Annotated in this window: 205 protein-coding genes, 10 tRNA genes, 3 rRNA genes, 2 pseudogenes and 1 riboswitch (2 of these 221 cut by a window edge); of the genes and pseudogenes, 67 read left to right on the top strand and 153 right to left on the bottom strand. The window is 58.6% G+C overall.

The annotated features are described in order from the left end of the window. Positions 1 to 228, top strand: partial view of a GNAT family N-acetyltransferase gene (locus tag AABC73_RS08930; RefSeq protein WP_341523269.1) — the 3' portion only. It extends 258 nt beyond the left edge of the window; 228 of the gene's 486 nt are visible here — the last part of the coding sequence; its start codon lies beyond the left edge, outside the window; the stop codon is at positions 226 to 228. A 120-nt stretch (positions 229 to 348) separates the two neighbouring features. Here the strand turns inward: AABC73_RS08930 and AABC73_RS08925 are convergent, their stop codons facing one another. The 5 genes from AABC73_RS08925 to AABC73_RS08905 all read right to left on the bottom strand — a co-directional run bounded on the left by AABC73_RS08925 (position 349) and on the right by AABC73_RS08905 (position 9,444). After that, the gene (locus AABC73_RS08925) at positions 349 to 1,515 is read right to left on the bottom strand and encodes a putative zinc-binding peptidase (protein ID WP_341523268.1); all 1,167 of its coding nucleotides are present in this window, start codon (positions 1,513 to 1,515) and stop codon (positions 349 to 351) included. Between the two features lie 155 nt (positions 1,516 to 1,670). Beyond that, positions 1,671 to 4,034, bottom strand: coding sequence for an NAD-dependent DNA ligase LigA (gene ligA / locus AABC73_RS08920; protein WP_341523267.1), 2,364 nt, complete (start codon positions 4,032 to 4,034; stop codon positions 1,671 to 1,673). A 166-nt stretch (positions 4,035 to 4,200) separates the two neighbouring features. Beyond that, positions 4,201 to 5,040 (bottom strand): cell division protein ZipA, encoded by an 840-nt coding sequence (gene zipA / locus AABC73_RS08915; RefSeq protein WP_341523266.1) that lies wholly within the window; start codon positions 5,038 to 5,040, stop codon positions 4,201 to 4,203. A gap of 251 nt (positions 5,041 to 5,291) precedes the next feature. Beyond that, a complete protein-coding gene (gene smc / locus AABC73_RS08910) occupies positions 5,292 to 8,780 on the bottom strand; it encodes a chromosome segregation protein SMC (RefSeq protein WP_341523265.1) in 3,489 nt (1,162 codons plus the stop codon). A gap of 4 nt (positions 8,781 to 8,784) precedes the next feature. Then, positions 8,785 to 9,444 (bottom strand): GntR family transcriptional regulator, encoded by a 660-nt coding sequence (locus tag AABC73_RS08905; RefSeq protein WP_341523264.1) that lies wholly within the window; start codon positions 9,442 to 9,444, stop codon positions 8,785 to 8,787. Between the two features lie 274 nt (positions 9,445 to 9,718). Here AABC73_RS08905 and xdhA point away from each other — a divergent pair, with 274 nt between their 5' ends. The 4 genes from xdhA (at position 9,719) to guaD (ending at position 15,813) form a co-directional block, all read left to right on the top strand. After that, positions 9,719 to 11,173, top strand: a complete 1,455-nt coding sequence (xdhA, locus tag AABC73_RS08900) for a xanthine dehydrogenase small subunit (protein ID WP_341523263.1) — start codon at positions 9,719 to 9,721, stop codon at positions 11,171 to 11,173. Next, the gene (gene xdhB / locus AABC73_RS08895) at positions 11,166 to 13,580 is read left to right on the top strand and encodes a xanthine dehydrogenase molybdopterin binding subunit (protein WP_341523262.1); all 2,415 of its coding nucleotides are present in this window, start codon (positions 11,166 to 11,168) and stop codon (positions 13,578 to 13,580) included. The genes xdhA and xdhB overlap by 8 nt, the downstream gene beginning before the upstream one ends. A 78-nt stretch (positions 13,581 to 13,658) precedes the next feature. Beyond that, complete coding sequence (gene xdhC / locus AABC73_RS08890; protein WP_341523261.1) at positions 13,659 to 14,498, top strand: xanthine dehydrogenase accessory protein XdhC; 840 nt, start codon at positions 13,659 to 13,661, stop codon at positions 14,496 to 14,498. 7 nt (positions 14,499 to 14,505) lie between these two features. Further along, positions 14,506 to 15,813, top strand: a complete 1,308-nt coding sequence (guaD, locus tag AABC73_RS08885; protein WP_341523260.1) for a guanine deaminase — start codon at positions 14,506 to 14,508, stop codon at positions 15,811 to 15,813. Between the two features lie 116 nt (positions 15,814 to 15,929). On the opposite strand, the gene AABC73_RS08880 is transcribed toward guaD, so the two are convergent. Further along, a complete protein-coding gene (locus tag AABC73_RS08880) occupies positions 15,930 to 16,688 on the bottom strand; it encodes a GntR family transcriptional regulator (RefSeq protein ID WP_341523259.1) in 759 nt (252 codons plus the stop codon). A gap of 388 nt (positions 16,689 to 17,076) precedes the next feature. Between AABC73_RS08880 and AABC73_RS08875 the strand changes: the two genes are divergently transcribed. Both AABC73_RS08875 and AABC73_RS08870 read left to right on the top strand, forming a co-directional pair. Further along, entirely contained in the window at positions 17,077 to 18,423 is a 1,347-nt protein-coding gene (locus AABC73_RS08875; RefSeq protein WP_341523258.1) for an NCS2 family permease, read from the top strand. A 27-nt stretch (positions 18,424 to 18,450) separates the two neighbouring features. After that, positions 18,451 to 18,744 (top strand): annotated as a pseudogene (locus AABC73_RS08870) (LysE family transporter); the annotation flags it as partial. Positions 18,745 to 19,002: 258 nt separating this feature from the next. On the opposite strand, the gene uraH reads toward AABC73_RS08870, so the two are convergent. Further along, on the bottom strand, positions 19,003 to 19,356 hold the full coding sequence (uraH, locus tag AABC73_RS08865) for a hydroxyisourate hydrolase (RefSeq protein WP_341523257.1): 354 nt from the start codon (positions 19,354 to 19,356) through the stop codon (positions 19,003 to 19,005). Positions 19,357 to 19,727: 371 nt separating this feature from the next. Between uraH and puuE the strand changes: the two genes are divergently transcribed. From puuE to AABC73_RS08815, 10 genes and pseudogenes are all read left to right on the top strand, one after another. After that, complete coding sequence (puuE, locus tag AABC73_RS08860; protein ID WP_341523256.1) at positions 19,728 to 20,663, top strand: allantoinase PuuE; 936 nt, start codon at positions 19,728 to 19,730, stop codon at positions 20,661 to 20,663. Further along, entirely contained in the window at positions 20,660 to 21,175 is a 516-nt protein-coding gene (gene uraD, locus AABC73_RS08855; protein WP_341523255.1) for a 2-oxo-4-hydroxy-4-carboxy-5-ureidoimidazoline decarboxylase, read from the top strand. The genes puuE and uraD overlap by 4 nt, the downstream gene beginning before the upstream one ends. A 63-nt stretch (positions 21,176 to 21,238) precedes the next feature. After that, the gene (gene alc / locus AABC73_RS08850; RefSeq protein ID WP_047577800.1) at positions 21,239 to 22,234 is read left to right on the top strand and encodes an allantoicase; all 996 of its coding nucleotides are present in this window, start codon (positions 21,239 to 21,241) and stop codon (positions 22,232 to 22,234) included. Positions 22,235 to 22,380: 146 nt separating this feature from the next. Further along, the gene (locus AABC73_RS08845) at positions 22,381 to 22,893 is read left to right on the top strand and encodes an ureidoglycolate lyase (RefSeq protein WP_341523254.1); all 513 of its coding nucleotides are present in this window, start codon (positions 22,381 to 22,383) and stop codon (positions 22,891 to 22,893) included. A gap of 181 nt (positions 22,894 to 23,074) precedes the next feature. Next, a complete protein-coding gene (locus tag AABC73_RS08840; protein ID WP_341523253.1) occupies positions 23,075 to 24,364 on the top strand; it encodes a urate hydroxylase PuuD in 1,290 nt (429 codons plus the stop codon). 195 nt (positions 24,365 to 24,559) lie between these two features. Continuing rightward, a pseudogene (locus AABC73_RS08835) lies at positions 24,560 to 25,186 on the top strand (solute carrier family 23 protein); the annotation flags it as partial. Positions 25,187 to 25,733: 547 nt separating this feature from the next. After that, on the top strand, positions 25,734 to 26,519 hold the full coding sequence (locus tag AABC73_RS08830) for an outer membrane protein OmpK (protein ID WP_341523252.1): 786 nt from the start codon (positions 25,734 to 25,736) through the stop codon (positions 26,517 to 26,519). A 232-nt stretch (positions 26,520 to 26,751) separates the two neighbouring features. After that, complete coding sequence (locus tag AABC73_RS08825; protein WP_341523251.1) at positions 26,752 to 27,447, top strand: histidine phosphatase family protein; 696 nt, start codon at positions 26,752 to 26,754, stop codon at positions 27,445 to 27,447. A gap of 34 nt (positions 27,448 to 27,481) precedes the next feature. Further along, the gene (locus tag AABC73_RS08820; RefSeq protein WP_341523250.1) at positions 27,482 to 28,318 is read left to right on the top strand and encodes a phosphatase PAP2 family protein; all 837 of its coding nucleotides are present in this window, start codon (positions 27,482 to 27,484) and stop codon (positions 28,316 to 28,318) included. Positions 28,319 to 28,465: 147 nt separating this feature from the next. Next, entirely contained in the window at positions 28,466 to 29,239 is a 774-nt protein-coding gene (locus AABC73_RS08815; RefSeq protein WP_341523249.1) for a hypothetical protein, read from the top strand. 33 nt (positions 29,240 to 29,272) lie between these two features. Here AABC73_RS08815 and AABC73_RS08810 read toward each other — a convergent pair whose 3' ends face one another. Both AABC73_RS08810 and AABC73_RS08805 read right to left on the bottom strand, forming a co-directional pair. Beyond that, complete coding sequence (locus tag AABC73_RS08810) at positions 29,273 to 29,488, bottom strand: hypothetical protein (RefSeq protein WP_341523248.1); 216 nt, start codon at positions 29,486 to 29,488, stop codon at positions 29,273 to 29,275. Between the two features lie 18 nt (positions 29,489 to 29,506). Further along, positions 29,507 to 30,415: a DUF808 domain-containing protein gene (locus tag AABC73_RS08805; protein WP_341523247.1), complete on the bottom strand. Its 909-nt coding sequence runs from the start codon at positions 30,413 to 30,415 to the stop codon at positions 29,507 to 29,509. A gap of 144 nt (positions 30,416 to 30,559) precedes the next feature. Here AABC73_RS08805 and AABC73_RS08800 point away from each other — a divergent pair, with 144 nt between their 5' ends. The 5 genes from AABC73_RS08800 (at position 30,560) to AABC73_RS08780 (ending at position 36,342) form a co-directional block, all read left to right on the top strand. Continuing rightward, positions 30,560 to 31,165, top strand: coding sequence for a TetR/AcrR family transcriptional regulator (locus tag AABC73_RS08800; RefSeq protein WP_341523246.1), 606 nt, complete (start codon positions 30,560 to 30,562; stop codon positions 31,163 to 31,165). Positions 31,166 to 31,673: 508 nt separating this feature from the next. After that, positions 31,674 to 33,305, top strand: a complete 1,632-nt coding sequence (locus AABC73_RS08795; protein WP_341523245.1) for a methyl-accepting chemotaxis protein — start codon at positions 31,674 to 31,676, stop codon at positions 33,303 to 33,305. Between the two features lie 159 nt (positions 33,306 to 33,464). Then, positions 33,465 to 34,298 carry an ion transporter gene (locus tag AABC73_RS08790; RefSeq protein ID WP_341523244.1) on the top strand — a complete coding sequence of 278 codons (834 nt, stop codon included), beginning with the start codon at positions 33,465 to 33,467 and terminating at the stop codon, positions 34,296 to 34,298. A gap of 104 nt (positions 34,299 to 34,402) precedes the next feature. Further along, positions 34,403 to 35,401 (top strand): sulfate ABC transporter substrate-binding protein, encoded by a 999-nt coding sequence (locus tag AABC73_RS08785; protein ID WP_341523243.1) that lies wholly within the window; start codon positions 34,403 to 34,405, stop codon positions 35,399 to 35,401. Between the two features lie 173 nt (positions 35,402 to 35,574). Then, complete coding sequence (locus AABC73_RS08780) at positions 35,575 to 36,342, top strand: hypothetical protein (RefSeq protein WP_341523242.1); 768 nt, start codon at positions 35,575 to 35,577, stop codon at positions 36,340 to 36,342. A gap of 520 nt (positions 36,343 to 36,862) precedes the next feature. On the opposite strand, the gene AABC73_RS08775 is transcribed toward AABC73_RS08780, so the two are convergent. The 11 genes from AABC73_RS08775 to ccmA form a co-directional block, all read right to left on the bottom strand. Next, positions 36,863 to 37,435 (bottom strand): hypothetical protein, encoded by a 573-nt coding sequence (locus AABC73_RS08775; RefSeq protein WP_341523241.1) that lies wholly within the window; start codon positions 37,433 to 37,435, stop codon positions 36,863 to 36,865. 192 nt (positions 37,436 to 37,627) lie between these two features. Then, complete coding sequence (locus tag AABC73_RS08770) at positions 37,628 to 38,023, bottom strand: hypothetical protein (protein ID WP_341523240.1); 396 nt, start codon at positions 38,021 to 38,023, stop codon at positions 37,628 to 37,630. 11 nt (positions 38,024 to 38,034) lie between these two features. Then, positions 38,035 to 39,240, bottom strand: coding sequence for a c-type cytochrome biogenesis protein CcmI (gene ccmI, locus AABC73_RS08765; protein ID WP_341523239.1), 1,206 nt, complete (start codon positions 39,238 to 39,240; stop codon positions 38,035 to 38,037). Then, positions 39,237 to 39,707 carry a cytochrome c-type biogenesis protein gene (locus AABC73_RS08760; protein ID WP_331148866.1) on the bottom strand — a complete coding sequence of 157 codons (471 nt, stop codon included), beginning with the start codon at positions 39,705 to 39,707 and terminating at the stop codon, positions 39,237 to 39,239. Before AABC73_RS08760 ends, ccmI begins: the two co-directional genes overlap by 4 nt. Positions 39,708 to 40,150: 443 nt before the next feature. After that, the gene (locus tag AABC73_RS08755; protein ID WP_341523238.1) at positions 40,151 to 40,687 is read right to left on the bottom strand and encodes a DsbE family thiol:disulfide interchange protein; all 537 of its coding nucleotides are present in this window, start codon (positions 40,685 to 40,687) and stop codon (positions 40,151 to 40,153) included. After that, positions 40,684 to 42,657: a heme lyase CcmF/NrfE family subunit gene (locus tag AABC73_RS08750; protein WP_341523237.1), complete on the bottom strand. Its 1,974-nt coding sequence runs from the start codon at positions 42,655 to 42,657 to the stop codon at positions 40,684 to 40,686. The genes AABC73_RS08755 and AABC73_RS08750 overlap by 4 nt, the downstream gene beginning before the upstream one ends. A gap of 3 nt (positions 42,658 to 42,660) precedes the next feature. Further along, on the bottom strand, positions 42,661 to 43,128 hold the full coding sequence (gene ccmE, locus AABC73_RS08745) for a cytochrome c maturation protein CcmE (RefSeq protein WP_020294179.1): 468 nt from the start codon (positions 43,126 to 43,128) through the stop codon (positions 42,661 to 42,663). Continuing rightward, positions 43,125 to 43,301 carry a heme exporter protein CcmD gene (gene ccmD, locus AABC73_RS08740; RefSeq protein ID WP_341523236.1) on the bottom strand — a complete coding sequence of 59 codons (177 nt, stop codon included), beginning with the start codon at positions 43,299 to 43,301 and terminating at the stop codon, positions 43,125 to 43,127. The genes ccmE and ccmD overlap by 4 nt, the downstream gene beginning before the upstream one ends. Continuing rightward, a complete protein-coding gene (locus tag AABC73_RS08735) occupies positions 43,298 to 44,110 on the bottom strand; it encodes a heme ABC transporter permease (RefSeq protein ID WP_341523235.1) in 813 nt (270 codons plus the stop codon). Before AABC73_RS08735 ends, ccmD begins: the two co-directional genes overlap by 4 nt. Positions 44,111 to 44,182: 72 nt before the next feature. Continuing rightward, positions 44,183 to 44,854 carry a heme exporter protein CcmB gene (gene ccmB, locus AABC73_RS08730; protein WP_331148836.1) on the bottom strand — a complete coding sequence of 224 codons (672 nt, stop codon included), beginning with the start codon at positions 44,852 to 44,854 and terminating at the stop codon, positions 44,183 to 44,185. Then, positions 44,851 to 45,492 (bottom strand): cytochrome c biogenesis heme-transporting ATPase CcmA, encoded by a 642-nt coding sequence (gene ccmA / locus AABC73_RS08725; RefSeq protein ID WP_341523234.1) that lies wholly within the window; start codon positions 45,490 to 45,492, stop codon positions 44,851 to 44,853. Before ccmA ends, ccmB begins: the two co-directional genes overlap by 4 nt. A gap of 198 nt (positions 45,493 to 45,690) precedes the next feature. Between ccmA and AABC73_RS08720 the strand changes: the two genes are divergently transcribed. Together AABC73_RS08720 and AABC73_RS08715 are read left to right on the top strand one after the other, a co-directional pair. After that, a complete protein-coding gene (locus tag AABC73_RS08720) occupies positions 45,691 to 47,349 on the top strand; it encodes a flagellar hook-length control protein FliK (RefSeq protein WP_341523233.1) in 1,659 nt (552 codons plus the stop codon). Continuing rightward, a complete protein-coding gene (locus AABC73_RS08715; protein WP_020294173.1) occupies positions 47,349 to 47,672 on the top strand; it encodes an EscU/YscU/HrcU family type III secretion system export apparatus switch protein in 324 nt (107 codons plus the stop codon). Before AABC73_RS08720 ends, AABC73_RS08715 begins: the two co-directional genes overlap by 1 nt. Before the next feature lie 491 nt (positions 47,673 to 48,163). Here AABC73_RS08715 and AABC73_RS08710 read toward each other — a convergent pair whose 3' ends face one another. The 65 genes from AABC73_RS08710 to AABC73_RS08390 form a co-directional block, all read right to left on the bottom strand. Beyond that, on the bottom strand, positions 48,164 to 48,565 hold the full coding sequence (locus AABC73_RS08710; RefSeq protein WP_341523232.1) for a DUF2802 domain-containing protein: 402 nt from the start codon (positions 48,563 to 48,565) through the stop codon (positions 48,164 to 48,166). Next, positions 48,566 to 49,045, bottom strand: coding sequence for a chemotaxis protein CheW (locus AABC73_RS08705; protein ID WP_047576782.1), 480 nt, complete (start codon positions 49,043 to 49,045; stop codon positions 48,566 to 48,568). It abuts the gene before it with no gap. A 56-nt stretch (positions 49,046 to 49,101) separates the two neighbouring features. Beyond that, positions 49,102 to 49,974 (bottom strand): CheW domain-containing protein, encoded by an 873-nt coding sequence (locus AABC73_RS08700; protein ID WP_341523231.1) that lies wholly within the window; start codon positions 49,972 to 49,974, stop codon positions 49,102 to 49,104. 114 nt (positions 49,975 to 50,088) lie between these two features. Next, on the bottom strand, positions 50,089 to 50,877 hold the full coding sequence (locus AABC73_RS08695; RefSeq protein ID WP_065833554.1) for a ParA family protein: 789 nt from the start codon (positions 50,875 to 50,877) through the stop codon (positions 50,089 to 50,091). A 44-nt stretch (positions 50,878 to 50,921) separates the two neighbouring features. After that, complete coding sequence (motD, locus tag AABC73_RS08690) at positions 50,922 to 51,812, bottom strand: flagellar motor protein MotD (protein ID WP_341523230.1); 891 nt, start codon at positions 51,810 to 51,812, stop codon at positions 50,922 to 50,924. Positions 51,813 to 51,818: 6 nt separating this feature from the next. Continuing rightward, entirely contained in the window at positions 51,819 to 52,559 is a 741-nt protein-coding gene (locus AABC73_RS08685; protein ID WP_341523229.1) for a flagellar motor protein, read from the bottom strand. After that, positions 52,559 to 53,707 (bottom strand): chemotaxis response regulator protein-glutamate methylesterase, encoded by a 1,149-nt coding sequence (locus AABC73_RS08680; RefSeq protein ID WP_341523228.1) that lies wholly within the window; start codon positions 53,705 to 53,707, stop codon positions 52,559 to 52,561. The genes AABC73_RS08685 and AABC73_RS08680 overlap by 1 nt, the downstream gene beginning before the upstream one ends. Before the next feature lie 51 nt (positions 53,708 to 53,758). Further along, entirely contained in the window at positions 53,759 to 56,029 is a 2,271-nt protein-coding gene (locus AABC73_RS08675; RefSeq protein ID WP_341523227.1) for a chemotaxis protein CheA, read from the bottom strand. Positions 56,030 to 56,062: 33 nt separating this feature from the next. After that, positions 56,063 to 56,851, bottom strand: coding sequence for a protein phosphatase CheZ (locus AABC73_RS08670; RefSeq protein WP_341523226.1), 789 nt, complete (start codon positions 56,849 to 56,851; stop codon positions 56,063 to 56,065). Between the two features lie 19 nt (positions 56,852 to 56,870). Continuing rightward, positions 56,871 to 57,245: a chemotaxis response regulator CheY gene (locus AABC73_RS08665; RefSeq protein ID WP_177325461.1), complete on the bottom strand. Its 375-nt coding sequence runs from the start codon at positions 57,243 to 57,245 to the stop codon at positions 56,871 to 56,873. A 291-nt stretch (positions 57,246 to 57,536) separates the two neighbouring features. Continuing rightward, the gene (fliA, locus tag AABC73_RS08660; protein WP_020294162.1) at positions 57,537 to 58,277 is read right to left on the bottom strand and encodes an RNA polymerase sigma factor FliA; all 741 of its coding nucleotides are present in this window, start codon (positions 58,275 to 58,277) and stop codon (positions 57,537 to 57,539) included. After that, on the bottom strand, positions 58,274 to 59,107 hold the full coding sequence (fleN, locus tag AABC73_RS08655) for a flagellar synthesis regulator FleN (protein ID WP_020294161.1): 834 nt from the start codon (positions 59,105 to 59,107) through the stop codon (positions 58,274 to 58,276). The genes fliA and fleN overlap by 4 nt, the downstream gene beginning before the upstream one ends. A 115-nt stretch (positions 59,108 to 59,222) precedes the next feature. Continuing rightward, complete coding sequence (flhF, locus tag AABC73_RS08650; RefSeq protein ID WP_341523225.1) at positions 59,223 to 60,551, bottom strand: flagellar biosynthesis protein FlhF; 1,329 nt, start codon at positions 60,549 to 60,551, stop codon at positions 59,223 to 59,225. 11 nt (positions 60,552 to 60,562) lie between these two features. After that, complete coding sequence (flhA, locus tag AABC73_RS08645) at positions 60,563 to 62,692, bottom strand: flagellar biosynthesis protein FlhA (RefSeq protein WP_341523224.1); 2,130 nt, start codon at positions 62,690 to 62,692, stop codon at positions 60,563 to 60,565. A gap of 642 nt (positions 62,693 to 63,334) precedes the next feature. Continuing rightward, on the bottom strand, positions 63,335 to 64,471 hold the full coding sequence (gene flhB / locus AABC73_RS08640; RefSeq protein WP_341523223.1) for a flagellar biosynthesis protein FlhB: 1,137 nt from the start codon (positions 64,469 to 64,471) through the stop codon (positions 63,335 to 63,337). Further along, positions 64,471 to 65,199 (bottom strand): flagellar biosynthetic protein FliR, encoded by a 729-nt coding sequence (gene fliR, locus AABC73_RS08635; protein WP_341524197.1) that lies wholly within the window; start codon positions 65,197 to 65,199, stop codon positions 64,471 to 64,473. Before fliR ends, flhB begins: the two co-directional genes overlap by 1 nt. 62 nt (positions 65,200 to 65,261) lie before the next feature. Next, positions 65,262 to 65,531, bottom strand: coding sequence for a flagellar biosynthetic protein FliQ (locus tag AABC73_RS08630; RefSeq protein ID WP_341523222.1), 270 nt, complete (start codon positions 65,529 to 65,531; stop codon positions 65,262 to 65,264). A 25-nt stretch (positions 65,532 to 65,556) separates the two neighbouring features. Continuing rightward, entirely contained in the window at positions 65,557 to 66,303 is a 747-nt protein-coding gene (gene fliP / locus AABC73_RS08625) for a flagellar type III secretion system pore protein FliP (protein ID WP_065833563.1), read from the bottom strand. After that, on the bottom strand, positions 66,303 to 66,749 hold the full coding sequence (fliO, locus tag AABC73_RS08620) for a flagellar biosynthetic protein FliO (RefSeq protein ID WP_341523221.1): 447 nt from the start codon (positions 66,747 to 66,749) through the stop codon (positions 66,303 to 66,305). Before fliO ends, fliP begins: the two co-directional genes overlap by 1 nt. A gap of 6 nt (positions 66,750 to 66,755) precedes the next feature. Beyond that, positions 66,756 to 67,223 carry a flagellar motor switch protein FliN gene (gene fliN, locus AABC73_RS08615; protein ID WP_020290724.1) on the bottom strand — a complete coding sequence of 156 codons (468 nt, stop codon included), beginning with the start codon at positions 67,221 to 67,223 and terminating at the stop codon, positions 66,756 to 66,758. Between the two features lie 60 nt (positions 67,224 to 67,283). Beyond that, positions 67,284 to 68,252 (bottom strand): flagellar motor switch protein FliM, encoded by a 969-nt coding sequence (gene fliM / locus AABC73_RS08610; protein ID WP_331151072.1) that lies wholly within the window; start codon positions 68,250 to 68,252, stop codon positions 67,284 to 67,286. Between the two features lie 9 nt (positions 68,253 to 68,261). Continuing rightward, a complete protein-coding gene (gene fliL / locus AABC73_RS08605; RefSeq protein WP_341523220.1) occupies positions 68,262 to 68,762 on the bottom strand; it encodes a flagellar basal body-associated protein FliL in 501 nt (166 codons plus the stop codon). A 222-nt stretch (positions 68,763 to 68,984) separates the two neighbouring features. Then, positions 68,985 to 70,427, bottom strand: a complete 1,443-nt coding sequence (locus AABC73_RS08600) for a flagellar hook-length control protein FliK (protein ID WP_341523219.1) — start codon at positions 70,425 to 70,427, stop codon at positions 68,985 to 68,987. Between the two features lie 67 nt (positions 70,428 to 70,494). Further along, positions 70,495 to 70,824 (bottom strand): Hpt domain-containing protein, encoded by a 330-nt coding sequence (locus AABC73_RS08595; RefSeq protein WP_341524196.1) that lies wholly within the window; start codon positions 70,822 to 70,824, stop codon positions 70,495 to 70,497. Between the two features lie 115 nt (positions 70,825 to 70,939). Continuing rightward, entirely contained in the window at positions 70,940 to 72,646 is a 1,707-nt protein-coding gene (locus AABC73_RS08590; RefSeq protein ID WP_341523218.1) for a fused response regulator/phosphatase, read from the bottom strand. Positions 72,647 to 72,650: 4 nt separating this feature from the next. Next, a complete protein-coding gene (locus AABC73_RS08585; RefSeq protein WP_341523217.1) occupies positions 72,651 to 72,953 on the bottom strand; it encodes an STAS domain-containing protein in 303 nt (100 codons plus the stop codon). 123 nt (positions 72,954 to 73,076) lie between these two features. Continuing rightward, positions 73,077 to 73,526, bottom strand: coding sequence for a flagellar export protein FliJ (fliJ, locus tag AABC73_RS08580; protein WP_065833570.1), 450 nt, complete (start codon positions 73,524 to 73,526; stop codon positions 73,077 to 73,079). A gap of 6 nt (positions 73,527 to 73,532) precedes the next feature. Next, on the bottom strand, positions 73,533 to 74,891 hold the full coding sequence (fliI, locus tag AABC73_RS08575) for a flagellar protein export ATPase FliI (RefSeq protein ID WP_341523216.1): 1,359 nt from the start codon (positions 74,889 to 74,891) through the stop codon (positions 73,533 to 73,535). Next, positions 74,881 to 75,729 (bottom strand): flagellar assembly protein FliH, encoded by an 849-nt coding sequence (fliH, locus tag AABC73_RS08570; RefSeq protein WP_341523215.1) that lies wholly within the window; start codon positions 75,727 to 75,729, stop codon positions 74,881 to 74,883. Before fliH ends, fliI begins: the two co-directional genes overlap by 11 nt. A 10-nt stretch (positions 75,730 to 75,739) precedes the next feature. Continuing rightward, positions 75,740 to 76,756: a flagellar motor switch protein FliG gene (gene fliG, locus AABC73_RS08565; RefSeq protein ID WP_020290734.1), complete on the bottom strand. Its 1,017-nt coding sequence runs from the start codon at positions 76,754 to 76,756 to the stop codon at positions 75,740 to 75,742. After that, positions 76,749 to 78,536, bottom strand: a complete 1,788-nt coding sequence (gene fliF, locus AABC73_RS08560; protein WP_341523214.1) for a flagellar basal-body MS-ring/collar protein FliF — start codon at positions 78,534 to 78,536, stop codon at positions 76,749 to 76,751. The genes fliG and fliF overlap by 8 nt, the downstream gene beginning before the upstream one ends. Positions 78,537 to 78,550: 14 nt before the next feature. Continuing rightward, on the bottom strand, positions 78,551 to 78,877 hold the full coding sequence (gene fliE, locus AABC73_RS08555; RefSeq protein ID WP_341523213.1) for a flagellar hook-basal body complex protein FliE: 327 nt from the start codon (positions 78,875 to 78,877) through the stop codon (positions 78,551 to 78,553). Between the two features lie 252 nt (positions 78,878 to 79,129). Further along, on the bottom strand, positions 79,130 to 80,545 hold the full coding sequence (locus tag AABC73_RS08550) for a sigma-54 dependent transcriptional regulator (protein ID WP_341523212.1): 1,416 nt from the start codon (positions 80,543 to 80,545) through the stop codon (positions 79,130 to 79,132). Beyond that, the gene (locus AABC73_RS08545) at positions 80,545 to 81,744 is read right to left on the bottom strand and encodes an ATP-binding protein (RefSeq protein ID WP_341524195.1); all 1,200 of its coding nucleotides are present in this window, start codon (positions 81,742 to 81,744) and stop codon (positions 80,545 to 80,547) included. Before AABC73_RS08545 ends, AABC73_RS08550 begins: the two co-directional genes overlap by 1 nt. A gap of 140 nt (positions 81,745 to 81,884) precedes the next feature. After that, entirely contained in the window at positions 81,885 to 83,360 is a 1,476-nt protein-coding gene (gene fleQ, locus AABC73_RS08540) for a transcriptional regulator FleQ (RefSeq protein ID WP_341523211.1), read from the bottom strand. A 164-nt stretch (positions 83,361 to 83,524) separates the two neighbouring features. Next, complete coding sequence (locus tag AABC73_RS08535) at positions 83,525 to 83,821, bottom strand: flagellar protein FliT (protein ID WP_341523210.1); 297 nt, start codon at positions 83,819 to 83,821, stop codon at positions 83,525 to 83,527. A 20-nt stretch (positions 83,822 to 83,841) separates the two neighbouring features. Then, positions 83,842 to 84,225, bottom strand: a complete 384-nt coding sequence (gene fliS, locus AABC73_RS08530) for a flagellar export chaperone FliS (protein WP_020290741.1) — start codon at positions 84,223 to 84,225, stop codon at positions 83,842 to 83,844. A gap of 129 nt (positions 84,226 to 84,354) precedes the next feature. After that, a complete protein-coding gene (fliD, locus tag AABC73_RS08525) occupies positions 84,355 to 85,767 on the bottom strand; it encodes a flagellar filament capping protein FliD (protein WP_341523209.1) in 1,413 nt (470 codons plus the stop codon). Positions 85,768 to 85,842: 75 nt separating this feature from the next. Then, on the bottom strand, positions 85,843 to 86,232 hold the full coding sequence (locus tag AABC73_RS08520) for a flagellar protein FlaG (protein WP_341523208.1): 390 nt from the start codon (positions 86,230 to 86,232) through the stop codon (positions 85,843 to 85,845). A 74-nt stretch (positions 86,233 to 86,306) separates the two neighbouring features. Further along, a complete protein-coding gene (locus tag AABC73_RS08515) occupies positions 86,307 to 87,158 on the bottom strand; it encodes a flagellin domain-containing protein (RefSeq protein ID WP_341523207.1) in 852 nt (283 codons plus the stop codon). 258 nt (positions 87,159 to 87,416) lie between these two features. Next, a complete protein-coding gene (locus AABC73_RS08510; RefSeq protein ID WP_341523206.1) occupies positions 87,417 to 87,674 on the bottom strand; it encodes a hypothetical protein in 258 nt (85 codons plus the stop codon). Continuing rightward, the gene (locus AABC73_RS08505; RefSeq protein ID WP_341523205.1) at positions 87,671 to 88,963 is read right to left on the bottom strand and encodes a 6-hydroxymethylpterin diphosphokinase MptE-like protein; all 1,293 of its coding nucleotides are present in this window, start codon (positions 88,961 to 88,963) and stop codon (positions 87,671 to 87,673) included. The genes AABC73_RS08510 and AABC73_RS08505 overlap by 4 nt, the downstream gene beginning before the upstream one ends. Positions 88,964 to 89,044: 81 nt before the next feature. Then, positions 89,045 to 89,971 (bottom strand): ketoacyl-ACP synthase III, encoded by a 927-nt coding sequence (locus tag AABC73_RS08500; protein WP_341523204.1) that lies wholly within the window; start codon positions 89,969 to 89,971, stop codon positions 89,045 to 89,047. Positions 89,972 to 90,269: 298 nt separating this feature from the next. After that, positions 90,270 to 91,322, bottom strand: a complete 1,053-nt coding sequence (gene pseI / locus AABC73_RS08495; RefSeq protein WP_341523203.1) for a pseudaminic acid synthase — start codon at positions 91,320 to 91,322, stop codon at positions 90,270 to 90,272. After that, on the bottom strand, positions 91,319 to 92,398 hold the full coding sequence (pseG, locus tag AABC73_RS08490) for a UDP-2,4-diacetamido-2,4,6-trideoxy-beta-L-altropyranose hydrolase (RefSeq protein WP_341523202.1): 1,080 nt from the start codon (positions 92,396 to 92,398) through the stop codon (positions 91,319 to 91,321). The genes pseI and pseG overlap by 4 nt, the downstream gene beginning before the upstream one ends. Before the next feature lie 2 nt (positions 92,399 to 92,400). Next, a complete protein-coding gene (pseF, locus tag AABC73_RS08485; protein WP_341523201.1) occupies positions 92,401 to 93,111 on the bottom strand; it encodes a pseudaminic acid cytidylyltransferase in 711 nt (236 codons plus the stop codon). A 129-nt stretch (positions 93,112 to 93,240) separates the two neighbouring features. After that, positions 93,241 to 94,410: a UDP-4-amino-4,6-dideoxy-N-acetyl-beta-L-altrosamine transaminase gene (pseC, locus tag AABC73_RS08480; RefSeq protein ID WP_341523200.1), complete on the bottom strand. Its 1,170-nt coding sequence runs from the start codon at positions 94,408 to 94,410 to the stop codon at positions 93,241 to 93,243. After that, complete coding sequence (pseB, locus tag AABC73_RS08475) at positions 94,407 to 95,408, bottom strand: UDP-N-acetylglucosamine 4,6-dehydratase (inverting) (RefSeq protein ID WP_341523199.1); 1,002 nt, start codon at positions 95,406 to 95,408, stop codon at positions 94,407 to 94,409. Before pseB ends, pseC begins: the two co-directional genes overlap by 4 nt. 27 nt (positions 95,409 to 95,435) lie before the next feature. Further along, positions 95,436 to 98,363: a TIGR00180 family glycosyltransferase gene (locus AABC73_RS08470; RefSeq protein ID WP_341523198.1), complete on the bottom strand. Its 2,928-nt coding sequence runs from the start codon at positions 98,361 to 98,363 to the stop codon at positions 95,436 to 95,438. A gap of 62 nt (positions 98,364 to 98,425) precedes the next feature. Continuing rightward, positions 98,426 to 99,154, bottom strand: a complete 729-nt coding sequence (locus AABC73_RS08465; RefSeq protein WP_341523197.1) for a cephalosporin hydroxylase family protein — start codon at positions 99,152 to 99,154, stop codon at positions 98,426 to 98,428. Continuing rightward, a complete protein-coding gene (locus tag AABC73_RS08460) occupies positions 99,151 to 99,849 on the bottom strand; it encodes a NeuD/PglB/VioB family sugar acetyltransferase (protein WP_341523196.1) in 699 nt (232 codons plus the stop codon). Before AABC73_RS08460 ends, AABC73_RS08465 begins: the two co-directional genes overlap by 4 nt. Further along, on the bottom strand, positions 99,846 to 100,982 hold the full coding sequence (locus tag AABC73_RS08455) for a DegT/DnrJ/EryC1/StrS family aminotransferase (RefSeq protein WP_341523195.1): 1,137 nt from the start codon (positions 100,980 to 100,982) through the stop codon (positions 99,846 to 99,848). Before AABC73_RS08455 ends, AABC73_RS08460 begins: the two co-directional genes overlap by 4 nt. Next, positions 100,979 to 102,205 carry a class I SAM-dependent methyltransferase gene (locus tag AABC73_RS08450; protein ID WP_341523194.1) on the bottom strand — a complete coding sequence of 409 codons (1,227 nt, stop codon included), beginning with the start codon at positions 102,203 to 102,205 and terminating at the stop codon, positions 100,979 to 100,981. Before AABC73_RS08450 ends, AABC73_RS08455 begins: the two co-directional genes overlap by 4 nt. Further along, positions 102,202 to 102,762, bottom strand: a complete 561-nt coding sequence (gene rfbC / locus AABC73_RS08445; RefSeq protein ID WP_341523193.1) for a dTDP-4-dehydrorhamnose 3,5-epimerase — start codon at positions 102,760 to 102,762, stop codon at positions 102,202 to 102,204. Before rfbC ends, AABC73_RS08450 begins: the two co-directional genes overlap by 4 nt. Beyond that, positions 102,759 to 103,841 (bottom strand): CDP-glucose 4,6-dehydratase, encoded by a 1,083-nt coding sequence (rfbG, locus tag AABC73_RS08440; protein WP_341523192.1) that lies wholly within the window; start codon positions 103,839 to 103,841, stop codon positions 102,759 to 102,761. The genes rfbC and rfbG overlap by 4 nt, the downstream gene beginning before the upstream one ends. Beyond that, on the bottom strand, positions 103,823 to 104,596 hold the full coding sequence (rfbF, locus tag AABC73_RS08435; RefSeq protein WP_341523191.1) for a glucose-1-phosphate cytidylyltransferase: 774 nt from the start codon (positions 104,594 to 104,596) through the stop codon (positions 103,823 to 103,825). The genes rfbG and rfbF overlap by 19 nt, the downstream gene beginning before the upstream one ends. Before the next feature lie 188 nt (positions 104,597 to 104,784). Continuing rightward, positions 104,785 to 108,375 carry a glycosyltransferase gene (locus AABC73_RS08430; RefSeq protein ID WP_341523190.1) on the bottom strand — a complete coding sequence of 1,197 codons (3,591 nt, stop codon included), beginning with the start codon at positions 108,373 to 108,375 and terminating at the stop codon, positions 104,785 to 104,787. A gap of 108 nt (positions 108,376 to 108,483) precedes the next feature. Next, a complete protein-coding gene (locus tag AABC73_RS08425; RefSeq protein WP_341523189.1) occupies positions 108,484 to 110,076 on the bottom strand; it encodes a flagellar hook-associated protein 3 in 1,593 nt (530 codons plus the stop codon). Positions 110,077 to 110,089: 13 nt separating this feature from the next. Then, positions 110,090 to 112,156 carry a flagellar hook-associated protein FlgK gene (gene flgK / locus AABC73_RS08420; protein ID WP_341523188.1) on the bottom strand — a complete coding sequence of 689 codons (2,067 nt, stop codon included), beginning with the start codon at positions 112,154 to 112,156 and terminating at the stop codon, positions 110,090 to 110,092. 10 nt (positions 112,157 to 112,166) lie between these two features. Continuing rightward, entirely contained in the window at positions 112,167 to 113,426 is a 1,260-nt protein-coding gene (flgJ, locus tag AABC73_RS08415; RefSeq protein ID WP_341523187.1) for a flagellar assembly peptidoglycan hydrolase FlgJ, read from the bottom strand. Between the two features lie 10 nt (positions 113,427 to 113,436). Continuing rightward, on the bottom strand, positions 113,437 to 114,546 hold the full coding sequence (locus AABC73_RS08410) for a flagellar basal body P-ring protein FlgI (protein ID WP_341523186.1): 1,110 nt from the start codon (positions 114,544 to 114,546) through the stop codon (positions 113,437 to 113,439). Positions 114,547 to 114,559: 13 nt separating this feature from the next. Then, a complete protein-coding gene (gene flgH / locus AABC73_RS08405; RefSeq protein WP_341523185.1) occupies positions 114,560 to 115,273 on the bottom strand; it encodes a flagellar basal body L-ring protein FlgH in 714 nt (237 codons plus the stop codon). Positions 115,274 to 115,366: 93 nt separating this feature from the next. After that, positions 115,367 to 116,155, bottom strand: a complete 789-nt coding sequence (flgG, locus tag AABC73_RS08400; protein ID WP_020290767.1) for a flagellar basal-body rod protein FlgG — start codon at positions 116,153 to 116,155, stop codon at positions 115,367 to 115,369. Positions 116,156 to 116,201: 46 nt separating this feature from the next. Further along, the gene (locus AABC73_RS08395; RefSeq protein ID WP_341523184.1) at positions 116,202 to 116,942 is read right to left on the bottom strand and encodes a flagellar basal body rod protein FlgF; all 741 of its coding nucleotides are present in this window, start codon (positions 116,940 to 116,942) and stop codon (positions 116,202 to 116,204) included. Between the two features lie 59 nt (positions 116,943 to 117,001). Further along, positions 117,002 to 117,178, bottom strand: a complete 177-nt coding sequence (locus tag AABC73_RS08390; RefSeq protein ID WP_341523183.1) for a hypothetical protein — start codon at positions 117,176 to 117,178, stop codon at positions 117,002 to 117,004. Positions 117,179 to 117,249: 71 nt separating this feature from the next. On the opposite strand from AABC73_RS08390, the gene AABC73_RS08385 reads away from it, so the two are divergent. After that, positions 117,250 to 117,453: a hypothetical protein gene (locus AABC73_RS08385; RefSeq protein WP_341523182.1), complete on the top strand. Its 204-nt coding sequence runs from the start codon at positions 117,250 to 117,252 to the stop codon at positions 117,451 to 117,453. A gap of 25 nt (positions 117,454 to 117,478) precedes the next feature. On the opposite strand, the gene AABC73_RS08380 is transcribed toward AABC73_RS08385, so the two are convergent. The 7 genes from AABC73_RS08380 to AABC73_RS08350 all read right to left on the bottom strand — a co-directional run bounded on the left by AABC73_RS08380 (position 117,479) and on the right by AABC73_RS08350 (position 124,635). Then, positions 117,479 to 119,227 (bottom strand): flagellar hook-basal body complex protein, encoded by a 1,749-nt coding sequence (locus AABC73_RS08380; protein WP_341523181.1) that lies wholly within the window; start codon positions 119,225 to 119,227, stop codon positions 117,479 to 117,481. Between the two features lie 218 nt (positions 119,228 to 119,445). Further along, the gene (flgE, locus tag AABC73_RS08375) at positions 119,446 to 120,798 is read right to left on the bottom strand and encodes a flagellar hook protein FlgE (RefSeq protein ID WP_341523180.1); all 1,353 of its coding nucleotides are present in this window, start codon (positions 120,796 to 120,798) and stop codon (positions 119,446 to 119,448) included. Positions 120,799 to 120,826: 28 nt separating this feature from the next. Then, positions 120,827 to 121,507 carry a flagellar hook assembly protein FlgD gene (locus AABC73_RS08370; protein WP_341523179.1) on the bottom strand — a complete coding sequence of 227 codons (681 nt, stop codon included), beginning with the start codon at positions 121,505 to 121,507 and terminating at the stop codon, positions 120,827 to 120,829. Positions 121,508 to 121,522: 15 nt separating this feature from the next. Next, entirely contained in the window at positions 121,523 to 121,966 is a 444-nt protein-coding gene (gene flgC / locus AABC73_RS08365) for a flagellar basal body rod protein FlgC (protein ID WP_341523178.1), read from the bottom strand. 3 nt (positions 121,967 to 121,969) lie between these two features. Continuing rightward, positions 121,970 to 122,377 (bottom strand): flagellar basal body rod protein FlgB, encoded by a 408-nt coding sequence (gene flgB / locus AABC73_RS08360; protein ID WP_341523177.1) that lies wholly within the window; start codon positions 122,375 to 122,377, stop codon positions 121,970 to 121,972. 394 nt (positions 122,378 to 122,771) lie between these two features. Next, positions 122,772 to 123,599, bottom strand: a complete 828-nt coding sequence (cheR, locus tag AABC73_RS08355) for a protein-glutamate O-methyltransferase CheR (protein ID WP_341523176.1) — start codon at positions 123,597 to 123,599, stop codon at positions 122,772 to 122,774. Between the two features lie 103 nt (positions 123,600 to 123,702). Beyond that, positions 123,703 to 124,635: a chemotaxis protein CheV gene (locus AABC73_RS08350; RefSeq protein ID WP_341523175.1), complete on the bottom strand. Its 933-nt coding sequence runs from the start codon at positions 124,633 to 124,635 to the stop codon at positions 123,703 to 123,705. Between the two features lie 80 nt (positions 124,636 to 124,715). On the opposite strand from AABC73_RS08350, the gene flgA reads away from it, so the two are divergent. The 4 genes from flgA to AABC73_RS08330 all read left to right on the top strand — a co-directional run bounded on the left by flgA (position 124,716) and on the right by AABC73_RS08330 (position 127,314). Further along, complete coding sequence (gene flgA, locus AABC73_RS08345) at positions 124,716 to 125,474, top strand: flagellar basal body P-ring formation chaperone FlgA (RefSeq protein WP_341523174.1); 759 nt, start codon at positions 124,716 to 124,718, stop codon at positions 125,472 to 125,474. A 183-nt stretch (positions 125,475 to 125,657) separates the two neighbouring features. Further along, the gene (flgM, locus tag AABC73_RS08340; RefSeq protein WP_341523173.1) at positions 125,658 to 125,972 is read left to right on the top strand and encodes a flagellar biosynthesis anti-sigma factor FlgM; all 315 of its coding nucleotides are present in this window, start codon (positions 125,658 to 125,660) and stop codon (positions 125,970 to 125,972) included. Positions 125,973 to 126,021: 49 nt separating this feature from the next. Next, the gene (locus AABC73_RS08335; RefSeq protein WP_341523172.1) at positions 126,022 to 126,486 is read left to right on the top strand and encodes a flagellar protein FlgN; all 465 of its coding nucleotides are present in this window, start codon (positions 126,022 to 126,024) and stop codon (positions 126,484 to 126,486) included. A gap of 81 nt (positions 126,487 to 126,567) precedes the next feature. Continuing rightward, positions 126,568 to 127,314 (top strand): flagellar regulator YcgR PilZN domain-containing protein, encoded by a 747-nt coding sequence (locus AABC73_RS08330; RefSeq protein WP_341523171.1) that lies wholly within the window; start codon positions 126,568 to 126,570, stop codon positions 127,312 to 127,314. A gap of 118 nt (positions 127,315 to 127,432) precedes the next feature. On the opposite strand, the gene AABC73_RS08325 is transcribed toward AABC73_RS08330, so the two are convergent. From AABC73_RS08325 to AABC73_RS08270, 12 genes are all read right to left on the bottom strand, one after another. After that, positions 127,433 to 128,827 (bottom strand): MFS transporter, encoded by a 1,395-nt coding sequence (locus AABC73_RS08325; RefSeq protein WP_341523170.1) that lies wholly within the window; start codon positions 128,825 to 128,827, stop codon positions 127,433 to 127,435. Positions 128,828 to 128,882: 55 nt separating this feature from the next. Continuing rightward, entirely contained in the window at positions 128,883 to 130,124 is a 1,242-nt protein-coding gene (locus AABC73_RS08320; protein WP_341524194.1) for a glutamine synthetase family protein, read from the bottom strand. Between the two features lie 432 nt (positions 130,125 to 130,556). Beyond that, on the bottom strand, positions 130,557 to 131,279 hold the full coding sequence (locus AABC73_RS08315; protein ID WP_020290783.1) for a TylF/MycF/NovP-related O-methyltransferase: 723 nt from the start codon (positions 131,277 to 131,279) through the stop codon (positions 130,557 to 130,559). Continuing rightward, entirely contained in the window at positions 131,276 to 132,142 is an 867-nt protein-coding gene (locus tag AABC73_RS08310; RefSeq protein WP_341523169.1) for a hypothetical protein, read from the bottom strand. The genes AABC73_RS08315 and AABC73_RS08310 overlap by 4 nt, the downstream gene beginning before the upstream one ends. A 97-nt stretch (positions 132,143 to 132,239) precedes the next feature. After that, positions 132,240 to 132,932, bottom strand: a complete 693-nt coding sequence (locus tag AABC73_RS08305; RefSeq protein WP_341523168.1) for a HAMP domain-containing sensor histidine kinase — start codon at positions 132,930 to 132,932, stop codon at positions 132,240 to 132,242. Beyond that, positions 132,929 to 134,533, bottom strand: a complete 1,605-nt coding sequence (locus AABC73_RS08300) for a response regulator (RefSeq protein ID WP_341523167.1) — start codon at positions 134,531 to 134,533, stop codon at positions 132,929 to 132,931. Before AABC73_RS08300 ends, AABC73_RS08305 begins: the two co-directional genes overlap by 4 nt. A gap of 227 nt (positions 134,534 to 134,760) precedes the next feature. Further along, positions 134,761 to 134,876 (bottom strand): 5S ribosomal RNA (gene rrf / locus AABC73_RS08295). A gap of 151 nt (positions 134,877 to 135,027) precedes the next feature. Beyond that, positions 135,028 to 137,921, bottom strand: a 23S ribosomal RNA gene (locus tag AABC73_RS08290). Between the two features lie 251 nt (positions 137,922 to 138,172). Next, positions 138,173 to 138,248: transfer RNA gene (locus AABC73_RS08285), tRNA-Ala, on the bottom strand. 30 nt (positions 138,249 to 138,278) lie between these two features. Then, positions 138,279 to 138,355 (bottom strand) — tRNA-Ile (locus tag AABC73_RS08280). Between the two features lie 123 nt (positions 138,356 to 138,478). After that, positions 138,479 to 140,017 (bottom strand): 16S ribosomal RNA (locus AABC73_RS08275). Together the 16S, 23S and 5S rRNA genes with 2 tRNA genes alongside form the textbook arrangement of a ribosomal RNA operon. 576 nt (positions 140,018 to 140,593) lie before the next feature. Continuing rightward, positions 140,594 to 140,670 (bottom strand) — tRNA-Arg (locus AABC73_RS08270). A gap of 307 nt (positions 140,671 to 140,977) precedes the next feature. Between AABC73_RS08270 and AABC73_RS08265 the strand changes: the two genes are divergently transcribed. The 3 genes from AABC73_RS08265 (at position 140,978) to AABC73_RS08255 (ending at position 142,227) form a co-directional block, all read left to right on the top strand. Beyond that, on the top strand, positions 140,978 to 141,223 hold the full coding sequence (locus tag AABC73_RS08265; RefSeq protein ID WP_341523166.1) for a hypothetical protein: 246 nt from the start codon (positions 140,978 to 140,980) through the stop codon (positions 141,221 to 141,223). 24 nt (positions 141,224 to 141,247) lie between these two features. Further along, the gene (locus AABC73_RS08260; protein WP_341523165.1) at positions 141,248 to 141,433 is read left to right on the top strand and encodes a PA3371 family protein; all 186 of its coding nucleotides are present in this window, start codon (positions 141,248 to 141,250) and stop codon (positions 141,431 to 141,433) included. Between the two features lie 464 nt (positions 141,434 to 141,897). Continuing rightward, positions 141,898 to 142,227, top strand: a complete 330-nt coding sequence (locus tag AABC73_RS08255) for an Arc family DNA-binding protein (protein WP_020290519.1) — start codon at positions 141,898 to 141,900, stop codon at positions 142,225 to 142,227. Between the two features lie 132 nt (positions 142,228 to 142,359). On the opposite strand, the gene mgtE is transcribed toward AABC73_RS08255, so the two are convergent. After that, the gene (gene mgtE, locus AABC73_RS08250) at positions 142,360 to 143,802 is read right to left on the bottom strand and encodes a magnesium transporter (RefSeq protein WP_341523164.1); all 1,443 of its coding nucleotides are present in this window, start codon (positions 143,800 to 143,802) and stop codon (positions 142,360 to 142,362) included. Positions 143,803 to 144,124: 322 nt separating this feature from the next. Between mgtE and bamE the strand changes: the two genes are divergently transcribed. Further along, positions 144,125 to 144,628 (top strand): outer membrane protein assembly factor BamE, encoded by a 504-nt coding sequence (bamE, locus tag AABC73_RS08245; RefSeq protein ID WP_341523163.1) that lies wholly within the window; start codon positions 144,125 to 144,127, stop codon positions 144,626 to 144,628. 41 nt (positions 144,629 to 144,669) lie between these two features. Here the strand turns inward: bamE and AABC73_RS08240 are convergent. The 7 genes from AABC73_RS08240 to ltaE form a co-directional block, all read right to left on the bottom strand. After that, a tRNA-Arg gene (locus tag AABC73_RS08240) sits at positions 144,670 to 144,746 on the bottom strand. 72 nt (positions 144,747 to 144,818) lie between these two features. Next, positions 144,819 to 144,895, bottom strand: a tRNA-Arg gene (locus AABC73_RS08235). Between the two features lie 106 nt (positions 144,896 to 145,001). Next, positions 145,002 to 145,092: transfer RNA gene (locus tag AABC73_RS08230), tRNA-Ser, on the bottom strand. Between the two features lie 62 nt (positions 145,093 to 145,154). Then, on the bottom strand, positions 145,155 to 145,343 hold the full coding sequence (csrA, locus tag AABC73_RS08225; protein WP_020290522.1) for a carbon storage regulator CsrA: 189 nt from the start codon (positions 145,341 to 145,343) through the stop codon (positions 145,155 to 145,157). Between the two features lie 169 nt (positions 145,344 to 145,512). Further along, positions 145,513 to 146,745, bottom strand: coding sequence for an aspartate kinase (locus AABC73_RS08220; protein WP_020290523.1), 1,233 nt, complete (start codon positions 146,743 to 146,745; stop codon positions 145,513 to 145,515). Between the two features lie 93 nt (positions 146,746 to 146,838). Continuing rightward, positions 146,839 to 149,463 carry an alanine--tRNA ligase gene (gene alaS / locus AABC73_RS08215; RefSeq protein WP_341523162.1) on the bottom strand — a complete coding sequence of 875 codons (2,625 nt, stop codon included), beginning with the start codon at positions 149,461 to 149,463 and terminating at the stop codon, positions 146,839 to 146,841. A gap of 144 nt (positions 149,464 to 149,607) precedes the next feature. Further along, on the bottom strand, positions 149,608 to 150,612 hold the full coding sequence (ltaE, locus tag AABC73_RS08210) for a low-specificity L-threonine aldolase (protein ID WP_341523161.1): 1,005 nt from the start codon (positions 150,610 to 150,612) through the stop codon (positions 149,608 to 149,610). A gap of 196 nt (positions 150,613 to 150,808) precedes the next feature. Beyond that, positions 150,809 to 150,964, top strand: a riboswitch (FMN riboswitch). Positions 150,965 to 151,092: 128 nt separating this feature from the next. Between ltaE and AABC73_RS08205 the strand changes: the two genes are divergently transcribed. Next, positions 151,093 to 151,605, top strand: a complete 513-nt coding sequence (locus tag AABC73_RS08205; RefSeq protein WP_341523160.1) for a 6,7-dimethyl-8-ribityllumazine synthase — start codon at positions 151,093 to 151,095, stop codon at positions 151,603 to 151,605. 171 nt (positions 151,606 to 151,776) lie between these two features. Here the strand turns inward: AABC73_RS08205 and astE are convergent, their stop codons facing one another. The 14 genes from astE to acs all read right to left on the bottom strand — a co-directional run bounded on the left by astE (position 151,777) and on the right by acs (position 167,997). Next, positions 151,777 to 152,784, bottom strand: coding sequence for a succinylglutamate desuccinylase (gene astE / locus AABC73_RS08200; RefSeq protein ID WP_341523159.1), 1,008 nt, complete (start codon positions 152,782 to 152,784; stop codon positions 151,777 to 151,779). A gap of 12 nt (positions 152,785 to 152,796) precedes the next feature. Further along, the gene (locus AABC73_RS08195; RefSeq protein ID WP_020290528.1) at positions 152,797 to 153,087 is read right to left on the bottom strand and encodes a hypothetical protein; all 291 of its coding nucleotides are present in this window, start codon (positions 153,085 to 153,087) and stop codon (positions 152,797 to 152,799) included. A gap of 66 nt (positions 153,088 to 153,153) precedes the next feature. Continuing rightward, positions 153,154 to 154,500 carry an N-succinylarginine dihydrolase gene (gene astB, locus AABC73_RS08190; RefSeq protein ID WP_341523158.1) on the bottom strand — a complete coding sequence of 449 codons (1,347 nt, stop codon included), beginning with the start codon at positions 154,498 to 154,500 and terminating at the stop codon, positions 153,154 to 153,156. A 46-nt stretch (positions 154,501 to 154,546) separates the two neighbouring features. Continuing rightward, positions 154,547 to 156,016: a succinylglutamate-semialdehyde dehydrogenase gene (gene astD, locus AABC73_RS08185; protein ID WP_341524193.1), complete on the bottom strand. Its 1,470-nt coding sequence runs from the start codon at positions 156,014 to 156,016 to the stop codon at positions 154,547 to 154,549. Then, positions 156,013 to 157,038 (bottom strand): arginine N-succinyltransferase, encoded by a 1,026-nt coding sequence (gene astA / locus AABC73_RS08180; RefSeq protein ID WP_341523157.1) that lies wholly within the window; start codon positions 157,036 to 157,038, stop codon positions 156,013 to 156,015. Before astA ends, astD begins: the two co-directional genes overlap by 4 nt. Positions 157,039 to 157,115: 77 nt before the next feature. Continuing rightward, positions 157,116 to 158,147: an arginine/ornithine succinyltransferase subunit alpha gene (aruF, locus tag AABC73_RS08175; RefSeq protein ID WP_331153067.1), complete on the bottom strand. Its 1,032-nt coding sequence runs from the start codon at positions 158,145 to 158,147 to the stop codon at positions 157,116 to 157,118. Between the two features lie 149 nt (positions 158,148 to 158,296). Continuing rightward, positions 158,297 to 159,517, bottom strand: a complete 1,221-nt coding sequence (locus AABC73_RS08170) for an aspartate aminotransferase family protein (protein ID WP_341523156.1) — start codon at positions 159,515 to 159,517, stop codon at positions 158,297 to 158,299. 322 nt (positions 159,518 to 159,839) lie between these two features. Next, entirely contained in the window at positions 159,840 to 160,820 is a 981-nt protein-coding gene (gene argR, locus AABC73_RS08165; protein WP_331153065.1) for a transcriptional regulator ArgR, read from the bottom strand. Positions 160,821 to 160,978: 158 nt separating this feature from the next. After that, positions 160,979 to 161,743 (bottom strand): ATP-binding cassette domain-containing protein, encoded by a 765-nt coding sequence (locus AABC73_RS08160; RefSeq protein WP_341523155.1) that lies wholly within the window; start codon positions 161,741 to 161,743, stop codon positions 160,979 to 160,981. A 22-nt stretch (positions 161,744 to 161,765) separates the two neighbouring features. Next, positions 161,766 to 162,878, bottom strand: a complete 1,113-nt coding sequence (locus AABC73_RS08155) for a succinylglutamate desuccinylase/aspartoacylase family protein (protein WP_341523154.1) — start codon at positions 162,876 to 162,878, stop codon at positions 161,766 to 161,768. A gap of 1 nt (position 162,879) precedes the next feature. After that, positions 162,880 to 163,578, bottom strand: a complete 699-nt coding sequence (locus tag AABC73_RS08150) for an ABC transporter permease (protein ID WP_341523153.1) — start codon at positions 163,576 to 163,578, stop codon at positions 162,880 to 162,882. Beyond that, positions 163,575 to 164,264: an ABC transporter permease gene (locus AABC73_RS08145; protein WP_020290538.1), complete on the bottom strand. Its 690-nt coding sequence runs from the start codon at positions 164,262 to 164,264 to the stop codon at positions 163,575 to 163,577. The genes AABC73_RS08150 and AABC73_RS08145 overlap by 4 nt, the downstream gene beginning before the upstream one ends. 84 nt (positions 164,265 to 164,348) lie before the next feature. Next, positions 164,349 to 165,125: an ABC transporter substrate-binding protein gene (locus tag AABC73_RS08140; protein ID WP_331153062.1), complete on the bottom strand. Its 777-nt coding sequence runs from the start codon at positions 165,123 to 165,125 to the stop codon at positions 164,349 to 164,351. A 916-nt stretch (positions 165,126 to 166,041) separates the two neighbouring features. After that, the gene (gene acs / locus AABC73_RS08135) at positions 166,042 to 167,997 is read right to left on the bottom strand and encodes an acetate--CoA ligase (protein ID WP_341523152.1); all 1,956 of its coding nucleotides are present in this window, start codon (positions 167,995 to 167,997) and stop codon (positions 166,042 to 166,044) included. 409 nt (positions 167,998 to 168,406) lie between these two features. Between acs and AABC73_RS08130 the strand changes: the two genes are divergently transcribed. Next, entirely contained in the window at positions 168,407 to 168,673 is a 267-nt protein-coding gene (locus AABC73_RS08130; protein WP_341523151.1) for a DUF2790 domain-containing protein, read from the top strand. Positions 168,674 to 168,848: 175 nt separating this feature from the next. Here the strand turns inward: AABC73_RS08130 and AABC73_RS08125 are convergent, their stop codons facing one another. Continuing rightward, positions 168,849 to 170,408, bottom strand: a complete 1,560-nt coding sequence (locus tag AABC73_RS08125; RefSeq protein WP_341523150.1) for a sigma-54-dependent transcriptional regulator — start codon at positions 170,406 to 170,408, stop codon at positions 168,849 to 168,851. Positions 170,409 to 170,749: 341 nt separating this feature from the next. Here AABC73_RS08125 and phhA point away from each other — a divergent pair, with 341 nt between their 5' ends. The 6 genes from phhA (at position 170,750) to AABC73_RS08095 (ending at position 175,319) form a co-directional block, all read left to right on the top strand. Next, positions 170,750 to 171,628: a phenylalanine 4-monooxygenase gene (gene phhA, locus AABC73_RS08120; protein ID WP_341524192.1), complete on the top strand. Its 879-nt coding sequence runs from the start codon at positions 170,750 to 170,752 to the stop codon at positions 171,626 to 171,628. 13 nt (positions 171,629 to 171,641) lie between these two features. Then, positions 171,642 to 171,998 (top strand): 4a-hydroxytetrahydrobiopterin dehydratase, encoded by a 357-nt coding sequence (locus AABC73_RS08115; protein WP_331153058.1) that lies wholly within the window; start codon positions 171,642 to 171,644, stop codon positions 171,996 to 171,998. Beyond that, positions 171,998 to 173,194, top strand: a complete 1,197-nt coding sequence (locus tag AABC73_RS08110; RefSeq protein WP_341523149.1) for an amino acid aminotransferase — start codon at positions 171,998 to 172,000, stop codon at positions 173,192 to 173,194. Before AABC73_RS08115 ends, AABC73_RS08110 begins: the two co-directional genes overlap by 1 nt. Positions 173,195 to 173,471: 277 nt before the next feature. Then, on the top strand, positions 173,472 to 173,615 hold the full coding sequence (locus AABC73_RS08105; RefSeq protein WP_341523148.1) for a hypothetical protein: 144 nt from the start codon (positions 173,472 to 173,474) through the stop codon (positions 173,613 to 173,615). An 84-nt stretch (positions 173,616 to 173,699) separates the two neighbouring features. Beyond that, complete coding sequence (locus tag AABC73_RS08100) at positions 173,700 to 173,879, top strand: hypothetical protein (protein ID WP_341523147.1); 180 nt, start codon at positions 173,700 to 173,702, stop codon at positions 173,877 to 173,879. Positions 173,880 to 174,116: 237 nt separating this feature from the next. Then, positions 174,117 to 175,319, top strand: coding sequence for an MFS transporter (locus tag AABC73_RS08095; RefSeq protein WP_341523146.1), 1,203 nt, complete (start codon positions 174,117 to 174,119; stop codon positions 175,317 to 175,319). Here AABC73_RS08095 and arfB read toward each other — a convergent pair whose 3' ends face one another. The 5 genes from arfB to AABC73_RS08070 all read right to left on the bottom strand — a co-directional run bounded on the left by arfB (position 175,320) and on the right by AABC73_RS08070 (position 180,051). Next, positions 175,320 to 175,733, bottom strand: a complete 414-nt coding sequence (gene arfB / locus AABC73_RS08090; protein WP_341523145.1) for an alternative ribosome rescue aminoacyl-tRNA hydrolase ArfB — start codon at positions 175,731 to 175,733, stop codon at positions 175,320 to 175,322. 110 nt (positions 175,734 to 175,843) lie between these two features. Continuing rightward, positions 175,844 to 177,253 (bottom strand): amino acid permease, encoded by a 1,410-nt coding sequence (locus AABC73_RS08085; protein ID WP_331153054.1) that lies wholly within the window; start codon positions 177,251 to 177,253, stop codon positions 175,844 to 175,846. Between the two features lie 299 nt (positions 177,254 to 177,552). Beyond that, a complete protein-coding gene (locus AABC73_RS08080; protein WP_331153053.1) occupies positions 177,553 to 178,344 on the bottom strand; it encodes an ABC transporter permease in 792 nt (263 codons plus the stop codon). After that, on the bottom strand, positions 178,341 to 179,273 hold the full coding sequence (locus tag AABC73_RS08075) for an ABC transporter ATP-binding protein (RefSeq protein ID WP_341523144.1): 933 nt from the start codon (positions 179,271 to 179,273) through the stop codon (positions 178,341 to 178,343). The genes AABC73_RS08080 and AABC73_RS08075 overlap by 4 nt, the downstream gene beginning before the upstream one ends. A 154-nt stretch (positions 179,274 to 179,427) precedes the next feature. After that, on the bottom strand, positions 179,428 to 180,051 hold the full coding sequence (locus tag AABC73_RS08070; RefSeq protein WP_341523143.1) for a glutathione S-transferase: 624 nt from the start codon (positions 180,049 to 180,051) through the stop codon (positions 179,428 to 179,430). A 548-nt stretch (positions 180,052 to 180,599) separates the two neighbouring features. On the opposite strand from AABC73_RS08070, the gene AABC73_RS08065 reads away from it, so the two are divergent. Both AABC73_RS08065 and AABC73_RS08060 read left to right on the top strand, forming a co-directional pair. After that, positions 180,600 to 183,047: an acyl-CoA dehydrogenase gene (locus AABC73_RS08065; protein WP_341523142.1), complete on the top strand. Its 2,448-nt coding sequence runs from the start codon at positions 180,600 to 180,602 to the stop codon at positions 183,045 to 183,047. A gap of 85 nt (positions 183,048 to 183,132) precedes the next feature. Further along, positions 183,133 to 183,543 carry a PA2817 family protein gene (locus AABC73_RS08060; RefSeq protein ID WP_020290555.1) on the top strand — a complete coding sequence of 137 codons (411 nt, stop codon included), beginning with the start codon at positions 183,133 to 183,135 and terminating at the stop codon, positions 183,541 to 183,543. An 84-nt stretch (positions 183,544 to 183,627) separates the two neighbouring features. On the opposite strand, the gene AABC73_RS08055 is transcribed toward AABC73_RS08060, so the two are convergent. Continuing rightward, positions 183,628 to 184,533: a LysR family transcriptional regulator gene (locus tag AABC73_RS08055; protein ID WP_341523141.1), complete on the bottom strand. Its 906-nt coding sequence runs from the start codon at positions 184,531 to 184,533 to the stop codon at positions 183,628 to 183,630. A 224-nt stretch (positions 184,534 to 184,757) separates the two neighbouring features. Here AABC73_RS08055 and AABC73_RS08050 point away from each other — a divergent pair, with 224 nt between their 5' ends. The 5 genes from AABC73_RS08050 to AABC73_RS08030 all read left to right on the top strand — a co-directional run bounded on the left by AABC73_RS08050 (position 184,758) and on the right by AABC73_RS08030 (position 190,749). Then, a complete protein-coding gene (locus AABC73_RS08050; protein WP_341523140.1) occupies positions 184,758 to 185,366 on the top strand; it encodes a cysteine dioxygenase in 609 nt (202 codons plus the stop codon). After that, positions 185,363 to 186,946 (top strand): rhodanese homology domain-containing protein, encoded by a 1,584-nt coding sequence (locus AABC73_RS08045; RefSeq protein ID WP_341523139.1) that lies wholly within the window; start codon positions 185,363 to 185,365, stop codon positions 186,944 to 186,946. Before AABC73_RS08050 ends, AABC73_RS08045 begins: the two co-directional genes overlap by 4 nt. A gap of 94 nt (positions 186,947 to 187,040) precedes the next feature. Next, positions 187,041 to 188,045 carry an ABC transporter substrate-binding protein gene (locus AABC73_RS08040; protein ID WP_341523138.1) on the top strand — a complete coding sequence of 335 codons (1,005 nt, stop codon included), beginning with the start codon at positions 187,041 to 187,043 and terminating at the stop codon, positions 188,043 to 188,045. 46 nt (positions 188,046 to 188,091) lie between these two features. Then, entirely contained in the window at positions 188,092 to 189,444 is a 1,353-nt protein-coding gene (locus tag AABC73_RS08035) for an LLM class flavin-dependent oxidoreductase (RefSeq protein ID WP_341523137.1), read from the top strand. A 111-nt stretch (positions 189,445 to 189,555) separates the two neighbouring features. Next, complete coding sequence (locus tag AABC73_RS08030) at positions 189,556 to 190,749, top strand: acyl-CoA dehydrogenase family protein (RefSeq protein WP_341523136.1); 1,194 nt, start codon at positions 189,556 to 189,558, stop codon at positions 190,747 to 190,749. Between the two features lie 404 nt (positions 190,750 to 191,153). Here AABC73_RS08030 and nirD read toward each other — a convergent pair whose 3' ends face one another. Together nirD and nirB are read right to left on the bottom strand one after the other, a co-directional pair. Continuing rightward, positions 191,154 to 191,504 carry a nitrite reductase small subunit NirD gene (gene nirD, locus AABC73_RS08025; protein ID WP_341523135.1) on the bottom strand — a complete coding sequence of 117 codons (351 nt, stop codon included), beginning with the start codon at positions 191,502 to 191,504 and terminating at the stop codon, positions 191,154 to 191,156. Continuing rightward, a complete protein-coding gene (gene nirB, locus AABC73_RS08020; protein ID WP_341523134.1) occupies positions 191,501 to 194,065 on the bottom strand; it encodes a nitrite reductase large subunit NirB in 2,565 nt (854 codons plus the stop codon). Before nirB ends, nirD begins: the two co-directional genes overlap by 4 nt. 530 nt (positions 194,066 to 194,595) lie before the next feature. On the opposite strand from nirB, the gene yegQ reads away from it, so the two are divergent. Then, on the top strand, positions 194,596 to 195,927 hold the full coding sequence (gene yegQ, locus AABC73_RS08015) for a tRNA 5-hydroxyuridine modification protein YegQ (RefSeq protein ID WP_341523133.1): 1,332 nt from the start codon (positions 194,596 to 194,598) through the stop codon (positions 195,925 to 195,927). Between the two features lie 211 nt (positions 195,928 to 196,138). On the opposite strand, the gene AABC73_RS08010 is transcribed toward yegQ, so the two are convergent. The 4 genes from AABC73_RS08010 to AABC73_RS07995 form a co-directional block, all read right to left on the bottom strand. Continuing rightward, positions 196,139 to 196,214: transfer RNA gene (locus tag AABC73_RS08010), tRNA-Gly, on the bottom strand. Between the two features lie 2 nt (positions 196,215 to 196,216). After that, positions 196,217 to 196,292: transfer RNA gene (locus AABC73_RS08005), tRNA-Glu, on the bottom strand. 104 nt (positions 196,293 to 196,396) lie between these two features. Next, positions 196,397 to 196,472: transfer RNA gene (locus AABC73_RS08000), tRNA-Gly, on the bottom strand. Positions 196,473 to 196,474: 2 nt separating this feature from the next. Beyond that, positions 196,475 to 196,550, bottom strand: a tRNA-Glu gene (locus AABC73_RS07995). A 285-nt stretch (positions 196,551 to 196,835) separates the two neighbouring features. Between AABC73_RS07995 and AABC73_RS07990 the strand changes: the two genes are divergently transcribed. After that, a complete protein-coding gene (locus AABC73_RS07990; protein ID WP_341523132.1) occupies positions 196,836 to 197,594 on the top strand; it encodes a hypothetical protein in 759 nt (252 codons plus the stop codon). A gap of 89 nt (positions 197,595 to 197,683) precedes the next feature. Here the strand turns inward: AABC73_RS07990 and AABC73_RS07985 are convergent, their stop codons facing one another. Beyond that, entirely contained in the window at positions 197,684 to 198,166 is a 483-nt protein-coding gene (locus AABC73_RS07985; protein ID WP_341523131.1) for a GAF domain-containing protein, read from the bottom strand. After that, positions 198,163 to 199,053 (bottom strand): ATP-binding protein, encoded by an 891-nt coding sequence (locus AABC73_RS07980; RefSeq protein ID WP_341523130.1) that lies wholly within the window; start codon positions 199,051 to 199,053, stop codon positions 198,163 to 198,165. The genes AABC73_RS07985 and AABC73_RS07980 overlap by 4 nt, the downstream gene beginning before the upstream one ends. A gap of 85 nt (positions 199,054 to 199,138) precedes the next feature. Here AABC73_RS07980 and AABC73_RS07975 point away from each other — a divergent pair, with 85 nt between their 5' ends. Further along, on the top strand, positions 199,139 to 201,493 hold the full coding sequence (locus tag AABC73_RS07975; RefSeq protein ID WP_341524191.1) for a response regulator: 2,355 nt from the start codon (positions 199,139 to 199,141) through the stop codon (positions 201,491 to 201,493). A gap of 1 nt (position 201,494) precedes the next feature. On the opposite strand, the gene AABC73_RS07970 is transcribed toward AABC73_RS07975, so the two are convergent. Both AABC73_RS07970 and msrB read right to left on the bottom strand, forming a co-directional pair. Continuing rightward, positions 201,495 to 201,980, bottom strand: coding sequence for a glutathione peroxidase (locus AABC73_RS07970; RefSeq protein WP_341523129.1), 486 nt, complete (start codon positions 201,978 to 201,980; stop codon positions 201,495 to 201,497). 109 nt (positions 201,981 to 202,089) lie between these two features. After that, positions 202,090 to 202,485, bottom strand: a complete 396-nt coding sequence (gene msrB / locus AABC73_RS07965; RefSeq protein WP_341523128.1) for a peptide-methionine (R)-S-oxide reductase MsrB — start codon at positions 202,483 to 202,485, stop codon at positions 202,090 to 202,092. Between the two features lie 194 nt (positions 202,486 to 202,679). Here msrB and AABC73_RS07960 point away from each other — a divergent pair, with 194 nt between their 5' ends. Both AABC73_RS07960 and htpX read left to right on the top strand, forming a co-directional pair. Next, the gene (locus AABC73_RS07960) at positions 202,680 to 203,891 is read left to right on the top strand and encodes a pyridoxal phosphate-dependent aminotransferase (RefSeq protein ID WP_020290614.1); all 1,212 of its coding nucleotides are present in this window, start codon (positions 202,680 to 202,682) and stop codon (positions 203,889 to 203,891) included. Between the two features lie 273 nt (positions 203,892 to 204,164). Continuing rightward, complete coding sequence (gene htpX / locus AABC73_RS07955; RefSeq protein WP_341523127.1) at positions 204,165 to 205,052, top strand: protease HtpX; 888 nt, start codon at positions 204,165 to 204,167, stop codon at positions 205,050 to 205,052. A 65-nt stretch (positions 205,053 to 205,117) separates the two neighbouring features. Here the strand turns inward: htpX and AABC73_RS07950 are convergent, their stop codons facing one another. Continuing rightward, a complete protein-coding gene (locus AABC73_RS07950; RefSeq protein ID WP_341523126.1) occupies positions 205,118 to 205,774 on the bottom strand; it encodes a thiopurine S-methyltransferase in 657 nt (218 codons plus the stop codon). 101 nt (positions 205,775 to 205,875) lie between these two features. On the opposite strand from AABC73_RS07950, the gene AABC73_RS07945 reads away from it, so the two are divergent. Then, positions 205,876 to 206,643, top strand: coding sequence for a class III extradiol ring-cleavage dioxygenase (locus AABC73_RS07945; protein WP_341523125.1), 768 nt, complete (start codon positions 205,876 to 205,878; stop codon positions 206,641 to 206,643). Positions 206,644 to 206,995: 352 nt separating this feature from the next. On the opposite strand, the gene AABC73_RS07940 is transcribed toward AABC73_RS07945, so the two are convergent. Beyond that, a complete protein-coding gene (locus AABC73_RS07940) occupies positions 206,996 to 208,708 on the bottom strand; it encodes a DEAD/DEAH box helicase (RefSeq protein WP_170826309.1) in 1,713 nt (570 codons plus the stop codon). 426 nt (positions 208,709 to 209,134) lie between these two features. Beyond that, complete coding sequence (locus AABC73_RS07935) at positions 209,135 to 209,890, bottom strand: spermidine synthase (protein WP_341523124.1); 756 nt, start codon at positions 209,888 to 209,890, stop codon at positions 209,135 to 209,137. A 242-nt stretch (positions 209,891 to 210,132) separates the two neighbouring features. Here AABC73_RS07935 and AABC73_RS07930 point away from each other — a divergent pair, with 242 nt between their 5' ends. Continuing rightward, complete coding sequence (locus tag AABC73_RS07930; RefSeq protein ID WP_341523123.1) at positions 210,133 to 211,479, top strand: 3-deoxy-7-phosphoheptulonate synthase class II; 1,347 nt, start codon at positions 210,133 to 210,135, stop codon at positions 211,477 to 211,479. A 75-nt stretch (positions 211,480 to 211,554) separates the two neighbouring features. On the opposite strand, the gene AABC73_RS07925 is transcribed toward AABC73_RS07930, so the two are convergent. After that, positions 211,555 to 212,772 (bottom strand): winged helix-turn-helix domain-containing protein, encoded by a 1,218-nt coding sequence (locus AABC73_RS07925; protein ID WP_341523122.1) that lies wholly within the window; start codon positions 212,770 to 212,772, stop codon positions 211,555 to 211,557. A gap of 48 nt (positions 212,773 to 212,820) precedes the next feature. Continuing rightward, positions 212,821 to 213,057 carry a DUF1127 domain-containing protein gene (locus tag AABC73_RS07920; RefSeq protein WP_331151768.1) on the bottom strand — a complete coding sequence of 79 codons (237 nt, stop codon included), beginning with the start codon at positions 213,055 to 213,057 and terminating at the stop codon, positions 212,821 to 212,823. 94 nt (positions 213,058 to 213,151) lie between these two features. Here AABC73_RS07920 and AABC73_RS07915 point away from each other — a divergent pair, with 94 nt between their 5' ends. Continuing rightward, positions 213,152 to 214,006 (top strand): LysR substrate-binding domain-containing protein, encoded by an 855-nt coding sequence (locus AABC73_RS07915; RefSeq protein WP_341524190.1) that lies wholly within the window; start codon positions 213,152 to 213,154, stop codon positions 214,004 to 214,006. Here the strand turns inward: AABC73_RS07915 and AABC73_RS07910 are convergent. Further along, on the bottom strand, positions 213,996 to 214,742 hold the full coding sequence (locus tag AABC73_RS07910; RefSeq protein ID WP_341523121.1) for a sulfite exporter TauE/SafE family protein: 747 nt from the start codon (positions 214,740 to 214,742) through the stop codon (positions 213,996 to 213,998). The two genes, AABC73_RS07915 and AABC73_RS07910, sit on opposite strands and share 11 nt — an antisense overlap. Positions 214,743 to 214,894: 152 nt before the next feature. Here AABC73_RS07910 and AABC73_RS07905 point away from each other — a divergent pair, with 152 nt between their 5' ends. Beyond that, on the top strand, positions 214,895 to 215,368 hold the full coding sequence (locus AABC73_RS07905; protein ID WP_341523120.1) for a MarR family transcriptional regulator: 474 nt from the start codon (positions 214,895 to 214,897) through the stop codon (positions 215,366 to 215,368). A gap of 320 nt (positions 215,369 to 215,688) precedes the next feature. Beyond that, a complete protein-coding gene (locus AABC73_RS07900) occupies positions 215,689 to 216,108 on the top strand; it encodes an organic hydroperoxide resistance protein (protein WP_122665787.1) in 420 nt (139 codons plus the stop codon). Positions 216,109 to 216,184: 76 nt separating this feature from the next. Here the strand turns inward: AABC73_RS07900 and AABC73_RS07895 are convergent, their stop codons facing one another. Together AABC73_RS07895 and earP are read right to left on the bottom strand one after the other, a co-directional pair. Then, on the bottom strand, positions 216,185 to 216,754 hold the full coding sequence (locus tag AABC73_RS07895) for an elongation factor P (protein ID WP_020290627.1): 570 nt from the start codon (positions 216,752 to 216,754) through the stop codon (positions 216,185 to 216,187). A 96-nt stretch (positions 216,755 to 216,850) separates the two neighbouring features. Beyond that, a complete protein-coding gene (earP, locus tag AABC73_RS07890) occupies positions 216,851 to 217,996 on the bottom strand; it encodes an elongation factor P maturation arginine rhamnosyltransferase EarP (protein WP_341523119.1) in 1,146 nt (381 codons plus the stop codon). Positions 217,997 to 218,116: 120 nt separating this feature from the next. Here earP and AABC73_RS07885 point away from each other — a divergent pair, with 120 nt between their 5' ends. The 6 genes from AABC73_RS07885 to dkgB all read left to right on the top strand — a co-directional run bounded on the left by AABC73_RS07885 (position 218,117) and on the right by dkgB (position 221,615). Further along, the gene (locus AABC73_RS07885) at positions 218,117 to 218,509 is read left to right on the top strand and encodes a hypothetical protein (RefSeq protein ID WP_341523118.1); all 393 of its coding nucleotides are present in this window, start codon (positions 218,117 to 218,119) and stop codon (positions 218,507 to 218,509) included. A 3-nt stretch (positions 218,510 to 218,512) separates the two neighbouring features. Beyond that, complete coding sequence (locus tag AABC73_RS07880; protein WP_341523117.1) at positions 218,513 to 218,995, top strand: GreA/GreB family elongation factor; 483 nt, start codon at positions 218,513 to 218,515, stop codon at positions 218,993 to 218,995. A 124-nt stretch (positions 218,996 to 219,119) separates the two neighbouring features. Then, on the top strand, positions 219,120 to 219,326 hold the full coding sequence (locus tag AABC73_RS07875) for a hypothetical protein (RefSeq protein ID WP_065832671.1): 207 nt from the start codon (positions 219,120 to 219,122) through the stop codon (positions 219,324 to 219,326). 127 nt (positions 219,327 to 219,453) lie between these two features. Next, complete coding sequence (locus tag AABC73_RS07870; protein ID WP_341523116.1) at positions 219,454 to 220,002, top strand: DUF1003 domain-containing protein; 549 nt, start codon at positions 219,454 to 219,456, stop codon at positions 220,000 to 220,002. Between the two features lie 108 nt (positions 220,003 to 220,110). Beyond that, a complete protein-coding gene (locus AABC73_RS07865) occupies positions 220,111 to 220,650 on the top strand; it encodes a PaaI family thioesterase (RefSeq protein WP_331149635.1) in 540 nt (179 codons plus the stop codon). A 161-nt stretch (positions 220,651 to 220,811) separates the two neighbouring features. Continuing rightward, on the top strand, positions 220,812 to 221,615 hold the full coding sequence (dkgB, locus tag AABC73_RS07860) for a 2,5-didehydrogluconate reductase DkgB (RefSeq protein WP_341523115.1): 804 nt from the start codon (positions 220,812 to 220,814) through the stop codon (positions 221,613 to 221,615). A gap of 45 nt (positions 221,616 to 221,660) precedes the next feature. Here dkgB and mgtA read toward each other — a convergent pair whose 3' ends face one another. Together mgtA and AABC73_RS07850 are read right to left on the bottom strand one after the other, a co-directional pair. After that, positions 221,661 to 224,417: a magnesium-translocating P-type ATPase gene (mgtA, locus tag AABC73_RS07855; RefSeq protein WP_341523114.1), complete on the bottom strand. Its 2,757-nt coding sequence runs from the start codon at positions 224,415 to 224,417 to the stop codon at positions 221,661 to 221,663. Between the two features lie 463 nt (positions 224,418 to 224,880). Continuing rightward, positions 224,881 to 226,215: a SidA/IucD/PvdA family monooxygenase gene (locus tag AABC73_RS07850; RefSeq protein WP_341523113.1), complete on the bottom strand. Its 1,335-nt coding sequence runs from the start codon at positions 226,213 to 226,215 to the stop codon at positions 224,881 to 224,883. A 288-nt stretch (positions 226,216 to 226,503) separates the two neighbouring features. Here AABC73_RS07850 and AABC73_RS07845 point away from each other — a divergent pair, with 288 nt between their 5' ends. The 3 genes in view from AABC73_RS07845 to AABC73_RS07835 are tightly spaced (at most 24 nt apart) and all read left to right on the top strand, a layout consistent with a single transcriptional unit that may run on beyond the window. Further along, positions 226,504 to 227,676, top strand: coding sequence for an efflux RND transporter periplasmic adaptor subunit (locus AABC73_RS07845; RefSeq protein WP_341523112.1), 1,173 nt, complete (start codon positions 226,504 to 226,506; stop codon positions 227,674 to 227,676). Further along, positions 227,676 to 229,643, top strand: coding sequence for a MacB family efflux pump subunit (locus AABC73_RS07840; RefSeq protein WP_341523111.1), 1,968 nt, complete (start codon positions 227,676 to 227,678; stop codon positions 229,641 to 229,643). Before AABC73_RS07845 ends, AABC73_RS07840 begins: the two co-directional genes overlap by 1 nt. Positions 229,644 to 229,667: 24 nt before the next feature. Further along, positions 229,668 to 230,686 carry the 5' portion of an efflux transporter outer membrane subunit gene (locus AABC73_RS07835; protein ID WP_341523110.1) on the top strand. Its footprint extends 388 nt past the window's final position, so the window shows 1,019 of its 1,407 coding nt (coding positions 1–1,019); it begins with the start codon at positions 229,668 to 229,670; its stop codon lies off the right edge, out of view.

Genomic DNA, 230,686 nt, shown 5'->3' with positions numbered 1-230,686 from the left:
CTGCAGATCGATCGACGCTTTCAAGGTAAAGGGCTGGGCAAGGTCTTTCTGCAAGGTTTGCCAGATGCCGTTCGAGCGAAATGGCCGGATATCCCGCAAATAATGCTCTCGGTGGACGCCGATAATCTGCCTGCACTGAATCTGTATCTCGGCCAGGGTTGGGTCGATACCGGCGAAGCGTACAAAGGCCGGATCGGATATGAGCGACGTTTGCTGCTGACCTTGTAGCAAAAGATCCGTAGGACCGGCTTTAGCCGGGAGACCGCCCTCCCGGCTAAAGCCGGTCCTACCGGATGACGTCACCCGGCCGTTCCCATGAAATAACTCGGTGATTCAGATGGCATCTCATCACTGCGCCTGCAACGCCTCATCCGCCTTGCCGCCAGCATCCTGAATCACCAGATGGATGAAATGCAGCTTGGTAATGACCGCCGGCGACAAAACGAACGGGTAGAAATCCGGTTGCCCCATGCTGCGTGACAGCTCGTTGAGCATGCCCGCCAGTTCGATCCAGGCGTTGACGAACGACAGGAACGCCGGGCCGCCGGGATGCTGCGGGTCGTACAGGGTGTCCAGCGGAAATGGCTGGTAATCCAGATCCATATCGCGGGCACTCATGCCAAAACCCAGCGCGGTATCGACCGCATCCATCATGTGCAGGTAGTGCGCCCAGGTTTCCGCCCAGTCTTCCCACGGATGCATGGTGGCGTAGGCGCTGACGAAGCTCTGCTGCCAGTCCGCTGGTGCACTGCTCTGGTAGTGATGATCGAGGGCATCAGCGTAACTGGCGCGATCATCGCCGAACAGGTTGCGAAAGCCGTCTTGCCAGTAAGTGTCGGCGATCAAGCGATCCCAGTAGTAATGCCCGACTTCATGTCGGAAATGTCCCAGCAAGGTCCGATAAGGTTCGTGCATCTGTACCCGAACCTTCTCGCGGTGATCGTCGTCCGCTTCCTTGATATCCAGCGTGATCAAGCCATTGGCATGGCCGGTGGTGGGCAGCTTGCCTTCCAGATCCACGCCGACGAAATCGAAAGCAAGACCGCGCTCTTCGTCCCGGGTTTTCGGAATGACCTGCAAGCCCAGCGAGATTAGCTGTGCGACAAGGCGGCGCTTGGCGGTCTCGACCTTGCACCAGCGTTCGCCGTTTTCCGCTATCGACAGATCGGGGATGGTCCGGTTAAGGCTGCATGCGATGCAGAATTCCCCGGCGTTGTGCTCGGGAAACAGCCAGTTGCAGGCCGCCGGAGTGCTGAGGTTGGCGCAACGCCGATAGAGCCCGGCGCCAGGCTCATCGCTCAAGCGCCAGGTGTTTTCTTCAGGGCCTGGCTCCAGTGCGCTGAGACGGCCTTGCTCCGGCAAATAGCCCAGCGCTGCGGAACACGACAGGCATTGGGTATTGGGAAAGAAGATCGACTGCCCGCACTGGCACTGCCAGACCTTGCTCGCGCGCTTGGTTTCACTGACAAATGGCGCGGCAATACGTGAACTGAGTTGCTCGAAAAACCGGTACATGACGATCTCCTTGTAGGCGTGCAAGCACTAGATCATCGGCGTTTGCGGGGGTTCAATGATTTAACAAAGTACAGATCCCGCGAGGTTCGCAGGACCGGCTTTAGCCGGGAGAGCGTCCTCCCGGCTAAAGCCGGTCCTACGGTATTGCCACCCGCTCAATCCGCCTTGATGCCATGCTTGCCAAGGAAACCCACAAACGCCTCTTCATCCAGCACGTTGAGCCCAAGTTCATTGGCCTTGGTCAGTTTCGACCCGGCACCCGGCCCGGCGACTACGGTATGGGTCTTGGCAGAAACCGAGCCGGAGACTTTCGCGCCGAGGCTTTCGAGCTTTTCCTTGGCGATGTCGCGGCTCATCAGTTCCAGCGAACCGGTCAGCACCCAGGTCTGTCCGGCCAGCGGCAAGCCTTCCACGACCTTTATCTCGCTCTGCCAATGCATGCCGAAGTCCTTGAGCTGCGCTTCGATGGCCAGGCCGCACGCGGCGCGTTCAGGGTCGTCGAAGAAATCCCGCACGGCCTTGGCCTGCTTCTCAGGCAATGCCTGGCGCATGTCCAGCCAGTCAGCCTCGATCACCGCCTGCAGCGAACCGAACTTGTCGGCCAGTTTCTGCGCTGCACCGGGGCCGACGGCCGGGATGTTCAGTTTGTCGATCAAGCCACCCAGGGTCGCGCTGGCGGCGAATTCCGCACCCAACTCGCCCTGATCCTGCAACTCCAGGCCGCGCTCACCCAGCAGCGCGTCGATGACGTTGCGGTTGTGCTCGTCTTCGAAAAAGCTGTGGATCTCGTGGGCCACTTCCAGGCCGACATCCGGCAGGTAAGTCAGGACTTGCGGCAACGCCTGCTTGACCCGTTCCAGCGATGCCAACGAGCGCGCCAGCACCTTGGCGGTCTCTTCGCCGACATCAGGAATGCCCAGCGCGTAAATGAAGCGCGCCAGGGTCGGGCGCTTGCTGTCTTCGATGGCCTTGAGCAGCTTGTTGCTGGAGATTTCCGCGAAGCCTTCCAGATCGACGATCTGCTCGAATTTCAGGCCATACAGATCTGCCGGCGAACCGATGAGTTTCTCATCCACCAATTGCTCGATGGTTTTGTCGCCCAGCCCTTCAATGTCCATCGCCCGTCGCGAAACATAGTGAATGATCGCTTGCTTGAGCTGCGCGCCGCAGGCCAGACGACCCACGCAGCGATACACCGCACCTTCGCTGACGGTTTCCTTGCCCTTGCTGCGCTTGATCAACTGCGTGCGCTCTACATGGGAGCCGCACACCGGGCAGGTTTGGGGAATCTCGACGGCGCGGGCGTCATCCGGGCGTCGCTCAAGCACCACTTGCACGACTTGCGGGATCACGTCACCCGCGCGGCGAATGATCACCGTGTCGCCGATCATCAGGCCCAAACGCGCGACTTCATCCATGTTGTGCAAGGTGGCGTTGGCCACGGTGACGCCGGCGACCTTGACCGGTTTCAGACGCGCAACCGGCGTGACCGCGCCGGTACGACCCACCTGAAACTCGACGTCGACCAGTTCCGTGAGTTCTTCCATGGCCGGGAATTTGTGGGCGATGGCCCAACGCGGCTCACGGGCACGGAAACCCAGTTCGCGCTGGGAAGCCAGACTGTTGACCTTGAATACCACGCCGTCGATTTCATAGCTCAGCGACAGGCGACGCTCGCCGATGTCGTGGTAATAGGCCAGACACTCATCAATACCGTTGGCCAGTTTCAGCTCGCGACTGACCGGCATGCCCCATTTTTTCAGTTGGTTCAGATTGCCGATGTGCGTGTCGGCGAACTCCTCGGAAACCTGACCCAGACCGTAAGCGCAGAATTCCAGCGGACGATTGGCGGTGATCTTCGAATCCAACTGGCGCAGGCTGCCAGCGGCGGCGTTACGCGGATTGGCGAAGGTCTTGCCGCCGACTTCCAGCTGGCTGGCGTTGAGTCGCTCGAAACCGGCCTTGGACATGAACACTTCGCCGCGCACTTCCAGCGTCTGCGGCCAGCCGCTGCCATGCAACTTCAGCGGGATATTGCGCACGGTCCGCACGTTGACGCTGATGTCTTCGCCGGTGGTGCCGTCGCCTCGGGTTGCGCCACGCACCAGCGCGCCATCGCGGTACAACAGACTGACCGCCAGACCATCGAGCTTCGGCTCGCAGCTGTACTGCACCTTGGCGCCTTCGCTCAACAAATCCCCAACCGGCAAATCGAGGCCTTCGGTGACACGGCGGTCGAACTCGCGCATGTCGTTTTCTTCGAAGGCGTTGCCCAGGCTGAGCATCGGGACTTCATGACGCACTTGAGTAAACGCCGAAAGCGCTGCGCTGCCGACCCGCTGAGTGGGCGAATCCGGGGTGACCAGATGCGGATTCTCGACCTCCAGCGCCTTGAGCTCGTGGAACAACCGGTCGTATTCCACGTCCGGAATGCTCGGCTCGTCGAGCACGTGGTAGCGGTAGTTGTGTTGGTCCAGCTCTGCACGCAGTTCCAGGATTCGGGTTTCGGCGGCTTTCATTCGGTGTTCTCTCAAAAAGCAAAAGAGCAGCCTGGGCTGCTCAAATGGTGTTGCTGCTCGGACCTGAACCTTGTGGGACCGGCTTTAGCCGGGAAGGCGATGTACCAGACGCAAAATAGACGTCGGATGAACCGCCCTCTTCCCGGCTAAAGCCGGTCCTACGAGGTCAACGACGCTGGGTCAACGCGCGGCGTTCGAATTCCACGATGCGCTGACGATAATGCTCGATGGTCTGCGCGGTCATGACGCTACGCTGGTCGTCTTTGAGTTCACCGTTGAGTTCATGAGCCAGCTTGCGAGCAGCAGCGACCATGAGATCAAAAGCCTGCTTCGGATGACGCGGGCCCGGCAAGCCAAGGAAGAAGCTCACGGCGCGGGTGCTGAAATGGTCGATATCGTCCAGATCGAAAACACCCGGCTTGACCGCATTGGCCATGGAGAACAGCACTTCGCCGTTACCCGCCATGCTTTCGTGACGATGGAAAATGTCCATTTCGCCGAAACGCAGGCCGCTTTCCAGAATGTTCTGCAGCAGGGCCGGACCTTTGAAGCCGCTCTCGTCACGGGCAATCACGCTGATCACCAGCACTTCTTCCACCGGTGGCAAATCCTTGTCTTCGGTGATGCGCTGCTTGGGCTTGTCGTCCGGGAACTCGTCGTCGCGCCCGGTAAACAGGCTCGGGCCGTCCAGGTCGAGGTTCAGGTCGCCCTGTTGCGGCTCGTCCTTGCGCTTGTTGCTGCGTTTGTTGTCACGCGGGCTGGCGCTCATCGACGGCAGGTCGTGCTCGTCCAGTTGCGGTTCCTTGTGGGTATCCAGCACGCGCGGCGGACCAAGCACCTCGGCGGACGAAGTTTCATCATCGTCCGGCAGGTTGGAAAAGCTCCGGTCGAGCCTGAATTTCAATTTACCTTTGCCGCCGCGCATACGGCGCCAGCCATCGAAAAGAATACCGGCAATGACAATAATGCCGATGACGATCAGCCACTCGCGCAGACCGATTTCCATGTAATCCCGTGCCTCTAATAAAGAATGCTGAAAATAAGGGCCTAAACCCCTTTAAAACGTGGTGCCAAGTCTATGTTCTGACTGGCAATTTGCCCACGCGAAAAGAAAAAGTGGACATTAAGCTAGCACGACCAAAGGCAACTTTACACCGTCTGATACATCTGGTTTGCGCCAGAAGCGTTATCTACCGCACAGACCTCTGCATAACGCGCTATCAAAGAGCCATTTTCCCGCCTCGGGCGGTCTGAGAATCAGGCATCTACCAATGCCATTGCCTCCTCAACGTCTACCGCCACCAGCCGCGAACAGCCCGGCTCGTGCATGGTTACACCCATTAGTTGATCAGCCATTTCCATGGCGATCTTGTTGTGGGTGATGTAAATGAACTGCACGGTCTGCGACATCTCCTTAACCAGTCTGGCATAACGTCCGACGTTCGCATCGTCCAGCGGTGCATCCACTTCGTCGAGCATGCAGAACGGTGCCGGATTGAGTTTGAAAATGGCAAAAACCAGAGCCAACGCGGTCAAGGCTTTCTCGCCACCAGACAACAAATGAATGGTGCTGTTCTTCTTGCCTGGGGGACGCGCCATGATTGTCACCCCTGTATCGAGTAAATCTTCGCCCGTCAGTTCCAAATAAGCAGAGCCACCACCGAAAACTTTTGGGAAAAGTGCCTGAATTCCGCTATTTATCTGATCGAAGGTCTCTTTGAAGCGGTTACGAGTCTCCTTGTCGATCTTGCGAATCACGTTTTCCAGCGTATCCAGCGCTTCCACCAGATCGGCGTTTTGTGCGTCCAGATAGCGTTTGCGTTCGGACTGCTGCTGATACTCATCAATCGCCGCGAGGTTGATCGCGCCCAGACGCTGAATCCGCGCACCGATGCGTTCCAGTTCTTCTTCAGCGTCTTTTTCGTTGGCTTCTGGCGTGAGCGTCGCGAGGACGCCGTGCAAGTCGTAACCGTCTTCAAGCAATTGATCCTGCAAGGTTTTGCGCCGCACCGTGAGCGACTGCCATTCCATGCGTTGCTGTTCCAGCTGACCGCGCAGCAACTGGGATTGCTGTTCAGCCTGGGTCCGACGTTTTTCGGCGTCGCGCAATTCCCGGTCGGCGTCTTCCAGGGCGATTTTCGCGGTACGCATTTCGTCGTCGACGACCATGCGCCGTTCAAGCAGTTCTTCAAGCTTGAGCCGCAGCTCTTCCAGAGGCGCTTCGCCCTCCTCCAGATTCAGGTTCAGTTGCTCGCGCTTTTCGGTCAGGCGCTCGGATTGCATTTCCAGCCGCTCCAGCGCCTGGCGCGTGGAATCATGCTGCGCGCGTAGCGAACCCAGACGAACTGCCAACTGATGGGCATGATCCTTGTGTTGCCGGGCTTCCTGACGGACGCGATCCAGACGTTCACGCAAGCTGTCGCGCTGGGCCTGAAGCAGCTCGCGCTGTTCGGTATCCAGCGCCATGGCGTCCAGCGCGTCCTGCAATTGCAGGCGCGATTCGCCAAGGCTTTCATGTTCGATGGCGCGCTGCTCGCCCAGTTCGGCCAGCTCTTCGTCCAGACGCGTGCGGCGCAAGGTCAGTTGCTCGACCTTGGCCTTGGCCGCCGACAGCTGCGCAGTGAGTTCGCTCTGTTGCCGGGTTTCGTCCTGCACACGACGGCGCAGCTGTTCCCGGGCTTCTTCCTGCAACGACTGTTGTTCGCGCAAGGTCAGCAATTGTTCTTCAAGGGCGGCCAGGGTCGCTTCGCGCTCGTCGCGCTCAAGGCCCAGGCGCTGCAATTCCTGACCACGGGCCAGCACACCGCTTTGCGCTTCACTGGCGCGCCGGACCCGCAGGAAATGCCGACCGACCCAATAACCATCGCGACTGATCAGGCTTTGTCCGGCGGCAAGCTGCGCGCGCTGGGCCAAGGCGTCGTCAAGGGTTGCCACAGGTTTGACCTGGCCGAGCCAGATCGACAGGTCCATGGCGCTGTCGACCTTTTCCAGCAGGCTGCCGGGGATGCGCACGGCGTCGGCCGCTGGATTAACCAGACGCAAGTCGCCTTGCTGGAAACCGGCCAGATCCAGCCCGTCGAAGTCATCCACCAGGACCGCCTGCAAATCGGCACCGAGCACGGTTTCCACCGCCAGCTCCCAGCCCGCCTCGACCTGCAAGCCTTCAGCCAGACGCGGGCGCTCGGCCAAATCGTGTTCGCGCAGCCATTCAGCGGTGCCGGTGTCAGGGTCCAAAGCCGCTTGTTGCAAGGCTTCCAGCGACGCCAATCGGCCATTGAGACGTTGCAGTTCGCCCTGGGCCTGTTGCTGGGCCTGATTGGCCTGTTGCAGTTCGCTGCGCAGCTGCTCGACACGTTCAACGGCCTGTTCTTCGCCGATGTGCAGCTCTTCGAGGGTCATTTCCCGGGTGGCGAGGTCTTCGCTGAGTTCGAGGATCACCGCATCTTCCGGCGCCGCAGCGAGCAACTGACGCTCTTCGCCCAGACGCCGCTGACGCTCGCCCAGGCGTTCCATGCTCTGTTCCAGCTGCTGGATGCGCGATTGCTGCACTTCGGCCTGACGCCGGGGTTCGGCAGAGCGTTGGTTGAAGGTCTCCCATTGCTCCTGCCAGCCATGCATCACGGTTTCTGCGTCTTCCAGGGACGCAGCGGATTCCTCGGCGGCGGCGCTGGTCATTTCCTGTTCGGGCTCAAGCATTTCCAGCTCTTCGCCCAAGGTCGCCAGCAAGGTGCGGTCGTGCCCCAGATGCGATTCGGTTTCCAGCCGCGCGCGCTCGGCTTCGCGCAGGTCGTCCTGCAATTGGCGCAAGCGCTGCTGGCCGTGCTGGATGCTTTGCTCGATCCGCGCAATGTCGCCGCCCACCGAATAAAAGCGACCCTGCACCAGATTGAATCGCTCGGACAGGTCGTGATGCCCGTCTCGAAGGCGCTCAATGCTCGCATCGGCGCTGCGTTGGTCAGCGACCAACGCTTCGAAACCCACTTCCTGATTGCCGATCACCGCTTCGCGCTGGCCGACCTGATCGTTCAACGCCTGCCAGCGCAAGGCCGACAACTGGGCCTTGAGCTGGCGTTCTTCGCCTTTGTATTCCTGATATTTCTCGGCGGCCTGGGCCTGGCGATGCAAGCGTTCGAGCTGACGCTCCAGCTCTTCGCGCAGGTCGGTCAGGCGGGCGAGGTTTTCGTGGGTGCGACGAATGCGGTTTTCTGTTTCGCGGCGGCGCTCCTTGTACTTGGAGATGCCGGCCGCTTCTTCAATGAAATTACGCAGGTCCTCAGGCTTGGCTTCGATCAGCTTGGAGATCATGCCCTGCTCGATGATCGAGTAGCTGCGCGGGCCCAGGCCGGTGCCGAGGAAGATGTCGGTGATGTCCCGGCGACGGCACTTGGTGCCGTTCAGGTAATAGCTGTTCTGACTGTCGCGGGTCACTTTGCGGCGAATGGAAATTTCCGCGTAGCTGGCGTATTCGCCCACCAGCGTGCCATCGGAGTTATCGAACACCAGCTCGATGCTCGCCTGGCTGACCGGTTTGCGGGTCGTGGAGCCGTTGAAGATGACATCGGTCATCGACTCGCCGCGCAGGTTCTTGGCCGAGCTTTCGCCCATGACCCAGCGCACGGCGTCGATGATATTGGATTTGCCGCAGCCGTTAGGGCCTACGACTGCCGCCATGTTGCTGGGGAAGTTCACCGTGGTGGGGTCGACGAAGGACTTGAACCCCGCCAGCTTGATGCACTTCAGGCGCATGGGCTCAGCTCGCTCCCAGCGCCGACAGCACCAATTGGCAACTGCGCTGGCCGTAGCGGGTCAGCACGACGCGAATCTGCACGGCATCACGGGCGACAACAGCATCCAGCAACTGCGCGAACAGCGTCAGGTATTCGCTCATCTCCGCCTTGCGTTGCTCCAGCGCCAGGTAATAGCTGCGGCTCATGGAAGGCTGCAGATTCTCGACGGTTTCCTGCAGATACGGATTGTCGGCGAACGGGAACGCGGCGCGCATGACATTGAAGCTGTCTTCGACGAACGTCTTGACGTCGCCGCGCTCGAAACTGGCAATCAGGCGCTGCTGGATCTGCAGGAACGGCGCGAGATCGGCCGGCTCCTGCCAGCGATCAGCCACGGCCAGGGCGAGCAGAATGTACAACTCGCTCATCAGCGTGCAGAGGCTCTGCACGTTATGCGCATTGAGTTCGGTAACCTGTGCGCCACGGCGCGGCAGGATCGCCACCAGATGGCGGCGTTCAAGAATCAGCAATGCTTCGCGCACCGAGCCACGGCTGACGTTCAGCGCCAGCGTGACCTTTTGTTCCTGAATACGCTCCCCGGGCTTGAGTTCGCCACGGATGATGCGCTCGGCAAGATGGTGAGCGATTTGCTCGGCGAGGCTATCCGGCGCCTTGAACGTCATGACTATCCTAAATACTTGTGAAAACCAAGCCGCGAAGTGTATCGCAACCAAGGCCCATGGCGCAGGGCCATGCACGTGGAAACTGGCACGAAATAAGCAAAACTTTGGACAACGTCGTATCCGTTTATTGCAACCGGAGCACACCGTTAATCGGCAAATGATCAAAAAGTGATTTTTCCTGACTCAAAGGTCAGAATTTTTATTGACCGTAAAGTCAGAGCTGATAGATTCAGCGTCATGTTCGATTACAAAAAAAACGTGCAGAGGGCCTTCCGTGATCCAATTTCTTTTAAACAACGAGCTGCGCACCGAGCAGGCTCTGGACCCGAACATGACGGTCCTCAATTACCTGCGCGAACACCTGCACAAACCCGGCACCAAGGAAGGTTGCGCCAGCGGTGATTGCGGGGCCTGCACGGTGGTGGTCGGTGAACTGGCCAATGATGAGCAAGGCGAACAGAGCCTGCGTTATCGCAGCCTGAATTCGTGCCTGACCTTCGTGGCTTCGCTGCACGGCAAACAACTGATCAGCGTTGAAGACCTCAAACATCAAGGCCAACTGCACAGCGTTCAACAAGCCATGGTCGATTGCCACGGCTCGCAATGCGGGTTTTGCACGCCCGGTTTTGTGATGTCGCTGTTTGCCCTGCAAAAGAACAGCATCCAGGCCGATTCGCATCAGGCCTACGAAGCGCTGGCCGGCAATCTTTGCCGCTGCACCGGTTATCGGCCGATCCTCGCGGCCGCCAAGCAATCCTGCGCCAATCGTCAGCCTGACCAGTTCGATCAGCGCCAGGCCGAAACCATCGCCCGCCTGCGCGCCATTGCGCCCACGCAAACCGGCGAGCTGAACAGCGGCGACAAGCGCTGTCTGGTGCCGCTGACGGTCGCCGATCTGGCGCAACTTTATGAGTCTTACCCGCAAGCACGGCTGCTGGCGGGCGGTACCGATCTGGCGCTGGAAGTCACCCAGTTTCATCGTCCGCTGCCGGTGATGATCTACGTCGGCAATGTCGCCGATTTGAAGCGCATCGAACATTTCGACGACCGGCTGGAGATCGGCGCAGCGACGTCGCTGACCGACTGTTACGCCGCGCTGACTGCCGAGTACCCGGACTTCGGCGAACTGCTGCAGCGCTTCGCCTCGTTGCAGATTCGCAATCAGGGCACGTTGGGCGGCAATATCGGCAATGCCTCGCCGATTGGCGACTCGCCACCGCTACTGATTGCCCTCGGCGCGCACATCGTGTTGCGCAAGGGCGACACGCGTCGCACCCTGGCGCTGGAAGACTACTTCATCGATTACCGGGTCACCGCGCGTCAGGAAAGCGAGTTCATCGAGAAGATCATCGTGCCCAAGGCCAACACCAGGCAGGCATTCCGCGCCTATAAAGTGTCGAAACGGCTGGACGACGATATTTCTGCGGTGTGCGCGGCATTCCGGCTGCACATCGAGAACGGTGCCATTGCCGATGCGCGAGTGGCTTTCGGCGGCATGGCGGCGATCCCGAAACGCGCGGCGGCCTGTGAACAAGCGCTGATCGGCGCGCCCTGGACCAGCGCCACGGTGGAGCGCGCCTGCGCGGCGCTGGCGGAAGATTTCACGCCGCTGTCGGATTTTCGCGCCAGCAAGGAATATCGCTTGTTGAGTGCGCAGAACCTGCTGCGCAAATACTTCATCGAGCTGCAATCACCGCACATCGAAACGCGGGTGACTGATTATGTCTAACCATCCAGCAGCAAAAACCCAGGCGGAAATGATCGCCCTGTTTCAGCAGGACCTGACCACCGGCGTCGGGCGCAGCGTCAAGCATGACAGCGCCGACAAACATGTGTCCGGCGAAGCGGTGTATATCGATGACCGCCTGGAATTCCCCAATCAATTGCATGTGTACGCGCGCCTGTCCGACCGTGCCCACGCGCGCATCGTCAGCGTCGACGTCACGCCCTGCTACGCCTTCGAAGGCGTGCGCATTGCAATCACTCACGAAGACATTCCCGGCCTGAAAGACATCGGCCCGCTGTTGCCCGGCGATCCTCTTCTGGCCATCGACAAGGTGGAATTCGTCGGCCAGCCAGTGATTGCCGTTGCTGCGCGCACTCTGGACATCGCCCGCGAGGCGGCGATGGCGGCAGTCATTGAATATGAAGACCTTGAACCGGTGCTGGATGTGGTCGAGGCGCTGCGCAACAAACATTTCGTGCTCGACAGCCACACCCATCAACGGGGTGATTCCGCTGGCGCGCTGGCCGCTGCGGCGCATCGCATTCAGGGCAATCTGCATATCGGCGGCCAGGAGCATTTTTATCTGGAAACGCAGATTTCCTCGGTGATGCCCGCCGAAGATGGCGGCATGATCGTCTACTGTTCGACGCAAAACCCCACCGAAGTGCAAAAGCTGGTCGCTGAAGTGCTTGATGTGTCGATGAACAAGATCGTCGTCGACATGCGTCGCATGGGCGGCGGTTTTGGCGGCAAGGAAACCCAGGCCGCAAGCCCGGCGTGCTTATGCGCCGTAGTCGCACGCTTGACCGGGCAGCCGACCAAGATGCGCTTGCCTCGGGTCGAAGACATGCTGATGACCGGCAAACGCCATCCGTTCTATATCGAGTACGACGTTGGCTTTGATGACAACGGGCGTTTGCATGGCATTCAGCTGGAGCTGGCCGGTAACTGCGGTTATTCGCCGGACCTTTCGGCGTCGATTGTCGATCGGGCGATGTTCCATGCCGACAACTCGTATTACCTGGGCGACGCCACCATCAATGGCCACCGCTGTAAGACCAACACCGCATCGAACACCGCGTATCGCGGCTTCGGCGGGCCGCAAGGCATGGTTGCCATCGAAGAAGTGATGGACGCCATCGCCCGCCACCTGGGCAAAGACCCGCTGCAAGTGCGCAAGGCCAATTACTACGGCAAGACCGAGCGCAACGTTACCCACTATTACCAGACCGTCGAGCACAACATGCTCGAAGAGATGACCGCCGAACTGGAGGAAAGCAGCCAGTACGCGGCGCGGCGCGAAGCCATTCGTGCCTACAACGCCAACAGCCCGATCCTCAAGAAAGGCCTGGCGCTGACGCCGGTGAAGTTCGGCATTTCGTTTACCGCCAGTTTTCTCAATCAGGCCGGCGCGCTGATCCATATCTACACCGACGGCAGCATTCACCTGAACCACGGCGGCACGGAAATGGGCCAGGGCTTGAACGTCAAGGTTGCGCAAGTCGTCGCCGAGGTGTTTCAGGTCGACATTGAGCGCATTCAGATCACCGCAACCAACACCGACAAAGTGCCGAATACTTCGCCGACTGCCGCGTCCAGTGGCGCTGACCTGAACGGCAAGGCAGCGCAGAACGCGGCCCAAATCCTCAAGCAGCGGCTGGTGGAATTCGCAGCCAGGCACTTCAAGGTCGAGGAAGCGGACGTGGATTTCCGCAACGGCCATGTTCGCGCCGGGGAGCAGATCCTGTCGTTCGAATCCCTCGCGCAACTGGCGTGGATGGGTCAGGTGTCGCTGTCCAGCACTGGCTATTACAAGACGCCGAAGATTTTCTACGACCGCAGTCAGGCCCGCGGGCGGCCGTTCTATTACTTCGCGTTTGGCGCCGCCTGCACCGAAGTGATCGTCGACACCCTGACCGGCGAATACAAAATGTTGCGCACCGACATCCTGCATGACGTCGGCGCCTCGCTGAACCCGGCCATTGATATCGGCCAGGTCGAAGGTGGTTACATTCAGGGCATGGGTTGGCTGACCACTGAAGAGCTGGTCTGGAATGCCAAGGGCAAACTGATGACCAATGGCCCGGCGGGCTACAAGATTCCGGCCGTGGCGGACATGCCGCTGGACCTGCGGGTCAAGCTGGTGGAAAACCGCAAGAATCCGGAAGACACCGTGTTCCATTCCAAGGCCGTTGGCGAACCGCCGTTCATGCTGGGCATTGCGGCGTGGTGTGCAATCAAGGACGCGGTGGCGAGCCTTGCGGATTATCGCTATCAACCGAAAATCGACGCACCCGCCACGCCGGAGCGGGTGTTGTGGGGGTGTGAGCAGATGCGGGCGTTGAATAGTGCGACGACAGCCCCCGTAGGAGCGGATTTATCCGCGAAGAGGCCGGTACATTCAACATAGTTGGCGTTTGACCCAACGCTTTCGCGAGCAAGCTCGCTCCCACCAAACTCGCGCCTACAGGATTGAGGAATGTTCATCATGAACAACTGGATCAGCGCCCTCGCCGAACTGCAAAGCCGGGGCGAAGCCTGCGTGTTGGTGACCATCATCGAAGAGCGTGGCTCGACGCCGCGCAATGCCGGTTCGAAGATGGTGGTCAGCGCCGAACGAATTTTCGACACCATCGGTGGCGGGCATCTGGAATACAAGGCCATGGAAATCGCTCGGGAAATGCTCGCCAGCGGCAGCCAGAACACCCGTCTGGAGCGCTTCAGCCTGGGCGCGAGCCTCGGTCAGTGCTGCGGCGGCGTGAACGTGCTGCTGTTCGAACCCATGGGCCAGCCTCAAGCGCAGATTGCTGTGTTTGGCGCCGGTCATGTTGGCCGCGCCCTGGTGCCACTATTGGCCAGCCTGCCCTGCCGGGTGCGCTGGATCGATTCCCGCGAGCAGGAATTCCCGGCGCAGATTCCTCACGGCGTGCACAAAATTGTCGCCGAAGACCCACTTGATGAGATCGACGCATTGCCCAGCGGCAGCTACTGCATCGTCATGACCCACAACCATCAACTGGACCTGGAACTGACCGCCGCGATTCTCAAGCGCGGCGACTTTGCCTATTTCGGCCTGATCGGTTCGAAGACCAAACGGGTCAAATTCGAGCACCGTTTGCGTGACCGGGGTTTTGATGCGGCATTGCTGCAACGCATGCGCTGCCCCATGGGTCTGGCCGAAGTGAAGGGCAAATTGCCCATCGAAATCGCCGTGTCCATCGCCGCCGAGGTGATCGCCACCTACAACGTCAATTTCGGCCAGCACCGTTCAAGCGCCGAACCTATCGCCAAACTGCTGCCGGTGTCCCGCCGCAGCCAGGCCCAATGAGATTCTTATGACGTCCAGCCAAAAAGCCTACCGCGCCGCCATCCTTCACAGCCTCGGCGATCCAGCCGAAGTCGGGATGCAGGCTTCCTACGAATATTTCGCCGACGGCCTGCTGCTGGTCGAGAACGGCAAGATTTCCGCCATCGGTGATGCTGCTGATTTACTCGGCGCACTCGATGCCGAAGTCGAAGTGATCGAATACAAGGACGCGCTGATCACGCCCGGTTTCATCGACACGCACATCCATTTACCGCAGACCGGCATGGTCGGTTCCTACGGCGAACAGCTGCTGGACTGGCTCAATACCTACACCTTCCCCTGCGAAAAACAGTTCGCCGACCCGGCCCATGCGGCAGAAGTCGCGGACATCTTTCTCAAGGAACTGTTGCGCAACGGCACCACCACGGCACTGGTGTTCGGCAGCGTGCACAAGGAGTCGGTGGAGGCGTTTTTCCAGGCCGCAGAAAAGCTCGACCTGCGCATGATCGCCGGCAAAGTGATGATGGATCGCAATGCGCCGGATTATCTGACCGACACGCCGGAATCAGGCTACGCCGACAGCAAGGCCCTGATCGAACGCTGGCACGGCAAGGGTCGACTGCACTACGCAGTGACGCCGCGTTTCGCGCCCACCAGCACGCCCGAACAACTGACGCTGGCCGGTCAATTGCTCACCGAATATCCGGATCTGTACATGCAGACCCACATCAGCGAAAACCTGCAGGAAGTCGAGTGGGTCAAGGCGCTGTTCCCCGAGCGCAGCGGCTATCTGGACGTGTACGACCATTTCAAACTGCTGGGCCAGCGCTCGGTGTTCGCTCACGGCGTGCACCTGTGTGACGCCGAATGTGCGCGGCTGGCAGAAACCGGTTCGGCCATCTCGTTCTGTCCGACGTCGAACTTCTTCCTCGGCAGCGGCCTGTTCAACCTGCCGATGGCCGAGAAGCACAAGGTCAACGTCGGCATGGGCACTGACGTAGGTGGCGGCACCAGTTTTTCAATCCTGCAAACCCTGAACGAAGCCTACAAAGTCATGCAGTTGCAGGGTGCGAAACTCAGCCCGTTCAAATCGCTGTACCTGGCAACCTTGGGTGGTGCGCGGGCACTGCGTCTGGAAGACAAGATCGGCAGCCTGCAACCGGGCAGCGAAGCGGACTTCCTGGTGCTGGATTATCACGCCACGCCGCTGCTTTCCTATCGCCTCAAGCAGGCGAAGAACATCGAGGAAACGCTGTTCGTGCTGATGACGCTGGGGGATGACCGCACCGTGCAGGAGACCTATTCGGCGGGGCAGTTGGTGCATAGCAGGCAATGAAAGTCATCCCGTAGGACCGGCTTCAGCCAGGAGGGCAATCGTTTAAATGAAATGCCCCGCTCCCGGCTAAAGCCGGTCCTACGGGGTGCGTTGCGCTGCGCTGCGGTCCAGTTAAGTCACACCACCCGGCCCGGCTTTTTCTTGCTCAGCATCAAGTGCGAAAACACGGCGTGCAGGTCGTCCGAGGCGTTGTCTTCGTCGAGGTTCAGTTTGCTGTCGATGTGGTCCATGTGGTGCATCATCAGCTGCACCGCGCGCTTGCCATCCCGCGCTTCGATGGCGTCTATCAGCTGGGTGTGCTCGTCGTAGGAACAGTGCGAGCGATTGCCGCTTTCGTACTGGGCAATGATCAATGACGTCTGCGAAACCAGGCTGCGCTGGAAGCTGATCAGCGGCGCGTTCTTCGCCGCTACGGCCAGTTGCAAGTGAAACTCCCCCGACAGGCGAATGCCTGCGCCGCGATCACCCTTGGAAAAACTGTCTCGCTCGTCGGTGACCATCTGTCGCAACTCGGCAAGCTGCTCCGGCGTGGCGTGTTCCACGGCCAGTTCGGTGATGGCTTTTTCCACCAGACGCCGGGCAAAGAACACCTGTCGGGCTTCCTCGACGCTGGGGCTGGCGACCACCGCGCCGCGGTTGGGGCGCAACAAAACCACACCTTCATGGGCCAGACGCGACAAGGCGCGACGAATGATCGTGCGGCTCACGCCAAAAATTTCACCCAGCGCTTCCTCGCTCAACTTGGTCCCCGGCGCCAGACGCTGCTCAAGGATCGCCTCGAAAATATGCGCGTAGACGATGTCGTCCTGGGTACCGGTGCGACCGGATTTGGGCGCACGCGGCTGTTTTTTGAGGGGTTGCAACGGTTCGTTCATGGGCGCTCGTGGGCAGTGAGTCGAGGTGAAAAGGATCGGCGCATTGTACACAGGTCTGTTGAACAACCGCGCTATGTGGGAGCGAGCTTGCTCGCGAAGAGCACGGTCAGGCCACAACAATTTTGAGACTGAAATATCGCTTCGCGAGCGAGCTCGCTCCCACACGGATCAGTCGCTCATTGCATCGTCTGGCTTATGCACACAATCCCGATAATTTTCGATACAACAGAAAAAACATTATTTGCTTTATTTGTATACAAACGCATAATCCGTCTCGTGCGAGTTTCTGACCTTATGGTCAACAAATAACGAAACCCGCCACGCTTCACCTCACGGCGCCGCCTGATGCCGCCGGTTAAAACAACAAAAATTCTTGAGGGGTACCGCTGTGGAAAGCCGCAAATCCGAAGCAACGCCGCTGGATCTCACGCCGCCACGAAGCGGTCTTCTGGAACGCATTTTCAAACTGAGCCTGCACGGCACCACCGTCAAAACCGAGCTGCTGGCGGGGATGACCACGTTCATCACCATGGCTTACATCATCTTCGTCAACCCGAACATCATGGCCGACGCCGGGATCGACCACGGCGCAGCATTCGTCGCCACCTGCATCGCGGCAGCCCTGGGTTGCCTGTTGATGGGCCTGTACGCCAACTGGCCAGTGGGCCTGGCGCCGGGCATGGGCCTGAATGCGTTCTTCACTTACACCGTGGTCGGCACCATGGGTTACAACTGGGAGACGGCGCTGGGCGCGGTGTTTATTTCCGGGGTAATTTTCATGTTCTTGACCTTGTCCAGGGTGCGTGAATGGCTGCTCAACAGCATTCCGGTCAGCCTGCGCTTTGCCATGGGCGCCGGGGTTGGCCTGTTTCTCGGGCTGATCGGCTTGAAGACGGCGGGCATTGTGGTCGACAGCCCGGCGACGCTGATCAAGCTCGGTTCCCTGCGCGAGCCGGGGCCGTTGCTGGCAGCGATCTGCTTTCTGATGATCGCGGTGCTCAGTTACCACCGGGTGTTTGGCGCGATCCTGATCAGCATCATTGCCGTGACGCTGGCCGGCTGGGGTCTGGGGCTGGTGCATTATCAGGGCATTTTGTCGACGCCGCCGAGCCTTGCGCCGACCTGGATGGCGATGGATATCAAAGGCGTGTTCAACGTCAGCATGATCAGCGTGGTGCTGGCCTTTCTGTTCGTGCACATGTTCGATACCGCCGGGACATTGATGGGCGTCGCCCAGCGCGCCGGGCTGGTCCGGGCCGACGGAAAGATCGAAAACCTCTCCAGGGCATTGAAGGCCGACAGCGCGTCCAGTGTGTTCGGCGCCATGGTCGGCGTACCGCCGGTGACCAGTTATGTGGAAAGCGCGGCAGGCGTTGCAGCAGGTGGACGCACCGGGCTGACGGCCGTGACCGTGGGCGTGTTGTTTATCGCGGCGATGTTTTTTGCGCCGCTGGCTGGCATGATTCCCGCTTACGCCACAGCAGGCGCGCTGATCTATGTCGCGATGCTGATGATGGGCGGCATGGCCCATATCAACTGGGACGAAGCCACCGACAGCATTCCGGCGATTGTCACGGCGATCATGATGCCGCTGACCTTTTCCGTGGCCGATGGCATTGCACTGGGCTTCATCACTTACGTGGTGCTGAAGGCGGGCACCGGCAAGCACAAGGAAATCTCGGTCAGCCTGTGGGTGCTGTGCGCGATCTTCATTGCCAAGTTTATTTTTCTGTAGTTCCAAGCATTTGAAGGAGCACACCGCATGACCCTGGAAACCTGGCTGCTGTTCAGTGGCGCCGCGTTGGTGGTGATTCTGATACCGGGACCGTTATCGCTGCTGATGATCAGCAACAGCCTGAATTACGGCCTGCTGCGCTCGTATCCGGCGTTTCTCGGCGGCGTGCTCGCTTCGGTGTGCTTGCTCAGCGCTTCGGCGTTAGGCCTTGGGGCGTTGCTGCTGGCTTCGGAACAGTTGTTTAGCGCGCTGAAAATCGTCGGCGGCCTGTATCTGTTTTACCTGGCCTGGCAAAGCTGGCGGCAATCACGTCAACCGGCAACTGCGCCGGGTTGTTTGGTACTGCGGGAGCGGCTTCGTTGTTGAGTCGCTGATTCAAACCCGCTCCCTAATATCTAACGACCGGTAGGAGGGGACTTGTCCCCGAATGCGATGGCCCTGACAACGATAATCCGCAAGGTGAACGCTGCCTGAGCTACCGCCTTTCGGGGACAAGTCCCCTCCTACAAGGCGCAATACCGACCAAAAAAAACCCGCAGTGTGGGCGGGCAAGGTAACCGTCGGACCTGTCGTGGCGATCTAGCTGCCGCGATAGGTCGAATAGCTGTAGGGCGAGATTAACAGCGGTACGTGATAGTGCTCCTGACCCGCGTCAATACCGAAGCGCAACACCACCACATCCAGAAAGGCCGGATTCGGCAATGCAGTGCCGCGAGCACGGTAGTAATCGCCAGCATGAAATTGCAGCTGATACACACCCGAACGGTAATCATCGCCCTGTAACAACGGCCCATCGCAACGGCCATCGCTGTTGGTCACGGTACTGGCAATCCGGTCCAGGCGCTCGCCTTCAACCCGGTACAGTTCGACCTTGATAGCGCTGCCGGGGCAGCCGTGTGCAGCGTCCAGTACATGCGTCGTCAATCTTCCCATTGCTCGTCTGCGCCTCATCAGTGAATAAAAGTGTCGTGCTCGCCTCAAAACAGTGCTTAAAAATTTGAGCAAGGCACGATTAAGACACTTTCATAGAAAGTTGTACACAATTAAAAGTGCTTTTCCGCAATGGAAATCCATACGCAGGCACAGTAGACCGTTTTATCGGGAATTGAGGATATCGTTGAGGTTTTTCACTGGAACCTGACCAGTCAGGCAAGTTTCTTGCAACGTTACTTCTCATCAGGAAGGCGAAAAAACAGGGTTACAAAGTGAAAACAAAGTTGTATACAATCTCAACGCCGCAGTGAAAGCAGGCAAGACCATTGCCCCCCTGCGAGATACGACACACCGACACGAGGAAGACTGCAGTGAGCGCTGACTACCCACGCGACCTGATCGGCTACGGCAGCAACCCGCCCCATCCACACTGGCCGGGCAACGCACGTATTGCCTTGTCGTTTGTGCTCAATTACGAGGAAGGCGGCGAACGCAATATCCTGCATGGCGACAAGGAGTCCGAAGCCTTCCTTTCGGAAATGGTCTCCGCGCAACCGCTGCAGGGCGAGCGCAACATGAGCATGGAATCGCTCTACGAATACGGCAGTCGCGCCGGTGTGTGGCGCATCCTCAAGCTGTTCAGGGAATTTGATATTCCGCTGACGATTTTTGCGGTGGCCATGGCCGCGCAACGGCATCCGGATGTGATCCGCGCCATGGTCGCCGCAGGCCATGAAATCTGCAGCCATGGTTATCGCTGGATCGACTATCAGTACATGGACGAGGCCCAGGAGCGCGAGCACATGCTCGAAGCGATCCGCATCCTCACCGAGATCAGCGGTGAACGTCCGCTGGGCTGGTACACCGGCCGCACCGGCCCGAATACCCGGCGACTGGTCATGGAGGAAGGCGGATTTCTCTACGATTGCGACACCTATGACGACGACCTGCCGTATTGGGAGCCGAACAACCCCACCGGCAAGGCGCATCTGGTGATTCCGTACACCCTGGACACCAATGACATGCGCTTCACTCAGGTGCAGGGTTTCAACAATGGCGAGCAGTTTTTCCAGTATCTGAAAGACGCGTTCGACGTGTTGTACGCCGAGGGCGCCGAAGCGCCGAAGATGCTTTCCATCGGCCTGCATTGCCGCCTGATCGGCCGCCCTGCCCGACTTGCTGCGCTCAAGCGCTTTATCGAATATGCAAAAAGTCATGAGCAGGTCTGGTTTACCCGCCGCGTCGACATTGCTCGCCACTGGCACGCCGAACACCCGTTCAATCCACAGACAGAGGCTGCGCTGTGAGCCATTTCAAGACGGTCAAACCCTCGGCCCTGAGCCGCGAAGATTTTGTCAGCGCATTCGCCGACATCTACGAACATTCGCCTTGGGTTGCCGAGCAGGCCTACGACAAAGGCCAGGGCGCGGAACTCGACGTTATCGAGACGCTGCATGCGCGCATGAGCGACATCCTGTTGAGTGCTGATCACGCCGCACAACTGGCGTTGATCAACGCTCACCCGGACCTTGCCGGCAAAGCCGCCGTGCAAGGCCAACTGACCGAAGCCAGCACCCACGAACAAGCGGGCGCCGGGATCCACCAATGCACGGCTGAAGAGTTCCAGCGCTTCACCGAGCTGAACGACGCCTATAAAGCGAAGTTTGCGTTCCCCTTCATCATGGCGGTCAAAGGCAGCAACCGGCATCAGATCCTCGCCGCATTCGAAACGCGCATTCACAATCCGCTGGAAACCGAATTCGCCTGCGCTCTGGTGGAGATCAACAAGATTGCGCTGTTTCGTTTGCAGGCCTTGTGATGCATACCACTTTTGCAACCGACCATTCCCACGCCACCGACTGAAAAAAGGCAGACAAAAAGAATGAAAGCTTACGCCGTACCCTTCGAAAAATTCGTCAACCTGGCCGATGCGCGCCTGGGCACCAAAATCATTTCCGTCACCGACGATTGGTTCGCCGACGCCAACCGTTTGTTCCAGCCCACGCCTGCCGTGTTCAAGGAAGGCGTGTTCGATGACAACGGCAAGTGGATGGACGGCTGGGAGTCGCGCCGCAAACGTTTCGAAGGTTACGACAGCGCGGTGATCCGCCTGGGTGTTGCTGGCTCGATCAAAGGCGTGGACATCGACACCTCGTTCTTCACCGGCAACTATCCGCCTTCGGCGTCGCTGGAAGCCTGTTTCCTGGCCTCCGGCGAACCGGATGACGGCACCCAGTGGACGGAAATCCTCTCGGCGGTGGAACTGAACGGCGACAGCCATCACTTCCATGAAATCAGCAACGATCAGGCGTTCAGCCACTTGCGCTTCAATATCTACCCTGATGGCGGCGTTGCGCGTTTGCGGGTCTACGGCATCCCGTTCCGCGACTGGTCGGCGGTGGCTGACAACGAGCAGGTCGATCTGGCCTCGGCGCTCAACGGCGGTCGGGCCCTGGCCTGTTCCGACGAGCACTTCGGACGCATGAGCAACATCCTCAATCCGGGCCGTGGCGTGAACATGGGCGACGGCTGGGAAACCGCGCGCCGTCGCACGCCAGGCAATGACTGGGTAATCGTTGCCCTGGGTCATGCCGGGGAAGTCGAGAAAGTCATCGTCGACACCTTGCACTTCAAGGGCAACTACCCGGACAGCTGCTCGATCCAGGGCGCGTTCGTCAAGGGCGGCACCGATAATCAGATCGAAACCCAGAGCCTGTTCTGGCGCGAATTGCTGCCCAGCCAGAAACTGCAAATGCATGCCGAGCACGAGTTCGCCGAGCAGATCAAGGCGCTGGGACCGATCACCCATATCCGCCTGAATGTGTTCCCGGATGGTGGGGTGAGTCGTCTTCGAGTGCTGGGTAAAGTGTCGAAGTGACCGATTACCCGCAGGACCGGCTTTAGCCGGGAGCAGGCATTCCTGACGCAACAATTGCATCGAATGTGTGGACCCCCTCCCGGCTAAAGCCGGTCCTACGGGTCGTCAGTATGGAATCAATTGAACTCAAGAACAGAAGACCCAACATGCGCACATTGACCATCGAGCCGTTGACCAAAGAAGCTTTCGCCCCTTTCGGTGACGTCATCGAAACCGACGGCAGCGATCACTTCATGATCAACAACGGCTCGACCATGCGTTTTCATCGTCTGGCCGAAGTGGAAACCGCAACGCCGGATGACAAGGCGATCATCAGCATCTTCCGCGCCGAGGCGCTGGAAATGCCGTTGACGCTGTGCATGCTGGAGCGCCATCCGCTGGGCAGCCAGGCGTTCGTGCCGCTGCTCGGCAACCCCTTTCTGATCGTGGTCGCGCCACTTGGCGATGTGCCTGAATCAGAGTTGGCCCGCGCCTTCATTTCCAATGGCAGGCAGGGCGTTAATTACCATCGCGGCGTCTGGCACCACCCGGTGCTGACGATCGAAAAGCGGGATGACTTCCTGGTGGTTGATCGCAGTGGAACTGGCAATAACTGCGATGAGCATTTCTTCACTGAGAGCCAGAGGCTGGTTCTCGACCCCCACCAGCAGGTTGCGTGAAAACGTAGCGAGCGAAGGCAAGACAAGGCGAAAACAGGCGAGGACGCGGAGTTTAGGCTTCTAAATGAGCAGTCCGAGCCTGTTTTCAACGCAGTATTGCCGAGCGGAGTAGTTTTCACGCCAGCTGCGATAAGAGAAGGGTCTGAACGTCCGTAGTGACGACAGGCAAAAGGTAAAAACCGTGGAAGCACATTTGATGGAATGGCTGAATCTAAGCGTGCGCTGGATTCACATGATTGTCGGGATCGCCTGGATCGGCGCGTCCTTCTATTTCGTCTGGCTGGAAAACAACCTCAACCGGGTCAACCCGCGTGACGGTCTGTCCGGGGATTTGTGGGCCATTCATGGTGGCGGCATCTATCACCTGGAAAAGTACAAGCTCGCCCCGCCGACCATGCCCGACAACCTGCACTGGTTCAAATGGGAAGCGTATTTCACCTGGATGTCCGGCGTCGCGCTGCTGTGCGTAGTGTTTTACGCCAATCCGACCCTGTATCTGCTGGCTCCGGGCAGCAGCCTGTCCGGCCTTGAAGGCGTGGCACTGGGTCTCGGTTCGTTGTTCGTCGGCTGGTTCGTGTACAGCTTTCTCTGCGACTCGGCGTTGGGCAAACGCCCTGCCCTGCTCGGCTTTATCCTGTTCGTGCTGTTGATCGCTGCGGCCTACGGTTTCAGCAAAGTATTCAGCGGGCGCGGCGCTTATCTGCATGTCGGCGCGATCATCGGCACGATCATGGTCGGCAACGTATTCCGCATCATCATGCCCGCCCAGCGTGCGCTAGTAGCGGCCATCGCCGAGAACCGCACGCCGGACCCATCGCTGCCCGCCAAGGGCCTGTTGCGTTCGCGGCACAACAACTATTTCACCTTGCCGGTGCTGTTCATCATGATCAGCAACCACTTCCCGAGCACTTACGGCAGCCAGTACAACTGGTTGATCCTGGCCGGGATCGCGGTTTTGGCGGTGCTGGTTCGGCACTACTTCAACACCCGTCACAACAGCCATAAATACGCCTGGACGTTGCCCGTCGCAGCCCTCGGCATGTTGTGTCTGGCCTACGTGACCGGTCCTGCGCAAATGCCAAGAGCACCGGAAGCAGCGAAGATCGACTATCAGCCGCTGCCGGGTACGGCCATTGGCGGTTATCGCCATGACGAACCCCGGCCCGAACCTGCGCCCGCGCCGGTTGAGGTTGCCAAGGCCAGCCCCGGTGTCGATTTCGACAAGGTGCACAGCGTGATTCAGGAACGCTGCGCGGTGTGTCATTCGGCCAAGCCCACCAGCCCGCTGTTCAGTACCGCACCGGCCGGAATCATGTTCGACACGCCGCAGCAGATCCAGCAACTGGCGCCGCGTATCCAGGCCCAGGCCGTGGTTTCGCAAATCATGCCGCTGGGCAACATCACCCAGATGACCCAACAGGAACGTGAGTTGCTGGGGCAATGGATTGATAAAGGGGCGCAGACTAATTGAGGTAACGCCCCTCGGTGGGAGCGAGCTTGCTCGCGAATGCACTGTCATGCCTGACGCCAGTCGGTGCATGTACCGGCCTCTTCGCGAATAAATTCGCTCCTACAGTCGTCAACGGTTTACCCGATGTCGTGATCCAAACGTTGTACCGGTCAGCCCCGCTGCCCATAAAAATAAAAACAAAATCCGAGGTGTTGCATGTCCGAGTCCACTCACGCGCGCATCCCCGCCGCGCCGCCAAGACAGCCCCTGCCACTGCTGCAATTGTTCCTGGTGGGCCTGCAACACGTTCTCTTGATGTACGGCGGCGCCATCGCCGTGCCGCTGATCATCGGTCAGGCCGCCGGCTTGTCCCGGGAAGAAATCGCCTTTCTGATCAACGCCGACCTGCTGGTCGCTGGCATTGCCACGGTCGTGCAATCCCTGGGCATCGGCCCGTTGGGGATTCGCATGCCAGTGATGATGGGCGCCAGTTTCGCCGCAGTCGGCAGCATGGTGGTGATGGCCGGAACGCCGGGGATCGGCATGCCGGGCATTTTCGGTGCGACCATTGCGGCCGGTTTCTTTGGCCTGTTGATCGCGCCGTTCATGTCGAAGATCGTGCGTTTCTTCCCGCCGCTGGTGACCGGCACGGTAATCACCTCGATTGGCCTTTCATTGTTCCCCGTCGCAGTGAACTGGGCCGGCGGCGGCAGCAAGGCGCCCAGTTTCGGCAATCCGATTTATCTGCTGGTCGCGGCATTGGTGCTGCTCACCATCCTGCTCATCAACCGTTTCATGCGCGGCTTCTGGGTGAATATTTCAGTGCTGATCGGCATGGGCCTGATTCCGGTGGTGCGTCCGGAATTCTTCGCTCATCTGCCGCAATGGATGGGGCCGATCACCCACAGCGGCATCGCCATGGCGACCCTCAGCGCGGTGCTGTTGAACCTGCTGTTCAACATTCTCGGTGGTGTGGATCGGCAAGCATCGAGCGACGCCCTACATCCACGTTGAACGAACGCGCGGCGCGGACGATCTGCGGGCAGACGTGCCCCAGTATCGTCACCCGTGCCCCGTCGCAGCGCACTTGAGCCTGATGGCGAGAGCCAGTATTCTCCGCCGCCGCGCCAAAACCGCACATCTTTGGATCCTGACCAACCGGACAGCTAGCTGACCGAGCGGTCAACTGCATGAGTTTCGGGAAAAACGCCTTGAATCGACAGCCCAGAGCGCTTTCGATTGCACTTTTGCGCTTTTTTTATGGCATTGGCCTAGCTCTTGCTATGTATCCAAGGCGCATCAAAGCTGACCAAACCGACATGTTTTAACCGGCACTAAAAGGCGTCAAAACAGAGCGCCAAAAACATACCTATCAACAGGGGAGCACCGCATGAACCGTACTATTTCCAGCCTGGTATTTGCCGGCAGTTTGTTGGCCGCCGGACAGACCATGGCCGGCGACCTTCTACAATGGCAGAGCAACAGCCTGACGTATCTGAACGGTCGCGACTTCGCAGTCAACCCGTCAAATCAACAGACCTTCACCTTCGAACATGCTGACGGCTGGAAATACGGCGACAACTTCCTGTTCATTGACAAGATCTTTTATAACGGCAAAGGCGACGCCAATTCGGGCGATAACACTTATTACGGCGAGATCTCCCCACGCTTGTCCATGGGCAAGATCTTTGGTCAGAAATTCGAGTTCGGGCCAATCTCCGACGTATTGCTCGCCGCCACTTATGAGTTTGGCGAAGGCGACAACGAGTCGTACCTGATCGGTCCGGGCTTCGACCTGAAGATCCCCGGTTTCGACTACTTCCAGCTGAACTTCTACAAGCGCTACACCGACGGCCATCGCCAGGGTTACGGCGCCTGGCAGGTTACTCCGGTGTGGTCCTACACCATTCCAGTGGGCAAATCAGACATCCTGATCGACGGTTTCATGGACTGGGTCGTGGATAACAAGTCCGATCACAATGGCGAATACAAATCCAACGTGCACTTCAACCCGCAGATCAAATACGACCTGGGCAAAGCGTTGAACCTGCCGGATCGCCAGCTGTATGTCGGTATCGAGTACGACTATTGGTCTGACAAATACGGCATCGAAGACACCAAGTACTTCGATACCAATCAGAATACGGCGAGCTTGTTGGTGAAAGTGTTCTTCTGATCGAACCCCGGCGAGGGCCATCAGCGCCCTCGTCATGTTTGCGGATTCCAGAGACATGTGAATTTTTTTTTCACATCCCTTTGACCCATCATTGACTCCCGCCTCCCTAAGATCCGCAGCATGCAGTCACTCAATCCTTGAGAGTCGGCAACGTTACGGTCTTCAGCACACCTGTGAATTACGACGCTGTCGATTTTGATTAACCGACCCAGACGGTAGATAGCGCCTCATCATGGAATCACTGTTCAGCCGAATCGTCGCTCATGGCCGAGCGAGCAATAAACCGGGCGCCGGCGTTCCGGCCCGGTATCAGAAGCTGGTGGTGATGCTGTCTTTTTTCATCCTGGCGGTATTGATCGGCCTGTGGTTCCTGCGCGCGGCGGCGCCGGTGGACCTGGCTCAGGGCCGCAATATGCGCAATGCCGATGTGTATGCGCGTTGGGCCAAAGGCGAACTGGTGGTTCTGGTTCGGCATGCCGAGCGCTGTGATCACTCCACCAATCCCTGCCTTGATGTGGCCGACGGCATTACCCGCAAGGGTCGGAGCACAGCCGTTGAACTGGGCAATTCCTTCCGCACGCTGGGCCTGGCCAATGCCGATATCTTCAGCAGTCCGCTGGCCCGAACCCGGCAGACCTCGACCTTCGCCTTCAATCAGGCAAGTGCGGGTGAAGACTGGCTGATCAACTGTCGGCGCACCATGCTGGAGGATGTGCTGCGCCACAAAGCCGATCATCGCAATCTGATCCTGGTCACTCACAGCGAATGCATCGACCAGCTGGAACGTTCTCTGCAAGTGTCGTCGCGCTCAATGCTTGATTACGGCAGCTCGCTGTTCGTCGCCGTGGATCCCGACGACCATACCGCGCACGTCCTGGGTTTTCTCGACGCGCCGGACTGGAAGTCCGTACTTGCCAAACGCCCGTAACCATCATGAATACTCTCGAGCCGGGACATGCCGCGTGAATAATCCAAAACATCAGTTTTATCTAATCAATATTGGCCTGCCGCTGTTCCTGGCACTTTCGATATTTGTTGTGTTCGACTTGACGCAACTGGACGTGGCAATCAGCAATCTTCTGTATAACGCCGACAGCCACACGTTCTGGCTGGAACATAACAAACTGTTCGAGGACATTACCCACCGCTGGGCACGGATCATTCCAAACTGGACCGGTGAAGCTGCGATTATTGGTGCTGTGCTGTCTTTTCTGTGGCCCCGATTCAACGCTGAAAAACATGTGCGGATGATTGCCTTTCTGGAGAGAACACACGTCGCAAGGCTGTTGAGGTTCTGCACGCGGCACCGTCGTGACTTTCTATTCCTGGTCTTCTCCTTCGCGATAACCACCGGTGTTATCCACTACTTCAAAAGCCATACCAGCATCTACTGCCCTATCGAAACAACGCTGTATGGCGGCACCATGGAAAAGAAAGAGTGGTTCGAAAATTTCAGCCTGCTGCGTGAAGCCGGTAAAGGTCGCTGCTGGCCCGGCGGCCATGCCTCCGGTGGTTTTACCATGCTCGCCTTGTACTTCGTCGCTCGTCGTTATCGCTGGCGGCATGCCAAAGCGCTGCTTTACTGGACGCTATTGCTCGGCATGGTTTATGGGACCACCCGCGTACTACAAGGCTGGCACTTTATGTCGCACACGTTCTGGGCCGGTATTCTGGTCTGGTTCTCGGCATTCTTTACCGCGCTGGCATTTTATGGCCGACGCGTCCTGGAATTACCGCTGCGTAACAACACTGGTCCGCCAGTTCCAGCGGCGCAGGCCGAGTTAGTCGCAGACAACTAATAGCCGCATGGATAAATTTTTCATGCCCAGCTGACTCATTTTTTACTTTTGACTTGGCATGATTCATTCAGGGTCGGACGCAATGTCCGACCCTCGCGTATCGACCGAACAACAACGACATCGCTGACCCACCTTTGAGTTTCAAACATGAATAAACTACCGCAGATCACGCTCGCGTTCTGGATTATGAAAATCTGTGCAACCACATTAGGCGAGACAGCCAGTGATTTGCTGTCCATGACCCTGGATGTGGGCTATGCGATGAGTTCGCTGATATTAATCAGCGTCTTCGTTGCCACACTTTTTACGCAACTGGCATCCCGGCGTTACCACCCGGCGCTTTACTGGATCGTGATTCTTTCTACCAGCACGGCTGGCACCACCATGTCGGACTTCATGGATCGCACGCTCGGCCTTGGCTACGCCACCGGCTCGGCCATATTGATCGCGATCCTGCTGGCGATATTCGCCGCCTGGCATTTCAGTGAAAAATCCCTGTCAGTGGACCGTATTACCACCCTCAAGGGTGAGCTGTTCTATTGGTTCGCGATCCTGTTCTCGAACACGCTGGGCACCGCATTGGGCGACTTCCTGGCAGACGATTCAGGCCTGGGTTTCGCCGGTGGGGCGTTGTTGATCGGCGGTGCCATTGCAGTCGTCGTCGCGCTCAAGTTCTTCACCCGGATTTCGACGGTGCTGCTGTTTTGGGTGGCGTTCGTCCTGACCCGGCCTTTCGGTGCGACATTGGGCGACTTCCTGACCAAGCCGTTTGACAAGGGCGGCCTGGATTTTGGCACGGTCGGCTCGTCGCTGGTGTTGTTGGCGGTGCTGGTCGCGTTGGTGGTGCTGGCGACGGTCTACAACAGCCAGAAGAAGCCAAGAGAAAACCAGCCGCAACTGGCTTCTCTCGGGGATAGCTGAAGGTGGTGCCTGGGCAAATTACGAATCCCGTGGCTACTCCCACGGCAACGGCTTACCTGCCCGAATATTCGAATTGATCGAGCGCAGCAGCTCCAGCGGGTCACGGTCGGTGCGGGCATGGCTTTGTTCGTCGACCCAGCTGGTGACCTGTTTGCGCTCAAGACTCGGTCGCAGATGAAGAATCTCTACCAGCTGGCGCTCGCACTGTTGTGCATAGGCGACCACGCTGGAAAACAAAGGGCTATTCATTGAGTCGAACCTCGCCATTCATGCCCTGATACGTTTCCAGATTCTACCGGCAACCGTCACCAGCAACACCAACAGTGCGCCCGCTACCAGCCCGGCGACAGCGTCGATGACCGTCGGGACAACCATTGAAAAACCACCCACCGACTCAGCAGCACGCTGGGTCAGGTTTTCGCTCCAGTGATGAGCGAACGGCAGGCCGTGGGTGAGGATACCGCCGCCGACCATGAACATGGCAGCTGTACCGACGATGGACAGCACTTTCATCAGCACCGGTGCCAGCCAGAGCAATGCGCCGCCGACTGCTTGCAAGGCTGAATTGGCGCCCTTCTTCAGATACAGCCCCAGATCGTCAAGCTTGACGATGCCAGCTACCAGACCATAAACGCCGACGGTGATCAGCACCGCCACGATCACCAGCACGCCAACCTGGTCCATGAACGGCCGGGTGGAAACCACGCCCAAGGCGAGCACGATGATTTCAGCGGACAGGATGAAGTCAGTGCGAATCGCGCCCTTGATGCGGTCTTTCTCGAAAGCCACCATGTCGACATTCTGGTCGGCAGTGGCCTGCGTGCGTTGCTGGCGCTCTGCTTCGGTTTCGGGGTGCAGCCATTTGTGCGCGAGCTTTTCAAAACCCTCGAAGCACAGGAACGCACCGCCGATCATCAGCAGCGGCAAGATCCCCCACGGCGCGAAAGCACTGATCAGCAACGCGGCTGGTACCAGAATCGCCTTGTTGAGCAGCGACCCCTTGGCCACGGCCCAAACCACCGGCAGTTCACGGTCAGCGCTGACGCCAGTGACTTGCTGCGCATTGAGCGCGAGATCGTCGCCCAGCACTCCGGCGGTTTTTTTTGCAGCGAGCGAGACATCGTCAAGCAGCGTTGCAATGTCATCCAGAAGGGTCAGCAAGCTTCCAGCAGCCACAGGCAATATCCTTAACACAATCAATGAAAATCAAACTGGCGCTATTGAACCATAGCCGTGTCGGCAAATGCCGCGATCTTGAGGCTCGCGTGAGGGCGGTGCTACCATGCGCCTCCGCTGAACGGGCAAGGAAACCTCTGGTTTATGAGCAGTATTCGCGAGCGCAATAAAGAGCTGATCCTGCGTGCAGCCAGTGAAGAGTTCGCCGACCGGGGATTTGCGGCCACCAAGACCAGCGACATCGCCGCCAAGGCCGGTCTGCCCAAACCCAACGTCTATTACTACTTCAAGTCCAAGGAAAACCTCTATCGCGAGGTGCTCGAAAGCATCATCGAGCCCATCCTGCGTGCCTCGACGCCCTTCAATCGTGAGGGTGTACCGGCGCAAGTGCTCAGCGCCTACATCCGCTCCAAGATCCGCATTTCCCGCGAGCTGCCGTTTGCCTCGAAAGTCTTCGCCAGCGAGATCATGCACGGCGCGCCGCACCTGACGCCGGAGCAGGTCGAACAGCTCAACGGCCAGGCGCGGCACAACATCGAATGCATCCAGGCCTGGATCGACAGTGGGCAGATCGCCGGGATCGATCCCCATCACCTGATGTTCACCATCTGGGCCGCGACTCAGACCTACGCGGATTTCGACTGGCAGATCTCCACGGTCACCGGCAAGACCAGGCTCGACGACGCGGATTATGAGGCCGCCGCGCAGACCATCATTCGGCTGGTGCTCAAGGGTTGTGAGCCGGACTGACTAGTTGTGGGAGCAAGCTTGCTTGCGAAGGCGTAGCTTCAGACCAGACTATGTCGAATGTGACGAAGCTTCGCGAGCAAGGTGGATCGCCACCCCGGTCGCTCCCACAAGTGATTCTTTGCGACTAAATCCCGAACAACAAAAAACCCGCCGAAGCGGGTTTTTTGCATGACCATTCCAACATCCTGTCAGTAGCCGTCCTGGCAATGGTCGATCATCCCTGACCCCGTAGCGCTTCCTTGGCTGCGGTTGTTGGATCCAATGTTATGCCCCTGCTGTGGCCAGCAATAGAGCGAACTTCCCGACTTCGTGTAAGCCTTTGGCTATACGTGGATTTACCCTACAAAAATTTGTGAACCGTCTCTCACGTTTGGCGGTCGTGGGCCGACAGCATGTAGAGGACAATCGGAGTGGATGCTCTCGCTATGCCTGTCTGGATTAGCCCTCGACGCACTCGCTTGGTTTAGGCGCAGACTGCGAAAACAATAAAAAATACGGAGTAATAGTCATGACTATGCGCAACTTATCGATCAGCCGCCGTCTTTGGCTGATTCTCATAGTGTCCGTATTGATGCTGTGCACGCTGACGGCCGCGATGCTCAGACAGGTTCATAACGATCTGTACGACGCCAAAGCCCAGAAAACCATGCATGTGGTGCAAACCGCCAGCGGCATTCTCGAGTACTACCACGGCCTGGAAACGGCCGGAACGCTCTCCAAGGACCTGGCTCAGGAACAGGCGCTCAACGCCATTCGCAGCCTGCGCTATAACCAGAACGACTATTTCTGGATCAACGACCTGCGCCCGGTAATGATCATGCATCCGGTCAGCGTCAAGCTGGTCGGTCAGGACTTGTCAGCAATCAAAGACCCGGACGGCTTCGCGCTCTTCAATGAAATGGTTGCGGTGGCCAAGTCCAAAGGCGCCGGGATGATCCAGTACCGTTGGCCAAAACCGGGCGCCAGCGAGCCGGTGCAGAAGATTTCCTATGTGCAACTCTTCGCGCCATGGGGCTGGATTCTGGGTTCCGGGGTCTACGTTGACGACGTCTCGGCCGAGTTCCAGCAACAAGTCTGGCGCGCCGTGTTGTTCAGCCTGGCGATCGTGCTGGTCATGGCATTGCTGGTCATCCTGATCGGCCGCAGCATCGTCCGGCCATTGCGCGAAGCGGTGCAGGCGATGGCCGACATCGCCAGTGGCGAAAGCGACCTGACGCGCACGTTGCAAACCCACGGCAACGACGAAATCACCCAACTGGCGCGGCATTTCAACGCTTTCACCGCCAAGCTGCGCGGCGTTGTGAGCCAGCTGCAAACCTCCGCCAATGGCCTGGAACAGGCTTCCACTGACCTGGGGCATAACGCCGAACAGGCCCAAGCCCGCAGCCAGCAGCAATCGCAACAAATGGAGCTGGTGGCCACCGCCGTCAATGAAGTCACCTACGGCGTGCAGGACGTGGCGAAGAACGCCGAGCATGCGGCCAATGAAATGCGCGATGCCGAAGCTCAGGCCCATCAGGGCCAGGTCAATATCGACAGCAGCTTGCGCCAGATCGATCATCTGTCCGGCACGATCAATCAGGCCGTGGAAGTGATCCGCACCCTGGCGGCAGAAAGCACGCAGATCGGCAGCGTCCTGGAGGTGATCAGCTCGATTGCCGAGCAGACCAACCTGCTGGCTCTCAACGCCGCCATCGAAGCGGCCCGGGCCGGTGAACAGGGCAGGGGTTTTGCCGTGGTTGCCGATGAAGTGCGCTTGTTGGCGCAACGCACGCAGAAATCCACCGCTGAAATCCAGGCGATGATCGAACGCCTGCAAACCCACTCCAACGCAGCGGTCAAAGTCATCGCCGACAGCAGCCGTTCGTCCCAGCTGACCATCGAGCAGGCCAATCAGGCCGGCCAGAGCCTGACTTCCATCAGCCAGGCGCTGCGTAACCTCAACAGCCTGAACGCATCGATTGCCAGCGCGACCCTGCAACAATCCCACGTCGTCGAGGACATCAATCAGAACGTCACCCAGGCCGCGCAACTGTCGCAAACCACCGCCATCGCCGCTGAGCAATCGAGTGGCGCCAGTCTGCATCTGCGCAATTTGAGCGAGCAACTCAACAGTCTGCTCAAGCAATTCCGCGTCTGAAATGTTCAAGGCCGGGATCGTCACTTCCCGGCCTTTCCAATACTTCCTGCGGTGTCACCGAAACATCCGTCGAACGAAGCTGCCTTACAGAGCCGACTAAGCTTGCGTTGCCTGACGCATTACTCATAGGCTCACGCGACTTTTGATTCGGAAGACACCATGGACAGCAACATCAGCCGGCGCGAACAACTACGCATCATCATTTTCCATACTGATACTCCGGCGGGTCGACGCTTCGACCAGACACTGCTGGCGGTGATCCTGTGCAGCCTGATCGTGGTGATCCTCGACAGTATTCCGGCGATACACGCCAACTATGCGGATCTGCTGGCGTATATCGAGTGGGGCTTCACGGCGGTATTTCTCGCCGAGTACATCCTGCGCCTGTACAGCTCGCCACGACCGTTGCAGTACGCATTCAGCTTCTATGGGCTGGTCGACCTGCTGGCCATCGTGCCCGGAATCCTCGCGATTTATTACAGCGATGCGCAATACCTGTTGATCGTCCGGATCGTGCGGATGCTGCGTATTTTCCGGGTACTCAAGCTCAGTCCCTATCTGAAGCAGGCCAACTATCTGCTGGCGGCGCTGCGCGGGAGCAAACAGAAAATCATCGTGTTTCTCGCCAGCGTTTCGACGCTGGTCATTGTCTTCGGCACCCTGATGTATGTGATCGAAGGACCGGAGCATGGCTTCACCAGTATTCCAACCGGGATTTATTGGGCCATCGTGACCCTGACCACCGTCGGCTTCGGCGACATCGTACCCAAGACGCCTCTGGGACAGATCCTGTCTTCGCTGGTGATGATTACCGGTTATTCGATCATTGCCGTACCCACCGGAATTTTCACGGCAGAACTGGCCAATGCCATGCGCGGCGAACAGTTGCAGCACGATTGCCCGGTATGCGCCAAGAACACCCATGAGCACGGGGCGGCTTTTTGCTCGCGTTGCGGTAATCAGCTGTTTCCGCGTGTCGGCGAAAAGGCATAACCCGATAATTTTTTAATCTATAAAGGCCTAAGGCTGTCCAGTTATAGTCGCGAGCAATGAGCCATCAACTTTATAAGAAACATCATCTACAAAAGGAATATGCAGTGAACAAACTTTTCGCCGCCTCGTTACTGGCAGCAGGCCTGGCTCTAAGCAGCGCCGCTCAGGCCGCACCGACGCTGTTGAACGTGTCGTATGACGTGATGCGTGACTTCTACAAGGATTACAACGCCGCGTTCCAGAAGCACTGGAAAGCCGATCATCAGGAAGATATCGCCGTGCAGATGTCGTTCGGTGGTTCGAGCAAGCAAGCGCGCTCGGTGATCGACGGCCTGCCCGCCGACGTGATCACCATGAACATGGCCACCGACATCAATGCCCTGGCCGACAATGGCAAGCTGGTGCCGGACAACTGGGTGACCCGCCTGCCGAACAACAGCGCGCCGTTCACCTCCGCGACCGTGTTCATCGTGCGCAAGGGCAATCCAAAGGCCCTGAAAGACTGGCCTGACCTGATTAAAAGCGACGTTGAAGTGATCGTGCCCAACCCGAAAACCTCGGGTAATGGCCGCTACACCTACCTGTCGGCCTGGGGTTACACCCTGAAAAATGGCGGCGATGAAGCAGCGGCGAAGAAATTCGTCGGCCAACTGTTCAGCCATGTGCCGGTGCTCGATACCGGCGGCCGTGCCGCGACCACGACCTTCATGACCAATCAGATCGGCGACGTGCTGATCACCTTTGAAAACGAAGCGGAAATGATCGCCCGGGAATTTGGTCGCGACCAGTTCGAAGTGATTTACCCAAGCGTCTCTGCAGAAGCCGAGCCGCCAGTGAGCGTGGTCGACAAAGTCGTCGACAAGAAAGGCACCCGTGCCGCTGCCGAGGAATACCTGAAGTACCTGTGGTCGCCTGAAGGCCAGGAAATCGCTGCCGCCAACTACCTGCGTCCGCGCGACCCGGCGGTGCTGGCCAAATACACCGATCGGTTCCCGAAAGTCGACTTCCTGTCGGTGGAGAAAACCTTCGGCGACTGGCGCACTGTGCAGAAGACTCACTTCAACGATGGCGGGGTTTTTGATCAGATTTATCCGGCGAAGTAACTGAATCGTGCTGTAGGAGCCTCGCCAGCAAGTTGGCTCCTACACGCCACTAATTCTTACATATCGAGTTACAACTTTCCCATTCTCTCCCGCTCATGCCTGACCAAGCACTCTAAAGATTTCCTACGAGTCGTCGATAAACTTCCTACACCAAACGCACATGGAGTGACGACATGGATATCTCTTTGACTGCCGGCTCGACCCTGGCATCGACAATGCGACTTACCCAATCCAGCCAGACCCTGACCGCGCAACCCATCAGCGAAGATCAGAAATCGGCGTTCAGCAACGCAACACCGGCGGCGATTTATCATCCCAGTGAAGCAGCCCAGGAACCAAGTCAGACAACGTCGACTCAGCCTATGGTGGCCGTAAATAGCTATGGTCGCCCTCCGTCTGCCGATTTCCCAGCGATAGCCAAGCTGCACCAAGGTGCTTTTTATGGTTTGAAGTCCGCGTTCGAGGAGTTCAAATCCGCTCTTGAGTCCACTTTCCCGGACCTCGCCGAGAAGAAATTCGGCTTTACTATCGAAGCCGACGGCAAACTCAAGGCACTCAACCCTGCCGGCGAGCTCAGCATTACCGATATGGATCAACTGGATAAGCTGTTGAATGCCTCCAGCTCGCTGAAAGGCGCTGCCGATACCTACCGAGATGTGTCCATAGACCTGGTGGCGGCCGACGGAAATTGGGGCGGCTCTTATCTGGGCGATTACCAGCTGGACGAAAACAACTTCGCCAGCACCATTGATCTGGCGGCGTTGTTCATCCCCAAAACCACTACCCTGAATCCAGAGGCCATGGCGGGTTGGTTTTCGCACCAGCTATGGAGCAAAGGTGAACTCGCGACGAAGGAAACGCATGCAGCCATCCTGGCCTCCCGCGACGCCGCACGCCAAGCGCAGGAAGCACAGAAAGCGGCTGAAACTGCGAAGGCCTGAGACCTTCCGGCAGTACTGACCATTCTGTAGGAGCCAACTTGTTGGCGAGACATTGTCCTTACGGACGCAGGAATATCATCTCGCTAACAAGGTGGAGTCAGTTTCCTCCCACGGGGAGTTGTCCGTAGTTGACCCGTGTAGAAGCGAATCTATTCGCGAGGCGGGTATGACCGGTACATAGACGCTGGAATTACAAACCCATTGCAGCCAGCGCAACTTCAGTTTTGTAGCCCAGGATCGTAGCCCTTGCACAATTCAAATAAACCTGTGAGTTATCTCGCAAGATACCCAATATTTTCTTTAGATATCCCTGAGCTAGCTGGGAGTATTAATTTCCGAATGTCATGGGTGTTGGAACCAGATGCATGGCGGCAGTGCAGCTTTGTATCTCGCCGACCATCTTCAATACCACACGCAACACACCATCGTTCATATCCCAAGTATTCGCTTGCGGCCCATACCACTTTACCAAGACCTCTCGTAATACCTCTTTATCTCTATGATCCATCTCTGCCATCTACTACCTACGTTTGATACTACCGAGTATCTGCAATGCGACCGCCCGACTCCCGCGCACAGTAATGAGTTCGACGTTATCGCCATCCATAAGAACTATCTTATGAAAACCGGCGCTGTCTACCGCACCGTGAAATATGATCTGAATATCATCTCGCTGAAAGAAGACTACATCAGACTTGCAGTCAAGCTTCACCAGGCTACGCTGCAAGCTCAACTCCTGGGGGTTAATACCAGCGTCTCCAGCCGCAGACATGCCGTAAATCAAACGATAGAAATCAGCAACACTGGTTAGATCTTTAGCCAGCCTGGGTAGAGAATCAGCCATCTGGGCGGGATTCAGATGCTGCACCCCGATGTAGCCGTTATTAGGATAAGCCGCAATAAAGCCCTCGCCACTTAAAAAAGCGACCGGTGCTCCCGGAAGATCGAGCTGATAGCTGGAAAAATAGACAGGGAGATAAGCTCCCGATTGATAGGATAAAGATGTGGCTTCGGGTGAGGAATACTCACAAACACTGGCAAATGAACTTGCGGAGCAACACAAAGCGAGAACAGCGCCTATCAGATATTTCATTGCTTATTCCTTTCTAACCATCGCAACACATCAAGGCGGTGATAAATCAGAAGGAATTTTTCTACATCTGCGGTGTTATGTATATAGAAAAAAAGTAGGAAATGGCTGAATACTGTGTAGGTAATTTTTAATCCTGCCCCAACAAAAGCGACGCCCTTAGCCCCCGCTTTTGTTGGTATATACCTTACCCACTCAATTCCCGAACTGACGACTCAAACCCGCTGGCACACCGCTGGAATCGGTTTCCTGCCAAGGGCCGTTGGGCGTAGTTGACCAGCTCCAGCCGCTGTTCCAGCGATAGTAAGTGCGCTGGCGATAGAAGGTGTTCGGTTGATCATCGAGTACGTGGACGCCGAGCTTTGCATCCCAGTGACTGTTGCCACCCGGTGGTGGCGCGAAATTGGCCGAGGTCTTCGGGCCTGCCGACGGCGCCTTGGGCGTTTGCGGAGCGCTTGGCTTGCTCGGCGCCGATGGCTTGCCGGGCAGACTCTGGATCGGCTCCTGACTGCGTGGACCGGTGGGCTGGACCGCACAGGCACTCAGGCCAAGGACCATACCCAACAAGGTGATGCGTGCTGCGCGGTACATAAGCGGATTCTCTACTGATCTGGACTGTCGATGGTGAGCGTCTGCAACGCCGTAACGCTGCTGGCCAGCGGCTTGCTGCGGCCGATCCACTCGCCGGTGGTCGGCTGGCCTGCACGGGATACCCGCGCCACCAGTTGGACTTCAGGGAAGTTGGACAGTTTCAGTTGCGGCATCATCGCGTCGGCGTCTGCCAGTTCGACTTCTGCAGGCAAGTCCGCGACGGTTACGCGCTTGACCGCCAGCGGTGCCGGTGGGCCTTTGATCGCCCGGGCGAAGATGAACACGCTATCGCCGGGCGCCACCTTGGCTTTCAGTTCCGGCGCCAGATCAACCCGCACTTTGATGCGTGCCGTCTGGCTCGCTGCAACCACAGGCGCCTGGACAACGCCGCCGCTGGCCGTCAGCTTCTCACTGGCCCGGGCGATACCGCCTTCCAGGGCCGAGCGGGACGGATCCTGCGGCGGCAGGACCGCCAGCAGACGCTTCCAGTAATCCACGGCTTGTTGATAACGCTCGGTCTCGAAAGCGGCGATGCCCAACAGGCCGAGGCTGGTGACTTCTTTCGGATCGACCTTGAGGGCCTCGTCGGTCAGCGCCTGGACTTGCGCGGTGAATTTCTTGCCACCGGCAAAGTACAACGCCTGCGCCCATTGCCCGAGCAGTTCCGGCGGCCGACCGGCCAGGGCCGCCGCACGTTCGAACATCGCCGCAGCGTCTGCCGGACGATCCTGAGCCATGTAGGTACGCGCCAGAAAGTAAATCCCTTCGGCCGAATCCGGCTGGGCCTTCACTGCGCGCTCCAGGCGGCTGGTCATCTCCTGAATGGAACCCGGTGGCTGGGCGAATTCACGCGTCAGTTCGACCTTGTCACTGGCGCCAAAATGCAGATACAACGCCAGGCCCAGCACCGGGACCAACACCGCCGCCAGCAATGGCAGGGGCTTGCCCAGGCGCGAGGTGCGCAGCGGCTCGACGCCTTCGGTGTCAGCCAGCAACTCTCGGGCAGCTTCGGCGCGACCGTTGTCCATCTGCACCGATGACAACACGCCCTCCGCTTGCTGACCTTGCAGTTCGGCCACACGCTCCTGATACAGGGCGACATTGAGCGCGGTGCGGTCTTCTTCACTTTGCGCACGACGGCCACGCAGGACGGGGATCAGCAGGAAACTCAGGGCCACCAGCAACAACAGGCCAGCAGCTAGCCAGAAATCAATCATTCGCGGTTTTTATCCAGCAGGTGGGCGAGGCGCTGACGCTCCTCGTCGGAAAGGGCTTCGCTCTCGTTGCGACCCTGGCCACGGCGACGTACGACGATCACGCCAATCACCAACAGGCCGCCGATCAGCAGACCGGCCGGGCCGAACCAGAGAATCCAGGTCCGCGAGCTGAGGGCAGGCTTGTAGCGCACGAAATCGCCGTAGCGATCGACCATGAAATCAATGATCTGCTGATTGCTCTGCCCTTCGCCGAGCATGCGGAAGATTTCCTTGCGCAGGTCGGCGGCAATCGGGGCGTTGGAATCGGCGATGTCCTGATTCTGGCACTTGGGGCAACGCAGCTCTTTGGTCAGCTCGGCGTAACGCGCGCGCTCGGCGTCATCGCGAAACTCGTAAGCATCGATGGCGGCATGGGCCACGCTCGCGCAGCTCAAAGCGAGCAGGACCGCAGCGACGCTGCGCCGAATCACCCGTGGGAGCGAGCTTGCTCGCGAAGAGGCCGGTGCATCCTTACCCTCTTTGGCGTCGGTAACGTCGCATTCGCGAGCAAGCTCGGCTCCCACAGAAACTTGCACAACCCGTGGGAGCGAGCCTGCTCGCGAAGAGGCCGGTGCATCCTTACCCTCTTTGGCGTCGGTAACGTCGCATTCGCGAGCAAGCTCGGCTCCCACCGAAACTTGTACAACCCGTGGGAGTGAGCTTGCTCGCGAAAAGGCCGGCGCATCCTTACCCTCTTGGGCGTCAGTAACGTCGCATTCGCGAGCAAGCTCGGCTCCCACAGAAACTTGCACAACCCCTGGGAGCGAGCTTGCTCGCGAAGAGGCCGGCGCATCCTTACCCTCTTGGGCGTCAGTGACGTCGCATTCGCGAGCAAGCTCGGCTCCCACAGAAGTCCGTAAATACAGGTGCTTCATTGGCGAGCCTCATCAACCAATCCCTGATACAACCCGGCCAGTTGCTCGCGCCACACGGTTTCGTCGATCACACCGACGTACTTGTGACGAATGATGCCTTTGCTGTCGATCAGGAAAGTTTCCGGCGCGCCGTAGACACCCAGATTCAGGCCCAGGCTGCCCTGCTCGTCGCGGATGTTCAGCTGATAAGGGTCATGAAAGTCCTGCAGCCATTTCAGGGCGTCGGCGTTCACATCCTTGTAGTTGATGCCGTAGATCACCACGCCTTGCTGAGCCAGTTTGTTGAGCACCGGGTGCTCGACCCGGCAAGCCACGCACCAGGTACCCCAGACGTTGACCAGCGCCGGTTTGCCCAGCACGTCTCCGCGGGTCAGCACCTTGTCGCCTTGCACCTGGGGCAGGGAAAACTCGGGGAATGGTTTGTTGATCAAGGCCGACGGCAGCTCCGCCGGGTCCAGGTACAGACCGCGATAGAGAAACACCGCGACAGCGAGGAAAATCGCCAGCGGCAACAACAGGATCCAACGTTTCATACTGCCGCCTCCGCAATGCCCAGGGCGTCACGTACTTTGCTTTTCACCTTGACCCTGTAACGCTTGTCCATCGCTGCCAGAACGCCTCCCAACGCAGTGATCAAACCGCCGAACCAGATCCAGCGCACGAACGGCTTGACGTGAACCCGTACCGCCCAGGCGCCGTCGCCCAGCGGTTCGCCGAGTGCCACGTACAGATCGCGAGTGAAACCGGCGTCGATACCGGCTTCGGTCATCATCGATTGCTGCACGGTGTACAGGCGTTTTTCCGGGTGCAGGATGGTCACTTGCTTGCCGTTTTCCAGGACGCGAATGGTGGCGCGATCCGAGGTGAAGTTCGGGCCCTGATAATGTTTGGCGCCGTCGAACACGAACATGTAGCCGCCCAGCTCCATGGATTCACCGGGCGCCAGACGCAGGTCGCGCTCGGCGCTGTTCTGGCTGGAAAGCACCACGCCCAGGGCGCACACGGCGATCCCGATGTGCGCAACCTGCATGCCCCAATAGCTGCGGGTCATGCCGCGCGCGCCTTTGATCAAGCCTTTGTGGCGAGTCTTGTCCAGCAAGTCACGAACGCCCGCCAGCAATACCCACGCGGCGAGCATGAAGGTCGCCAGCACTGCCCAGTGGAAATCGTCCATGGCGAAACCGGCGATCACCGCCAGCACGGCGCTGCCGATCAGAACCGGGGCCAGCATGCTCAGCAGCCATTTGACCGGCGTGTCTTTCCAGCGCACCAGCACGCCGACCGCCATTACTGCCATCAGCAGGCCCATAAGGGGTACGAACAGCGCGTTGAAGTAAGGCGGGCCAACGGACATTTTCGCGCCGCTCAGGGCGTCAAGCACCAGCGGATACAGGGTGCCAAGCAGGATCATCGAAGCGGCCACCACCAACACCAGGTTATTGCCCAGCAGCAGGGTTTCCCGCGACCACAGGCCAAAGCCCACATGGCTTTTCACCACCGGAGCGCGGAAAGCGAACAAGGTCAACGATCCGCCCACGACGAACAGCAGGAAAATCAGAATGAATACGCCGCGCGCCGGGTCGGAGGCGAACGCGTGAACCGAGGTCAAGACCCCGGAGCGCACCAGGAATGTTCCCAGCAGGCTCAGGGAAAACGCCGCGATGGCCAGCAGCACGGTCCAGCTCTTGAACACGCCGCGTTTTTCCGTGACTGCCAGCGAATGGATCAGCGCCGTGCCGACCAGCCAGGGCATGAACGAAGCGTTTTCCACCGGGTCCCAGAACCACCAGCCGCCCCAGCCAAGTTCGTAATAGGCCCACCAGGAGCCCAAGGTGATGCCTATGCCGAGAAAGGCCCAGGCGACGATGGTCCATGGCCGCGACCAGCGCGCCCAGGCCGCATCGAGACGCCCGCCGAGCAGTGCCGCGATGGCGAAGGCGAAGGCCACCGAAAACCCGACATAGCCCATGTAGAGCATCGGCGGATGCACGATCAGGCCAATGTCCTGCAACAACGGATTGAGATCGCGACCATTGGCCGGAATTTGCGGCAGGATGCGCGAAAACGGGTTGGAGGTCAGGATCAGGAACAGCATGAAGCCGACGCTGATCATGCCCATCACCGCCAGCACTCGGGCGAGCATCACTTGAGGTAACTGGCGGGAGAAGATCGATACAGCGAAGGTCCACGCACCGAGAATCAACGCCCAGAGCAGCAGCGAGCCTTCGTGGGCGCCCCATACGGCGCTGAACTTGAAGTACCAGGGCAAGGCGCTGTTGGAGTTTTCCGCGACGTAGGCCACGGAAAAATCGTCAGTCATGAATGCATAAGTCAGGCAACCGAAAGCAAAGACCAGAAACGTGAACTGCCCCCACGCTGCTGGCTGCGCCAAACCCATCCACATGCGGTCGCCGCGCCATGCGCCCATCAGCGGCACGAAGGCCTGCACGACGGCGAAGCACAGCGCCAGAATCATGGCCAGATGGCCGAGTTCAGGAATCATGGTTCAACCCTGCTTGGAAGGTGAAGAAGGCGACGCCGGTGCAGCCTGACCGCTCTCTTTGAGCGCCTTGGTGACTTCAGGCGGCATGTATTTTTCGTCGTGCTTGGCCAGCACTTCGTCGGCGACCACTACGCCATCGGCATTGAGCTTGCCCAACGCGACAATGCCCTGCCCTTCGCGGAACAGGTCCGGCAGGATGCCGCGATAAGTGATGGTCACCGATTTATTGAAATCGGTGACGATGAACCTGACGTCCAGCGAATCACCGGAGCGTTGCAGCGAACCTTTTTCCACCATGCCACCGGCACGAATACGCGTGTCATGCGGCGCTTCGCCGTTGGCGATCTGGCTTGGGGTATAAAACAGGTTGATGTTTTCCTTCAGGGCACTCAAGGCCAGGGTGACGGCAATACCGACCCCGGCCAGTATCGCGACGATGATCAACAGACGCTTTCTACGTAGCGGATTCACTTCTGGCTCTCCCGGCGCAGACGACGCGCCTCTTGTTGCAGATAACGCCGACGGGCCAGCAGAGGCAGTCCCACGTTCATGGCCAGCACCCAAAGGCAAATGCCATAGGCGGACCAGACGTACTGACCATGGTGACCCATGGCCAGGAATTCACCGAATGAAGCAAAATTCATTGTGCGCCTCCCTTTGCTGGTGGATGACCCAGGGATTTGAGCACCTCGGCCTTGACCCAGCTGGCACGCGCCTCGCGCTTGAGAATTTCAAGACGCATGCGCATCAGCAGGACCGCACCAAAGAAACAGTAGAAACCCAGCACCGTGAACAGCAACGGCAGCCACATTTCGGCAGGCATCGCCGGTTTTTCGGTGAGGCTGAACGTGACGCCCTGATGCAGGGTGTTCCACCATTCCACCGAATACTTGATGATCGGGATGTTGATCACCCCGACAATTGCCAGCACCGCACAGGCCTTGGCGGCGCTGTCACGATTACTGATCGCGTTGCCCAGGGCAATAAGACCGAAGTACAGGAAAAGCAGGATCAACATGGACGTAAGGCGTGCATCCCAGACCCACCACGAACCCCAGGTCGGTTTGCCCCAGATGGCGCCGGTGTCCAACGCCAACGCAGTCATCCACGCACCGATAGGAGCTGCACATTGCAGGGCTACGTCGGCGATCTTCATTTTCCACACCAGACCGACCACGCCGCAGACCGCCAGCATGATGTAGCAGGACTGGGCGAGCATGGCCGCCGGCACATGGATATAGATGATGCGAAAGCTGTTGCCTTGCTGATAATCCGGTGGCGCGAATGCCAGGCCCCAGACCACGCCGATACTTATGAAAAGTACCGCTGCGATGCTCAGCCAGGGCAACAGGCGTCCGCTGATGCCGTAGAACCATTTCGGTGAGCCGAGCTTATGGAACCAGGCCCAACTCACGCCGCTTTTAGCGCTGTTTTTCGTCACGCTGCCTTTCATCAAGCCGCCTTTCATCACGGTGTAGCTCGGGTTTTTACTGACAGGTCCGGTGTCGGCCTGTCAGAACCTCAATTATTCGCCGACGCTGATTTTCAGGCCAGCCGCTATTGCAAAAGGTGTCAGGGTTACCGCAAGGGCGGTCAGGCTGCCAAGCCAGAGCAGGTAACCGGTGGCCGGCATGCCTTGCAGGGCTGCCTGCAACGCACCGCTGCCCAGAATCAATACCGGGATGTACAAGGGTAGAATCAGCAGCGCCAGCAACAGGCCGCCGCGCTTGAGTCCCACCGTCAACGCCGCGCCTACTGCTCCCAGCAAGCTCAGTACCGGCGTGCCCAGCAACAACGAAAACAACAGCACCGGCAGGCACTGGCTGGGTAAACCCAGCATCAACGCGAGTAACGGCGCCAACAATACCAGTGCCAGCCCGGAGAAAGCCCAGTGTGCCAGCACCTTGGCCAGGACCAGAAGGGCCAAGGGGTGCGACGAAAGGACCCACTGCTCAAGGGAACCGTCCTCGAAATCACTGCGAAACAGGCCGTCCAGCGAGAGCAGCACGGACAATAGGGCCGCTACCCAGACTAACCCCGGCGACAAGGTTTGCAACAATTGAGTCTCCGGTCCGACCGCCAGCGGGAACAGCGCGATGACGATGGCGAAGAACACCAAAGGGTTGGCCAGCTCAGCCGGGCGACGGAACAACAGCCGTGCTTCGCGCGCGACCAGCAGGGTAAACACATGACTCATACGGACCACTGCCCCAGATCAATATCCCGATAACCTGCCGGCATGCGCGTCAGGGTGTGGTGCGTGGTGAGGACAATCATCCCGCCCCGCTCGCAATGTTGCGCCAGATGATTCTCCAGCTGCGCGACCCCTTGTTTGTCCAGCGCGGTAAAGGGTTCGTCGAGGATCCAGATTGGTGGACTGTCCAGATACAGTCGGGCCAGCGCGACCCGGCGCTGCTGCCCGGCCGACAGGGTGTGGCAAGGCACATCTTCGAAACCGCGCAGACCGACAGCTTCCAGCGCTTGCCAGATATCGGCGGACTCCGCAGGACAATGCAGGGCGCAGAGCCAGGCGAGATTTTCCACCGGGGTCAGCAAATCCTTGATCCCGGCGGCATGACCGATCCACAACAGATTGCGCGCCAGTTCAGTACGCTGCGCGGCCAACGGTTGACCATTGACCAGGATTTCGCCGAAGGTCGGCTGCATCAGCCCCGACAACAACCGCAGCAGACTGGTTTTGCCGCTGCCGTTCGGGCCGCTGATCTGCAGCATGTCACCGGCTTGCAGGGACAGGTCCAGGTGCTCGAAAAGCATCCGCCAGTCACGCTCGCAGGCCAGGTCATGTGCCTGCAAAACAGGGGTAGCACGAGTCATTGATGATTCCAGGCGCTGGGTTGTCGCCTCAAGACACGCCAGACAGGGCGCAGGCCGAAGAAATGGCTGTTCAAGTCGGCGTGGAAACGGCCGCTATATTGATACGAATTCATTGCATATCCGACCCGGTCGCGACCGGGCCGCATTATACATGGCATGTCCCGGTACAAGAGGGCAATTTCAACAAGGTCACGATCCATGACAGGTGATATCACCAGCCTCCAACCGACGACTGCGGCCGCTGCCCTGGTCCGCGCCGGCCTTTCTCCCGCGCAGGTCCTGACCTTGCTGCAACCGATGGAAAATCTCCTGCCGCCGGGTGAAGCCGTCGATGCCGAAGTGGTGACACTCAAACAGCTGAATCAGAGTTTTCAGTTGCTGCTCAGCCTGGCCACGAGCAATGGCGGCAAGATCAGCGTTCAGGTCGAAAGCGCCCTGCCCTTCACGCCAGGCACCAGCCTGTCGGTGGCGCAAGCATCCTCCAATACCCTGACGTTGACCTTGCAGCAGATCAATACCGCGCTGAATAACGCGCAAACCAGCATCGACATCAAACAGTTGCCGGTGGGCACCTTGCTGCAAGGCCGAGTCTTGACCACTCAGGTGATCAACGACGCGTTGAGTCAAATGAGTGGCGAGGCTGCCACCAAATCCAATGTCCAGCCCGGCGCGCAACTGCCAGCGCAACTCACCCAACCGGCGCTGTATCGCTCCATGGTGCTGCTGCTCAACACTGCGCTGGCCGGCACGACCCTGACCATCGAAAGCCCGCGGCCGCTGACCACCGGAACCTTGCTTAGCGCCCAGGTGCAGGGCAGCCAGGCGTTGAGCTTCGTGCCGCTGCCCAGCCGTCTCGATCAATTGGCCTTGAGCCAGCAGCTCACCACCCAGCAGAACCGCCAAGGCTCGCTTGACGTGCTGATCAATGCCCTGCGCAACCTGCCAGCGTCGAGCCCGGCGATTTCCGCGCCTTTGCAGGCAAGCATCAATCAATTGTTGGCGGATTTGCCGGACATCGAGCAGATGACCAATCCCAAGAGCGTCGCACAGGCGATCAGTGCCAGCGGATTGTTCATGGAGGCCAAATTGCTGACCGGTCTGAACCCGATGGCCGGGCCAGACCTGAAAGCCAACCTGATGCGGGTAATTCAACAGATTCTGCCCGGTCTACCTGGCGGGCCGGGCTATGACGCCGCCGCCGCGTCGAACATGCTGACTCGCTCCATGCCCGGCGCCCTGCGCAGTGTTCTGGGCACCATGGGCCTGGTGGCCGCACCGGCGCTGCCGATCCATTTCCCGCTGCCGTCACGCTCAGTGAAAGGTGGCGGCAAGGAAGACGACCTGGAGATACTGCTCAAGCTGGCAGCAGCAGCCGTCTCGCGCCTGCAAAGCCACCAACTGGGCGGGCTGGAGCAGACGCGCACCACGGCCGATGGCGGTCAGCTGACCACATGGCAGCTGGAAATCCCCATGCGTAACGCTCACGACATCGTGCCGCTGCAGGTCAAAGTGCAGCGCGAAGACACACCTGAAAAAGACAAATCCACGGATAAGGACAAGGACGAAAACGAGGTCGGCGAGCCCAGGGAAAAACTCTGGAAGATTGATCTGGCGTTCGATCTGGCCCCATTGGGACCGTTGCAAGTACAAGCGCAACTGATTCGCGGCAACCTGTCGAGCCAGCTGTGGGCCGAACGTGCTGACAGCGCTGCGTTGATCAGCCGCGAACTTGGCCATCTTCGCGAGCGGCTGGTGGCGTGCGGCCTCACCGTCGGCAGCCTGGAATGCCGCCAGGGCACCCCGCCGCAAGGTGCGCGTACCACCCTCGAACGCCGCTGGATAGACGAGAACGCCTGATGAGCCAATTGGAACATGCCCCACGCCAGGCCATCGCCCTGAGCTACGACGGGCAGCACACCCCGACGTTGAGCGCCAAGGGCGACGACCAGCTCGCCGAGGCGATCCTGGCGATTGCGCGGGAATATGAAGTGCCGATCTATGAAAATGCCGAGCTGGTCAAACTGCTGGCACGCATGGAGCTGGGCGACAGTATTCCCGAACCGCTGTACCGCACGATTGCCGAGATCATCGCCTTTGCCTGGCATTTGAAAGGCAAATTCCCTGAAGGTCAGGATCCGAATGCACCGCCGGTGGAGCGGGATATCACGCCGAAGTGGTGAAGACTGTGAGAGCGAGCTTGCTCGCGAAGAGATAAGCAGATCCTGCCGATCTCTGGAAGCCGTATACCGCTTTCGCGAGCAAGCTCGCTCCCACAAGTTCAGTGCCGTTATTGATATGACGCGTTCGCGGGCGAGCCTCGCTCCAACGGATCCGGCTTCAATCCCACAGGCTAACCGCCGTCCTTGTGGGAGCGAGGCTTGCCCGCGAAGGCTTAGTTTCAGGTTCAAAAAAGAGTCGGATGTACAGGCCTCTTCGAGGACAAGCCCTCTCCCACAGGTCAGTGCCGTTGCTGATATGACGCGTTCGCGGGCGAGCCTCGCTCCAACGGATCCGGCTTCAATCCCACAGGCTAACCGCCGTCCTTGTGGGAGCGAGGCTTGCCCGCGAAGGCTTAGTTTCAGGTTCAAAAAAGCGTCGGATGTACAGGCCTCTTCGAGGACAAGTCCTCTCCCACAGGTTTCAGCGTCGTCCTTATGTAAGCGATCAACACTCAGCGGTGATTATTACCGTGCAGCTTGGTCATCAGCTGGGCTTCGGCCTGGGTCAGGCCGCAGGCCTGGGTGAGTTCGTCGATGCTGGCGCCCATGCCGACCAGGCGCGCGGCCTGGGCGAAGGACAAGCTGGAGGGGTCACGCTGCTCAAGTGCGGTGAGCTTGTCGGGCAATGGCCCGACAATCGCCCGCAACTCGTGCAAGGCTTCGCCCATCTTCACCGTGCCGTTCTGGAAGTTATCCACACGCCTGGACAGATCCCGATAGCGCTGGTCGCGCAAGGTATCGGCTTCTTCGCGTGCCAGGTCAAGCCGGCGCTGGCGCTTGGTATGCGCCAGGAACATTCCCAGGGTCACGACCCAGAGAATGCCCAGAAAGATGACAGCAACCTCAAGAATCAATCAGATGTTCTCCAGATCCGACCACTCTTCTTCGGACATCATTTTGTCCAGCTCGACGAGGATCAACAGTTCGCCGTTTTTGTTGCAGACGCCCTGAATGAACTTGGCGGACTCGTCATTACCCACGTTTGGCGCAGTTTCGACTTCCGACTGACGCAGGTAAACCACTTCAGCCACGCTGTCGACCAGAATCCCGACCACTTGCTTGTCGGCTTCGATGATCACGACACGCGTGTTGTCACTGACTTCGACCGGTTCCAGACCAAAACGCTGGCGGGTGTCGATGACTGTGACCACGTTGCCGCGCAGGTTGATGATGCCCAGCACATAGCTCGGCGCACCCGGCACCGGAGCGATTTCGGTGTAGCGCAGCACTTCCTGGACCTGCATCACGTTGATGCCATACGACTCGTTATCCAGGCGGAAGGTAACCCACTGCAGAATAGGATCTTCGGAACCTTGTGCGGACGACTTATTCATACCCCTAACCCCTCGCGTGTGTGCTGTGCAGGCGACGTCAAAACGTCATCCCATGATTATTTGATTTTTTGCATTTGCTTGACCGCGCCACTGGCAATCAGCTCGGCCAACTCGGAAACGTCCAGTAAGGCGCACATGTGTTCAATGACCGTGCCCGCCAACCAGGGACGCTGCCCGCGATGAGCGCGCCATTTGATCTCGCTGGGATCAAGGCGCAGCGAGCGGCTGACCTGATGCACCGCCAGACCCCACTCATAGCCTTGAACCGAAATCACGTACTGCAAACCTTGCCGGAAATCGTCGCGGTAGCGATCCGGCATGATCCAGCGCGCGGTATCCAGCACTTTCAGATTGCCGCCCTGGCTGGGCAGAATTCCGAGGAACCAGTCCGGCTGACCGAACAACGGCGTCAGGTCATGCCCGGCCAGCGGATAAATCGATCCCAGACACACCAGCGGTACCGCCAGCGTCAAACCGGCAACATCAAACAACAGGCACTCGAATGGTTCTTCCGCCCAGGCAGGTCGTCCGTCAGTAGTGGGCGGCGGCGTTGGCGTACGTTGCGCCGAAGGCAAATACACCTCAGCCACCGGCTCGACCAAATCCACCACCGGCACAGTGATTTCTTCAACGATTGGCACCGGAGCGATATCAACCCGGGCTACGACTGGCACCACAACCGGCGCAGCGACAGCAACCGGAACAGCTACTGGCGCGGGAGCCGCGACAGCAATGGCGATCGGCGCGGCGATTGCCAGCATCCGCGCGTCATAAGCCTGCTCCTCAAGCACCGCGGCCTCGAACTCATCGATGCTGGACAGTTCAGGCAGCTCAAGCAGCTCTTCAGTGGCGTCCTGAAGCAACGCATCCAGATAGGACTGCAACGCCAGTTGCGGTCGTGTTGCGATTTGTACAGGCCGGAGATTCATACGCATGCCACACAATGATTGACGCGATTACCGCTTGATTGAGTTATCGGCCGCAATGACGCACGACTTGAATGCTTCTGCACATTGCGCGGCAAGAATGAGCAAAGGTCCACGTCAGGCCACCTGCGCCAGAAGCTGCTCGGACAACAGGTGCTTGAGCAAAGCGCGATAGGCCAGCACCGCGCGGCTCTTGTTGTCGAACTGCGACGGCGTGACGCCGGCCCGGCTGGCATCGCGCAGACGCGTGTCGACCGGCACGTAGGCCTTCCAGACATGCTCGGGAAAGCTGTCACGGAGTAATTTGAGGGTGCCCATCGAGGCCTGGGTCCGCCGGTCGAACAAGGTCGGCACAATGGTGTACGGCAACGGCGTCTTGCGTGAGCGGTTGATCATCGCCAGGGTGTTGACCATGCGTTCCAGACCTTTGACGGCGAGGAACTCGGTCTGCACCGGAATCACCAACTGCTGGCTCGCCGCCAGCGCATTGACCATCAAGACGCCGAGCAACGGCGGGCTGTCGATCAGTGCGTAATCGTAATCCTGCCACAACTGCGCGAGGCTCTTGGCGATGACCAGGCCCAGCCCGTTCTGCCCGGGCGACTGACGCTCCAGTGTGGCGAGCGCGGTACTCGAGGGCAGCAGCGAGATGCGTTGATCACTGGTGGGCAACAGCAACTGACCAGGCAGCCCGTCGGTGATGGCGCCCTTGTTCAGAAACAGATCGTAGACACTGTGCTCCAGCAAGTCCGGGTCATGCCCGAAATAGCTGGTCATCGAGCCATGGGGGTCCAGATCGACAACGACCACGCGCTTGCCCGCCTCAGCCAGCAATCCGGCTAACGCGATCGTAGTGGTGGTCTTACCGACGCCACCTTTTTGATTGGCTACTGCCCAGACTCTCATTGTGTTTTTTCCTCCCGCCATGGCAATGGCCATAACGAGAATGACTAGGGGGCGGGTGACGAAGAATTGACGGTATTGCTGCGCACCGCTGGCTTGACTGGCGTGATTGCAGTTTGTGTGCCAGCACGACGCATTGCGGCGTCCGGTTGCGCATTGGCCGCCGTGCCCGTCGCGGTCAGGCTGCGACGCACGTCCAGGTTGCGGGAAATCACCAGCACGACCCGGCGATTGCGCCCTCGCCCTTCGGCCGTACTATTGGGGGCCACTGGCTGGAACTCGCCGTAACCGACCGACGCCATGCGCGCCGGATTGATGCCGTCCATGGCCAGCATCCTGACCACGCTGGCCGAACGCGCCGACGACAGCTCCCAGTTGCTCGGAAATTGTGATGTGTTGATCGGCTGGTCGTCGGTAAAACCTTCGACATGAATCGGGTTGTCGAACGGCTTGATGATCTTCGCAACCTTTTCAATGATCGTGAACGCCTTGTCACTGGGCATCGCATCGCCGCTGCCAAACAGCAGGCTCGAATTGAGTTCCACTTCGATCCACAGTTCGTTGCCACGCACCGTCATCTGATTGGATTTGATCAAGTCGCCGAACGCATCGCGCACATCATCGGCGATGGCTTTGAGGGGATCCGAGGAGTTCTGGCCAATGCCGGCATCGGTCTGGTCGCTGTCCTTGACCAGCGGCTCGGCAGGTTTGATGGTCACCGGGCGCTGGTCGCCGATGGGAATCGGCTTCATGCTGCGTTCAGTCTCGCTAAACACACCCACCAGCGCCTGGGACAGAATCTTGTATTTGCCTTCGTTCAGCGACGAGATCGAGTACATCACCACGAAAAAGGCAAACAGCAAGGTGATGAAGTCGGCGTAAGACACCAGCCAACGCTCGTGATTTTCGTGCTCTTCATGCTGACGGCGGCGAGCCATAACGTGCTACTCCATGAAACCTTGCAGCTTGAGTTCGATGGAGCGCGGGTTTTCGCCCTCGGCGATGGACAGCAGGCCTTCCAGCAGCATTTCACGATAGCGTGACTGGCGCAGGGCGATCGCCTTGAGCTTGTTGGCAATCGGCAACAAAATCAGGTTGGCCGAGGCCACGCCATAAATGGTCGCGACAAACGCCACGGCGATACCGCTGCCCAGCTGGCTCGGATCGGCCAGGTTGCCCATGACATGGATCAGGCCCATCACCGCGCCGATGATGCCGACCGTAGGTGCATAGCCGCCCATGCTTTCGAAGACTTTGGCCGCCTGGATATCGCGGGTTTCCTGGGTGATGAAATCCACTTCCAGAATGCTGCGAATCGCTTGCGGCTCGGCGCCGTCGACCAGCAATTGCAGGCCTTTGCGGGCATAGGAATCAGGTTCGGTATCGGCAATCGTTTCCAGGCCGAGCAGCCCTTCCTTGCGGGCGGTAAGGCTCCAGCTGACGACCCGGTCGATGCCGCCTGCCAGATCGATGCGCGGCGGGAACAGAATCCAGCCGACAATCTGAATGGCGCGCATAAAGGCGCTCATTGGCGACTGGAGCATTGAAGCCCCCAGCGTCCCACCCAGCACGATCAGCGCCGCCGGACCATTGAGCAATGCGCCCAGATGTCCGCCTTCGAGAAAGTTACCGCCAATGATTGCTACAAATGCGAGGGTCAGGCCGATCAGACTCAATATATCCATCAGATACACGCCTCGACCAGATGCCTGCCGATATCATCCAGGCTGTACACCGCATCGGCCAGGTCAGCTTTGACGATAGCCATGGGCATGCCATAGATCACGCAGCTCGCTTCGTCCTGAGCCCAGATGTGACTGCCGCCTTGCTTGAGCAGGCGCGCACCTTCACGACCGTCGGCACCCATGCCGGTCAGCACCACGGCCAGCACTTTGTCGCCATAGGACTTGGCGGCGGAACCGAAGGTAATGTCCACGCAGGGTTTGTAATTGAGGCGTTCGTCACCAGGCAGAATCTTCACCGCGCCACGGCCGTCGATCATCATCTGCTTGCCACCCGGCGCCAGCAGGGCCAGGCCCGGACGCAGGATGTCGCCGTCTTCCGCTTCCTTGACGCTGATACGGCACAGCTTGTCCAGGCGTTCGGCGAAAGCCTTGGTGAACGCTGCGGGCATGTGCTGGATCAGCACGATAGGCGCCGGGAAGTTGGCGGGCAGTTGCGTCAGGACCCGTTGCAGCGCAACCGGGCCTCCGGTGGACGTGCCGATGGCGACCAGTTTGTAGGCTTTGCGCTTTGGCGCTGGGGACGATGGCGCGTGGCTGCTTGCGGCGGCGGGTGCCGACGAGGCCAATGGTCGCGGGGCCAGCGTGCTGCGTGCTGCGACAGGCGTGCCGGCCCTGCTGGCGGTGGCGGCCGGTGCCGAAGCTGTCGGTGCCGGTGTTGGTGCCGGCGCGCTGTAACTGCCCAGGCGCCGATTGCTGCGGGAAATACTGTGTACTTTTTCGCACAGCATTTGCTTGACCTTCTCGGGATTGCGCGAGATGTCTTCAAAATTCTTGGGCAGGAAATCCACCGCGCCGGCGTCCAGTGCATCCAGCGTAACGCGGGCACCTTCGTGGGTCAGCGAGGAGAACATCAATACCGGGGTCGGACAGCGCTGCATGATATGACGCACGGCAGTAATGCCATCCATCATCGGCATTTCGTAGTCCATGGTGATCACATCAGGCTTGAGCGCCAGTGCCTGTTCGATCGCTTCCTTGCCGTTGGTTGCCGTACCGACAACCTGGATGTTCGGGTCCGAAGAAAGAATTTCCGTGACGCGGCGGCGGAAAAAACCGGAATCATCCACCACCAGGACCTTGACTGCCATAAACACTCCATTAGGTTACGCGGGCGACACACGTCGCCCGCGACACCAGAATCAAATACGCCGGGCGGCGTAACGCTTGAGCATGCTCGGTACATCGAGAATCAAGGCGATGCGACCGTCACCGGTAATGGTGGCGCCCGACATGCCTGGCGTACCTTGCAACATCTTGCCCAGCGGCTTGATTACCACTTCTTCCTGACCTACCAGTTGATCGACGACAAAACCGATGCGCTGGGTACCGACCGACAGGATCACAACGTGACCTTCGCGCTGCTCTTCGTGAGCAGCCGAACTGATCAGCCAGCGCTTGAGATAGAACAGTGGCAGGGCCTTGTCGCGCACGATAACCACTTCCTGACCATCGACGACGTTGGTGGTCGAGAGGTCCAGGTGGAAGATCTCGTTGACGTTGACCAGCGGGAAAGCAAAGGCTTGATTGCCCAGCATCACCATCAGCGTCGGCATGATCGCCAGGGTCAACGGCACCTTGATGACGATCTTCGAGCCCTGGCCCTTGGTGGAGTAGATATTGATGGTGCCGTTGAGCTGGGCGATCTTGGTTTTCACCACGTCCATGCCCACGCCACGACCCGACACATCGGAAATCTCGGTCTTGGTCGAGAAACCCGGTGCAAAGATCAGGTTGTAGCAGTCGCTGTCGCTCAGGCGATCGGCCGCGTCCTTGTCCATCACGCCGCGTTTGACCGCAATGGCGCGCAGGACATTGGGGTCCATGCCTTTACCGTCATCGGAAATCGACAGCAGGATATGGTCGCCTTCCTGTTCCGCCGAAAGAATCACACGACCGCCACGGGACTTGCCCGAAGCTTCGCGCTCTTCCGGGGTTTCGATACCGTGGTCGACCGCGTTGCGCACCAAGTGGACCAGCGGATCGGCAAGGGCCTCGACGAGGTTCTTGTCCAGATCGGTTTCTTCGCCGACCAGCTCCAGGTTGATCTCTTTCTTGAGCTGGCGGGCCAGGTCGCGAACCAGACGCGGGAAGCGCCCGAAAACCTTCTTGATCGGCTGCATGCGGGTTTTCATCACCGCAGTCTGCAGATCGGCGGTGACCACATCCAGGTTGGAAACCGCCTTGGACATGGCTTCATCGCCGCTGTTCAGGCCCAGGCGTACCAGACGGTTACGCACCAGCACCAGTTCGCCGACCATGTTCATGATCTCGTCCAGGCGCGCGGTATCAACCCGCACGGTGGTTTCCGCTTCGGAAGCCGGTTTATCCGGACTCGCCGCAGCCGGAGCCTTGGCCGGAACAGGCGCTGCCGCCTTGGCCGGAGCCGGAGCTGGCGCAGCCGCAGGAGCAGGTTTGGCGGCGGCAACCGGCGCAGGCGCTGGCTTGGCAACCACTGCCGCGACGGGTGCGGCAGCTATGGCTTCAGGCTCGAACTTGCCTTTGCCGTGCAACTGATCCAGCAGGTCTTCGAATTCGTTATCCGAGATTTCGTTGCTGGTCGACGCGGCCGCAGCAACCGGCGCTGCAACAGCAGCAGCGGCAGGCGCAGGCGCTACCGCAGCAGCGGCGTCAAACGAGCCCTTGCCGTGCAACTGATCCAGCAAGGCTTCGAATTCATCGTCGGTGATTTCATTGCTCGCCGCAGCACCGGTGCTGGCAGCCGGAGCCGCAGGAGGAGCTGGCGTCGCGACGGCGTCGACCGCGAACTGGCCTTTGCCATGCAATTGATCAAGCAGCGATTCAAATTCCTGGTCGCTGATTTCATCGCTGGCGGCTGCCGAAGCAGGAGCAGCAACCGGCGCTGCAACAGCCGCAGGCGCACTGGCTGATTCGGCGGCTTGAGCCTTGACGGCGTTCAGCGAGTCGAGCAGCAGTTCAAATTCGTTATCGGTGATTTCATCGGAAGCAGGAGCAGGCGCTTCCTCGACCGCTGCCGGGGCAGCAGCCACTTCATCTGCGGATGCAGGCTCGGCCAGACGCGCCAGTGCGGCCAGCAATTCCGGCGTGGCGGGTGTGACTTCGGTACGCTCGCGAACTTCGCTGAACATGCCGTTGACCGCATCCAGTGCTTCGAGCACCACGTCCATCAATTCAGAGTCGACGCGACGTTCACCCTTGCGCAGGATGTCGAAGACGTTCTCGGCGATGTGGCAGCACTCCACCAGCTCATGGAGCTGGAGGAAGCCGGCGCCGCCTTTTACAGTGTGAAAACCGCGAAAAATTGCATTAAGCAAGTCTGCATCATCAGGTCGGCTTTCCAGCTCGACCAGCTGTTCGGACAATTGCTCCAGAATTTCGCCGGCCTCTACCAGAAAATCCTGAAGGATTTCTTCATCGGCGCCGAAGCTCATTGGGGTGCTCCCTAAAATTAACCGTCAACAGACCTAGAAGCCAAGGCTCGATAGCAGATCGTCTACATCGTCCTGTCCGGACACAACGTCTTCCCGTTTATCGGCATGAATCTGCGGACCTTCACCCTGAGAGAGACCTTTTTGTGGATCTTTTTCTGCGAGGATGGATTCATCGTCATGTTCGATGCCTGCAAAGCGATCGACCTGACTGGCCATGAGCACCAACTTGAGCAGATTGCTTTCAACTTCAGTGACCAATTGCGTGACGCGCTTGATGACCTGACCGGTAAGGTCCTGGTAATCCTGGGCCAGCAGAATGTCATTGAGGTGGGCAGCAACCTCGTGGGTTTCCCGCTCGCTACGCGTCAAAAAGCCGTCGACGCGTTTAGCCAGCTCACGAAACTCTTCAGCGCCGATTTCCCGACGCATGAAACGTCCCCAATCCTGGCTCAACGCTTTGGCGTCGGTACTCAAGCCATTCATCAGGGGCGTGCTTTGCTCGACCAGATCCATGGTGCGGTTGGCCGCATTTTCGGTAAGCCTGACAACATACGACAAACGCTCGGTAGCATCCGTGATCTGGGACACTTCCTTGGCCTGAGGCATGTTCGGGTCAATCTGGAAATTGACGATTGCGCTGTGCAGCTCGCGGGTGAGTTTGCCGACTTCCTGATACAAGCCGCGATCACGAGTCTGGTTCAGCTCATGGATCAATTGCACGGCTTCGCCGAAACGGCCTTTTTCAAGGCACATCACCAGCTCATGCGCGTGTTTTTTCAGGGTTGACTCAAAGTCGCCCTGTGATGACTCTTTATGCTCCATAGCACCCTCGCGGCAAACATCAGCTATTGACGCGCTCGAAGATCTTTTCGATCTTTTCTTTCAGCACTTGGGCCGTAAATGGCTTCACGACATAACCGTTGACGCCCGCCTGGGCGGCTTCGATGATCTGGTCGCGCTTGGCTTCGGCCGTGACCATCAGCACCGGAAGGTGCTTGAGTCGTTCATCGGCGCGCACCTGACGCAACAGGTCGATGCCGGACATGCCAGGCATGTTCCAGTCAGTCACCAGAAAGTCGAAAGCACCGCTCTGCAACATTGGCAGCGCGGTGAGCCCGTCATCGGCTTCGGCCGTGTTGGTGAATCCTAAATCACGCAACAGGTTTTTGATGATCCGCCGCATCGTTGAGAAGTCATCAACGATGAGGATTTTCATGTTTTTGTCCAATTCGACCTCCAAGCAGTCTTTAACGCGTTCAGCACCTGAACGCGCTGTTCAATCAATACCGGCACAGCTCACATCGGCTGTACTAAAACGACGACGGGCTTGGTAAATCAACAGTCAAGAAACCGGGCAGCAGTTCGGCGTGCCGCCAGAAAGGTAAAACTCCTTCCAACAGCTTGCAGTAATGCCAATGACCGGTTCCCGCCTTGTCCATCTCCCCACACAACGCTTTGCACAGCCGGCTTACACGTACAGCGCAACCCTACGGATGCGCCACACCTGTCAACGCGCTCGCCACTCTCCCAAACGCCCTCGCAAACGAGCTGCGCACTGGCTGTGTAACTGGCTGACTCGCGACTCGCTGACCCCAAGGACCTCACCGATTTCCTTGAGATTCAGCTCCTCGTCATAGTACAGCGCCAACACCAGTCGCTCGCGCTCTGGCAAATTGGCAATCGCATCTGCTAACGCGGCCTGGAAACGTTCGTCTTCCAGATCCCGCGATGGCTCAAGCGAACCGCTTGCGCCGTCCTCGTGCAGCCCTTCATGTTCGCCGTCCTGCAAAAGGTCGTCGAAACTGAACAGCCGGCTGCCCAGGGTATCGTTCAAAATCCCGTAATAATCATCGAGACTCAATTGGAGTTCGGCCGCAACCTCGTGATCTTTAGCGTCACGACCTGTTTTAGCTTCAATTGAGCGAATTGCGTCACTGACCATGCGCGTATTGCGGTGAACCGAACGCGGTGCCCAGTCACCTTTACGCACTTCATCGAGCATCGCGCCGCGAATCCGGATACCCGCGTAGGTCTCGAAACTCGCGCCTTTGGTGCAGTCGTACTTGGTGGACACTTCAAGCAGTCCGATCATGCCGGCCTGGATCAGGTCCTCGACCTGCACACTGGCCGGCAAGCGCGCCAGCAAGTGATAGGCGATACGCTTGACCAGCGGCGCATAGCGCTCGATGAGCTCGTACTGCGAGTTCTTGGAGGTCTTGCTGTACATCTGGTAGCCGCTGGCTGTCATTGGACAGGCCCCGCAAATGTCTGGTGAACAAGTCGCTCCACGAAAAACTCAAGATGACCGCGCGGATTGGCCGGCAGCGGCCAGGTGTCGACTTTCTGCGCAATAGCCTTGAAGGCCAGGGAGCATTTGGAGCGCGGGAACGCTTCATAAACGGCACGCTGCTTCTGCACCGCCTTGCGCACGCACTCGTCGTAAGGCACCGCACCGACGTATTGCAGGGCAACATCGAGGAAGCGGTCGGTCACTTTGGTTAGCTTGGCAAACAGGTTGCGGCCTTCCTGCGGGCTCTGGGCCATGTTGGCCAGGACCCGGAAGCGATTCATGCCGTAGTCGCGATTGAGCAGCTTGATCAGCGCGTAGGCGTCAGTGATCGAGGTCGGCTCGTCGCACACCACCAGCAAGACTTCCTGGGCAGCGCGCACGAAGCTCACCACCGACTCGCCGATGCCGGCGGCCGTATCGATGACCAGTACGTCGAGGTTATCGCCAATATCGCTGAAGGCCTGAATCAGACCGGCATGCTGCGCCGGCGTCAGGTGCACCATGCTCTGCGTGCCGGAAGCGGCTGGCACGATGCGAATCCCGCCAGGGCCCTGAAGGAGTACGTCGCGCAATTCGCAACGCCCTTCAATCACATCGGCAAGGGTGCGCTTGGGCGTAAGCCCCAGCAACACGTCGACATTGGCCAGGCCAAGGTCGGCGTCCAGCAGCATGACGCGCCGGCCAAGCTCGGCCAAGGCCAGCGATAGGTTCACTGACACGTTAGTCTTACCGACGCCACCTTTGCCGCCGGTCACCGCGATCACCTGTACGGGATGCATGCTGCCCATGTTATTTCATTACCTTGTCTTGCGTAGACCGAAGCCACATTGGGGGCTGCACGTTCGCTGAGGAACAATGCGTGGCAGACCATCGATGCAGGTAAATTCCATTAGTTCGTTTCACCTAACCCACCCGCTTGCTGGGGTTGTGGTACAGGTCGGCAAACATATCCGCCATCGCTTCTTCGCTAGGCTCTTCCTGCATCTGCACATTGACCGCACGGGTAACCAATTGGTGCCGGCGCGGAAGGTGTAAATCATCAGGTATTCGCGGCCCGTCAGTCAGGTAGGCAACAGGTAGCTCATGACTGATCGCCAGGCTGAGTACTTCGCCCAGGCTGGCAGTTTCGTCCAGCTTGGTCAGGATGCACCCGGACAAGCCACAACGTTTGTAACTGTGGTAGGCAGCGGTCAGCACTTGCTTCTGACTGGTCGTTGCCAACACCAGATAATTACGCGCCTTGATGCCACGCCCGGCGAGGCTTTCGAGCTGCATGCGCAGGGCCGGATCGCTGGCTTGCAGGCCTGCGGTGTCAATCAACACCACGCGCTTGCGCAACAGCGGCTCCAGTGCCTGAGCCAGCGACTGGCCCGGATCGACATGCGTCACCGGCACGTTGAGGATGCGGCCCAGAGTCTTGAGCTGCTCCTGAGCGCCGATGCGAAAGCTGTCCATGCTCACCAGAGCGATGTTCTGTGCGCCGTACTTCAACACATAGCGCGCGGCCAGCTTGGCGAGTGTGGTGGTTTTACCCATGCCAGCCGGGCCGACCATGGCAATCACGCCACCCTCTTCGAGCGGCTCGATTTCCGGAGTGGCAATCATCCGCGCCAGGTGCGCCAACAGCATGCGCCAGGCCTGACGAGGTTCTTCAATTTCGCCGACCATTGCCAGCAGGTCGCGGGACAACGGACCGGACAGACCAATACGTTGCAGGCGACGCCACAGGTTGGCCTGTTGCGGACGGCTGCCTTGCAGTTGATTCCAGGCCAGCGAACCCAGCTGGACTTCCAGCAGTTCACGCAGACCATTCAATTCGAAACGCATGTTTTCGTAAGCGCGCTGGCCGCCGGCGGGTTCCGCTGGGGTTGCGTGAGCTTGAACGAATGGGCGCGGCGGCTCTTCGAGCGTCGGTTCGATATGCGTGTCGGCAGCGCTAAGCGGCAAGCCGGAGAACAGCTGGCGATTGACTGACGGGTCACTGTCGCCGCGATTGTTCAGTTCAGCCTGGGCGGTAACAATCCGCGACTGGGTTTTGCGCAGCTCGTCTTCAAGCTCGATGTTCGGCACGCGAGGCGCCAGCGCAGACAGCTTGTAATCCAGCGCAGCAGTCAGCTCTACGCCACCGGCAATCCGCCGATTACCGATGATGGCCGCTTCTGCGCCCAGCTCATCGCGAACCAGTTTCATGGCTTGACGCATATCGGCGGCGAAAAATCGCTTAACTTGCATGACTCACTACCTCAGCCGTTAGGCCCGACAGTCGCTACGATGGTGACTTGCTTATTGTCAGGAATTTCCTGATACGCCAACACATGCATGTTCGGTACAGCCAGTCGTCCAAAGCGTGACAACATGGCGCGAACCGGGCCTGCAACCAAAAGAATGACCGGCAAACCCTGCATCTCCTGCCGCTGCGCCGCGTCGATCAACGAACGCTGGAGCTTTTCAGCCATGCTTGGCTCAAGCAGAACGCCTTCTTCCTGACCCTGACCTGCCTTCTGCAAACTATTGAGCAATATCTGTTCCAACCTTGGCTCCAGAGTGATAACTGGCAGCTCCGGCTCAATCCCTACAATGCTTTGCACGATTGCGCGGCTTAATCCGACGCGTACTGCCGCAACCAACGCGGCGGTATCTTGACTCCGCATGGCGTTGTTCGCGATGGCTTCGGCGATGCTGCGAATGTCGCGAACCGGCACTTGTTCGGCCAGAAGCGACTGCAGGACCTTGAGCAACGCCGAGAGCGAAAGAATCCCGGGAACCAGCTCTTCAGCCAGTTTCGGCGAGCCTTTAGCCAGCAACTGCATCAATTGCTGGACTTCTTCATGGCCAATCAGCTCATGAGAGTGTTTATAAAGAATCTGGTTGAGGTGCGTCGCCACTACCGTACTGGCATCGACCACGGTGTAACCCAGGGACTGCGCCTGACTGCGCTGGCTGATTTCAATCCATACCGCTTCCAGACCAAACGCCGGGTCCTTGGCGGTAATACCGTTGAGGGTGCCGAACACCTGACCGGGGTTGATCGCCAACTCCCGGTCCGGGTAAATCTCGGCTTCCGCCAGCGTCACGCCCATGAGCGTCAAACGATAGGCACTGGGCGCCAGATCCAGGTTGTCACGGATATGCACAGTGGGCATGAGAAAGCCTAGCTCCTGAGAGAGCTTCTTGCGTACGCCCTTGATCCGCGCAAGCAACTGACCACCCTGATTGCGATCCACCAGCGGAATCAGGCGGTAGCCCACTTCCAGGCCGATCATGTCGATGGGGGTCACGTCATCCCAGCCCAGCTCTTTAGAATCCTGAACCCGGGTCGGCGATGGCAACATCTCCTGCTGGCGCTTGACCTCTTCCAACGCCTGGACCTTGACCACGTTCTGCTTTTTCCACAGCAAGTAGGCGACACCGCCCGCCACCAGCCCGAGGCTGATGAAGGAAAAGTGCGGCATGCCCGGCACCAGACCCATGACGATCATGATCCCGGCAGAAACCGACAACGCCTTGTGGGAGGTGAACATCTGCCGATTGATCAGCTTGCCCATTTCTTCCGAACCGGAAGCACGGGTCACCATGATCGCCGCAGCGGTGGACAGCAGCAATGACGGCAATTGCGCCACCAAACCGTCACCGATGGTCAACAGCGTGTAGATTTTGCCCGCTTCGGCGAATGTCATGTTGTGCTGCAGCATGCCGACCAGAACGCCGCCGATGAGGTTGATAAACAGAATCAACAGACCGGCGATGGCGTCACCGCGAACGAATTTCGAGGCACCGTCCATGGAGCCGTAGAACTCGGCTTCCTGGGCAACTTCCAGACGCCGACGCTTGGCCTCAGGCTGATCGATCAGCCCGGCGTTCAAGTCGGCATCGATGGCCATCTGTTTGCCGGGCATGGCGTCCAGGGTGAAACGCGCGCTCACCTCGGAAATCCGCCCGGCACCTTTGGTGATTACCACGAAGTTGATGATCATCAGGATCGCGAAAACCACGATACCGACTACGTAGTTGCCACCAATCACCACCTCACCGAAGGCCTGGATCACCTTGCCGGCTGCGGCGTGACCATCCTGACCGTGAAGCATCACCACCCGCGTCGAGGCAACGTTGAGCGCCAGGCGCAGCAACGTCGCCACCAGCAGAATGGTGGGGAATACCGAAAAATCCAGAGGGCGCAATGCGTAGACGCAGACCAGCAGGACCACAATCGACAGCGCGATGTTGAAGGTGAAAAAGACGTCCAGCAGGAACGGCGGCATTGGCAACATCATCATTGCCATCATGACCAACAGCAACAACGGCACACCCAACTGGCCCCGACCGAGACCCGCAAGATTACTGCGTGCGCTACTGATTAATTGAGAGCGATCCACCGATTCTTCACCTGCGCTAAACCAAAACTTTGACGCCGAAGGCGACCTGAGTTGACCTATTGCAAGAAGCTTTCCAACAGTGGACAAAGGGCCATTATTTGGAGAATTAGCTGTAGGACGTGGTGTTGGCCTTTGCGACTCAACCCGTCGTAACTTCGTTGGAGCGAGGCTTGCCCGCGATCGATTTGGCGCACGCCAATCGCCTATTGAAGCCGACGCGCCTTGAATTGAGTTGCATCAACAGCACTTGCGGCGCTGCTGAATCAGGTTTCGCCCTGACGGTCGACCCCCTTTGTTTCGGCAAAGGGGGGAAACCATTTTGCGCTGACGTCCGGCCCCCGCTTCGCGGCGGTTCCTTCGCTCCGGTGCCGTGGTGGCGCAACGGCGCTCGCTCGGCATCCATGCCGAGCGCACCCCACCACGACACCTCCACTCAGCCTCCCGACGCGCGTTTGGCGGTGTCTGCCAAATCTCTGCACGGAAAAGCGGAAATCAAAAGCCTGAGATGCGATCCCTGTGGGAGCGGACTTGTCCGCGAAGACGGTGGCGCAGGCGATGAGGCTTTACCAGCAGATAGGGATGACCCAGCCGGCCCTTCGAGGACAAGTCCTCTCCCACGCTGGAGCTCAATGCCCGCGAGAATCAGGAATCGCGCTGCAAATCCGGCGGGATGGAGATGTCCCCCAACGGATCGGGACGCTTGCCGCGACCCGAATGGTATTGGCGAATCTGATAGACATACGCCAGCACCTGAGCCACCGCCAGATACAGCCCGGCCGGGATCTCCTGATCCAGCTCGGTGCTGTAATAGATCGAGCGCGCCAGCCCTGGTGATTCAAGAATCAGAATCTGATGATGGGCGCCGATCTCGCGGATCTTCAAGGCGATGAAATCCGTACCCTTGGCCACCAGCATCGGCGCGCCGCCCTGCTCCGGATCGTATTTGAGGGCAACCGCGAAGTGGGTCGGGTTGGTGATGATCACATCAGCAGTGGGGATCGACTCCATCATGCGCCGCTGGGACATGTCGCGCTGCAACTGGCGTATGCGCTGCTTGACCTCTGGCCGCCCTTCAGCATCCTTGTGCTCGTCGCGAATTTCCTGCTTGGTCATCAGCAGCTTCTTGTGCGCTTCCCAGATCTGAAACGGCACGTCGATGGCGGCAATGATCATCAAACCGCAGGCCATCCACAGCGTGCTCCAGCCGACCACCTGCAAGCTGTGAATAATCGCCATTTCCAAGGGTTCGTGAGCAATGGAAATCAGGTCCGCCTTATCCTTGTTCAGGACCACCAGGGCGACGACCAGGACAATCAAAAACTTGCCGAAGCTCTTGAGCAACTCGATCAGTGCCGTGACCGACACCATGCGCTTGAGACCAGAGATCGGGTTCATGCGACTGAATTTGGGGGCCATGGTCTTGGCCGAGAATAGCCAGCCACCCAGGGAAATCGGCGCGATGAGGGAGGCGAGCATCAGCGCCACCAGAAAAGGCAGCATGGCTGCCAACGCCAGCTTGCCGGAGCTGAGCAGCATCTTGGCCATGTAGCTTTGGTCCATGAGCGTTTCGCGACTGATGATGAAGTTCGAGCGCATCAGCTCCATCATCATTTGCGCTATATCGCTGCCAAAGGACAACAACCCGCCGGCACCGACCAGCATGATCACCAGGGTGTTGAGCTCCTTGGATCGAGCAATCTGCCCCTCTTTTCGGGCCTCCGACTTCTTTTTTTCCGTGGGGTCTTCTGTCTTGTCCTGACCATTCTCGTTCTCGGCCATCAGCGCGCCCTCACCATATCGCGGAACGTTCGCAGCGCATCAGCCACCAGCGGTTGGTACTGATTGAGAATGTCACCCAGGCTGACCCACAAAATACCCATGCCCAACACCAGCGTCAGCGGAAAACCGATAGAAAAGATGTTCAATTGCGGCGCGGCGCGAGTCATCACGCCAAAGGCAATGTTGACCACCAGCAGCGCGGTGATCGCCGGCAACACCAACGTCAGCGCGGCGCCCATCACCCAGCCGAGGCTGTTGGCCAGCGCCCAGAAGTTGGACACAAGCAGTCCGCTGCCGACTGGCATCGTGGTGAAGCTTTCAACCAGGGTTTCCAGGACTACCAGATGGCCGTTCATGCCCAGGAACAGCAGGGTAACCAGCATGGTAAAGAACTGCCCGATCACTGCGGCGGAGACGCCGTTGGTAGGGTCGATCATGGAAGCAAAGCCCATGCCCATTTGCGTCGAGATGATCTGTCCGGCGATCACGAACGCCTGAAAGAACAATTGCAGAAACAACCCCAGCCCGGCGCCGATGATGATTTGTTCGCCGATGAGCAACAGCGCGCTGAGGTCCAGCGCGTTGACTTGCGGCATGGGCGGCAACACGGGGGCGATCACCACAGTAATGGCCAGCGCGAAATACAGACGAATGCGCCTGGGCACGAGCGTCGTACCGAAAATCGGCATGGTCATCAACAGTGAAGTGATGCGAAACATCGGCAGCATGAAGCTGGCGACCCAAGAGCCTATTTGCCCGTCGGTCAGTGCAAGGACAGGATCCACAAGCGCTAGCCGATCACGGTTGGAATGCTGGTGTAGAGCGCCAGGATGTATTCCATGAACACCTTGAGCAACCACGGACCGGCAACGATCAGGGTAATCAGCATCACGATCAGACGCGGCAGAAAGCTCAAGGTCTGTTCGTTGATCTGGGTGGCGGCCTGAAACATGGCGACCATCAAGCCGCAAAGCAGACTGGGTACGACGAGGATCGCCACCAGCACCGTGGTCAGCCACAACGCCTCACGGAACAGATCGACGGCTACTTCTGGCGTCATCGCGCGCACTCCTGCTCAAGAGAGGTCATACACCACCAAAACTACTGGCCAGGGTGCCAATGATCAGCGCCCAGCCATCAACCAGCACAAACAACATGATCTTGAACGGCAGGGAAATGATCAGCGGCGACAACATCATCATGCCCATCGCCATCAGTACGCTGGCAACCACCAGGTCGATGACCAGGAAGGGAATGAAAATCATGAAGCCGATCTGGAAGGCGGTCTTGAGTTCGGAAATCACAAACGCCGGCACCAGGATGGTCAGCGGCGCCTGATCGGGGGACTCGATATCGGTGCGCTTGGACAGGCGCATGAACAGCTCCAGATCGCTGGTGCGCGTCTGCGCCAGCATGAAGTCCTTGATCGGCACCTGAGCCTTGGCCACGGCATCCTGGGCAGTAAGCTTTTCAGCCAGATAAGGCTGCAAGGCGTCCTGATTCACCCGGTCGAAGACAGGTGCCATGATGAACAGGGTCAGGAAAATCGCCATGCCGGTGAGAATCTGGTTCGACGGCGTCTGCTGCAAGCCCAGGGCCTGACGCAGAATGGAAAAGACAATGATGATCCGGGTGAAACTGGTCATCAGCATGACGAACGCCGGGATGAAGCTCAGCGCCGTCATGATCAGCAGAATTTGCAGGCTGACCGAATATTCCTGCTGGCCGTTGGCGCCGTTGGACAGCGTGATCGCAGGGATCGACAACGGATCGGCACCGAACGCCACAGGCGCCGCCAGCACCAGCAGAAGCGTCAACAGAATGCGCGGCATTACTTCTTATCCTTCTGATCCTTGTTGCCCATGATTTCCATCAGGCGCCGTGCGAATTCAGGAGTGGCCTGCTCGCGGACCGGAACCTGCACCGGCTCCTTGAGCACGTGCAATGGGGTGATTCGCCCGGGCGTAACGCCCAGCAATATCTGCTCGTTGCCAACCTGCACCAGTACCAGTCGATCACGCGGACCCAGCGCTCGGGAGCCCAGCAACTCAATGAGCTGGGCATTACCTGGCCCACTGCGTTGCACGCGCCGCATTGTCCAGGCCAGCGCGAAGATCAGGCCGATCACCAACAACAGCCCGAACAGCAACTGAATCAGTTGCCCGCCCATCCCGACCGGCAGCGAACCGGCCACCTGTGGCCCGGCGGCCTGCACCGCAGGCTCGGCCGCCAGCGCGCTGAGCGGCAGGAACAGCAATGCTCCGGCAAGCTTGATCATGTTCACTCAGCGCAGCTTCTTGATACGTTCGCTGGGGCTGATGACATCGGTCAGGCGGATGCCAAATTTCTCGTTGACCACCACCACTTCGCCATGGGCGATCAACGTGCCGTTGACCAGCACGTCCAGCGGTTCACCGGCCAGACGATCCAGCTCGATCACCGAACCCTGATTGAGTTGCAGCAGGTTACGGATGTTGATGTCGGTGCTGCCGACTTCCATGGAGATCGACACCGGAATGTCGAGGATCACATCCAGATTCGGGCCATCGAGATTCACCTGACCGTTGCTGCGCGGCACGCTGCCGAACTCTTCCATGGCCAGACGGCTGGAAGCCGACGAATTGCCGGCATCAGCTGCCAACAGTGCGTCGATGTCGTCCTGACCGCCATCACCGGATTCGCCCAGTGCCGCAGCCCATTCATCGGCCAATGCCTGATCTTCAGCAGAGGTCATATCTTTATCATCAGCCATCGGTTGTCCTCGGCGAACAGTGTTTCAGTTACACAGCAAAATTTCGACGCAGACAAAAGGTCAACGTCGCTCTATTGGTTCGATCACTTGCAGGGCGAGATGGCCCTTGTGCGAACCCAGCTTGACCTTGAAGGACGGCACGCCATTGGCGCGCATGACCAGCGATTCCGGCAGCTCGACGGGAATAACGTCTCCCGGCTGCATGTGCAGAATGTCGCGCAACAGTAATTGACGACGGGCAACCGTAGCGCTGAGCGGCACGGAGACATCCATGACGTCCTGCTTGAGGGCGTTGACCCAGCGTTCGTCCTGATCGTCGACATCGGACTGGAAGCCCGCATCGAGCATTTCCCGCACCGGTTCGATCATCGAATACGGCATGGTCACGTGCAGATCGCCGCCGCCGCCATCGAGTTCGATGTGGAACGTGGAGACCACCACCGCTTCGCTCGGCCCGACGATGTTGGCCATGGCCGGGTTGACCTCCGAGTTGATGTACTCGAAATGCACTTCCATGATCGCCTGCCAGGCTTCTTTCAGGTCGATGAAGGCCTGATCCAGCACCATGCGCACGACCCGCAATTCCGTCGGCGTGAATTCACGGCCTTCGATTTTCGCGTGTCGGCCATCGCCGCCGAAGAAGTTATCCACCAGCTTGAACACCAGCTTGGCATCGAGGATAAACAGTGCAGTGCCACGCAGCGGCTTGATCTTCACCAGGTTGAGGCTGGTGGGCACGTACAGCGAATGCACGTACTCACCGAACTTCATGACCTGTACGCCGCCGACCGCCACATCAGCCGAGCGGCGCAGCAGGTTGAACATGCTGATCCGGGTATAACGGGCGAAGCGTTCGTTGATCATTTCCAGGGTCGGCATGCGACCCCGCACAATCCGGTCCTGACTGGTCAGGTCGTAGCTTTTGACGCTACCCGGTTCGGCTACTTGTTCGGTCTGAACCAGACCATCGTCCACGCCATGCAACAGCGCATCGATCTCATCCTGGGACAGCAGGTCTTGCACGGCCATGTCGTGGTCCTACTGCAGTACGAAATTAGTGAAAAGCAACTGCTCGATCACGGTTTTGCCGAGCTCTTTCTGTGCGACTTCCTGAACGCTGGCCGTCGCTTTCTGACGGAGCATTTCCTGGCCAATCGGAGTTGCCAGGGATTCGAACGGAATACCGGCAAACATCATCACCAGATTGTTGCGGATAACCGGCATATGCACCTTCAACGCTTCAAGGTCGGCCTGATTGCGCGCCAGCATGGTGATGCTGACCTGCATGTAGCGTTGGCGACCATTGGAGTTGAAGTTGACCACGAATGCCGGGGTCATGGCTTCGAAGATCGCGGGATGCTTGACGCCGGTCTCCGCAGCCGCAGCCGCTGGATCGGGCTTGCTGTCAGCCTTGTGCATGAAAAACCAGGTCGCGCCAACCGACAGGCCGACAGCGAGCAACAAAGCCACTATCAGGACGATGATGAGCTTGAGTTTGCCTTTGGAGGCGGGGTCTTTAACGTCGTCGCTCTTCGCCATGCCAATAATCCGTCACTATTCGGGGGGTTCGTTGATGCGTGACAGAGGGAGAGCAAGTGTTATGCCAGAGTTGCGAGGGAAGAGCTGTGCGGGGGTTAACAGCGAGGATTTTGTTGGAGCGAGGCTTGCCCGCGAATCGGCATTCCAGCGAAAAAATCTCGTCTGAATTGACACCTTCGCGGGCAAGCCTCGCTCTAACAGAGCAGATATATGCGGCATCAATCAAGCGTAGTAATCGACCTCACTGCTGCCGATCACCCGCGTGGCAGGCTGGCTGACTGCAACGCCGGCATCGACCTGACCGCCATCACCCGAACCGTCCAGGCTTGAAGAACTGCCGCTGGTGCCGGAACTGCGCTGGCTGTTGCTGGCCTGGTCCTGACTCTGTTGCTGCTGTTGCTGCCAACCGCGATTCTGGTCAGACACGCTGACGTCCACCTGGCCCAACCCTTGTTGACTGAACGACTCACGCAGGCGCGACATCTGGTTTTCAAGCGCTTCACGGACGCCTACGTGGGCACTCATGAAAGTCACCTGGGTCTGTTGATCCGTCGCCATGTTGACGCGGATATCCAGACGTCCAAGTTCGGCCGGTTCCAGTTGGATTTCCGCCGACTTCAGGTTTTGGCTCGACAGGTACATAACCCGATCAACGACGCCTTCACTCCAACCACTCTGATGCATGGCAAGTGGCTGGTTGATCAGCGGAACAGTCGGCGTCAGGGCCGCGCGCGGCGCCTGGGCAGCCTGGCTCATTGCCGCCAGACGCTCGGCGAAGTTATCCATGCGGGTATCACCGCCGCTACTTTTCACATCCTTGAGCCCGTCATCAAGCAAGCCACTGAAAGATTTGTCGCTGCTTTCCGTGCTGGCTTCATCAGTGGGCAGTTGATCGGCCAGGGCCGTCAGGTTATTGGCGATGTTCTGGGCGGAGTCGGCGGAATCGTTGGCGCTGGACTTGCCGGCCTTGTCAGGATGGTTGCTGGCATTGCTCTGCTGCGCGGCGGCGTGGGCCTTGGCGCTGGCGTTCTCCAGGGCAAATTGCAGAGCGGGCAAGCCCGCCAATGGGTCCGCCTCGGGATCGAACGACGCGTCATTCGCCAAATCAGGGCTGGATACCGCCGCTGCCGAAGGTGTTGTAGCGGATGCCGCCACCATCGCGGTGGTGGCGGAAGAAACCGTTGTCGGATCAGCAACCGGCGCGTCTTTCACCGGCACGACGGCAGGCTGGACCATGGCCTGCAACGCAGGATCAAGCGCGGGGTCGAGGGCGACTTCAGGCACAGGTGTTTCCACCGGCAAGGCGGCGACTGCATCGTCGGCAGCCTTGGCGTCTTTGTCACCGGCATCAGCGGCAGCGTCGGCAGGCAAGGTATTGCCGCTATCGGCAACCGCCGTCTGATCCACGGCGGCATCGTCTTTGGCTGCCGGGTCTTTTGCGGCAACGTCCTTGTCCTTGGCGGGGGCCGTCTTGTCCCGCGCGGGCTTGACCGGCACATCGTTGTTGGCGGCGGATTTAGCCTGCGCCTGCTTGGCGTAGACGTCGGAGAAGCTCGAACTGTCGTCCTTGCCGTTGTCAGCCGCCTTGGCCACGCTATTGGCAGCGTTGGTCTTGGACGCCGCCATCGGGGTGGTTTGAAGGAGTGGATTAGAGGCAAGGGGCATGTCGGTCTCCGCATGAATCGCTGGTTGCGAGCGTATTACCAAATGCCTGAGCAAGATACGGGCCAGTTTATGGCAGGACACCATGTAGCTGACGCTCGACGTCGATCAGCCGCCGTACGGTCACATATTCAAGATCGATACTGGCGAGCAAGTCTTCAAGGCCTGAAACTTCTTCGCGACGACTGCGCTCTTCAAGCTCGCGACACAGGTCGGCCAGACGCAGCGCGCCCATGTTGCCGCTGCTGCCCTTGAAACTGTGGGCCATCAGGCTCAATTCCTGAAGGTCGAAGGCACCACTGCCCCCCGCATAACCCAGCAGCATCTGCTGCAACCGCGCGATGCGATGTTCCGAGTCATCCAGGAATACGTCGAGCAATGTTGGATATTCATCCTCCATGATTTCCTGCAACGTATTCAATACGCTGTAATCCAAATGAATAGCCGACACTTGTTCACTCCTTGATCAAGAACCTTGAATCTGTTGCCGCGTTGAAGGGCGAAAGGCCCAGCGATTATGCCATTCCCTCCCAGGAAAACTCCACGCTGGCAGTGCGACCATCCCGGGACCAGGACGCTTGCTCGGTCAATTGGCGTACCAGCCCGAGACCGCGACCGTACAACTCATTACCCACCGGGGGCAACGCCAGAATTGTATCGGCGTCGAAACCGGCGCCGCTGTCCTCGACTTGCAGGGTAAGCCGCCCGCCCCGCTCGGCCGGAACGACCCGCAAATGCACGCGAATGAAGCCCTCTTCAAGCTCAACCAGGCGTTCGCCCCGCTCCCGATAATAGCGGGCAAAACCCGTCGCATCTCTTTTGAGCTTTGAGTCCAGACCCAGAACACCGTGCTCAAGTGCATTGTTGTACAGCTCGGAAAGCACGCTATACAACGTACCGCTCTGGCTGCGTAAACCATGCACCTCAAGCAGCAGCTGCAGCAGATAAGGCAGCGGATTGAAGCGCCGCAGCGTCGAGGCACGAAATTCGAACGTCGCCGACCAGTCCAGCGGGCTCGATGCGCCGCTGTCGGAGTACGTGACGGTTTGCGGCCCCAGCGTCGCCTGATCGACCGTGGTGATCTCCACCATGCTGACGTCATCGCGCGCCTGCCCGCCGAACGCGGTCAATGCCTGCTGGATCTCGCCAATCAACAAATGCGGCTGGCGATTGGCGTCGAACACTTCATGCAGACGCTGGGCACCAAACAGCCGGTCCTCGCTGTCGTTGGTATCGATGACACCGTCCGAGAGCAGGAAGATCCGGTCACCGGTGGCGACCGGGTAGACCTCGGTCTTGTCATCGAAGTCACTGGCGTCCAGCACACCCAAAGGCAGGTGCCGCGAGACCAGCGGCGTGCGCTCACCGCTTGCGGTATGCAGCAAATAACCGTCCGGCAGGCCGCCGTTCCAGACTTCGACGTGGCGTTGCTGAAAGTTGATGCACAGCAGCGTCGCGCAGCAAAACATGTCCACCGGCAGGATGCGTTTGAGCTTGGCATTCATCTCGCGCAGGGTTTCGGCAAGCCCGAAACCCTTGGCGGTCATGCCGTAGAACACTTCGGCCAACGGCATCGCGCCCACCGCCGCCGGCAGCCCGTGCCCGGTGAAATCCCCGAGCAACAGATGCATGTGCCCGGCAGGCGTGTAGGTGGCGAGCAGCAAATCACCGTTGAATAGCGCGTAAGGCGACTGCAGATAGCGAATATTGGGTGCATCCAGACAACCGGAATGGGCGACCTGATCGAAGACTTCCTTGGCGACCCGTTGCTCGTTAAGCAAGTACTCGTGATGACGGGAAATGAGGTCTCGCTGCTGCAGGACGGTTTCCTGCAACACTCTCAGACGATTCATGGCGTTGATCTTTGCCGTCAGCACCACCTGGTTGTAAGGCTTGGCGATGAAATCGTCGCCACCGGCATCCAGACAATGGGCCAGCGCCTCGCCCTCGGTCATCGAAGTCAGGAAGATAATCGGCACCAGCGACTCGCCGGCCATTTTCTTGATCCGCCGCGCCGCCTCGAAACCGTCCATGACCGGCATGACCGCATCCATCAATACCAGTTGCGGACGCCCTGATTCGAAAAGCTCGACGGCCTCGGCACCGTTACTGGCGCAAAGGACTGTGTGGCCCTGGCGACTGATGATGGTCGACAGCAGGTAGCGATCCGTCGTGTTGTCGTCGGCGATCAGGATGCACAGGCTTTCCGTTGAAGGCTGCACAGGCTCAGCCTATCTTGAACAGTTTAGAGAAATTGGAGATCGTCAGGATCTTGATGACATCCGAGCTGCAATTCACCAGTTGTATCCGTGAATGCTCGCCGCCGGCATGGTCGCGCAACAGCAACAGCATCCCCAACGCAGAGCTGTCCAGGTAATTGGTGCCCTTCAGGTCAACGACAAAATTGCGCACGCTGGTCCGATTTTCGTAGGCGTTGCGAAAATCCTGATGAGAAGCGAAATCGAAGCGACCAGTGATGAAGATGGTCAGTTGCTGTTCGTCTTGAGAGAGCTCGGAGGTTACCGACATAGGGGAAAGTCCTCAGTGGGGTCTTCGTAACGTAACGAAGGTGTAACACCGCCCGTCAGCGACAGCAAACCGGATTTGAATCGCGACGGGTGAATCATCACGCGATGCGGCCAGAAACCGGGCCTAGAACGGCTCGTGTCGCGGCAACCGCTGGGATAATTCATCAAGTAGTTTTTGTTCACGCTTGTCTTCAAGTTTGCGTGCCTCATCCACATAACGCTGGACCAGCTTGCGCAATCCCTCAACCCGCGCGTACGCCTGCTGCCAGGTGCCCCGCGCCTGATTCAGGTTGTTCTGATGCCACTCCAGGCTTTTGCGTTGTTGACCGACTGCGGTTTCCAGCTGATTGAGAAAGCGCTGATAGTTCATCAACCATTGCCCGGAAACACCGGTGCCGCCTTTGTCGATCCACTGCTGCTGGTAGCTGAGACGGAAATTTTCCAGCTCATCGAGCTTGCCTTCCGCCAGGCGTACCTGACCCTGAAAGTGGCCCAACCGTTGCGCCGCTGCGCGCTCGGCTGATTCGGCCATATCCACCACGGGCGCCAGACGCTCGGCGCGACTCTTGGCCATGACTTATCAGCCGCCCGCAGCCGGATTGAAGACTGCCGCCAGCCGCGCACTGCTTTCCTGCATGCTTTCATTGTCGTTCAGACCCTGACGCAGATAACGCACCAGCACCGGTTGCAGGGCAATGGCCATGTCGGTTTCCCGATCGCCACCTGCCACGTACGCGCCGACGCTGATCAAATCCCGGCTTTGCTGATACCGCGACCATAGCTGCTTGAAATGCTGGGCCTGCCCCATGTGTTCAGGGCTGACCACCGAAGGCATGACCCGGCTGATCGAAGCCTCGATATCGATGGCCGGATAATGGCCCTCTTCGGCCAGACGTCGCGACAATACGATGTGCCCGTCGAGCACGCCCCGCGCCGAGTCGGCAATCGGGTCCTGCTGATCATCGCCTTCCGAGAGCACCGTATAAAAAGCCGTGATCGACCCGCCACCCGCTTCGGCATTGCCCGCGCGCTCGACCAGCTTGGGCAGCTTGGCGAACACCGACGGCGGATAGCCTTTGGTCGCTGGCGGCTCGCCAATCGCCAGGGCAATTTCCCGCTGGGCCTGGGCGAAACGGGTCAGGGAGTCCATCAGCAACAGGACGTTCTTGCCCTTGTCGCGAAAATATTCGGCGATACGCGTGCAATACATGGCCGCGCGCAAACGCATCAGCGGCGCATCATCCGCAGGTGAAGCCACGACGACGGAACGCTTGAGACCTTCTTCACCCAGACTGTGCTCGATGAATTCCTTGACCTCGCGCCCCCGCTCACCGATCAGGCCGACGACAATGATGTCCGCCTCGGTAAAGCGCGTCATCATCCCAAGCAACACACTCTTGCCGACGCCGGTACCGGCGAACAAGCCAAGTCGCTGGCCGCGTCCGACTGTCAATAATCCGTTGATGCAACGAATACCCACGTCCAGCGGCTGGCTGATCGGGTTGCGCTTGAGCGGGTTGATGGTCGGGCCGTCCATCGGCACCCAGTCTTCGGCTTTCATCCCGCCCTTGCCGTCCAGCGCCCGGCCCGCGCCATCGAGCACGCGCCCGAGCATGGCCATGCCCATCGGCAGGCGACCGGTATCGGCCAACGGCACGACCCGCGCGCCGGGGGCGATACCGGCAACGCTGCCGACCGGCATCAGAAATACTTTGCCGCCGGAAAAGCCCATGACTTCGGCCTCGACTTCGACCGGCGAATGGCTGTCATCGTTGATCACCACGCAACGACTGCCCATGGCGGCCCGCAAGCCTTCAGCTTCGAGGGTCAGGCCGACCATGCGCAGCAAACGGCCCTCCACAACGGGCTGGGCCGGCAGGTCGATGGCTTCGGCGTAAGTCTCCAGACGCTTGCCGAAGCTGGTGCGATCAAGGCGCATCGGGCTTCTCGTTGTCGGCGTTCGCGGTGTCGGAGCTCTCGGTGTCAGGATTGGCGATTTTAGAGGCCGCAGCCGCCTGCTCAAGATCAATGCTCACATCTGCCGCAGCCGGATGCAGCGCCTGCTCGTGCATCTGGTCGTACATCTTGGCCATTGCCAGGGAAATTCGTGTCTCGATGCTGGCATCGATCCGGCTGTGCTCGGTCTCGATCCGGCAACCACCCGCTTGCAAGCTGTCATCTTCCAGGATGCGCCAGGTTTCCTCGTGGCGCTCGCGCAGCGCCTTGACCTGGGCGAAGTCCTGCGGATTGATGAAGATGCGCACGTTTTGCGCGCCCATAGGCAACAGCTTCAGGGCATCGCGCAATACATTGCCGATCTGTCTGGAGTCAGCGGTCAGTTCACGTTGAATGACTTTGCGGGCAATATGCTCGACCAGCAGAACCACGCCCCTTTCGATTTGCGTGTCCTGATCGGCGATTGGGTCGAGCAGGTTCGCCATCAACTGTTCAAGACTGGCAAGCTTGGCCGCGAGGGCGACTTCGGCTTCCTGGCGGACCTTGAGTTGCGTGCTGTGAAAGCCCTCTTTCTCGCCGGTAGCGAAGCCTTCGTTGTAGGCCTCCTGACGAATGCTTTCCAGTTCTTCAAGGGTCAGCGGCTGGACTTCATCCAGCGGCACTTCTTCCATCTCAGCCGGCTCTTCTTCGACCGGCAAGACCTCAGGTTCGGGGTCGGGCTCTTGTTGCGGATCGAAACTTGGCAGGGAAAAGAGGTCGTAACCGCCGACGTCTTTGGCGCGAATAAGCTCGCTGGCCGTTTCTTTACTGGAGCTGGACATTAAAAAGACCTTAAATCATTTCCTCGCCACCTTTGCCGCCGAGCACAATCTCCCCGGCCTCGGCCATACGGCGCGCAATGGTGAGGATTTCTTTTTGTGCGGTTTCCACGTCGCTGACGCGAACCGGCCCTTTGGCTTCCAGATCGTCGCGCAGCAGTTCGGCAGCGCGCTTGGACATGTTCTTGAAAATCTTTTCCTTGATCGCCTCGTCCGAGCCTTTGAGGGCCAGCACCAGCACATCCGAAGAAACTTCGCGCAGCAGCGCCTGAATGCCACGGTCGTCCACGTCCGCCAGGTTGTTGAAGACGAACATGAGGTCTTCGATCTGCACCGAGAGGTCTTCGTCGACTTCGCGGATCGAATCCATGAGCGTGCCTTCCATGGAGCTGTCGAGGAAGTTCATGATGTCCGCAGCACGCTTGATGCCGCCCAGCGTGGTACGTGAAGTATTGGCGTTGCCGGAGAACTGCTTCTCCAGAATCTGGTTCAACTCTTTCAGCGCGGCCGGCTGCACGGTGTTCAGCGAAGACACGCGCAGAATGATGTCCAGCCGCACCTTGTGGTCGAAATGCCCGAGGACTTCGCCCGCCTGATCCGCGTCGAGGTAGGCCACGACGATCGCTTGAATCTGTGGGTGCTCGAAGCGGATCACGTCGGCAACCGCGCGCGGCTCCATCCACTTCAGGCTGTCCAGGCCACTGGTATTGCCACCCAGCAGAATGCGGTCGATCAGGCCGTTGGCTTTGTCCTCGCCCAACGCCTGAGTCAGCATCTTGCGGATATACCCGTCTGAACCGACTCCGAGGCTGGTCTGATCGCCGACGATCTCGACAAACTCGGTCATGACTTCTTCGACCTGCTCGCGATGCACATTGCGCATCTGCGCCATGGCCACGCCCACCCGCTGGACTTCCTTGGGGCCCATATGACGCAGCACCTGCGCCGCATCGGTTTCGCCCAGGGACAGCAGCAGGACTGCCGCTTTCTCGACTTTGCTCAGCTTGGCTACGACGGCTCGATCACTCATCAGTGTTAATCCACTCTTTCACGACCTGGGCCACTCGACCCGGATCTTCGGCCACCAGACTCTTGATTGCGTTCAGCTGTGCGTCATAACCCTCGGTCGGGCTAGGCAACAGAATGCTCTGCGGGCCGCCGAGGCTGACACGGTCGTTGGACAATTCGTCCCCGCCGCCCATGCCACCCATGCCGCCCATATCGTCGTCGAAACCGGCCAGCTGCTTGCTCTTGCCGTTGGTGATGTTGTTGAGCACCGGGCGCAACACACCAAACACCAGCACCAGGATGAAAATCACGCCCATGGCTTGTTTGACGATGTCCCAGAACCATGGCTGCGAATAGAACGGGATATCCGGAATCGTTTCGCCGCGCTCGGCGGAAAACGGCACGTTGACCACGCTCACCGTGTCGCCACGGCTGGCGTCGAAGCCGACCGCGTTCTGCACCAGACGGGTAAACCGATTCAGATCCTCGGCGCTCCACGGGTTGCGCGTGGTTTCGCCGTTGGCCGCATTGATCTTGACCTGATCATCGACAACCACCGCAACCGACAGCCGGGTCAAGCGACCTTGCTGCTGTTTGGTGTGGCTGATGGAGCGATCAAGTTCGAAGTTCTTGGTCGACTGCACACGCTTGTCGGCCGGATAAGGCGCCAAGGCAGGCTGACCGGTAGCCGGGTCCATGATCTGTTGGCCGTTGGCATCGAGCAGCGGCTGACCCGGCGCAATCGCAGCGGCGGCACCGCCTGCGGCACCCCCGGTGGTTTGCGGTGCGGTTGCCGGACCTGGAGGCTGATTGCTCAGCGCGCCCGGTACACCCTGGGCGCCGCTGCTGGTGGAGCGTTGTTCGTTGACCGACTGTTCGCTGCGCAAGGCCGGTTGATCCGGATTGAAGCTTTCGGCGGTGGACTCCACCGCGCTGAAGTCCACGTTGGCGGAAACCTCAGCCTTGTAGCGATCATTGCCCAGAATCGGTTGCAGAATGTTCTGCACCCGTTGGGTGAGCATGCCTTCCATGCGACGGCTGTAGTCGAACTGCTTGCCGGCCATGGTCAATTCAGAGTTTTCGGCCTGATCGGACAGCAGATTGCCCTTCTGATCAACGACGGTGATCTGCGACTTGTTCAGCTCGGGAACGCTGGTTGCCACCAGATTGATGATCGCCACCACCTGGCTCGGTTCAAGCGAACGACCGGCGTACAGTTCGACCAGAATCGAAGCGCTGGGCTTGCGGTCGTCACGCACGAACACCGAGCTTTTCGGGATCGCCAGATGCACCCGGGCACCCTTGACGTTGTTGAGCGCAGAAATCGTGCGCGCCAGTTCGCCTTCCAGACCACGGCGATAGCGCGTGGCTTCCATGAACTGGCTGGTCCCCAGGCCCTGATCCTTGTCGAGAATCTCGAAGCCGACATTGGCGTCCTGCTGGACCACGCCCGCCGACGCGAGCTGAATGCGCGCCCGTTGCACGTCGTCGGCCTTGACCAACAGCGCGCCGGAGTTGGGCTCCACGGTATAGGCAATGTTGGCGGCCGTCAGGGTGTCCATGACCTGCTTGGCGTCGAGGCCGGCAAGACTGCCGTACAACGGACGGTAATCGGGCTGCTGTGACCACAGCACCACGGCAAAGCCAATCGCCACGCTGGCAGCGAGACCGACCATAAGGCCGACCTGACGCAGCATGGGCATCTCGGAAAGATTGTCCAGGAAAGCCAGACCGAACACGGGCGACTTGCCCGCTGGGGCGCCTGCCTTGGCCGGAACGCTATCGGCGAGAGTTTCTGCCATGACTCAATATGTCCTTAAACCGGCATCTGCATGATGTCTTGATATGCCTGAACCAGTTTGTTACGAACCTGAGTCAGCGCCTGAAAGGACACGGCGGCTTTCTGTGAAGAAATCATCACGTCAGTGAGGTCGACACCGCTCTTGCCGATTTCGAAGGCACTGGCCAATTGGTTGGACGCCTGTTGGGTGTCGGCAACCTTGTTCACGGCCTGACCAAGCATGTCGGCAAAGCTGCTGGAGCCGACTTCCGGCGTGGCGGCAGCCTTCGGGGCGGCCATGGCATCCATTTGCATGGAGCGCATATCCAACATCAAGCGATTAAATTCAACACCTTGGCTCATGGAAATATCTCTCGTGAGGGCCGCAAATTTTTGACACTGATTCAGCGGTCATGGATGTCAAAGCAACAAGGGTGCCAGCTAGATAGCAGCCAATGGCCATCAATGCATTTCATGCAGAATAATGACCAGGCAGTCACCCCTCGAAAAGTCGTGGGTCACAGTCTTTAATCCATCGCACGAGCAGGTTGAAAACCCCGGCTACGCTGGGCGGCAGGGCTGCGTACAGAGTGAATGACTTTTGTAGCGCGAATGTTACGTCGCAAATAAATGACCTTCGACATCCATGCCGGCATCGCGCATCTGCGCCAATTTGTAGCGCAACGTCCGCGGACTGATGCCTAACCGCTCGGCAGCTTCCTTGCGACGACCGCGCTCGGCACGCAGGGTGTCAATAATCATCTGAAACTCGCGCCGACGCAGATCATCACCTAACGCGCTGCCCCCATCGCCACCAGGCCCATCGCCCGATGCAGCCCCTTGGATAACTGGCGAAACCGGCGCAGTGGCGACGTTCAGCGCTGGCAGCGGTGCGCAGGAGACTGGCCCCGCAAGGCAGAAATCTTCCGCTTCAATGATGCCGCCCTGCTGCAGAATCAGCGCTCGTTGCACCGCGTTATCCAGTTCGCGGACATTGCCTGGCCAAGCGTAACCCACCAGACATGCCTGCGCCTGGGCAGACAAGCGCACCGCTGCGTGTTTCATTTTATTGACGTGTTTGGCCAGCAAACGCTCGGCCAGCGGCAGAATATCGGCGGTTCGCTGGCGCAACGGTTGCCAGGCCAGCGGAAATACCGATAACCGGTAAAACAGATCTTCACGGAACCGACCGGCTGCAACTTCCCCGGCCAGATCACGGTTGGTCGTTGCCAACACGCGAATATCCAGAGTGATTGGCTTGCGCGCACCTACACGCTCGACTTCGCGCTCCTGCAGCACTCGCAGCAATTTAGCCTGCAGGCCCATGGGCATTTCGGAAATTTCATCAAGCAGGATAGTGCCGCCGTCGGCCTGTTCGAATTTGCCGGCTTGTGCCGCGATGGCACCGGTGAACGAGCCCTTCTCATGGCCGAACAACGTGGCTTCGAGCATGTTGTCCGGGATCGCCGCGCAGTTGATGGCGATGAAGGGCTTGTCGGCACGGGGCGAATGCTGGTGAATGTAACGCGCAAGCACTTCCTTGCCAGTGCCTGATTCGCCGGATATCAGTACCGTGGAATCGCTTTTCGCCACGCGACTGGCCAGGTTCAACAGCTGCGCGCTGGCCGGTTCGACCGCGATCGGCCCAGCGCCGTCATCCGGGCCAGGACGCCCCAACGCATGGCGGGCGACCAACGCCAGCATGGCCTTGGGCTCGAAAGGTTTGACCAGATAATCCGCCGCACCCTGGCGCATTGCATCCACGGCGCGCTCGACCGCGCCATGCGCGGTCATCAGCAGCACGGGCAATTGCGAATGGCGGGCGCGCAGCAGGCCGAGCAACTGATGACCATCCATGCCTGGCATATTGACGTCGCTGATCACCAGACTGAACGGCTCACGCGCGACGGCGACCAGGGCATCTTCAGCCGATCCGACGGCATGATACTCATGCCCGGCCAATTCCAGGGTTTCCCCCAGCGCTTCACGCAACGCACGGTCGTCTTCAACCAAAAGCACTTTGATCGTCATCAGTTATTGTCCACGACGCCGGATGGCGCACTCATCAAAGGCAAGGTGACCAGCGCGCAAGTGCCACGACCCACCCGCGAGGCATACTGAACAGCGCCGCGATGGGCGCGAGTGACCGCCGTCACCACCGCCAGGCCAAGGCCGGTGCCGGTGGTCTTGGTGGTGAAAAAGGGTTCGCCGATATGCGCCAGAGCGGCAGCGTCAATACCGCTGCCGTTGTCACTGACGCACAGCCGCAGCGTGTTGCCTCGACTGTAGGCATGGATTTTCAAGCGCGGCTGACCGGCGCAAGCCTGCACCGCGTTTTCGATCAGATTCAGTAACGCGCCCACCAGCGTGTCGCGATTGCACAGCAACTCACCCTCCGAAGGGTCGCACTGCCAGCGCACCTGCACATCCTGAGTGTGCGTCAACGCAGCGTCCTGCAATGCAGCGAAGAGCTGCTGCGGCGTGAGTCGGTCAGTCAGCGGCAATTCGCCACGGGCAAACACCAACATGTCCCGCACTTGATGTTCAAGCTCATGCAGTCGCTCTTTAAGTCGGCCGGCAAAGCGCTGCTGGGTTTCCAGCGGCAGTTCCTGCTCGGTCAAATGACTGGCGTAGATCAGAGCGGCGGACAGCGGCGTGCGAATCTGGTGTGCGAGGGAGGCCACCATCCTGCCCAGCGACGACAAGCGCTCGTGACGCGCCAGTTGATCCTGCAGATGGCGGGTTTCTGTCAGGTCGTTAAGCAGCACCAACTGACCCGGCTCGGCGTCCAGCGAGCGGGTGGCGATGGACAGGCGACGGCCATCCTTGAGGGAAACTTCATGGCCGTCGTCTTCGCGCGGAGCAAAGCAGCGACTGATGACATGCCGCCACAGCTCGCCCTCCAGTGGTTGCCCGAGCAAATCGATGGCCGCCGGATTGGCCTCGCGCACCCTGCCCATGCCATCGATCACGATGATCCCGCCAGGCAGCAGGTCGAGCAGATTCTGCAAGCGATACGCCAGACGCTCCTTCTCCGCCAGCTCCTCCATGCGCTGCGCGCTGACCACTGCCAGTTCGCCCTTGAGCTCGGTGACCCGCGCTTCCAGCAAGCTGTAGGAATCCGTCAGCTGCGCCGACATCTGATTGAACAGTGAAAACGCCTGCTCAAGCCCCTGACGACTTTCCAGCTCAAGGGACGGCAGCACTGCATGGGCAAGGTCAGGGGTCATCTTGGCGGCGTGGGGCATAAGTCATCTCTCGCGTGGCGAACCGTCATTAAACGGTATGTTCCAAGAGACTTAGCAATCCTCGTGCCGAAAAAAAACCCCTGAAAATTCAGAGGTTTGATTTTTTCGCGATTCAACAAGCGTCAATCATCTGCCTGTTCATCGCCTTCACGTCGGCTCATGCCGTATTTGCGCATTTTCTCGACGAGGGTCGTACGACGAATCCGCAGACGCTCGGCTGCGCGCGCGACAATACCGTTGGCGTCGTCCAGTGCCTGCTGGATCAAGCCTTGCTCCAGCCCACCCAGATAGTCCTTCAAGTCCAGGCCTTCCGGCGGCAACATCGCGCCGGACGCGAAGTTCGGCGTATGACCGTTGATGGCCACGCGCTCTTCGAGATCGCTGCGCAGACTGTCGACAAGTTGTTCGTCTTCGTCATCGACGTAGCGGAATTTCTTCGGTAACTCGGCGACGCCAATCACGCCATAGGGATGCATGATCGCCATGCGCTCCACCAGGTTGGCCAATTCACGCACGTTGCCCGGCCAGCCATGACGACACAGCGACATGATGGCAGCGGAGTTGAAACGGATTGAGCCGCGTTTTTCGTGCTCCATGCGCGAGATCAACTCGTTCATGAGCAAGGGAATGTCTTCGACCCGCTCGCGCAGCGGCGCCATTTCGATCGGGAACACGTTCAGACGGTAGTAAAGGTCTTCACGGAAGCTACCGATCTCGATCATCGACTCAAGATTCTTGTGGGTTGCGGCAATGATCCGCACATCGACGCTTTGGGTCTTGTTGCTGCCCACGCGCTCAAAGGTGCGCTCTTGCAGAACCCGTAGCAGCTTGACCTGCATCGGCAGCGGCATGTCGCCGATTTCGTCGAGGAACAGCGTGCCGCCGTTGGCCAGCTCGAAACGCCCGGCACGACTGGTGATCGCCCCGGTGAAGGCGCCCTTCTCGTGACCGAACAGTTCGCTTTCCAGCAATTCGGCTGGAATCGCGCCACAGTTGACCGGCACAAACGGTGCGTCGCGACGCTTGGAGTGGTAGTGCAGGTTGCGTGCGACGACTTCCTTGCCAGTCCCGGACTCACCGAGGATCAACACGCTGGCGTCCGTGTCGGCAACCTGCTGCATCATCTGGCGCACATGCTGAATCGCACGGCTGGTACCGACCAGACTGCGAAACAGATTGGGCTCACGATGACGACCGCGCTCACGGGCCTGATCGTACATTTCACGATAGACCTGGGCACGGTGCAGGGAGTCGAGCAATTTGCTGTAGCTGGGCGGCATTTCCAGGGAGGAAAGCACGCGCCGACGCAAATCGTCAGTGAGGTCCACGGAAGAATTTTCGCCCATCAGCAAGACAGGAAGGAACTCATCCCATGCAGCCACTGTCTTAAGAAGCCCTTGTAGACTTCCAGGCGCGCTTACGCTGCCAACGAGCACGCAAAGCACTTCTCGGGTAGAGGTCAGAGAGCCGACAACCTGTTGCCAGTCCTGGCTGGAGCAGGCCAAATTTTCTTCGCCAAGAAAATTAAGAATGACCGCCAGGTCACGGCGGCGCTGGCTATCGTCATCGATCAGCAGAATCTTGATTTCACGCCACATGCAATAGCAACTTCCCTAGTCAACTCTATGCCCCAATAGGGCAAGCTTGGCAATTCTCAGCCGGTACGAGTACTGAGACGCCAGAAAATGGCAAACATCACTAGTTAAGTCAAAAAACCGTACACAGTCAAATTTATGGCGCACTTCTTTTCGATCAACAAGCTTCAACCGAACAGATGGTAAACCTTCGCCGCGTTTTTCGCTTGCTGGATCTGCGACATCTCGTCGACGATTGACTGACGCGCGTCGGTTGCAGTGTCGATCAGCTGCCGGTAGACCGTCAGCAGCTCTTCCAGATTGCTGCGCAGTTCCGGCGCATTCGGCGTCGCTTCACTGATCATGTCGTCCACACAGGCGCGGCACGCCAGGTCCAATTTGCCAATTGCATCCCAGTCACGCTCAGCCAAAGCGCCTACCAGTGCTTCCTTGGTCTCTTCGATACGCTTGAGTGCAGCACTCATGTTGGTCTCCTCAGCACAGCTTAGTGAGCAGCGATTGCGTCCCAGCCTTCCTTGACGGTGCCCAGCAAGCTGCTGACTTCGTCGAGGATCAGTGGATCGCTTTTTATATTGGCTTCAGCCAGGCGCTGCATCATGTAGATGTACAGGTTGTCCACACGGGTCAGCGTATCAGCCGATTTTTCCATATCCAGGCCTTCACGCAGGCCTCCGACGATTTCTATCGCCTTGCCGATCAGTACACCTTTTGCAGGAATATCCTTGCGGCCGATGGCACCCTTGGCCTGAGCAATGCGATCCAACCCGGCTTCCATCAGCATTTGCACCAGACGATGAGGATTGGCCTCGGACGTTTGCGCATGGGCATTCACTTTCTGGTACTGCCGAAGGGCTAACATCGGGTTCATGATCAACCTCGTCAAAGCTGGAAGAATTCGTATATACAATGTATCGACGCACTGTCGGAAAACTTTAGACCAGAAGCCAAAAACCCGGCGTGCGATTAATCGCAGCCGGGCTGGATGACTCAGTGAATGTCAGCCGGATGCCTGAGCATTCAGAGTATCGAAGAACGAGGTGATGCTCGACAGCGTCGACTTCATCTGCCCGACCAGCAAATCCATTGCGTTGTACTTGGCCGTCAACGTTGACGTCAGGTTAGCTACACGAATATCGAGAGCAGTCTGCTGCGCTTTCAGATCGGTACTGGTCTTGTTCAGCGATTTGGTGCGTTCGTCGAGCGTACCGCCGGTTTTGTTATACGGCTCGATGGCTTTCTTCATACGCGCCAGCAAGCCATTTTCCGCGTTAGTGCCGGAGAACATTTGCTGCACTTCACTGCCCAGGTTTTTGTCGTTCATTGCCTTGGTGAACTTGCCGGCATCGAATGTAAGCGTACCGCCGGACTGGGCAGTCTGGATACCCAACTGCGCCAGGGTCGACAACTTGCTGCCAGGGCCAGGCGTGATCAGCTGCTCACGCAAGGCGGCCAGCAGATCGCGCGGCAAGGAGTCGCCGGTCATTGCCGCCGACACGGTCAGGTCGCCGTTGGCATCAGCGGTGGCCTTGGTCAGGGAGTTGATGGTCTTGACCACGTTGTTGTACGCATCGACAAACGTCTGCAACGATGTTTTCAAACCGTCGGTGTTGCCTGCCACGGTGACCGTGGACTTGCCAACCGCAACCGCCGTGATGGACACACCCGTCAGCGCCGTGGTGTAGGTGTTGGTGGAACTGGTGACCTTCAGACCACCGATCAACATCTCGCCATCAGCCGCCACAGCACCAATCCGGCCTGCACTTGTCGCCGAATTAGGGTCAAGTACATCGCCGGAGCCAATCGTCAGGCCGGCGATAGTGCTGCTGGTGGTGATATCCGTACCCGCGCCGGTCTTGGTAGAGCCAAACACCAGGCGCGAACCGGCACCGTCAGAAATAATGTTCGCCGATACGCCACTGGTCGAAGTCTTGGCGTTGATCAGGTCGCGAACCTGCTGCAAGGTGGAGCCCGCCGGGATATCGAAGGCAGTGTTAGTGGTATTTTGAGTGATAGTCAGGGTACCACTCGGAATAGCACTAGCTGCAGTCGCATCGAACGAAGCAGAAGCGACGCTGGAACTGGTCGCGAGTTTGGTGACTTCCATCGCATACGAACCTGCCACCGCCGAGTTGGTAGTGGTCGCGGTAATGTTCGCGGTAAGAGAGGAAGTTGCCGCAAAGCCATTGAACGCTGGCGTATCCGTTTTGCCGAGATTAGTCATCGCGGTCTGGAACGCATCGAGCGCCGACTTCAGTGTACTGACACCGGACAACTTGGTTGTTGTCAGCGCGGTCTGTTTGGTGATCTGGGTCTGCTTGGCGTATTTGTCCGAATCAACCAGGGAAGTGACGATATCCTTGATTGCCAGACCCGAGCCGAGGCCCGTGGAAGTACTGATTGGGCTTGCCATGTGCTTCTCCTTCAGGTTTCGTCGGCCTTTTGACGACGACACAACGCAGAACTACAACCTACACGATTCATGCCATCAAACCTTGGCATCAAACAACAAGCTGTGCGCATTGTGAAGGCTGTCAGCAATTTTCAAAGCTTCCGCCGAGGGTAACTGTCTGACGACTTCTCCCGTATCACTGGCGATCACTTTGACCACGATTTCTCCGGAGGCTTCATCAATGGAGAATTCGAGATTGCGTCTTACCGACTGCACGAACTTTTCAATCTCTTGTACCGCTGTCTTGAGCTTCTCCGACTTTTGAGCGTCGGATTCCTTCGATGAGTCTTTACTTGCGGACGAATCCGCAGCAGGCGCCGGCGCAGGCACCGCAACTGCTTGAGGAGCGACGACTGCTTGCTCAGCTACAGCTGGCGCCGGCTTGATGGCCTGGTAAGACAAGCCCAACTTCACGCTCATGTCCATTCCCAACACCTCCTCAACGTAAAAAGCGGAAGAGCACGACTAGCACACTCCTCCGCCAAAACTCATTCCGAAAATTACTGAAGCAGTTTCAGTACAGCGGAAGGCAACTGGTTAGCCTGGGCCAGAACAGCTTGGGAAGCCTGTTGCAGCGTTTGCTGCTTGGTCAGGTTAGCAGTTTCTGCGGCGAAGTCAGTGTCTTGTACACGACCCAGTGCAGCAGTGGCGTTTTCGTTAACGTTTTGCAGGTTGGAAATGGTGCTGGTCAGACGGTTTTGCGAAGCACCGAGGTTTGCACGAGTGGCGTTGATCGTTGCCAATGCAGCGTCGATTGCGGTGATAGCGTTGTCGATTGCCGAGGCAGTTGCTGCGGAGTCAGCACCTGTCAGAGCCAGCGTACCGCTGTCTACGGACATGGAAGCGGCGTCGAACTTGCTGCTCAGAGTCAGGTCGATCTGGTTAGCGGTACCGGTGTTCGAGCCAACTTGCAGTGTCATGGTGCCAGCCGAACCGTCAAGCAGGTTCTTGCCGTTCAAGTTGGTGCTTGCAGCGATACGGGTCAATTCGTCAGACATCTGAGCGAATTCTGCGTTGGTCGCAGTCTGGTCAGCCGTGCCGTTGGTGCCGTTACGTGCTTGTACAGCCAGTTCACGCATACGTTGCAGAATGTTAGTGGACTCTTGCAGAGCGCCTTCAGCGGTCTGAGCCATCGAGATGCCGTCGTTGGCGTTCTTGATTGCTACAGTCTGGCCGCGGATCTGGCTGCTGATGCGAGTTGCGATCTGCAGGCCAGCTGCGTCGTCTTTGGCGCTGTTGATTTTCAGGCCGGAAGACAGGCGAGTCATGGAAGTTGCCAGAGCGTCGGATGCTTTGCCCAAGTTCTTCTGAACGGAGAGGGAAGCAACGTTAGTGTTTACGCCTAAAGCCATGATGAAATTCCTCGTTGGTTGGGTGCTGCGGCTTCCGGCCCTGGCAACAGCCGGGTTGGCACAGAGAACCTTCGTAATAGTTATCGTCGGGATCGGACTTTGCTTTAGGGCAATTTATAAAAATAATGCCATCAAGCGGCCACCTCCCCGGAAAACAAGGGCTTTACCATTTGTAAAGATTAAAAAAACGCGTCAGGAGTGCGGACAAACAGGCGAAGTTCTATATATCGCCCGCTGCGCCGTAGATACCGCAAGCCATTAACTGTGAACCAGTTCCGTTAATTCGTACTGCATGTAGTCGGCAAGGCCCAACCAGTCCTGTGACTGCTGGCACGCCAGCATCGCCATCAGCAATTGCGACCACTGCTGCCGGACCGCCGGAGAACTGCGCTCAAACAAACCGGCTGCAGTTTCGAACACTTCCAGCATATCCAGAGCCGCCTCGACGCTGCGGCCAAGGCGGAACCGGCCGGCACATTCGACAGTGGCGAGTACGCACAAATCGATCTCGTTCATTGGCTGAACTCTGCATTAAACACGGTGCCGGCAATCATCGCGCCCGACCGACTGCTAGTAAAGAAGCGAACCTGTGGATGCGCCTGAATGTAGCGCTCGAGTTCCCCGAGGTAACGCCGGAAGTTGAGCTGGGTCTTCACCCGCTGACCATGACCATCGAGCACCCACTGTCTGGCTTGATCGACCGTCCCCCCCAGCTCTCCCTCAAGCCAGCCCGCATGGCTTTGGTTCATCGGGAAAGCGAAGTCCACACCAAACAGCGTGATCTGCGCCGCGCCCATTTTCACCGCCAGATCCACCGCCGGATGAATGACACTGCCACCGGCGGCCAGCACGCCTCGTTGCACCCGCTGGCGCAGTTGCGCATACACCGGGCTCGGCGACAAACCGACATAACGCTTACCCTGCCATGCCGATACAACCTGGGGATCGCTTAACGGCAGATAAACCAGCCGGATACCCGCCGAATCCGCCGCGGGTAGATGTCGATCAGAAATGCGCTGGTCGATGGTCACCACCAGGTCAGGCCGGATACCTCGGGCAATCAGTGGCTGGTAAGCAGTGTCGACGCAGATGAACAACGGGCGCTGCGGCTGACCACGCACGGCCAGCAACTTGTCGAAGTGCTGCTCAAGGCTTGGGCCGGTGCCAATTACAAAGATTTCCCGGCCCGATTGCGAACCGAACAGCTCGGCAACGTCAGGATCACGGCTGACCAGATCGAAACTCTCCTCAAGGCGCTGCAGAATCTGCGGCGCCTGCGGATCGAATTCGCGATTATTAAAGTGCAGGTGCACTTCGCTGACCAGCCGATCACGAATACGCGCATTGTGTTCGTCGGCCAGCTCCAGCTCGGCGGGCAAGGCAAAAAACGGCAACTGGATTTCCGGACGGTCTGCGGCATAGCCCAATTCAATGCGAGGGTCGCTCAACCAGTCATCCTGATCGGTCAACTTGAGCACCAGGGCGAACAGCGCGCTATTGAGGATATGCACCTGCAAACGCGCAGCGCCATGTTCTTCCAGCAGAACGCGCTGCAAATCGCCAAGCCCGGTGCCATATATATGCAGCACGTCATTGTCCGGCGGCAAACTGGCGGCCTGTAAACGCGCTTCGGCGATTCGGTCATGGCGGCTGGTAAGCTGAATTCCGTTGAGACTCAGGGTCGATTGCCGCCCTTCGACCAGCTCAACCTCAAGCAGCACGTCGTCTTCTGCCAGCAAGCGGGCAAAGACATCCGGCCAGCGGTTCTGCAGCACTGCGGCATTGCGCTCAAAGCTGTCGGTCATGAAGCCTCACCTGAAACGAAGGCAAAAAAATAGCGCTCAAGATTAACTCACCTTGCGCGCCATTTTTGCTGCTTTATGCGATTACGGGCGATAAATGATCGCCGAGCCCCAGGATAAGCCCACGCCGAAACCGCTCAGGGCGACTCGCTTCCAGCTTGAATCCATGGCGTGCCGTTCCAGCAGCAGCGGAATGCTGGAAGACACGGTATTGCCGGTCTCGAGCATATCCTTGATGAACTTCTCAGGTTCGCCCTCGAAACGTCGCGCGACCGCATCGACAATCGCCGCGCTGCCCTGGTGGATGCAGAAGGCGTCGATATCCGTGGATTGCAGGCCGGATTCGTCGAGCAATTCGTGCAGGTGCGCCGGGACTTTGAGCAGCGCGAAGTTGAACACCTGGCGACCGTTCATGAAGAACACGCCATTGCTGACTTTCAGGTGCGGCGCACCGGAACCGTCAGTGCCGAATTTGGCCTTGCCCAGCTGCCATTGGGCGTCCTCACCCATCCAGGTGGCCGTAGCTGCATCACCAAACAGCATGGTGGTGTTGCGGTCTTCCGGGTCAACGATTTTTGAATAAGGATCAGCGGTAACCAGCAGACCGTTTTTCAGACCGGTGGCTTCCATGAAACCCTTGAGCGCATAGATGCCGTAGACGTAACCCGAGCAACCCAGGGAAATATCAAAGGCTGCGACATTGGTCGACAAGCCCAGCTTGTCCTGAACGATGGCAGCGGTGTGCGGCAGACCTTCTTCATCGCCGTTCTGCGTGACGACGATCAGCACATCAATGGATTCGCGCTTGAGTTGCGGATTGTTGGCGAACAGGGCGTTGACCGCCTCGACGCACAAATCGGAAGTTTCCTGAGCCTCTTCTTTACGTGGCAGGAAAGCCGAGCCGATCTTGCCCAGAATGAACTCGTCATCCTTGCCGAATTTGGCACCCTGCGCGTAGTTGTCAACGCCGGCCGCGGGCACGTAACTCGCTATGCTTTTTATGCCAATCATCATGGCTTCCCAATAATAAATAGCTGAATATCACCGCGCGCTCGATGGCGGGGCATTGTAATCAGAAGGCTTTTTTGCCCTTGAATAAAGGGCTGCGGGGAGGTTTGACCGATCCCGGAGAACCGTGAAATCAGCCATACGTCGTCGTCGCCCGCGAGCACGATACAGTGAAGATGCGCGTTGTGACTCATAGGTCACTAAGTTTTATGCGCTTTTACCGCTGAGCATGCCATCAATAACGGCTGATAGCGTGCCGAAAATCACCTGCCGACTTCAAGATGTCACGTCAATGTGCCGCCTACTCGACGCTATCCCACGCCAGAGGCGTGCCTCGGCTCAGAGGCCACCGAGCCTTTCGCCCCAGCACTGCATCGATATGTTTGGGCGCCAGCCCGCGACCGGGACGAATGGCGCGCACGTTGTCCTTGCTGAAGGTTTCGCCGGCCAGCATATCGCGCACCACATACAGCGAACGGCGATATTGCAGCGAGTTCTGTTCCGCTAGGGTCGCGCCATACTGCACATGCCCCAGCCCTTGCCAGGCGCGTTCGGTTTCGATGACCAGACTGGCCATTTCCGCAGGTTCCAGGGAAAAGCTGGCATCCACGCCGCCGTCATTGCGGTCCAGGGTGAAATGCTTTTCGATGACAGTCGCACCCATCGCCACCGCCGCCACCGAAACGCCGACACCCATGGTGTGATCGGACAAGCCGACTTCACAGCCGAACAACTCACGCAGATGGGGAATGGTGCGAATGTGGCTGTTTTGCGGGGATGCCGGATAGGTGCTGGTGCACTTGAGCAGCACCAGGTCGCGGCAACCCGACGCCCGCGCCGCACGCACGCTTTCATCCAGCTCGGCAATACTGGCCATTCCGGTGGAAATAATCATTGGTTTGCCGGTCGCCGCGACCCGGCGAATCAGCGGCAGGTCGGTGTTTTCGAAGCTGGCGATCTTGTAGGCCGGCACATCCAGGCTTTCGAGGAAGTCCACCGCGCTCTCATCAAACGGAGTGGAAAACGCCAGCATTCCCAGCTCTTTGGCACGGGCGAAAATCGGCGCATGCCACTCCCAGGGCGTATGCGCTTTTTCGTACAGCGCATACAGCGAAGATCCCGCCCAAAGATTATCGGGGTCTTTGATGAAAAACTCGCCCTCGTCGATATCCAGCGTCATGGTATCGGCGGTATAGGTTTGCAGTTTCAGCGCATGGGCTCCGGCCTTGGCAGCGGCCTCGACGATGCGCAGCGCCTGTTCCAGGGACTGATTGTGGTTGCCACTCATTTCGGCAATCACAAAGGGCGGAGCATCCGCGCCGATGGAACGTGAGCCAATCTTGAAACCTGTCATCGCTGTTCACTCGCATTAAAACCGGGGACAGCAGCGCTCAGCACTGCCGCGACGCGACGGGCGCCCTTCCCGTCGACTAATTTTCGGGACTGTGACGCCAGACTTTGGCGCAGGTCCTGATTGTGCATAAGGCACTCAATCGCCTGACGCAAGGTCTGCACACTGGCCTTTTCCCGGGTGCCGATATAAAGATGTGCACCCGCCTCAGCCAGCTGTTCGGCATTAGCTTTCTGGTTGGCCGCCACTGCGACACAGATAGTCGGCAACCCAAGCGCGGCGCGCTCCCACGTCGTGCCGCCACCGGCACCAATGAACAGATCCGCCTCGGCCATCAAGCGCGAAAAATCGCTGACCTGAATTTGCAGGCGCCAGTTCAGGCGTCCTTCAGCCAGCGCCTGCATGGCGAGCCAGTCGGGATTGTCGATCCCGGCAATGAAATCCACGTCCAGCTGCGGATAAGCCAGCAAAGCCTGCATTGCGATCCACGATTGGCCGGCGGCGTCGAAACCGCCGAAATTGACGATGACACGCTTGACCCTGGGCCGGATCTCGATCGGTTCACGCTGGAATTCGTCGCGCAGCAGAGCAAAATGCGGCCCGAGCAACGCCTGGCACTGGGCGGTGATCCACGGCGCGTAGGCTTGGGGCGTGCCGGAACAATTCTGATCAAGCAGCACATCAGTCACGTGAGGGCGATTGGCCAGATCGTCGATGGCCATGACCCGCGGCGCAAATCGACGCGCGGCGGTTTCCCAGTCGGCGGCAAGCCCGTAGTGATCGACAATCAGCCAGTCAAAGCGCTCTTCAGCAGGCAGCGCCTGAGCCAGCGCGTTGATATCTTCCTGGCAGGGCAATAACGCCTCGATGTCGATACCCGGTTGCTCCTGCGCGTAGCGCTCCGGCAAACCATAAACGGTATAACCTTGAGCCTGCAGGCGGCTCGACAAATGCCCCGACAGCAGGCGACAGGCGAAGCGCACTGTTGCCCCGCTATTGCGCAGCACATCAGCCAGGGCCATGCACCGCGCAATATGACCGCTGCCTATATTGAGCGATGCGTCGGCACGAATCAGCACTCTCACCCTTCCAGCCCCCCGCCCGCCTTGAGCGCCGCGTAGAGAAACTCCGCACGGCGCCAATCCTCTTCGGTGTCGATATCCTGAACCAGATGGCGCGGCAAGGTGATCGGCAGACTCAGGGCAGAGAACACCACGTCGCCGCGCAGCCAGGCGTCGCTGCGCCCCCAATAGAATTGACCGGCGTCCTGATACGCGACCGGAAGATCCTGCGAACGGGTTTCGCGGAACTGCGGATACATCGGCGCCAACCCGCCGTCGGGCTCGATCAGCAAGGCACGTTGCAGCGGAAAGCCAAAACTGCACACTGGGAAGACGTATGATTTTGCCGGAGCGGACTGCAGCATTTCCAACCCCTGCCGCAAGTAACGCGCTTGCAACAGCGGAGCGGTGGCATAGATGCAGCACACAAAATCGAAGCTCGATCCCTGATCTGCCAGCGCGGCGATTGCGTGCTGTATGACCGCGCTGGTGCCAGTGAACGCATCGGCCAGCTCGACGGGACGCATGAACGGCACTTCGGCGCCATGAGCCAGGGCGATGGCGGCGATTTGCGGATCGTCGGTGCTGACCACGATCCGGTCAAATACCCCGCTGGCCACAGCCGCACGAATCGACCAGACGATCATCGGCTGGCCATTGAACAGCTTGAGATTCTTGCGCGGGATACGCTGGCTGCCGCCCCGCGCCGGAATAATGGCTACTGCGCTCACGCACGCTTTTCCAGCAGAAACCCAGTGACGTGGTCGGCTGGACACTGTGGATCCCGGACGCAAAACTCTTCCTGTTCAGTCAATTCACGCATATCGCATTTCTACCATCAGTTCAGTGGGGGCCGAGCGTTACGCCTTGCCGGTGGTGAGCAAACGCTGCAACTGCTCGATCACGTAGTCCTGCTGGGTTTCGCTCATGGCCGGGAAGATCGGCAGGCTGATGGCCTGCGCGTAATAGCGCTCGGCCTCGGGGAAATCGCCTGACTTGAACCCCAGCTCCCGGTAATACGGCTGCAAGTGGACGGGAATGTAGTGCAGATTGACGCCGATCCCGGCTGCACGCAAGGCTTCGAAAACCTCCCTATGGGTCAGGCCAAGGCGCTCGGTGTGCAGGCGCACGACGTACAAATGCCAGGCCGATTCAGCCTCGGCCTGGGCGCTGGGCAAGGTCAGCGGCAGATCGGCCAGCGCCACTTGATAGCGAGCGGCAAGGGTGCGACGTCGGGCAATGAACGCATCCAGCTTGCGCAGTTGTGACAAACCCAACGCAGCTTGAATGTCGGTCATCCGGTAATTGAAGCCCAGCTCGACCTGCTGGTAATACCACGGGCCATGGCTGGGCTCATCCATGTGCGCCGGGTCACGAGTCATGCCGTGGCTGCGCAGACGGCGCAAGCGCTCAGCCAGCTCGGGGCGGTTGGTCATGACCATGCCACCCTCCCCGGTGGTGATAATTTTTACCGGGTGAAAACTGAACACCGTCATCGCGGCAAACTCGCCACAACCCACCGGACGCCCGGCGTAAGCGGCACCCACCGCGTGTGACGCGTCCTCGATCACCGTGAACCCGTAGCGCGTGGCCAATTGATCAATGCTGCGCATGTCGCAGCTCTGCCCGGAAAACGCCACGGCCACCAAAACCTTGGGCAGTCGTCCGTCGCGCTCGGCGACTGCGAGCTTGCGCGCCAACAGCTCGGCATCGAGATTCCAGGTCAGCGGATCGATGTCGACAAAGTCCACATCAGCGCCGCAATAGCGCCCGCAATTGGCCGAAGCAAGAAACGTATTGGGTGTCGTCCAGAGCCAGTCACCCGGCCCGAGTTCCGCCGCCAGACAGGCCATGTGCAGCGCCGCCGTGGCATTGCACACTGCCACGGCAAAGCCTGCGTCAACACGGGCGGCCATGGCGACTTCGAAGCGTTCCAGCATTGGCCCCTGGGTCAGCCAGTCTGATTGCAGCACCTCGACCACCGCGTCGATATCGGCTTGATCAAGGCTCTGCCGACCATAGGGAATCATGGCTGGATATCAGCGTGCAGTTCGCCGATCTGGCCGACCGACAGGAAGTGCGGGTTGATATCCGAACGGTATTCGAAGGTATCGGCCACGGCCTTGCCTTGCTCGCCGCTCGCGTCGAGGCTGAAATCCGCATCGATATTATTGAAGCGGATCGACGGCACGATGGTGTAGTGATCGGCAAATTCCAGAGTCATGCGCGCGTCGTCCAGTGGCACCATCAACTCATGAAGTTTTTCACCGGGACGAATGCCGATATGCTTGTGCGGCAATTCGGCGCCCATGGCCTGGGCCAGATCGACGATGCGAATCGACGGAATCTTCGGCACGAACACTTCGCCGCCATGCATGCGGGCAAAACTCTGCATCACGAAATCCACGCCATGATCCAGGGTGATCCAGAAGCGGGTCATACGCGGATCGGTGATCGGCAGTTCCGTAGCGCCGCCAGCAATCAGCTTGTTGAAGAACGGCACGATCGAGCCCCGGGAACCGGCCACGTTGCCATAACGCACCACCGCAAAACGCGTGGGCTGATCCCCGGCAATGTTATTGGCGGCGACGAACAATTTGTCGGACAGCAACTTGGTTGCGCCGTACAGGTTGATCGGGCTGGCCGCCTTGTCGGTGGACAGCGCAATCACGCTTTTCACGCCATTGGCGATGGCGGCGGCGATGATGTTCTCCGCGCCATTGACGTTGGTGCGGATGAATTCCGTCGGGTTGTACTCCGCAGCCGGCACATGCTTGAGCGCTGCGGCATGCACCACGTAATCGATGCCGCGCATGCCTTGCAGCAAGCGGTCGGCATCGCGCACGTCGCCCAGGAAAAACCGCATGCACGGCGCGGAGAATTCCTGCTGCATTTCGTACTGCTTGAGTTCATCCCGAGAGAACACCACCACCCGCTTGGGCTCGTAGCGCTCAAGCAGGGTGCGGATGAACTGGCGGCCGAACGAGCCGGTACCGCCGGAGATGAAAATGGATTTGCCGTTGAACATCCTTGAATCCTCTGACCGGTATCGAACCTACGCGAGCAATTGCGCCCAGTTCACTGCACTCGGGGCGCCGAGGTCGAAACCGTTGCCGGTCAGACTCAGGTTCTTGTTGTAAGCCGGATCGTTGTCGAACAAATCCGCCCACTTATCCCGCAAGGCAGCAAGCGCCTGCGGTGCATCAGAGAGTTCGCCCGGATGAGTAATCTGCACCTGAGGCACCCAAACCACCAGGTAACCGGCCTGGCCAATGTTCAGGCACAGATCGATATCGGCGAACGCCTCAGCAAAAGCATCCTCGTTGAAACCTTCAACGGCGTCGAAAAGTTCCTTGCGAATCATCATGCAGGTCGAGGAGACCGCCGAGTAGTTCTGGGTCTGGCTCAGGCGATGCATATAGCCTGGAACATCCTTGGCGCCCACGAATGCCGAACCCACCCCATCGTTCATTCCCAGAATCAATCCGGCCTGGGTTACCTTGCCTTTCGAATCGATGAGTTTGCCGCCGACCACGCCGACTTCAGGGCGCATGGCCTGATTGAGCAGGCTGCCTACCCAGTTAGGGCTGACCACTTCACTATCGGAGGCCAGCAGGACCAGGTACTCACCCTTGGCCTGACGAGCCAGGTGGTTGATCAGCGCGGATGCACCGAACACATCCTCGGATTCGATCAGCCTGATCCGGCCGTTCGGTTGCTGTTGAGCCGCCAGCCATTCCAGTGTTTCGGGCGTCGTTCGAGCGTTTTCGCCGATCAGCACTTCGAATTTTGTGTAACGGGTGCGCTGCAGAATGCTGGTCACACAACGCTGTAAATCGACCAGTTCGGACTGGCCGTGGACAATGATGGAAACCAGCGGGCGTTCGCTGTGGCGATAATCGATCTGATAGGTTCCTGCCAGCTCCGAGGTGATCAGGGCCTTGTAACCACGGGCCGTCAAATGGCGACTCAGCGCCAGCCGCTCCTGGACATTCTCTTCCAGCACTGGAGCGTCACAGATCAGCAATGGCTCGCTCATATGCGCCAGCCAGGCCATGCCGCCTTGCTCGATGATCCTCAATAGCAAATCGAATTCGAGCGCGTTGGCGAACTCAGCCGAGTAGCCACCTGCTTCGACCAGAACGTCGCGACGAATCAACCAATGTCGAGCCATCAAGCCCGGCAGGCTCTGGAGCAAGTCCAGGTTGAAATCCGGGCGAAACACATCGACGAGCGCACCGTTGTCCTGACGATGAATCTCATCGGCATAGACCGCGCGGCATTGTGGGGCCGCCAGCAATTCCAGACTTGCCCGCAACAGACCGCTTGCGGTGAACTGATCGCCCGCATTTGCCAACAGCAGCCACTCGCAGGTGAGCTGGCGTACGCTCTGGTTAAGCTTGTCGACGTAGTTCGCCTGGCTGACTTTCACAAAGTGCAGGGTGTTGTCCGCGGTGGTTGCCGCAGGCGGTTCTGCCGTGGTGAACACCACAATTTTGAAGGCTTTGCAGTGGCCTTCCAGCAAGCTGTCCAGCGTGACCTGCAGAGCGGCCACATCGCCGTCGAGGTTCAACACCAGCAGCCCGAACCGGGGGCCGCCATCATGGGCGCGCACAGCGTCGCTGATCAGCTGCAACTCGCTGGAATCAGGGTTGCGTGCGTCCAGCCACTTGAGCAGACGACCGGAGCGCGTGGCATCGAAGGTCTGACGATTATCAGGGTCAGGCAATGTGTTCAGGCGCGCTTCCCAGGTCAGGAGTTTCCGTGCCTCATCGTCGTCACCAATGACATTCAACTGGTTCGCCAGGCGGCTGACCACCTCACGGTTGAATATATTGCAATCCAGCGCCAGCCACAGTCGATCGACAACACTCTCCGGCGTGTCGTTGTTGCGTGGACGCATCAGCTCTTGCTGGCGCGTCCAGATCCCTTCAAGGCCTTCCAGTTGCAGCTTGCCGGCTGGCATGGTGTGCAGCATGAACTCAAAGTCGCTCAGTAAATCAAAAAAGCTCTGATTGTAAAACGGCATTTCTACGTACTGCCGGGGCCCAAAGCGCCGCTCAGCCTGCATCGTTGCGCTACCCCAGCCTGACTCGACAATCAGCTCGGCGGTCAAGGCTCGACCATATCGCAGGCTGTCGGCCAGTGCCTCGAAACTTTCCAGGACGGATTCGACGGCTTGCTGCGTGTCGCCTTCCCGGAGCCGGATGGGCAGTGCTGCCAGCAAACCGGCAAATCGTTCACGGTCAGCGACCGACTTGGGATCGGTAAACGTCAGGGTATGAAAAATCTCGGTGGCGTGTTCCGAGGAAATGTAGTTGATCTCCCGCACGACGTAAGGGATCGGCAGGATCCGCGCCTTGCCTCGCGCCAGCATGTACCAGGCATGGCCGATCTCCTGCCACTGGAAAATGGTTCCGTCAGGCATTGCGTCGTACCAGTCGCGCAGCAGCGAAGTACGGTGAACGGCGTAGAACGGCGGGATGTACTGGCCCATGAAGTCCAGAATACGATCCTGCGCCACATCTGAAGCGTAATCCTCACAAACCTTCTTGTCGCGCCGGTAATACCTGACTCTATTGGCTTGAGTCAGGTACATCAGGCAATAGCCGTGGCACAGTCCATAATCCGGATTGGCCTGCAGAAAACTGACCGACTGTTCCAACGCCTGGTGGACGATGAAGTCGTCGTCGGCGGCGAAAACCATATAGGGGGTGGTGATTTTCCTGACGCCGTAATCAAGCTTGGCCTGGATCCCCCAATAACCGATGTGCGGGAGATGCTCGTACTCCATGGATTCAAAAACCCCTGCCACGCCTTCAGTACGCTCGGCGGAGGAATCCAGTATCAATACCTTGCAAGGCAATGCGCTGTAAAACTGAACAGCGCGACGCAGAAATGCTGGCCGATTGTGGCTTATCAAAACCACGGTAAGCAGTTCGTTCAGTGGCAGAGCGTTTTCCGAGCCGTACATGCCTTGCATAAATCTTCCCCATACAACCGATGAATAAACAAAAAGGATTCAGACGACAAACCAACCCGCGATCAACGCACCCGGCGTAGATAACCGTCCGGGGCAACCGTGATCAGCAGCTTGCTGTGAATGGCGGCATCGATTTCGAAATCCTGATTTTCTTTCAGGTAGGCCCAGACGGCGGTTTTCGGGTTATCACCTTTGCCCCATGGCCGATCCGGAAACGCGTCTTCGGGCATGTCCTCAACCACCGTATCCATCACCACGCAATAACTGCCAACCGAGACCAACGGGGCATAAAGACGCAGCTCTTCCAGAACGTGTTCGTGGGTATGGTTCGAATCCAGGACTACCAGGACTTTTTTGCCGGCAATGCGCTGTTTGACCTGCTCGACGATGGCCGGATCGATGCTGGAACCCTGGATCATTTGAATCCGGTGGCTCATCGGATGCGCTTCGATGGCTTCGCGGTTGTGCTGACGGATATCGATATCCACGCCCAATACATCGCCATGCCCGATCAACTGCAGCATTGATGCGTAGAACACCAGCGAGCCGCCGTGGGCGATACCGGTTTCCACGATGACATCCGGCCGCAATGCCCAGATGATTTCCTGCATGGCGACCATGTCCTGGGGGAACTGAATGATCGGGCGCCCCATCCAGCTGAAGTTGTAGGTGTACTTGTGTTTGGCCGTGGTCCCAACCCAGTCCAGTGATGTGGCCTGCAGCGCTTTGTCCTGTTCCAGGCCATCAATGTTTTGTTTTACTTCTTCCCGAAACTGCTCGTGGGGATTCATTGGAAACGCTCCGAAATAGGGTGCGGCGTTGAACTGAAAACCCGGCCATCCTGATAGGACGCCGCATTCGATCTGATTATTCTGGCGGGATTACCCACCACCACGGCGTAGTCCGGCACGTCCCGGGTCACCAAGGCTCCGGCGCCAATGGTGACCCAGCGACCAATGCGCAGACGTGGCAGGACCGTGGCATTGATACCAATGAACGTGCCATCGCCGATTTCCACGCAACCGGCGATACAGACACCCGGTGCCAGGAACACCGAGTGGCCGATCCGGCCCTCATGCCCGATAACGCAGGCGGAACTGATGCTAGTGTTGTCACCCAGCTCGACATCGGCTTGCATGATCACGCCCGCCTGCAAATAGCAGCCGACGCCCATTCGGGTCATGCTCAGGTCAATGCCGGGGTGGATGAAATTGGTCAGCGTCGCGCCCAGCTCGACCAACTCACAGGTGGTTTCATAACGCAGCGCAGTGGAGCCAGTGATCAGATTGACGAAGCGCGCGTCCGGCCCTTTCAACTCGGGCACACGCTGGGAACCGCCGATGACCGGCACACCAAAAAACAGCGTGCCGTGCCTGGCCGGGTTGTTGTCGAGAAACGCAAACTCAACGTTCGCATTGGCGCGACTGACCGAGCCGATCATGCGCACGGCTTCCGGATTTGCCGCGCCCAGCAGATAAATGTTCACAACAGGCCTCTGCCGCTGCACAGATCGCGAAGCACGGCGATGACTCGCAGCTGATCGGCATCCGTCATGTCGTGATAACTGGGCAGATTGATTGCCCGTTCCGACAGTGAAAATGCGGTCGGGGTATTCACGGGTGCCTGGTCTGGGTCCGTATGCTCGAACATCGGCAACGACGACAGCGGCCAGAAAAACACCCGCGCATCAATATCGTCAGCCTTGAACGCTTCGATGAGGATGTCCCGGGTCACGCCAGTCGACTCGGCGAACACCACGGTGGGCATCCAGTAGCCATTGCGCGAATGGTCCGGCTGCGGATTCATGCTCAGGCCCGGAATCTGCAAGAGGGCCTGGGCGTAGGTATCGAAGATCGCCCGCTTGCGTTCGATCAGGTCATTGATCCGTTCGACCTGGGCGCAGCCGATGGCCGCCTGCAGGTTGCTCATCTTGTATTTGAAGCCAATGAAGTCAGGCCAGAACTGCCGCGAGCTGCCCGCGACCCGGCCATGATTGGACAGCGTCAGCACGCGCTCATAGATCGCTCGATCCGAGGTGACGAACATGCCGCCTTCGCCGGTGGTCATGGTCTTGGTGCCATGAAACGAAAACGCGCCGAACGCGCCCAGTGATCCGGCAGGTTTGCCCCGCCATTGGGAGCCGATGGCTTCGGCGGCGTCTTCAATCACTGGAATACCAAATTCCTCACCAATCGCCAACAACGCGTCCATGTCGCACAGATTGCCGTACAGATGCACAGCGACGATGGCTTTGGTGCGCGGGCTAATCGCTTCCCGGACTTTAGCGGGATCCAGGCACCAACTGATTGGCGACACGTCGACGAATACCGGCGTCGCGCCCAGATAAGTAATCGGCGCGGCGGATGCGATCCAGTTGGTATTGGCCAGAATGACTTCATCGCCGGCACCGATACCCAGTGCCGCCATCCCCATATGCAGCGCACCGGTGCAGCTGGAAGTGGCAATTGCCCAGCTCGCGCCTATGTGTTCGGCGAAGTCTTTTTCGAAACGATTGAGGTAGTCGTAGCAGCGCTCGCCCCAGCCGTTCTGCACGGCATCCAGGACATAAGACGCTTCAAGCTCGCCAACGCTGGGTTTGGTGTAATGAATTCTGCTCATCGAAAACTCAACTCCGGAATCGCAACGACAAAACGTCCACCCCAACTGCTGACGCAGGCAAACTCCCGGGTGATTTCATCTATCAGATTCCACGGCAGGACCAGCACATAATCCGGCTTTTCCAGCGCGATGCGCTCGGGGCCCACCACCGGAATACGACTGCCCGGCAAGAACTTGCCTTGCTTGTGCGGGTTGGCATCCGCCACCCAGGCCAGCAGGTCCGGTTTGACCCCGGCATAGTTGAGCAAGGTATTGCCCTTGGCGGCCGCGCCATAACCTACGACGCGCTTGCCTTCGGCCTTGGCCTGCAGCAGAAAGCGCAGCAGTTCGTGTTTGATGCGTTCGGCGGCCGGTGCCAGGGTCGCGTAGAACTCGGGGCGGGTGACGCCAGCCAGCAATTCGGCGGCCAGTGCCTGTTGCACGGCGGGCTGCTGCGCGCGACGTTTGCCGTCCGCGCGCTGCACGAATACCCGCAGCGAGCCACCGTGCGTCGGCAGATGGCTGACATCAAAGATTTCCAGCCCATTGCGCTCGCACAACGTCTGTACGGCGGTCAGTGACAGATAGGAATAGTGTTCGTGATAAAGCGTGTCGAACTGCGCACCGGCCATGAGCGCCAGCAGGTGCGGAAATTCGAAGGTGGCGACGCCCTCCGGCTTGAGCAGTACCGCGAAGCCAGCCAGGAAATCGTTGATATCCGGCACATGAGCCAGCACGTTGTTGGCCGCCATGAGATCGGCTGCCCAGCCGTCTTCGACCAGCTGCAACGCGGTCTCACGACCAAAGAACAGTTCGCGAATCTCCAGGCCCTTTTCCCGCGCGGCCTTGGCGGTGCTGCGGGTAGGTTCGATGCCCAGACAAGGAATGCCGCGTTTGGCCACGTATTGCAGCAGGTAACCGTCATTGGCGGCGACTTCCACCACGCGACTCTCGGCCGTCAGGCCAAAGCGCTCGACCATGGTTGCCACATAACGCTCGGCATGTTCCAGCCAGGTGCTGGAGAACGAGCTGAAGTAAGCGTAATCGGCATCAAACAGGCTTTCGGCGCTGGTGTAATCCTCGGTCTGGACCAGCCAGCAGCACTGGCAGACCTGAACTTTCAAAGGCACCCATTGCTCGGCGACTTCCAGCTGTTCCGGGCGCAGATACGCATTGGAAGGCGGCGCAGTGCCGAGATCGATCAACGGCAGATTCAACAGGGTGCCGCAACCGCGACAGTTCATACGTGCACTCCGCTAAACCGGGAATCCAGCAGTGGATGAGAAGCATCCCTTGCCGACAGATTTTTGACAGCCAGCGGCCAGGCAATCGCCAGACGCGGCTCATATACAGACAGGCCGCCCTCATGCTCCGGCGCATAGTCAGCGCTGTGCAGGTACAACAATTCGGCATCATCGGTCAGGGTCTGAAAACCATGGGCAAAGCCCGCCGGAATCAGCAGACTGCGGCCATCACCAGCGCGCAGATGCTCGGCATGCCAGTGCAGAAAAGTTGGCGAATCCGCGCGCAAATCCACCGCCACATCCCAGACTTCGCCGCGCAGGCAGGTAATCAGCTTGGCTTCCGGATGGTCGCCGTTCTGATAGTGCAGGCCACGCACGCTGCCTTGCTCGCGCGTGCAGGAATGATTGATCTGGCGAATATGAAACGGCTGGTCAAAGCCGCTCAGGCTGCCCTCGCAGAACAACCGGGAAAAATGCCCGCGAGTATCTTCGTGGCGCTTGTGCTGCACGCTGAACAGTCCCGGTAACGGCAATGCCTTCAACAGGAATTCGCTCACGGCTGCCCCCGATACAGGCTCAACTGAGCCAGGGTTATCTCACGCATGTTCTGGCCGGACTTCCAGGCCAGGTGCCAATCCAGCGTGTGTTCCAGGCATTGTTGCAGCGACCAGCGCGGCTTCCACGCCAGCAGCTGATGGGCGCGACTGCTGTCCAGACGCAACAGGCCGGCTTCGTGCAGTTCGCTGGGTTCGATACGCATGCCCGGTCCGCGAGGCCAGCGGCTGGCCAGCAGCTGCACCACTTCACCGACGCTGCACATATCGTTTTCGCCGGGGCCGAAGTTCCAGGCACCGGCAAATGCCGGCCCATGCTCGTACAAACCTGCGGCCAGCAATAGATAACCCGCCAGTGGTTCCAGGGCGTGCTGCCACGGGCGCACCGCCTGCGGGTAACGCAAGGTCACCGGCTCATTGGCCGACCAGGCCTTGAGCACATCCGGAATCAAGCGCTCCGGGGCGAAATCACCGCCGCCCAGCACATTGCCCGCGCGCGCGGTGGCCAGGGCCAGGCCGTGTTCGGCATACCGATCCGCAGCGAAGAACGACGCCGCATAGGACTGGGCCAGCAACTCACAACAAGCCTTGCTGCTGCTGTAGGGATCATGCCCGCCCAGGGGTTCATTCTCGCGATAGGGCCAGAGCCATTCCTGATTGGCGTAGACCTTGTCGGTGGTCACCAGCACGCAGGCGCGCACGCCGCCGATCTGGCGAATGGCTTCGAGCAGATTGAGGGTGCCCATGACATTGCTGGAATAGGTGCCCAGCGGATCGCGATAGCCTTCGCGCACCAATGGCTGGGCGGCCAGATGCAAGACAATCTCCGGCCGCGTCTCGGCGATCAGCTCCAGCAAGGCGCCAAGATCACGCAGGTCGCCGCGTTGATCGTTGATGCCGTCGGCCACGCCCGCCAGTTCGAACAGGCTGGGTTCGGTGGAGGGTGCCAGGGCAAAACCACTGACCTCGGCGCCCAGGCTTTGCAGCCATAGCGTTAACCAACTGCCTTTGAATCCGGTGTGGCCAGTGAGCAATACCCGCTTGCCACTCCAGAATTGCGAACTCAGACCCACTGCTTCCACGGGGCCTCCCCGCTCTGCCACAGTTGTTCGAGGTAATTCTTGTCGCGCAGGGTGTCCATCGGATGCCAGAAACCGTCGTGCTGAAACGCAGCCAGTTCGCCGCGCTCAGCCAGGCCCATCAAAGGTTCGGCTTCCCAGACTGTCTCGTCGTCGGGAATCAGCGACAGCACTTTGGGCGACAACACAAAGAAGCCGCCATTGATCCAGCCACCGTCGCCACGGGGTTTTTCCGTGAAACCGCGCACCAGATGGCCATCGCGCTCCAGTGCGCCGTAGCGACCCGGAGGCTGCACGGCGGTGACCGTGGCCAATTGTTTGTGGGACAGATGAAAGTCCACCAGCGCACTGATATTGAGATCGGAAACGCCGTCGCCATAGGTGAAGCAGAAGGCTTCTTCGTCCTCTACGTAGCGGCTGGCCCGGCGCAAACGGCCACCGGTCATGGTGTCTTCGCCGGTATCGATCAAGGTGACGCGCCACGGCTCGCTGTAGTTCTGATGCACGTCCATGCGGTTGTTGCACATGTCGAAGGTGACGTCCGAGGTGTGCAGAAAGTAGTTGGCGAAAAAATCCTTGATCGCGTAGCCCTTGTAGCCAAGGCAAATCACAAAGTCATGGATACCATGAGCCGAATACTGCTTCATGATGTGCCAAAGAATTGGCTTGCCGCCGATCTCGATCATTGGCTTGGGCTTGAGGTGCGATTCCTCACTGATCCTTGTGCCCAAGCCACCCGCCAGAATTACTGCCTTCATCTACTTCCCTCTTGTTCTGCGCTGACCGTACCGGGCATTAGTGCATCTACTGCCAGCCAGACAACCAGCGCCCAACGCTTGCAAGCGGCCAAGCCGCTATGCCCGATTTATGGCGATCCCAAGAGGAACTTGCAGGAAACGCGCCAGCTCGGATACCCGAGCGACGACAGAGGAAAAACAGCGAGGGGTCAGTCGCCGAGCCAGGCGTTGACCCAGTGCTCCAGGTTATCGCCGCGCAACATGAAGTCGCGCAACACCACTTCACGCAACTCATCACCCATGCGATAGCTGGCATCGGGATCGGCCAGGTGCATGCGAATTGCCTGCACCCATTCTTCGGTGCTGTTACTGACCACTCGTGTGCAGGGCAGATAACCGCGATACGACGCGGTGTCGGTGCATATCACCGGATATCCGCAGGCGCCGTACTCGAGAAGACGCAGATTGCTTTTGCAATCGTTAAAGATATGAAACTCCAGCGGTGCTAGCGCCAGATCGAGGTTCAGGCTGGCAAGCTTGGCCGGGTAGCTATCCAGGTCAATAACCCCATGAAACTCGTGCACATAAGGCCGAAGCTCCGCGGGACACATGCCGAAAAACACCCATTCAACTTCATTGGCCAGCTCGCGAACAACGTCGGCAATGACCTCCAGATCGCCACTGTGACTGGTGCCGCCACCCCAACCAACCCGAGGCTTGCTGGCAACCCGTCGTTTGCAATGGAAATCGTCCCATAGATGGGGCGCAAGCATGTTTGGCACGACACGAATGTCGTTGTGCATGCTCGACAACGCATCGGCCAAGGGATAAGTCGTCACGACAACGCGATCACAGAGGCCGATGCCTTTGCGCACCAGTCGCTCCATCTCTTCACTTCCAGGCTTGTTACGGGTATGGGCGTTCTTTTTCGTGGTTTGCACAACGTAGTCATCGAGCTCATAGATGCGGCGAGCCGCAGAGTACATCTTCAGCGGGATGATTTCATTGATGGGTCCTTCGCTGTAGCGACACTGCAAGATGATCGCATCCGGTGCCAGGCGCTCAAGCTCAATGATGGTAGGCATGTCGTAATAAATCCGCCCCGTCACCCGGCCTGCCGCTTGCAGTTCGATCATAGGCTGGGTCACGCGATAATGGCCGACCGCCGAAGCATTGATCGGCAACCCGGCCACCACCGGCAGCGGCTTGCTGACAAACGGGTTCCAGCCGGTTCGCAGACCGGGTTCAAGATTGAAACTCGAACCGCCCATCGTATTTAGCGCGAGATTGGTGTTGTATGCCGGATCTCTGGCAATGATCGGCAGCCAGCGCTTGTAATACCCTTCGCGGTCCCTGGCTTGCCGTTCCTGGATGACAGGGTCAGCACCCACCGCTGGCTGCGAACCCATCGCCAGCTGCGAATAAGGCGTCCAGACCACCAGATGGCCGCGCTGGCGGATACGCAGGCACAAGTCGATTTCGCTCAGGCTGTGCGCAAAACCTTCCTCGTCCAGCCCGCCGACTTCGTCGAATACCGCCTTGCGAACCAGCAAGCAATCGCCGCCTACGGCACTCAGATCCTGCACCACATGCAATCGATGCATGTAGCCAGAGACATTCATCAGCTCGCCGTAATACGGTACGCCAGCCGGTCCCTGCAGGCCGAGGATTACCCCCGCATGGAGAATACGACCGTCCGGGTTGAAGAGCTTGGCACCAACGATTGCGACTTCGGGACGCTGCCCGTGATTGAGCAATTCGTCCAGCCATCCCGCTTGAGTAATCACCGCCGTTGGGTTGAGCATCAGCAGATAATCACCATCGGCATGCTGCGCGGCAAAGTTGCGCAGCCCGGCGAGACCGCTCGGTTGCGGGGAACTGAGCACGCGCAACTTGCTGCTGCCCAGCTGCGCGATGCCCCTCAGCCAGGCCAGGGTTTCGGCTTGTTCGCTGCCGTTGTCCACCAACAGAATTTCGTATTCGCTGTAAGCCGTCTTCTCCAACAGGCTATCGACGCAACGCTGCATGGCGCCAAGCTGATCCTTGGCAGCAATGATTATCGAAACCAGCGGGCGACTCGCATGCTGATAATCGACCCGGTTAATCAACTCGATGTGGCCCTGGCGTACCTCAGCGACAACACCCAGACGCTGCAGATGCGCTTGCACAAGCGCAGTGTTCTGCTCAAGAACGTCGGGAGACGCCAGCCATTGAGAGAGCCCCGACTGGCACTCAACGAGCAGTTCGCTGATGTGCTCCACCACTTGCGTACCGTGGCTTTCCACTAAACGCCAAAGCAGGTCGTGGGGCGCCAGCTCACCAAAGCTCGAATCAAAGCCTCCCGCCGCCAGCAACGCCGACCGCTCAAACGCCAGAATGCGCCCGACGTAGGGATAGCTGCGCATAAGATCGAGATTGAAATCCGGCTTGAACGCCGGGTCCGAGGATTCGCCTTCGCGCAGTCTACCCTCGTCGCTGTACATGCAACGCGCGTCGTCAAAGGCCACGATGCGCTCGGCGAGCACCAGCAACGCTGGCTCCACTAGACGATCCCCCGCACGCAGCAGATAAACCCAGTCGGCGCCGTCGAGCTGCCCGAGCACCTCGTTGAGCTGCTGCCAGCCCGCCTGAAACGGCATCCTCAGGATGTTTTCATCGACCGAAACTTCGCTGTAGGCAGTCGACAGTACCAGTATCAAGTCCGGTGTGTAGAGTTGCCCGACAAGGCTGCGCAGAGTGACTGCCACGCCAGCTCCATCGGGTGTCTCGTCAATAATTACCGGCACTATTTTCGGCCGCCATGGCCATGAATCCAGAGTATCGGCCAGTCGTAGTTTCTGAGGTTCGGACAACGTCCGGCAAGCCAGCCACTGGGTATAAAGTTCGGTGAAACTCAGGCTCTCTACGCCTACCCGCCATGGGAGCGTGGTCTGTTTGGTGCCCAGGGACCGACTGAGCGGCAGCTCATCCCAGACCCGTGGCGATTCTGCGGCGCGGGTCAGCGGCAGGTAACGAACCCAGCCTGCTGCGGGTGCCGATTCCCCGCTTCGGGCTTTGAGCATCTGCAATAGCCACTGTCTTTCCTCAAGCGCCGCATCCTTCATTGGCTGCTGGCGGCTGAGACGCTCCGGGTACAGGCGCTCTACACCCAGAACGTCGTTGAGTACCACCACATTGCCACGCCGCATCAAGCAGACGTAGAGCGCGAAGTCCAGGGTCGCGACGAAACAATGGCCCGGCTGGGTCAACGCTGGCAGTAACTCCAGAACATCAGCACGCAGAAACAGCGCGTTGCTAAAACCACCGAGAAAGTTGACCGGAAAGTTCTCGAATATCGCCAACAAGTCATCGCCTTTGAAGATGCTACTGGCGGGTGCAAGCGCACTGTTTTCCAGACGCGACGGCAGCTGCATGCTGTCGGCGTCCCAGAACAGACGCTGACCGAACACCAATCTGGCATCCTCCTGCTCGACAAAGGCGTTAACCTGACGCGCGATACACGCGGGGAAGAGCTGATCATCGTCGCAGAGAAATTTGATGTATTCGCCGTCGGCCTCATCCAGGCAAGCCTTGAGGTTACCCACCAAGCCCAAGTGTTGCGCGTTGCGCACATAGCGCAGATCCGTGGCAAGTCCCGCAAAGGAATCGACGATGGCTTTAATGTCGTTGCCAGGACTGTCGTCGCAAACGATAACTTGCAGATTGGCGCAGGTCTGACTCAGGGCGCTGGCTAAAGCCGCCTGGAAGAAACGCGGATTGAAAGCGGGGATGACGATACTGACGCGGGGTGCTGAATTCACAGGGCTTACTCGCGAGCGGCGGGCATCCGGTCTGGCGGACGATGCCCATTAACCGCTGAAAAAGACGGTTGATGCTCGGTAACATGCCGCGTCCTTGCGGCCTTGCGCTTAAAGCTTGCTGAACAGGTTCAACTGGGAAACCCGAGTGAACACCAGCTGGGAAGCGGTCAGCATCGTCTGTTGCATGGTCAGGCGACCAATCGCATCCACCGGGTCGGAGTCGACGATCTTGCCCTGCTCAACAGTGTTGTTGCCCTTGAGCAAATCGTTGGTGGTGCCTTGCGCATCCGCACTGGCCTGACGTGCCCCTCCGGCTGAAATTGCGCTGGACACCTGCTCTCTACCGCTGGCGACGTTGCCCAACGCAGAGTCCAGCGCAGCGCGCAATTTCTGGCTGGCCACGGGATTGCCATCCGCTGGAGTATTGAGGGCGGTTATCACCGAGGACAAGGTATTCAAGATGTTTTGCGTTTGCTGCGTACCGCCTTTGACCACGAACGTGTCGCCCACAGCCGGGGTGCCGCTGACCTGGAACGTGATGCCCGAAGCACTGGTTGCCGGGCTGGTGCTGCCACTGGAAATCTTGGCGCTGGAACTGGTCATTGGCGACGCGTACAGGTCGAAATCAGTCGCGCTGGTGAACTTGATGATTGCGCCGCCTGGCGGGAAGCTGTTGTTGTAAGCGGCCAGATCTGCGGTCGAAGTCCCGACCGTAGCACCCGTAATTACAGCATTGGGCACCGAATTACCCGGGCTCGCGGTGGTACTGATCTGGTCCGGGGTTGCCGCCAGGACGAACGTATGGTCCTTCAACGCATTATCAGCGGCGGTCGTCGAGGCCCGCTCCGCCGCCGTCAAATTGATGTTCAGCGACAGGTCCACGCCGCGAAAACTGATCACCTGATTAGCCGCATCGGCTGAGGAAAAAGTGCCAGTGCCGCTGGCGTCTACGGTCACATCATTGAGCGCGGCATCGGTAATTTTGTACTGGGTGCTGCTCAGAAACGTGACGGTGTAAGGCTGACCGCTGACGTACTGGCTGTTGTAGTTCGCGTTGGAGGTCACAATCCCGCCAGACAAACTGATTTTGCCGTCATCAACAGCCGGCAACGTCAAGGTGGCCGACGTCCGGGTAGTGTTGATTGCAGACTCGAAGGCATCCCAACCGGTGGTATTGCCGGCGATGCTCAAGCCGTCGCCGACGGCCAGATTGATCGCCGTCTGGTCGCCGTTGTAAGCGTAGGTGCCATCAGGATTTTGCGAGTACGGAGGCACGGAGGACTTGGAGCCGGAGAACAAGTATTGGCCGTTGGAATCCTGGCTGTTCATCAGGCTCAGGATCTGCGATTGCAGCTCTTTGAGTTCGGCAGCGTTGGAGGCACGATCCGCATCGGTATAGGTGCCGTTGCCCGCCTTGACGATCAGTTCGGAAGCGCTCTGCAAGGCAGTCTGGATGCTCCTCAGCGCCGTTTCCGATTTGGTCACGTTGGTGCTGACGGCGCTGATATTCGACTCGTACTGGGTCAGCATCGAGTTCTGCTGGGCAAGTTGCAGAACCCGCGCGGCGCCCACCGGATCATCGGCAGCGGAATTCAACTTGATCTGACTGGCGACTTCCTCACCGGTCTTGATGACATTGGCGTAAGTGCGCGTGTAGTTGGCAGAGCTGGTTTCGTAAAACTGGGCAGTTGAAATACGCATGAATTACGACTCCTTAAAGACTGTTGATCAGCGTGCTGAAAATGGCTTGTGCCGCTTTGATGATCTGCGACGAAGCGGTGTAGTACTGCTGATATTTGACCAGGTTGGCGGCTTCCTCATCGAGGGAAACGCCGGATACTCCGTCACGCGCGCTTTTTGACTGGGTCAGCAGCGCGGCGGTTGCAGTGGTATCGGTCTTGCCTTGTGCGGCGTAGGTCCCGACGGTCGATACCAGCGAGCCATAGGCGCCCGCAAGGCTCAGACCCGTGGAACCGTTCGCGCCGACGCCGACCGTTTGCTTGGTCTGCAAGGCGGTTGTCGCAATAGCATTGCGGTTATCGGCCGAACCAGCGCCGGTGAGGGCAATGTTGTAAGTGTCTTTATTGCTCGGCGCGCCGGCAATCGTCATGTCAAACGAGTAAGCCTGAGCGGCGCCTGCCGAGTCGGTGTAGCCCACCTGCAGGCTCAGCACATTGCTCTGGCCGGGAACGATGGTCCCAGTGACCGCGACGCCGTTTTTGTCAAGCACTGCAGCACCCGTCGCATCCAGCAACTGATAGCTTTGCGAGCCCGAGGTAACAGGGCCGAACAACAATTTCAGCGGCGCGGTGTCTTTGATGGCGTTACGCAGATCCGCAGTGCCAACCGAGTCGTAGATATTGGCCTGGGTGGTCAGCGTCGGTTGGGTGTAGGTACCGCTGCCCAAGTTGCTGGCACCTGCTGTTGCCGTCAATGGCGCGGCGGCAGCGAGGTTTTTCGGATCGGTGATAACCGTCGTCAGCGCTGCAGCGGCGTTGCGGGTCGGCGTCAACGTGAACGAGTCACCGGCTGCAAAAGGTGTGCTGGGCGGCACGGTTGCCGCAGGCAGCGACACCTGAAAACCCAAACCGGCTGGCGTGGTGCTCGGATCGCTGATCTTGCCGGCGCCGACGGCGGTGCCATCGGGCAGGCTGCGAATCGTGTAGTTATCGTTGTCGCTGAATGTCACCGAATAATCGCTGGCGCTCAGTTTGCTGGTGTCAGTGATCGTGACGTTCAGGTTACTTGTACCTGGCGTATTACCGGTCTTGCCGATGCTGCGCTGGGTAATCTGGCTGAGGTCATTGATGCTGTTGAACAGATTGCTGCCAAACGCCCCGTTGCTGTCGACACCCTGGTTCAGCTGGCTGTTGACCTGATCGGACAGCACCAGCGCCACGCGGCCCAGCTCGTTGATGGCGGGCGTCATGACTTCATTGCGGTAGCGCAGCAGGCCGCCGATGCTGCCACCGGTGATGACCGAGGTCACGTCAGTGGTGGTCGAGCCGGAGGAAATCTTGACGCTGTACTGCGCCGGGTCGGCAGCGCTCGGCACAGCGGTCATGGTATTGGCGGTGCTGCCGTTCACCAGTGCCTGACCAGTACCGATATAGACGTCGTAGTTGCCGTTGTTTTCAACCACTTTGGCGCCGACCAGCTCGTTGAGCTGGCGGACCGACTCATTGCGCGCATCCAGCAGACTGTTCGGCGTGGTGCCGGTGGCAGAGCTGGACGTGATCTGCTTATTGAGCTTGGCAATCGAAGTCGACAGATTGTTGACCTGATCGGCCAGCGTTGTCAGCTGGGTATTGATGGTTGAGCTCTGGGTGTTCAGTTGCGCTGCGATGGAGTTGAATCGCGCGCCCAGCGCCGACGCCTGCTGCAGGAACAACGAACGCGCAGTCGTGTCGGTCGCCGAGGTCGAGACCCCTTGCAGATTGGTGAAAAACGACGCGAGGGCCGGGGAAATACCGGTCGCGGTGTCGGACAGCAGCGTGTCGGTCTTGCTGGCCTGGCCCGAATAGGCAGTCGCGTCGGCACTGAGCGCGGTACTGGTTTGCAATTGGGTATCGAGATAGCTGTTGTAGATCCGCCGCACATCGGACAACGTCGTACCGGTGCCGATATAACCGGCGCCCAGATTCTGCTGCGCCGAAGCGGTGGTCATGACCTGCTGACGCGAGTATCCGGCGGTATCCACGTTTGCCGTGTTATTACCGATGGTGTTCATCGCGGCACTGCTTGCGGTCAGCCCTGAGAGCCCAATTGAAATCAGTGACATGGTTCAAGCCTTATAAAGTAGTGGAAGAGCCCGTTGCGGCTGCGTAAGTCTGGTAACTCTTCATCTGCTTGGCGATTTGCGAAATCTTGCTGGCGTAGTCCGGGTCAGTGGCATAACCAGCCTTCTGCAATTCTTTTACAAACTGTTCCGGGTTATCGGCCGAATTCACGACTTCTTTATAGCGATCGTTATTCTGAAGCAGGCTGACCAAGTCGTGGAAACTGTCGGCATAGGACGAATAGGAACGGAAGTCCGCCGTTTCCTTGACCATCTTGCCGTCACGGAACTCGCTGGTGATCGCCCGGGCTTCTGGACCTTTCCAGCTGCCTTGCGCCTTGATACCGAACAGGTTGTGACTGCTGCTGCCATCCTGCTGACGCATGATGGATTTGCCCCAGCCGGTTTCCAGTGCCGCCTGGGCAACCAGCACCGTTGGATCGATGCCGATTCGGGCTGCGGCTTCCTTGGCCAATGGCAACATGGTTGCGACAAACTGATCGGCGTTGCTGAACGCGCGCTTGGCCGGAGCCAGTGGCGGCTGCGCCATGCTGCGCACATAACTGGGCGTGGCCGGTGCGAAATTAGGGTCCAGCGTCCAGTCGCCATTGCCTTTGCCAACAACACTGCCGCCGGCGACATTAGCAGCTGTGCGCGCGGTGGGTGACAAGGCGTTGGCGGTGTTTGGAACAATGCCGGCCAGCAGCCGATCGGTCAGTTTGGTCGGCAGCGACAGGCGACGCGCATTGAGCATCGCCATGTCGTTGCGGCCTTCGCCGTTGGCCGCCGCAGCGGCTGCCGCCTGATCCGCCGCCGCCGAACGCGTGGCCCACAAAGGACGCTGATAAACGCTGGTGGCCAGTGCGGTCTTGGCGGGCGCGACTGCACCCTCAGCCTTCGCGCCGTCGGTGGTCGCGGCGTCCGCAGCTACCGGTGGCACGCTCTTGTTTTTCGAGAGCTGGCGCATCAACACATCCTGCAGGCCGATACCGCCGCCTTTGGTGGACATGGAAACCGCCAGCTGCTGGTCGTACATGTCCTGGTACTGACGGGTCGCTGCGGTGTTCATCGGGTTGTCTTTGGCCAACACTTCGTTGGCTGAACGCATGGCCTTGAGCATCTGACTGACGAACAGCGATTCGAACTCCTGAGCCACCTTTTTCAGGTTGCCCTCGCTATTCTTGTCACCGTTTTTCAACGAGTTCAGACGATTGAGGTCGGTGTAGGCCCCTGAATCGCTGGCCGAAGAAATCGGGCTCTTAGGCATATCCATGCGCAGTTCCTCAGATCACGATCAGGTCGGCTTGCAACGCGCCGGCCTGCTTCAATGCTTCGAGAATGGCCATCAAGTCGCCGGGCGCAGCGCCCACCTGGTTAACCGCGCGAACGATTTCATCCAGCGTGGTGCCAGGGCCGAACTTGAACATCGGATGCAGCTCTTGTTGCGCGTTGATCTTCGAGCGCGGCACGACCACGGTCTGACCGCCGGACAAAGCACCCGGCTGGCTGACAATCGGGTCTTCGGTAATCGTCACGGTCAGGCTGCCGTGGGTCACGGCGGCCGGCGATACTTTGACGTTCTGGCCGATGACGATGGTGCCGGTGCGGGAATTGATGATGACTTTGGCGGAAGTCTGGCCCGGATCGACCTCAAGGTTTTCCAACACCGACAGATAATCCACGCGCTGACTTGGATCCAGCGGCGCAGTCACCCGCACCGAACCGCCGTCCAGCGCCTGGGCAACACCAGGCCCGAGCAGATCGTTGATCTTGTCGACCACGCGCTTGGCGGTGGTGAAATCGAAGCGGTTCAGGTTCAGGGTCAAGGTATTGCCCTGATTGAAACCGCTTGGCACGGCACGCTCTACCGATGCGCCACCCGGAATTCGCCCGGACGATGGGACGTTGACAGTAATCTTCGAGCCGTCACGACCCTCGGCATCGAAGCCGCCCACCACCAGGTTGCCTTGGGCAATGGCGTAGACGTTGCCGTCGACACCTTTCATGGGCGTCATGAGCAACGCACCGCCGCGCAGGCTTTTCGAGTTACCGATGGACGAGACAGTAATGTCGACCATCTGCCCCGGCTTGGCGAACGGCGGCAGGTCGGCATACACCGCCACGGCGGCAACGTTCTTCAACTGCACCGTACCGGAACCGGTCGGCACCTTGATGCCGAACTGCGCCAGCATGTTGTTGAAGGTCTGCAAGGTGAACGGCGTCTGCGTGGTCTGGTCACCGGTACCGTTGAGGCCGACCACCAGGCCGTAGCCGATCAATTGGTTGGTCCGCACGCCGGAAATACTGGCGATGTCTTTCAAACGTTCGGCGTGTGCACCGAACGTGGCGGACAGCAGCAGTACGGCGGCTATCAGTTGCTTGAGCTTGATCATGTCTATCCCGCTATCAGAAAGGGAACAACGGGCTGAGGAAGAACCGATCGAACCACCCCGGCTGACTGGAATCGGCGAACGAACCGGTACCTGAATAAGTAATGCGCGCATCCGCCACACGCGTGGAGGAAACGGTGTTATCGGTGGCGATATCGTCGGCGCGGATCAGGCCGGCAATGCGCACCAGCTCGTCGCCGGTGTTCAGAGTCATCCACTTCTCGCCACGCACCGACAGAATGCCGTTGGGCATCACATCGGCAACGGTCACAGTGACCGAACCGGTCAGGCTGTTGCTTTGTGCAGACTTGCCGTCGCCTTTGGTGACACGGTTGCCGTTATACCCGGCGTTCAGGCTCAGATCACCACCACCCAGCGGGTTGTTGGTGCTCAAACCGGCGCCGAACAGCGAGGTCAGGCCGATGCTGTTACTGCTGCTTTTGCTGATCCCGGAACTGGCCGCCTTGCTCGCCGCCATCCGCTCGGACAGGGTGATGGTGATGATGTCACCGACCCGGTAAGCCTTGCGGTCGCCATACAGGTTTTGCTCGAAACCCGCTTGATAGATCGAGCCGTTGTTCGCCGCAGCAGGCAACGGTGTGCGCGGCAACACCGGCGCGTAATAAGGGTCATTAGGCTTGGAAGCCGGGGCAACGCAACCCGTCAGCAGGGCGATTCCACAGAATGGAACGACCAACAGAGAAAGCCGCAGAACAGGAAGCCGTTTCATGACACTTAAAACCTCGCGGTGTAGCAGACGCTTATCAGGCGCCCTATCGGATTGAGCAGGTGATGCAACAGGCCGGACAGATCCATCAAGGCCTTACAGGTTTTGCGTGATGTTTTGCAGCATCTGGTCGGCAGTCGAGATCACTTTGGAGTTCATCTCGTAGGCGCGTTGGGTGGTGATCATGTTGACCAGCTCCTCAACGGTGCTGACGTTGGAGTTTTCCAGGGTGTTCTGCAAAACCGGACCAAGACCGTTGAGGCCAGGTGTGCCGACTTGCGGGGCGCCGCTGGAAGCGGTTTCCAGAAAGAGGTTACCGCCCTGAGCCTGCAAACCGGCCGGGTTGATGAAGTCCGAGGTCTGGATGTTGCCGATGACCTGCGGCGTAGCAACGGCGCCCGCAAGCGTGATCGACACTGTACCGTCCTGGCCGACCGTAAAGGTCTGGGCGTTCTGCGGCACGACAATCGCAGGCTCGAGCGCATAGCCGTTGGAGGTCACGATCTGGCCGTTGGAGTCCAGGTGAAAGGTACCGTCGCGGCTGTAGGCGATGGTGCCATCAGGCTGCATGACCTGGAAAAACCCACGACCATTTACCGCCAGGTCGAGCGGGTTGTTGGTGGTTTGCAGGCTGCCAGCAGTGAAGTTCTTCTGGGTGCCAACGATCCGTACACCGGTACCCAATTGCAGGCCGGACGGCAATTCGCTGTCCTGGGTCGACTGGGCGCCTGGCTGACGTTTGATCTGATACAGCAGGTCCTGAAATTCAGCGCGATCACTTTTGAAACCGGTGGTCGACACGTTGGCCAGGTTGTTGGAGATGGTCGTCAGGTTGGTGTCCTGAGCGGCCAGACCGGTTTTGGCGACATATAGTGCAGGAAGCATTGTTTCTCTCCTCGTGCGTCGGATTATCGACGCAAGCTGTCAATGGTTAGCCTATCTGCAAGACGCGAGCCATGGACTCGTCGTTGGTCTCGGCGGTCTTCATCATCTTGACGTGCAATTCAAATTGACGGGACAGGGTCAGTACCGAAGTCATCTCTTCAACGGCGTTCACGTTGCTCGCCTGCAGGAAACCTGATTCAACCTGAACGGTGGCGTCTGCCGGCGCGGCAGCCCCGCTCTTGGTGTGCATCAGGCCGTCAGGGCCTTTTTCCATGTTCTTTATGTCGGGCCTTACCAGCTTGATGCGGTCGATCTGCGCCATGACAGTTGGCGTTTCGCCCAGGGAGCGAACACTGATCGTGCCGTCGGCGCCGATCTCGATCTGCTGCTGAGGCGGCACGGCGATAGGACCGCCGTTGCCCATAACCGGCAAACCGCTGCCATCACGCAACACGCCGAGAGCATCGATGTTCATGCTCGAAGTGCGGGTGTAGGCCTCGCCACCATCAGGTGTCTGCACGGCAATCCAGCCATCGCCCTTGACGGCAACGTCGAGGTCGCGACCCGTGTCGATCATTGCGCCGCCACTGAAGTCAGTCCCGGGACGCTCGCTCATGGCGTAGGCACGCGACGGCTGAACCTCACCAAACACCGGCATCGAACGCGCCTGTTCAAGGTCACGCTGGAAACCGTTGGTAGAGACGTTTGCCAGGTTGTTGGCATGAGCCTTTTGCGCAATGGCGTTTTCGGATGCACCGCTCATTGCGACGTAAAGCAACTTGTCCACAGTCTTCCTCCTCTGACAGACGCTTGCCGCCTGTAGCTGTTCTGATAGGGACAAAGCAATTATCGAACCAACTTGTCAGGACTGGTACAAAGCACTGATTGGCCAGCAATATCGGGCGCAGGCGCTATCTCCGGCAAAATTCGTTCTGCCGACGCGGCGGCGGACTGCCGCATTTGGCCAAAACCACCGGAGGCGCCGCCAAAAAAACTTCGGTGAACCGCCAGCATCGCATCCATGAAATTTCCTCGCACCCACCCGCGCGGTGATAGGCTTGATCACAGCGCACTCTTCAGCGCAGCAGGTACTCATGAACAGCCGCATTGGTTTCACACTGATCATCGCAACGCTGCTGGTGCTGGTGCTGGTGCTGGGCCCTATAAGCGCCCAGGCCCAGACCGCCCGCTATTACAAGTGGCAAGGCGCAGACCGCGTGGTCTGCGCGCAAACCAGCCCCGGAAAGGGCTGGACTCGCTTGCACGGCGCATTCATCAAATCGGACTGCTCAATCTGATTGCGACAGTGCTCATCGCCATTTATCAAGTGGATTGAATCAAGGTTTGCAGCAACGTGACCTCCGTCGAGATCGCCTTGGAGTTCGCCTGATACGCGGTCTGTGCCTGAATCAACTCGATCAGTTCGTCGCTGAGTTCGACGTTTGAACCCTCCAGCGCCCCGCCGATAATACTGCCCAGCGTACCGACCCCGGCGGTGCCGTAATTGGCGATGCCCGACGCATTGGTTTCGGTCCAGCGCGAATCGCTTTGCGGTTGTAAACCCTGCTCATTAGCAAAACTGGCGAGCATGACCCGCCCGATATTGCGAGTCAGCCCGTTACTGAACGAAGCCCGCAGAGTCCCGTCGTGCTCAAGGTTCAGGCCCATCAATCCGCCAGCGGCGTGACCATCGGCCTGTGGCGAAGTCCGCGCCGTTGCAGCGCTGTATTGGCTGAGCTTGCTCATATCAAGGGTGATGCCGCCCGCACCGGCAACCGCGCCATTGGATATCCATTGCTCACGACTGGTACCTCGATCCCGCACCTTGGCCGGCACCCAGCCTTGCAGCTGAAGCTTGCCGTCGCCACTGGCCGTCAACCCCGGAGAACCGGTGATCGACCGCAATGACCCGTCGGTGTTGAACACAATATTCGCCGTCAGCGGCTGTTTCGAGCCAGGGTCCATGGGACTGCGGTCGTTGACCAGAAGCTGCATCTGCCAACTGTTCACGCCGTCCTTGATGAAATACTGCATGAGTTCATGCTTGTTGCCCTGGCTGTCGAAGATGCCAGTGGGGAACGTGTTGTTGTAGGTTTTGATATCGGAAACATCGAATACCGGAACAGGACGCACCATCACTGGATCATTATCATCCAGCGCACTGAGCGCGCCATCCTCCAGAGACAGAGAAACCGCGCCATTATTTGGCGCAGGACTGACACTCCACGAATCTCCTGTTTGTTGCGCGGGCTTCCAGCCAATCAATGTGAACTCCGTATCGGAGAGTTTTCTGATATGTTCGGTATTGCCGGAATATTTGATTGTCCCATCCGCTGCTTTATTTAAAGTGACGTGCAGCGCGCTGGTACTGGAAGGATCAACCGGATTGCGGCCATCGATCAATACATACATTGACCACTGATCGTCGTCCGTCTTGACGAAATATTGGCTGAGTTGATGGTCAGCGGGCGGTATAGCACCGACTCCTTTGTCCTGGATGGTTGTTTGCGTCACCTTGGTATAAGTGGCTGCATCACCTGCGTCAAACTTCGGTAACGCGCCCAGTGATTGCGATGACGCGTTCAGGTTGATCGTGTCCGAGATCCGCGTCGTGAACCTGGGAGCCATGGCCGAAGTGTCGATCCTCAGATCGGTACGCACCCCATCAATAATCTCGCCTTTCTCATTGGCCGCGTAGCCTTGCAAGCGCCCGCCTTCGCTGTCCACCACAAAATCCTCGGCGTCCTTCAAGAAAGCCCCGGCGCGGGTATACGCCAGGGCACCGCCATCACTGACCACAAAGAATCCGTTACCTTGAATCCGCATATCCAGCGGCCGGCCATGGGTGGTCATGGAAGTGCCTTGATTGAAGTTCTGCGACACATTGGCCAAACGCACGCCGTCACCTGTGGCGTTGCGTCCATTACTCAAATGTGCTGATGAATAAAGTGCCGCGAACTCTGCGCGAGACGACTTGAAACCGAGCGTCCCGACATTGGCAATATTATTACCGGCCACTTCAAGCCTTTTATTGGCAGCGTTGATACCGCTGATAGCAACATTGAACGACATGAAAACTCCCGAACCGCAAGCGCGGCGCTTATTAAGGAGTTTTTATTGTCTCAGCAATGCAAGTAGGAAATTTCCATATAAATTGTGCGACAGCTCTATAACTTCAGACACCTATTTCTATATGAATCAGTGTTTATCCTTTATTGAGACCTGTCATTCGCAGCGATAAAAAAACCCCTCCGAAGAGGGGTTCTTTATCCATCAGTCCAACCCCATTATCAGGTCATCTGAATAGTGGTCTGCATGATGGTGCTTTGAGTCGAAATGGTTTTCGCATTCGCCTGATAGTTGCTCTGCGCCTTGATCAGGTTAACCAGTTCGCCGGTCAGGTCGACGTTGGAATCCTCCAGCGCCTGGCCGGTGAGGTAGCCCAGCGTTCCCGACTCCGGCACACCGCTGACCGGCACGCCCGAAGCAAAGGTTTCGCGCCAGTTGGTGCCGCCGGCAGGTGCCAGGCCTTGTACGTTGGCGAAGTTGGTCAGCGAAACCTGGCCGATCACCTTGGACTTGCCGTTGGTGTAGGTCGCGAACAGGTTGCCGGTGGCATCAACGCTCATGGCGCTGATCTGGCCTGTGGCATAGCCGTCCTGATCCTGGCTGATCAAACCCGATGCCGAAGCAGTCTGGGTGGCGGTCATCATGTTAAGCGTGATGTCTGAACTGCTCGCGCCATTATCTACCCAAGTCGTGGTGGTGCCGCTGACAACGGGCGTTGCCGGCTTCCAGCCAGAGATAGTGAACGTACCAGCGGTGGCATCGAACTTGATGTTCGCGCCATCAGTAGGCGCCGCGCCCGTACCGGTCGTAGGCGTTTTGACAATCAACGCACCACTGGAATCAAACGACAGATCAACCTTGTCAGCCGCTACGTCCACTGGATCAGTGCCTGGGTCGCTGATGTTGCGACCGTCAACCAGCGAGTACATCGACCACGAATTGGTACCGGTCTTCACGAAATACTGATCAAGGGTGTGGGCATTGCCCTGGGTATCGTAAATCGGCGTGCTGTATTTGACGTTGTAGCTCTTGGTGTCGGTCGGACTGAACGTGGCCACCGTTGGAATCGCTTCCGACGAGTTAAAGTTGGCCTTGTTGGTGATCGAAGTGGTTGTTTTCGGCTCCAGGTTCGACGAGTCGACCTTGAGATTGCTCAACGCACCCACCACCACGTTGCCGTTGCCATCGACGTTGTAGCCTTGCAGATTCTGCCCAGAGCTATTAACGACAAAACCTTCCTTGTCGGTATGGAATGCGCCCGCACGGGTGTAGAGCTTTTCACCGTTGTTGCTGAGCATGAAGAAACCATTGCCATTGATCGCCAGGTCCAGGCTGTTGGCCGTACCGGTGGTCAGGGAGCCCTGGGTGAACTGTTGCGACACGGCGGCGGTGGTTACGCCGCTGCCGACGTTGGTCTGGCCGGACGTGCCGCGAATGGATTGCGCGTACTGGTCGGCAAACTCCACACGGGAAGACTTGAAGCCGGTGGTCGCGACGTTGGCAATGTTGTTGCCGGTGACGTCGAGACTTTTGTTTGCCGCATAGAGCCCACTAAGACCGATATTGAATGACATGTAACACTCCTGCGCCGTCTAGTCGGCTCTAAATTCCGATTGTTTGCACTTTGGACAAAGCGATGCTGCTACCGCCCGCCAGATTAAGCGTCATCTCCCCACCATTGGTGGAAGTGGTCACGCTATTGACCGTGGCCGGCAAGTAAGTAGCCAACGAAGTGCCCTTGCCATCAATACTGCCGTTCGCGACAAAGCTGTAAGTGCCAGCGGGGGCCGCTTCGCCGTCGCTGTTGGTGCCATCCCACGTGAAGCTGGTCTTGCCGGCAGGCTGGGTACCCAGGTCCACCGTGTCGACCAGGTTCATGCTGGTGTCGTAAATCTTGACCGTCGTGGCGGTAGACGATGCGGGAACGACAACCGAACCGGTCATGCCCTTGGTGGTATCGACAACTGTGGAACCTGCTTCCACGATCACCGAGCGGCCAACCAGAGACGATGCCTGCAAGGCTTGCGACGACTTGTAGCTGGTGGCAATCGAATCGACTGTCGAGGTCAGGTTCTGCATGCTTTCCAGGCTACTGAACTGCGCCAGCTGGGCGACGAACGCCGTGTTGTCCTGCGGATCCAGTGGGTTCTGGTTCTTCATCTGCGTCACCAGCAACTGCAGGAATGAATCCTTGCCCAGCGCGGCACCCGAGTTGCTAACAGTCGGCGTCGGGTTTTGCAGTGCATTGATGAAACTGGTTGACGATACGTCTTCAACGGCCATTTGTTTCGCCCCTTATCACTGACCGAGGGTCAGGACTTTCTGCATCATGGTTTTGGCGGTGTTCATGATTTCCGCGTTGGTCTGGAAAGACCGACTGGCAGAAATCATGTCAGCCATTTCTTCGACGACATTGACGTTGGGGTAGTAAACGTACCCGTCCTTGTCGGCGGAAGGATGATTTGGCTCGTAACGCGCTTCGAGGTTGGAAGCATCTTCGATAATTCCGGAGACCTGCACGCCCTGCCCGGCTTCGCCTTGATCCTGAAACAACGAACCGCCACCGCTGTTGCCCTGCCCCTGCATCACGGTGGCGAACACCGGATGGCGCGCGCGGTAAGTCTGATCCATGCTCGAAGACACGGTTTCAGCGTTGGCGATGTTACTGGCGGTGGTGTTCAGGCGAGTGGTCTGCGCACTCATGCCGCTGCCGGCAATGTTGAAAACGTTGGCTAGAGACATGAATTACTCTCCGCGAAGGGCTGCAACCAGCCCTTTGAATTTACTGTTGAGCAGGGTGAAGCTGGCCTGAAAACCGATAGCGTTCTCGGTATAGCTGGCTTGCTCGACCTGGGCGTCCACGGTGTTCTGATCCAGCGATGGCGCCGAAGGCGTGCGGTACAACAGCGAACCGTCGGTGTTGCCCACGCCTTCAGCTTCGATATGGCGACTGTTGGTCTTGTTCAGCGCAAACGTGCCGTTCTTGGCCTTGTCGCTTTCAGCGGCGAGCACGGAAGAGAACTCCAGATCACGAGCCTTGTAATTTGGCGTATCGGCGTTGGTGATGTTGTTGGCCAGCACTTCGGCACGCTTGGCGCGGAAGTTGAGAGCCTGCTCATGGATACCTAACGCTTTATCGAAGCTGATGCTCATGTCGGGAAACCTTTACCGGTTGACCAGATTTACGTATCAGTGACAAAGCAATCAGCGTGCCAGTTCTGAAATCCCCGTAAACCAAGGGCCCGAGGCCTGTCATGGCACGGCAATGTCAGAAAAGCGGCAAGGTGTTTCCGCTATCCGGGGCAAATGCGGCAAACAGAGCGCCGTAATTTTGCCATTGCCGCACTCGCGCCAATAGACAGGATCCGTAGGACCGGCTTTAGCCGGGAGAGCGGAAGGTGCGACGACGCAACCGCTGCGAATGCATCGGCCTGCTCCCGGCTAAAGCCGGTCCTACGGGTTGCGTGATGAGGATCAAGACGACATCTACAGGATCCGGCCCAAAAAAAGAGACCCGAAGGTCCCTTTTTTAATCGATCAGGCCGATCTACTTGGTCTGGTAGATGATGCCCGGGCTGCACTGAACCATCTGGTAGTGATCCGGCAAACCGTTGAGCGCTTCGGAAGCGCCCAGGAATAGATAACCACCGCGCTTGAGCGTGCCGTGAATGCGTAAAAGGATGTCTTTTTTCACTTCGGCAGAGAAATAGATCAACACGTTGCGGCAAAACACGATATCGAACTTGCCCAGGCTCGCGTAGCTGTCCAGCAAGTTGAAGGCGCGAAACTCGACGCGACTTTTGATCGGTGCCTTGATCACCCAGCGGCCCGGCGTCTTCACATCGAAATAACGCTGCAAACGGTCCGGCGACAAACCCCGGCCAATCGCCAGACTGTCGTATTCGCCCGACTTGCAATTGGTGAGCATCAGGCCGGACAAGTCGGTAGCGACAATTTGCACTCCCGCCTTGAGCTGTCCGGGATTGCTGCGCTCGAACTCATCGATGGTCATCGACAGCGAGTACGGTTCCTGACCGGACGAACAAGCTGCGGACCAGATACGCAAGCGCTGGCCAGGACTGGCCTTGATCGACTCGGGCAACACCTTGTTCTTCATGACTTCAAATGGGTAGGTATCACGAAACCACAGCGTTTCATTGGTGGTCATGGCATCCACGACCTGCTCGCGCAAACCGCTGCGAGGCTGGGCCTGAATGCGCTGAATCAACTCACCCAGGGATTTTATGCCCTGTTGTTCCATCAGCTTGTTGAGACGGCTGGAAACAAGGTACTGCTTGTTCTCACCCAGCAGGATGCCACAGGCTTTTTCCAGAAAAACCCGGAACTGTTCGAAATCCAAATTACCCGTAGACAAAGATGCCGCCTCTCAAATCATGTGAACCACCAGGGACGACGTCCCCAGGGTCTGTTGCCATTCAGCACAAGCCACGTTGCCGGACCGTGCCGAAGCAGCAACCCTAACTGTTATCTGCTGCCTTGATCCGATCCACAACCCTGGCCGCGAGATCATCAGGCCGGAACTTGGCAAGGAAATCATCTGCGCCAACCTTCTTCACCATAGCCTGATTGAACACGCCGGACAGAGAAGTATGCAAAATGATATGGAGCTTTTGCATCCGAGGATCATTACGAATCTCGGCAGTGAGTGTGTAACCATCCATCTCCGGCATTTCGATGTCGGAGATCATCATCAAAAACTCTTCTTCGGGCTTCTTGCCCTCTTCGACCAGCTTGCGCAGGTATTCCAGCGCCTGACGGCCATCGTTCAGCGCCACGACCTCGACACCGACCGTCTGCAGGCAACGACTGACCTGTTTGCGCGCTACCGAAGAATCGTCGACAGTCAAAACCTTGAGCGAAATGGCCTTGTGCTGGGTTTCCGTATCGATCACTCCGGCCGAAACAGCCTCGGAAATCGGTGCCACTTCAGCAAGGATTTTCTCGACATCGATGATTTCCACTAGCTGATTATCGATCCGCGTAACGGCCGTCAGGTAGTGGTCGCGACCCGTCCCCTTGGGTGGCGGATGGATCTCTTCCCAGTTCATGTTCACGATGCGTTCGACCGAATGCACCAGGAAGCCCTGAACCTTGGTGTTGTACTCCGTGATGATCACGAAAGTATTGTCCAGGCTCATTTGCCCTGACGAACCTGTCGCCATGGCCAGATCGAGGATTGGAATCGTTCCGCCGCGAATACTCGCCACCCCACGCACGATGCGGTTGGATTTGGGCATCACGGTAAGTTTGGGGCACTGCAGCACCTCCTTCACTTTGAACACGTTGATCCCATACAGTTGCTTGCCGTCGAGACGGAACAACAACAGCTCAAGGCGATTCTGCCCAACCAGCTGCGTGCGCTGGTTCACCGAATCCATTACACCGGCCATGCTCCGACTCCCCTTCAAAAGCAACCGATCACCACTTCACCCCATTTGGGAAGCGGCACGGCCCTTGCTTTTTATACGTTATGAACACAGAAACGACAATTTCCCGACACACATCTTTCAGAAAACGCAGCTTATTCTGTGTAATGGCAGCACTGTGCCTGTTTAGCCTGGCCGGTTTCAGCCGCGCCGACACTTTCACACTGCCTGAACAGCTTATCGGCGTCACACAGGGGTTTCTTGAATTCACTGTTGAAGACTATCTGGCGACCAATCAAATCGAAGGCCGCTCGGAAATCGAGGTCAAGCAGCTGGATCCACGCACGCGTATGCCTTTTTGCGACAAGGATTTGACAGCATCACTGGAAAGCCCGAAGCCCGTGGGCCGGGTCAACGTCAAGGTTCGCTGCGAAGGCACATCGCCCTGGACGGTATTCGTCCCCGCCCAAGTGCATCTGTTTCGCAACGTCGTGACGGCCGTGCGACCCCTCAAGCGCGACAGTCTGGTCAGCGAAGAGGATGTCGCCCTGCGCGAGCGCGACATCGGTCGACTCGGGCAAGGTTTCCTCACATCGCTGGACCAAGCCGTCGGGCAAAAAACTGTCCGACCGGCGGTTATGGATCAGGTTCTTTCCCCGACGTATCTGGAACAGCCGCAACTCATCCATAAAGGCGATCAGGTGGTGATAATTGCGCGCAGCGGCACTCTGGCGGTACGCATGCCCGGCGAAGCCTTGTCGGATGGGGGGCTCAATGAGCAAATACGCGTGCGCAACCTCAACTCGAAACGGGTCATAAAAGCCAGCATTACCGGCCCCGGACAAGTGGAAGTGCCTATGTGAATAGCCATGTGCAATAACTGACTGCTGGTAGAGAACGCTGGTTTTTTCTAGACTGCGAAACAAGTCCCGTGATGTGAGGTCTATTCTCACGTGCGCTTCACATGCATTTCACATTCGGACTAAAGTTTTCGTGGATTTGGTCGAAACCATGGCAAGCGTCCAAATACCCAGAGGTTTTTTATCATGGTCATTGATTTCAGCAGGCTGAACAACGCGCCATCGGTGGGCAGTACATCGCGCACCAGCAGCACCAAGGAAACCGGCAAGACCGAATCTGCCTCTACCGGCGCAGCAGTAGAAGCTGGCAAAACCGGAGAATCCGTTCATTTGAGCGGCGAGGCTCAGCAGTTGAAGAAAATCACCGATACGTTGCGCGATCAGCCGGCTGTCAACAGCGCCCGAGTGGCGGAATTGAAGCAGGCAATTGCAGACGGCAGTTATCAGGTGGACAGCAACCGGGTGGCCAGCAAGCTGCTCAATTTCGAAGCCCAACGCTAGCCCGGTGCTCGCGGTGGATTTTCTGGACGCTTAAAAACCAGAGCATGCGATGCAAGACACTACTTTGCTGCAACTGATCACCGATGATTTCGTACCCGCTCGGCAGTTGCTGGAGCTTTTGCAGGCCGAATCGATTGCCCTTCACGGTCGCGACATGGTCGAGATGGAACATATCCTCGCGCAGAAGCAGGCAATGGTGATTCTGCTGGAGCAACATGGCCGCAAGCGCAGTCAGTTGTTGGTCGCCATGGGCTTGAGTCCGGACCGCAAAGGACTGGTTGAGCTGGCGAGTCATTCGGCAGTCGGCGAAGAACTGGTCAAGGCCGGCGATGAACTGAGCGCGTTGATTGTGCAATGTCAGGCGGCAAACGAAAGTAATGGTGGCTCGATTCAGCATCAGCAAATTGCTACGGCGCATCAGCTGAGAATCCTGACGGGCGATACGCCAACACTGTATGACAGCCGCGGTTCGACATCCGGGCGCGCCAAGCCAAGACCGTTAAGCCAAGCGTAATTTCTGTATCAAGGCGCTTTGCATGCTGGCAAAATGCCTGTCATTGCGTTGCTGTCGTATTTTGCCTGGAGATGGAAAAAAGTGAATGGCTCAAGCGCGGAAGATGCTCCGCAGCCCCCAAAGGTTTTAACTACACCTTTGGAAATTGCCGCCAACCTGCGGCAGTTACTTGAAAGTCATGATCCCTTGATCATTACCTTTCATGAGCGCACCCAGCGTTTTCAAAGCTACCTGATCGAGCTAGATCGCGAAGCCAATACCATGGCCCTGGACGAAATGATCCCCCGCGACGGTGAACGTTTCCTCACCAACGGCGAGCCCTTTCGTGTCGAAGGCTTTCATGACGGCGTACGTATCGCGTGGGAAAGCAGCGGTCAATTGACCATATCGGACAACGATGGACAGCGGCTTTACCGCGGCACGCTGCCCGAGGAAGTCATTTATCACCAACGTCGCAACGCCTTTCGTGCAGCACTCAAGCTCGCATCACTGGTTAACGTCGAAATTGGCGGTGACAAGCTCAAGGCACCTCTGAGCGGTAAGCTTCTGGATATCTCCGCGACCGGCTGCAAGCTGCGCTTTGAAGGCGACATCTCGGAACGCATCCAACTGGGCCAGGTCTACGAGCGGTTTGCTGCGCAACTGCCATTTGGCACCATGACCGCACCGGTGGAGTTGCGTTACCTGCATTTCGAAGAAAGGGTCAACATCACCTTCGCCGGCGTGCGTTTCCATAATATGAGCGGGCTGGTGCAGCGCCAGGTTGAACGCTTTGTCTATCAGCTGCAGCGTGAAGCGCGCCGATTCGATAAAGACGACGACTTCTGAGCAGCGATTTCCCAGGCAAGACCGGCAGCATAAAAAAGGCGATTGCGCTCATCCGCAATCGCCTTTTTCGTGCCCTCGAATCAGCGGAACCGCTGCCAGTCAGACGGCACCGTTTGCCTCAAGGCCGATTGATCTCCTCGCCTTCCAGCTCTGCCACTGCCTGCGGTTTAGTGGCCGTTTCAGGCTCGCCCTGAGCAGCGGTTTCAGTTGCTGGCTCGACAGACTCTTGGGGCGTAACGTCCGGCTCAACCGTGGTCTGCATCTGATCCTGAACCACCTGCTCATCAACCCGTGGGTCGAGCGCTACCACCAGTGGCGAACTGGACATGCTGTCCGGCATTGCCACGTGGTGCAGCGGCGCGTTGTCGACCTGGTGTATGTGCGTCACAGCCTTCGGCCGGATCAGCACAACCAGAACCAGCCCGGCAAAGCTGACAAATGCATAAAGCATGTTGCCGCCAAACATCTTCATCAAGACGCCTGCCGCCAACGGACCGATGCTCGCGCCGATACCGTAAGTCATCAACAGCATCGCCGTCAGTGACACCCGACGTTCGCCCTCAACGTGGTCATTGGCAAAAGCCACAGCCAATGGATACAGGCAAAACTGCACCAGCGAGGCGACGAAGCCAATGATGAACAGCGCTTCGATCGGCACGCTCGGCAGTACCGCCAACGGCAACGCAGCCACAGCCAACACACCGGCAAAACCACGCATCAGCCTCGCCCGGTCATAGCGGTCTGACAGCAGGCCCAGCGGCCACTGCACCAACAGCCCGGCCAGAATACAGAAGCCCATGAACAAACCGACCTGCTCGGTCGACAACCCCTGCTCCGCCGCATACACCGGCGCCAGGCCGTAAAAAGAGCCGATTATCAATCCAGCGCCCAACACGGTGGTCAACGACTGCGGCACACGCCCGATGAAAAAACGTGGCTCCAACGGCGCGGGATGCATGGGCGCCGGGTGGATGCTGCGGGTCATGGCCACGGGCACCAGACACAATGCGAAGCACAGCGCGACCAGCATCAGCAGCTCAAGACCCAATTGTGGATGGATAACGAGGATCAACTGGCCGAGTACCAAGCCGAGGTACGAAGCGATCATATAGCCGCTGAACACCTTGCCCCGCTGTTTGGCTTCTGCCTGCTCGTTGAGCCAGCTTTCGATGACCATGTATTGGCACATCATCCCCAGGCCGACAATCATCCGCAGAAACAGCCACGCGGGCAGGTAATCAATCAAACCGTGACCCAGCACGGCTGCGCCGACAATCCCGGCGCAGGTTGCGTACGCGCGGATATGGCCGACCCGGCCGATCAGGCGGTGACCAATCTTGCCGCCCAGCACCAGACCGAAATAGTTGGCCGCCATCAGCGCACCAACCCACAGGCTGTCGACCTGATCAGCCGCCAGTCGCAACGCAAGGTAGGTACTTAACAGGCCCGAGCCGATCAACATCATCAGCGAAGCAAAGTACAGCCCTTGAAAAGATTTCCAGATTTGGCGCATCGACTTTCCAAAAATAAACAGTCACCCGCACGGGGTGACTGCAAAACAGCGGTTCTTAAGCCTGGGCGGCCAGAACACGCCGCTCCCAGGGGGTAATTTCGTCGAAAAAGCTGGTCAGCTCCATCGTCTTCGAAGCGATGTAGCCTTCGATGAATTCATGACCAAACAGTTCCTTGGCCAACTGACTGCGTTTCAGACGTTCCAATGCAGCATGCAGGGTACATGGCAGTGACAAATGGTCAGGCACATGGATTTCCCCCTGCACGGCAGCTTCCGGTTCCAAGCCATGCTCGATGCCATACAGACCTGCAGCAAGACTTGCGGCAATCGCCAGATACGGATTGGCATCCGCACCCGGCAAGCGATTCTCTACACGCCGCGCTTCTGGCGTGCTGGCGGGAATGCGCAAACCGGCGGCGCGATTATCATGGGACCAGCACGCATTATTGGGCGAGGCGAATGGATGACACAGCCGCTGATAGGAATTCACATTGGGCGCGAACAATGCCGTGAAATCCGCCATGCAGGCCTGCTGCCCACCCAGAAAATGCCGAAACAGGTCGGTCGGCAAACCATCATCCGAGGTGAAGACGTTGCGGCCCGTCGCAATGTCCACGACGCTCTGATGAATATGCATCGAACTGCCCGGCGTGTGCGCCAACGGTTTGGCCATGCACACCACGATCAAGCCATGTTTGAGCGCCACTTCCTTGAGCAGGTGCTTGAACAGGAACGTCTGGTCGGCCAACAGTAAAGGGTCGCCGTGCCATAGGTTGATCTCGAACTGACTGACACCCATTTCATGCATGAAGGTATCGCGGGGTAAACCCAGCGCGGCCATACAGGCATAAACCTCACTGAAAAATGGCCGCAAGCCATTATTTGAACTGATGCTGAAAGCGGAAAAACCCTCTTCCCGGCGTCCGTCCAGACCAGCAGGTGGCACAAACGCGTGGGTCGGATCCGGATTGGGAGCGAAGACAAAAAATTCCAGCTCGGTCGCCACCACTGGTGACAGACCGTGCCTGGCATAGCGCGCGATCACCGCCTTCAATTGCCCCCGTGTCGACAGGCTGCAAGGCTGCCCACTCAGCTCTTCGGCATCACAGATAGCCAAGGCTCGCGGTTCTGCACTCCATGGCAGGCGATGAATCTGCTGCGGGTCGGCGATCATCGCCACGTCGCCATCATCGCTGCCGTAAAAGCGCGACGGCGGATAGCCGCCCATGATGCATTGCAGCAATACGCCTCGGGCCATTTGCAATCTGCGACCTTGCAGAAACCCTTCGCCGGTCATCACCTTGCCGCGGGCGATGCCATTCAAATCGGGAGTAACACACTCAACTTCATCAATGCCCATCAATCGCTGCGCGAGTGAATTGTGGCCATCGCTGGTCATGACTCGAATCCTTCGTTTTTGTGCAGGCCGACTCAGCGGCAAGGCGTACAAAATACGCACCAGCCGTTCGGAATTTCAAGCACTCAATGCTCGTCCACAAGACTTCAGGCGAATGGAGCAGCGAACATGCCCCAAAAAGCCACTGACTCTGGGACGTCCAACTGCTGAATACAGAGCCCGTAGTTTCCCGGCGAAGCGGCAGGTGCTGCGGGACTGGATGCTGAAGGGGCACACGTGCGTGATGCCGGGCGGACTGGTTGGTAATTTTAATTCGCTGGGCATTGGTCTGCGGCTCCTCGACGCAGAGGTCGGGGAGCCAGAACAGTTGAATCAGATGCGGAAGTACCCGACACACGAGTCAAACGGCAGACGCTTGAGTTCGACCTTGTTCAGATCCAGTACTTCACGCAGCGCGCTCGTTTCACCGGGGAAGTTACGATAGGCAACTTCGTCCAGCACCACGATGGCACCTTTAGGCATGAACGGCAGGAAGGTTTCCAGAGCCACTTTCGTCGAGGAATAGAGATCGGTGTCGAGAATAAGCATGGCCACGACCAGGTCCGGGCGCGTCTTGGGGAACGCCGGGACGGTCTCCATGATGTCACCTTTGATGATCTCGCAACGCGGGATGCGGTTGACCGGGCGTACCAGATCATTGGCATCGATCATGTCCTGGATGATCGACTCATCGGTATCAGAAAACATGTTCTCATTGATGTCGGTCGGATCTTGTTCAGCATCAATACTTGCAAACCCGGAGAAAGTATCAAAACCGATGATGGAGCGATTGATCGCGTAGGGTTCAAGGATCATCGACAGCTGCATGTACAACATCAGCGAATTACCCTTGTACACGCCGCACTCAATGATGGCACCCGGAATATCCTGGACCATCTTGAACAACTCGATTCGCGACAATGCAGCGGTTACGGCAATTCGGTTGGCAAACACAAAAGGTGCATCAGCCACGTACTGGGAATCTACCCGCTTGAGGACGTCGGCACGTTTTTCGTTGTACTCGGCCTCGGGTCCTGTTAGGCGCCGCTTGGTCATTGGTTGACTCCCTGGAAATGCGAAAAATCGCTGACATGAATGAGTTCTTTGAAGCCGGCTTCCGCGTCCTTGGCACCACTGTCGACATTCACTGCACCGTTGCCGGCAAGCAAATCTGCGATATGAACCAGACGAAAGTCGACACTGAAGCGGGTCTGCGCAGTGTAGTTAGGCACTGTGCCGTGAAGATGTGAGCCAGAGAACGTAATGATTTCACCAGCATTGGCGGCAATCCGGATCTCCGAAGCAGTGGATATATCTTCAAGAGGAACCGGATGAACGCGCACTTCCTCTTTCACGTTGTCCTTGGCCAACGAACGCTGCACGTTAATCCAGTTCGACAGGTTCCAGTCGGCTGAAGAGTTGTTCACCGGGGCAGCGAAATACGCAGGATTGATCATCATTGTCTGCTCCGGCTGGATCGTATAAACCGGCATCCAGGTGTTGATCTGGCAATCCGAGCCGCCGTACCAAGTGTCGCGATGCGGCTTGTAAGCGTAACTGACGCCTGCGTGCAAATAGTTATAGTTCGGCACTACACGAATTCGTGGCACATCAAAGAGGTATTCAGCTGGATCAGCGCCTATTTCCAAAACGAAACGGCGGATCATCTCCTTGACCTCCAGGCAGTTAGTGAACTGACCTTTGAGGCGCGTGACCAGCGTCACGAACTCCTCAACAGGCATCATCGTGTGCAGTGCCTGATGATCGGTCTCACCCTTGAACGCTGCGGTAATGCTATGGCGGGCAAAATCGCAAAGGTCGATGGGGGCCTGAAGATTGGTATTCAGAAAGATGTCACCGGAATATACGGCCTTGCGGAAGTCTTTCTTGTTTTGGAGCTGGTTGATAAACAAGTTCACGTTTGCCTTCCTTAAATCTGCACCTACTCAATCATCGGCTGGAGCCAGACAAACTTAAGCGTAGCGAAGGGCCAGCTGGCTACTGCCGACCCGCTGTTCACGGCAGGTAAATGCTGAATAATCCGCCTCCGAGGCTGCCACCATTTGCGATTTCGATTCGGCCGCGAATGCCGTTCCGCTCATGGCTCTCGGCGATACGCGCGGCAAAATAAAGGCCCAAGCCAGTGCTACCACTGACTTGATTGATGCCCTGCACGTAGTCGGACTGACGCTCGATCAGAAATAGTGGGTAGCCGGGGCCGTCATCGTTGATCGTTATTACAAGCCCGTCGGCCGCTTCCCCGATATTGACCACCACCGCTCGGCGGGCAAAACGGATAGCGTTGATGATGATGTTGGCCACTACCGAGCCGATCAATTCACGATCAAAGAAGCCCAGCGGGTTCGAGCTGTTCACTTCAAATGTCGCGGTGATCCCGCGACTGCTTAGCACCTCATGATGCAGTGCAAGCTGAGCTTCGATAAAGTCATCGAGTTCGTGATAATCCGGGCGCAATGGCAACTGGTTGACACCCAATTTGTACAAGCCAAGCAACTGCACCAGCATTCCATTCAGATTGGCGAATTCGTAGTCGATCACGCCGTGTTCGGGAGTGTCGCGCTGCGCATCGGTAAGCCGGCCTGACCATTGGCCGTGCGCCTGCATCAGCGTCGCGAGGGAGTTCTTCATGTCATGCACTGTCGATGCAATGACCATGGAAAAATCAAGACCGGTATCCATTTCGCTCATGCGCCGAATGCCCTGCTGTGTAATTTCTGAAACCTGTCATATCGCGGATCGCTGTCGGGCATATTGCCGACCATCTTCAGGCAGCTTTGACACTCTTGTATGCTGGCAGCGTCAGGAGCCGATCCCTTGGCGTGCAGCAACGACTGCGCCAGGTTCAACGCGATACTGATGTTCTTCGGTTGCAAGGCCAGAGCATTGCGGAAAAAATCACGAGCTTCGGGCAGGCTGCCAGCCTTGTAGCTGCGAACGCCCTGTAGATTGAGGTCCATTGCTGCTTTGCCAGCACCCAGAATCGCAGGGTCGTCGGTTTGCTTGGCGATACTTTGCATAACCACCGGATCATCGCCGTAGATCTCGGCACAGCTTTTAAGCACGCCAGCACCGGCATCCTCTTGCCCCAGCTTTTGTAATTGCGCAGCAACGACCAACGCCGCGTCGGCACTCAGAAACTGCTCCATGCCTTGCAGACGGCCCATTGCATCTTCGGTTAATTTCGCTGCGGCTTCAGGATCTGACAATTGCAGGCTGGTGGCTTTCATCAAGCGGGTTCGCACCTGAAGGCCCTGATCGCTGCCATGCTCTTTGGCGACCTCACTCAGCGTCTGGTTCAGCTCTACTCTGGATCGTGAATCAAGGCCCTGATCGCCATTTTTGCTGATCAATGCCTGAGCGAATCCCAGATTGGCTTCGGGATCCTTGAACCGGGAATGTTGTCCCTGAGCCACTGCATGCCGATAAGCCTTGGAAGCACTTTCGAAATCTTGGTTATCGAGGGCCAACTTGCCAAGTAACCGTTGACGTCGCACAGCCAGAGGTGACAAACGCACGGCAGCCTCCAGCACCTCCTGCGCGCGCTTGGAATCACCGCGAGCCACCAATACATCGGCGAGCCCATCGTAGAGCGCCGGCATTGTCGAAAACGCTTTCAACGCTTGCTCAAAGACCAACTGGGCTTCACTGACCTTGTTACGCTTGAACAGCAGATTGCCCAGTGCCGCGTAAGCCCAAGGGGTAGCGCGGTCGGCAAGAATGCTCTTGAGAAGGGCTTCCAGCGCATCATGCTGATTGAGGTCGCGCAGGGCATCGGCCTTGTAACGCAGACATAAAGGCGCGTATCGCTGATCCTGATTTATAAGAGCAGTGCAGGCAGCCAATACTTCGGCTGGCTTGCCTCGGTCCAGGGCCTGCAGGATAGGCTTGAGCAGGCTCTTGCGCTGGACAAGCTTTTCGAGGCGCTGGGCCAGGCCTGCACGGTTGAACGGCTTGGTCAGATAAGCGTCCGGCTCCCACTCAAGCGCGCTCATGACCATCGCCTGACTGTTTTCGGCGGTAACCATGATGAATACGCTTTCATGGCTCAACAACTTGTCGACCATGAGATCTTCCAGCACGTGCTGACCGTTTTTCTTGCCATCACCGAGATTGAAATCGTGCAGGACAAAATCGTAGCGCTTCTGCGCGCACATGCGTAGCGCTTGCTCGCCAGTGTCCGCAGTATCGACATCCTTCACGCCCAACTCGCGCAACATCGATCTGACAGAACTTCGAAAGTCAGAGAAATCATCGACGATAAGAAAGCTTTTTTGGTTGTACGCCAGCATCGAGATTCCTGTCGCGAGGAGTCAAAAAAAGGTCATTCCCTAGCGCGATGCAAGAACGGTTCCAGCTCGGCGAGCCTGCAGACTTCTGGATGAAGCGATTATCTGGAGACCACACACGGGGGAAAGACGCACCATCGCGTCAAACATTGATATGACTGAACAGGATATTTTCGAGCAGACAAACAAAACCCCTGAACGCGTAAGCGATCAGGGGTTCTGGAATTCAATCTTGACGATGACCTACTCTCACATGGGGAAACCCCACACTACCATCGGCGATGCATCGTTTCACTGCTGAGTTCGGGATGGGATCAGGTGGTTCCAATGCTCTATGGTCGTCAAGAAATTCGGGTACCGACGCGTCTTTCGACGTTTCGGCAAATCGGGTATGTGATAGTCAGGTGTCATTTGTGTGCGTCCGAACTTTCGGTTCGTGTCGTCTTCACAGTCACCGCAATCTGTCTCTTTCGAGTCGCAAATTGCTTGGGTGTTATATGGTCAAGCCTCACGGGCAATTAGTACAGGTTAGCTCAACGCCTCACAGCGCTTACACACCCTGCCTATCAACGTCGTAGTCTTCGACGGCCCTTCAGGGGACTCAAGGTCCCAGTGAGATCTCATCTTGAGGCTAGTTTCCCGCTTAGATGCTTTCAGCGGTTATCTATTCCGAACATAGCTACCCGGCAATGCCACTGGCGTGACAACCGGAACACCAGAGGTTCGTCCACTCCGGTCCTCTCGTACTAGGAGCAGCCCCTCTCAAATCTCAAACGTCCACGGCAGATAGGGACCGAACTGTCTCACGACGTTCTAAACCCAGCTCGCGTACCACTTTAAATGGCGAACAGCCATACCCTTGGGACCGGCTTCAGCCCCAGGATGTGATGAGCCGACATCGAGGTGCCAAACACCGCCGTCGATATGAACTCTTGGGCGGTATCAGCCTGTTATCCCCGGAGTACCTTTTATCCGTTGAGCGATGGCCCTTCCATACAGAACCACCGGATCACTAAGACCTACTTTCGTACCTGCTCGACGTGTCTGTCTCGCAGTCAAGCGCGCTTTTGCCTTTATACTCTACGACCGATTTCCGACCGGTCTGAGCGCACCTTCGTACTCCTCCGTTACTCTTTAGGAGGAGACCGCCCCAGTCAAACTACCCACCATACACTGTCCTCGATCCGGATAACGGACCTGAGTTAGAACCTCAAAGTTGCCAGGGTGGTATTTCAAGGTTGGCTCCACGCAGACTGGCGTCCACGCTTCAAAGCCTCCCACCTATCCTACACAAGCAAATTCAAAGTCCAGTGCAAAGCTATAGTAAAGGTTCACGGGGTCTTTCCGTCTAGCCGCGGATACACTGCATCTTCACAGCGATTTCAATTTCACTGAGTCTCGGGTGGAGACAGCGCCGCCATCGTTACGCCATTCGTGCAGGTCGGAACTTACCCGACAAGGAATTTCGCTACCTTAGGACCGTTATAGTTACGGCCGCCGTTTACCGGGGCTTCGATCAAGAGCTTCGCGTTAGCTAACCCCATCAATTAACCTTCCGGCACCGGGCAGGCGTCACACCCTATACGTCCACTTTCGTGTTTGCAGAGTGCTGTGTTTTTAATAAACAGTCGCAGCGGCCTGGTATCTTCGACCAGCAGGGGCTTACGCAGTAAATGCTTCACCTCCACCGGCGCACCTTCTCCCGAAGTTACGGTGCCATTTTGCCTAGTTCCTTCACCCGAGTTCTCTCAAGCGCCTTGGTATTCTCTACCCAACCACCTGTGTCGGTTTGGGGTACGGTTCCTGGTTACCTGAAGCTTAGAAGCTTTTCTTGGAAGCATGGCATCAACCACTTCGCGCACTAAAAGTGCACTCGTCATCAGCTCTCGGCCTTAGAATCCCGGATTTACCTAAGATTCCAGCCTACCACCTTAAACTTGGACAACCAACGCCAAGCTGGCCTAGCCTTCTCCGTCCCTCCATCGCAGTAACCAGAAGTACAGGAATATTAACCTGTTTTCCATCGACTACGCTTTTCAGCCTCGCCTTAGGGACCGACTAACCCTGCGTCGATTAACGTTGCGCAGGAAACCTTGGTCTTTCGGCGTGGGTGTTTTTCACACCCATTATCGTTACTCATGTCAGCATTCGCACTTCTGATACCTCCAGCAAGCTTCTCAACTCACCTTCACAGGCTTACAGAACGCTCCTCTACCGCATCACCCGAGGGTGATACCCGTAGCTTCGGTGTATGGTTTGAGCCCCGTTACATCTTCCGCGCAGGCCGACTCGACTAGTGAGCTATTACGCTTTCTTTAAAGGGTGGCTGCTTCTAAGCCAACCTCCTAGCTGTCTAAGCCTTCCCACATCGTTTCCCACTTAACCATAACTTTGGGACCTTAGCTGACGGTCTGGGTTGTTTCCCTTTTCACGACGGACGTTAGCACCCGCCGTGTGTCTCCCATGCTCGGCACTTGTAGGTATTCGGAGTTTGCATCGGTTTGGTAAGTCGGGATGACCCCCTAGCCGAAACAGTGCTCTACCCCCTACAGTGATACATGAGGCGCTACCTAAATAGCTTTCGAGGAGAACCAGCTATCTCCGAGCTTGATTAGCCTTTCACTCCGATCCACAGGTCATCCGCTAACTTTTCAACGGTAGTCGGTTCGGTCCTCCAGTTAGTGTTACCCAACCTTCAACCTGCCCATGGATAGATCGCCCGGTTTCGGGTCTATTCCCAGCGACTAGACGCCCTATTAAGACTCGCTTTCGCTACGCCTCCCCTATTCGGTTAAGCTCGCCACTGAAAATAAGTCGCTGACCCATTATACAAAAGGTACGCAGTCACCCAACAAAGTGGGCTCCCACTGCTTGTACGCATACGGTTTCAGGATCTATTTCACTCCCCTCTCCGGGGTTCTTTTCGCCTTTCCCTCACGGTACTAGTTCACTATCGGTCAGTCAGTAGTATTTAGCCTTGGAGGATGGTCCCCCCATGTTCAGACAAGGTTTCTCGTGCCCCGTCCTACTCGATTTCATTACCAAGAGATTTTCGCGTACAGGGCTATCACCCACTATGGCCGCACTTTCCAGAGCGTTCCGCTAATCTCAAGATAACTTAAGGGCTGGTCCCCGTTCGCTCGCCACTACTAAGGGAATCTCGGTTGATTTCTTTTCCTCAGGGTACTTAGATGTTTCAGTTCCCCTGGTTCGCTCCATACACCTATGTATTCAGTGTAAGGTAACCATCTTATGATGGCTGGGTTCCCCCATTCAGACATCTCCGGATCACAGTCTGTTTGCCGACTCCCCGAAGCTTTTCGCAGGCTACCACGTCTTTCATCGCCTCTGACTGCCAAGGCATCCACCGTATGCGCTTCTTCACTTGACCATATAACCCCAAGCAATCTGGTTATACTGTGAAGACGACATTCGCCGAAAATTCGTACGCTTGCTCACTTAAGAGCAACTCACACATTTTACCTTAGCCTGATACCCACCAGTGAAAGTGGCTACCAGTCTATATTTCTATCACATACCCAAATTTTTAAAGAACGATCTAATCAAAGACTAGAAATCAACATTCACCATCACACGATGGAATGCTCATTTCTAAGCTTTACAGGCAACAGAAGCAGTAAGTGGTGGAGCCAAACGGGATCGAACCGTTGACCTCCTGCGTGCAAGGCAGGCGCTCTCCCAGCTGAGCTATGGCCCCGTATTTCTACAGGCGTTTCCCACACAAAATTGGTGGGTCTGGGCAGATTCGAACTGCCGACCTCACCCTTATCAGGGGTGCGCTCTAACCAACTGAGCTACAGACCCAATTTCGAGCTTGTAGCCGCTAGCCTGAGCTATCAGCGTGGAGCTTAAAGCTGCTTCTAATCGTCTTCTTCAATGAATCAAGCAATTCGTGTGGGAACTTACGCTACAGCTAAGGTCTTCGATTAAGGAGGTGATCCAGCCGCAGGTTCCCCTACGGCTACCTTGTTACGACTTCACCCCAGTCATGAATCACACCGTGGTAACCGTCCCCCCGAAGGTTAGACTAGCTACTTCTGGTGCAACCCACTCCCATGGTGTGACGGGCGGTGTGTACAAGGCCCGGGAACGTATTCACCGCGACATTCTGATTCGCGATTACTAGCGATTCCGACTTCACGCAGTCGAGTTGCAGACTGCGATCCGGACTACGATCGGTTTTCTGGGATTAGCTCCACCTCGCGGCTTGGCAACCCTCTGTACCGACCATTGTAGCACGTGTGTAGCCCAGGCCGTAAGGGCCATGATGACTTGACGTCATCCCCACCTTCCTCCGGTTTGTCACCGGCAGTCTCCTTAGAGTGCCCACCATTACGTGCTGGTAACTAAGGACAAGGGTTGCGCTCGTTACGGGACTTAACCCAACATCTCACGACACGAGCTGACGACAGCCATGCAGCACCTGTCTCAATGCTCCCGAAGGCACTCCGCCATCTCTGGCAGATTCATTGGATGTCAAGGCCTGGTAAGGTTCTTCGCGTTGCTTCGAATTAAACCACATGCTCCACCGCTTGTGCGGGCCCCCGTCAATTCATTTGAGTTTTAACCTTGCGGCCGTACTCCCCAGGCGGTCAACTTAATGCGTTAGCTGCGCCACTAAGAGCTCAAGGCTCCCAACGGCTAGTTGACATCGTTTACGGCGTGGACTACCAGGGTATCTAATCCTGTTTGCTCCCCACGCTTTCGCACCTCAGTGTCAGTATCAGTCCAGGTGGTCGCCTTCGCCACTGGTGTTCCTTCCTATATCTACGCATTTCACCGCTACACAGGAAATTCCACCACCCTCTACCATACTCTAGCTTGCCAGTTTTGCATGCAGTTCCCAGGTTGAGCCCGGGGATTTCACATTCAACTTAACAAACCACCTACGCGCGCTTTACGCCCAGTAATTCCGATTAACGCTTGCACCCTCTGTATTACCGCGGCTGCTGGCACAGAGTTAGCCGGTGCTTATTCTGTCGGTAACGTCAAAACCGATACGTATTAGGTAACGGCCCTTCCTCCCAACTTAAAGTGCTTTACAATCCGAAGACCTTCTTCACACACGCGGCATGGCTGGATCAGGCTTTCGCCCATTGTCCAATATTCCCCACTGCTGCCTCCCGTAGGAGTCTGGACCGTGTCTCAGTTCCAGTGTGACTGATCATCCTCTCAGACCAGTTACGGATCGTCGCCTTGGTGAGCCATTACCCCACCAACTAGCTAATCCGACCTAGGCTCATCTGATAGCGCAAGGCCCGAAGGTCCCCTGCTTTCTCCCGTAGGACGTATGCGGTATTAGCGTCCGTTTCCGAGCGTTATCCCCCACTACCAGGCAGATTCCTAGGCATTACTCACCCGTCCGCCGCTCGCCACCAGGTACAAGTACCCGTGCTGCCGCTCGACTTGCATGTGTTAGGCCTGCCGCCAGCGTTCAATCTGAGCCATGATCAAACTCTTCAGTTCAAACATCTTCGGGTTTTGAGAAAACCCTAAACTTGGCTCAGCAATCGTTGGTTATTTCTTTGATTTCTCGCGGAGTAACTTACGATGCTGATAATCAGTTGACTTCAGTCTGACAGCGCAAGCACCCACACGAATTGCTTGATTCAATTGTTAAAGAGCGGTGGGTTGATTCTTTCGTCTCAACCGAGGCGCGCATTCTACAGCAGCACCAGTTACTGTCAAGCGGTTATTTTTCGAAGTTTTCAAAGTTTCCTTTGCAACTTCAACCACTTGCGCTTCGATCAACTTCACGTTGCTCGTTAGCGGGAGGCGAATTCTACAGGATTAATGTACGCCGTCAACCACCTCTGCAAACCTTTTTTCCATCGCCTCAAAGCTCGCTGATACAGCTATCTATAAGCAGTATCCTGGCTAGCTCGATGACGATCCAAAGCAACTGTCTATATAAAGACCGCGACACCCCAAGCTCGGCGCCAAAACACAAAGGCCCCGACTCATGGAGTGCGGGGCCTTTGCTGAACTGAATGAGGTATGGGCGCCTTGCTGACGCCGCCGGACCTGATAAAGCTATCTATATGGTGTCCCAGGGCAGGTTCGAACTGCCAACCTTCCCCTTAGGAGGGGGATGCTCTATCCAATTGAGCTACTGAGACACGGTTGCCGGCCCAGGTTGCAGCACCAGCGGAACGGCGTGCATGTTAACGGCACAGCCCCACTTTGTCATGTCGTGATTGCCTGCAGTCCCTGTAGGAGACGCCCTTCAGCTACGACCGACAGATTACCATCATGCAATTTGCACTACCGCAAAAGGCCATCATTGCAAAACGCAACCCAGGCCGATCGGAAAAACTTTGTAAGTTTCTGATTTTAAACGAATTTATTGCGTTAATTTATTGGCATGCGGAATGCACTGCATAGAAGGTGGAGAACAACCCCTTTAGAAAGTTCCGTTGGAGGTACATGAAGATGAACATCGCGCTATCAGTGTTGAACGCAGCAGCCCTGGTCGCATTGGTGACTTTTCATTTTCAGGACAACGGTTCACAAGAGCAGTCAGTAGCCATTCAACCCCAACCACATCATCTGCTGCGCCAAGCACCCCAACTGGCAATTATGTCTGAGCAACATCAAGAATCAGCCATGGTTGCCAGCGAAAGCGACACCTCAGCACAAACGACTCAAAGCGGCCCACGCTGGATTTTCTAAGAATTGCACCCAACGAGATTTGCCATGTCAAAACCCGCCGCGCTTTTCATCACGCTGACGCTCATGCTCATCAGCATCGACCTATTGCTCCCAGCCAACGCCGAAGCGCTTAGCTACGCAGCGAGAATTGCGGGCGCAGTTTCGTTCTGCGTATTCGTGGTCGCCCTGATGGTGGGCCGACGATTCAAATTTGATCCAGTGCTGCGCTAGACACTCCCGGCCTTGCGCCCGGCGCTGTAGCTCTCCCGCTTCTAAGCCCGCGATCAACAAGAGCTAACCCTCCTCCGGCAGCATCCTCAACTGACCGACCTGCAACTGCAGAAGATTTCTGTCGTCCGTCGGCCCGCATTAGTATTTACTGCAATAGCCTCTAAGCTGAAGACAGATAGCCATCATGGCAATTGGCAGCCACGGACGACGGATGCCAGACAGATGGGCGGCAGAATCAGTTTTTTGCAGAGCCGCTCGCAATTCTGACAATCGGTGCTGGCAAATCGCCTTTATGTAGGTCAACATTTGTCACAGAATTGACGCCAAGGATCCGGCGGATTGAGGCATGATTGCGACCTCTTAAGACAATCCGGATTGAACATTTTGCCAAATTGACTGTCAGAGAATGACATCTTGCGGCGACTTGCTAGAACCGCTCTCCCCTGAACTAACCGGTTAAATATATGAGCCCTATGAAACAGGCTACTTATTCCAGCCGTACGGCTGACAAGTTCGTTGTACGCCTACCAGACGGCATGCGGAATCGTGTGCAAGAGGTAGCCAAAAATCATCATCGCAGCATGAACTCCGAGATCATTGCTCGTCTCGAACAAAGCTTGATTCAGGAAGGTGCGCTGGGCGATGAGCCTAGCCTGCGCCTTGATAGCCCTGAGCTGTCCCTGCATGAACGCGAATTGCTGCAACGCTTTCGGCAACTTTCACACCGCCAACAGAATGCTCTTGTTTCCTTGATTGCCCATGACACCGAACTTGCTGCAGATAACGAAGCCTGACAGCAAGATCAAAAAACCAGCCGGCCCAGCGCTAGCTTTATTTGTTGTAGTCTTTTTCTTTATTGCCTGTAAGACGTATTTTCAAGACAAAAAAAACCGCCTCTCAGGAGGCGGTTTTTTTATGCATGCAAATCAAAGCAGGAAGATGGTCGCCAACCCCAGGAAGATAAAGAATCCACCGCTGTCGGTCATGGCTGTAATCATCACACTGGCGCCCATTGCAGGGTCGCGCCCCAGGCGAGCCAGGGTCATGGGGATCGTGACGCCCATCAACGCAGCCAGAAGAAGATTCAGAGTCATCGCCGCCGTCATGACCACGCCCAATGACCAGCTGCCATACAGCATGTAGGCGACAATACCGATGACCCCGCCCCACACTACGCCGTTGATCAAGCCTACAACCAACTCCTTGCGCAGTAGACGCGAAGTATTACCGGTGTTGACCTGGTCCAGCGCCATCGCCCGGACGATCATGGTGATCGTCTGATTGCCGGAGTTTCCGCCAATTCCGGCAACGATAGGCATCAACGCAGCCAGCGCCACCAGCTTTTCGATCGAGCCTTCGAACAAGCCGATGACCCTGGACGCAATGAAAGCAGTCACCAGATTGACTGCCAGCCAGGCCCAACGGTTACGCAACGACTTCCAGACGGAGGCGAAGATATCTTCTTCCTCGCGCAGACCCGCCATGTTGAGAACTTCGGTTTCGCTTTCTTCACGAATGAGGTCGACCATTTCGTCAATGGTCAAACGGCCGATAAGCTTGCCGTTCTTGTCCACCACCGGCGATGAAATCAAGTCATAACGCTCAAAGGCTTGCGCGGCCTCGTAGGCATCGCCGTCCGGGTGAAAACTCACCGGATCGTTAGCCATGACCTCGGAAACCTGCTTCTCCGGGTCGTTGACCAGCAAGCGCTTGATAGGCAGCACCCCCTTGAGCACGCCGTCGTAATCGACTACGAACAGTTTGTCAGTATGGCCCGGCAGCTCTTTGAGACGACGCAGATAACGCAACACGACTTCGAGACTGACGTCTTCCCGAATGGTCACCATCTCGAAGTCCATCAGGGCGCCGACTTGCTCCTCATCGTAAGACAAGGCCGAACGCACGCGCTCACGCTGCTGGCTATCCAGCGCCTCCATGAGCTCATGGACGACATCGCGAGGTAATTCGGGGGCAAGGTCGGCGAGTTCGTCGGCGTCCATCTCCTTGGCCGCAGCCAACAACTCGTGATCGTCCATGTCGGCGATCAGTGTTTCCCTGACGGAATCGGAAACTTCGAGGAGGATGTCGCCGTCGCGCTCAGCCTTGACCAATTGCCAGACCGTCAGACGATCTTCAAGTGGCAGCGCTTCAAGAATGTAGGCGACGTCGGCGGAGTGAAGGTCATCGAGCTTGCGTTGCAACTCGACGAGATTCTGCCGGTGAACGAGATTTTCTACACGGCCTTGATTTTGACCCTCCTGGCGGTGGGTCAGATCTTCAACGATACGCTGGCGCTGCAGGAGCTCGATGACTTGAGCCAGACGATCCTGCAGACTTTCCTGCGTTTTTTTTACTTCAATTTGGGTCATAGGCGAACTCCACTCCCAGCAGCGGAGCACGCCGGGAGATCAATCAGTTAATGCATGATTGTTGAAAAAAACTGTTGAGTAGCTACTGGGTAAGTCCATGGAGGGATTCCACAAGCCCCGGCGGGGCTGACGCGCGCAATCATACACCGCCTGAGCGCGGCGCACGCTACAAAATTCAGGCCGGAACAAGCGCTTGCAACACAAACTTAAACAATGCACGAGTCAGTACAGCGACAACGCAACATCCAGCCAAGAAAACACGCTCGTCGACCAATCGGCATTTGTTTAGCCTTGGGGCCAGACACGTCACGGAGGACACCGCATGAACTTCCCAACCCGTCAGGCGCTATGCAGCGCCCTGCTCTGCCTGCCGCTATCCCTGCACGCGACCATCGTGCAGCGCTGCGAAGATCCTGCCGGCAATGTCACCTACACATCACTTGGCTGCCCGAGTGACCACGACATACAACTACAGAACGCTTTTAACGCGCCACCTGGAAGCAGTGGCAATGCAGCGCTACTCCCACCGCACGATCAATCACCCCGCCGACAAAGCGAAGCAGTTCGCCAGGAAAAAGAATTGACGGTCGTGGGGCAGCGTGACGACGGCTGCGGCAACCGCTTGAGCGCTGAACAGCGGCGTCGGGCAATCATCAATCAGCAGACTCCACCTGGAATGACCAAGCGCGACGTCGAAAGCTTGCTGGGCAGGCCAGACAAGGTTGCGAGTCGAAACGGAGAGACTCGCTACACCTACAACGAGAAGAAGGGCCGCAGCAGCCAGGTCACCTTTGATGAGACGGGCTGCGTAAAAGGCAAACGCTAGACGGCAAAAAGCCCGCATCGAAATGCGGGCTTTTTGGTGTTTGGTGCACTCGACAGGATTCGAACCTGTGACCGCTCGGTTCGTAGCCGAGTACTCTATCCAGCTGAGCTACGAGTGCTTTGGCGTTTGATAAACCAGACCACCGCTGGCTTGAAGCAAGTTATCTGCATTACTGCAAACAACCTTTAAATGGTGCACTCGACAGGATTCGAACCTGTGACCGCTCGGTTCGTAGCCGAGTACTCTATCCAGCTGAGCTACGAGTGCATTTGTTGCCGCGCATTATAGGCCGTTGAATCTTCTGGTCAAGCACTTTATCGAGTAAATTCAAACACTTACCGATGAAGCCAGAAACAACGCACTACGCAAATAATGGCGGAGAACGGGGGATTCGAACCCCCGACACCCTTTTGAGGTGTACTCCCTTAGCAGGGGAGCGCCTTCGGCCACTCGGCCAGCTCTCCGCAACACGGGGCGTATAATAACCACCCTTTTCCCCGTTTGCAAACCAAAAATTCAATAAAAATTAATGGCTTGGTTCCTGGTCCTTCTCTTTCTTGATACGCAGGTAAATCTCTTCACGGTGAACAGCGACTTCCTTGGGCGCGTTGACACCAATTCGCACCTGATTACCTTTGACGCCGAGCACGGTCACGGTAATTTCGCCATCACCAATGATCAGGCTCTCTGCGCATCGACGAGTCAGAATCAGCATACCTTTCTCCTCACGCATTACATTCAGGGACAACAGTCGTCAGAACCGGCAGGCCGCATCAGCATTCAAGCGGGCGCAGTCTGAGTATTGACCAGCGCAAAGAAAAGAACAGGCTTTGCGCCATCAATAAAACAAAAGGCGCGGTCAAACCGCGCCTTTTGACCATGCATTACTCACCCTGTCGGGGCGCATCCAGCTCGAACGCAGTGTGGAGGGCACGTACTGCCAACTCCAGATACTTCTCTTCGATCACAACGGAAACCTTGATTTCCGAAGTCGAGATCATCTGGATGTTGATGCTCTCTTTGGCCAACGCTTCGAACATGCGACTGGCGACACCCGCGTGCGAACGCATACCGACGCCGACAATCGACACCTTGGCAATCTTGGTATCGCCCGAAACCTCACGCGCGCCGATTTCGCTGGCGGTGGTTTCAAGCACCTGCAAGGCCGCCTGGTAGTCATTGCGGTGGACAGTAAAGGTGAAATCGGTGGTGTTATCGTGCGCCACGTTCTGCACGATCATATCGACTTCGATATTCGCGCCACTGATCGGCCCGAGAATCTTGAAGGCCACGCCTGGCGTGTCTGGCACACCACGGATGGTCAGCTTGGCTTCATCGCGATTGAAAGCGATGCCGGAAATGATCGGCTGTTCCATGGATTCCTCTTCATCAATGGTAATGAGGGTGCCCGGACCCTCCTTGAAGCTGTGCAATACGCGCAGCGGAACGTTGTACTTGCCGGCAAACTCGACAGCGCGGATTTGCAGCACCTTGGAACCGAGGCTGGCCATTTCCAGCATCTCTTCGAAGGTGATCTTGTCCAGGCGCTGGGCTTGCGACACCACTCGCGGGTCAGTGGTATAGACGCCATCGACGTCGGTATAGATCTGGCACTCATCGGCCTTGAGCGCTGCTGCCAGCGCCACACCGGTGGTGTCCGAACCGCCACGACCCAGGGTCGTGATATTGCCGTTCTCATCGACGCCCTGGAAACCGGCGACGACAACAACACGACCGGCCTTCAGGTCAGCGCGAATTTTCTGATCGTCTATCTGCAGGATACGCGCCTTGTTATGCGCGCTGTCCGTCAGGATACGAACCTGATTACCGGTATAGGAAACCGCTGGCACGCCACGCTTGATCAAGGCCATGGCCAACAACGCGATGGTTACCTGTTCGCCAGTGGAAACGATCACGTCCAGCTCACGAGGAACCGGCTGATCGCTGATCTGCCTGGCCAGTTCGATCAGACGATTGGTCTCGCCGCTCATGGCCGACAGCACCACGACCAGGTCATCGCCTGCTTCGCGGAATTTTTTGACTTTGTCAGCTACCTGCTCGATGCGCTCAACGGAGCCTACCGAGGTGCCTCCAAATTTTTGTACGATTAAAGCCATCTCAAAGCCGCCTCAGCCCATTTAGGGCGCCCATTAAACGTTCAAACCCAAGCGCCAAGGCCTGCTGCCGCGCAACAGGCCTGGAAGGTCGACTTAAATACCCTGCTCGACAAAAGGAACCGTCAGCGCCAGCGCTGCATCCAGCGCGCTCGCATCGACGCCGCCGCCTTGAGCCATATCAGGACGACCGCCACCTTTACCACCCACGGCGGCGGCCGCTTGCTTCATCAAATCACCGGCTTTGAGTTGGCCAGTCAGGTCCTTGGTCACGCCTGCAACCAGTACGACCTTATCTTCATGAACCCCGCCGAGCAGGATCACTGCGCGGCCGAGCTTGTTCTTCAACTGATCGACAAGCGCCAGCAGCGCCTTGCCATCCTGACCGTCCAGGCGCACGGCCAGTACTTTCACACCTTTGACATCCAGTGCGGCAGACGACAGATCGTCACCCGCAGCGCTGGCCGCCTTGGCCTGCAATTGTTCCAGCTGTTTTTCCAGCAGACGATTGCGCTCGAGCACAGCCGCGAGCTTGTCCAGCAGGTTGTCACGATTGCCCTTGATCAGGGTCGCAGCTTCCTTGAGTTGATCTTCGGCCGAATTAAGGTAGGCCAGGGCCGCAGCGCCGGTCACCGCTTCGATACGCCGTATGCCGGCAGCAACGCCGCCTTCGCTGATGATCTTGAATACAGCAATGTCGCCGGTGCGGTCGGCGTGAATGCCACCGCACAGCTCGACGGAGAAATCGCCGCCCATGCTCAGGACCCGCACGCTATCGCCGTACTTCTCGCCAAACAGCGCCATGGCGCCTTTCTGCCTGGCGGTCTCGATATCGGTTTCAATCGTCTCGACAGCGGTGTTCTTGCGCACCTGCTCGTTGACGATTTCTTCCAGGGCTTTCAATTGCTCCGGCTTGATTGCTTCAAAGTGACTGAAGTCGAAACGCAGACGCTGACTGTTGACCAGGGAACCCTTCTGGGTCACATGCTCGCCCAGCACCTGACGCAATGCGGCGTGCAGCAAGTGCGTCGCCGAGTGGTTCAGCGAAGTGGCATGACGAACGTCGGCCTCCACTTCGGCATTCACTGCAACGCCAACCTTCAGGCTGCCAGCCGCCACGACGCCGTGATGCAGGAACGCACCACCGGTCTTGGTGGTGTCACGCACATCGAAACGCACGTCGCCCGCCTGAATGAAACCGCAATCGCCGATCTGACCGCCGGACTCGGCATAGAAAGGCGTGGTATCGAGGATCACAACGCCCTCTTCACCTTCGCCCAACTGTTCAACCGCCTTGCCGTCCTTATAAAGAGCAACAACGTTGGCATCACTGCGGGTGGCTTTGTAGCCGATGAAGTTGGTCGCCACGTCAACCTTGACCAGGCTGTTGTAGTCCATGCCGAACGAACTGGCCGAACGGGCGCGCACGCGCTGGGCATCCATCTCGCGCTCGAAGCCTTCCTCGTCGAGGGTCAGGTTGCGTTCGCGAGCGATGTCGCCGGTCAGGTCCATCGGAAAACCGTAGGTGTCGTAGAGCTTGAACACCACGTCACCGGGAACCACTGTGCCTTTCAGCTCAGTCAGATCCTGTTCGAGGATTTTCAGGCCCTGCTCAAGGGTCTTGGCGAATTGCTCTTCTTCCGCCTTGAGCACACGTTCAATGTGCGCTTGCTGCTGGGTCAGTTCCGGGAAGGCAGTGCCCATCTCGGCAACCAGCGCGGCAACGATCTGATAGAAGAAGCTGCCCTTGGCGCCAAGCTTGTTGCCGTGACGGCAGGCGCGACGAATGATGCGACGCAGCACGTAGCCGCGACCTTCGCTGGACGGCAGCACGCCATCGGCGATCAGGAAACTGCAGGAACGAATGTGGTCAGCCACGACTTTCAGCGAAGCCTGGTTGTCATTGGTGCAGCCGATGGCCTTGGCCGCAGCGCTCAGCAGGCTCTGGAACAGGTCGATCTCGTAGTTCGAGTTCACGTGCTGCAAAACGGCGCTGACTCGTTCCAGGCCCATGCCGGTATCCACCGACGGCGCTGGCAACGGGTGCAACACGCCATCGGCGGTGCGGTTGAACTGCATGAACACGTTGTTCCAGATTTCGATGTAACGGTCGCCGTCTTCTTCCGGCGAGCCTGGTGGGCCGCCCCAGATGTCGGCGCCGTGGTCAAAGAAAATCTCGGTGCATGGGCCGCACGGGCCGGTATCGCCCATGGTCCAGAAGTTGTCCGAAGCGTATGGCGCGCCTTTGTTGTCGCCGATACGGACCATGCGCTCGGCAGGCACGCCGATTTCCTTGGTCCAGATATCGTAGGCTTCATCATCGGTGGCATAGACCGTGACCCAGAGTTTTTCCTTGGGCAGGTTCAGCCATTTGTCCGAGGTCAGGAACGTCCAGGCGTAGGTGATCGCGTCACGCTTGAAATAATCGCCAAAACTGAAGTTGCCGAGCATTTCGAAAAAAGTGTGGTGACGCGCGGTATAACCGACGTTGTCCAGGTCATTGTGCTTACCACCGGCGCGCACGCACTTCTGGCTGCTTACTGCACGGGTATAGGCCCGTTTTTCCTGGCCCAGGAAGCAATCCTTGAACTGGTTCATACCCGCGTTAGTGAACAGCAGGGTTGGGTCATTGCCCGGGATCAAAGAGCTGGAGGCAACACGGGTGTGGCCCTGCTCTTCGAAGAAGCCCAGGAAGGCTTCACGGATTTCTGCGCTTTTCATAGGTTCTTCCACGGAGACTGCGGCCAGAGGCAAGTGCAAAACGTCAATTGACGTAGCGACGGCAAAGGGCCGCATTATATAGGCGTTGCGTCGTCGGTACAGCGTGTTTGTTCGATAGAAACAAGCTACTGGACTATCGGCACCTCAAGTACGAGCAAACTCGGCGAACGTGGCGATGACTTGTTCGATCTGGCTACGGGAAACATTCAGGTGCGTGACCATACGCAGGCGCGGTGCGGCGCTCAGCCGGATGCCATGCTCGGCGCAGAACGTCTTCAGCGACTCGGACCGATTATCAATCTGCACATAAACCATATTGGTCTGCACCGGCTCCACCTGATAACCAAGATCAGCCAGGCCCTGGGCCAGCAACTCGGCATTGGCATGGTCATCCGCCAGACGCTCGACCTGATTATCCAGCGCATACATCCCCGCCGCCGCGAGCATTCCGGCCTGACGCATGCCGCCACCGACCATCTTGCGCAGGCGGCGCGCCTTGCCGATCAATTCCCGCGAGCCGCACAGCACCGAGCCGACGGGCGCGCCGAGGCCTTTGGACAGACACACTGAAACCGAATCGAAATGCTGGGTGATTTCCTGCGCACCTACGCCCAGCTTGACGGCTGCATTGTAAAGACGCGCGCCATCGAGATGCAGCGCAAGTCCTTGTTCCTGCGCCAGCTTGCGCGCGGCTGCCAGATAAGCCAGCGACAACACCTTGCCTTGCATGGTGTTTTCCAATGCCAGCAAACGCGTGCGGGCGAAGTGAAAATCATCCGGTTTGATGGTCGCCAGCACTTGGCCCAGATCCAGCGAGCCATCGGCCTGTACCTCAAGCGGCTGAGGCTGAATGGAACCCAGCACCGCTGCACCGCCGCCTTCGTACTTATAGGTGTGAGCTTGCTGGCCCACGATGTATTCATCGCCGCGCTCGCAATGCGCCATCAATCCCAGCAGATTGCTCATGGTGCCGGAGGGCACAAACAGCGCTGCGGCAAAGCCCAGCTCTTCGGCAAGCCGCGCTTCCAGCGTGTTGACGCTCGGATCTTCGCCATACACATCGTCACCCAACGGTGCTTGCGCCATGGCGGCCAGCATGCCGGTGGTTGGCTGAGTAACTGTGTCGCTGCGCAGATCGATGACCGTCACGTAAAGCTCCTTGGGAACGAATTCGGGGTTTGAAACAAGGTATTACTAAGGCCATCGAGCGAGATAATCAAGGCGGCGCAGGGCCAATGTATCAATTCGTTATAAGAAAAACGCAGGACTACCCGACTAAAGCGTTTATGCACAATCCGCAGATCTGTGATAAAAACTCCCCGCCGACAAACTATTGCTGTCGGCAAAACGTTCTCAGGGCGGGGTGCGATTCCCCACCGGCGGTAATGACGCGCAATGCGTTTAGCCCGCGAGCGCTTGCACTGCCAAAGCGGTGCAAGGTCAGCAGACCCGGTTGGATTCCGGGGCCGACGGTCATAGTCCGGATGAAGAGAGAACGGGATTGGCAGCAAAGGACCGTCCGTACAGCAATGCCATGAACTCAATCGTTCTGGCGAAGTGTGTTCGTACCCCTTGAATCCCTTTCGATCCAAAGCGCCCTGTTTTTTTCACAAACAGGAGACAGAACACATGCAACCCACCGCAATCGACAGCAAAAGCAAAAACCATTCGAACGAACGTATCGCGTTTATCCAGGCCTGCTGGCACAAAGATATTGTCGATCAGAGCCGAATTGGCTTTGTCGCTGAAATGGCCACTCATGGCTACACCGAAGCCGACATCGATTTCTTCGAAGTCGGCGGTGCGTTTGAGATTCCCTTGCACGCCAAGTTGCTGGCCAATAGCGGTCGTTACGCGGGCATTGTCGCGGCGGGCCTGGTAGTGGATGGCGGCCTGTATCGTCATGAGTTCGTTGCTCAATCAGTCATCAGCGCCTTGATGCAAGTACAGTTGGAGACCCAGGTTCCCGTTTTCTCGGTGGTGCTGACACCGCACAACTTCCACGCTGGCGATGAGCACCAGAATTTCTTCTTCAATCATTTCGTCGTGAAAGGCAAGGAAGCAGCACAAACCTGCGCTGATACGCTGAACAAGCTGCGCGACCTGCGTCGCGCTCTGACCTTGCAGAAGGCAGCAGGCTAAACAGCGAAATTCTGTAGGCGAGGCTTGCTGTAGGACCGGCTTTAGCCGGGAGGGCAATTGAAGCCTTCGCGACTCGAGTCGCTCCTACGGCCGATTCGCGGGCAAGTCGGAACGCCGCCCGCTCGCTCCAACGGGAGTGGTGTTAGTCACGCGACGCAGAGATTGCTACGTTCAAACCAACCCATCAGCCGTCGTTGGCACGATCAATATCCCCGCACGCAGGCCGTTCTTGACCTTGGGATTGGGGAAAATGATGCGGGCGCCCTCCTCCTCGACGATCCAGCGTGAATCGGCCAGATCTTCGGCCAGCACGTAGCCTTTATCCAGTTCGGAAAAGTTTTCCACGTCGACCGGCAAATGCAGCCGGAACGCATCGCTGTGCTTGATGATTTCCCGCGCCACGCTGAACAGCTGCAAACCCTCCAGACTTTCTTCGTCCACGGTTTCGCTGCCATCGATGATCCGCACCAGCCTTGCGTGCAAAGGCCTGATATTGACCTGCTGGTTCTGACCGAATGGCCGGGCTTTGCCCAGTTCCAGCGTGAAAGACTCGGCACCCAGCTTGTCGTAGGTATACGAGCTGAACACGATGGACGGCTTGTTCTGCAACAGCACCGCTTCCATGCCCGCTGCGCGCAGCCGCGCCAGTTCACGACGGGAATGCTGGCGACCTTCTTTCCACGGGTACAACGCGAATTGCTCGATCTTCGAGCCACGAATCGCGGTGTGCAGGTCGTAATGCAGGCGATAGCGGTCCGGCAGGCTGAAAAAGGTATCGGCCAAACGCTCCAGCTCACAGGCACGCAGCGCTTCCGGCCCACCACTGAGTTCGTGACGGCCGTTGAACAACCGGTTGACGTCCTGTTCGACGTAACGCTCGCCGCGACGAATCGCTTCGGGATTGCCAAACAGAAAAAGAATTCGTGCGCGCGGCTTGAGCTCATTGCGCGCAATGCTGTGGATCAGTTCGTCCAGCAGCTCGATGGGCGCGGTTTCATTGCCGTGGATACCGGCGGATAACAACAGGTCAGTGCCGTTATCCAGATCCTGCGGCGGACGAACTTCCAGCGCCCCTTCGCTCAGCCAGCGCAAGCGCACGCCGCCGACAGTCGTTTGAGTCTTTTCCGCTGGTTCACGTCCAGCCAGGGTCAGTTCAAGCAGTTTGCCGAGGGCGAGCATTGGCGGTGTTCCTTAGTGATCGTGATTGCAGTCCGGACCGTGGACGTGTTCTTCGTCGTCGCCAACCTCAGCCGGCTCCATTTCCAGTTGCAGGCTGACCAGATTGGTGGCCAATGGACGCAGCAACAGGTTGGCGTATTCGGCATCGCCTTCCTCGACGTCAACGCCGATCAGCAACTGGCCGCGGCCATCGTGCTGGATCCACAATTCCTTGCCCTGCCACATGACAGCGACGCGGGTGCAGGAAGTTTCCAGCTGGGTGCCATCGGTGTCTTCAAGGATCAACTGCAGGGTGTCGCTCATAATCGAAATCTCTTATAGAGAGGAAAAAACCGGCGCCCGATGCCTTGCATCAGACGCGCCTCGGGATCAAACACGTTGGAAAGGATAGACCGAGCCCAGTTTAAGGATCTGGGTCAATTCATCCAGTGCCGCGCGGCATTCAAGCAACAGTTGCGGATCAGCCAGATCGGTTTCGCGCATGCGATCGCGATAATGCTTATCGACCCACTCCGTCAGCGTGGCGTACAACGGCGCCGTCATGATAACCCCTGGATTGACCGCCGCCAGCTCGGTTTCGTTAAGCGCGACGCGCAAACGCAGGCATGCCGGGCCGCCGCCGTTCTGCATACTTTGCTTGAGATCGAAGACTTTCACCTCTGCCACCGGGTTCGCACCGGCGATCAGGCCTTGCAGATAACGCCAGACACGCTCGTTGCCGCGACACTCTTCCGGCACGATCAGCAGCATCGAGCCGTCGGCGCGGGAGAGAAGCTGGCTGTTAAATAGATAGGAGCGCACTGCATCCTCGACCGTCACTTCGGCGCGGGGCACGCAAATCGCGCGCAGCTGGCCACCGCACGCAGCGAGCTTTTCCTGCAACTCGGCGAGCATGCTCTCGGTGTGGATGAACGCATCCTCGTGATAGAACAGCACTTCGCCATTGCCGACTGCGATCACATCGTTATGGAACACACCCTGATCGATGACCGATGGATTCTGCTGGCCATAGACGACTCCGCTGTCGCTCAAACCATGCAGACGCGCCACGGCTTGCGAGGCTTCCAGCGTTTGTCGGGCCGGGTATTTCTGCGGTGCGGGATAACGGGTGTCGAACGCGCTGCGGCCGAACACAAAGAACTCGACCCCGGCTTCGCCATAATCGCGGCACAGACGGGTGTGGTTGGCCGCACCTTCGTCGCCAAATTGCGCAACCGCAGGCAGCGCTGCGTGATGGGCAAAGTGTTGCTGATTGGCGAACATCGCCCCAAGTACGCGGCTCGTCGTGGGGTGTTCGATGCTGCGGTGATATTTGCAGTTGAGGTTGGCGGCCGTGAAATGCACGCGGCCATCGGCCGTGTCGGCGCTCGGGCTGACCGTTGCGGCATTGGCGACCCACATGCTCGATGCGGAGCAGCTGGCAACCAGCAAGGGCATGGCCTGCTTCGCGGCCTGCTCGATCACTTGCGCATCGCTGCCGCTGAAACCCAGCTTGCGCAGGCCACCAACATCAGGGCGTTCCTGCGGGGCCAGTACACCTTGGGTAAAGCCCATCTCCATCAGCGCTTTCATTTTCGCCAGGCCCTGCAACGCCGCTTCACGCGGGTTCGAGGACTGCTGGCTGTTGCTCTGGGAGGCGACGTTGCCGTAGGACAGTCCACCGTAGTTGTGGGTCGGCCCGACAAGGCCGTCAAAATTGACTTCACAGGATTTCATCGGCACGGCTCCGTGGATCTTTTTTTATAGGCGTCAGGTCGGTACATCAGGAAAGCCGCACGCCCGGCGTCAGGGTTGCAGGCAAGGTCAGGCTGCTGCTTTCCAGCGAGGCCACCGGATAGGCGCAATAATCGGCCGCGTAATAGGCGCTGGCACGATGATTACCCGAGGCGCCGACGCCGCCAAACGGCGCGCTGCTCGCTGCGCCGGTCAATTGTTTGTTCCAGTTGACGATGCCAGCCCGGCTTTGCAGCCAGAACTGCTGGTAACGGGTTTCCGAATCGGACAATAAACCTGCGGCCAGACCGTATTGGGTGTCGTTGGCTTCGGCGATGGCCGCGTCGAAATCCGCGTAGCGGCTGACTTGCAGCAATGGCCCGAACAACTCCTCGTCAAGACGATCACTGACCTCGGTGACTTCAAGAATCCCCGGTGTCAGCAAGGCTGCCGAACTCTGCGGCTGAGTCATTTCCAGCAAGGCAACAGCGCCATTGGCCAGCAGTTGCTCCTGCGCGGCCAGCAATGCCTGGGCGGCGTGCAGGGAAATTACCGAACCCATGAACGGCGCGGGCTGTTGGTCGAAGGCGCCGACTTCAATCGTGCGCGTGACGTCAACCAGGCGCTCGATGAAGGCATCGCCCCACTTGCCTTGCGGCACCAGCAGGCGACGGGCGCAGGTGCAGCGCTGGCCGGCCGAAATGAATGCCGACTGGATAACGGTGTACACCGCCGCTTCGACATCGGCGACCTGATCTACCACCAGCGGGTTATTGCCACCCATTTCCAGGGCCAGAATCTTGTCCGGGCGCCCGGCAAATTGTTGATGCAGTGCGTTGCCGGTGCGGCTGGAGCCGGTGAAGAACAAACCGTCGATGCCGGAATTGGCTGCCAGCGCAATACCGGTTTCACGGCCGCCTTGTAGCAGATTCAGCACGCCCGCAGGCAAACCGGCTTCGATCCAGCATTTGACGGTCAACTCGGCGACTTTCGGGGTCAGCTCGCTGGGTTTGAACAGCACGCTGTTGCCCGCCAGCAAGGCCGGAACGATATGGCCGTTGGGCAGGTGCCCTGGGAAATTGTAAGGTCCGAATACGGCGACCACGCCGTGGGGTTTGTGGCGCAACACGGCAGTGGCGTCGCCCAACGGGCCGCTCTTCTCGCCGGTCCGCTCACGGTAGCTCTGCACGGAAATCGCGATCTTGTTGACCATGCTGGTCACTTCGGTCGCGGATTCCCAAAGCGGCTTGCCGGTTTCTTCGCCAATGCACTGGGCCAAGGCGTCGGCGTTGTTTTTCAGGCTGGCGGCGAACGCTTCCAGCACGCTGATGCGCTCGTCCAGCGAACGGCTGGCCCAGGCCGGAAAGGCCTGACGTGCTGCGCGCACCGCGACGTCCACCTGCGCGGCCGACGCACCTTGCCCGGACCACAACACCTGCTGCGTCACCGGATTGAGAGATTCGAATGCTTCGCCCTGCCCTGGCTGCCAGGCGCCAGCGATATACAGTGTGCTCATCAGATTGCCTCCCGGGCTGCGGACAACGGCACGGCGCGGACTTGATCCCCGGCACTGAGGCGCAGGCGCTTCGCCGTCATCGGGTCGACCACCAATGTGCCAGCAGCCAGACGCGCTGCAGCGGCGGTGATACGACAGCCTTCACGTTTGCGGTTGTGGATAAGAAATGGCGTCGCGTCATCACCCGGAGTGCCAATCGCCAGCACCAGCGCCTGACTGTCGTGCACGGCGCGGATTTTCGCGGTCTCGCACTCAATGGCCGGACCGGCATCGAAGATATCGACGTAACCCTGATAGCTGAAGCCTTCGCTCTTGAGCATGGCCAGCGCCGGTTCGGTATCGGCGTGTACGCGGCCAATAATGTTGCGCGCGTCTTCAGAGAGGAAGCAGGTGTACAGCGGGAACTTGGGCATCAGTTCGGCGATGAACGCCTTGTTGCCCACGCCGGTCAGGTAATCGGCCTGGCTGAATTCCATCTTGAAGAAGTGCCGACCCAGACTCTCCCAGAAAGGCGAGTGACCTTCTTCGTCAGACATGCCCCGCATCTCGGCAATGATCTTCTTGCCAAACAGCTGCGGGAATTCGGCGATGAACAGCATGCGGGCCTTGGCCAGCAAGCGGCCATTGAGGCCGGTACGCGAATCAGCGCGCAAAAACAGCGAACAGAGTTCGGAGTTGCCGGTGAGGTCATTGGCCAGGAACAAGGTCGGGATTTCCCGATAAATATTCAGTTCCTGGGAAGCGCTGACCGTCAGGCCGACCCGATAGTTGTACCAGGGCTCACGCAGGCCGACCGCACCGGCAATCGCCGAAATGCCCACGACCCGCCCGTCGTCGTCTTCGAGCACGAACAGGTAATCGGCATCACCGCGTTCGGCTTCGCCACGGAAGGTTTTTTCCGCCCAGCCGACCCGATGCGCCAGGCGTTCTTCATTGGCGGGCAAGGTCGTCAGGCCGGCGCCTGTGCTGCGCGCCAACTCGATCAGCGCCGGCAGGTCACTGCTGCTTACGGGACGAACGATCATGCTATCTCCTCAGCGCGGATTCCCCGAAGGAGCCCGCGAAACTCGCTAAACCTGCAATCCAGAATCAATCGGCTGTCTCAGACCGCCACGATGCGCACGCTGGCGCCTTCACCGACGCCCAGGGCTTCGGCGGCTTCCAGACTCAACAACACCGGTTTTCCGGGCGCCCAGTCCAGTTCCAGCAAGACGGCGCGGTAATCCTGCAACAGGCCGTTTGCCACCAGATACAGCCGGCCGCCAGTGCCCGCGTCAGTGGACTTGTTCTGATCGACCTTGACTGGAACCAGTCGGCTCTGGGCAATGGAGCGAATCCCCGAGACTCGTGCATGCAGGGTGGGCCCGCCGTCGAAGATATCGATGTAATGATCGGTCTCGAAGCCTTCACGCATCAGGATGTCGAAGGTGATTTGCGCCCGTGGATGCACCTGACCCATGGCTTCCTGGGCGGCGTCCGGCAACAGCGGCACGTAGATCGGATAATGCGGCATCAGCTCGGCGAGGAAGGTCCGGCTTTTCAGGCCACAAAGACGCTCGGCGGCGGCGTAGTTCAGGTCGAAAAAGTTACGGCCGATGGCGTCCCAGAAAGGCGAGTCACCGTTTTCATCGCTGTAGCCGACGATCTCGGTCACCACCGAATCGGCAAAACGCTCCGGATGGCTGGCGACGAACAACAGCCGGCCACGGGAATTAAGCTCCGACCATGCGCTGCCCACCAGTTCCGGAACCACGTAGAAGCTGGTCAGCAAGCTGTTGCCGGTAAGGTCATGGCATTGGGAAAGCACGTGAATCTTGTTGTGGATCTTCAGTTCGCGGGAAGCGTGAACGAAGGTCTCGTTGCGAAAGCTGTAGAAGGGTTCGGAATAGCCCGCCGAGGCGACAATGCCCGAGCAGCCGACCAGACGCCCGGTTTCGCTGTCTTCGAGGACGAAGAAGTAACTTTCTTCACCGTTGAAACTGACTTCGGCGGAGAACGACGCTTCTGAAGCGCTGATCTTGTCGCTGAGACGGCCAGCATCGTCGGGCAGGGACGTGACACCGATCGGGCTGTCGGCGGCGAGGCGTTGAACCTCCGCCAGATCAGCCATTTGCGCGGGGCGCATCACGAGCATGGTGCCACTCCTTACCAGAAAAAACGGCCGGACACTTCCGGCACAGAAAAAAAGCGCCCTGTGAATTGCAGTCCACACGGCACCAGAAAAATGCCCGACGCCCGCTCAAGGGGCGAACGTCGGGGAGTGTTGCGCTACTGCAGCCGTTATCAGGCTTGCGTCAGTTTGGCGACGGCACGCTCGAAGCGGTCCAGCCCTTCGTCGATGTCGGCATCTTCAATCACCAGGCTTGGCGCGAAACGCATCACATCGGGACCGGCCTGCAGCACCATGACGCCTTCATGCTCGGCGGCATTGAAGAAATCCTTGGCCTTGCCCTTCCACGCGTCGGTCAATACGCAACCGATCAGCAGACCCAGGCCGCGCACTTGGCTGAACACGCCGTATTTCTCGCCGATCTGCTCAAGACGCGCCTTGAATTTCTCGTGCCTGGCTTTGACGCCGTCGCGTACTTCCTGAGTATGGACAACGTCCATTACCGCATTGCCGACCGCGCAGGCCAGCGGGTTGCCACCATAAGTCGTGCCGTGGACGCCGACCGAGAGGTGCTTGGCGAGTTTTTCCGTGGTCAGCATGGCCGCCATCGGGAAACCGCCGCCGAGGCTCTTGGCGCTGGAAAGAATGTCCGGGATCACGCCGTAATGCATGTAGGCGAACAGATGGCCGCTACGGCCCATGCCGCTCTGCACTTCGTCGAAAACCAGCAGCGCATTGTGCTCGTCGCACAGCTGACGGGCGCCTTGCAGGAATTCCAGGTCAGCCGGCATCACGCCGCCTTCACCCTGGATCGGCTCCAGAACCACTGCGCAGGTTTTGTCGGTAACGGCAGCTTTCAATGCATCCAGGTCGTTGTACGGGATATGGCTGATGCCAGTGATCTTTGGACCAAAACCGTCGGAATACTTGGGCTGACCACCGACACTGACCGTGAACAGCGTACGACCGTGGAAGCTGTTGAGGGCGGCAACGATTTCGTACTTTTCCGGGCCATACAAATCGTGGGAAACCCGACGCGCCAGCTTGAAGGCGGCTTCGTTGGCTTCGGCACCGGAGTTACAGAAGAACACGCGCTCGGCGAAGGTGGCGTCTACCAGCTTCTTCGCCAGGCGCAGCGCCGGCTCGTTGGTGAAGACGTTGGAAACGTGCCAAAGCTGATTGCCCTGCTCGGTCAAGGCACCGACCAGCGCCGGATGGCAGTGGCCCAATACGTTGACGGCGATCCCGCCGGAGAAATCGACCAGCTCACGGCCCGATTGGTCCCAGACGCGGGAACCCGCGCCGCGCACGGGAATAAAGCCGGCTGGAGCGTAATTGGGGACCATTACCTGGTCAAAGTCGGCGCGGTTCACCGCAGCTTGCTCAACGGACATCGGAGTCTCCTGAAGAGGAACGCCTGCCTGAAACTGGCGAGCGATGGGGGGATTGTAAGGACTGATTTCCATTCGGCCTTGTCGCCAGGCGACAACTTGTTACAGCACAAAACCGAGAATTTCGGTGGCTTTCGGCAATGCGACATATAGGTTCGCAAAGGCGCAGTTTAAACGTTGACCCAATGGAATTGCAGATACAGATGCTTTGATTTCTACGGGGATCTGTTGGAGCGTGGCTTGCCCGCGAACCAATCGCCGCGGTGGTCAGGAAGAACGCATCATCGTTCTTCGCGGGCAAGCCTCGCTCCAACAAGCTTACGCCTTACCCGCGCTCGGCAGGCACCGAGGACAATTCGAACGGGCTGCTGCTGCGGCGCTGGTTGCGGTCTTCCCGGGGCGTGGCGCCGAAGAAGTTGCGATACGCGCTGGAGAAATGCGGACCGGAGGAGAAACCGCAGGACAGGCCGATCTGGATGATCGACTTGCTGGTCTGCATCAGCATCTGTCGAGCCTTGTTGAGGCGCAGCTCCAGGTAGTACTGGCTCGGAACCCGATTCAGATACTGCTTGAAAATGCGCTCCAGCTGGCGGCGGGAGACGCATACGTGCTGGGCGATTTCATCTGTGGTCAGCGGCTCTTCGATATTGGCTTCCATCAGCAGCACAGCCTGGGTCAGCTTGGGGTGGCTGGAACCCAGACGATTCTGCAACGGGATGCGCTGGCGCTCGCCGCCTTCACGAATCCGCTCGACGACCAGTTCTTCGGAAACCGCACCGGCCAGCTCCGCACCATGATCACGAGCCAATACCGCCAGCAGCAGATCAAGCACCGACATGCCGCCGCAAGCTGTCAGGCGATCTCGATCCCAGTCGAACAAGTGGCTGGTGGCGATGACTTTAGGAAACCGCTCGCTGAAATCATCCTGCCAGCGCCAGTGCACGGCAGCGCGATATCCATCCAGCAAACCCAATTGCGCCAGCGGATAAACCCCCGCCGACAAGCCGCCGATGACACAACCGGAACGCACCAGTTGCTTGACCGCACTGCTCAGTGCCTGGGGCATCGGCGCCGGCGGCTCGTCTGCCAGCAGAAACAGCTTTTGCAGTCCGTCGAGGCGACCGACCCAGGGTTCGCCGGGCAATTGCCAGGCGCCTTCGGTCGGCGCTTCCGCTTGCAGGAAGGTCAACTCATAGAGCACTTCGGGATGGACGCGCTGCGCCACACGCAAGGCTTCCTCGGCCAGCGCCAGAGTCAAGGCTTTGGTGCTGGGCCAGATGAGAAAACCGATTCGATGGGCAGTCATGGCGTGCAGTCCGGAACGTATCGCTGTTGAACAAACTGAGTGAACAGCCTGCAAGGTTAGAGCACGGAAAACGGCTCACTTTGAATCTTGAACGGTCAGTCTGGCGCGCAGCATGACCGGTTCTGTTGTTAAAGGCATCGAGAAAACGACGCCATTCGTTACTTGAGGCTACCGGACAGAAATTGCTGCAGGCGCTCGGATTGCGGATTGACCAGCACTTCCCGTGGATCGCCGCACTCCTCGACCATGCCTTTGTGCAGGAAGATCAGTTGATTGGAAACTTCCCGGGCAAAGCCCATTTCGTGCGTCACCACCACCATCGTCCGGCCTTCCAGCGCCAGGGCCTGCATGACCTTGAGCACATCGCCAACCAGCTCTGGATCGAGGGCTGAAGTGGGCTCATCGAAGAGCATGACTTCCGGCTCCATCGCCAGCGCCCGGGCGATCGCCACCCGCTGCTGTTCGCCGCCGGACATATGCCCCGGATAAGCGTGCTTGCGATGCGCGACGCCGACCTTGGCCAGATAATGCTCGGCTTTTTCCAGTGCTTCTTTCTTCGAAAGGCCCAGCACATGGATCGGCGCTTCAATGATGTTTTCCATCGCGGTCATGTGCGACCACAGATTGAAATGCTGAAACACCATGGATAACCGCGAGCGCATGCGTTGCAGCTGTTTCGGGTCCGCGGCCTTGAGGCTGCCGTCTTTGTTGGCGACCAGCTTCAGCTCTTCGTTGTTGAGCAGGATTTTGCCGGCGTGGGGCTGCTCCAGCAGGTTGATGCAGCGCAAGAAGGTGCTTTTGCCAGAACCACTGGAGCCGATGATGCTGATCACATCCCCGGCCTTGGCGGTCAGGGATACACCCTTGAGCACCTCGTGGCTGCCATAGCGTTTGTGCAGATCCTGGACTTCCAGTTTGTTCATGCTTTCGGTTCTCACAAAACAGTCAGTCGTTGAGCAGACGGCCATGACGGCGCGCCGTGCGCCCCGCCACTTTGGCCAGCCAGAAACCCGGTTGTGCGTAACGCAGCCGCTCGATGGCGAACAACACGCCAGCAGTATTGGTGCAGACGGTGCTGACCTGGTCGGACAGCGGATCGATGACTTCGAACAGAGGATCACCGACGTCAACCCAGTCACCGGCCGAACGCAGGAACGTCACCACGCCGGGATGCGGCGCAAACAACAATTCGGTGCCTTCGAACGGCATGCCTTCGCAGGCTTCATGGGCCGGTTGTGGCCAGTCGCCGCTGATAAAGCCTTGCTCGGCGAGAAACGCGAGGATGCCTGCGGCATGGGCCTCGGCTTGCGGCTTGCCAGTATCCGCCTGACCGCCCAATTCGATGGTGGTCGCCAGACACGCCAGGGGAATCTGCGCGTCCGGAAAAATCCGCGACAGACGCAACCAAGGCAACGAGCAGGCCTCATCGAACGAACTGCCGCCTGAATCTTCGGCCAGCAACGCCACCCGAACGTCCAGATGCGCCGTCAGCGAACGCCATTGCGGCCAATGCTGCGGCAAGGCATAGAGGTGAAGCGCGGCGTCAGCGTCGCAATGCAGATCGAGCACCACATCGGCGGTGCAGGCATGACTGAGCAACAAGCGCTGCAAACCGTGCAATTCGCTCTGCGCCGCAGGCAGGTTTTCCAGCGCAGTGGCCATGGCCTGGCGGATCAACTGCACATTGCTGTGCGGGTCGTCGCCCAACTGGCCTTCAAGCAACTCGGCCACCGGCTCGCTCAATTCGGCGAAGTCACGGTTGAAATTCTTGCCGCTGCCGAATTCGAAACGTCCTTGATGGGCGCCTTGCAGCAGTTGCCCGAGGCCGATTGGATTGGCCACCGGCACAAGCTCAATGACACCCTTCAGCGCGCCCTGCTCTTCCAGTTCCAGCAGACGCTTTTTCAGCTCCCAGGCGCTGCGCATACCCGGCAGTTCGTCGGCGTGCAGACTGGCCTGAATGTAGGCCTTGCGCTCGCCGCTGCCAAAACGAAACACGCTCAGCTGGCGTTCGGTGCCGAGAGTGCTCCACGGCAATACATGATCGGTTCTTTGCATGTCAGGCCTTCCGGGGCGCGAGGTAGCCCAGCCAGCGGCGTTCAGCCAGCTTGAACAGTCGCACCAGAATGAATGTCAGGCACAGGTAGAACACGCCTGCGGTAATGAACGCCTCGAAAGGCAAATAATACTGGGCGTTGACCGAGCGGGCCGCGCCGGTAATGTCGAGCAGCGTGACAATGGACGCCAGACTGGTGGTCTGCAGCATCATGATCACTTCATTGCTGTATTGCGGCAGCGCACGACGCAGGGCCGAGGGCAGCAGAATTCGTCGATACAGCTTGGCCTTGGACATGCCCATGGCGCGAGCGGCTTCGATTTCACCGGCGGGCGTGGCTTTCAGGCTGCCGGCAATGATCTCGGCGGTATAGGCGCTGGTATTGACCGCGAAGGCCAGGCACGCGCAGAAGGTCGCGCTGGATAGCAGCGGCCAGAGAAAGCTCTCCCGCACCACCGCAAATTGCGCCAGTCCGTAATAGATGAGAAACAGCTGCACGAGCATCGGTGTGCCGCGAATCACGTAGGTGAACAGCCATGCCGGCATGTTGACCCAGCGGTTTTTCGAGACGCGCATCAAACCCAGCGGCAAGGCAGTCAGCAGGCCGAAAAACAGGGAAATCGCCAGCAATTTCAGGGTGATCAGCATGCCGCTGAAATACATCGGCAGGCTATCCCAGACCACGGTGTAGTCGAAGCTCATAGGTCAGCCGCCCTTACGCCTACCGAGTAGCGTTTTTCGATGAAGCGCAGAATCAGCAGCGAAACACTGGTGATCACCAGATACATCGCGGCCACGGCGAGGAAAAAGGTAAACGGCTCGCGGGTCGCGTCGGCCGCCTGTTTGGCCTTGAACATCATGTCCTGCAAGCCGACCACGGAAATCAGCGCGGTGGCCTTGGTCAGCACCAGCCAGTTATTGGTGAAGCCCGGAATCGCCAGGCGAATCATCTGCGGCACCAATATTCGGAAAAATACGTTGAAGCGGCTCATCCCGTACGCCATGCCGGCTTCGGACTGACCTTTGGGAATCGCCATGAAGGCACCGCGAAAGGTTTCCGAGAGGTAGGCGCCGAAGATGAAACCCAGCGTGCCGATCCCCGCAGCCAATGGGCTGAGCTCGATGTAGTCGTCATAGCCGACCATCGGCGCGACGGCGTTGAGCACACTTTGACCGCCGTAGAAAATCAGCAGAATCAGCACCAGATCGGGAATCCCGCGGATTACCGTGGAGTACAGATCACCCAACACTGCAAGTTGTCGCACCGGCGACAGACGCAGCGCCACGCCAATCAAGCCGAGAACAATGGCCAGCGCCATCGACGACAAGGCCAGTTGCAGCGTCAGCCATGCACCTTCGAGGATGACAGCCCCGTAGCCTTTCAACATGATGTGCGGTCCTCACGGATGGGTATGAAAATGGCGCAAGAACGACCGTTGCTTGCGCCATTTCAAGGGGTAGCTTCGGACGAATTACTTGCCGTAAACGTCGAAATCGAAGTACTTGTCCTGGATTTTCTTGTACTCGCCATTGGCGCGAATTGCAGTGATGGCAGCGTTGATCTTGTCCAGATTGGCCTTGTCGCCTTTACGCACGGCAATACCGATACCGTCGCCAAAGTACGCAGCGTCAGTGAACGCCGGGCCAACGAAAGCGTAGCCCTTGCCTGCGTCGGTTTTCAGGAAGCCGTCTTGCAGCAGGGTTGCGTCAGCTACGGTGCCATCAAGACGACCGGCCTGGATGTCCAGGTAGATTTCGTTCTGCGAAGCGTAGGATTTGATCTCGGCGCCCAGCGGCTCGAGTTTTTCCTTGGCGAAACGGTCATGGATCGAACCGCGCTGCACGCCGATTTTCTTGCCCTTGAGTTCAGCAAGGCTGTCGCTGATCGTGGTGCCGTCCTTCATCACCAGGCGCGCCTGAGTGCTGTAGTAGCGACCGGTGAAATCCACGGACTTCTTGCGGTCTTCAGTGATGGACATTGAAGACAGGATCGCGTCGATCTTGCGCACTTTGAGCGCTGGGATCAGGCCGTCGAATTCCTGCTCGACCCAAGTACACTTGACCTTCATCTCGGCACACAGGGCGTTGCCGATGTCGTAGTCGAAACCAACGATGCTGCCATCCGGAGCCTTGGAGGCAAAGGGAGGGTAAGCAGCTTCAATGCCGATTTTCAGCGGTTTTTCGTCAGCAAACGTTGGCTGCGCCAGCACAGACAGCGCCAGTGCACCAAGAAGCATGAGCTTTTTCATTCTTAGGACTCCGTCGGTAAACACGACAAATGGCAGAGTGAGCTAGAGCCCAAAATGCGGAGAGATGATTGAAGACTATGACGCCTGCCAGGCGAGGCCGGAATCCGGCCCGCAAACCTTGGGCGAGTGATCGGCATTTTAACGACACGCTCGAAGTCGATATTTCTTCAATGCGACAACTAGTTACAGAAGCACCGAAAAAACAGACCGGGCTCATTGACAGCTATTGCAGATTATGCAATGCGAAAAGAAGACTAACCGATCTATGCAGCAAAATACGCGCCCATTATTGGCAAAGCCTTGTAATACGGCAAGCGCAGCGTTGATCGGGTTTATTTTATGGACGATAACGCACCCATTTCCTACAAAAAATGAGGTGCATCGCCCCACAAATGGGCGTCGGGTTACATCCAGCGGTTCGTGGGTAACATGTGGATATATATCTGGTGGTGGGAGCGCGAGGCTCGCCTGAGAAGAACTCTAATGCGTAAGTCTGGCCCACCGAGGCGTCTGATTCGCGGGCAAGCCTCCAACAGGCGGTGGCCAGCGCGGCTTTTGATGTTCGCTTTTGCGTGCGGCGGTCGGGCCGGACGTTAGCGCACATGGTTTCGTCCTTTGCCGAAACAAAAGGACTCGACCGTCAGGGCGAAACCTCAATAAGCCGCACCGCAAATGCTGTTGGCGCAACCCGATTCGAAGCGCGGCACCAGAATAAGTAGTGTCTGATCAATGCGCACTGGCAACACACAAGGCGACAACTTGTTGGCGAAACAGTATCTCAGGCGCTGAATCTATGCCGCATGCACCGGCCCTTCGCGAGCAAGCTCGCTCCCACGGGGATCGTGCAGTGCAATAACCGGGCACACAAAAAAAACCCGCCAGGCTTTCGCCGGGCGGGGTTTTTGGGCTGCCTTTATCAGGCGGCGGTCATGGTCTTGTGCGTTTCGATCAAGTGCTGCACAACACTCGGATCAGCCAGGGTAGAGATATCACCCAAGGTATCGTATTCGCCGGTGGCAATCTTGCGCAGGATGCGGCGCATGATTTTCCCGGAGCGGGTTTTCGGCAGACCCGGCGCCCACTGAATGACATCCGGTGAAGCAATCGGACCGATTTCCTTGCGCACCCAGTTACGCAACTCAAGACGCAGCGCTTCATCCGGAACTTCGCCGCCATTGAGCGTGACGTAAACGTAGATGCCCTGCCCTTTCAAATCGTGAGGCACGCCGACCACGGCAGCTTCGGCAACTTTCGGGTGGGCAACCATCGCGCTTTCGATTTCAGCGGTACCCATGCGGTGGCCGGACACGTTGAGCACGTCGTCCACGCGACCGGTGATCCAGTAGTAGCCGTCTTCGTCACGACGCGCACCGTCACCGGTGAAATACATGCCACGGAAAGTCTTGAAGTAGGTGTCGACGAAACGGTCGTGATCGCCGTACAGCGTGCGCGACTGGCCTGGCCAGGAATCGAGGATGACCAGATTGCCTTCGGCCGCGCCTTCGATCAGGTTACCCAGGTTATCCACCAGGGCCGGAATCACTCCGAAGAACGGACGCGTCGCCGAGCCCGGCTTCAGGGCAGTAGCGCCTGGCAGCGGACTGATCAGGATGCCGCCGGTTTCGGTCTGCCACCAGGTATCGACAATCGGGCAGTTCTTCTTGCCGACGGTGTTGTAGTACCAGTTCCACGCTTCCGGGTTGATCGGCTCACCCACCGAACCCAACAGGCGCAGGCTCGAACCGTCAGCGCCGTCCACGGCCTTGGTGCCTTCGGCCATCATGGCGCGAATGGCGGTCGGGGCGGTGTAGAGGATGTTGACCTTGTGCTTGTCGACGATTTTCGACACGCGGGTGATGTCCGGGTAGTTCGGTACACCTTCGAACAGCAGCGTGGTTGCGCCGTTGGCCAGCGGGCCGTAGACGATGTAGCTGTGACCGGTCACCCAGCCCACGTCAGCGGTGCACCAATAGACTTCGCCCGGACGGTAGTCGAACACCCGCTCGTGAGTCAGCGCGGCGTAAACCAGATAGCCAGCGGTGGTGTGCAGCACGCCTTTGGGTTTGCCCGTGGAACCGGAGGTATAAAGGATGAACAACGACTCTTCGGCGCCCATTTCTTTCGGTGCACAGGTGGCCGATGCCACTTCCAGCAACGAGTGGTACCAGATGTCGCGATGGCGGTTCCATTCGATGTCGCCACCCGTGCGTTTGCAGACAATGACTTTCTGCACACTGGCGGTTTCAGGGTTGGTCAACGCACGGTCGACGTTGGCTTTCATGGCAGTTCTCTTGCCGCCACGCAGGCCTTCGTCGGCGGTGATCACCACTTTGGACTGGCAATCAATGATGCGTCCGGCCAGCGCTTCAGGCGAAAAGCCGCCGAATACCACAGAGTGAATGGCTCCGATCCGGGCGCACGCCAGCATGGCGACCACAGCCTCGGGGATCATCGGCATATAGATAGTCACCACGTCGCCGCGATGCACATCCTGGCCGCGCAGGGCGTTGGCGAATTTGCAGACTTCGGTATGCAGTTCGCGATAAGTGATGTTGCGGCTCTCGGAAGGATCGTCGCCTTCCCAGATGATGGCGATGGAGTCGCCGCGTTCTTCCAGGTGACGATCCAGGCAGTTGTAGGCAACGTTCAGCGTGCCGTCAGCGAACCATTTGATATCGACCCGGTGATCGTCAAAAGAGGTCTGCTTGACCGAGGTGAAAGGCTTGATCCAGTCGAGGCGCTTGGCCTGCTCACGCCAGAAGCCATCGGGATTGACCACTGACTGCTGATACATGGCCTTGTAGGTCGCCTCATCGGTCAGCGTTGTCGCTGCAACTTCTGGGCGGACGGGGTACAGGGAAGCTGCACTCATCTTGGTTACCTCGGTGGATAGTTGTTGTTTTATGTGTCCGTTGTAACCGGCTGTCGGTCCCGGGACCATTCGACGATGGTCTTACCGCTATGCAACCCTACACCACAATCGGCCTGAGAGCCGCGTATCACGGCGCAATACGCCAAACGAAGCAAGACTAAAGAACGAGCGACGCCAGGGTTTGGGCAGCAGTGAAACGGATTATTACGGATTTGCTCAACAGTGTTTATCAAAACCCTTTCTATATGAAGGGGGCACAGAGGCATAGAATCAATCTCGCCAACACGGCAAACCGATTAACAACTGACAGCCCCCACACGGCTTGTTAATCAACGATACCCACACTCGATTCACACATAATCTCACAAGGGTTATGTGACCCCTTTCGAACTGAAGAAGGTAATACGCAATGAAAGCTTCACTGCTGGTTCTGGCCCTTTGTGGTTTCAGCGCAGTTGCAATGGCTGAAGAGTCAGGTGCAAAAGTTGCTGCACAACAAGCCCGCGCCGAGCAATACACCTATGGCAGCCACCCGGACATCGCCAAAGTGGTTTCCGTCAGCGACATTCCAAACATCTGCGCGGTAGTGCCGATGCGCATGACCTACCTGGATTCGCAAGGCAAACAGCACGTCATGGCTTATCAGGTGATGGGCAACGGTTGCAGCAACGGTTGATCCATCGCGCACACGCTTGATGCCAGCGTCTCCCGGAGCAATCCCTGGAGACGCGGCCTCGTTTCTGTACCTATTGCAATCCACGCATCTCTGGCATCGAACATTAAACTTTATTTATACATATAAAGTTCTTGAACGCTTAATCCTCCGCAACGATTCAAGTTTTAGTTCAAACTTATTTCTTCTCCGCATTCAATCCATAGTCGCGCAACTTGTTGGCGATAGTGGTGTGAGAAACGCCGAGCCGCTTACCTAATTGTCGGCTGCTGGAATACTCCGGATACAGGCGTTGCAATACAGCCTTTTCAAACCGCCCAACTATCTCGTCCAGCCCGCCTTCCAGGGAAAACTCACGCAACGGCTCCCGCACGCCATATTCTGGCAATCGGATATGTTCAGCCTTGACCGTGCCACCTTCACATAATGAAACCGCCTGAAACAACACGTTCTCCAACTGACGGATATTGCCCGGCCAGTGGTAATGGGTCAGGCGCGCCATCGAAGCCGGGACGATTCGCGGCAGCGCGCAGCCTATCTGCCGACTGGCCTGATCGAGAAAGTGATCAACCAACGGGCCCAAGCCATCCAGACATTCGCGCAACGGCGGGATATGCAGCGTCAGCACGTTGAGGCGGTGGTAAAGGTCCTGGCGAAACTCACCTCTGGCGCACAGCTCGGACAGATCGCTCTGGGTCGAGCAGATCACCCGCACATCCAGATAAACCTCCTCATCGCTGCCCACCCGACGAAAGCAGCCGTCCTGGAGGAATCGCAACAGTTTGGCCTGCATCCGCGCACTCAGTTCGCCGACGCCATCGAGAAACAACGTGCCACCCGCCGTCAACTCCAGCAGCCCCAGCTTGCCTTCGACTCGCGCCCCCTCGAAAGCGCCCGGCCCGTAGCCGAACAATTCCGTCTCGGCCATGGATTCGGACAAGCCCGCGCAATTCATTGCCATCAACGGCGACTGGCCGCGCGGGCTGGCCAGGTGACAGGCGCGAGCCAGCAGTTCCTTGCCAGTGCCGGTTTCGCCCTCGATCAACAACGGCGCATCCAGCGGCGCCATGCGTCGGGCTTCACGCACTACGGCAGCCATGACCCTGGAACTCTGGAAGATGCTGTCAAAGCCGCGCAATTCCTGCTTGCGCACTTGATAGATGCGCTCGCCCACCAGATCCGCGCGATGCAAGGTCAACACCGCGCCGGCCATCGCCTCGCTGTCGTCATGCTGCGATTGCAACGGCGTGATATCGGCCAGGAACACGTCGCCGCGCACCTTGACCCGCAGGCCATTGATTCGCGACTTATTGGCGCGCACCAGTTCCGGTAGATCGAAGTCTTCGGCGTAACGCGACAGCGGAATGCCTGGCACTTCGTCGACCCTGACCCCGAGCAACTGCGCAGCGGCACGATTGGCAGCAACGATGGAGCCGCCCATGTCGATGGACATCACCGGAAACTCCAGGGCACCCAACAGCGCGTTCAACTCCATATGCCGACGCTCACTGGGCATAAGTCCCACGCGCTTTACGCCAAAAACGCCGGGGATCGCTTCGAATTTCGGGCGCAACGCCTGGAACTGCATGTTGATCAGGTTGGGGCAATACAGATAGATCGCATCACCCTGCTCGCCGCCCACCTCACCTCGGGCCACGTTGACGCCGTAGTTGACCAGCAGATCGAGGATATCGCGGGTCATGCCGATGCGATTGAGACAGTGGACTTTGATGCGCATGGCGGATTGATCCTGTGATGCAAGAAGGCTGCTGTAGGCGCGAACCTGGTGGGAGCGAGCTTGCTCGCGAAGGCTGTTGACCAAGCACTGAATCTCTATCACCTGTACCGGCTTCTTCGCGAACAAGTTCGCTCCCACAGAGGAATGCGCCCCTACAAATTTTTATCGTGTCGCGAATATTATCGTCAAGAATACGTGACAGTACAGACGGATTTTTCCCTGATACGGCCGTCAAATCCCAAGAGCCAACCAAGAACGTAACGAAATCGTTACGACGCAGAGCAAAAAACGCGACGTCCGTGCTGGCAATCCACTTACCAAAACCCCGAAAAAAGGTATCTATAGCCTCAGGCGTTCGACACAAATCGAAAAAAAGAACCCAGGAGAGCAGCATGAGCCAGACGCGTTATGTGGCACGCGAGCCCGATGAGAACGGATTCATTGAATATCCGGCCGCCGAGCACGCGGTGTGGAATACCTTGATCACCCGCCAGATGAAAGTCATCGAAGGCCGCGCCTGCCAGGAATACCTGGATGGCATCGAGCAGCTGGCGCTGCCCCACGATCGTATTCCACAGTTGAGTGAAATCAACGCAGTGCTAGCGGCTACGACCGGCTGGCAAGTGGCCCGCGTTCCGGCGCTGATTCCTTTCCAGACTTTTTTTGAGTTATTGGCCAGCAAGCGCTTTCCCGTCGCCACGTTCATACGCAGCGAGGAGGAACTGGACTACCTGCAAGAGCCAGATATCTTTCACGAAATATTCGGCCACTGCCCGCTGCTGACCAACCCCTGGTTCGCGGAATTCACTCATACCTACGGCAAGCTAGGACTCAGCGCGAGCAAAGAGCAGCGCGTCTATCTGGCGCGGCTGTACTGGATGACCATCGAGTTCGGCCTGGTGGATACACCCAAAGGTCGACGGATCTACGGCGGCGGCATCCTTTCATCGCCTAAAGAAGCGGTGTATAGCTTGTCGTCCGAGCCTGTGCATAAGGCGTTCGATCCGCTGGACGCAATGCGCACGCCCTACCGTATCGACATCCTGCAGCCCCTGTACTTTGTCCTGCCCGACCTCAAGCGGCTATTCGATCTGGCCCACGAAGACATCATGGGCATGGTCGATCAAGGCATGCAGCTGGGCCTTCACGCGCCGACCTTCGCGCCGAAAAACCCGGCCAATCATTCATCAAACTCTTCATCCAAGCCCTACGCGGCCTGAACAGGAATTCATCATGACTACCCTCAACCAAGCCCACTGCGAAGCCTGCCGCGCCGACGCGCCACAAGTCAGCGATGCCGAATTGCCCGAGCTGATCAAGCAGATCCCGGACTGGAACATCGAGGTTCGCGACAGCGTGATGCAGCTGGAAAAAGTCTTCTTGTTCAAGAATTTCAAATTTGCGCTGGCATTTACCAACGCGGTCGGCGAAATTGCCGAAGCTGAAGGTCACCACCCCGGTCTGTTGACTGAATGGGGCAAAGTGACCGTCACCTGGTGGAGCCATTCGATCAAAGGGCTGCACCGTAACGATTTCATCATGGCTGCCCGCACCGACGAGGTGGCCAAAGGCGCCGAGGGCCGCAAGTAATGCATTTCACCGATATCCAGCGAGTACCGGGCGATCCGATTCTGGGCCTGATTGACGCCTACGCCGCCGACACCAATCCCGACAAGTTCGACCTTGGCGTTGGCGTGTATAAGGACGCAATGGGTTTGACCACCATTCCCCGCGCGGTGAAGCTGGCCGAGCAGCGTCTGGTCGATGCGCAAATGACCAAGACCTATATCGGCGGCCACGGCGAACCGCGTTTCGGCCGCTTGATCAGCGAACTGGTGCTGGGCGCTGGCTCCCCGCTGCTCACCGAAAAACGCGTGAGTGCCACTCAGACGCCAGGCGGCACCGGGGCCTTGCGCCTGGCCGGTGACTTCATCGCCGAATGCCTACCGGGGCGCGGCATCTGGCTCAGCGCACCGACCTGGCCGATCCACGAAACCATCTTCGCCAAGGCCGGGCTGAAGGTCAGTCATTACCCTTACGTGGGCAGCGACAATCGCCTGAATGTCGAGGCCATGCTGGAAACGCTGAACGGCGTGCCAACCGGCGACGTGGTACTGCTGCATGCGTGCTGCCATAACCCGACGGGCTTTGACCTGTCTCATGACGACTGGCGTCGGGTGCTGGAAATCGTGCGCAGCCGTAACCTGCTGCCGCTGATCGACTTCGCCTATCAAGGCTTCGGCGATGGCCTGGAAGCGGACGCCTGGGGTGTGCGGCTGCTGGCGGCCGAACTGCCAGAGCTGTTGATCACCAGTTCCTGCTCGAAAAACTTCGGCTTGTACCGGGATCGCACCGGCGCCTTGCTGGTGGTGGCTGGCGATGCGGAGAAATCCCAGGACGTGCGCAGCCAGTTGTCGTCGATTGCCCGCAACCTGTGGTCCAGCCCGCCGGACCATGGCGCTGCGGTAGTCGCGGAAATCCTCGGTAATCCAGAGCTGAAAAGCCTGTGGGCCGATGAAGTCGAGGAAATGCGCCAGCGCATCGCGCAACTGCGCAGCGGCTTGGTGGAGGCGTTGACGCCACTGGGCCTGGGCGAACGCTTCGCGCACATCGCGACTCAACGCGGGATGTTTTCCTACACCGGGCTGAACAACGATCAGGTGGCGCGCCTGCGTCACGAGCACAGCGTGTACATGGTCAACGCCGGCCGCGCCAACGTCGCCGGCATCGATGCAGCACGACTGGATCAGCTGGCGCTGGCGATTGCGGCGGTGTGCAAGGATTGACCAGCGACAAGCGCGCTCCGAATTACTGCGTCATTACGTAGGACCGGCTTTAGCCGGGAGGGCATTCTCCCGGCTAAAGCCAGTCCTACGGATCCCGACAAGCCCCACGCAAATTCTGTGTTGCTCCCAGACAGTAAAATCCGCTTTTTGTTTCCGCACATGACCAACGGTATCGATAAAAGTCTGTTTGTCATTTGCGGTGATGTATCCTGCCCAAGCTTTTTAGAAGCACGGTTCTGTCCAGCAACCAGAAAAATCTTGCGAAGGAGCGACGACGATGCATGAAATCCCAAACTTCCCCCCGAGCCAGAGTGAACCCGAGCAGTCAACATTGGCGCAGCTGGAACTCGGTCAAGTGGTCGAGATGAAAGCCAGCAGCGCGCAGGTTGAAGACTGCCAGCCAGCCTCCAGCGAAGACTGAAGGCGATTTTTTTCAGGCGTATCGAAAACCGGTTTTGCTGAGTTTCCATACGCCTGAAAATGCCGAGACAAGTAGACACCCTCCATGACCGAATTTACCGAAACCCATGCCAACACCTTGATCGGCACCGCCGAGAAGATGATCAACGTCTGGTCGCGCTTGAGCCCTGAAAAGAAACAGGCCTTGCTCGAACGCTTCGGCAGCCAGGAAAAAGCCTTGGCCGCAATGGTGACCACGCAGTTGGTAGCCCCCGCCAAAGAGTAACTGCAGACGGATGAGTGGGAGCGAGCTTGCTCGCGAAAAAGCTAACTCATCCCCCTTATCTCCAGCATCGACCCATAGCCTTCGCCAGCAAGCTGGCTCCCACAAGGCTCTGTTCCAGCATTTTCATCAGTATTCAGCTTCACCCCTCCCGATAAACCCCCATACACCGCTATCATGGCGCACTTGATTAGCCTGCTAAGCTTTTGCCCTCTCCGCCGTAACCTGGACCGCTTATTCATGCCAGAGACCCACTCTCCACAACGCCCTATGGCCGTCACGCTGCAGGTCGTTTCCATCGTTTTATTCACTTTCATCGGCTACCTGAATATCGGCATACCGCTGGCCGTGCTGCCCGGCTATGTCCACACCGATCTGGGGTTCGGCGCTGTCGTAGCCGGGTTGGTCATCAGCGTGCAGTATCTGGCAACCCTGCTGAGTCGCCCGTATTCCAGCCGCATCATCGATAACCTGGGCAGCAAGAAAGCCGTGCTGTTCGGCCTGGCCGGTTGTGGCTTGAGTGGCGTACTGATGCTGTTGTCGAGCTGGCTGCAGGGCTGGCCCGTCGCAAGTCTGGTCTGCCTGTTTATCGGTCGAGTGGTGCTGGGCAGCGCGGAAAGTCTGGTGGGTTCGGGGTCGATTGGCTGGGGCATCGGCCGCGTCGGGGCGAAGAACACCGCCAAGGTGATTTCCTGGAACGGCATCGCCAGCTACGGCGCGCTGGCCATTGGTGCGCCGCTGGGTGTGCTGATGGTCGGTGAACTGGGCCTGTGGAGCATGGGCGTGAGCATCATTCTGCTGGCTGGCCTCGGCCTGACGCTAGCCTGGAAGAAAGAGCCCGCGCCCATCGTGCATGGCGAGCGCCTGCCGTTCCTGCATGTGCTGGGTCGAGTCTTGCCCCACGGTATGGGCCTGGCGCTGGGTTCCATCGGTTTCGGCACCATCGCCACCTTTATTACTCTGTATTACGCCAGCCACAGCTGGCCAAACGCCGTACTGTGCCTGAGCCTGTTCGGCGGCTGCTTTATCGCGGCTCGCTTGCTGTTTGGCAATTTGATCAATCGCCTGGGCGGTTTTCGAGTGGCGATTGCCTGCCTTTCAGTAGAAAGCCTCGGCTTGCTGTTGCTGTGGCTGGCGCCGTCGCCGGAACTGGCACTGGCGGGCGCGGCGCTGACCGGCTTTGGCTTTTCTCTGGTGTTCCCGGCCTTGGGCGTCGAAGCGGTCAACCTCGTCCCGGCGTCCAGCCGTGGCGCAGCGGTGGGGGCTTATTCGCTGTTCATCGATCTGTCGCTGGGGATTACCGGCCCGGTGGCGGGCGCCATCGCGGGAGGCTTCGGTTTCTCGTCGATCTTCCTGTTTGCGGCCATCGCCTCGCTCAGCGGCCTGGGCCTGAGCGTTTATCTGTACAAGCAAGCCAAAGCGATGCGCGAACAGCGGGCCTGATCAAAAATCGACCTTGCCGCGCCCGGCCTTGATCGAGCCGCGCTTGGTCTTGCCCTCCAGCCGACGCTTCTTCGAGCCCAGCGTCGGTTTGGTCGGACGGCGTTTCTTTTCGACTTTGGTGGCGCTGACGATCAGCTCGACCAGACGCTCCAACGCGTCGGCGCGATTCTGCTCCTGAGTGCGATATTGCTGGGCCTTGATGATCAACACGCCATCGCTGGTGATGCGGCTGTCGCGCAGGGCCAGCAGCCGCTCCTTGTAGAACGGCGGCAGCGACGAAGCGTTGATGTCGAAGCGCAAGTGCAGCGCGCTGGAAACCTTGTTGACGTTCTGCCCGCCCGCACCCTGGGCGCGAATCGCAGTCAGTTCGATTTCGGCATCCGGCAGATGCACATTGTTGGAAATCACCAGCATGGGTCAAGGCTACAGTCGATCTTGGGTCGTCAGGATAACCGTTGCCCCCATAAAAAACCCGGGCGCAGCGTTTGAGCACTGCAGACCGGGTTTATTGACAGCCGACGAACTCAGCCAGCGTGATGCAACGCAGCCGCCGCGCTGCGCTTGCTCTTGATGCGGTAGCACACCCACATCAGCAGCAGCCAGACCGGAATCGCATACACCGAAACCTGAATGCCCGGAATCATCAGCATAATGCCAAGAATAAACACCACGAACGCCAGGCAGACGTAGTTGCCGTATGGATACCACAAAGCCTTGAACAGCGGCACTTGCTGAGTGCGGATCATGTGCTGGCGAAACTTGAGGTGCGAATAGCTGATCATCGCCCAGTTGATGACCAGCGTGGCCACCACCAGCGACATCAGCAGTTCAAGGGCACTGTGCGGAATCAGGTAGTTGAGCAGCACCGCGACAAACGTCACCAGCGCCGAAACGAAAATCGCCCGCACCGGCACGCCACGCTTGTCGACCTGTGCCAGGGAACGCGGCGCATCGCCCTGCTCGGCCATGCCCAACAGCATGCGGCTGTTGCAGTAAGTGCCGCTGTTGTAGACCGACAACGCCGCCGTCAGTACCACGAAGTTGAGGATGTGCGCGGCGGTGTCGCTGCCCAGCATCGAGAACACCTGCACGAACGGGCTGCCGCTGTACTCGTCACCCGAGGCATTGAGGCTGGCCAGCAGGCTGTCCCAAGGGGTCAGCGAGAGCAGCACCACCAAGGCGCCGATGTAGAAAATCAGGATCCGGTAGATCACCTGGTTGATCGCCTTGGGGATCACGGTGCGTGGCTGATCAGCTTCGGCTGCGGTGAAGCCGAGCATTTCCAGGCCGCCGAAGGAGAACATGATGATCGCCAGAGCCATCACCAGACCCATCACGCCGTTGGGGAAGAAGCCGCCGTGTTCCCACAGGTTGCTGACCGATGCCTGCGGCCCGCCATTCCCACTGACCAGCAGATAGCTGCCCAGGGCGATCATGCCCAGAATCGCCACGACCTTGATGATGGCGAACCAGAACTCCGCCTCACCGAAGACCTTGACGTTGGCCAGATTGACCGCGTTGATCATCAGGAAGAACACCGCCGCTGACGCCCAGCTCGGGATTTCCGGCCACCAGTAATGGATGTACTTGCCCACGGCTGTCAGCTCGGACATGCCCACCAGAATGTACAGAATCCAGCAGTTCCAGCCGGACAGGAACCCGGCAAAACCGCCCCAGTATTTGTGCGCGAAATGGCTGAAGGAGCCTGCGACCGGCTCTTCGACGATCATTTCGCCGAGCTGGCGCATGATCATGAAGGCAATGAAGCCGCAGATGGCGTAACCGAGGATCATCGACGGACCCGCCGACTTGAGCACGCCTGCCGAACCCAGGAACAAGCCTGTGCCGATGGCGCCACCCAGGGCGATCAGTTGGATGTGGCGGTTTTTCAGCCCACGTTTCAGCTCGCCGGAAGACGAGAGGTGTTCACTCATTGGATAGTCACCTGGTTGTTTTTGTCTGTGACGGAATCGAACCCGCAGCGCTTATGGCGCCGAGGAATGAAGTGCACAAGGCGGATAGCCTTGAACGTGTTGGATGCGCGAAGACGTCAGCAAGCCACAGAAAAAACGCGGGGGATTGTACATCGTTGGAGGGGGGTGGGGGGGGTTGGAGGGGTAACCACGAGGGAAACATTGTGGGAGATTGCTTGCTAAAGCTGTATCTCAGGCCCAAGAAATGCGCCGGATGAACTAAAGGCTTCGCGAGCAAGCTCGCTCCCACAGGCAGTTGTTTACTGCCGCATCCCACGCCCGCTGACCAGCAATCGCGCGCAGCCCACATACAGGACGATGGTCGCGACGACCATGAACGCCAGGGCGATGCTGATCCGAATGTCGGACACGCCGAGGATGCCGAAGCGGAAGGCGTTAACCATGTGCAGGACCGGGTTGGCCATGGACACGGTCTGCCAGAACGGCGGCAGCAGATTGATCGAGTAGAACACGCCACCCAGATAGGTCAGCGGTGTCAGCACGAAGGTCGGGATGATCGAGATGTCATCAAAGTTGCGCGCGAACACGGCATTGATGAAGCCCAGCAGCGAGAAGATCGTCGCCGTCAGCACCACGACGATCACCGTGATACCCAAGTGATGCACTTGCAGATCGGTGAAGAACATCGAGAGCATGGTCACGATGACGCCGACCATCAGGCCACGCAGCACGCCGCCCAGTACATAACCGACAAGGATGGTGTGCGGCGAAACCGGCGAAACCATCAGCTCTTCGACCGAACGCTGGAACTTGGCGCCGAAGAAGCTCGACACCACGTTGCCGTAGGAGTTGGTGATCACCGACATCATGATCAGGCCCGGCACGATGTATTGCATGTACGTGAAGCCGCCCATGTCGCCGATCTGCCGGCCGATCAGGTTGCCGAAGATCACGAAGTAAAGAACCATAGTGATCGCTGGCGGCAGCAGGGTTTGCGGCCAGATGCGCATGAAACGACGCACTTCGCGATAGACGATGGTGTTCAGGGCAATCAGGTTGGGGCGCAGCTCGGAGGTGGTTTCGTTGCTCATACCGCCACCTTCGCCAGATTTTTTTCCACCAGGGACACGAACAGCTCCTCGAGGCGATTGGTTTTATTGCGCAGGCTCAGCACTTCAATGTTTTGCGCGGCGAGTTGGCCGAACAGCGCAGTGATGCCGATATTCTTGTCGACCTGGACTTCCAGGGTATGGCTGTCGATCAGCCTGCCTGGATAACCGATCAACTGTGGCGCGCTTTGATACGCATCCTTGAGATCCAGCAGAAAGGTTTCGACGGTCATTTTGTTGAGCAACTGCTTCATGCCGGTGTTCTCGACAATCACGCCGTGGTCGATAATGCCGATGTTGCGACACAGCTGCTCGGCCTCTTCCAGATAGTGCGTGGTGAGGATGATCGTCGTGCCCTGCTCGTTCAGCTCGGTGAGGAAACCCCACATCGAACGACGCAGCTCGATATCCACGCCAGCCGTCGGTTCGTCGAGGATCAGCAGACGCGGTTCATGAATCAACGCACGAGCAATCATCAGCCGCCGCTTCATTCCGCCAGACAGCGAACGCGAAGGCACATCGCGCTTGTCCCACAAGCCCAGCTGCGTCAGGTAACGCTCGGCGCGCTCCTTGGCGATCTTCAGCGGGATGCCGTAATAGCCGGCCTGGGTCACGACGATGTCGAAGGCTTTCTCGAACTGGTTGAAGTTGAATTCCTGGGGCACCACGCCGATGCAGCGCTTGAGCGCCGCAGGCTCGCGGTCCAGGTCATGACCAAAGATATTCACCGTTCCGCTGCTCTTGTTGACCAGGGTTGAGATGATGCCGATGGTGGTGGATTTGCCGGCACCGTTGGGGCCAAGCAAGGCGAAAAAGTCACCTTCGGCGACATCCAGATCGATACCACTCAATGCCTGGAAACCGTTGCCGTAGGTTTTGGTTAGCTGCCGGATGGACAGAGCGGAACTCATATCGGAAAACGCACCAATGAAGGAAAGGAAAGAATAGATGAGGGCGGATGCCGCTGATTGCAACCGCGAAATAGTCAGTTACAGGTGCGGCATAGCCAGGCAATGGTGCTTGGCTAAGCCATTCAAGTACAGCGACATATATTGATAATACTTATCAGGTCAACGCGGTCATCACTGCCGATCGATAAGCCGGACGCGCTTTCAGACGCTCGTACCAGGCTTGGAGATGATGCATCGCCGGACGTTCAATCGGCATTTCGAACCAGGCATAGATAAAGCAGCCCAGAGGAATGTCGCCCATGCCGAATTCGTCACCGGACAGATAAGGCTGGCTCGCCAGCGCTTCGTCCACCACGACCAGCAAACCTTGCACGGTCTTGATCGCGCCGTTGATCTGCACCCAGTCCTGCTGTTCCGCCGGAGTACGCAACACGCCCCAGAATACATGCCGAAACGGTTCAGCCAGGGTCGAGGTGGTCCAGTCCATCCATTTGTCGGCGGCTGCCCGCGCCTGAGGATTGGCTGGAAACAGCGCCGAATCCGGGGCGTATTGCGCCGCCAGGTAGCGCACGATGGCATTGGACTCCCAGAGCACGAAGTCGCCATCCTCGATCATCGGCACCCGGCCATTGGGGTTTTTCGCCCGGTATTCTTCACCGTCCACCAGGCCGAACGCACCGCCGGCATCGACTGCTTCGTATTGCAGGCCGAGTTCTTCAGCGATCCACAGCGCCTTGCGCACGTTGGACGAGTTTTTTCTACCCCAGATTTTCAACATAGGTAATCCTCTGTAAACCGAGACTCCAACAAGTGGCAGCAGTTTACCCGGTGGGAGCGAGCTTGCTCGCGAAGACGACAGTTCATTCGAAGATTTATTGTGCCTCGAACGTTGAATCGCAGGGCACCAACATCATTTTCAGCGCTGCGTAAGCAGGTTTCGCCCTGACGGTCGAGTCCATTTTGTTTCGGCAAAATAGACGAAAACCATCTGCGCTGACGTCCGGCCCCTGCTTCGCAGCGGTTCCCTCCCTCCGGTGCCGTGGTGGGGCGCGTTTGGCGGCGTCTGCACTATCGAGGCACAGAAGCCAGGTTGGCCTCGGCTCGTGGGAGCGAGCTTGCTCGCGAAGACGTCGGTTCATTCGAATGATCTATTGCGCCTCGAACATCGCTTTCGCGAGCAAGCTCGCTCCCACCCCGCTCGATCACACACCGAACTCCCTCGCCCGCCAAGGGTCACTATCGATGCTCGCCGTGCTGTTCGCTTGACGGAACAGGACCTGGCTATTGATAGTGGTTCCTTACCGCTGTCATCACGGAGGATTACTTATGCTGTTGTTGTGGATTGTTGCGCTGGTTGTCGGGATTGCCTGGCTGGCCCACCGGCGTGTAGCACCGATGCCCGCCTTGGGCGCGGTTGCCGTGTTTGTGCTGGCGATGGGGATTTTCAGCCATGCGCCGGGCTGGTTGCTGGCGATTTTCTGGATCCTGTTGCTGGCCGTGGCCTTGCCGCTGATGCTGCCGGACCTGCGTCGCAAGCACTTCACTGCGCCGATGTTCTCCTGGTTCAAGAAAACCCTGCCGCCGATGTCCCAGACCGAACGCGATGCCATCGATGCAGGCACCGTCTGGTGGGACGGCGAGCTGTTCAGCGGTCGCCCGGACTGGGATCAGCTGCTGGCCTATCCAAAGGTCCAGCTGACCGAGGAAGAACAGGCGTTCATCGACGGTCCGACCGAAGAGCTGTGCGCCATGGTCACTGACTGGGAAATCGGTCAGGCCATGGACCTGCCGCCGCGCGCCTGGGCGCATATCAAGGAACACGGCTTCTTCGCCCTGATCATCCCCAAGGAGTTCGGCGGCAAAGGCTTCTCGGCTTACGCGCACTCGCAAGTGGCGATGAAACTGGCGACCCGCAGTGGCGACCTGGCTTCCACGGTCATGGTCCCCAACTCCCTGGGCCCGGCGGAACTGCTGCTGCATTACGGCACCGACGAGCAACGCAACCATTACCTGCCGCGTCTGGCGCGGGGCGATGATATTCCGTGTTTCGCCCTCACCGGCCCGCTGGCTGGGTCCGATGCCGGTGCGATGCCCGACACCGGGATCATCTGCAAAGGCCAGTGGCAAGGCGAAGAAGTCATTGGTCTGCGCCTGAACTGGGAAAAACGCTACATCACCCTCGGCCCGGTCGCGACCCTTCTGGGCCTGGCGTTCAAGGCCTTTGACCCCGAGCATTTGCTGGGCGACGAGGAAGACATCGGCATCACCCTGGCGTTGATCCCGACGGACACGCCGGGTGTGGAAATCGGCCGTCGTCACTTGCCACTGGGCGCAGCCTTCATGAATGGCCCGAACTCCGGCAAGGATGTATTCATCCCGCTGGACTACCTGATCGGCGGCCAGGAAATGCTCGGCAAGGGCTGGATGATGCTGATGAACTGCCTGTCCGTGGGCCGTTCCATCTCGCTGCCTGCCGTAGGCACCGGCGCGGCCAAGTTCACCAGTCTGGTGACCGGGCAATACGCGCAGGTTCGCGAGCAATTCAACGTGCCGCTGTCGGCATTCGAGGGTATTCAGGAATCCCTGGCGCGGATCGGCGGCAATGCGTGGCTGATGGACAGCGCGCGCATGCTCACCGCCAACGCGGTGGATCTGGGCGAGAAACCGTCAGTGCTGTCGGCGATCCTCAAATATCACCTGACCGAACGCGGCCGCGAATGCATCACCCACGCCATGGACGTGCATGGCGGCAAGGGCATCATCATGGGCCCGAACAACTATCTGGGCCGCAACTGGCAAGGCGCGCCAATTTTCATCACGGTTGAAGGCGCAAATATCCTGTCACGTAACCTGATGATCTTCGGCCAGGGCGCGATTCGGTGCCATCCGTTCGTCCTCAAGGAAATGGCCCTGGCCGGCCGTGAAGACCACGATCAGGCTTTGGCCGAGTTCGACACGCTGCTGCTCAAGCACATCGGCTTCGCAGTCAGCAACGCAGCGAGCACCTTTATTCTCAACCTGGGCTTCGGTCGATTCGAAGCCGCGCCGGGCGATAGTTTGAGCCAGGGTTACTTCCGGGCGCTGAATCGTCAGGCAGCGGCATTTGCCATGCTGGCGGATCTGAGCATGATGCTGCTGGGCGGTGAGCTGAAACGGCGGGAACGTCTGTCGGCACGCCTGGGCGATGTGTTGAGCCATTTGTATCTGGCTTCAGCGGCGCTCAAGCGTTATCACGACCTGGATTACCCGCAACACTTGCAGCCGCTGTTCCGTTGGGCCATGGAAGAGTCGCTCGGCGAGTCGGAGCGTGCGCTGGACGAGTTGCTGACCAACTTCCCGAGTCGCGTATTGGGCACGGTATTGCGCGTGGTGACCTTCCCGTTCGGCCGCCGTCACAAAGGGCCGTCAGACGCGCTGGATGCCGAAGTCGCCGCTGTTCTGGGCCGCGCCAAAGGTGATCCAACCCTGGAAGAATTGCTGGCTGGCTGCTATCGCCCGCAAGATCCCGATGATGCAGTCGGCGCCCTGCAACACGCCAGCGACTTGCTGAACGCTGCTGCGCCGCTGCACAAAAAGCTGCACGTCGCGGCAAAAGGCGGTCAGCTGCAACCGGCTGCCGGCGAGCACATCATCGATGCGGCGCTGCATGCCGGGGTGTTGCAGCCGCTGGAGGCCGAGAACCTGCGCGCCGCCGAAGCTGCACGTCGCAAGGTGATCGACGTGGATGATTTTGCCAAGGAAGAGCTGACCTTGGCCGAGGGCAAGATCCGTTAATCGATAGATCTTGTCAGGCCAACCACACAGCGGGCGCGCAGAGCTTTATACTCTCGCGCCCGTTTTTGCTATTGAGGATTGAACCATGGCCGACGCCACTCTCGACCACCAACTGAACCTGCTGGCACATCTGCGCAGCATCCTGGTCGCGCTGGGCGAGGCCGAGCAGGTTCCCGAAGAAAGCCATGCGCTGTTCATGGAGCGCTTCGACGAACTTATGACGCTGCTGCCTCAGGACCCGATCGAAAGCCAATACCTGGGCCAGGACATTCTCTGCCAAGTGATCCAGCGCTATCCGCAAATCGCCCATCTGGTGCCGCGTGACCTGCTGTGGTTTTTCGCCGGTGATTGCCTGCACTTCATGCCGGACGAAGAAATCGCCCTGTATCAATCGCTGGAAGAGCGCCGCTACGAAGCTGAACAGAACGAAGAACCGTTTGACTGGAATCGTGAGAAACAGCTTCTGTCGATGCCGACTCAGGGCAGTAAACACTGATCGAGACAGCGTTTGGCGCATCCCGCCAAAGCCAGGCGTGGATGCGTATTCATTCATTCGGTCATAGCGCCGAATGAAGCGGCCTCACGCCGCGTCTTTCACCGGTTTCAACGACTGCGCCACCAGACTGCCGAACGACGCCACGGCACCCTGCAAATTGCCCAGGAAACGTGGATAAATCAGCCACAAGTCCATCACTGGTTTGAAATCCTTGACCGGCATCACCGCCAGTTGGTCGCGATGGATACTGCGCTCCAGCAACGGACGCGGCACCAGGCCAAGGCCCATGCCATCGGCCACCAGCCCCAGTTGCAATTCAGTGCCAAAGGTTTCCAGATTGACCTTCAGGCTCAGACCCTGATCGGTCAGCGTACGCTGCAAACCGGCGCGGAACCCGCAACCATCGGGATTAAGCACCCAACCCTGCTCGTAACAGTCCGCCAGCTTGACGGCTTTCTTCGGCAAGGCTGATTTGGCACAGACCACCACCAGTTCCATCTTGCCGATGGACTCGCCAATAATGTTCTCCGGGAAGATCTTGCCTGCCGGGAACAACGCCGCAGCGGCGTCCAGCTCGCCATTCTCGATCTTGTTGACCAAATGACTGCCCCAACCGGTTACCACCTGCGCGCGCAGGTCGGGGAATTCATTGCGCATGTATTTGAGCGCATCGAGCAACACCGCGTCGCCAATGGTCTGCGGCACACCAAGACGCAACAGGCCGCTGGGCGGCGTATCACTGGCGACCAATTCGCGCAGGGAATCCATTTCCCGCAGGATCGCCAGGCACTTCTGATAAACCTGAGTGCCCATTTGGGTGGGTTTGAGCGGCTTGGTGTTGCGATCGAATAACTCGACCCCCAACGCCTGCTCGAAATTCTGTACCCGACGAGTAATCGCCGGCTGGGTCAAACCCAGCGATTGCGCTGCATGGCTGATCGACTGGCAACGAATCACCGCCACGAAAGCATCGATATCATCAATTTTCATTCGGACTGCACATAAAGAAACGGGAAAGAGATAGGCGAAAAGCATAGTTGGAATTTGCTTGGGTGGATAGATCCTCGCGGCAGAGGCCTCGCTCCAACAAAACCAGGCGCATCATACCCATCCAACCAACATTTTGGTTATATCCTAATCATAAAAAAATAGCATATTAAACATCGCCATTATGCTTATATTAATCCATGCCTTAACCAAGCGCTGGATGCGATATGACGCAGACCCGACACCCGGAAAGACTCAGAGCCTTTATTGGCGCGCTGGCCGAGCTGATTGACAGCAATCCTCGCGAAGGCGACCTGCTGCATCGTGGCGGCAAGCTGCTGTCCCAACTGGTCAGTTACGACGACTGGCTGCCCGATGAATACGCCGTTCCCGATCCGCAGCGCTATCAGCAGTACCTGCTGCATGCCGACTCCCGGCAGCGTTTCTCGGTGGTCAGCTTCGTCTGGGGGCCGGGGCAAAGTACGCCGATTCATGACCACCGCGTCTGGGGCTTGATCGGCATGCTGCGCGGTGCGGAATTCTCCCAGGGCTTCGCCCGCAGTGAAGGTGGCCGCCTGGAACAGGAAGGCCCGGCGATTCGCCTGGAGCCCGGTCACGTCGAGGCGCTGTCGCCGCTCAGCAACGACATTCATCAAGTCAGCAACGCCTACAGTGATCAGGTATCGATCAGCATTCACGTCTATGGCGCCAACATCGGTGCGGTACGCCGTGCGGTGTATCAGCCTGACGGTACCGAAAAACTGTTTATTTCCGGCTATTCCAACGCCTTTTTGCCCAACATCTGGGACCTGTCTAAAGAGAGCCAAAGCCAATGACCCAGCCAACTACCCGATCCTTTGCCGATATCCGCCAGGCACTGCTGGATAAAAATGAACTGGCGCTGGTGGACGTACGCGAAGAAGCGCCGTTCGCCGAAGCCCATCCGTTGTTCGCGGCGAATATCCCACTGTCGAAAATCGAACTGGAAGTGTTCTCCCGAATTCCTCGCCGCGACACCGCCGTGACGCTGTACGACAATGGCGAAGGCTTGGCGCAAATCGCCCTTGAGCGTTTGCAGGCGCTGGGCTACAGCGACGTGAAATTGCTCGAAGGCGGTCTGCAAGGCTGGCGCGATGCGGGCGGCGAGCTGTTTATCGACGTCAACGTGCCGAGCAAGGCGTTTGGCGAACTGGTGGAGCATCATCGGGATACGCCGTCGCTGGCTGCTGAAGACGTGCTGCAACTGATCGAATCCAAGGCCGACGTGGTCGTCCTCGACGCACGCCGTTATGACGAATACCAGACCATGAGCATTCCCAGCGGGATCAGCGTGCCCGGTGCCGAACTGGTGTTGCGCGCCCGGGAGCTGGCGCCGGACCCGAACACGCGGATCATCGTCAACTGCGCCGGACGCACCCGCAGCATTATCGGCACCCAGTCGTTGGTCAACGCCGGTCTGCCCAATCAGATCAATGCCCTGCGCAACGGCACCATCGGCTGGCTGCTGGCCGGGCAAACCCTGGATCACGGCCAGGCCCGACGCTTTGCCGCGGTCAGCGAAGAAACCCGCGAAATTGCCAGCGCCGATGCGCGCCGGGTTGCCGACAAGGCGCAGGTAAAACGCGCCAGCCGTGCCAACGTGCACAGCTGGCAAGCAGACGCGACGCGTACGACTTATCTGTTCGACGTACGCACCCCGGAAGAATTCGCCAAAGGGCATTTGCCAGGCGCGCGCTCGACACCGGGCGGGCAATTGGTGCAGGAAACCGATCACTTCGCCAGCGTACGCGGCGCACGTCTGGTGCTGGTGGACGACGACGGTGTACGCGCCAATATGTCGGCTTCATGGCTGGCACAGCTGGGCTGGGAAGTGTTCGTCGTCGATGACCTGCACGCTGCTGACTTCAGCGAGCAAGGCGACTGGAACGCACCAATCCCGACGCCAGCTCAGGTCGAGGAAATCAGCCCGCAAACCCTGGTCGAATGGCAGGCGCATGGCGGCGTTGCAGTACTGGATTTCACCGCCAGCGCCAACTACGTCAAGCAGCACATTCCCGGCGCGTGGTGGACGCTGCGCGCGCAGCTCAAGTCGGCGCTGGAAAAAATCCCCGCCGCCGAGCGCTACGTCCTGACCTGCGGCAGCAGCAAGCTGGCGCGGCTGGCTGTGGCGGAGGTCGAAGCACTGACCGGCAAACCGGTGTTCCTGCTCAAGGACGGCACGGCCAGCTGGATTGCCGCCGGGCTGCCACTGGAAACCGGGGAAAGCCAGCTCGCCTCGCCGCGCATCGACCGCTATCGCCGACCGTACGAAGGTACCGACGCACCGCGCGCCGCCATGCAGGCGTATCTGGACTGGGAATACGGTCTGGTGGCGCAACTGGCCCGCGACGGCACCCACGGTTTTTACGTGATCTGACCCACCTATTTTCCAAGACCGCTGCACACCAACGGGACCGACCCCTCCAGGCGGAGGTCCCCGCTGCACTGTCCTCTAGCCTGGAGAAACACCCATGAGCTTTGCCCGCAAACCCGCACTGCCCTCGAAAAGCCGGCACCTGAAAAGCTTGCTGCTGGGCGCGCTGCTGAGCGTGACCCTGGGCCAACAGGCTCAGGCCGCAGACCTGCAACCCTTGCTGGTCGCCAATCAGAAATCCTCCATCAAGACCTTGCTGCAAGTCTCGGGCGAGCTCAAGGACGTGCCCTACGAAATCAAGTTTTCCGAATTCCCCTCCGCCGCGCCGCTGGGTGAAGCACTGAATGCCGGAGCCGTAGACATCGGCGCACTGGGCGACGCGCCCTACGTATTTGCCCTGGGCGCAGGCGCGCCCTTGAAAGTGGTGAGCATCACCCACGCTGAAGGACGCTTCACCACGGCGCTGTTGGTGCCCAAGGACTCGCCGATCAAGACCGTTGCCGACCTCAAGGGCAAACGCATTGTCACCGGACGCGGCTCAATCGGTCACTTCCTGGCAATCAAGGCACTGCGTGAAGCGGGCCTGCAAACCAGCGACGTGACCTTCATTAACCTGCTGCCCGGCGAATCGCGAATCCTGCTGTCCAGCGGCGGCGCGGATGCCTGGGCGACCTGGGATCCGTACACCACGGTTGCCATCACCCAGAGCCAGGACCGCGTGCTGATCAGCGGCAACGAGCTGCTGACCAATCACCTGTACCTGGCGGCGACCAGCAAGGCCATCGCCGACAAACGCGTACAGCTCGACGACTTCGTGGCACGGGTGGAACGCGCTTACCTGTGGAGCAACCTCCATTCGGACGAATACGCCGCAGCCGTGGCCAAGACCACCGGTTTGCCGATCGAAGTGCATCAGGCCATCGCTCGCGCCACCAAGATGCAACGGGTGGACATCGACGACAAGATCATCAAGGGCCTGCAAACCACGGCAGACATCTACCAGGAGGAAGGCATCCTCGGCAAAAAGATCGACGTCTCAAAAGGCTTCGACAAAAGCTTCAACGCTTCGCGTGCTCAGGTTGTGAAGACGGCCGCCCAGTAACCACAAACCACTCTGTTCACTCAATTCGATTCCGGAGAGCACGCTCATGAGCAAGCAAAGACAATTGAAATTCGGCGCCATGGTGCATGGCGTTGGTCACGGCTGGGGCGAATGGCGCCACCCGAACGCACAGGCCGATGCCAGCGTCAATTTCGGCTTTTACAAGCAGCAGGCGCAACTGGCCGAAGCAGCGAAATTCGATTTCGTGTTCATCGCCGACAGCCTGCACATTCATGAAAAATCCAGCCCGCATTACCTCAACCGTTTCGAGCCGCTGACCATCCTTTCAGCGCTGGCGGCAACCACTGAAAACATCGGCCTGGTGGCGACGGTCACGGTCAGCTACACCGAACCGTTCCAGGTCGCCCGGCAGATTTCTTCCCTGGACCACATCAGTGGCGGCCGGGCCGGCTGGAACGTCGTCACCTCATGGCTCAGCGGCACCGCTGATAACTTCAGCAAAGCCGAACATCCGCCCCACGCAGTGCGTTATCGCATTGCCAAGGAGCACGTGTCGGTGGTCAAAGGCCTGTGGGATTCCTGGGAAGATGACGCTTTTGCCCGCAACAAGCAGACCGGCGAGTTTTTCACCCCCGGCAAGCTGCACGCGCTCAATCACCAGGGCGAGTTCTTTTCGGTCAAGGGCCCGCTGAACATTGCCCGTTCCAAACAGGGCCAGCCGCTGATTTTTCAGGCGGGCACCTCCGAAGACGGTCGTAACTTCGCCGCAGAATATTCCGATGCAATCTTTGTCCACGCCGAGACGCTGGAAGAAAGCCAGGCCTACTATCGGGACCTGAAGAAACGCGCTGCCGGCTTTGGTCGCGACCCGCTGGACTTGTCGATATTGCCGGGCATCCGGCCTATCGTCGGTCGCGATGACGCCGAAGTGGAAAGCCGCTATCAGCAGGCTGTGGAGCTGGTGAGCATCGAAGACGCCATCGTCGCGCTGGGCCGCCCGTTCAACGACCACGACTTCAGCCAATACCCGCTGGACGCACCCTTCCCCGAGCTGGGCGATCTGGGCTCCAACAGCCAGAAAGGCGGTTCGGACCGCATCAAGCAACTGGCAAAAGATGAAGGTTTGACCCTGCGTGAAGTCGCGCTGCACTTCTCCCGACCACGACGTGAGTTCGTCGGCACCCCGAATCAGGTGGCTGACGCGATCCAGAACTGGTTTGAACAAGAAGCGGCCGATGGTTTCATCATCAATTCGCTGCTGCCCGATGGCTTGAAGTACTTTGCCGAACTGGTGGTACCGGTTTTGCAGGAACGAGGTTTGTTCCGCAGCGACTACAGTGGTTCGACGTTGCGCGAGCATTTCGGCCTGCAAGTACCGGTCAATCGCAATGCGCAGCAGGAAGCGCCGGTTGATCAGCAACAGCCGGCGTTGGCGTAGGCCCGATTCTGTGGGAGCGAACTTGTTCGCGAAGCAGTATTCCTGAAACGCAGGAGCAATGCCTCGCCAACAAGTTGGCTCCTACGATGATTTAGACCAAGGAAAACATAGATGACCGCATCCCCCCTTCGCCCCGTTGTCGTGCGTCCCGCTGGTATCGAGTCCGCCGAAGCGTTCGCCGCCAGACTGACGGCCATCACCGCGCTACTGGCAGAATCAGCCGAGCGCTATGACGCCAGCGGGGAATTCCCTCACGCCAATTTCCGCCTGTTGCACGAGCACGGACTGCTGGGCCTGACCGTCCCCACCGATCTGGGCGGCGGCGGTGCCGATCTGCTGCAAGCGCAACAGACCATCAGCGCCGTGGCCCAGGGCGAGCCTTCCACCGCGCTGATTCTGGTCATGCAATACATTCAGCACGCGCGCCTGCAGGACAGCAAAAGCTGGCCTCAGCATCTGCGCGTGCACGTCGCGCAACAAGCCGTGCAGGAAGGCGCGCTGATCAACTCGCTGCGGGTCGAACCCGATCTCGGCACCCCGGCCCGTGGCGGCCTGCCTGCGACCACGGCGCGACGCACCGCTGAAGGCTGGCGGATCAGCGGCAGCAAGATTTACTCCACCGGCAGCCACGGCTTGACCTGGTTCAATGTCTGGGCGCGCAGCGATGACGCCGATCCGCTGGTGGGTGCCTGGCTGGTGCACAAGGACACGCCGGGGATTCGCATCGTCGAGGACTGGGATCACTTGGGCATGCGCGCCACGTGCAGCCATGAAGTGATTTTCGAAGACGTACTGGTGCCGCTGGAACATGCGGTCAGCGTCAGCCCGTGGAGCGCACCACAGGCGGAGCTGGACCCGTCGGGCATGCTGTGGATGTCGGTGTTGCTGTCATCGGTCTACGACGGCGTCGCCCGCTCGGCACGGGAATGGTTCGTGCAATGGCTGGAAGAGCGCAAGCCGTCCAATCTGGGCGCGGCGCTATCGACTTTGCCGCGTTTTCAGGAAGTGGTCGGGCAAATCGACACCTTGCTGTTCAACAATCACAGCCTGCTGCACTCCGCTGCTCAAGGCCTGACCCCGGCAGCGCATGCCGCGCAGATCAAATACCTGGTCACCACCAACGCGATCCGCGCGGTGGAACTGGCCATCGAAGCGTCCGGCAACCCCGGCCTGTCACGCAGCAATCCGCTGCAACGCCACCTGCGCAACGTACTCTGCGCACGCATTCACACGCCGCAGAACGACGTGACCTTGATTGGCGTGGGCAAGGCGGTGTTTGCCCAGCGGGCTAAAGCCACGGACTAGCCGAACGGATACATTGTGGGACCGGACTTGTCCGCGAAGACGTGGGCGCAGGCAATGAAGCCGGGGCAGACGGATCGAGATTGGCCCGGCTGGCCTCTTCGGGGACAAGTCCCCTCCTACCGGCCCTGCACAGATCTGGTAGGACCGGACTTGTCCGCGAAGACGTGGGCGCAGGCAATGAAGCCGGGGCAGACGGATCGAGATTGGCCCGGCTGACCTCTTCGGGGACAAGTCCCCTCCTACCGACTGACTTGTCCGGGAAGACGTGGGCGCAGGCAATAAAGCCGGGGCAGACAGATCGAGATTGGCCCGGCTGACCTCTTCGGGGACAAGTCCCCTCCTACATAATGTTCAATGTTTGCTGCACATAGTGTCCGTGTGCTCAAACGGTCTCTAACCGCGCATCAACCCACCGCGATCTCGACATTCTGCCCACTCAAGCGCACCGGCCAGACCCGCAAGCGTTGTTCCGGGTATTCCAGGCAGCCACCGTCGTGCAGGCGGAAATGCTGCTTATACAGTGGCGAAGCAATCACCAGCTCGCCCTTGATGTTGCCGATCAGCCCGCGACCAATGACATTGACCCCCGATTGCGGGTCGCAATTATCCACGGCGTAGAGGGTTTTGCCCTCGGCGTCCGGCAGGTAGAACAGCGCGACTTGCTCGCCGTCCAGCCATACCACCACCCCGGAGTTACGCACCAGGTCTTGCTTGTTGCACACCGGGCGCCATTCGTGGGTATTTGACTGGCTCATGAGAGTGCCTCCTCGGTAACAGGGATCAGGTTGAGTTCGGCGGCTGTTGCCGGGCGGCGCTGGCCGCGTTCCTTGACGAAATGGATGTCCGGATCGCCGCGTTTATCGTTGACGAAGGTACGGAAGCGCTTGAGTTTTTCCGGGCTGTTGAGGGTGTTGGCCCATTCGCACTCGTAGCGGTCGACCACCAGTTGCATCTGCGCTTCCAGCTCGGCGCCCAGACCGAGGCTGTCGTGGATGATCACGTCCTTGAGGTAATCCAGACCGCCTTCCAGGCTTTCACGCCAGACCGAGGTGCGCTGCAACTTGTCGGCAGTGCGGATGTAAAACATCAGGAAACGGTCGATGTAGCGGATCAGGGTTTCATCGTCCAGGTCGGTGGCGAACAGTTCCGCATGACGCGGACGCATGCCGCCGTTGCCGGAGATGTACAGGTTCCAGCCCTTCTCGGTGGCGATCACGCCGACATCCTTGCTCTGCGCCTCGGCGCACTCACGGGTGCAGCCGGAAACCGCAAACTTGAGTTTGTGCGGCGAACGCAGGCCTTTGTAGCGATCCTCGATGGCCAGGGCCATTTTCACGCTGTCCTGAACGCCGTAACGGCACCAGGTGCTGCCGACACAGGATTTCACTGTGCGGGTGGACTTGCCGTACGCATGCCCGGTTTCAAAACCGGCGGCGATCAGCTCGGACCAGATGTCTGGCAACTCATGCAGCTGGGCGCCGAACAGGTCGATCCGCTGGCCGCCGGTGATCTTGGTGTACAGATCGTATTTCTTGGCGACCACACCGATGGCGATCAGCTTGTCGGCGGTGATTTCCCCACCGGCAATACGGGGCACGACCGAATAAGTACCGTTTTTCTGCATGTTGGCCATGAACGTATCGTTGGTGTCCTGCAACGGCACCAGGGAAGCGTCCATGATCGGCTGGTTCCAGCAGGAGGCGAGAATCGAACCCACCGCAGGCTTGCAGATGTCGCAGCCGGTATGGCCGTGGCCATGCTTGGCGAGCAGTTCTTCGAAGGTCAGCACTCCCTCGACCCGTACCAGCGCGTAAAGCTCCTGACGGGTGTAAGCGAAGTGTTCGCACAGGCTTTTGTCGACACTGACGCCACGGGCGATCAGTTCATGCTCAAACACCGTCTTGACCAAGGCCGCGCAACCACCGCAACCCGTGCCCGCCTTGCACTGCGACTTGAGCACGCCCAGATCGGTACAGCCGCCGTCGATGGCCGAGCAGATCGCGCCCTTGGTGACGTTGTGACAGGAACAGATGGTCGCGGTTTCAGGCAGCGCTGCCGGGCCCAGGGTTGGCGCGCCTGCGGAGGAAGGCAAAATCAGGCTGGCCGGCTCTTTCGGCAGGACGATATTGTTCTGCATGTATTGCAGCAGAGTGTCGTAATAACTGTTGTCGCCCACCAGCACGGCACCGATGACGTGCTTGCCGCTGGCATCCACCACCAGGCGTCGATAGCTGGCGGTGGTCTGGTCGATGAATTGATAGCTGCGCGAACCGGGCGTATGGCCGTGGGCATCGCCGATGGAGCCGACGTCCACGCCGAGCAGCTTGAGTTTGGTGGACATGTCGGCGCCCATGAACGGCTCGCCTTCGGTGCCGCACAGCAGTTGGGCGACACCACGGGCCATTTGGTAACCGGGCGCCACCAGACCGAAGATGCTGCCATTCCACGCCGCGCATTCGCCAATGGCGTAGATGTGCGGATCGCTGCTCTGGCACTGGCTGTCGATGACCACACCACCGCGCGGGCCAATCTCCAGGCCGGACTGGCGAGCCAGCGCATCCTGGGCACGAATGCCGGCAGAGAACACGATCAGGTCGGTTTCGAGGAATTCATCGTTGCCGAAGTTCATCCGGTAGCGATATTCCTCGCCAGCGGTGATCGACTGGGTGCCGCGAGACAAATGCACGCCGACGCCGAGCTTCTCGATCCGGTCCTTGAGGGCGACACCGCCCTGCTCGTCGAGCTGCACCGGCATCAGGCGCGGCGCAAATTCCACGACATGGGCTTCCAGACCCAGGCTTTTCAGTGCATTGGCAGCTTCCAGACCCAACAAACCGCCGCCGACCACCACACCGCGTATCGCGTTGGTGGCTGCAGCGCGGATGGCGTCCAGATCTTCCAGGGTGCGGTAGACCAAGCGCGAATCGCCGTGTGCGCCTTCAATCGGCGGCACGAACGGATAGGAACCGGTGGCCAGGACCAGCTTGTCGTAATGGACACTGCCAGTCGCCGTGATCACCTGCTGGCCGTCGCGATCGATCTCCAGGACTTGGGTGCCAAGATGCAGGGTGACGCCCGGCGTCTGATACAGCGAGATATCGGAGAGCGCCAGGGACTCGGCATCCCGTCCAGAGAAATACTCGGACAGATGCACCCGGTCATAGGCGCGCATCTGCTCTTCACCGAAGACATGCAGTTGGTAGTGGTTCAGGGCGCCACCGGCGATCAACTGTTCGACACAATGATGTCCAACCATGCCGTTACCGATCACGATCAAGGTTTGCAGCGAGTCCAAAGGAGCAATATTGGAGTTCATAGATAGCACCCAGCCAAAGCCAATCACGGATAAAAAAGCAAAAAAAAACGCCTGAAACCTTGCGGTTCCAGGCGCCTTTGCCTGTTCATTTGTGGTGTCGATCCGGCCTCTGTGCCCGATTCACCCATCTTGCCCACGGCCTGCTGGCTGCTCGATCTTCGTTGACCGACGGGGCTGTCCACTCGACTGCGTATGCGGTGGACCTGATGAGTGATAAGCAGAATGTGTGCCAGCTTGCATTCTGAATTAATCTGCCGTGCTCGATGCACCCGCTGGCAGGTGCAGGTTTAAAGTCTTCGGCCAGGATTCCACCGGTTATCGCCAGTACGAACAGAACCTCGGCTGTCACCGCGCGCATGGCTCGACTCGCCTCTGCTTGGTGCATATCCATGGCGTGCGGCTATATATAAGTGCGTTTGCCGGGGGATTTGCAGCGTGGCTGGCGCCGATGCTCAACCCGCATAGACGCAGATCAATGAAGCCTGCGGGCAAGCTGATTATCCTCGGCGGTTTTGCCACCGAGCTTTCCCATGCCTCTGCCTACTCCCGAACTGCTCGCCCCCGCCGGCACCCTGAAAAACATGCGCTATGCCTTCGCCTACGGCGCCGATGCGGTCTACGCCGGTCAGCCGCGCTACAGCTTGCGCGTGCGTAATAACGAATTCGATCACGCCAATCTGGCCATCGGCATCAGCGAAGCCCAGGCTCAGGGCAAGCGTTTCTACGTGGTGGTCAACATTGCGCCGCACAACGCCAAGCTCAAGACCTTTCTCAAGGACCTGGAGCCGGTGATAGCCATGGGCCCGGACGCACTGATCATGTCCGATCCCGGCCTGATCATGCTGGTGCGCCGCCATTTCCCGCAGATGCCGATCCACTTGTCGGTGCAGGCCAACACGGTGAATTGGGCCAGTGTCGAGTTCTGGCAGCAGCAAGGCTTGAGCCGGATCATTCTGTCCCGAGAGCTGTCCCTGGAGGAAATCGCCGAAATCCGCCAGCACGTGCCCGCCATGGAGCTTGAAGTGTTCGTCCACGGCGCGTTGTGCATGGCTTACTCGGGGCGCTGCCTGCTGTCGGGCTACATCAACAAGCGCGACGCCAATCAGGGCAGCTGCACCAATGCCTGTCGCTGGAAGTATTCGGCGGAGCAGGCGACGGAAAATCAGCTCGGCGACATCGTGCAGACCTTCCAGCCCCAACCGACCCTGGGCGATGGCGCGCCGACCGATCAGGTGTTTCTGCTACAGGAATCCAATCGACCGGGTGAACTGATGCCGGCGTTTGAAGACGAGCACGGCACTTACATCATGAATTCCAAAGATTTGCGCGCTGTGCAGCACGTGGAGCGTCTGACGCAAATGGGCGTGCACTCGCTGAAAATCGAAGGCCGGACCAAATCCCACTTCTATTGTGCGCGGACCACTCAGGTTTACCGCCGCGCCATCGACGACGCGGTGGCCGGTCGCGCGTTCGACCGTAGCCTGATGACGGATCTGGAGTCCCTGGCCCAGCGCGGCTACACCGAAGGTTTCCTGCGGCGGCATGTGCACGACGAGTATCAGAACTACCAGAACGGCAGTTCGGTATCAGAGCGGCAGCAGTTTGTCGGCGAACTCACCGGCGAACGGCGTAACGGGCTGGCCGAAGTGAAGGTCAAGAATCGCTTCAATCTGGACGACAACCTGGAACTGATGACGCCGCGTGGCAACTTCCACTTCGATCTGGAGTATTTGCAGAACACCCAGGGCGAAGGGATCGGCGTAGCGCCTGGGGACGGGCATACGGTTTACCTGCCGATCCCGGAAGCGGTGGATTTGCGATTTGGGTTGTTGATGCGGGATGTGAGCCTTGAGCTTGACTGAAGTGCGCCAGGCGTGGATACCGTCTTGATCGTCATCACACAGCCATTTGAACTTGCGCCTATCCCGCAGGACTGGCTTTAGCCCGGAGAGGCCGGTACATCGCAGCAGCTGCGGCGTCCGACCTTCCGCGCTCCCGGCTAAAGCCGGTCCTGCGGATCCAAAAAACGCACAGACAAAAACGCCGCTCTATTGAGCGGCGTTTTCGTAAATATGGAGCGGGAAACGAGACTCGAACTCGCGACCCCGACCTTGGCAAGGTCGTGCTCTACCAACTGAGCTATTCCCGCAATGGCGTCCCCTAGGGGACTCGAACCCCTGTTACCGCCGTGAAAGGGCGGTGTCCTAGGCCACTAGACGAAGGGGACACGCTAACTGAAACACATGGTGTGTATTTCAGTGCCCAAATCCGCATCCGAAGACTTGGATCTGGCTTCACTCAATCTCGCCCGAAGGCCAGACTGCTTAAAAATGGAGCGGGAAACGAGACTCGAACTCGCGACCCCGACCTTGGCAAGGTCGTGCTCTACCAACTGAGCTATTCCCGCAATGGCGTCCCCTAGGGGACTCGAACCCCTGTTACCGCCGTGAAAGGGCGGTGTCCTAGGCCACTAGACGAAGGGGACACACGTACAACATTCACTACTTATTTGCGTTTCGCTGTGTGCTTTACGCTGTAAGTGGCGCGCATTCTATGGATGGATTGATAAGTCGTCAACCCCATTCTGAAAATTTATCTAAATCAATGACTTCGCCGTTCTTTTAGAAGATGTCGCGCCTGGGAACGCGCCATCGCAATGACGCCATGAATAAATAAAGTCCGACCAGTACATCTATGCGCAATAGTGCTTAGCCACTACACTCGGCCCAAATTACTTGAAGAAATAGAGGTTCGCGCGGTGACACCACTCATGATTACACTGATGGTAGTAGCTGGCATCGCACTCCTGATCGCGATTGGCTACCTGAACCACGTGGCCGAGAACGCCAAGCTGGACAAAGCCCGGGCGAAAGTTGAGTTGAGTGATCGACTGCGTCGCTGCTCTGAGATATCAGAGACTTTTCCAGGTCAGCTGGTCTCCCCGGCGTTGAAGCTATTAATGACACGCCTGGAACTCAACGTCCTGCAGCGCATGCAGGCGCTGGATAAAGGCAACGACCAGGTCAAGACCCGGATCGGCGAACTCAACGCATTGGTTGCCCAGGGCGAAGCAATCGTCGTCACCAACCCGGTAAGCCCGATCCAGACCGAAGCCAAGGCCAAGGACGTGCGCTTTCTATTGGAAGCACTGCACGGTCAGGTCACGCGCGCCGCACATGACGGTTTCCTGCAGACCAGCGAAGCCAAGCACTGGATTCGCGAAATCCGCAACATTCTGGTCATGCTGCACATTGAATTCTTCAATAACCTTGGCCAGGCAGCTCTGTCGCAGGAACAACCGGGTCAGGCACGCCTGGCGTTCGAACGCGGCGTGCAGTATCTGCGCAACCAACCCGATCCGGTCACCTATCAAAACGCGCTGGTGGCCATGGAAAAACAACTGGCTCGCGCCAACTCCATGGTCCTGACCAACATTGCGCCGACCGAAGATGACGACAATGCCCTGACCGAAGGCCTGAAAGCCGACGAAGTCGAATCGGAATGGAAGAAAAAGGTTATCTACGACTGATAGAAGACAGCAAGATTTCGTAGGACCGGCTTTACCCGGGAGAACGCCCTCCCGGCTAAAGCCGGTCCTACGGAATAATGAAAGCCAAATCAGCAGTCAGTAGCAATCAGAAATATCCGCGCCAACGCCTCGATACCTTGCTGATCCTGCTCCGAGAAACGACCGACACTCGGACTGTCCAGATCCAGAACGCCAATCAGGCGCCCTTCCTTGATCAATGGCACCACCAACTCACTGTTCGAGGCGCTGTCGCAGGCGATGTGCCCAGGAAACTCGTGCACGTCCTGCACGCGCTGGGTTTCCCGACTCTGGGCCGCCGCGCCGCATACGCCGCGCCCGAACGGAATTCGCACACAGGCGATTTGCCCCTGGAACGGGCCAAGCACCAGCTCTTCGTCACGGTTCAGGTAAAAGCCCGCCCAGTTCAAATCGTCCAGCTGGCTATAAAGAAACGCAGAAAACTGCGCCGCGTTGGCGATAAAGTCGCGCTCGTCGGCCAGCAGTGATTCCAGCTGCGCGGCCAGCAGACGATAGCCATCAAGGCCGCTGCCGGCGTTTTGTAGATCGATCATGGTTGCTGCTCCAGCAGTTTGAGGCCGACCCAATACCGTGCGAACTGATAGGCACAACGGCCATTGCGATTGCCGCGCCCGGTTGCCCAGCGGATCGCCAGCTTGTCCAGCTCCGCATCACGCTGCCAGCTCAGGCTCGCAGCCTGTGCCAGCTGGGTGATCCAGTGCTCGACGACATTCAGGTAATGCTCCTGGGTGAACGGGTAGAACGACAGCCACAGGCCGAAGCGGTCAGACAAGGCGATCTTGTCTTCCACCGCTTCACTGGGGTGCAGTTCGCCGTCGACATGTTTCCAGTTGGCGTTGTCGCTTTCTTTTTCCGGCACCAGATGGCGGCGGTTGGACGTGGCGTACAGCAGCACGTTGTCCGGCGCCTGCTCCAGCGAGCCGTCGAGCACACTCTTGAGCACGCGGTAATCGCTTTCACCCGCCTCGAAGGACAAGTCATCGCAGAACAGCACGAAACGCTGGGGCAGCTTTTGCAACTGCTCGACAACACGCGGCAAATCCCCGAGATGATCGCGCTCGATCTCGATCAGGCGCAGACCGGCTTGGGCGTACTCGGCGAGCAGCGCACGAATCAGCGACGATTTGCCGGTGCCGCGCGAACCCCAGAGCAGCGCATGGTTGGCGGGCAGGCCGTCGATGAACTGCCGGGTGTTGCGCCCCAGTTGCTCGCGTTGCAGGTCAACCCCTATCAGGTCCGACAGGCGCATGTCGAGGCTGACTTCCAACGGCATCAGATAGCCACTGCGCCCTTCCCGAACCCAGCGCGCCGCCAGCGACCTGTTCCAGTCAACGGCCTCCCGAGGTGCTGGCAACAATGGCTCAAGGCGTGCAAGAACGGCGTCGGCGCGCTCAAGAAAAGCATTCAAACGAGAATCCACGTTATCTCCTTAGATTGTTGATAAAGCCAAGGGCTGATCGGCTATGCTTGCCCCGCGATGGACACGAGATGTGGCAGTGCCCCCTATGGATATAGCGTTTACTAACCGGCTCTCGTACAAGCAGGCCCGACTCACCGTCCTGGTCGGCTTCATTCTGGGGACGTTGCTGAGCCTGTTACAAATTACCCTCGATTATGCCAGCGAAGATGCATCCATCGATCGTGAAATTCGCTCGTTGCTGGAAATCAGTCACAACCCCGCTTCGCGCATTGCCTACAACATTGACGCCGAACTGGCTCAGGAACTGACCCTGGGCCTGCTGCGATCCCCTGCGGTGGTCAGCGCCAGGCTGACCGACAACAACAATATGGTGCTGTCCAGCGTCGAGCGGCCTTTTGCCCAAAGCCCCTATCGCATGGTCAGCGATTTTCTGTTTGGCGAGAGCCGCCAGTTCGAAGATGCGTTGACGCTGGCCCATCTGCCAAACGAACCCATCGGCACCCTGCGCCTGAATGTGGACACCTTCGCGTTCGGCAGTCACTTCCTGCAGCGCGCCGAAATCACCCTGATTACCGGGTTCGTCCGCAGCCTCGCCCTGGCCGGCATCATGATGCTGCTGTTCTACATGACGCTGACCAAGCCGCTGATACGGGTGATTGGCTCGCTGACCAATCGCGAGCCCAACAGCCCGACGCCGAACAAAGTGCTCTGCCCGCCCAAACATGAAAACGACGAGATCGGCGTGCTGGTGCGGGCCGCCAACCGGCAATTTGAAAACGTCGCCAATGAATTCGCCCGCCGCCGCGATGCCGAAGACCGGCTCACCGCGCACCTGAATGAACTGGAAGACATCGTTTCGGCGCGCACTATCGAGCTCAAGGCCAGTAACGCACGGCTGAGTCAGTCCAACGAAGAATTGCAGATCGCCCGCAGCACCGCCCTGGATATGGCCCATGCGCGTTCGGCATTTCTGGCCAACATGAGCCACGAAATCCGCACCCCGCTCAACGGATTGCTCGGCATGCTCGCCCTGTCGCTGGACAGCCCGCTGAATGCCGAGCAGCGCCAACAGCTGTCCATCGCCCATGACTCGGGCAAAGTGCTGGTCGAGTTGCTCAACGACATCCTCGACATGTCCAAATTCAATGCCGGGCACCTGGAGATGGAACGCATCCCGTTCGATCTGGGCGTACTGGTCGAGGATACCGCCAACCTGCTTTCGCAAAACGCCGCGCCCAGTGTCGAGCTGACCTGCCTGATTGATCCGAATTTTCCGGCCATGGTCATGGGCGATCCGACCCGGGTTCGGCAGATCGTCAGCAACTTGCTCTCCAACGCTCTGAAATTCACCCGATTCGGGCGGGTAGACGTGCGCCTGAGCACTTACCAGGATGCGGACACCCGAGAAAACCGGGTGCGCATCGAAGTCTGCGACACCGGAATCGGCATCGCCCAAGAGGCCCAGGCCAGAATATTCCAGCCCTTCACCCAGGCCGAAGCCGCCATTACCCGGCAGTTCGGCGGCACCGGCCTGGGCCTGGCGCTGACGCATAATCTCTGCGAAGCCATGTCCGGCCATTTGAGCATTCATTCGCAGTCAGGCCTGGGCAGCCAGTTCTGTGCCGACCTGCCGCTGCCCATTCATCTGGCAGCCATCACCCCGCCGGCGCTGCGTGGCCGCGTCGTGGTGATCAGTGCCGCGGGAAGCGGACTGGTGGAGTTGCTGGCTAACCTGCTCCCCGCCTGGGGCATCGAATACCAACGCTGGGGAATCGACGACAAGATTATCTGCGCAGGTTTGGATGCCGCGCCTGCGCTGCTGATCACTGACTGCCCGGAATGCCTGTTCGGCCTGCGGCCGGCGACGCACATCCCTATTCTACTGGTCACCGCCTACGGCAACTTCATGCCCAGCGAACAGGTCAGCGCCCTGGCACCCTTGCAGCAACAGGCCCGCCCGCTGGCCCGCAACGCGCTGTATCAGACGCTGCGCCGGGTCATGCAGCACGGCGACTCGGTAACTGACGATCTATTGCAGGCCATCGATTTGAGCGGCAGCCACTCGGCGAGAATCCTGTTGGTGGAGGACAACCCGGTCAACCAGCTCGTGGCCAAGGGTATGTTGAGCAAGCTGGGGTGCGAGGTCATCGTCAGCAGCCACGGCGCGGAAGCGCTGCAACAACTGGAACTGCACACGTTCGATCTAGTGCTGATGGACTGCAACATGCCGGTCATGGACGGCTACGAAGCGAGCCGCCAGATCCGCCGCAGCGGACGCTGGCCGCAACTGCCGATCATCGCCCTCACGGCCAACGCCATGCCCGAAGAGCGCGAGCGCTGCCGGGCTGCCGGCATGAGTGATTACCTGGCCAAGCCGTTCCGCCGCGCCGAGCTGATCAGCCTGCTTGATCAATGGATACCGGCCAATAACACCGGATGAGCTACTTGAGCAGCGCTTCGATTTCGCCCGTCAGATCTTCAGGCTTGGTCAGCGGAGCAAAGCGTTTGACCAGCTTGCCGTCCTTGCCGATCAGGAATTTGGTGAAATTCCATTTGATACGCTCGGAACCCAGCAATCCTGGTGCCTGCCTCTTGAGCTGGACGAACAATGGATGAGCGTCGCTGCCATTCACGTCGATCTTCTTGAACAGCGGGAACGTGACGCCGAAATTCAGCTCGCAGAAATCACTGATGGCTGATTCGTTACCCGGCTCCTGCTTGCCAAACTGATTACACGGAAAGCCCAGCACCACCAGGCCCTGATCCTTGTAATCCTGCCAAATTTTTTCCAGCCCTTTGTACTGCGGAGTAAAGCCGCATTTACTGGCCGTATTGACCACCAGCACTGCTTTGCCGGCGAAATCGGCAAGCGTTTTCTGCTCGCCCTTGATCGTCGTGCAGGGGATGCTCAGCAGGTTTTCGCTCATGACGGTGGCTCCAGAATAGAAACAGGGATTGAAGTTAGCGCGCAACTGATTGGCGCGCACTTCAATTCTCGGTCGTGATGAGCGCCTATAAGGCAGTGCAGCCAGGCAATCAGTCGCGCGGGACCAGATCCAGGCAGACCGAGTTGATGCAGTAACGCAGCCCGGTTGGCGGCGGGCCGTCCGGAAACACATGCCCCAGGTGCGCATCGCATTTGAAGCAGACCACTTCGGTGCGAATCATGCCGTGGCTGACATCCCGCACTTCAACCACTGCACTGCCTTCGATAGGCGCGTAGAAGCTCGGCCAGCCGCAGCCGGAATCGAACTTGGTCTCGGAATCGAACAACGGCTCGTTACAGCACACACAATGGTAGACGCCTGCGGTCTTGGTGCTGTTGTACTTGCCGGAAAACGGCCGTTCGGTGGCTTTGAGGCGACAAACGTTGTACTGCTCGGGATCGAGCATCGCTCGCCACTCTTCGAGGGTTTTGTCCAACTTTTCCACGGGTACACCTCCGCAACTGAAAAAGCCTGATCTGTATCTTCTCCACAGATCAGGTGGCACGTATGATTGCGCCTTCGTTAGACGCCAGTCTGTCACCCGCGTTTCAAGCATACAAACCCATTTTTCACGGCGTCACACCCGGCGAACCACGTGATCACCTAGTCGCGGCTCGTCCATTTTCGGGAACAATCACCATGCAGGTCAGCAAATCGAACAAGCTCGCCAACGTCTGTTATGACATTCGCGGGCCAGTGCTCAAGCACGCCAAACGCCTGGAAGAGGAAGGCCATCGCATCCTCAAGCTGAACATCGGCAACCCTGCGCCATTTGGTTTCGAAGCGCCGGAGGAAATCCTGCAGGACGTCATCCGCAACCTGCCGACCGCGCAAGGCTACAGCGATTCCAAAGGCCTGTTCAGCGCCCGCAAGGCGGTGATGCAGTACTACCAGCAGAAGCAGGTCGAAGGCGTCGGCATCGAGGACATCTACCTGGGCAACGGCGTCTCCGAGTTGATCGTGATGTCGATGCAGGCTCTGCTCAACAACGGCGATGAAGTGCTGATCCCGGCGCCCGATTACCCGTTGTGGACCGCGGCTGTCAGCCTGGCGGGCGGCAACCCGGTGCATTACCTGTGCGACGAGCAGGCCAACTGGTGGCCGGATCTGGCCGATATCAAGGCCAAGATCACCCCGAACACCAAGGCCATGGTGATCATCAACCCGAACAACCCGACTGGCGCGGTGTATTCCAAGGAAGTCCTGCTGGGCATGCTGGAACTGGCGCGCCAGCACAAGCTGGTGGTGTTCTCGGACGAGATCTACGACAAGATCCTCTACGACGACGCCGTACATATCTGCACCGCGTCCCTGGCCCCGGACCTGCTGTGCCTGACCTTCAACGGTCTGTCCAAATCCTATCGCGTTGCCGGCTTCCGCTCCGGCTGGGTCGCCATTTCCGGTCCCAAGCACAACGCGCAGAGCTACATCGAAGGCATCGACATCCTGGCCAACATGCGCCTGTGTGCCAACGTGCCGAGCCAGCACGCCATTCAAACGGCCCTTGGCGGTTACCAGAGCATCAATGACCTGATACTTCCGCCCGGTCGCCTGCTGGAACAGCGCAACCGCACCTGGGAACTGCTCAACGACATTCCCGGCGTCAGCTGCGTCAAGCCAATGGGCGCGCTGTATGCGTTCCCACGCATCGACCCGAAAATCTGCCCGATCCACAACGACGAGAAGTTCGTCCTGGACCTCCTGCTGTCGGAAAAACTGCTGGTGGTCCAGGGCACCGCGTTCAACTGGCCGTGGCCGGATCACTTCCGTGTGGTAACCCTGCCTCGCGTCGACGAACTGGACATGGCTATCGGGCGTATCGGTAACTTCCTCAAGACCTATCGCCAGTAACCGCGCCTGCCGCCCCCGTTATTGCGCGCCCGACCGGCCGCAATACGGCGGGCGGGCAACCTGTCAGCAGCTACCATGAAATTAAATCCCCGCTCGCCGATGAGCTTGCCGTGCCCGCCGCTCTGGGTCGGGAGCCTTGCGACTTGACGCAATTACGACGCAACCCGACAAAACGACACAGTTTGAAATAGTCCCCGGGTTGAATAGCCGTAAGCATCACCTTATATACCCCGCAACGTGTTACATATTCTTCACGAGGAGAACTTCCAGACCATGATGCGCATTTTGCTGTTTTTGGCCACTAACCTGGCGGTCGTGCTGATAGCCAGCATCACCCTGAGCCTGTTTGGCTTCAACGGGTTCATGGCGGCCAATGGGGTTGATCTGAACCTCAGTCAGCTGCTGGTTTTCTGCGCTGTATTTGGTTTCGCCGGCTCGTTGTTCTCGCTGTTCATCTCCAAGTGGATGGCGAAGATGAGCACTGGCACCCAGATCATTACCCAGCCACGCACCCGGCATGAGCAATGGCTGGTGCAGACCGTCGAACAACTGTCCCGCGACGCTGGCATCAAAATGCCAGAAGTCGGGATCTTCCCAGCCTACGAAGCCAACGCTTTCGCCACGGGCTGGAACAAGAACGACGCACTGGTTGCGGTCAGCCAGGGTTTGCTGGAACGCTTTTCGCCCGATGAAGTGAAAGCGGTGCTGGCCCACGAAATCGGTCACGTTGCCAACGGCGACATGGTTACCCTGGCGCTGGTGCAGGGCGTGGTGAACACCTTTGTGATGTTCTTCGCCCGCATCATCGGCAACTTCGTCGACAAGGTGATCTTCAAGACCGAGAACGGCCAGGGCATCGCGTATTACGTGACCACGATCTTTGCCGAGATCGTCCTGGGTTTTCTCGCCAGCGCCATCGTCATGTGGTTCTCGCGCAAACGAGAATACCGCGCTGACGAAGCCGGTGCACGTCTGGCGGGCACTGCGGCCATGATCGGCGCCCTGCAGCGTCTGCGTTCCGAACAGGGCGTGCCGGTGCAGATGCCGGACAGCCTGACGGCCTTCGGTATCAATGGCGGCCTCAAACACGGCCTGGCTGGCTTGTTCATGAGCCACCCGCCGCTGGAAGAACGTATCGAGGCGCTGCGTCGTCGCGGTTGATAGAACCTGTTACAGCTTGAATGAAGGGCGACGCGAGTCGCCCTTTTTTGTGGGTTGGCGGTGAGTCAGCGCCGCGCCAGGCGATAAACCCGCTCGTCAAGCCGGCTACCGCCGCGCTGAACGAACTTCCAGCTTTCCCCCAGCACATCGCAGGTCTGCAAGGTTTCCAGCTGCCAGCCGGACGCAAACAGACGTTGCACCTCTTCATCAGGTACCGAGAACGGCGGGCCTTCGACTTCCGACTGCTCATAATCCAGGGTAATCAGCAGCCCCTTGCAGCTCCCGGACAATATCTCGCCGAGATGCTGGACATATTGCTCTCGCATGGCGGGCGGCAACGCGATCAAGGCCGCGCGATCGTAGAGCGCCTGACAATCCGCCACATCGGCGGCCGTCAGTGCGAAAAAATCGCCGCACCACAACTCCACCGGTCCAGCGCTGTAGACCTTGAACGCTCCTTGCTGACGAATCGTGGGCTGCAATTGATGTTCACTGAAAAAATCTGCGATGGCCTTTTCCGACAACTCGATGCCTTTGACGCTGTAGCCTTGCTGCGCCAACCAGCCAAGGTCCAGGCTTTTACCGCAAAGCGGCACCAGGACACCTGCGCCCTGCGCCACCGACAATAGCGGCCAGAAGCGCTCAAGGTATGGATTGGTCTGTTGCTGGTGGAAGCCGATCTGATCACTGGCCCAACGTTGATGCCAAAAGTCAGCCTGCATGAAACCTCCCGAAAATTCGATCAAAGCGCGCTAAAACTTATATTAGATTTAGATCAATGTCTGCTTGAAGATGAGGCATCTTATCGCTCAGGGCTCTCGACATGTTCCCCAGCTTATTTATCTCACACGGCTCGCCCATGCTCGCGCTGGAACCCGGCGACAGCGGTCCGGCCCTTGTTCGGCTGGCCGCCGGGATGCCAAAGCCACGGGCCATCGTGATTGTCTCGGCGCACTGGGAAAGCCAGGATCTGCTGGTCAATGGCAACCCACAACCGGAAACCTGGCATGACTTCGGCGGCTTCCCGGCCGCGTTGTTCGCCGTGCAATACCCCGCGCCCGGCCTTCCCGAGCTTAGCCTGCAAGTCGCCGCCCTGCTCGGTGCCGCCGGCCTTCCTGCACGCATCGACAGCAAACGCCCGTTCGACCATGGTGTCTGGGTGCCGCTGTCCCTGATGTATCCGCAGGCCGACATTCCCGTGGTGCAGGTTTCCCTGCCCAGCCGCCAGGGACCGGCGCTGCAGACCAAAGTCGGCCGAGCGTTGGCCAGCCTGCGCGATGAAGGCATATTGGTCATAGGCTCCGGCAGCATCACCCACAATCTGCGCGAACTGGACTGGCATGCCGGCCCGGAAAGCGTCGAACCCTGGGCGAAGGAGTTTCGTGACTGGATGATCGACAAGCTGGCCAGCAACAACGAAGCCGCACTGCACGACTACCGCACGCTGGCGCCGCATGCTGTGCGCAGTCATCCGAGCGATGAGCACTTGCTGCCGCTGTACTTCGCGCGGGGCGCGGGCGGTGAATTCAGCGTGGCGCATCAGGGTTTTACGATGGGGGCGTTGGGGATGGATATTTACAGGTTTGGGTGAGTAGCCACCGCGCGCTCTAGGAGCCAACTTGTTGACGAGGCGTCGTGCCTATTCGCGAGCAAGCTCGCTCCCACCCAACTTGTCCCCGAAGAGGCCGGTGCAAACGCTGAAAATCTTTCTCGGCAGACCGACGCCTTCCCGGACAAGTCCGGTCCTACCGAATCAACACAACCCGGTAAGAGGGGACTTGTCCCCGAAGACGCCAGTGCAAACGCTGCGAAGCACTATTTTAGACGCTGAATCTATGTCAGATGTATCGGACCCTTCCCGAAACCAAAGCCTAAATCCCAGACAAAAAAATCCCCGAACCAGTCGGGGATTTTTTTGTTCAGACGATCAGCTCAAGAGCAGATCAGTCTTCGCGATAGCGACGCAGCTTCAACTGCTTGCCTGCAACGCGGGTGTCCTTGAGTTTGGTCAGCAGACGCTCAAGGCCATCTTCCGGCAGCTCAACCAGGCTGAAGCTGTCACGCACCTGGATACGACCGATAGCTTCGCGGGCCAGGCCGCCTTCGTTGAGGATTGCACCCAACAGGTTTTTCGCAGCGATACCATCACGCGCACCCAGCGCGGTACGGCAACGAGCACGGCCTTCGGCCAATGGAACCGGAGCGCGACGCTCACGATCACCACTACGCTCAGGACGATCACCCGAAGTCGAACGATCGCTACGCTCACGCGGTGCGCTGTTCGGCACCAGTGGACGGTCGCGTTCGATGGCAGCCAGGGTCAAAGCCTGACCGTTGGTAGCCTTGCGCAGCAGGGCTGCGGCCAGAGCACGCGGGCTGCAACCGATATCGGCGGTCAGGCGGTCAAGCAATTCGCCGTGGGTCGATTCAGCGTCAGCAACCAGTGGCGCCAGGCTGTTGGTCAATTTCTTGATGCGAGCATCGAGAACGGCCTGGGCATCCGGAAGGCGTACTTCAGCAACTTTCTGACCGGTTACACGCTCGATCACTTGCAGCATGCGGCGCTCACGCGGAGTCACCAGCAACAATGCACGACCTTCGCGACCGGCACGGCCAGTACGGCCGATACGGTGAACGTAGGACTCTGGATCGTAAGGCATGTCCACGTTGAATACGTGGGTGATACGCGGAACGTCGAGACCACGGGCAGCAACGTCGGTCGCTACAACGATGTCCAGACGGCCATCCTTGAGGGATTCGATAACGCGCTCACGCTGGTTCTGGGCGATGTCGCCGTTCAGTGCAGCAGCCTTGTAGCCTTTGGCTTCAAGGGCGCTTGCCAGGTCCAGGGTCGCTTGCTTGGTGCGCACGAACATGATCAGGGCATCGAAGTCTTCGACTTCAAGCAGGCTCAATACAGCCGAGGTCTTCTGGTCAGCGTGAACCAACAGGTGAGCCTGTTCGATCGCGGTAACAGTCTGGGTCTTGGTCTGGATCTTCACGTGCTTCGGATCGCGCAGATGGCGCTCGGCGATGGCACGGATCGACTGCGGCAGGGTAGCCGAGAACAAAACGGTCTGACGGGTAGCTGGCATGGCCTTGAAGATGACTTCCAGGTCGTCCATGAAGCCCAGCTTGAGCATTTCGTCCGCTTCGTCGAGAACCAGGTGGTTCACGGTCGCCAGGACTTTTTCGTCACGGCGAAGGTGATCACACAGGCGACCCGGAGTAGCGACGACGATCTGTGCGCCGTTACGGATTGCTTTAAGTTGTGGACCCATCGGCGCGCCGCCGTAGACAGCCACAACCGTTACGCCCGGCATTTGCTTGGCGTAGGTTTCGAAAGCGGTGGCGACTTGCAGGGCCAGCTCGCGGGTCGGAGCCAGGATCAGCGCTTGTGGTTCGCGCTTGGCTGGATCGATGCGATGCAGGATAGGCAGTGCGAACGCGGCAGTTTTACCTGTACCGGTTTGCGCCTGACCGATCATGTCGTGACCGGCCATGATGATAGGGATCGATTGCTGCTGAATAGCCGAAGGCTCTTCATAGCCAGTCGCGATGACGGCTGCAAGAATGTTTGGATGAAGTTCAAAAGCGGCGAAGCCGCCGAATTCCTGGGTCATGGGTCTGCCTCTAGTGCATCCGCAAAGACCCATGCTCCAAAGCTGCGCGTGCCGTGTACGACCCTAAAGTCACCCTGGCTGCTTTGTCGGCGGGGATTTGCGAAAACGTTTGATGAATGGATCGCCAAGGATAGTCCGCTGAGCGAACAAGCAGCCGAAGCTGGCTTCGGGGAATTGCAATACCTGGACGAGGCCCCGTTAAAGGCCGGCGCGCACTATACCGGAATTGCGCGAAAAAGTGAGGATTTTTTTCGGGGCAAAACAGTGGAATGTCCAAGTGTCACAGGCTTTGCGCAAATCCACTCGAAGGTCTATTTCGCCCAAAGCCCGGGATTGCTGGGGGCGATGCTTAAACGGTTCACCTTTCAGTCAGGCAGCTCGGATCCATTCCTACTCAAAGCGCTGGACCATCCTACACAACTTCCTCAATCAAGGAACGCCTCAGCCGTGACTCGATCATCAGGTCGCCGGGCGAATGTTCTTGATCAGTTGCAGCAACGAGTAGCCAAGGCGCGGTGCGAGCGTTTCAGCACGCTCGATCAGCGGCTCGACATCAAGCGTCTGTTCCAGATCGGCCGGCACGAAGAGAATCACGTTGCCTTCCTTTACCGGCAGTTCCCAGTAATGCCGGTGATAGAGGCCACGCAGCAACGCGGCACCCAGAGGTTTGCCATCATCGGCCGCCCATTGATTGATGATCAGCCAGCCGCCCGGATTCAGGCGTTGCTGACAGTTCTCCAGAAATTTCCAGGCCAGATGCCCGACGCCCGGACCGACGTCGGTGTACAGGTCGACAAAGATCAGGTCCGCCGACTCGGCCGTTTCCAGCAGTTCCAGAGCATCACCGATACGGATGAACAGCCGCGGATCATCGTCCAGACCCATGAATTCAATCGCCAGCCGCGGCACCTCGGGACGCAACTCGATGGCTTCGACGTCTTCCAGCGGCAGGAACTTGAGGCACGCCTGAGTCAGGGTTCCAGCCCCCAACCCCAGAAACAGCGCGCTTTCCGGCGCTTCATGGCACAGCGCGCCGATCAGCATGGCGCGGGTGTAGTCGTACTCCAGCCAGCTGGGATCAGCAGTGAAGGTGCAGCTTTGCTCGATGGCATCGCCGAATTCCAGGAAGCGGTAATCATCCACTTCAAGCACGCGGATCATGCCGAAGTCATCGTGTACTTCGGCCAGAATCCGCTCTACCCGCTCCTCAGTCATTGCTTCTCCTAACGGCGAGCTCAAGTCCAGCCTTGGCGATCGCACTCATTCGATACAGTCGCTCGACCCTGAGCGGGAAAGCGCGGATTGTCGGCCAAGCGGGGGCGCGCGGTCACGCTCTTTATGGCCCAGGGCCAATATCCCATTGAGCCGGCCTGTGCCGCCGATCATCCTGCATGCGCTGGCAGCCCGACACCGAACTGCTAACATGCTCGTCCGATTGCACTGACTTAGAGTCCACGATGAACCAACCCTGGAGTCCCGACAGCTGGCGGGCATTGCCCATTCAGCAGCAACCTCAATACCCCGATGCCGCGCATTTGCTGCACGTCGAACAGACGCTGGCCAGCTATCCGCCGCTGGTATTTGCCGGGGAAGCCCGTGAGTTGCGTCGCCAGTTCTCGGAAGTCACTCAAGGCCGTGCATTCCTGCTGCAGGGCGGCGATTGCGCGGAAAGTTTTGTCGAGTTCTCGGCGGCGAAGATTCGCGACACCTTCAAGGTGCTGCTGCAAATGGCCATCGTCATGACCTTCGCGGCGGGCTGCCCGGTGGTCAAGGTCGGGCGCATGGCTGGCCAGTTCGCCAAGCCGCGTTCGGCCAACGACGAAACCATCGACGGCGTGACCTTTCCGGCCTATCGCGGCGATATCGTCAACGGCATCGGTTTCGATGAGAAAAGCCGCGTGCCGGACCCGGATCGCCTGTTGCAGGCGTATCACCAGTCCACGGCGACCCTGAATCTGCTGCGCGCGTTCGCCCAGGGCGGCTTTGCCGATCTGCATCAGGTGCATAAATGGAACCTGGACTTCATTGCCAACTCGGCGCTGGCGGAAAAGTACAGCCAACTGGCCGACCGCATCGACGAAACCCTGGCATTCATGCGCGCCTGCGGCATGGACACCTCGCCACAACTGCGCGAAACCACCTTCTTCACCGCCCATGAAGCCTTGCTGCTCAACTACGAAGAAGCCTTCGTACGTCGCGACAGCCTCACCAACGATTTTTACGATTGTTCCGCGCACATGCTGTGGATCGGCGACCGCACCCGGCAACTGGATGGCGCACACGTGGAGTTTTTGCGTGGGGTGAACAATCCGATCGGGGTCAAGGTCGGCCCCAGCATGAACACCGACGACCTGATCCGCCTGATCGATATCCTCAATCCGGACAACGATCCCGGTCGCTTGAACCTGATCGCGCGCATGGGCGCCAACAAGGTCGGCGACCACTTGCCACAATTGATTCGCGCCGTGGAACGTGAAGGCAAGAAAGTGCTGTGGAGCTCTGACCCGATGCACGGCAACACCATCAAGGCCAGCAGCGGCTACAAGACCCGCGACTTCGCACAGATCCTTGGAGAAGTGAAACAGTTCTTCCAGGTCCACCAGGCCGAAGGCACCTACGCTGGCGGTATCCACATCGAGATGACCGGCCAGAACGTCACCGAATGCATCGGCGGCGCGCGGCCCATCACCGAAGACGGCCTTTCGGATCGCTATCACACCCACTGCGATCCGCGAATGAATGCCGATCAGTCACTGGAACTGGCGTTCTTGATTGCCGAGACGTTGAAGCAGGTCAAGCGCTAACCTCCTGTGCAGACTGTGTGGGAGCGAGCTTGCTCGCGAAGCTTCTGAAACGAGGCCTCGCCAACAAGTTGGTTCCTACAGCAACGCTTCAAACGCCCACTGTAATTTTCTGCCACTCCCCCGCTGGCAATTGATCTGCACCTGCGGCAACCCCAGCCAATCTGCCAGTTGCCGCAGATTGCTCGCCAGCGCGTGCATGCCCTCCTCGTCCAGCCCGGTTTCTTCTTCGTGCACCGCATGCACGGCCAAACGGCCAAAGGCGCGTTCGGCGCGCAGGTCGACGCGGGCGGCGATGCGTTCGTGGTGCAGGAACGGCAGCACGTAATAGCCATAAATCCGTTTGGCCTGGGGTGTGTAAATCTCCAGCCGATAGCGGAAGTCGAACAGCCGCTCGGTGCGAGCCCGCTCCCAGATCAGTGAGTCGAATGGCGAGAGCAAGGCGCTGGCCGCCACCTTGCGCGGGACCTTGCTGTCCGGCAGACAGAATCCCGGCTGACGCCAACCCTGGACCTGGACGACGTGCAGTGCGCCGGCTTCTACCAGTTCGGCCAGCGCCACCCGGCTCGGCAACGGGTCCTGGCGGAAATAGTCACGCAGGTCTTTCTCGGTACCGACACCCAGCGCCGCTGCCGCGTGCAGCAGCAAGCCCTGTTGCGCGTCGTTTTCGCCGACTTCGGGGTGATCCAGAATCGCTGCTGGCAGCACTCGCTCGGGCAAATCATAGAGCCGTTCGAACCCCCGTCGCCCGGCCACCGTCACTTCACCCGCAGCAAACAGCCATTCCAGCGCCATCTTTTCCGCACTCCAGTCCCACCATGGCCCGGCGCGCTCCTCGCGGGTGCTCAAACTGCCTGCGCCCAACGCGCCCTGATCGCGAACGGCCTGTAAAACTCGGGCAATGGTCGGCTGTTGTTCGCGACCGAAAGTCGCCAGCTGTTGATAAATGCCTTCGCCCTGAGCCGCGCGCTGCATGCGCCAACGCATCAAGGGATACAGTTCGATGGGCAGCAGCGAGGCTTCGTGGCCCCAGTATTCAAAGAGTTTGCGATGGCGGCCCTGACTCCAGGCGGCCTGATCGAGGAGTGTCTGGGAATAGTAGCCCAGGCGGGAAAACAGCGGCAGGTAATGGGAGCGAACCAGAGCGTTGACCGAGTCGATCTGCAAAACACCCAGGCGCTGGATCAATTGCGTGACATGGCTGGACTTGACGATCGCTGGCGGCTGCCGCCCGTTGAAACCCTGGGCGGCCAGCGCCATGCGACGTGCTTGTTTGAGCGACAGTTCTAACGGCATGCGAGGCTCCCTGTGAACCCCAACGCTACCTGATAGCACCGGCTCTTGTCAGCGCTTCATCGGATCGACCCAGAAGTGCCGCTCGGTTTCCTTATAGACATCCGCGCGACTCAGACCGAGATCCTTCAATGCCTCATCGCTCAACTCGGCCAGTTGCCGACGCTGCTGATGCAGCTCGTACCAACGCGAAACGTGGCCTTTCACAGACCGGAGCAAGCGCTCGATCCACGAATCATGAGACAGGGTTTTAAGCACCAGCACATAACCTTTTTGACCTTTCATCATCTTGCCCTCCAAGTGGGATGACTAAAGTCTCGCGCTGGAGCTAAGATCAATCCAACGAATGTTTCTTATGCACTGCATCTGGGAGATTGATGTATTGGCCAGCTTCCCGAGTATCGACACAGAACTGCTGCGTACCTTTGTCGCCATCGCCGACGAGGGCGGGTTTACCCGTGCGGGCGAAGCGGTAAACCGCACGCAGTCGGCGGTCAGCATGCAGATGAAACGGCTTGAAGAAGACCTGATTCAGCGCCCGCTGTTCCAGAAGCAGGGCCGTAGCGTCAGCCTGACGATAGAAGGCCAGGTGCTGCTCGGCTATGCGCGCAAAATCCTCAAGCTGCATGGCGAAGTGTTCAACACCCTGCGCGAGCCGCACATGGTGGGCATGGTAAAAATCGGTACGCCCGATGATTACGCCATGCGCTTTCTACCCGGAATCCTGTCGCGCTTCGCCCAGGCCTATCCTCTGGTGCAGATTGAAGTGCACTGCGAGCCGTCGAAACAGCTGTTGCAGCGTCAGGACCTGGATCTGAGTATCGTCACCCGCGAACCGGGCACCGAGATCGGGCAGATTCTGCGTCAGGAACGTTTTGTCTGGATGGAGGCGCAGGGCTTTTCGCCCCATGAACACACGCCATTGCCGCTGGCGATGTTCAATACCGACTGTTTCTGCCGAACCTGGGCCTGCAATGCGCTGGATACCATGCAGCGCGATTACCGCATCGCTTATACCAGCGCCAGCCTCGCGGCAATCAGCGCTGTAGTGACTGCGGGACTGGCGATTACTGCGCAGCTGGAAAGCCTGCTGACGCCGGATCTGCGCATCATCGGCGAGGCTCAGGGTTTGCCGCAATTGCCGCTGGCCAGCATCGTGCTGCTGCGCAATCCGCACAGCGTTTCACCCATCACCGAATGCCTGGCCGAACACATCGCCGAAGGCTTCAAACTTTAAAGGCAAGGACTACGGCGCAGATCACCAGAAAGCCACAGAACAGCGAACGCAGCAGGCGCTCGGGCAGCGAGTGAGCCAGTTTCACCCCCCAACTGATACTCGCCAGCCCGCCGATTGCCAGGGGAATGCCCATCGACCAGTTGACGTGGTCATGCAGTGCGTAGGTAAACAGGGTGATTGCGGTACTTGGGGTCGCCAGTGCCAGCGCCAGGCCTTGGGCGACAACCTGGGTCGCACCGAAGAACCCGGTCAGGATTGGCGTGGCGATGACTCCGCCACCGACCCCGAACAAACCGCCGGTGATGCCGGAACCGACACCCAGCAACCACAAGCGATTGGTGTGCCGCAGGTCGGTGCTGGCATCGCCTTTGCGCCAATACATCTGCACCAGGTTAAACACCGTCAGGATGATGAGAAAGACCACGAAACTGATACGCATGGATTGTGGATCCAGCCGCACCGCCCACAGCGAAGTCAGCCAGGCGAAGCAGAAACTGGGAATGATCAGCATCATGGCATTGCGCAGCGAAATACGATTGCGCTGGTTGTAGCGCCACAACGCCAGTAACACGTTGGGCAACACCATCAACAGCGCGGTGCCTTGTGCCAGTTGCTGATCCAGCCCGAACAGCACGCCCAGCGCCGGGATGGCAACCAGGCCGCCACCAATTCCGAACAACCCACCCAATGTGCCCATGGCGGCGCCCAACAACACAAACATCACTACGTCGATCACACCGCTTCCCCCGAATTATTGGCAAGCATGCTACGCATTCTCGCGGGAGTGGCAAATGAATAGCGCTGACCGAGACCGGAATTTATCTGGCGCATTAAAGATCAGGGCACTAAATTGTTTGGTAACGACACATTCGTACAAAAGGACTGCCCATGAACGCAGACGATATCTCTACACCCGACGTCTCGGAGCCATGCGAAGCCTTGCTGCTCGACAATCAGCTGTGTTTCGCCCTCTACTCGACCTCGTTGCTGATGACCAAGGTCTACAAACCGCTGCTCCAGGCATTGGGCCTCACGTATCCGCAATACCTGGCGATGATGGTGCTCTGGGAGCAGGACGGCTTGACCGTTGGCGACGTGAGCACCCGTCTGTTGACCGATCCCGGCTCCTTGACGCCGCTGCTCAAACGCCTTGAAGGCGAAGGCTTCATCACCCGCACGCGCAGCAGGGAAGATGAACGCGTGGTCCTGCTGCGTCTGACTGAGCAAGGTCGCGCCTTGCAGAAACAAGCCATGCAAGTGCCTGGCTGCATCCTCTCCGCCAGCGGCCTGGATCTGGAGAAACTGCAGAAAATGCAAAGCGACCTGCTGCAGCTGCGCGGGAATTTGCGTGAGCATGTTTGATTAGACCCCCTCCCTTTTGGAGCCAGGCTTGCCCGCGAATCGGCCGTAGGAGCGACTGTAGGAGCGACCGTAGGAGCGACTGTAGGAGCGACTTCAGTCGCGAGCCGCTCATCAATTGCCCTCCCAGCTAAAGCCGGTCCTACAGCCTCGCTCCAACAGAGCATCTCAAATTCAGAGGGTTAAAATATTATCTTGCGCGCAAACTATTCGTGCGCTACATTTGCTTCATGCTCGGTTAGCGCACAAACATTTAGCGCAAGCAGACAACTTTTTTCAAAACCAATCCCTACCATCAGTTCTCTTTTTCGCGAGGCAACGCCATGGACACTCTCTACACAGCAATCGCAACTGCAACCGGCGGCCGTGACGGTCGTGCTGTTTCCAGCGACAACATCCTCGACGTCAAACTCGCCACGCCAAAAGAACTCGGCGGCGCAGGCGGTGCGGCAACCAACCCTGAGCAATTGTTCGCTGCCGGTTACTCGGCCTGCTTCATCGGCGCACTGAAATTCGTCGCTGGTCAAAGCAAACGCACCATTCCGGCAGACGCCTCGATCACTGCCCACGTCGGCATCGGCCAGATCCCTGGCGGTTTCGGTCTGGACATCGACCTGAACATCAACCTGCCAGGCCTGGAACAAGCCGACGCAGAGCAGTTGGTCGAAGCTGCGCACCAGGTGTGCCCATACTCGAACGCCACTCGCGGCAACGTTGATGTGCGTCTGCATGTAACGGTCTAAACGCCGCCCACAAAAAAGCCCGCATCGCTGCGGGCTTCTTTGTAACTAGACAGTGTTACTGCGGTAAAAGCTGTGCTTATTTAGCACGGCCTTTGTAGGAACCGCCGTCACGGGTGTCGATTTCGATCCGGTCACCGATTTCGATGAAGTCAGCAACTTGCAGCTCGGTACCGTTGCTCAGCTTGGCAGGCTTCATCACCTTGCCGGAAGTGTCGCCACGAGCCGAACCTTCGGTGTAGTCAACTACACGGACGATGGTGGTCGGCAGCTCTACGGAAACCAGGCGCTCTTCGAAGAAGATCGCTTCGCAAACGTCGGTCATGCCTTCTTCAACGAATGGCAGAACGGCTTCGATGTCTTCAGCGTTCAGCTCGTACATGGTGTAGTCAGTGGTGTCCATGAACGTGTAGGTGTCGCCGCTGATGAAGGACAGGGTCGCTTCTTTGCGATCCAGGATCACGTCATCAAGCTTGTCGTCAGCGCTGTAAACGATCTCGGTCTTGTAACCGGTCAGCAGGTTTTTCAGCTTGGTCTTCATGATCGCGCTGTTACGACCGGACTTGGTGAATTCAGCTTTCTGAACCAGCCAAGGATCGTTTTCGAGACGAATCACGGTACCGGGTTTGAGTTCTTTACCAGTTTTCATTGCGTATATCCGAATTTGGATGGAAGTTGCCGAGGCTCTGTACGAGAAACCGCTTTCCCGTGGGGCAGAAAGGTCTTTTTCGTACAGAGCCTAATCTCAAGGCCGCGTATCATACGAAACTCCACAAAACAGTACCAGCGCCGCAGCAAGATCAGCGTGCGAGGCCTGTTCCAGACACCAGCGTTGCGCGTGGTTTTCAATTTCCGGCCATTGTTGCGTCAGCGCCAGCCAGCTTGCACTGCCATTGCGCCCGGCATTCCAGGCCCGCCAGAAATCGGTCAGGGCCTGTGCGGCAGGCTGCGAGAGCCCCGCAAGGTAGAGCTCAAGAAAGGCATCGAGCTTGGCCCAATGCGCATCGTCGTCCTGTTCATAGATGTGCCAAAGCAGCGGTCGCCCCGCCCATTGCGCACGCACGAAAGAGTCTTCGCCGCGCACGACGTTGAAATCGCAGCACCATAACAGCCGGTCGTAATCTTCCTGCCTGACGAACGGCAACACCTGAACGGTCAAGGCACCACGCTTTTCCAGCGCGCCGGCCTGCAAACTGTCGACGCCCAGCCAGCGTTGCAGATCGCCGAGGATGCGGCCTTCCGGAACCAGCAGATGAGTGGGTCGGCTGTCCGTCGACAACACATCCAGCCAGCCGCCCAAGCCCGGATTCTCATAAGCAAACAGCGAAATCAGCCGGGCATCCTGTTCAGGCTTCACGCTTAACGTCTGCAGGAAATTGCCCTGTGCAGCCTTGTCATGCTGAAACGCCTGACGCGCTTCGATCAGCCCGCTTTCCCGTAACAGGCCACCGGTCGTCGGACGAAATCCCGGAAAGAAGAAGAATTTGCGCAACCCATTGGACTGCACCGACGGCAAACCATGGCAACCGGCAACCCACTCCTCGGCGCTGAGGTATTCCAGATTCACCCACACTGGCCTTGGCGAGCATTGCAGGATGGCTTCGGTGTACGCAGGCGGCAATCGGCAGGCAAATGCCTCGACGATCACGTCAGCGACTTCCACGGGTTGCCATTCTTTGGGCCAGTGGTGAACGCTGACGCCCTCCTGCCACTGTTGCGCAGCCTGCGCATTGGCCGTTGGACACAGACGCGTGAAAGCCTGCAGATCATCGACCCACAAACGCACCGCCACGTCGTGCTCGGCCACCAGTTGTCGGGCCAGGCGCCAGGTCACGCCGATGTCGCCGTAGTTATCAACGACGCTGCAAAAAATGTCCCACGAGGCTTTCATTTGCGGCTCCCTGCGGCCCGAGAATCAAAAACGCTGATTGTCCGTCAGAACAACCCGCATCCACCAGCCTTAGGTCATGGCACAATCGCCATCACCTGCCGTCAACGCCGAGAACACGTCATGCCCCTTTCAAGTCGTCGCGAGCTGAACGTCTCAGTCCATCCATTGAAGCTCATCGTCTGTATCGCACTGGGCATCTGGCTTGGGATCGCTGCGGTGGTGTTGACTGGCGTGCTGGTGTTGCGAGCCATACCCGAGGCGCAGACTCAGGCGGTGAGCAACGCGGTCACTCGATTGAGTGCGCCAGCCGCCGCGCCAGCCGAGTCGGAAAAGACCATGTTCGAGAAGTACGAACAGAATCTGCGCGAGAGCGAAGCGCGGCAGGCCATGGAGCAAACCCAGGAACAGCAGCAAAAAAGCTTCAGTGCGCCGAAATGCAATTTCTGGCTGCAACAAGACCGAACGGCGCCGAGCGACAAGAGCCGCGCCAATGTGATTCAGTTCTGCGGATAGACCATGAACAAGCAAACCGTCCTGCAAGCCATCATCGACAAACTCAAGGTCGATCTGGGCGTTGCCCAGCGGGCCGCGCAGACCGCCTATGAAACCGCGACCCACGAAGAGAACATCGCCGAGAACAAGTACGACACGCTCGGCCTTGAAGCTTCGTACCTTGCGGCAGGCCAGGCGCGCCGCGTCGAAGAGATTCGCCAGTCGCTGCTGCTTTATCAGAAATTGAGTATGGCGCCCTTCGATGAGCAACGGGGTATCCAGACCGGCGATCTGGTAACGCTGCAAACCGAAACCGGTGCAGAACAGCATCTTTTCCTCGGCCCGGATGCCGCTGGTCTGAAGATTCGTCTCGAAAACGACGTCATCACGGTGATCACGGCCCGAGCGCCGCTGGGCCAAAGCCTGCTGGGCAAGTTCGAAGGAGATGAGCTGGAAATCACCGTCAATGGCAGCAAGCAATCGTTCGAAGTCACACAGATAGTGTGATCCGCTATTCATTTACAGGGTTGATCGCTCCAGCTTTTTCTGGGTATGGTGGGCCGTCGCCACAAAAACCCGTGACCGGGACTGAATAGCCGGAAGCAAGGACTTAGTAAGTAGGAGATATTTCATGACAAACGTCATTACTTTCCCTGACGCCCATGAACGTGATCACCTCAAGTCAAGTGACCATCCTGGGCTCAGATACCTGAACAAGAAAGAGCGACTGCTGATCGACCAACTGCGTCAGACCAGCCATGCAGGACGCCAGTACGTCTACGACTACGCGAGCATCATGCACCTGTCCAAACCGCTGCATCCTGAACCGGTGGATTAAACACCAAGCATGTGGGACCGGATCCCCGTCAGCTCAAAAGTGTTCAGCAATCATTCAGCGCTCCTGAAGCACCAGCCCTGCACAAGCGCCTATAGTGGCCGCATGTATTGGTTATCAGGAATCCGCCATGAATACCGCTGCGCCTGGGCAGGCTTCAACCGAGCCCGCTGTAAAAACTGTCGACCATCTGCGCTTTCATAAACGTCACGCGCATTTAACCAGCACCTTCGGCAACGATTCGTTTGCCCTCAAAGCGGAAGCCTTCGCCCGGTTTTTCGGCACGCCGACGTTCCTCGGTGCGCAAACCGTCATCGTCCTGCTCTGGATTGCCTGCAATGCGACCGGCCTGACCCATTTCGATATCTACCCCTTCATCCTGCTCAACCTGGCGTTCAGCCTGCAGTCGGCCTATGCCGCGCCGCTAATCCTGCTCGCCCAGACGCGTCAGGCCGCGCGGGATAAAGCCAATGCCGACGCCGATGCCCAGCACCGCGAAGACCTGGCTGTCGCCAACGAGCAGCGTCTGGCGATGGCCGCGCAAAACGCCGAGCAGATGCTGACGTTGCTGGAGCAGAACACCCGACTGACGGAGCTGACCAAGTCCCTGACCGAACGCATCGAATCCCTGACGCTGGACATGCACAAGCATTTCGTGAAGCGCGACAGCATCGGCTGAACCCTTTCCCCATCGCCGGAGATTTTTGAGATTGCAACCGTAATTAAATCGCAGGATTATGGTCGTAATCTTTCATGTTTCTTGAGTGCCCAACACGGAGTCAATGCCATGCAAAACTTCTCCCGCGACGAAAAAACCGCCCTTTGGCTGGAAGAGGAACAAGCCATCCGCGCCAGCCTCGGCCCGGCGGGCACCACGAGCCTGGCGGAAGTGGCGCTCATGGAGCCGACGGATTTTCTCGAGCGCATCAAACGTGGCGAACTGCCCTGCCCGCCCATCGGGGAATTGATGGATTTCATTCCGCTGCGCTGGTCGCCGGGCGAGTTCATCTTCCAGGGCACTCCCGATGCCCGGCATTACAACCCGCTGGGCAGCGTGCATGGCGGTTATGCCGCGACGCTGCTGGACTCATGCATGGGCTGTGCGATTCATACCCGGCTCAAGAAAGGCCAGGGCTACACCACCCTTGACCTGCGCATCAGTTATGTCCGCGCCCTGAGTCATGGCACCGGCCCGGTTCGCGCTGAAGGCAAAGTGCTGCATATCGGCCGTTCCACCGCCTTGGCCGAAGGGCGTTTGTACGACGTCGATGACCGGCTCTACGCCATCGGCAGCACCACTTGCATGATTCTGGACATGAACAGGTAACCCTCAATCAGCAGGAACGATCTCGCCCCGACACTGACCAAACAGACAGGCTCATTCGTGATTGCCAGGCAATTATCCCTTTCCGGTTCCACTGTTTTTCCTCAAGGACCAAGCCGGGATACTGGGTCACGTCTTATCTTTCACCTTCACGGAGTACCGCAATGACAGTTCCAGCATTTGGCCTTGGCACCTTCCGCCTCAAGGATCAGGTCGTCATCGATTCGGTCACCAATGGTCTTGAAGTCGGCTACCGCGTCATCGATACGGCGCAGATCTACGGCAACGAAGCTGAAGTCGGCCAGGCCATCGCCGCCAGCAGCGTGCCACGCGAAGCGTTGTTCATCACCACCAAGATCTGGACCGATAATTTCGCCGCCGACAAGCTGATCCCGAGCCTCAAGGAAAGCCTGGCCAAGTTGCAAACCGATCACGTCGACCTGACGTTGATCCACTGGCCATCGCCGCAGGGCAAAGTCTCGGTGCGCGAATTCATGACCGCGCTGCTGGAAGCCAAGCAGCAGGGTTTGACCAAACAGATTGGCATTTCCAACTTCACCGTGGCCCTGATGCAGGAAGCCATCGACGTGGTCGGCGCGCAGAACATTGCCACCAACCAGGTCGAGCTGCACCCGTACCTGCAAAACCGCAAGGTGGCGGAATTCGCCAAAGAGCACGGCATTCAGATCACCTCGTACATGACCCTGGCCTATGGCGAAGTGCTGAAGGACCCGGTCATCGAGCAGATCGCCAAGCGTCATGCCGCGACTCCGGCGCAAGTAACGCTGGCCTGGGCCATGCAACTGGGCTACGCGGTGATTCCGTCGTCGACCAAACGCGCCAATCTGCAAAGCAATCTGAAGGCCTGCGACCTGACATTGAGCGACGAAGACATGGCGCAAATTGCCGCCCTGGACCGTGGCCATCGCCTGACCAGCCCGGCCAGCCTTGCGCCGCAGTGGGATTGATCTGACAGGGTCGAGCGATGCTGCCGCAACATCGCTCGATCCGTCTTATTGCCAGCCGAAACGACGGCTGTAGAAGCCTTTTACTGCCTGGGTCAGCGCCATGTAAGCCAGGAGGATCAGCGGCAGGTACACGAAGTACATCAGCGGCAAGGCCTGCAATTTGAAATAGCCGGCCAACGGTCCCATGGGCAGGAAAATCCCGACCGCCATGATGATCCCGGTCATGATCACCAGTGGTGTCGCGGCACGGCTCTGGATAAAGGGGATTTTCGGCGTGCGGATCATGTGGATCACCAACGTCTGGGTCAGCAGGCCCACCACAAACCAGCCGGACTGGAACAGGGTTTGATGTGCCGCCGTGTCGGCGCGAAACACGAACCACATCATCAGGAAGGTGATGATGTCAAACACCGAGCTGATCGGACCGAAAAACAGCATGAAGCGCCCGATCTCGCCAGGCTGCCAGCGCTGCGGCTTCTTGAGCAGTTCCTCATCGACGTTATCGAACGGGATGGCGATCTGCGAGACGTCATAGAGCAGGTTCTGCACCAGCAGGTGCATCGGCAGCATCGGCAGAAACGGAATGAATGCGCTCGCCACCAGCACCGAGAACACATTGCCGAAGTTGGAACTCGCCGTCATCTTGATGTACTTGAGCATGTTGGCAAAAGTGCGCCGCCCTTCCAGCACGCCCTCCTCCAGCACTAGCAGGCTTTTTTCCAACAGAATGATATCGGCCGCTTCCTTGGCGATATCCACCGCCGTGTCAACCGAGATGCCAATGTCCGCCGTGCGCAGTGCGGGCGCATCGTTGATGCCATCGCCCATGAAACCCACCACATGGCCATTGCTTTTGAGCAGGCGAACGATGCGCTCCTTGTGCGCCGGCGTCAGGCGGGCAAACACGTTGTGGGTCTCGACGGCCTGGGCCAGCGCCTGGTCGTCCATGCGTTCCACATCGCTGCCCAACAGCAGTCCCTGTTGCGCGAGGCCGACTTCGCGGCAAATCTTGGCGGTGACCCGCTCGTTATCGCCGGTCAGCACTTTCACCGTCACCCCATATTCGGCCAAGGCCTTCAAGGCAGGCGCAGTGCTTTCCTTGGGCGGATCGAGAAAGGCCACGTAACCGATCAGGGTCAGCGCCTGTTCATCGGTGACGCCATAGCTATTTTTCTGCGCCAGGGATTCACGGGCGGCGACCGCCACCACCCGCAAGCCTTCGTCATTCAAGCGGGCGGTGACGTGCCGAACCCGCGCCAGCAAGTCGGCATCCAGCGGCTCGATAATGTCGCCGTGCCGCACCTGAGAGCAGACGCTGAGAATCTCTTCCACGGCACCCTTGCAGATCAGCAGATGGGACCGGTCCGACTGCGCCACCACCACTGACATCCGACGCCGGGTGAAGTCAAAAGGGATCTCGTCGACCTTGGCAAACGCCGTCGCCACATTCAGTTCACGATGCACCTCCGCATGCTCAAGGACCGCGACGTCCAACAGGTTTTTCAGTCCCGTCTGGTAGTAGCTGTTGAGATAGGCCATGTCCAGCACCGCATCGGACTCGTCGCCCCACACATCCACATGCCGTTCCAGGAAGATGCGGTCCTGGGTGAGGGTGCCGGTCTTGTCCGTACACAGCACATCCATCGCCCCGAAATTCTGGATGGCGTCCAGGCGCTTGACGATGACTTTCTTGCGCGACATGACCACCGCGCCCTTGGCCAGGGTCGAGGTGACAATCATCGGCAGCATTTCCGGGGTCAGCCCCACTGCAACCGACAAAGCGAAGAGCACCGCCTCGGTCCAGTCACCCTTGGTGAAGCCATTGATGAACAGCACCAGCGGCGCCATGACCATCATGAAGCGGATCAGCAGCCAGCTGACTTTGTTCACTCCGGCCTGGAACGATGTGGTCGCCCGGTCAGTGGCGGTAACCCGCTGCGCAAGCGCGCCAAAATAGGTGCGATTGCCGGTGGTCACGATCACGGCCGTTGCCGAACCGGACACCACATTGGTGCCCATGAACAGAATGTTCTGCAGGTCCAGCGGCGTGCTGGCTTCAGCTTCCTGCTGGCAAACGAATTTCTCCACGGGCATGGATTCGCCAGTCATGGCCGCCTGCCCGACGAACAGGTCCTTGGCGCTCAACAAACGGCAATCGGCGGGAATCATGTCCCCGGCCGACAGGTGAATCAGGTCGCCGGGTACCAGCAAGCGGATCGGCAGCTCGATGCGCCGGATGCGTTCAGACAGGCCGCCATTACGCTGCTGGTTTTCAACCTGCTCCCCCGACTCCAGCCTGCGCAGGACCGTGGCCGTGGTGCTGACCATGGCCTTGAGCGCATCAGCCGCCTTGTTGGAGCGAGCTTCCTGCCAGAAGCGCATCAGGCTCGACAGCACCACCATCGTCGAGATCACCACCGTGGCTTCCAGGTCGTCAGTCAGAAACGAAATCAACGCCAGCAAGGTCAGCAGCAGGTTGAACGGATTGGTGTAGCAGTGCCAAAGATGCCGCCACCACGGCAAAGGCTGCTCGTGGGCCACTTCGTTCAGCCCGACTTGTTCGCGGCGCGTCGATGCCTGACTTTCACTCAGGCCATCGGCGTGGCTGTGCAAATCGGCCAGCAGGTTTTGCGGGTCACTGCGGGACGCTTTGCTCAGGGTTTGCGCCAGGGTATCGGGCACTTCACGGCTGACGCTGGCGGGCGCGATGCTTTCGAAAATCGTCAGCCGCCGGAAATGCCGATCAATGTGACGGCTGCGTAGAAAACTGGCGAATAACTCTTTCAAGAAGGACATTTTCAAGGCCGTCTCCTTACTGCATAACAGGAGAACCACGCGGGTACCGCCGTCGCAGCCCAACCTTGAGGCAGGGCACGGAGCGGCTCGCCTGTCGCAAGACAGACGCGTCCGTACAGCGGGCAAACGCAGGCGCAACAACGCCGCGATCAGCTGCTGATCATTTCAGTATCGATGAGGAGGCTTCGAAGGGACGGCCGCAGGGGACCGGTTACCAGGGATGCCGTTTCTCGCCTTGGGCAAGATAACGGCAGGAGCGACGCTGCGCGTTAACGTGCCAAGTGTGTGCAGGTTGCAAGAACCTGCCGACTACTGTCACTCGAACATGTACCCACGTGGGACTCCATTGGGGGGTTGTGGCGCGAAGCATACCCTTGGGTTTTGGCCGGGTAAACCGGGGTTGCCCGATAAAGACAGGCAACGCTCCGGTTGTTCAGGAAGGGTTCAGATTGCGGTCTGCAACCGACTGTTAGCCCACCGCCAACACCCGTTCCGGCACCGAGGCGCCACGATGACTCTGGGCCACGTTGGCATACAACGACGCAGCAATTTCGTCGGCGCGAATCGGCAGCACTGACAGCAGTGTGTCGCTCAAGCCGTGGCTGGCTTCGCAGAAACCCTGCATGTAGACCGATGCCTGGCAGCGCGCATCGGTTTTGATCCGGTAATCGCGGGACACTTCAAAATCGCCCATGTACTCAGCCAAGGGCGCCAGCAGGTGGCGATGCAACTGGCGCTCGTAGCCGGTTGCCAGCACCACGGCATCGTAAACCTGGGTTGTGCTTTTGTTGCTGGCGAGATTACGCATCACCATTTCGATCCCCTGCGCCGTAGCCGTGGCGGTTTCCACCGTGGTCAGGCTGTGGAAGGCGTGGCGAGCAATGCCGGAGACTTTCTGGCGATAGAACACACCGTAGATGCGCTCGATCAGATCGATGTCCACCACCGAATAATTGGTGCTGTGGTATTCGCGGATCATCTGTTCGCGTTGCGCACCGCCCTGGCTGAACATCAAGTCGGTGAACTCCGGCGAGAACACTTCGTTGACGAACGGGCTGTCGTCGGCCGGTTTCAGCGCCGAGCCGCGCAGGATCATGTCCACCTGCACCGACGGGAAGCTGTCATTGAGGTCGATGAACGCTTCTGCCGCGCTCTGCCCGCCGCCGATGATCGCAATACGCATCGGCTTGCCGTTGACGCACGCCTGTTTGGCCATGCGCTCCAGGTATTGGGAATGATGAAACACCCGACCATCATTTTTCAGGCCCGTGAACGCCTCGGGAATTCGCGGTGTACCGCCTGGGCTGACTACCACTGAACGCGTGGTGCGGACGTGATTCTGGCCTTGGGTATCCCGGGACAACACGCGCAGCGCTTCCACTTTGTTCTTGTGCAGCAGCGGCTCGATGGCGGTGACTTCTTCGCCGTAACGGCTTTGCTCGCCGAACTGCCCGGCGACCCAGCGCAGGTAGTCGTTGTACTCCATGCGGCATGGGTAAAACGTGCCGAGGTTGATGAAGTCCACCAGACGCCCGTGCTCCTTGAGGTAGTTCACGAACGAGAACGGGCTGGTGGGATTGCGCAGCGTAACCAGATCCTTGAGAAAGGAAATCTGCAGCTCGCTCTGGGTTACCAGCGTGTTGCCATGCCAGCGGTAATCGGCCTGTTTGTCGAGGAACAACACGTCCAGCGCACCGGCCGCTTCGCCGCGCTCCTGCAAGGCAATTGCCAGTGCCAGGTTGGAGGGGCCGAAGCCGATGCCAATCAGATCGTGAACCACGGCAGATGCAAGAGCCTGTGTCATTCCAGTGTCCTCAGGAGGTGTTGCGCACTCAATCGGGATGGCCAGCAAGGTGGCCTGTTGCAATAGGGAACGAGGGCTGTGAAATAAAATTTAACAATCAAGGGTCGTGGGAGCGAGCTTGCTCGAGAAGAGGCCCTTACGGCCAACGCATTGCTCGAATGGCGGCCATCGTCTTCGCGAGCAAGCTCGCTCCCACGCAGACTGCACGGCACCGGGACACTGCCTTAAATTCCCGCCCCTGCGTCACGTTTACCACTCAATCCCTTGCCTTTGACGGTCATCCATTGCATGAAACCGCCCCGCTCCGCCCGACGCCTGCTGTTCATCGCCCTGTGCCTGCTTCCCGTGATCGCCTACGCGACCTGGCACGCCTTGCCTTCTGGCCGGGCTGATCTGGCCACGGTGCAAGTGGTGCGTGGCGATATAGAAAGCAGCGTCACGGCATTGGGCACCTTGCAGCCGCGTCGCTACGTGGACGTCGGCGCTCAGGCTTCGGGGCAGATTCAGAAGATCCACGTGGAAATCGGTTCGCAGGTGACCGAGGGCCAGTTGCTGGTGGAGATCGATCCTTCAACGCAAAAAGCCCGCCTCGACGCCGCGCGCTATGCCATCGAAAACCTCGAGGCCCAATTGCAGGAACAACGCGCCGAACACGACCTCGCCCGGCAACGTGCGCAACGCCAGAAGACCCTCGCGGCGGGCGGCGCCACCCGTGAGGAAGACGTGCAGAGCGCCGAGGCCGAATTGCGCCGCACCAAGGCCCGCACGGAAATGTTTCAGGCGCAGATTCTCCAGGCCCAGGCCAGTCTGCGCAGCGACGAAGCCGAGCTGGGCTACACCAAGATTTATGCACCGATGACCGGCACCGTCGTCGCGCTGGACGCTCGGGTCGGTCAGACGCTCAATGCCCAGCAACGCACGCCGTTGATCCTGCGCATCGCCCGCCTCTCGCCCATGACGGTGTGGGCCGAAGTTTCCGAAGCCGACATCGGCCACGTCAAACCGGGCATGCAGGCATACTTCACGACGCTTAGCGGTGGCGGGCGACGCTGGCCGAGCACGGTGCGACAAATCCTGCCGATTGCGCCGATCCCGCTGGAGCAACTCAGCCAGGGTAGCGGCAGTCCGGTCGCTGCGGGCAAGGGCAGCAGCGGTCGCGTGGTGCTTTATACGGTTTTGCTCGACGTTGAAAACGACGATCAGGCGCTGATGGCGGACATGACCGCGCAAGTGTTTTTCGTCGATGGCCAGGCCCGGCAAACCCTGACCGTGCCCGTCGCCGCACTGCAACCCGGCCGTGACAGCCAGAGCCGTACGGTTCAGGTGGTGGCGAAAAATGGCGACATCCAGCAACGAGAAGTGCGTACCGGGATCAGCGACCGGCTGCGCACCGAGGTGCTGGAAGGCCTCGCCGAAGGCGACTATCTGCTACTCGGCCCGGCCAGCGGAAGTGGCGGCTGATGAGCACGCCACTGATCGAGCTGCAGAATCTGCGCAAATCCTACGGCGGCGGCGACACGCCTCAGGTTGATGTATTACGCGGCGTGAACCTGGCGATTTATCCCGGCGAGTTCGTGGCCATCGTCGGCGCCTCCGGCTCCGGCAAATCGACCTTGATGAACATCCTCGGCTGCCTTGACCGGCCCACCAGCGGTCGCTACCTGTTCGCCGGGGAAAATGTCGCCGGGCTAAACAGCGACGAACTGGCCTGGCTGCGGCGCGAAGCGTTCGGCTTCGTATTCCAGGGATATCACCTGATCGCTTCCGGCTCGGCCCAGGAAAACGTCGAGATGCCGGCGATCTATTCCGGCATGCCCGCCAGTGAACGCCACGCACGGGCTGCGGCCCTGCTGGAACGCCTGGGCCTGGCCAGCCGCAGCGCCAATCGCCCGCATCAGTTATCCGGTGGTCAGCAACAGCGGGTATCGATTGCCCGCGCCTTGATGAACGGCGGGCACATCATTCTCGCCGACGAACCCACCGGCGCCCTGGACAGCCACAGCGGCGAGGAAGTCATGGCCTTGCTGGATGAGCTGGCCCTGCAAGGTCATGTGGTGATTCTGATTACTCACGACCGGGAAGTTGCGGCACGAGCCAAACGGGTCATCGAGATTCGCGACGGCGAGATCATCAGCGATACCGTTCAGGACACGGCCGAGCCCGAACAGCCGGTGTCGGGCAGCCTGCAAGCGGTGGATTTGAAGCAGCGCCTGAGTCAGGGCAGCCAGGATCAGGGCGCCTGGAAAGGCGAGCTGGTCGAAGCGGTGCAAGCCGCGTGGCGGGTGATGTGGATCAACCGGTTTCGCACGGCGCTGACCTTGCTCGGCATCATCATCGGCGTAGCGTCGGTGGTGGTCATGCTCGCCGTAGGCGAAGGCAGCAAGCGCAAAGTCATGGCGCAAATGGGCGCGTTCGGTTCGAACATCATTTACCTGAACGGCACGGCCGCCAACCCGCGTGCACCTCAGGGCATCGTCAGCCTGGGCGACGTAAAGGCACTGGCCGTGCTGCCGCAGGTTCATAAGGTCATGCCGATCAATGGCAACTACGCCGCAGTGCGCTACGGCAACCTCGATCAACGGGTCTACGTCGGCGGCAGCAATACGTCGTTCCAGAGCATCTTCAACTGGCCGATGTCGGCAGGCAGTTTCTTCACCGATGCCGATGAAGCTTCCGCTGCCGCAGTGGCGGTGATTGGCGAACGGGTCAGGGAAAAACTGTTCGGCCAGACCAATCCGCTGGGGCACTACATCCTTATCGAGAATGTACCGTTCCGGGTGATTGGCGTGCTGGCGACCAAAGGCGCCAGTTCCGGTGACAAGGACAGCGACCTGCGCGTGGTGGTGCCCTACTCCGCCGCCAGCGTGCGTCTGTTCGGCAAGGAAAACCCCGAATACGTGGTGATCGCCGCTGCCGATGCGCGCAAGGTCAAGGACACGGAAAAGGCCATCGACCAGTTGCTGCTCGGCCTGCACAACGGCAAGCGCGACTACGAATTGACCAACAACGCCGCCATGATCCAGGCCGAGGCCAGCAGCCAGAACACCCTGTCGTTGATGCTTGGGTCGATTGCGGCGATTTCGTTGTTGGTGGGCGGTATCGGCGTGATGAACATCATGCTCATGACCGTCCGCGAACGAACCCGGGAGATCGGCATTCGCATGGCCACCGGCGCACGCCAGCGCGACATCCTGCGCCAGTTCCTGACTGAAGCCGTGATGCTTTCGGTGGTCGGCGGTGTCGCCGGCATCGGCCTTGCGCTGCTGATCGGCGCGGCGTTGCTGCTCGGCAAAGTGGCCGTGGCGTTTTCCCTGAGCGCCGTGGCTGGAGCGTTCGCCTGCGCGCTGGTCACCGGCGTGGTCTTCGGTTTCATGCCCGCCCGCAAGGCCGCCCGCCTCGATCCGGTCACGGCGCTTTCCAGTGAATAGATCCTGCCAGTGAATAGCCCTCTGATGAAACCCAGACTCAGCGTTTTGACCCCATGTCTTCTCACTCTGTGCCTGCTGCTCGGCGCGTGTGCCAGCCCGCCCCCGCCGATCAACAGCGGCATCGCCGTGCCTGTTGCCTGGCAATCGCCGTGGACCGCCGCCGACCGCCAGACCGGCCAGCAATGGTGGCAACAGTTCGACAGCCCGCAACTGAACCGGCTGATCGAACAGGCGCGAGCCGGTAGCTACGACCTGGCCGCCGCCATGGCGCGGGTTCGGCAGGCCCGAGCGGACAGCGTCATTGCTGGCGCTTCCAACGTTCCGGAAATCACCAGCGGCGCCAACGCCAATCGACAACGCTTGATCAGCGGCAAAGGCTATCGCCAGCTCGATGCCTACGAGGCCGAGCCCACTGCGACGTTTTTCGATGTCAGTTTCAGCGCCAGCTATGAAGTGGATTTCTGGGGCGGCAACGCAGCGACACGACGCAGCGCCGAGCAGAGCCTGCAAGCCAGCGAGTTCGATCAGGCCACCGTCGAGCTGACGCTGCTCAGCGCCGTGGCCGACAGCTACGTGCAAAGCCTGGCCCTGGACGAACAAGCCCGCATCGCCGAGCTTAATCTCGCCAATGCGCAGCACGTATTGGCGCTGGTGCAGACCCGTTTTCAATCCGGTTCGGCCACGGCCCTGGATCTCGCCCGGCAGAAAAGTCTGGTCGCCGGTCAACAGCGGCAAGTGCCACTGATTCGGCAACAGGCGCAAGCAGCGCGCATCACCCTTGCCACATTGTTGGGCCAGCCGGTTCAGCAGTTGACCCTGGAACACCAATCTTTCGAGCACTTGAACTGGCCCGACGCAAGCCCCGGCCTGCCCAGCGAATTGCTCAGTCGCCGCCCGGACATCGCCAGCGCCGAAGCCAGGCTCGCCGCTGCGCAGGCCGACATCCAGGTGGCCCGCGCCGCGATGCTGCCGAAGTTAACCCTGAGCGCGAGTTTCGGCTCAGGCGGCGACGTGGCGTCGGACATCCTGCGCAGTCCGTTCTA

Origin of the sequence: Pseudomonas sp. G.S.17 (assembly GCF_038096165.1) — a bacterium.
Classification (GTDB): domain Bacteria; phylum Pseudomonadota; class Gammaproteobacteria; order Pseudomonadales; family Pseudomonadaceae; genus Aquipseudomonas.
Note: the sequence above shows the minus strand (reverse complement) of the source record. Positions and strands in the feature narration are given on the sequence as shown.

Excerpts from the sequence above, each read along its gene's own strand:
- AABC73_RS08925 (WP_341523268.1), bottom strand. The coding sequence starts at position 1,515 with ATGTACCGGTTTTTCGAGCAACTCAGTTCACGTATTGCCGCGCCATTT.
- ligA (WP_341523267.1), bottom strand. The coding sequence starts at position 4,034 with ATGAAAGCCGCCGAAACCCGAATCCTGGAACTGCGTGCAGAGCTGGAC.
- zipA (WP_341523266.1), bottom strand. The coding sequence starts at position 5,040 with ATGGAAATCGGTCTGCGCGAGTGGCTGATCGTCATCGGCATTATTGTC.
- smc (WP_341523265.1), bottom strand. The coding sequence starts at position 8,780 with ATGCGCCTGAAGTGCATCAAGCTGGCGGGGTTCAAGTCCTTCGTCGAC.
- AABC73_RS08905 (WP_341523264.1), bottom strand. The coding sequence starts at position 9,444 with ATGACGTTCAAGGCGCCGGATAGCCTCGCCGAGCAAATCGCTCACCAT.
- xdhB (WP_341523262.1), top strand. The coding sequence starts at position 11,166 with ATGTCTAACCATCCAGCAGCAAAAACCCAGGCGGAAATGATCGCCCTG.
- xdhC (WP_341523261.1), top strand. The coding sequence starts at position 13,659 with ATGAACAACTGGATCAGCGCCCTCGCCGAACTGCAAAGCCGGGGCGAA.
- guaD (WP_341523260.1), top strand. The coding sequence starts at position 14,506 with ATGACGTCCAGCCAAAAAGCCTACCGCGCCGCCATCCTTCACAGCCTC.
- AABC73_RS08880 (WP_341523259.1), bottom strand. The coding sequence starts at position 16,688 with ATGAACGAACCGTTGCAACCCCTCAAAAAACAGCCGCGTGCGCCCAAA.
- uraH (WP_341523257.1), bottom strand. The coding sequence starts at position 19,356 with ATGGGAAGATTGACGACGCATGTACTGGACGCTGCACACGGCTGCCCC.
- alc (WP_047577800.1), top strand. The coding sequence starts at position 21,239 with ATGAAAGCTTACGCCGTACCCTTCGAAAAATTCGTCAACCTGGCCGAT.
- AABC73_RS08845 (WP_341523254.1), top strand. The coding sequence starts at position 22,381 with ATGCGCACATTGACCATCGAGCCGTTGACCAAAGAAGCTTTCGCCCCT.
- AABC73_RS08830 (WP_341523252.1), top strand. The coding sequence starts at position 25,734 with ATGAACCGTACTATTTCCAGCCTGGTATTTGCCGGCAGTTTGTTGGCC.
- AABC73_RS08825 (WP_341523251.1), top strand. The coding sequence starts at position 26,752 with ATGGAATCACTGTTCAGCCGAATCGTCGCTCATGGCCGAGCGAGCAAT.
- AABC73_RS08815 (WP_341523249.1), top strand. The coding sequence starts at position 28,466 with ATGAATAAACTACCGCAGATCACGCTCGCGTTCTGGATTATGAAAATC.
- AABC73_RS08810 (WP_341523248.1), bottom strand. The coding sequence starts at position 29,488 with ATGAATAGCCCTTTGTTTTCCAGCGTGGTCGCCTATGCACAACAGTGC.
- AABC73_RS08800 (WP_341523246.1), top strand. The coding sequence starts at position 30,560 with ATGAGCAGTATTCGCGAGCGCAATAAAGAGCTGATCCTGCGTGCAGCC.
- AABC73_RS08795 (WP_341523245.1), top strand. The coding sequence starts at position 31,674 with ATGACTATGCGCAACTTATCGATCAGCCGCCGTCTTTGGCTGATTCTC.
- AABC73_RS08790 (WP_341523244.1), top strand. The coding sequence starts at position 33,465 with ATGGACAGCAACATCAGCCGGCGCGAACAACTACGCATCATCATTTTC.
- AABC73_RS08780 (WP_341523242.1), top strand. The coding sequence starts at position 35,575 with ATGGATATCTCTTTGACTGCCGGCTCGACCCTGGCATCGACAATGCGA.
- AABC73_RS08775 (WP_341523241.1), bottom strand. The coding sequence starts at position 37,435 with ATGAAATATCTGATAGGCGCTGTTCTCGCTTTGTGTTGCTCCGCAAGT.
- AABC73_RS08770 (WP_341523240.1), bottom strand. The coding sequence starts at position 38,023 with ATGTACCGCGCAGCACGCATCACCTTGTTGGGTATGGTCCTTGGCCTG.
- ccmI (WP_341523239.1), bottom strand. The coding sequence starts at position 39,240 with ATGATTGATTTCTGGCTAGCTGCTGGCCTGTTGTTGCTGGTGGCCCTG.
- AABC73_RS08755 (WP_341523238.1), bottom strand. The coding sequence starts at position 40,687 with ATGAAACGTTGGATCCTGTTGTTGCCGCTGGCGATTTTCCTCGCTGTC.
- AABC73_RS08750 (WP_341523237.1), bottom strand. The coding sequence starts at position 42,657 with ATGATTCCTGAACTCGGCCATCTGGCCATGATTCTGGCGCTGTGCTTC.
- ccmD (WP_341523236.1), bottom strand. The coding sequence starts at position 43,301 with ATGAATTTTGCTTCATTCGGTGAATTCCTGGCCATGGGTCACCATGGT.
- AABC73_RS08735 (WP_341523235.1), bottom strand. The coding sequence starts at position 44,110 with ATGAAAGGCAGCGTGACGAAAAACAGCGCTAAAAGCGGCGTGAGTTGG.
- ccmB (WP_331148836.1), bottom strand. The coding sequence starts at position 44,854 with ATGAGTCATGTGTTTACCCTGCTGGTCGCGCGCGAAGCACGGCTGTTG.
- ccmA (WP_341523234.1), bottom strand. The coding sequence starts at position 45,492 with ATGACTCGTGCTACCCCTGTTTTGCAGGCACATGACCTGGCCTGCGAG.
- AABC73_RS08720 (WP_341523233.1), top strand. The coding sequence starts at position 45,691 with ATGACAGGTGATATCACCAGCCTCCAACCGACGACTGCGGCCGCTGCC.
- AABC73_RS08715 (WP_020294173.1), top strand. The coding sequence starts at position 47,349 with ATGAGCCAATTGGAACATGCCCCACGCCAGGCCATCGCCCTGAGCTAC.
- AABC73_RS08705 (WP_047576782.1), bottom strand. The coding sequence starts at position 49,045 with ATGAATAAGTCGTCCGCACAAGGTTCCGAAGATCCTATTCTGCAGTGG.
- AABC73_RS08700 (WP_341523231.1), bottom strand. The coding sequence starts at position 49,974 with ATGAATCTCCGGCCTGTACAAATCGCAACACGACCGCAACTGGCGTTG.
- AABC73_RS08695 (WP_065833554.1), bottom strand. The coding sequence starts at position 50,877 with ATGAGAGTCTGGGCAGTAGCCAATCAAAAAGGTGGCGTCGGTAAGACC.
- motD (WP_341523230.1), bottom strand. The coding sequence starts at position 51,812 with ATGGCTCGCCGCCGTCAGCATGAAGAGCACGAAAATCACGAGCGTTGG.
- AABC73_RS08685 (WP_341523229.1), bottom strand. The coding sequence starts at position 52,559 with ATGGATATATTGAGTCTGATCGGCCTGACCCTCGCATTTGTAGCAATC.
- AABC73_RS08680 (WP_341523228.1), bottom strand. The coding sequence starts at position 53,707 with ATGGCAGTCAAGGTCCTGGTGGTGGATGATTCCGGTTTTTTCCGCCGC.
- AABC73_RS08675 (WP_341523227.1), bottom strand. The coding sequence starts at position 56,029 with ATGAGCTTCGGCGCCGATGAAGAAATCCTTCAGGATTTTCTGGTAGAG.
- AABC73_RS08670 (WP_341523226.1), bottom strand. The coding sequence starts at position 56,851 with ATGGAGCATAAAGAGTCATCACAGGGCGACTTTGAGTCAACCCTGAAA.
- AABC73_RS08665 (WP_177325461.1), bottom strand. The coding sequence starts at position 57,245 with ATGAAAATCCTCATCGTTGATGACTTCTCAACGATGCGGCGGATCATC.
- fliA (WP_020294162.1), bottom strand. The coding sequence starts at position 58,277 with ATGACAGCCAGCGGCTACCAGATGTACAGCAAGACCTCCAAGAACTCG.
- fleN (WP_020294161.1), bottom strand. The coding sequence starts at position 59,107 with ATGGGCAGCATGCATCCCGTACAGGTGATCGCGGTGACCGGCGGCAAA.
- flhF (WP_341523225.1), bottom strand. The coding sequence starts at position 60,551 with ATGCAAGTTAAGCGATTTTTCGCCGCCGATATGCGTCAAGCCATGAAA.
- flhB (WP_341523223.1), bottom strand. The coding sequence starts at position 64,471 with ATGGCCGAGAACGAGAATGGTCAGGACAAGACAGAAGACCCCACGGAA.
- fliR (WP_341524197.1), bottom strand. The coding sequence starts at position 65,199 with ATGCTGCCGATGTTTCGCATCACTTCACTGTTGATGACCATGCCGATT.
- AABC73_RS08630 (WP_341523222.1), bottom strand. The coding sequence starts at position 65,531 with ATGACGCCAGAAGTAGCCGTCGATCTGTTCCGTGAGGCGTTGTGGCTG.
- fliP (WP_065833563.1), bottom strand. The coding sequence starts at position 66,303 with ATGCCGCGCATTCTGTTGACGCTTCTGCTGGTGCTGGCGGCGCCTGTG.
- fliO (WP_341523221.1), bottom strand. The coding sequence starts at position 66,749 with ATGATCAAGCTTGCCGGAGCATTGCTGTTCCTGCCGCTCAGCGCGCTG.
- fliN (WP_020290724.1), bottom strand. The coding sequence starts at position 67,223 with ATGGCTGATGATAAAGATATGACCTCTGCTGAAGATCAGGCATTGGCC.
- fliM (WP_331151072.1), bottom strand. The coding sequence starts at position 68,252 with ATGGCCGTGCAAGACCTGCTGTCCCAGGATGAGATCGATGCGCTGTTG.
- fliL (WP_341523220.1), bottom strand. The coding sequence starts at position 68,762 with ATGGCGAAGAGCGACGACGTTAAAGACCCCGCCTCCAAAGGCAAACTC.
- AABC73_RS08600 (WP_341523219.1), bottom strand. The coding sequence starts at position 70,427 with ATGCCCCTTGCCTCTAATCCACTCCTTCAAACCACCCCGATGGCGGCG.
- AABC73_RS08595 (WP_341524196.1), bottom strand. The coding sequence starts at position 70,824 with ATGGAGGATGAATATCCAACATTGCTCGACGTATTCCTGGATGACTCG.
- AABC73_RS08585 (WP_341523217.1), bottom strand. The coding sequence starts at position 72,953 with ATGTCGGTAACCTCCGAGCTCTCTCAAGACGAACAGCAACTGACCATC.
- fliJ (WP_065833570.1), bottom strand. The coding sequence starts at position 73,526 with ATGGCCAAGAGTCGCGCCGAGCGTCTGGCGCCCGTGGTGGATATGGCC.
- fliI (WP_341523216.1), bottom strand. The coding sequence starts at position 74,891 with ATGCGCCTTGATCGCACCAGCTTCGGCAAGCGTCTGGAGACTTACGCC.
- fliH (WP_341523215.1), bottom strand. The coding sequence starts at position 75,729 with ATGTCCAGCTCCAGTAAAGAAACGGCCAGCGAGCTTATTCGCGCCAAA.
- fliG (WP_020290734.1), bottom strand. The coding sequence starts at position 76,756 with ATGAGTGATCGAGCCGTCGTAGCCAAGCTGAGCAAAGTCGAGAAAGCG.
- fliF (WP_341523214.1), bottom strand. The coding sequence starts at position 78,536 with ATGGCAGAAACTCTCGCCGATAGCGTTCCGGCCAAGGCAGGCGCCCCA.
- fliE (WP_341523213.1), bottom strand. The coding sequence starts at position 78,877 with ATGAGCCAAGGTGTTGAATTTAATCGCTTGATGTTGGATATGCGCTCC.
- AABC73_RS08550 (WP_341523212.1), bottom strand. The coding sequence starts at position 80,545 with ATGACGATCAAAGTGCTTTTGGTTGAAGACGACCGTGCGTTGCGTGAA.
- AABC73_RS08545 (WP_341524195.1), bottom strand. The coding sequence starts at position 81,744 with ATGACCCCTGACCTTGCCCATGCAGTGCTGCCGTCCCTTGAGCTGGAA.
- fleQ (WP_341523211.1), bottom strand. The coding sequence starts at position 83,360 with ATGTGGCGTGAAATCAAGATTCTGCTGATCGATGACGATAGCCAGCGC.
- AABC73_RS08535 (WP_341523210.1), bottom strand. The coding sequence starts at position 83,821 with ATGAGTGCTGCACTCAAGCGTATCGAAGAGACCAAGGAAGCACTGGTA.
- fliS (WP_020290741.1), bottom strand. The coding sequence starts at position 84,225 with ATGAACCCGATGTTAGCCCTTCGGCAGTACCAGAAAGTGAATGCCCAT.
- fliD (WP_341523209.1), bottom strand. The coding sequence starts at position 85,767 with ATGGCAAGCCCAATCAGTACTTCCACGGGCCTCGGCTCGGGTCTGGCA.
- AABC73_RS08520 (WP_341523208.1), bottom strand. The coding sequence starts at position 86,232 with ATGGACATGAGCGTGAAGTTGGGCTTGTCTTACCAGGCCATCAAGCCG.
- AABC73_RS08515 (WP_341523207.1), bottom strand. The coding sequence starts at position 87,158 with ATGGCTTTAGGCGTAAACACTAACGTTGCTTCCCTCTCCGTTCAGAAG.
- AABC73_RS08510 (WP_341523206.1), bottom strand. The coding sequence starts at position 87,674 with ATGAACGAGATCGATTTGTGCGTACTCGCCACTGTCGAATGTGCCGGC.
- AABC73_RS08505 (WP_341523205.1), bottom strand. The coding sequence starts at position 88,963 with ATGACCGACAGCTTTGAGCGCAATGCCGCAGTGCTGCAGAACCGCTGG.
- AABC73_RS08500 (WP_341523204.1), bottom strand. The coding sequence starts at position 89,971 with ATGATTGGCATAAAAAGCATAGCGAGTTACGTGCCCGCGGCCGGCGTT.
- pseI (WP_341523203.1), bottom strand. The coding sequence starts at position 91,322 with ATGACAGGTTTCAAGATTGGCTCACGTTCCATCGGCGCGGATGCTCCG.
- pseC (WP_341523200.1), bottom strand. The coding sequence starts at position 94,410 with ATGATTCCCTATGGTCGGCAGAGCCTTGATCAAGCCGATATCGACGCG.
- pseB (WP_341523199.1), bottom strand. The coding sequence starts at position 95,408 with ATGTTCAACGGCAAATCCATTTTCATCTCCGGCGGTACCGGCTCGTTC.
- AABC73_RS08470 (WP_341523198.1), bottom strand. The coding sequence starts at position 98,363 with ATGCAAGGCATGTACGGCTCGGAAAACGCTCTGCCACTGAACGAACTG.
- AABC73_RS08465 (WP_341523197.1), bottom strand. The coding sequence starts at position 99,154 with ATGAATCCCCACGAGCAGTTTCGGGAAGAAGTAAAACAAAACATTGAT.
- AABC73_RS08455 (WP_341523195.1), bottom strand. The coding sequence starts at position 100,982 with ATGAGCAGAATTCATTACACCAAACCCAGCGTTGGCGAGCTTGAAGCG.
- AABC73_RS08450 (WP_341523194.1), bottom strand. The coding sequence starts at position 102,205 with ATGAACTGTCGCGGTTGCGGCACCCTGTTGAATCTGCCGTTGATCGAT.
- rfbF (WP_341523191.1), bottom strand. The coding sequence starts at position 104,596 with ATGAAGGCAGTAATTCTGGCGGGTGGCTTGGGCACAAGGATCAGTGAG.
- AABC73_RS08425 (WP_341523189.1), bottom strand. The coding sequence starts at position 110,076 with ATGCGTATTTCAACTGCCCAGTTTTACGAAACCAGCTCTGCCAACTAC.
- flgK (WP_341523188.1), bottom strand. The coding sequence starts at position 112,156 with ATGTCACTGATTTCAATTGGGCTCTCAGGGCTGACCGCAAGCAGTGCC.
- flgJ (WP_341523187.1), bottom strand. The coding sequence starts at position 113,426 with ATGGATATGCCTAAGAGCCCGATTTCTTCGGCCAGCGATTCAGGGGCC.
- AABC73_RS08410 (WP_341523186.1), bottom strand. The coding sequence starts at position 114,546 with ATGATCAAGCTCAAGCAACTGATAGCCGCCGTACTGCTGCTGTCCGCC.
- flgH (WP_341523185.1), bottom strand. The coding sequence starts at position 115,273 with ATGAAACGGCTTCCTGTTCTGCGGCTTTCTCTGTTGGTCGTTCCATTC.
- flgG (WP_020290767.1), bottom strand. The coding sequence starts at position 116,155 with ATGCTTCCTGCACTATATGTCGCCAAAACCGGTCTGGCCGCTCAGGAC.
- AABC73_RS08390 (WP_341523183.1), bottom strand. The coding sequence starts at position 117,178 with ATGGATGCGATGCTGGCGGTTCACCGAAGTTTTTTTGGCGGCGCCTCC.
- AABC73_RS08385 (WP_341523182.1), top strand. The coding sequence starts at position 117,250 with ATGAACAGCCGCATTGGTTTCACACTGATCATCGCAACGCTGCTGGTG.
- AABC73_RS08380 (WP_341523181.1), bottom strand. The coding sequence starts at position 119,227 with ATGTCGTTCAATGTTGCTATCAGCGGTATCAACGCTGCCAATAAAAGG.
- flgE (WP_341523180.1), bottom strand. The coding sequence starts at position 120,798 with ATGTCATTCAATATCGGTCTTAGTGGGCTCTATGCGGCAAACAAAAGT.
- AABC73_RS08370 (WP_341523179.1), bottom strand. The coding sequence starts at position 121,507 with ATGGCCGTTGAAGACGTATCGTCAACCAGTTTCATCAATGCACTGCAA.
- flgC (WP_341523178.1), bottom strand. The coding sequence starts at position 121,966 with ATGTCTCTAGCCAACGTTTTCAACATTGCCGGCAGCGGCATGAGTGCG.
- flgB (WP_341523177.1), bottom strand. The coding sequence starts at position 122,377 with ATGAGCATCAGCTTCGATAAAGCGTTAGGTATCCATGAGCAGGCTCTC.
- AABC73_RS08350 (WP_341523175.1), bottom strand. The coding sequence starts at position 124,635 with ATGGCCGGTGTAATGGATTCGGTGAACCAGCGCACGCAGCTGGTTGGG.
- flgA (WP_341523174.1), top strand. The coding sequence starts at position 124,716 with ATGAACACAGAAACGACAATTTCCCGACACACATCTTTCAGAAAACGC.
- flgM (WP_341523173.1), top strand. The coding sequence starts at position 125,658 with ATGGTCATTGATTTCAGCAGGCTGAACAACGCGCCATCGGTGGGCAGT.
- AABC73_RS08335 (WP_341523172.1), top strand. The coding sequence starts at position 126,022 with ATGCAAGACACTACTTTGCTGCAACTGATCACCGATGATTTCGTACCC.
- AABC73_RS08325 (WP_341523170.1), bottom strand. The coding sequence starts at position 128,827 with ATGCGCCAAATCTGGAAATCTTTTCAAGGGCTGTACTTTGCTTCGCTG.
- AABC73_RS08320 (WP_341524194.1), bottom strand. The coding sequence starts at position 130,124 with ATGACCGGCGAAGGGTTTCTGCAAGGTCGCAGATTGCAAATGGCCCGA.
- AABC73_RS08315 (WP_020290783.1), bottom strand. The coding sequence starts at position 131,279 with ATGACCAAGCGGCGCCTAACAGGACCCGAGGCCGAGTACAACGAAAAA.
- AABC73_RS08305 (WP_341523168.1), bottom strand. The coding sequence starts at position 132,932 with ATGAGCGAAATGGATACCGGTCTTGATTTTTCCATGGTCATTGCATCG.
- AABC73_RS08300 (WP_341523167.1), bottom strand. The coding sequence starts at position 134,533 with ATGCTGGCGTACAACCAAAAAAGCTTTCTTATCGTCGATGATTTCTCT.
- AABC73_RS08265 (WP_341523166.1), top strand. The coding sequence starts at position 140,978 with ATGAAGATGAACATCGCGCTATCAGTGTTGAACGCAGCAGCCCTGGTC.
- AABC73_RS08260 (WP_341523165.1), top strand. The coding sequence starts at position 141,248 with ATGTCAAAACCCGCCGCGCTTTTCATCACGCTGACGCTCATGCTCATC.
- AABC73_RS08255 (WP_020290519.1), top strand. The coding sequence starts at position 141,898 with ATGAGCCCTATGAAACAGGCTACTTATTCCAGCCGTACGGCTGACAAG.
- mgtE (WP_341523164.1), bottom strand. The coding sequence starts at position 143,802 with ATGACCCAAATTGAAGTAAAAAAAACGCAGGAAAGTCTGCAGGATCGT.
- bamE (WP_341523163.1), top strand. The coding sequence starts at position 144,125 with ATGAACTTCCCAACCCGTCAGGCGCTATGCAGCGCCCTGCTCTGCCTG.
- csrA (WP_020290522.1), bottom strand. The coding sequence starts at position 145,343 with ATGCTGATTCTGACTCGTCGATGCGCAGAGAGCCTGATCATTGGTGAT.
- AABC73_RS08220 (WP_020290523.1), bottom strand. The coding sequence starts at position 146,745 with ATGGCTTTAATCGTACAAAAATTTGGAGGCACCTCGGTAGGCTCCGTT.
- alaS (WP_341523162.1), bottom strand. The coding sequence starts at position 149,463 with ATGAAAAGCGCAGAAATCCGTGAAGCCTTCCTGGGCTTCTTCGAAGAG.
- AABC73_RS08205 (WP_341523160.1), top strand. The coding sequence starts at position 151,093 with ATGCAACCCACCGCAATCGACAGCAAAAGCAAAAACCATTCGAACGAA.
- astE (WP_341523159.1), bottom strand. The coding sequence starts at position 152,784 with ATGCTCGCCCTCGGCAAACTGCTTGAACTGACCCTGGCTGGACGTGAA.
- AABC73_RS08195 (WP_020290528.1), bottom strand. The coding sequence starts at position 153,087 with ATGAGCGACACCCTGCAGTTGATCCTTGAAGACACCGATGGCACCCAG.
- astB (WP_341523158.1), bottom strand. The coding sequence starts at position 154,500 with ATGAAATCCTGTGAAGTCAATTTTGACGGCCTTGTCGGGCCGACCCAC.
- astA (WP_341523157.1), bottom strand. The coding sequence starts at position 157,038 with ATGATCGTTCGTCCCGTAAGCAGCAGTGACCTGCCGGCGCTGATCGAG.
- aruF (WP_331153067.1), bottom strand. The coding sequence starts at position 158,147 with ATGCTCGTGATGCGCCCCGCGCAAATGGCTGATCTGGCGGAGGTTCAA.
- AABC73_RS08170 (WP_341523156.1), bottom strand. The coding sequence starts at position 159,517 with ATGTCCGTTGAGCAAGCTGCGGTGAACCGCGCCGACTTTGACCAGGTA.
- argR (WP_331153065.1), bottom strand. The coding sequence starts at position 160,820 with ATGACTGCCCATCGAATCGGTTTTCTCATCTGGCCCAGCACCAAAGCC.
- AABC73_RS08160 (WP_341523155.1), bottom strand. The coding sequence starts at position 161,743 with ATGAACAAACTGGAAGTCCAGGATCTGCACAAACGCTATGGCAGCCAC.
- AABC73_RS08155 (WP_341523154.1), bottom strand. The coding sequence starts at position 162,878 with ATGCAAAGAACCGATCATGTATTGCCGTGGAGCACTCTCGGCACCGAA.
- AABC73_RS08150 (WP_341523153.1), bottom strand. The coding sequence starts at position 163,578 with ATGAGCTTCGACTACACCGTGGTCTGGGATAGCCTGCCGATGTATTTC.
- AABC73_RS08145 (WP_020290538.1), bottom strand. The coding sequence starts at position 164,264 with ATGTTGAAAGGCTACGGGGCTGTCATCCTCGAAGGTGCATGGCTGACG.
- AABC73_RS08140 (WP_331153062.1), bottom strand. The coding sequence starts at position 165,125 with ATGAAAAAGCTCATGCTTCTTGGTGCACTGGCGCTGTCTGTGCTGGCG.
- acs (WP_341523152.1), bottom strand. The coding sequence starts at position 167,997 with ATGAGTGCAGCTTCCCTGTACCCCGTCCGCCCAGAAGTTGCAGCGACA.
- AABC73_RS08130 (WP_341523151.1), top strand. The coding sequence starts at position 168,407 with ATGAAAGCTTCACTGCTGGTTCTGGCCCTTTGTGGTTTCAGCGCAGTT.
- AABC73_RS08125 (WP_341523150.1), bottom strand. The coding sequence starts at position 170,408 with ATGCGCATCAAAGTCCACTGTCTCAATCGCATCGGCATGACCCGCGAT.
- AABC73_RS08115 (WP_331153058.1), top strand. The coding sequence starts at position 171,642 with ATGACTACCCTCAACCAAGCCCACTGCGAAGCCTGCCGCGCCGACGCG.
- AABC73_RS08110 (WP_341523149.1), top strand. The coding sequence starts at position 171,998 with ATGCATTTCACCGATATCCAGCGAGTACCGGGCGATCCGATTCTGGGC.
- AABC73_RS08105 (WP_341523148.1), top strand. The coding sequence starts at position 173,472 with ATGCATGAAATCCCAAACTTCCCCCCGAGCCAGAGTGAACCCGAGCAG.
- AABC73_RS08100 (WP_341523147.1), top strand. The coding sequence starts at position 173,700 with ATGACCGAATTTACCGAAACCCATGCCAACACCTTGATCGGCACCGCC.
- AABC73_RS08095 (WP_341523146.1), top strand. The coding sequence starts at position 174,117 with ATGCCAGAGACCCACTCTCCACAACGCCCTATGGCCGTCACGCTGCAG.
- arfB (WP_341523145.1), bottom strand. The coding sequence starts at position 175,733 with ATGCTGGTGATTTCCAACAATGTGCATCTGCCGGATGCCGAAATCGAA.
- AABC73_RS08085 (WP_331153054.1), bottom strand. The coding sequence starts at position 177,253 with ATGAGTGAACACCTCTCGTCTTCCGGCGAGCTGAAACGTGGGCTGAAA.
- AABC73_RS08080 (WP_331153053.1), bottom strand. The coding sequence starts at position 178,344 with ATGAGCAACGAAACCACCTCCGAGCTGCGCCCCAACCTGATTGCCCTG.
- AABC73_RS08075 (WP_341523144.1), bottom strand. The coding sequence starts at position 179,273 with ATGAGTTCCGCTCTGTCCATCCGGCAGCTAACCAAAACCTACGGCAAC.
- AABC73_RS08070 (WP_341523143.1), bottom strand. The coding sequence starts at position 180,051 with ATGTTGAAAATCTGGGGTAGAAAAAACTCGTCCAACGTGCGCAAGGCG.
- AABC73_RS08065 (WP_341523142.1), top strand. The coding sequence starts at position 180,600 with ATGCTGTTGTTGTGGATTGTTGCGCTGGTTGTCGGGATTGCCTGGCTG.
- AABC73_RS08060 (WP_020290555.1), top strand. The coding sequence starts at position 183,133 with ATGGCCGACGCCACTCTCGACCACCAACTGAACCTGCTGGCACATCTG.
- AABC73_RS08055 (WP_341523141.1), bottom strand. The coding sequence starts at position 184,533 with ATGAAAATTGATGATATCGATGCTTTCGTGGCGGTGATTCGTTGCCAG.
- AABC73_RS08050 (WP_341523140.1), top strand. The coding sequence starts at position 184,758 with ATGACGCAGACCCGACACCCGGAAAGACTCAGAGCCTTTATTGGCGCG.
- AABC73_RS08045 (WP_341523139.1), top strand. The coding sequence starts at position 185,363 with ATGACCCAGCCAACTACCCGATCCTTTGCCGATATCCGCCAGGCACTG.
- AABC73_RS08040 (WP_341523138.1), top strand. The coding sequence starts at position 187,041 with ATGAGCTTTGCCCGCAAACCCGCACTGCCCTCGAAAAGCCGGCACCTG.
- AABC73_RS08035 (WP_341523137.1), top strand. The coding sequence starts at position 188,092 with ATGAGCAAGCAAAGACAATTGAAATTCGGCGCCATGGTGCATGGCGTT.
- AABC73_RS08030 (WP_341523136.1), top strand. The coding sequence starts at position 189,556 with ATGACCGCATCCCCCCTTCGCCCCGTTGTCGTGCGTCCCGCTGGTATC.
- nirD (WP_341523135.1), bottom strand. The coding sequence starts at position 191,504 with ATGAGCCAGTCAAATACCCACGAATGGCGCCCGGTGTGCAACAAGCAA.
- nirB (WP_341523134.1), bottom strand. The coding sequence starts at position 194,065 with ATGAACTCCAATATTGCTCCTTTGGACTCGCTGCAAACCTTGATCGTG.
- yegQ (WP_341523133.1), top strand. The coding sequence starts at position 194,596 with ATGCCTCTGCCTACTCCCGAACTGCTCGCCCCCGCCGGCACCCTGAAA.
- AABC73_RS07990 (WP_341523132.1), top strand. The coding sequence starts at position 196,836 with ATGATTACACTGATGGTAGTAGCTGGCATCGCACTCCTGATCGCGATT.
- AABC73_RS07985 (WP_341523131.1), bottom strand. The coding sequence starts at position 198,166 with ATGATCGATCTACAAAACGCCGGCAGCGGCCTTGATGGCTATCGTCTG.
- AABC73_RS07975 (WP_341524191.1), top strand. The coding sequence starts at position 199,139 with ATGGATATAGCGTTTACTAACCGGCTCTCGTACAAGCAGGCCCGACTC.
- AABC73_RS07970 (WP_341523129.1), bottom strand. The coding sequence starts at position 201,980 with ATGAGCGAAAACCTGCTGAGCATCCCCTGCACGACGATCAAGGGCGAG.
- AABC73_RS07960 (WP_020290614.1), top strand. The coding sequence starts at position 202,680 with ATGCAGGTCAGCAAATCGAACAAGCTCGCCAACGTCTGTTATGACATT.
- htpX (WP_341523127.1), top strand. The coding sequence starts at position 204,165 with ATGATGCGCATTTTGCTGTTTTTGGCCACTAACCTGGCGGTCGTGCTG.
- AABC73_RS07950 (WP_341523126.1), bottom strand. The coding sequence starts at position 205,774 with ATGCAGGCTGACTTTTGGCATCAACGTTGGGCCAGTGATCAGATCGGC.
- AABC73_RS07945 (WP_341523125.1), top strand. The coding sequence starts at position 205,876 with ATGTTCCCCAGCTTATTTATCTCACACGGCTCGCCCATGCTCGCGCTG.
- AABC73_RS07940 (WP_170826309.1), bottom strand. The coding sequence starts at position 208,708 with ATGGGTCTTTGCGGATGCACTAGAGGCAGACCCATGACCCAGGAATTC.
- AABC73_RS07935 (WP_341523124.1), bottom strand. The coding sequence starts at position 209,890 with ATGACTGAGGAGCGGGTAGAGCGGATTCTGGCCGAAGTACACGATGAC.
- AABC73_RS07930 (WP_341523123.1), top strand. The coding sequence starts at position 210,133 with ATGAACCAACCCTGGAGTCCCGACAGCTGGCGGGCATTGCCCATTCAG.
- AABC73_RS07925 (WP_341523122.1), bottom strand. The coding sequence starts at position 212,772 with ATGCCGTTAGAACTGTCGCTCAAACAAGCACGTCGCATGGCGCTGGCC.
- AABC73_RS07920 (WP_331151768.1), bottom strand. The coding sequence starts at position 213,057 with ATGATGAAAGGTCAAAAAGGTTATGTGCTGGTGCTTAAAACCCTGTCT.
- AABC73_RS07905 (WP_341523120.1), top strand. The coding sequence starts at position 214,895 with ATGAACGCAGACGATATCTCTACACCCGACGTCTCGGAGCCATGCGAA.
- AABC73_RS07900 (WP_122665787.1), top strand. The coding sequence starts at position 215,689 with ATGGACACTCTCTACACAGCAATCGCAACTGCAACCGGCGGCCGTGAC.
- AABC73_RS07895 (WP_020290627.1), bottom strand. The coding sequence starts at position 216,754 with ATGAAAACTGGTAAAGAACTCAAACCCGGTACCGTGATTCGTCTCGAA.
- earP (WP_341523119.1), bottom strand. The coding sequence starts at position 217,996 with ATGAAAGCCTCGTGGGACATTTTTTGCAGCGTCGTTGATAACTACGGC.
- AABC73_RS07885 (WP_341523118.1), top strand. The coding sequence starts at position 218,117 with ATGCCCCTTTCAAGTCGTCGCGAGCTGAACGTCTCAGTCCATCCATTG.
- AABC73_RS07880 (WP_341523117.1), top strand. The coding sequence starts at position 218,513 with ATGAACAAGCAAACCGTCCTGCAAGCCATCATCGACAAACTCAAGGTC.
- AABC73_RS07875 (WP_065832671.1), top strand. The coding sequence starts at position 219,120 with ATGACAAACGTCATTACTTTCCCTGACGCCCATGAACGTGATCACCTC.
- AABC73_RS07870 (WP_341523116.1), top strand. The coding sequence starts at position 219,454 with ATGAATACCGCTGCGCCTGGGCAGGCTTCAACCGAGCCCGCTGTAAAA.
- AABC73_RS07865 (WP_331149635.1), top strand. The coding sequence starts at position 220,111 with ATGCAAAACTTCTCCCGCGACGAAAAAACCGCCCTTTGGCTGGAAGAG.
- dkgB (WP_341523115.1), top strand. The coding sequence starts at position 220,812 with ATGACAGTTCCAGCATTTGGCCTTGGCACCTTCCGCCTCAAGGATCAG.
- AABC73_RS07850 (WP_341523113.1), bottom strand. The coding sequence starts at position 226,215 with ATGACACAGGCTCTTGCATCTGCCGTGGTTCACGATCTGATTGGCATC.
- AABC73_RS07845 (WP_341523112.1), top strand. The coding sequence starts at position 226,504 with ATGAAACCGCCCCGCTCCGCCCGACGCCTGCTGTTCATCGCCCTGTGC.
- AABC73_RS07840 (WP_341523111.1), top strand. The coding sequence starts at position 227,676 with ATGAGCACGCCACTGATCGAGCTGCAGAATCTGCGCAAATCCTACGGC.